Annotated in this window: 169 protein-coding genes and 1 tRNA gene; 100 read left to right on the top strand and 70 right to left on the bottom strand. The window is 61.4% G+C overall.

Translation table 11 applies throughout. The features are described 5' to 3' along the window. Window positions 1-74: 74 nt before the first annotated feature. The gene (locus JKL48_RS06945) at window positions 75-1,895 is read right to left on the bottom strand and encodes a hypothetical protein (RefSeq protein ID WP_201980442.1); all 1,821 of its coding nucleotides are present in this window, start codon (window positions 1,893-1,895) and stop codon (window positions 75-77) included. 635 nt (window positions 1,896-2,530) lie between these two features. Then, window positions 2,531-3,859, bottom strand: coding sequence for a hypothetical protein (locus tag JKL48_RS06940; protein WP_201980439.1), 1,329 nt, complete (start codon window positions 3,857-3,859; stop codon window positions 2,531-2,533). A 195-nt stretch (window positions 3,860-4,054) separates the two neighbouring features. On the opposite strand from JKL48_RS06940, the gene JKL48_RS06935 reads away from it, so the two are divergent. Continuing rightward, window positions 4,055-4,489 carry a DUF4231 domain-containing protein gene (locus JKL48_RS06935; RefSeq protein ID WP_201980435.1) on the top strand — a complete coding sequence of 145 codons (435 nt, stop codon included), beginning with the start codon at window positions 4,055-4,057 and terminating at the stop codon, window positions 4,487-4,489. Between the two features lie 12 nt (window positions 4,490-4,501). Here JKL48_RS06935 and JKL48_RS06930 read toward each other — a convergent pair whose 3' ends face one another. From JKL48_RS06930 to JKL48_RS06895, 8 genes are all read right to left on the bottom strand, one after another. After that, window positions 4,502-6,886, bottom strand: coding sequence for a GAP1-N1 domain-containing protein (locus tag JKL48_RS06930; RefSeq protein ID WP_201980432.1), 2,385 nt, complete (start codon window positions 6,884-6,886; stop codon window positions 4,502-4,504). Continuing rightward, window positions 6,862-7,743: a TRAFAC clade GTPase domain-containing protein gene (locus tag JKL48_RS06925; protein ID WP_201980429.1), complete on the bottom strand. Its 882-nt coding sequence runs from the start codon at window positions 7,741-7,743 to the stop codon at window positions 6,862-6,864. Before JKL48_RS06925 ends, JKL48_RS06930 begins: the two co-directional genes overlap by 25 nt. Before the next feature lie 3 nt (window positions 7,744-7,746). Next, window positions 7,747-8,850, bottom strand: coding sequence for a TRAFAC clade GTPase domain-containing protein (locus JKL48_RS06920; protein ID WP_201980428.1), 1,104 nt, complete (start codon window positions 8,848-8,850; stop codon window positions 7,747-7,749). Window positions 8,851-8,864: 14 nt separating this feature from the next. Further along, complete coding sequence (locus tag JKL48_RS06915) at window positions 8,865-9,968, bottom strand: GTPase-associated system all-helical protein GASH (RefSeq protein WP_201980427.1); 1,104 nt, start codon at window positions 9,966-9,968, stop codon at window positions 8,865-8,867. A 19-nt stretch (window positions 9,969-9,987) separates the two neighbouring features. After that, a complete protein-coding gene (locus JKL48_RS06910; protein ID WP_201980426.1) occupies window positions 9,988-11,145 on the bottom strand; it encodes a 5'-methylthioadenosine/S-adenosylhomocysteine nucleosidase family protein in 1,158 nt (385 codons plus the stop codon). A gap of 78 nt (window positions 11,146-11,223) precedes the next feature. Next, window positions 11,224-11,493, bottom strand: coding sequence for a hypothetical protein (locus JKL48_RS06905; protein WP_201980425.1), 270 nt, complete (start codon window positions 11,491-11,493; stop codon window positions 11,224-11,226). Between the two features lie 10 nt (window positions 11,494-11,503). Next, window positions 11,504-12,007, bottom strand: coding sequence for an SLATT domain-containing protein (locus JKL48_RS06900; protein ID WP_201980424.1), 504 nt, complete (start codon window positions 12,005-12,007; stop codon window positions 11,504-11,506). Next, entirely contained in the window at window positions 12,007-12,507 is a 501-nt protein-coding gene (locus JKL48_RS06895) for a hypothetical protein (protein WP_201980413.1), read from the bottom strand. Before JKL48_RS06895 ends, JKL48_RS06900 begins: the two co-directional genes overlap by 1 nt. 158 nt (window positions 12,508-12,665) lie before the next feature. On the opposite strand from JKL48_RS06895, the gene JKL48_RS06890 reads away from it, so the two are divergent. The 35 genes from JKL48_RS06890 (at window position 12,666) to JKL48_RS06720 (ending at window position 36,475) form a co-directional block, all read left to right on the top strand. Further along, window positions 12,666-12,935 carry a hypothetical protein gene (locus tag JKL48_RS06890; protein WP_201980410.1) on the top strand — a complete coding sequence of 90 codons (270 nt, stop codon included), beginning with the start codon at window positions 12,666-12,668 and terminating at the stop codon, window positions 12,933-12,935. 4 nt (window positions 12,936-12,939) lie between these two features. Beyond that, on the top strand, window positions 12,940-13,314 hold the full coding sequence (locus tag JKL48_RS06885) for a hypothetical protein (protein WP_201980407.1): 375 nt from the start codon (window positions 12,940-12,942) through the stop codon (window positions 13,312-13,314). A gap of 35 nt (window positions 13,315-13,349) precedes the next feature. Then, a complete protein-coding gene (locus tag JKL48_RS06880; RefSeq protein WP_201980404.1) occupies window positions 13,350-13,643 on the top strand; it encodes a hypothetical protein in 294 nt (97 codons plus the stop codon). Continuing rightward, window positions 13,640-13,858 (top strand): hypothetical protein, encoded by a 219-nt coding sequence (locus tag JKL48_RS06875; RefSeq protein WP_201980401.1) that lies wholly within the window; start codon window positions 13,640-13,642, stop codon window positions 13,856-13,858. The genes JKL48_RS06880 and JKL48_RS06875 overlap by 4 nt, the downstream gene beginning before the upstream one ends. Before the next feature lies 1 nt (window position 13,859). Next, entirely contained in the window at window positions 13,860-14,171 is a 312-nt protein-coding gene (locus JKL48_RS06870; protein WP_201980398.1) for a hypothetical protein, read from the top strand. A 12-nt stretch (window positions 14,172-14,183) separates the two neighbouring features. Beyond that, window positions 14,184-14,528 (top strand): helix-turn-helix domain-containing protein, encoded by a 345-nt coding sequence (locus tag JKL48_RS06865; protein WP_201980395.1) that lies wholly within the window; start codon window positions 14,184-14,186, stop codon window positions 14,526-14,528. A gap of 41 nt (window positions 14,529-14,569) precedes the next feature. Then, window positions 14,570-14,899 (top strand): hypothetical protein, encoded by a 330-nt coding sequence (locus JKL48_RS06860; protein WP_201980391.1) that lies wholly within the window; start codon window positions 14,570-14,572, stop codon window positions 14,897-14,899. A gap of 268 nt (window positions 14,900-15,167) precedes the next feature. Continuing rightward, window positions 15,168-16,547, top strand: coding sequence for a hypothetical protein (locus tag JKL48_RS06855; protein ID WP_201980389.1), 1,380 nt, complete (start codon window positions 15,168-15,170; stop codon window positions 16,545-16,547). A gap of 29 nt (window positions 16,548-16,576) precedes the next feature. Beyond that, window positions 16,577-16,855, top strand: a complete 279-nt coding sequence (locus JKL48_RS06850) for a hypothetical protein (RefSeq protein WP_201980388.1) — start codon at window positions 16,577-16,579, stop codon at window positions 16,853-16,855. Further along, window positions 16,852-17,229 (top strand): hypothetical protein, encoded by a 378-nt coding sequence (locus tag JKL48_RS06845; RefSeq protein WP_201980387.1) that lies wholly within the window; start codon window positions 16,852-16,854, stop codon window positions 17,227-17,229. Before JKL48_RS06850 ends, JKL48_RS06845 begins: the two co-directional genes overlap by 4 nt. A gap of 95 nt (window positions 17,230-17,324) precedes the next feature. After that, entirely contained in the window at window positions 17,325-17,873 is a 549-nt protein-coding gene (locus JKL48_RS06840) for a hypothetical protein (protein ID WP_201980386.1), read from the top strand. Window positions 17,874-17,939: 66 nt separating this feature from the next. Beyond that, complete coding sequence (locus JKL48_RS06835; protein WP_201980385.1) at window positions 17,940-18,611, top strand: hypothetical protein; 672 nt, start codon at window positions 17,940-17,942, stop codon at window positions 18,609-18,611. A 51-nt stretch (window positions 18,612-18,662) separates the two neighbouring features. Beyond that, window positions 18,663-20,171 carry a hypothetical protein gene (locus JKL48_RS06830; RefSeq protein ID WP_201980384.1) on the top strand — a complete coding sequence of 503 codons (1,509 nt, stop codon included), beginning with the start codon at window positions 18,663-18,665 and terminating at the stop codon, window positions 20,169-20,171. Beyond that, a complete protein-coding gene (locus JKL48_RS06825) occupies window positions 20,168-20,692 on the top strand; it encodes a hypothetical protein (RefSeq protein ID WP_201980381.1) in 525 nt (174 codons plus the stop codon). The genes JKL48_RS06830 and JKL48_RS06825 overlap by 4 nt, the downstream gene beginning before the upstream one ends. A gap of 18 nt (window positions 20,693-20,710) precedes the next feature. Next, window positions 20,711-21,241: a hypothetical protein gene (locus JKL48_RS06820; protein WP_201980378.1), complete on the top strand. Its 531-nt coding sequence runs from the start codon at window positions 20,711-20,713 to the stop codon at window positions 21,239-21,241. Window positions 21,242-21,417: 176 nt separating this feature from the next. Further along, window positions 21,418-22,866: a S49 family peptidase gene (locus JKL48_RS06815; protein ID WP_201980376.1), complete on the top strand. Its 1,449-nt coding sequence runs from the start codon at window positions 21,418-21,420 to the stop codon at window positions 22,864-22,866. A 59-nt stretch (window positions 22,867-22,925) separates the two neighbouring features. Next, the gene (locus tag JKL48_RS06810; protein ID WP_201980374.1) at window positions 22,926-23,915 is read left to right on the top strand and encodes a hypothetical protein; all 990 of its coding nucleotides are present in this window, start codon (window positions 22,926-22,928) and stop codon (window positions 23,913-23,915) included. A gap of 100 nt (window positions 23,916-24,015) precedes the next feature. Further along, a complete protein-coding gene (locus tag JKL48_RS06805; RefSeq protein ID WP_201980372.1) occupies window positions 24,016-24,456 on the top strand; it encodes a hypothetical protein in 441 nt (146 codons plus the stop codon). Between the two features lie 52 nt (window positions 24,457-24,508). Beyond that, window positions 24,509-25,069, top strand: a complete 561-nt coding sequence (locus JKL48_RS06800; RefSeq protein WP_201980371.1) for a hypothetical protein — start codon at window positions 24,509-24,511, stop codon at window positions 25,067-25,069. Window positions 25,070-25,072: 3 nt separating this feature from the next. After that, window positions 25,073-25,333, top strand: a complete 261-nt coding sequence (locus JKL48_RS06795; RefSeq protein WP_201980370.1) for a hypothetical protein — start codon at window positions 25,073-25,075, stop codon at window positions 25,331-25,333. 109 nt (window positions 25,334-25,442) lie between these two features. After that, window positions 25,443-26,108: a hypothetical protein gene (locus tag JKL48_RS06790; RefSeq protein ID WP_201980369.1), complete on the top strand. Its 666-nt coding sequence runs from the start codon at window positions 25,443-25,445 to the stop codon at window positions 26,106-26,108. After that, the gene (locus tag JKL48_RS06785) at window positions 26,105-27,385 is read left to right on the top strand and encodes a DNA modification methylase (protein WP_201980368.1); all 1,281 of its coding nucleotides are present in this window, start codon (window positions 26,105-26,107) and stop codon (window positions 27,383-27,385) included. Before JKL48_RS06790 ends, JKL48_RS06785 begins: the two co-directional genes overlap by 4 nt. Continuing rightward, window positions 27,363-28,043: a hypothetical protein gene (locus JKL48_RS06780; RefSeq protein ID WP_201980365.1), complete on the top strand. Its 681-nt coding sequence runs from the start codon at window positions 27,363-27,365 to the stop codon at window positions 28,041-28,043. Before JKL48_RS06785 ends, JKL48_RS06780 begins: the two co-directional genes overlap by 23 nt. Window positions 28,044-28,092: 49 nt before the next feature. After that, window positions 28,093-29,721 carry a hypothetical protein gene (locus tag JKL48_RS06775; RefSeq protein ID WP_201980363.1) on the top strand — a complete coding sequence of 543 codons (1,629 nt, stop codon included), beginning with the start codon at window positions 28,093-28,095 and terminating at the stop codon, window positions 29,719-29,721. A gap of 335 nt (window positions 29,722-30,056) precedes the next feature. Then, a complete protein-coding gene (locus JKL48_RS06770; RefSeq protein WP_201980360.1) occupies window positions 30,057-30,380 on the top strand; it encodes a hypothetical protein in 324 nt (107 codons plus the stop codon). 15 nt (window positions 30,381-30,395) lie between these two features. After that, entirely contained in the window at window positions 30,396-31,772 is a 1,377-nt protein-coding gene (locus JKL48_RS06765) for a hypothetical protein (RefSeq protein WP_201980358.1), read from the top strand. Next, the gene (locus JKL48_RS06760) at window positions 31,769-31,963 is read left to right on the top strand and encodes a hypothetical protein (protein WP_201980357.1); all 195 of its coding nucleotides are present in this window, start codon (window positions 31,769-31,771) and stop codon (window positions 31,961-31,963) included. The genes JKL48_RS06765 and JKL48_RS06760 overlap by 4 nt, the downstream gene beginning before the upstream one ends. 1 nt (window position 31,964) lies before the next feature. After that, window positions 31,965-32,990, top strand: coding sequence for a DUF6712 family protein (locus tag JKL48_RS06755; protein ID WP_201980356.1), 1,026 nt, complete (start codon window positions 31,965-31,967; stop codon window positions 32,988-32,990). Window position 32,991: 1 nt separating this feature from the next. Further along, window positions 32,992-33,294, top strand: a complete 303-nt coding sequence (locus tag JKL48_RS06750) for a hypothetical protein (protein ID WP_201980355.1) — start codon at window positions 32,992-32,994, stop codon at window positions 33,292-33,294. Between the two features lie 9 nt (window positions 33,295-33,303). Then, complete coding sequence (locus JKL48_RS06745; RefSeq protein ID WP_201980354.1) at window positions 33,304-33,711, top strand: hypothetical protein; 408 nt, start codon at window positions 33,304-33,306, stop codon at window positions 33,709-33,711. Between the two features lie 26 nt (window positions 33,712-33,737). Continuing rightward, a complete protein-coding gene (locus JKL48_RS06740) occupies window positions 33,738-34,190 on the top strand; it encodes a hypothetical protein (protein ID WP_201980353.1) in 453 nt (150 codons plus the stop codon). A gap of 20 nt (window positions 34,191-34,210) precedes the next feature. Further along, a complete protein-coding gene (locus JKL48_RS06735; protein ID WP_201980350.1) occupies window positions 34,211-34,606 on the top strand; it encodes a hypothetical protein in 396 nt (131 codons plus the stop codon). 156 nt (window positions 34,607-34,762) lie between these two features. Then, window positions 34,763-35,005, top strand: a complete 243-nt coding sequence (locus JKL48_RS06730) for a hypothetical protein (RefSeq protein WP_201980349.1) — start codon at window positions 34,763-34,765, stop codon at window positions 35,003-35,005. Window positions 35,006-35,246: 241 nt separating this feature from the next. Beyond that, window positions 35,247-36,230: an amidoligase family protein gene (locus tag JKL48_RS06725; RefSeq protein ID WP_201980347.1), complete on the top strand. Its 984-nt coding sequence runs from the start codon at window positions 35,247-35,249 to the stop codon at window positions 36,228-36,230. Window positions 36,231-36,241: 11 nt separating this feature from the next. Beyond that, window positions 36,242-36,475 (top strand): hypothetical protein, encoded by a 234-nt coding sequence (locus JKL48_RS06720; protein ID WP_201980345.1) that lies wholly within the window; start codon window positions 36,242-36,244, stop codon window positions 36,473-36,475. Window positions 36,476-36,482: 7 nt separating this feature from the next. Here the strand turns inward: JKL48_RS06720 and JKL48_RS06715 are convergent, their stop codons facing one another. Further along, window positions 36,483-36,983, bottom strand: coding sequence for a hypothetical protein (locus tag JKL48_RS06715; RefSeq protein WP_201980343.1), 501 nt, complete (start codon window positions 36,981-36,983; stop codon window positions 36,483-36,485). A gap of 143 nt (window positions 36,984-37,126) precedes the next feature. On the opposite strand from JKL48_RS06715, the gene JKL48_RS06710 reads away from it, so the two are divergent. The 9 genes from JKL48_RS06710 (at window position 37,127) to JKL48_RS06670 (ending at window position 47,918) form a co-directional block, all read left to right on the top strand. Next, window positions 37,127-37,957, top strand: coding sequence for a hypothetical protein (locus JKL48_RS06710; protein ID WP_201980341.1), 831 nt, complete (start codon window positions 37,127-37,129; stop codon window positions 37,955-37,957). Window positions 37,958-37,966: 9 nt separating this feature from the next. Beyond that, complete coding sequence (locus JKL48_RS06705) at window positions 37,967-38,503, top strand: hypothetical protein (protein WP_201980339.1); 537 nt, start codon at window positions 37,967-37,969, stop codon at window positions 38,501-38,503. Continuing rightward, complete coding sequence (locus JKL48_RS06700) at window positions 38,503-40,602, top strand: hypothetical protein (RefSeq protein WP_201980336.1); 2,100 nt, start codon at window positions 38,503-38,505, stop codon at window positions 40,600-40,602. The genes JKL48_RS06705 and JKL48_RS06700 overlap by 1 nt, the downstream gene beginning before the upstream one ends. Further along, the gene (locus JKL48_RS06695; protein WP_201980334.1) at window positions 40,599-42,059 is read left to right on the top strand and encodes a hypothetical protein; all 1,461 of its coding nucleotides are present in this window, start codon (window positions 40,599-40,601) and stop codon (window positions 42,057-42,059) included. Before JKL48_RS06700 ends, JKL48_RS06695 begins: the two co-directional genes overlap by 4 nt. Beyond that, a complete protein-coding gene (locus tag JKL48_RS06690; protein ID WP_201980332.1) occupies window positions 42,056-42,532 on the top strand; it encodes a hypothetical protein in 477 nt (158 codons plus the stop codon). The genes JKL48_RS06695 and JKL48_RS06690 overlap by 4 nt, the downstream gene beginning before the upstream one ends. A gap of 72 nt (window positions 42,533-42,604) precedes the next feature. Further along, window positions 42,605-45,490, top strand: a complete 2,886-nt coding sequence (locus tag JKL48_RS06685; RefSeq protein ID WP_201980330.1) for a coiled-coil domain-containing protein — start codon at window positions 42,605-42,607, stop codon at window positions 45,488-45,490. A 144-nt stretch (window positions 45,491-45,634) separates the two neighbouring features. Then, a complete protein-coding gene (locus JKL48_RS06680) occupies window positions 45,635-46,663 on the top strand; it encodes a hypothetical protein (protein ID WP_201980328.1) in 1,029 nt (342 codons plus the stop codon). A 21-nt stretch (window positions 46,664-46,684) separates the two neighbouring features. Then, a complete protein-coding gene (locus JKL48_RS06675; RefSeq protein WP_201980326.1) occupies window positions 46,685-47,263 on the top strand; it encodes a recombinase family protein in 579 nt (192 codons plus the stop codon). Window positions 47,264-47,342: 79 nt separating this feature from the next. Beyond that, the gene (locus JKL48_RS06670) at window positions 47,343-47,918 is read left to right on the top strand and encodes a hypothetical protein (RefSeq protein WP_201980323.1); all 576 of its coding nucleotides are present in this window, start codon (window positions 47,343-47,345) and stop codon (window positions 47,916-47,918) included. A 73-nt stretch (window positions 47,919-47,991) separates the two neighbouring features. Here the strand turns inward: JKL48_RS06670 and JKL48_RS06665 are convergent. After that, a tRNA-Glu gene (locus tag JKL48_RS06665) sits at window positions 47,992-48,063 on the bottom strand. Between the two features lie 317 nt (window positions 48,064-48,380). Between JKL48_RS06665 and gap the strand changes: the two genes are divergently transcribed. The 4 genes from gap (at window position 48,381) to JKL48_RS06645 (ending at window position 51,318) form a co-directional block, all read left to right on the top strand. After that, on the top strand, window positions 48,381-49,388 hold the full coding sequence (gap, locus tag JKL48_RS06660; protein WP_201980321.1) for a type I glyceraldehyde-3-phosphate dehydrogenase: 1,008 nt from the start codon (window positions 48,381-48,383) through the stop codon (window positions 49,386-49,388). Window positions 49,389-49,578: 190 nt separating this feature from the next. Next, window positions 49,579-50,448: a diacylglycerol/lipid kinase family protein gene (locus JKL48_RS06655; RefSeq protein ID WP_236668649.1), complete on the top strand. Its 870-nt coding sequence runs from the start codon at window positions 49,579-49,581 to the stop codon at window positions 50,446-50,448. A 23-nt stretch (window positions 50,449-50,471) separates the two neighbouring features. Then, a complete protein-coding gene (locus JKL48_RS06650) occupies window positions 50,472-50,807 on the top strand; it encodes a translation initiation factor (protein ID WP_201980318.1) in 336 nt (111 codons plus the stop codon). Between the two features lie 64 nt (window positions 50,808-50,871). After that, entirely contained in the window at window positions 50,872-51,318 is a 447-nt protein-coding gene (locus tag JKL48_RS06645; protein ID WP_201980315.1) for a DUF1622 domain-containing protein, read from the top strand. 46 nt (window positions 51,319-51,364) lie between these two features. Here JKL48_RS06645 and kdsB read toward each other — a convergent pair whose 3' ends face one another. Further along, window positions 51,365-52,120 carry a 3-deoxy-manno-octulosonate cytidylyltransferase gene (kdsB, locus tag JKL48_RS06640; protein WP_201980312.1) on the bottom strand — a complete coding sequence of 252 codons (756 nt, stop codon included), beginning with the start codon at window positions 52,118-52,120 and terminating at the stop codon, window positions 51,365-51,367. Window positions 52,121-52,312: 192 nt separating this feature from the next. Here kdsB and JKL48_RS06635 point away from each other — a divergent pair, with 192 nt between their 5' ends. The 8 genes from JKL48_RS06635 to JKL48_RS06600 all read left to right on the top strand — a co-directional run bounded on the left by JKL48_RS06635 (window position 52,313) and on the right by JKL48_RS06600 (window position 61,020). Next, window positions 52,313-53,287, top strand: a complete 975-nt coding sequence (locus JKL48_RS06635) for a DPBB and LysM peptidoglycan-binding domain-containing protein (protein WP_201980310.1) — start codon at window positions 52,313-52,315, stop codon at window positions 53,285-53,287. 163 nt (window positions 53,288-53,450) lie between these two features. After that, window positions 53,451-54,221, top strand: a complete 771-nt coding sequence (locus JKL48_RS06630) for a TIGR02757 family protein (protein ID WP_236668648.1) — start codon at window positions 53,451-53,453, stop codon at window positions 54,219-54,221. Window positions 54,222-54,258: 37 nt separating this feature from the next. After that, window positions 54,259-54,990 carry a hypothetical protein gene (locus tag JKL48_RS06625; protein ID WP_201980300.1) on the top strand — a complete coding sequence of 244 codons (732 nt, stop codon included), beginning with the start codon at window positions 54,259-54,261 and terminating at the stop codon, window positions 54,988-54,990. Window positions 54,991-55,069: 79 nt separating this feature from the next. Then, a complete protein-coding gene (locus JKL48_RS06620; RefSeq protein WP_201980299.1) occupies window positions 55,070-55,561 on the top strand; it encodes a hypothetical protein in 492 nt (163 codons plus the stop codon). 104 nt (window positions 55,562-55,665) lie between these two features. Beyond that, entirely contained in the window at window positions 55,666-58,110 is a 2,445-nt protein-coding gene (locus JKL48_RS06615) for an endonuclease MutS2 (protein WP_201980298.1), read from the top strand. A 252-nt stretch (window positions 58,111-58,362) separates the two neighbouring features. Further along, window positions 58,363-58,803 carry an inner membrane protein YiaA gene (gene yiaA, locus JKL48_RS06610; protein WP_201980297.1) on the top strand — a complete coding sequence of 147 codons (441 nt, stop codon included), beginning with the start codon at window positions 58,363-58,365 and terminating at the stop codon, window positions 58,801-58,803. Between the two features lie 46 nt (window positions 58,804-58,849). Then, complete coding sequence (locus JKL48_RS06605) at window positions 58,850-59,452, top strand: CDP-alcohol phosphatidyltransferase family protein (RefSeq protein ID WP_201980296.1); 603 nt, start codon at window positions 58,850-58,852, stop codon at window positions 59,450-59,452. Window positions 59,453-59,643: 191 nt separating this feature from the next. Beyond that, window positions 59,644-61,020, top strand: a complete 1,377-nt coding sequence (locus tag JKL48_RS06600; RefSeq protein WP_201980294.1) for a cation:proton antiporter — start codon at window positions 59,644-59,646, stop codon at window positions 61,018-61,020. 104 nt (window positions 61,021-61,124) lie between these two features. Here the strand turns inward: JKL48_RS06600 and JKL48_RS06595 are convergent, their stop codons facing one another. The 3 genes from JKL48_RS06595 to murB form a co-directional block, all read right to left on the bottom strand. After that, a complete protein-coding gene (locus JKL48_RS06595) occupies window positions 61,125-63,497 on the bottom strand; it encodes a phospholipase D-like domain-containing protein (RefSeq protein WP_201980287.1) in 2,373 nt (790 codons plus the stop codon). Between the two features lie 114 nt (window positions 63,498-63,611). Next, the gene (locus JKL48_RS06590) at window positions 63,612-64,622 is read right to left on the bottom strand and encodes a fibronectin type III domain-containing protein (protein WP_201980277.1); all 1,011 of its coding nucleotides are present in this window, start codon (window positions 64,620-64,622) and stop codon (window positions 63,612-63,614) included. A 118-nt stretch (window positions 64,623-64,740) separates the two neighbouring features. Then, window positions 64,741-65,775: a UDP-N-acetylmuramate dehydrogenase gene (murB, locus tag JKL48_RS06585; protein ID WP_201980275.1), complete on the bottom strand. Its 1,035-nt coding sequence runs from the start codon at window positions 65,773-65,775 to the stop codon at window positions 64,741-64,743. Window positions 65,776-66,100: 325 nt separating this feature from the next. On the opposite strand from murB, the gene JKL48_RS06580 reads away from it, so the two are divergent. Next, window positions 66,101-66,646, top strand: coding sequence for an RNA 2'-phosphotransferase (locus tag JKL48_RS06580; protein WP_201980265.1), 546 nt, complete (start codon window positions 66,101-66,103; stop codon window positions 66,644-66,646). Window positions 66,647-66,788: 142 nt separating this feature from the next. On the opposite strand, the gene JKL48_RS06575 is transcribed toward JKL48_RS06580, so the two are convergent. Together JKL48_RS06575 and JKL48_RS06570 are read right to left on the bottom strand one after the other, a co-directional pair. Then, entirely contained in the window at window positions 66,789-67,346 is a 558-nt protein-coding gene (locus JKL48_RS06575) for a hypothetical protein (RefSeq protein WP_201980262.1), read from the bottom strand. A gap of 44 nt (window positions 67,347-67,390) precedes the next feature. Continuing rightward, window positions 67,391-68,812, bottom strand: coding sequence for a sugar MFS transporter (locus JKL48_RS06570; protein WP_201980259.1), 1,422 nt, complete (start codon window positions 68,810-68,812; stop codon window positions 67,391-67,393). A gap of 121 nt (window positions 68,813-68,933) precedes the next feature. Here JKL48_RS06570 and JKL48_RS06565 point away from each other — a divergent pair, with 121 nt between their 5' ends. From JKL48_RS06565 to JKL48_RS06535, 7 genes are all read left to right on the top strand, one after another. Next, on the top strand, window positions 68,934-70,115 hold the full coding sequence (locus JKL48_RS06565; protein WP_201980256.1) for a THUMP domain-containing class I SAM-dependent RNA methyltransferase: 1,182 nt from the start codon (window positions 68,934-68,936) through the stop codon (window positions 70,113-70,115). A gap of 142 nt (window positions 70,116-70,257) precedes the next feature. Then, window positions 70,258-72,984, top strand: coding sequence for a DNA helicase RecQ (gene recQ, locus JKL48_RS06560; protein ID WP_201980254.1), 2,727 nt, complete (start codon window positions 70,258-70,260; stop codon window positions 72,982-72,984). An 88-nt stretch (window positions 72,985-73,072) separates the two neighbouring features. Beyond that, window positions 73,073-73,747, top strand: coding sequence for a DUF2306 domain-containing protein (locus JKL48_RS06555; RefSeq protein ID WP_201980251.1), 675 nt, complete (start codon window positions 73,073-73,075; stop codon window positions 73,745-73,747). After that, the gene (locus JKL48_RS06550; RefSeq protein WP_201980249.1) at window positions 73,744-74,652 is read left to right on the top strand and encodes a hypothetical protein; all 909 of its coding nucleotides are present in this window, start codon (window positions 73,744-73,746) and stop codon (window positions 74,650-74,652) included. The genes JKL48_RS06555 and JKL48_RS06550 overlap by 4 nt, the downstream gene beginning before the upstream one ends. Window positions 74,653-74,742: 90 nt before the next feature. After that, a complete protein-coding gene (locus tag JKL48_RS06545; protein WP_201980247.1) occupies window positions 74,743-75,537 on the top strand; it encodes a hypothetical protein in 795 nt (264 codons plus the stop codon). A gap of 117 nt (window positions 75,538-75,654) precedes the next feature. After that, entirely contained in the window at window positions 75,655-76,464 is an 810-nt protein-coding gene (locus JKL48_RS06540; protein WP_201980245.1) for a helix-turn-helix domain-containing protein, read from the top strand. Between the two features lie 128 nt (window positions 76,465-76,592). Then, entirely contained in the window at window positions 76,593-77,315 is a 723-nt protein-coding gene (locus tag JKL48_RS06535) for a pirin family protein (protein WP_201980242.1), read from the top strand. Window positions 77,316-77,692: 377 nt separating this feature from the next. Here the strand turns inward: JKL48_RS06535 and JKL48_RS06530 are convergent, their stop codons facing one another. Further along, a complete protein-coding gene (locus JKL48_RS06530; RefSeq protein WP_201980228.1) occupies window positions 77,693-78,598 on the bottom strand; it encodes a hypothetical protein in 906 nt (301 codons plus the stop codon). Between the two features lie 214 nt (window positions 78,599-78,812). Between JKL48_RS06530 and JKL48_RS06525 the strand changes: the two genes are divergently transcribed. Beyond that, on the top strand, window positions 78,813-79,811 hold the full coding sequence (locus JKL48_RS06525; protein WP_201980225.1) for a fasciclin domain-containing protein: 999 nt from the start codon (window positions 78,813-78,815) through the stop codon (window positions 79,809-79,811). A gap of 72 nt (window positions 79,812-79,883) precedes the next feature. Here the strand turns inward: JKL48_RS06525 and JKL48_RS06520 are convergent, their stop codons facing one another. From JKL48_RS06520 to JKL48_RS06495, 6 genes are all read right to left on the bottom strand, one after another. Continuing rightward, window positions 79,884-80,807 carry a M90 family metallopeptidase gene (locus tag JKL48_RS06520; protein WP_201980222.1) on the bottom strand — a complete coding sequence of 308 codons (924 nt, stop codon included), beginning with the start codon at window positions 80,805-80,807 and terminating at the stop codon, window positions 79,884-79,886. 36 nt (window positions 80,808-80,843) lie between these two features. Beyond that, window positions 80,844-82,121, bottom strand: coding sequence for a hypothetical protein (locus JKL48_RS06515; protein ID WP_201980209.1), 1,278 nt, complete (start codon window positions 82,119-82,121; stop codon window positions 80,844-80,846). 67 nt (window positions 82,122-82,188) lie between these two features. Further along, window positions 82,189-82,515 carry a low molecular weight protein tyrosine phosphatase family protein gene (locus JKL48_RS06510; RefSeq protein ID WP_201980206.1) on the bottom strand — a complete coding sequence of 109 codons (327 nt, stop codon included), beginning with the start codon at window positions 82,513-82,515 and terminating at the stop codon, window positions 82,189-82,191. A gap of 104 nt (window positions 82,516-82,619) precedes the next feature. Further along, window positions 82,620-84,071 (bottom strand): DEAD/DEAH box helicase, encoded by a 1,452-nt coding sequence (locus JKL48_RS06505; protein ID WP_201980204.1) that lies wholly within the window; start codon window positions 84,069-84,071, stop codon window positions 82,620-82,622. Between the two features lie 26 nt (window positions 84,072-84,097). Beyond that, a complete protein-coding gene (locus JKL48_RS06500; RefSeq protein WP_201980201.1) occupies window positions 84,098-84,733 on the bottom strand; it encodes a hypothetical protein in 636 nt (211 codons plus the stop codon). A gap of 60 nt (window positions 84,734-84,793) precedes the next feature. Continuing rightward, entirely contained in the window at window positions 84,794-85,735 is a 942-nt protein-coding gene (locus tag JKL48_RS06495) for a YihY/virulence factor BrkB family protein (RefSeq protein ID WP_201980198.1), read from the bottom strand. 107 nt (window positions 85,736-85,842) lie between these two features. Here JKL48_RS06495 and JKL48_RS06490 point away from each other — a divergent pair, with 107 nt between their 5' ends. After that, window positions 85,843-86,355: a DUF2062 domain-containing protein gene (locus tag JKL48_RS06490; RefSeq protein ID WP_201980191.1), complete on the top strand. Its 513-nt coding sequence runs from the start codon at window positions 85,843-85,845 to the stop codon at window positions 86,353-86,355. Between the two features lie 10 nt (window positions 86,356-86,365). Here JKL48_RS06490 and JKL48_RS06485 read toward each other — a convergent pair whose 3' ends face one another. Continuing rightward, window positions 86,366-86,893: an NADPH-dependent FMN reductase gene (locus JKL48_RS06485; protein WP_201980189.1), complete on the bottom strand. Its 528-nt coding sequence runs from the start codon at window positions 86,891-86,893 to the stop codon at window positions 86,366-86,368. Between the two features lie 585 nt (window positions 86,894-87,478). Between JKL48_RS06485 and JKL48_RS06480 the strand changes: the two genes are divergently transcribed. The 3 genes from JKL48_RS06480 (at window position 87,479) to JKL48_RS06470 (ending at window position 89,341) form a co-directional block, all read left to right on the top strand. Continuing rightward, window positions 87,479-88,195 (top strand): carboxypeptidase-like regulatory domain-containing protein, encoded by a 717-nt coding sequence (locus tag JKL48_RS06480; RefSeq protein ID WP_201980187.1) that lies wholly within the window; start codon window positions 87,479-87,481, stop codon window positions 88,193-88,195. A 299-nt stretch (window positions 88,196-88,494) separates the two neighbouring features. Beyond that, a complete protein-coding gene (locus JKL48_RS06475) occupies window positions 88,495-88,878 on the top strand; it encodes a hypothetical protein (RefSeq protein WP_201980177.1) in 384 nt (127 codons plus the stop codon). 88 nt (window positions 88,879-88,966) lie between these two features. After that, window positions 88,967-89,341: a hypothetical protein gene (locus JKL48_RS06470; RefSeq protein WP_236668647.1), complete on the top strand. Its 375-nt coding sequence runs from the start codon at window positions 88,967-88,969 to the stop codon at window positions 89,339-89,341. 169 nt (window positions 89,342-89,510) lie between these two features. Here JKL48_RS06470 and JKL48_RS06465 read toward each other — a convergent pair whose 3' ends face one another. Further along, window positions 89,511-90,005, bottom strand: a complete 495-nt coding sequence (locus tag JKL48_RS06465; RefSeq protein WP_201980176.1) for a carboxypeptidase-like regulatory domain-containing protein — start codon at window positions 90,003-90,005, stop codon at window positions 89,511-89,513. Window positions 90,006-90,115: 110 nt separating this feature from the next. Beyond that, the gene (locus JKL48_RS06460; RefSeq protein WP_201980174.1) at window positions 90,116-91,342 is read right to left on the bottom strand and encodes an MFS transporter; all 1,227 of its coding nucleotides are present in this window, start codon (window positions 91,340-91,342) and stop codon (window positions 90,116-90,118) included. A 169-nt stretch (window positions 91,343-91,511) separates the two neighbouring features. Between JKL48_RS06460 and JKL48_RS06455 the strand changes: the two genes are divergently transcribed. Both JKL48_RS06455 and JKL48_RS06450 read left to right on the top strand, forming a co-directional pair. Continuing rightward, window positions 91,512-92,672, top strand: a complete 1,161-nt coding sequence (locus JKL48_RS06455) for an MFS transporter (RefSeq protein WP_201980173.1) — start codon at window positions 91,512-91,514, stop codon at window positions 92,670-92,672. A gap of 165 nt (window positions 92,673-92,837) precedes the next feature. Beyond that, the gene (locus JKL48_RS06450) at window positions 92,838-93,698 is read left to right on the top strand and encodes an aldo/keto reductase (protein WP_201980172.1); all 861 of its coding nucleotides are present in this window, start codon (window positions 92,838-92,840) and stop codon (window positions 93,696-93,698) included. Window positions 93,699-93,782: 84 nt separating this feature from the next. Here the strand turns inward: JKL48_RS06450 and JKL48_RS06445 are convergent, their stop codons facing one another. The 3 genes from JKL48_RS06445 to JKL48_RS06435 form a co-directional block, all read right to left on the bottom strand. Continuing rightward, entirely contained in the window at window positions 93,783-94,538 is a 756-nt protein-coding gene (locus JKL48_RS06445) for a succinate dehydrogenase/fumarate reductase iron-sulfur subunit (protein WP_201980454.1), read from the bottom strand. 130 nt (window positions 94,539-94,668) lie between these two features. Next, window positions 94,669-96,603 (bottom strand): fumarate reductase/succinate dehydrogenase flavoprotein subunit, encoded by a 1,935-nt coding sequence (locus tag JKL48_RS06440; RefSeq protein ID WP_201980171.1) that lies wholly within the window; start codon window positions 96,601-96,603, stop codon window positions 94,669-94,671. Between the two features lie 102 nt (window positions 96,604-96,705). Next, window positions 96,706-97,413, bottom strand: a complete 708-nt coding sequence (locus JKL48_RS06435) for a succinate dehydrogenase cytochrome b subunit (protein ID WP_236668646.1) — start codon at window positions 97,411-97,413, stop codon at window positions 96,706-96,708. A gap of 326 nt (window positions 97,414-97,739) precedes the next feature. On the opposite strand from JKL48_RS06435, the gene JKL48_RS06430 reads away from it, so the two are divergent. The 4 genes from JKL48_RS06430 to JKL48_RS06415 all read left to right on the top strand — a co-directional run bounded on the left by JKL48_RS06430 (window position 97,740) and on the right by JKL48_RS06415 (window position 106,600). Next, on the top strand, window positions 97,740-100,664 hold the full coding sequence (locus JKL48_RS06430; protein WP_201980160.1) for a T9SS type B sorting domain-containing protein: 2,925 nt from the start codon (window positions 97,740-97,742) through the stop codon (window positions 100,662-100,664). Window positions 100,665-101,129: 465 nt separating this feature from the next. Continuing rightward, window positions 101,130-104,045 (top strand): T9SS type B sorting domain-containing protein, encoded by a 2,916-nt coding sequence (locus JKL48_RS06425; RefSeq protein WP_201980157.1) that lies wholly within the window; start codon window positions 101,130-101,132, stop codon window positions 104,043-104,045. Between the two features lie 311 nt (window positions 104,046-104,356). Next, a complete protein-coding gene (fabD, locus tag JKL48_RS06420) occupies window positions 104,357-105,247 on the top strand; it encodes an ACP S-malonyltransferase (protein WP_201980155.1) in 891 nt (296 codons plus the stop codon). Between the two features lie 27 nt (window positions 105,248-105,274). Further along, window positions 105,275-106,600: a hypothetical protein gene (locus JKL48_RS06415; RefSeq protein ID WP_201980152.1), complete on the top strand. Its 1,326-nt coding sequence runs from the start codon at window positions 105,275-105,277 to the stop codon at window positions 106,598-106,600. Here the strand turns inward: JKL48_RS06415 and folK are convergent. Next, on the bottom strand, window positions 106,547-107,044 hold the full coding sequence (gene folK / locus JKL48_RS06410; protein ID WP_201980147.1) for a 2-amino-4-hydroxy-6-hydroxymethyldihydropteridine diphosphokinase: 498 nt from the start codon (window positions 107,042-107,044) through the stop codon (window positions 106,547-106,549). The genes JKL48_RS06415 and folK overlap by 54 nt on opposite strands. After that, window positions 107,041-107,901: an alpha/beta hydrolase family protein gene (locus JKL48_RS06405; RefSeq protein ID WP_201980145.1), complete on the bottom strand. Its 861-nt coding sequence runs from the start codon at window positions 107,899-107,901 to the stop codon at window positions 107,041-107,043. The genes folK and JKL48_RS06405 overlap by 4 nt, the downstream gene beginning before the upstream one ends. 171 nt (window positions 107,902-108,072) lie before the next feature. On the opposite strand from JKL48_RS06405, the gene JKL48_RS06400 reads away from it, so the two are divergent. After that, window positions 108,073-109,080 carry a polyprenyl synthetase family protein gene (locus JKL48_RS06400; RefSeq protein ID WP_201980144.1) on the top strand — a complete coding sequence of 336 codons (1,008 nt, stop codon included), beginning with the start codon at window positions 108,073-108,075 and terminating at the stop codon, window positions 109,078-109,080. A 359-nt stretch (window positions 109,081-109,439) separates the two neighbouring features. Here the strand turns inward: JKL48_RS06400 and JKL48_RS06395 are convergent, their stop codons facing one another. Beyond that, window positions 109,440-109,736, bottom strand: coding sequence for a hypothetical protein (locus JKL48_RS06395; protein ID WP_201980143.1), 297 nt, complete (start codon window positions 109,734-109,736; stop codon window positions 109,440-109,442). 105 nt (window positions 109,737-109,841) lie between these two features. On the opposite strand from JKL48_RS06395, the gene JKL48_RS06390 reads away from it, so the two are divergent. After that, window positions 109,842-111,296 (top strand): cytochrome P450, encoded by a 1,455-nt coding sequence (locus JKL48_RS06390; protein ID WP_201980142.1) that lies wholly within the window; start codon window positions 109,842-109,844, stop codon window positions 111,294-111,296. A 442-nt stretch (window positions 111,297-111,738) separates the two neighbouring features. Here JKL48_RS06390 and JKL48_RS06385 read toward each other — a convergent pair whose 3' ends face one another. The 3 genes from JKL48_RS06385 to JKL48_RS06375 all read right to left on the bottom strand — a co-directional run bounded on the left by JKL48_RS06385 (window position 111,739) and on the right by JKL48_RS06375 (window position 115,645). Continuing rightward, a complete protein-coding gene (locus tag JKL48_RS06385) occupies window positions 111,739-113,661 on the bottom strand; it encodes a hypothetical protein (protein ID WP_201980141.1) in 1,923 nt (640 codons plus the stop codon). A gap of 213 nt (window positions 113,662-113,874) precedes the next feature. Then, window positions 113,875-115,170: a TlpA family protein disulfide reductase gene (locus tag JKL48_RS06380; RefSeq protein WP_201980140.1), complete on the bottom strand. Its 1,296-nt coding sequence runs from the start codon at window positions 115,168-115,170 to the stop codon at window positions 113,875-113,877. Between the two features lie 4 nt (window positions 115,171-115,174). Further along, window positions 115,175-115,645 carry a Uma2 family endonuclease gene (locus tag JKL48_RS06375; RefSeq protein ID WP_201980138.1) on the bottom strand — a complete coding sequence of 157 codons (471 nt, stop codon included), beginning with the start codon at window positions 115,643-115,645 and terminating at the stop codon, window positions 115,175-115,177. Window positions 115,646-115,913: 268 nt separating this feature from the next. On the opposite strand from JKL48_RS06375, the gene JKL48_RS06370 reads away from it, so the two are divergent. Continuing rightward, window positions 115,914-118,193: an aconitate hydratase gene (locus JKL48_RS06370; protein WP_201980135.1), complete on the top strand. Its 2,280-nt coding sequence runs from the start codon at window positions 115,914-115,916 to the stop codon at window positions 118,191-118,193. A gap of 95 nt (window positions 118,194-118,288) precedes the next feature. After that, window positions 118,289-119,110 carry an alpha/beta fold hydrolase gene (locus JKL48_RS06365; RefSeq protein WP_317191901.1) on the top strand — a complete coding sequence of 274 codons (822 nt, stop codon included), beginning with the start codon at window positions 118,289-118,291 and terminating at the stop codon, window positions 119,108-119,110. Window positions 119,111-119,233: 123 nt separating this feature from the next. Here JKL48_RS06365 and JKL48_RS06360 read toward each other — a convergent pair whose 3' ends face one another. Continuing rightward, on the bottom strand, window positions 119,234-119,662 hold the full coding sequence (locus JKL48_RS06360; RefSeq protein WP_201980125.1) for a hypothetical protein: 429 nt from the start codon (window positions 119,660-119,662) through the stop codon (window positions 119,234-119,236). A 320-nt stretch (window positions 119,663-119,982) separates the two neighbouring features. Here JKL48_RS06360 and JKL48_RS06355 point away from each other — a divergent pair, with 320 nt between their 5' ends. Further along, entirely contained in the window at window positions 119,983-120,924 is a 942-nt protein-coding gene (locus tag JKL48_RS06355; protein WP_201980121.1) for a toxin-antitoxin system YwqK family antitoxin, read from the top strand. Between the two features lie 13 nt (window positions 120,925-120,937). Here the strand turns inward: JKL48_RS06355 and JKL48_RS06350 are convergent, their stop codons facing one another. From JKL48_RS06350 to JKL48_RS06335, 4 genes are all read right to left on the bottom strand, one after another. Then, window positions 120,938-121,702, bottom strand: a complete 765-nt coding sequence (locus JKL48_RS06350) for a LuxR C-terminal-related transcriptional regulator (RefSeq protein WP_201980118.1) — start codon at window positions 121,700-121,702, stop codon at window positions 120,938-120,940. A 329-nt stretch (window positions 121,703-122,031) separates the two neighbouring features. Next, the gene (locus tag JKL48_RS06345; RefSeq protein WP_201980114.1) at window positions 122,032-122,769 is read right to left on the bottom strand and encodes an EcsC family protein; all 738 of its coding nucleotides are present in this window, start codon (window positions 122,767-122,769) and stop codon (window positions 122,032-122,034) included. A gap of 87 nt (window positions 122,770-122,856) precedes the next feature. Next, window positions 122,857-123,276 (bottom strand): hypothetical protein, encoded by a 420-nt coding sequence (locus JKL48_RS06340; RefSeq protein WP_201980112.1) that lies wholly within the window; start codon window positions 123,274-123,276, stop codon window positions 122,857-122,859. 112 nt (window positions 123,277-123,388) lie between these two features. Then, window positions 123,389-124,150 (bottom strand): glycosyltransferase family 2 protein, encoded by a 762-nt coding sequence (locus JKL48_RS06335; RefSeq protein WP_201980110.1) that lies wholly within the window; start codon window positions 124,148-124,150, stop codon window positions 123,389-123,391. Window positions 124,151-124,213: 63 nt separating this feature from the next. Here JKL48_RS06335 and JKL48_RS06330 point away from each other — a divergent pair, with 63 nt between their 5' ends. Continuing rightward, on the top strand, window positions 124,214-124,948 hold the full coding sequence (locus tag JKL48_RS06330) for an adenine nucleotide alpha hydrolase (protein ID WP_201980107.1): 735 nt from the start codon (window positions 124,214-124,216) through the stop codon (window positions 124,946-124,948). Between the two features lie 18 nt (window positions 124,949-124,966). Here the strand turns inward: JKL48_RS06330 and JKL48_RS06325 are convergent, their stop codons facing one another. Further along, the gene (locus JKL48_RS06325) at window positions 124,967-126,583 is read right to left on the bottom strand and encodes a MutS-related protein (protein ID WP_201980104.1); all 1,617 of its coding nucleotides are present in this window, start codon (window positions 126,581-126,583) and stop codon (window positions 124,967-124,969) included. A gap of 154 nt (window positions 126,584-126,737) precedes the next feature. Between JKL48_RS06325 and JKL48_RS06320 the strand changes: the two genes are divergently transcribed. Further along, window positions 126,738-127,427 (top strand): TIGR02117 family protein, encoded by a 690-nt coding sequence (locus JKL48_RS06320; RefSeq protein ID WP_201980102.1) that lies wholly within the window; start codon window positions 126,738-126,740, stop codon window positions 127,425-127,427. 180 nt (window positions 127,428-127,607) lie between these two features. Here the strand turns inward: JKL48_RS06320 and JKL48_RS06315 are convergent, their stop codons facing one another. Then, window positions 127,608-127,856: a hypothetical protein gene (locus tag JKL48_RS06315; RefSeq protein WP_201980098.1), complete on the bottom strand. Its 249-nt coding sequence runs from the start codon at window positions 127,854-127,856 to the stop codon at window positions 127,608-127,610. A gap of 232 nt (window positions 127,857-128,088) precedes the next feature. On the opposite strand from JKL48_RS06315, the gene JKL48_RS06310 reads away from it, so the two are divergent. Beyond that, complete coding sequence (locus JKL48_RS06310) at window positions 128,089-128,529, top strand: LexA family protein (RefSeq protein WP_201980096.1); 441 nt, start codon at window positions 128,089-128,091, stop codon at window positions 128,527-128,529. A gap of 121 nt (window positions 128,530-128,650) precedes the next feature. Beyond that, window positions 128,651-129,979: a Y-family DNA polymerase gene (locus JKL48_RS06305; protein ID WP_201980094.1), complete on the top strand. Its 1,329-nt coding sequence runs from the start codon at window positions 128,651-128,653 to the stop codon at window positions 129,977-129,979. Window positions 129,980-130,078: 99 nt separating this feature from the next. Here the strand turns inward: JKL48_RS06305 and JKL48_RS06300 are convergent, their stop codons facing one another. From JKL48_RS06300 to JKL48_RS06270, 7 genes are all read right to left on the bottom strand, one after another. Then, on the bottom strand, window positions 130,079-132,625 hold the full coding sequence (locus JKL48_RS06300) for a T9SS type A sorting domain-containing protein (protein ID WP_201980092.1): 2,547 nt from the start codon (window positions 132,623-132,625) through the stop codon (window positions 130,079-130,081). A 169-nt stretch (window positions 132,626-132,794) separates the two neighbouring features. Then, complete coding sequence (locus JKL48_RS06295; RefSeq protein ID WP_201980083.1) at window positions 132,795-135,635, bottom strand: S8 family peptidase; 2,841 nt, start codon at window positions 135,633-135,635, stop codon at window positions 132,795-132,797. Between the two features lie 130 nt (window positions 135,636-135,765). Then, the gene (locus JKL48_RS06290) at window positions 135,766-136,017 is read right to left on the bottom strand and encodes a hypothetical protein (protein WP_201980081.1); all 252 of its coding nucleotides are present in this window, start codon (window positions 136,015-136,017) and stop codon (window positions 135,766-135,768) included. A gap of 60 nt (window positions 136,018-136,077) precedes the next feature. Beyond that, entirely contained in the window at window positions 136,078-136,380 is a 303-nt protein-coding gene (locus JKL48_RS06285) for a hypothetical protein (protein WP_201980078.1), read from the bottom strand. Between the two features lie 76 nt (window positions 136,381-136,456). After that, window positions 136,457-137,011, bottom strand: a complete 555-nt coding sequence (locus tag JKL48_RS06280) for a hypothetical protein (RefSeq protein ID WP_201980075.1) — start codon at window positions 137,009-137,011, stop codon at window positions 136,457-136,459. A 5-nt stretch (window positions 137,012-137,016) separates the two neighbouring features. Beyond that, complete coding sequence (locus tag JKL48_RS06275; protein WP_201980073.1) at window positions 137,017-137,889, bottom strand: hypothetical protein; 873 nt, start codon at window positions 137,887-137,889, stop codon at window positions 137,017-137,019. 114 nt (window positions 137,890-138,003) lie between these two features. Beyond that, window positions 138,004-138,786: a DUF2490 domain-containing protein gene (locus JKL48_RS06270; protein WP_236668645.1), complete on the bottom strand. Its 783-nt coding sequence runs from the start codon at window positions 138,784-138,786 to the stop codon at window positions 138,004-138,006. A gap of 91 nt (window positions 138,787-138,877) precedes the next feature. Here JKL48_RS06270 and JKL48_RS06265 point away from each other — a divergent pair, with 91 nt between their 5' ends. Beyond that, window positions 138,878-140,992 (top strand): TonB-dependent receptor family protein, encoded by a 2,115-nt coding sequence (locus JKL48_RS06265; RefSeq protein ID WP_201980071.1) that lies wholly within the window; start codon window positions 138,878-138,880, stop codon window positions 140,990-140,992. Window positions 140,993-141,431: 439 nt separating this feature from the next. Here JKL48_RS06265 and JKL48_RS06260 read toward each other — a convergent pair whose 3' ends face one another. Both JKL48_RS06260 and JKL48_RS06255 read right to left on the bottom strand, forming a co-directional pair. Beyond that, window positions 141,432-141,704 carry a hypothetical protein gene (locus JKL48_RS06260; protein ID WP_201980069.1) on the bottom strand — a complete coding sequence of 91 codons (273 nt, stop codon included), beginning with the start codon at window positions 141,702-141,704 and terminating at the stop codon, window positions 141,432-141,434. A 40-nt stretch (window positions 141,705-141,744) separates the two neighbouring features. Further along, entirely contained in the window at window positions 141,745-142,215 is a 471-nt protein-coding gene (locus JKL48_RS06255) for a hypothetical protein (RefSeq protein WP_201980068.1), read from the bottom strand. Window positions 142,216-142,354: 139 nt separating this feature from the next. On the opposite strand from JKL48_RS06255, the gene JKL48_RS06250 reads away from it, so the two are divergent. From JKL48_RS06250 to JKL48_RS06235, 4 genes are all read left to right on the top strand, one after another. Further along, on the top strand, window positions 142,355-142,630 hold the full coding sequence (locus JKL48_RS06250; RefSeq protein ID WP_201980067.1) for a GNAT family N-acetyltransferase: 276 nt from the start codon (window positions 142,355-142,357) through the stop codon (window positions 142,628-142,630). 177 nt (window positions 142,631-142,807) lie between these two features. Continuing rightward, on the top strand, window positions 142,808-144,556 hold the full coding sequence (locus JKL48_RS06245) for a hypothetical protein (RefSeq protein ID WP_201980066.1): 1,749 nt from the start codon (window positions 142,808-142,810) through the stop codon (window positions 144,554-144,556). A 137-nt stretch (window positions 144,557-144,693) separates the two neighbouring features. Beyond that, window positions 144,694-147,561: a glycoside hydrolase family 2 protein gene (locus tag JKL48_RS06240; protein ID WP_201980065.1), complete on the top strand. Its 2,868-nt coding sequence runs from the start codon at window positions 144,694-144,696 to the stop codon at window positions 147,559-147,561. A 150-nt stretch (window positions 147,562-147,711) separates the two neighbouring features. After that, window positions 147,712-148,935 (top strand): hypothetical protein, encoded by a 1,224-nt coding sequence (locus JKL48_RS06235; protein ID WP_201980054.1) that lies wholly within the window; start codon window positions 147,712-147,714, stop codon window positions 148,933-148,935. Window positions 148,936-149,022: 87 nt separating this feature from the next. Here the strand turns inward: JKL48_RS06235 and JKL48_RS06230 are convergent, their stop codons facing one another. From JKL48_RS06230 to JKL48_RS06195, 8 genes are all read right to left on the bottom strand, one after another. Beyond that, a complete protein-coding gene (locus tag JKL48_RS06230; protein ID WP_201980052.1) occupies window positions 149,023-149,760 on the bottom strand; it encodes an SDR family oxidoreductase in 738 nt (245 codons plus the stop codon). Between the two features lie 233 nt (window positions 149,761-149,993). Then, the gene (gene fabF / locus JKL48_RS06225; RefSeq protein ID WP_201980051.1) at window positions 149,994-151,247 is read right to left on the bottom strand and encodes a beta-ketoacyl-ACP synthase II; all 1,254 of its coding nucleotides are present in this window, start codon (window positions 151,245-151,247) and stop codon (window positions 149,994-149,996) included. Between the two features lie 337 nt (window positions 151,248-151,584). Further along, the gene (locus JKL48_RS06220; protein ID WP_201980049.1) at window positions 151,585-153,147 is read right to left on the bottom strand and encodes a DHA2 family efflux MFS transporter permease subunit; all 1,563 of its coding nucleotides are present in this window, start codon (window positions 153,145-153,147) and stop codon (window positions 151,585-151,587) included. A 50-nt stretch (window positions 153,148-153,197) separates the two neighbouring features. Continuing rightward, window positions 153,198-153,794 (bottom strand): TetR/AcrR family transcriptional regulator, encoded by a 597-nt coding sequence (locus JKL48_RS06215; protein ID WP_201980047.1) that lies wholly within the window; start codon window positions 153,792-153,794, stop codon window positions 153,198-153,200. 176 nt (window positions 153,795-153,970) lie between these two features. Then, window positions 153,971-155,014, bottom strand: a complete 1,044-nt coding sequence (locus tag JKL48_RS06210) for a glycoside hydrolase family protein (RefSeq protein WP_201980045.1) — start codon at window positions 155,012-155,014, stop codon at window positions 153,971-153,973. A gap of 123 nt (window positions 155,015-155,137) precedes the next feature. Then, window positions 155,138-156,079, bottom strand: a complete 942-nt coding sequence (locus JKL48_RS06205) for a glycoside hydrolase family 43 protein (protein WP_201980043.1) — start codon at window positions 156,077-156,079, stop codon at window positions 155,138-155,140. 82 nt (window positions 156,080-156,161) lie between these two features. Then, on the bottom strand, window positions 156,162-158,576 hold the full coding sequence (locus JKL48_RS06200) for a glycoside hydrolase family 95 protein (protein WP_201980041.1): 2,415 nt from the start codon (window positions 158,574-158,576) through the stop codon (window positions 156,162-156,164). A 168-nt stretch (window positions 158,577-158,744) separates the two neighbouring features. Then, window positions 158,745-160,076, bottom strand: a complete 1,332-nt coding sequence (locus JKL48_RS06195; RefSeq protein WP_201980039.1) for a rhamnogalacturonan acetylesterase — start codon at window positions 160,074-160,076, stop codon at window positions 158,745-158,747. A 246-nt stretch (window positions 160,077-160,322) separates the two neighbouring features. On the opposite strand from JKL48_RS06195, the gene JKL48_RS06190 reads away from it, so the two are divergent. The 9 genes from JKL48_RS06190 to JKL48_RS06150 all read left to right on the top strand — a co-directional run bounded on the left by JKL48_RS06190 (window position 160,323) and on the right by JKL48_RS06150 (window position 182,056). Further along, window positions 160,323-161,399 carry a glycoside hydrolase family protein gene (locus JKL48_RS06190; RefSeq protein ID WP_201980038.1) on the top strand — a complete coding sequence of 359 codons (1,077 nt, stop codon included), beginning with the start codon at window positions 160,323-160,325 and terminating at the stop codon, window positions 161,397-161,399. A gap of 96 nt (window positions 161,400-161,495) precedes the next feature. Further along, complete coding sequence (locus JKL48_RS06185; protein ID WP_201980035.1) at window positions 161,496-163,010, top strand: sialate O-acetylesterase; 1,515 nt, start codon at window positions 161,496-161,498, stop codon at window positions 163,008-163,010. A gap of 822 nt (window positions 163,011-163,832) precedes the next feature. Beyond that, window positions 163,833-167,003: a SusC/RagA family TonB-linked outer membrane protein gene (locus JKL48_RS06180; RefSeq protein ID WP_201980033.1), complete on the top strand. Its 3,171-nt coding sequence runs from the start codon at window positions 163,833-163,835 to the stop codon at window positions 167,001-167,003. A gap of 104 nt (window positions 167,004-167,107) precedes the next feature. Next, the gene (locus JKL48_RS06175; protein WP_201980031.1) at window positions 167,108-168,646 is read left to right on the top strand and encodes a RagB/SusD family nutrient uptake outer membrane protein; all 1,539 of its coding nucleotides are present in this window, start codon (window positions 167,108-167,110) and stop codon (window positions 168,644-168,646) included. 172 nt (window positions 168,647-168,818) lie between these two features. Continuing rightward, window positions 168,819-171,824, top strand: a complete 3,006-nt coding sequence (locus JKL48_RS06170; protein WP_236668644.1) for a glycoside hydrolase family 2 protein — start codon at window positions 168,819-168,821, stop codon at window positions 171,822-171,824. A 153-nt stretch (window positions 171,825-171,977) separates the two neighbouring features. Beyond that, window positions 171,978-174,401 (top strand): glycosyl hydrolase 115 family protein, encoded by a 2,424-nt coding sequence (locus JKL48_RS06165; protein ID WP_201980029.1) that lies wholly within the window; start codon window positions 171,978-171,980, stop codon window positions 174,399-174,401. A gap of 143 nt (window positions 174,402-174,544) precedes the next feature. Continuing rightward, entirely contained in the window at window positions 174,545-177,988 is a 3,444-nt protein-coding gene (locus JKL48_RS06160) for a DUF4450 domain-containing protein (protein ID WP_201980027.1), read from the top strand. Between the two features lie 176 nt (window positions 177,989-178,164). Beyond that, window positions 178,165-180,264, top strand: coding sequence for a hypothetical protein (locus tag JKL48_RS06155; protein ID WP_201980025.1), 2,100 nt, complete (start codon window positions 178,165-178,167; stop codon window positions 180,262-180,264). A gap of 133 nt (window positions 180,265-180,397) precedes the next feature. Further along, window positions 180,398-182,056 (top strand): glycoside hydrolase family 28 protein, encoded by a 1,659-nt coding sequence (locus JKL48_RS06150; RefSeq protein ID WP_201980023.1) that lies wholly within the window; start codon window positions 180,398-180,400, stop codon window positions 182,054-182,056. A gap of 151 nt (window positions 182,057-182,207) precedes the next feature. Here JKL48_RS06150 and JKL48_RS06145 read toward each other — a convergent pair whose 3' ends face one another. The 9 genes from JKL48_RS06145 to JKL48_RS06105 form a co-directional block, all read right to left on the bottom strand. After that, window positions 182,208-182,579, bottom strand: coding sequence for a DMT family transporter (locus tag JKL48_RS06145; protein WP_201980019.1), 372 nt, complete (start codon window positions 182,577-182,579; stop codon window positions 182,208-182,210). After that, on the bottom strand, window positions 182,576-183,577 hold the full coding sequence (locus tag JKL48_RS06140) for a sterol desaturase family protein (RefSeq protein WP_201980017.1): 1,002 nt from the start codon (window positions 183,575-183,577) through the stop codon (window positions 182,576-182,578). The genes JKL48_RS06145 and JKL48_RS06140 overlap by 4 nt, the downstream gene beginning before the upstream one ends. Window positions 183,578-183,755: 178 nt before the next feature. Beyond that, window positions 183,756-184,646, bottom strand: a complete 891-nt coding sequence (locus tag JKL48_RS06135; protein WP_201980015.1) for an N-acetylneuraminate synthase family protein — start codon at window positions 184,644-184,646, stop codon at window positions 183,756-183,758. 101 nt (window positions 184,647-184,747) lie between these two features. Continuing rightward, on the bottom strand, window positions 184,748-185,554 hold the full coding sequence (locus tag JKL48_RS06130; protein WP_201980014.1) for an SDR family oxidoreductase: 807 nt from the start codon (window positions 185,552-185,554) through the stop codon (window positions 184,748-184,750). A 6-nt stretch (window positions 185,555-185,560) separates the two neighbouring features. After that, entirely contained in the window at window positions 185,561-186,895 is a 1,335-nt protein-coding gene (locus tag JKL48_RS06125; protein ID WP_201980013.1) for an aminotransferase class III-fold pyridoxal phosphate-dependent enzyme, read from the bottom strand. A gap of 122 nt (window positions 186,896-187,017) precedes the next feature. Next, window positions 187,018-187,971 carry a transketolase family protein gene (locus JKL48_RS06120; RefSeq protein ID WP_201980011.1) on the bottom strand — a complete coding sequence of 318 codons (954 nt, stop codon included), beginning with the start codon at window positions 187,969-187,971 and terminating at the stop codon, window positions 187,018-187,020. A gap of 144 nt (window positions 187,972-188,115) precedes the next feature. Beyond that, complete coding sequence (locus tag JKL48_RS06115) at window positions 188,116-188,973, bottom strand: transketolase (protein WP_201980009.1); 858 nt, start codon at window positions 188,971-188,973, stop codon at window positions 188,116-188,118. Window positions 188,974-189,067: 94 nt separating this feature from the next. Continuing rightward, window positions 189,068-189,874 carry a cytidylyltransferase domain-containing protein gene (locus tag JKL48_RS06110; protein ID WP_201980007.1) on the bottom strand — a complete coding sequence of 269 codons (807 nt, stop codon included), beginning with the start codon at window positions 189,872-189,874 and terminating at the stop codon, window positions 189,068-189,070. A gap of 119 nt (window positions 189,875-189,993) precedes the next feature. Continuing rightward, on the bottom strand, window positions 189,994-191,076 hold the full coding sequence (locus tag JKL48_RS06105; RefSeq protein WP_201980006.1) for a glycosyltransferase family protein: 1,083 nt from the start codon (window positions 191,074-191,076) through the stop codon (window positions 189,994-189,996). A gap of 684 nt (window positions 191,077-191,760) precedes the next feature. Here JKL48_RS06105 and JKL48_RS06100 point away from each other — a divergent pair. After that, window positions 191,761-192,401: sce7726 family protein (locus JKL48_RS06100; RefSeq protein WP_201980004.1), on the top strand; the 641-nt coding region annotated here is incomplete at its 3' end.

Below are 192,401 nucleotides of genomic sequence, written 5' to 3'. Positions count from 1 at the left end.
CCAGACGCCGTATCACACTCACCAACAACTCCTTCAACTTAACGCCCTAAACTGTCCAGCGTAAATGGACCACCTCACTGATACACCTTGCCGCCCCGGCCCCAATCTACGCCCGTTGGCTTGGAGTCGCCAAAACCCAACGGGTCGGCCTTTTCTTTCGGCGTAGGCAGCGCGGCCGGGGCTTGCGAGTACGGCGTAACGAGCCGCCCACCTTTCGCCCGCAAAGCATCAATCACGGCGCGCTGTTCTTTCGTGGGAATGCGCGGATTCCACTTGCCCCCGGTGGCCCGCTGCAACTGCCCGTCGGTGTACTGGTCGGCCGGCAAAATCACGTTGTACCGTTTCTCACTGGTGCCGCTATCGTAGGTCGGGCCGCCGTTGTTGTTGGTGCCAATGGCTTGCAGCTTGCCCCCTACCCCGTCGTAAGCGGTTTTCTCCTTATCCACCACCGCGCCCCGGTACTCGGTGCGTAGTTCTGCCTTGCGGGCCTGTTCGGGCGTGAGGCTTGCAATGGTGGAAAGAAGGTCCTGGTACGCTTCGGCGGGTGTGGTGTAGGGCGTTGACCGCCCCAGCCGCTTGCCGTTCACGTACAGGGCATAATCCCGGCTCGTGAGCTGCATCTGAATCTTGCCGTTGGGCGCGGCTTTCGGCAAGTGGGTGGGCTTGCCGTCCTGGCCTACAATTTCGGCGCGGGCGTTGTCCACCGTCACGGGCACAAACGGCGTTTTCTGGCTGCCAAAGGACTGCCCAACGACGGGGTAATGATTCGCTACCAACGTAGCCGGGCCGGGCTTCGCGCCGAACGTGCGGGCCACCGCGCCGGGTTGTTGGCCGGGTTGTTCGTAGTGGCTGAGCTGAAAGCCCACGGCAGGCGTTACCGTCACCTCGTTCGGGTTGGGCTTGGCAGCGGCGCGGGGTTGTGGGGGCCGTGGGTTGTTGGCTTCCTCGTGGCTCTGCGAGTAGGCAATGGCCGGCCCGAACATCATCGATAGGTGCCCATTGCGGCTAATCTTCGGGAGGCTGGGCAAGCCGGGGTCAGTCAATCGGGCGGCCTCTCGTTCTTCGCGCTGCTTGTTGTAAGCGGCTTCGCGGGCATCGGCCAATACCTTAACCGGCCCCTGGTCGAGCAAGGCCGCGCCGCCCCCGTCAAGGTTGAGCCGGGGCGTTCCGTCGGCGTTAAATACAGGCTTGCCGTGCTCCATGTACAGCAGTTGGCCCCGTACCTGGTCGGCGTAGTGCTGCCCGCCCACGGTGCCCGCTTCGGCCACCTTTTGGGTAATGGTGGGCACCACGTCATGTAACACTTTCGCCACTACGGCCGGCTCGTTGTAGGTTGTGGGGTCGTTGTCGAGGGCCGCCGCCGTGGCTTCGGGGTCGTGGGCCGTGGCCAGTACCCGCTTGCCATCGGGACTGATAAGCGAGTGACCTAGTGCCGTGGTGTAGTTAGTGAGGTTGCGGGTCGGGTCGTGGGCCACCTGCGCCGTGCGCTCGTCCCAATACCGCTGTTTTTCGGTGCCGTGAATCCGTAGGGCCTCAATTTCCCGCTTGTACTGCGCGGCTTGGCGGGAGGCTTCCATGCCGTCAATCTTGCCCGCCATCCGTTGCCGTTCGATGCCCGTCAGCACGTCGTAAGCCCCGGCCGTGTGCTCATCGAATGACGGTTGAAACAAGCGGCCGGTTTCCGTCTTGTATTTCAAATCTTCCTGGTGGGCTTTACCTATTTGCTCAGCTTGCTTCTGGCGGGCCGTGGCTTGCTGCTGCGCGGCGTGTTCGCGGGTGCGCTGGCCCGAAGCAAGTAGCGTGAGGGCGTCTGGCCCACGGGTGCCGAGCACGTAGGCCGCGCCGGTTAGGCCGCCGTTGGGGACTAGGTTTTCTCCGTTGATTTCTGGGGGCATTGAACAGGGGCTAAGTGGATAGTTGCCTTTTCACAAGATAACCAACACGGGGCGCTTTTGCCCTATTTGCCAACCATGCGCTGAACCTGTGCGATTCGACCTGCCGGGGTAGCTGCAAACGGCCAACGCTTGGGGGAATGTAAAAGCTGCGAACGCGGTAGGGTGCTTTCGTGGGCCGCTGCCCACCCGTCCGAAGTGTCCAACTGTCCAAGTGTCCAACTTTTCGGACAGGGCACTTTTCGGACACCTTAAAAATAAAAAAACGGGCCGGCGCCTCGAAAGGCATCCGACCCGTTCACCTGGGCAAGCTGGCAACTAAATCCCTGATAAGCGAAGATACAAAGGAACGAGGGAAGGGCGGGGCCTCACATGGGTTGTTGTGTTGCTTCTCGTTCCCATCATGCCGCAGTTCATACTGCCAGCAAGCAAAAGACCCGCTAACTAACTGATGAACAGTTGATTAGCGGGTCTTAGTGTAGTCCGTAGGGGAAGAAAAAGGTGACTTTGCTTTCCGCGTATTTCCGCTAAAATGCCGCCTGCGCGGCCCTATGCGGCTTAGCTGGGGCGGGCATCGGAAAGGGGAGGAGGCCGAATGCGCCAAAACTGACACGGAAACTGACACGGAATTAGCGGGGCTAGGCGGCGCGCCTGCGGGCCGATTTGCGCATGTATTCTTCCAGAAGCCGAATCTCGTCGATGCCCACGTAGTGGTTGAAGGCTTCCTCGGTCTGATGGCCGGTGGACTGCATGACGAGCCGGGCCGGCACGCCCTGGTAGAGCTTCAGGGTAACGAAGGTTTTGCGGCCAATCTTGGTGGTGAGCTTGAGCCGGGTGAGGCCGGCGAGCTGCTGCACCACGCGCAGGAACTCGTTGGCCCGGTAGCAGTCGGGCACGAGCAGGTCCAGGGGCGAGCGGTGCTCGTAGCGGCTGGCCAGCGCCACGGGCTTGAACAGGTCGTCGTCGTAGAAGGGGATGTAGACAGTGGCCTCGTTCTTGGCCGTGTTGTCGAGCACAATCATCTGGCCGTGCACGTGCTGCCAGGCCAGGCGGTTGGCGTCGGAGATGCGCAGGCCGGTGTAGCAGCACTCCAGAAACTTGTCGCGGGCCAGCTCGACGTGCTCCATCCAGCGGTCGGCGCTCCAGTCCTCGCGGCGGTTGCTCTGCTCGCGCACCTGGCCGCGCAGGGCCAGCAGCTGCTCGCGGGTGGCGGGGTCGCGGAAGTCCAGGCCGGCCACGCGGCGCAGCTCGTCTTCGGTGAGGGCGTCGACGCGGCCGCGCTTGCGCGGGGCCACAAACTTGCGGTAGTGCCGGTGTACGTGCAAATCCAGTTCCTCCTCGCACCAGGTGAGAAAGGACTTGAGCCGGTCGATGTGCTTGCCGAAGGTATTGACGCTCTGGCCCAGTTCCTCGGTGACGTAGGTGCGAAAGTCCTGGTAGAAGCTCATGTCCATCGCCTCGAGCCGGAGTACCGTGCCCCGCGCCTGGGCGTACTGGCGCAGGCGGGCGCCGGTGGCGACCAGGCCCGCCACCGCTACTTTGGAAAGCGGGCGGCCTGACCCCGCCCGAGCCCGGCGGCTGTGCACGGGTATCCACTGCTGAAACAGGCCGTCAAAGTCGGTGGGGCCGGCATCAGCCTTAGCCGGGGCTTCGGCCGGAGTCAGGGCCAGCGCGGCCGTGATGGCGGCGCGCAGCTCCGTTTCCGGCAGCAGGCGGCTTTGCTTGAGGGCCTGCTCCTGGGCCTCGCCGGCGGCGGTGCGGGCCGCGCTCAGGCGCGGGTTGATGCTGCTGTGCTGGGTGCCGGGACGCACCTGCACCAGCTGAAGCTGGTCGTCCCAGTGCTCAGGCAGGACTGAGCAGCCAGTAGATACCCGAATGCGCTTGCCCTCCCAACTCACCGTCATTTGAATCGGGGCGAAGCCGGCTTTGTTGAGGTCGCCCATCTTAAGTTGAAGGGAGATTTTCATAGGGTAGATGAGCGCAAATGCAGGCGGCCCCAGTAGGCAGTGAGCTGGATGTAAACCAAACCTTTTTTACTGGCCCGCACGGTAAGGAGCTGGCGGTATGCTTTCATTAGCGGGCAAAGAAAGCATACATTTGACCAGGCGTATAACTCACGTTTAGCAGCGAGGTTAGCTGTGTATAACTCGCAGTATATCAGTATGGATGCAAAAGTGTTTGTAGAAGAGCAGATTCAAGAGTTCAAGCGAAAGGCTTCTCACAACAAGAATGAATCACTTAGCCTCATCGCGTTTTCTATAGCCTGCGCTCTTGCGGCTCCGCTTTTTATTTCACTAGGTGAGGGCAAGCTGCTCGAAAAAGTCATCCCGTCCATTCTGTCAGTGTTGTCGGCCGGATGCACATCTTGGTTACAGCTTCGGAAACCGCAGAAACTGTGGAGCATGTACAGGAATACCCAGCGACTTCTAGAGAATGAACTTGTGAGGTACTCGTTCAAAATGGGCGACTATCAAACGCATACAAGTCCGCAAGGCTTATTGGCTGAAAGGGCTTCCACTATAACTTTTGCCGTGCATGAGGAATGGTCTAAGCTGGTTCCGAACGCAGATTCTATATCTTCAAAAGCGATAAGTTGACCTGTTGCAAAATTATTTACGCTTCTTCTTGCCTTTTTTAATTCTCTGGAACTCGAATTCTATTATTTTTTCATAACCAGGGTTCTTGTATTTCTTGTTTTCCTTAATAAAGCGCAAGACTCTGGTAAAGAGTACTCTTCCACTTTCAAGCTTTAAAGCATATTTTGTAATGTCCTCAAATGTGATTTTATCTGTAATTGCTCTACACAATACTTCGCTGGGCCATTGGAGCAGAATGCACGACTGTATAATTTTTTGCCGGAGTTGACCGCATTTGTCCCAATCGTCTGATTGAGGCTTTTCTTCGGAAAAGAATTTTATAATGATTTTAGGGATTTCATAGAAGCTAAAGCTTTCTATAGGCTTTTCAAATCCTGGATTGAGGAATAACCAACTATCATAATCCAATTGGTCTTGCTTAAGAATATTGTAAATAGGCTGAAATAATATAATTGTGATTTCTTTTGCAGCCGGATGTAAATTATTGAGGCCTTTTGCCAGCCAGATGGCCATGGCTTTATTGCGCATAGAACTTGCTCGTAGTTTTACTAGTCGGGTAAGCAACGGATTTACATCCTCTTTACTCAAACTATCAGCATTAAAGTTCTTTGCTACAAGTATTTGTAGCATTAGCTCAGTATTCCGTTCTGTATAGTGCTGATTTGACACGAGCCACTCTAGGTATTCGCTTGGATATGCCCACACTAGATTTTCCCACTTCTGGGGCAGCGTCGCATTAGGTTTATGTATCAACCAGTCTAGAGCAGCGAAGAGTATAAGATAGTTGAGCTCAGACGATAGGTTTTCTATCCACCTATCGTTGTGTGCATTAATCATGGCCGCCACTACCCTGCCGACATGAAAGAAATCTCCGCTGTTCTTTGTAAATACTTTTAGCCCAATGAGTTGACTAGGGATTGGGCCCTGCCAAAAGATTGGTTGTTCAAGTACGTGAGGTTGAGTAGTAACAATTTGCCTTATCAAGGCATCTGTTACCCATCGAACATCTGCCCATAATTCAATGGGTAAGTTGCTTAGAAGTTTAAGCTTTTGAGCATCAGTGGCTTCACTTAGCTCTTCAAGTAGTGTAATAAGCTGCTTCTTGTCGATTTTGCCTTCTGACCATAACCTGATTATTAGTTGAGGCTGAGCAATGACAACCTCAGTTAGCAAAGAATGTGATACCCATTCGATATCAATCCACGCCTCAACTGGTAAACCATTTAGCAATTGTAACTTTTGGGCTTCACTCAGTCTGCTTGAATCTAATTTCTCGAGGAGTCTAGTGATTTTATCTGAACTGATTTTATCCTCTGACCATAGTTGTATAATTAGCTCCGAAAGGTCCCATTCCTGTGTAGGAATTAAATCTGCATTGGGAGATGTAAGAAATGCTTCTACAAACGCATATTTGCCATCTGGTGTATAGTCAATTAATCTGTTGATTAAATCACGCTTAAGTCTTTTGGCTTCGCTAGCAGAGCTAAAATTCTGCTTAAGAAATAATAGAATGCTTTCGAATGTGATACTGGGTTCTGGCTTGTTATCGAGTATGCCATAGGCTAAACACAAAGGAGCAAACTTGCTGCGTTTGCCAATGATGTCGGAGCCATAATGATACATGAAGGATTGCAGGCGCTGCGGCTCTATGCCCTCATACACCTTGAACCAATTCGTTACCTTATTCTTGGCAGATAGGTCTGCCACAGCAATATTGTCTGTCTGTTGCCGGGAGAGGCGACTACCATAAGAATCAGGAACAACCTGAAAGTCTAATGGCTTGCTGTCCAGTTCTCTGATAGACAGTGAGCCAGTGCAGAATGAAAAGCTGCGGCGCAGCCTTGGCCACTGTTGGCTCCAAATGCTGAGAATGTCGTCCTCGTATTCTGCAGCACTCTCAGCTGGGACTACAATCGCCTCCTTTGTTTTGCTGTATAAGTGATACGCAATGGCATAGAAGCTTGGCCTAACGCCATATAATGAGGCAGAAATAAATTTGTAAATATCAGTGAACTCATCGACTGGAATGGCTGATAAGTATGGAGTTGTTTGGCCAATTAATGGCCTCACGAATAAGTTATTGAGTTCTGATAAGTTACTTATTCTGGTTAACAATGGAAGCGCAAGTAGCAAGGTTTGCGTCCACACACAGCCAGGGCGGGGCATCTCAGGAGCGTACCAGGTTCTGGCGAGGGCATAATAGCGCTTCCCAGGAAGTGGGTAGCCAGTTAGATAAGAATCAAAGTTTCGGTTGCCTGTCTGTCCGGAAAGGTCACTTAGAAGCAATAAGGCTTTCTTCTCGACTGGTGTCAGGTCGCACGAGGACGCCAACAGCGTATGTCCGTCAGCATACCCGTGCAACGTTTGGTGTATTACTGGGTTGACGGACTCTGCCATGTGTTAAGGAGCCATTGAATAGGGGCACTGATGTCATTGCTGTGCTCAGTGCCTACTTGAACCTTGATACGCTCAGCGGCATCGTCTAGGTGCTGCAGCTTGGTGCGCTCCTCTGTGTTTGCGAAATCACCGCCTTGAGCACTTACGCCATAAACGTTGGTCTGTAACTTTTCCTGGTTGGCAATCAAAAATTGTGACAGCAAAGGTAAGTTTCTTTCTAGCCAACGTTCCGGCGTAATCCCAGTTCCTCCTGACAACAGCTTTTCCCAAGCCGATATGACAATGGCAACGGGCATCGGTTTTCGGTGGAAGTGTTCCAAGTGGAATTGTAGCAATTCCACCAATACTACTTGAGTTGGTGCTTTTCTTGGTGACCAAGGCTCTAGTTTGCTAATATAATCTTCTTCTTCACCTTCAGTTAGCGCGTATATATCATGCAAAAAAACAGGGGTTCTGACATCTTGAGAATGAATAAAAAGAATCAAACCATCAGCTTGTTCTATCTCACTCATATAAAGTTTTGTCCAGCTTCGCGATTCCCATTGTTGATTGAACGTCTCTCCTGCTATATCTGGCACATCGAGAATTAATTTTTCTTCGGTTTCAATATGTTGTAGGAATAATTTTATATTTCTATAAGTTTTGGCGTTTGCAGGGGTGCGAGTTGGTAGGGCGCAACCCAACCAATCAAAGTAAATTTTAGTTAAATACTCATCATTCTCAGAGTAATCGTATTGAATTAATTTTTTATTTGGTGTATCTACCTCAATGTAATGTCGCAGCGCAGCTAAAAATGAAGTCTTACCTGTTGATGGTAAGCCAAGTAAAACTATTTTAGGAGTTTGTAAACTAGCCATTGGTTATTTAGAAAATAAGCGCGAAAACTCTCTTGAGTTAGTAGTTGTAGACGTATAATAAACAAGATTTTCCTTATCAATTTTTGTATTGCGCGTGCACAAATCAAGGAAAACATCCAGATTATGAGTCTGATGGCTTAGGCTGTCTCGTTTAGGCCTTGCAACTGTAGTAATAATGTCAGCAATTATATCTGGAAAAAGCTTCTTGAGCTGAGCCGTGAAAAAAAGTTCTACGGCCTGTTGCGCAGAATTTTTAATAACCCGGTCAAATTTGTTTATTAAGATAATCAGTTGGTTGTCTTTAGTAAGTAGATTAGCTTTTATCGCTCTTTTGAGGAATATGATAACGTCTTGTTTAGTAGTATCACGGGTTTTAACGTTGCTTAGGGCCTCTCCATCTACTATATAGAAGATATGGTCAGCCTTCTTTAAAATAGTTAGCTCATCCATCTCAGCTTGTGTATCACGAGCGAGGTTAAACCTCTCTCCTGATACATCAGTAAATAGAAGGTGTTGGGCTTTGTGGGCAAGTAATTTATCTCGAATTGACAGATGTAAGTAGAGGAATTCTGCTGACTTAGTTCTTTCGGTATCTGGGTCAATTTTACCAGATGCTTCCCGGGCAAGGTAGCTGATTAACTCAAATCCAACCTGCGTATAGGAGCCGGCGAATATGAAATTCCCTAGTGCCCTCTTTTGAAAAGACTCGAACACAGCTGAAACCAGTGTGGTTTTGCCGCAGTCGGGTCCTCCAATGATAAGAATTAGTTTGGCCGGGAAGGCATAGGTAATGGTTTCAATGCTTGACCCCAGCAGTGCTTCGCCAGATGCGAAGTAAATAGAATCAGCGACTGGGGTCGATTTGTCTTCATCATCACCAGGGCTGCCCCCTTTCAAATCATCGATGTCGTGGGCATTGAGCAAGGCGGATTCTTCATCTCCGTCTTCCACGTCATCTTCTAGGTCTTCGTCTTCCAAATCATGCTCATTGCTCAAGAATGGGCATTTGTTTGCTGGGGTAAAGTTTTTTACGCATACTCCCGTGGTGCTGAATGTACAGAGGGGTTGCTCACAGGTGTAGTCGCTATAATCTCCCAGGGTGGCCATTACACAAAGACGGTTTAAGAGGTTCTATGGACGATAGACATCAGCATGCATTCTTTGTAGAACTGCATTGCAAAGTTCAACAAAGTTGTTTCGTGCTCGAGCGGGAAACTTGCTTTCAGGGGGAATGCTTGCTCCCAACCCGGCTCCTGTGAGCAGTGGAGCGCGTACAGTAGAGGGGTGATGCTTTCGCCAGACGAAATAAGCGAAAGCTTGGTGGTTTCAGTGACCCACTCAGTATAGGGCGACTTTTCTTTGAAGGCACGCACTATTTCTGCCAACGTGATAGTATCGTCAGAAGTACCGACAGTTTGCAGCATCTTATGGAGTATGCCGCGTGCATCAGGGAGCCCAGGGGCGATGGCTGTTAGCACGGCCAAATCTTTCGCGCCAATGAAGGGCAGCCTTGTTGCACCTATCTCCGTGAAAGATGCAGGGACTTCTCGGCTGTGTTCCCTGAGAATCCAGGATAGAATGTTGGTTTCTTCTGAATTAGAAGCTACTCTCTTTTCAAGGTCAGTGAGGTAAGTGACAATTGAGCTGATAAACTTGTGCTGGCTTTTGACATCGGTGAACAGGCTGTTTAAGTGTTCTTGAACCTTTTCATTTATCGTGGCACCAGCCACAAGAGTAGCCTTGGACGAAGTGGTCTTCGGCTGGCTCATGCCATTTGCGGAAGGCAAGTCTCTGCTTGTTGAGCATTTTTGCAGCCACAGAGCCTCAATTTGGACCAGTAGTTCAAGAATTGGTAATTCAGCTCTATTCGTTGCAAAATTCGCAGTTAGCAGCGCCAGCATCAGCGTATCAGACAGGGTCGAACGAGACTCTATCTTCTGGGCTAGTAGGCTGCCAGCCAGCACGCGAACCAACTGCGAGTTGTTTTTTAATGGAAAGTTATCATCATCTTTAAAAAATTCCTTCATCAGGTCGTTAAACTCCGGTCCATCTTCATCGCTGAACCCAGAAAAAAGCTTGATTAAGCCAATCCAATAGGGTAAATGAGTCTTACCCAGTAGCTTGCTTATGGTGCCCTGACGTAGCTCAAGCTGGGCAGACGGAATCTCTTTTTTGGCTACTGCTTCAATCCAGCGGGGGAGTTGGTCTTTTGCTGTCGTGGTCATGAGACGAAGGGGGTGAGAATTACTTGAAAGGATTGGGGTCGTTCTTTTCGTCGAAGAGGGCGGACCAGAGCTGGCCGAAAAGCTTTTGTTCCTTCGCTCTGACTAGTATCTGAGTCGAAACTTCTTCACTGTTGCCGTTTTCAACTTCTTCTGGGTCGACTAGGCCTAATAGGGTGCCAATATGAAATCGGCTGCTTACTGTCAGACTAAGGAATGCACGAATCAACTTTCGGTTTGCTTCCATATCGTTGTCAGTTAAGCCCAGAATTTTAGGAATAACAACTTCATCCGGTGATATTTCCTGTACAATATCAGTTGCTTGGATTTCTTGTTTTTTAGGTGGCTCAAGCAGTGCGTTGATTTTTAATGATTTGAATACGTAGCTGTGATTGAGAATGAATTCGCATAGTGATGCAGCAGCACCTGCGGCAATTTGTTGGTTTTGGGTCTTGTGTTTGCCTTTGTCACCATCGGCAAAATCGCAGATGCCCTTAACAACAATCCACTCTTTGGCTTTCGTAAGGGCTGCATTGGCCACTCCTACTCCTTCCATTTCTCCACCTATGGCTTCGGAATATTGTTCAAATAGTTTGTTACGATACTTTTCGTTGTCGATGAGTACCTCGCCGGATAATACGTCGCCAATTCGCACTACCGATGAAACAGAGTCAGCTATAGAGTAGCTCCAACCATCATGGTAGGCGCTAAATCTATCAAGCAGTGTCGGACTGCAGTGGTGCTTATCCCCTCGGTCTTCTGTTTTGCCTGTTTTGGTTATTTTCTTGTGCTGATATTGTTGAATGTGTCTTGCGACCAACACATCTCCAATGTTTTGGCTCTCCTTGTCCTTCCCAAAAGCAATGCCCAACATGATGATGACTTTGGGGCTCCAGTCAGTAATGGCTTGCTGAATCGTCATCAACGAGCCGCCAACAGCTACGCTGCCCATCTTGGACTCCACATGGCACACCTTGTATTTCCCGAAAACTCCAACGTTATAGGTTAAATTTTCACTACTGCCTTTTAGAACAGCTCGTTCCTCAGGCAATGGTTTAAGCAAATTGTGCAATGCTTTAGACTCAATTGGTGTAACGGTGACCAACAAAATGTTAATCTCCTTCTTGAGTTTCTTAAGCGCTTGTACTGAAGTCTCTTTGTAGGTAGAAATTTGTGCCATGTGTGCAGAAAGGGTGTTTTGGTCACTTAGTTAGGTCGGTTATACCCCCACCCAAGAGGCTTCAGTTTCATTCGCTGCTCAGCGATTCGGGTCAGCCAAGTCGTCCAGCGTGACGTAGCATGCATAATCCTCCAGCCGCTCCGAATCGGTAGTGAACGCCTGCACCTGCAGAATCTCCAGGCTATCGGGATTCAGATACACCTCGCAGAAGAAGCCGCCATCCATGTGGTAGAGGCTCACCCCGTCCTCTTCCTCCCAGCGCCGGGCGATGAATGTTCCCTCCGCCCACACCAGCGGCACTTGCTGAATGTGGGGTAAGGCGCAGAAGGTAGAGTAGGAGGTAGGCATGGTAAAAACGCTACAATGATGGATGTTTACCTGGCTCTGCTGATTCCAAAGCGGCTACAGCATTGCGATAAATAGACTTAGGATTGTTAACCGACTCGATGGCAAGGTCCTCCAGGCGCTTTTGCAGGCTACCAATGATGGCTGGAGTGATGTTGGTGGGGACGGCAAGCAAATACTCTAGTTCACGTCCAATTACCCCATACTTAGCTCCCGCCAGTCGGTGCTTTTCAGCCAAAGTAGAGAAGCCTAAAAGTGTTTGAAGGCCGGTTAGCACAGCAGCAAGTACACTAGCTAAGCCTACAGCAATTTGTGCCCATGTTTCTAAACGCTCGGCTTTTATAGACGCAAAGACTGTGGTACCAACAATGGTTGAGAGAACGACAGCGGGAACGCCAAGCCATAGGTTTCGGCTAGAATAGTACCGCGAGGAGGAATAATGTGCATATTGGGTTGCACTTACTCTATCATACCATTTCTGTATGACAGATTCCACGGGGGCTTTTGTTGGTTCCATCAGTTCGGCCGGTTATACCCCCCGCGCAGGAGGCTGATGGTTTCATCCTTGGCCGCAATGAGCGCATCCTTGCTCTCCAGCAGGGCCGCTTGCGCTGCCACCTGCTGCCGTAGCTGCTCATTCTCGGCTCGCACGCCGGCTAGGTCGCGCTTGTGCTGCTCCAGCTCCAATTGGCATGCCTCGAGGGTATTTGGAATGTAAAAATTGTCACCCTGGACTGTACCGACCGCTTGGCCACCACCTTGCACCATCACGTTGGTGGTGGTGATGCTTCGCGCCTCTGGGTATTTGTTGAGAAGTGTGTCCCAGGCTTCCGGAGTCGCTGACTGAGCACCATTACTTACCCGATTTATGAAGTCGGCCTTTCTCCCGAGTGCAAGGCTTATTGCTCTATCTGAGGTAATTCCGTGCGCTTTCATGACCTGTCTAGCTGTAGACAGGAATTTTTCATCGAGTTCAGTCTTAGGACCACGGGCCCTTTCATTCTTGGTAGAAGGCATGTAAAATTATGTCGCTGAATATCTATTATTTGTAGATATTTTGTGGCATAGTGTAGCATAAAATGCGACACATGTACTCTGTATATGCGTATGTTTGTCATGGCACGACAACGCACCTGCAATAAAGGAGGTGGCGGGCGAATCGTGTCAAACACGCGATGCATCCTCCGCTTAGCACCGACCGGCAGAAGTATTATCAGCTCATGGCGCTGGTGTGCGAAGACCTGCCCCTGACCGCCATTGACACGCTGGTGCGCAACGACCACAAGGCCACGGCCGCGCAGCTCACGGCCGTGCGCCAGGCCCGCAAGGTTCACCTGCCCTGGCTGATTGACCTAGTGAAGGCCGGCCTGCCCGACTACGTCATTCCGCTCGACCTGCTGCCGGCCAAAGTGTTGGGCACCCTCTTCGCGCCCGCTACCACCTGAGCCGATGGAAGCGCCCGCCCCCTACCACACGGCCCCGAAAGGCCCGCGCGACCTCTCGGCGCCGCTGGCCGCCTGGCTGCGCGCCCAGGGCTTTACGGCCGTGGAGCAGGCGCGCCCCACCACCGCCACCGTGGCCGCCCACTGGCTCGGCCCCCAGGGCGAGCGGTTCCAGCTCGACTACACCTGGCTCAGCGGCCCCGTGCCCAGCGCCACCTGCTGGCTGCGCGTGCACTACCCCGGCCAGCCCCAGCCCGAAACCCTGTTCACCGGCCAGCAGGTGCGCCGCCTGCGCGAGGCCCGCCAGCTGCTGCTTGGCTGCGTGCGCTACGCCAATGCCCGCACCCTCGCGCGGCTGGTGCCGGCCCCCGCTCACTTATAAAATCTATCCTTTCACCAACCTCCATTCTCAGTTCCATGCACCTCAACACCGACCCCGCCGCGCCGCCGCGTAAGCCCTGCATCCGCGATTTGGCCATCCTCACTGCCACGCTGCTGCCTCCGGCGCTGGTGCAGCTCGCGCCCCTGAAGCAGCTGCGCCGACGGGTGCGCGAAATCAACGCCACCCACCCGCACTTTCAGGAAGAAACGCCCCTGGTGCTGGCCTGGGAGCAGCAGCGCCGCGAGCGCCTGCGCGGGGAGCTGCACGTGGCCGGCCGGCCGCATGCCAGTGCAGAGTCATCCCTTCACGCCCAGCCTGTGCGCGCATGACCCGCTCCGAACACCTGCAATGGGCCAAAGGCCGCGCCCTCGAGTACCTCGACGCCGGCAATCTCACCGACGCCTGGGCCAGCTTCGTGAGCGACCTCGGGAAGCATCCCGAAACGGCCGGCAACATCACGATTGAACTCGGCATGCTGGAAATGATGATGGGCCGTCTGCGCACGCCCGACGAGTTGCGCCACCACATCGAAGGCACGCACTAAGATGGACGCCGCACCCTTCGCACCCCCCGTTTCGCTCACTGATGCCCGCACCGGCAAGCGGGTGCGCGTCGCTGAATTGCCCCAGGGGGCCGCCCTGGTGGAGCCCATCCTGGGCTACTGCTACCAGGCCGGCCACCTGACGGTGTACGTCAACGGCTCGATGCCCCTGAACCTGCGCACGGCCCACGAAGAGGGCCATACCGGGGCTGAAATGTGGCTGGTGGACCAGCTGCCCGCCGGCATCCGCGAAATCGTCGTCACCGACGACCGCCGCACCTTCCAACTGCTCTTACCCGAGCGCCAAGCTGCCTAATCTTTCCCTGCCATGAGCCCGCACGACATCGCCACCAAAGCCGACCTGACCGCCCTCTCGGAGCACCTGGAAAAGCTGCTCCAGGCCGCGCTGCCCGTCATCGCCGCCCCCGATGCTTTCTACTCCCTGGAGCAGGCGGCCGAGGTGGCCGGCGTGAGCGTGCGCACCGTGCGCAAGTGGCTCACCGAGGGCAAGTACGACGAGAAGGGCAAGCGCTTCAAGCTCTTCGCCCTGGAGTTTTCGCCGGGCTACCCGCGCATTCCGCGCTCGGCCCTGCTGGCCTACGGCCGCGGCCTGGCCTTCGACGCCAGCCAGCTGCTGCCCGAGCAGCTGCCGCCCATGCGCGTGGCTTCCTAACCCCCGCCTTTTCATCGATTCACCTTCTACTTCTTCCGCTTATGTCCGTTCTGAAAGTGTATTGCTCGGCCCCCAACCAGGGCATCGACGGCTTCTTCCTGGCCCTGGGCCGCCAGGTGCAGCTCATGCCCTTGGAATTACTGCCCAACCCCGACCCGCAGCGCCGCCAGGCCCTGGAGCTGCTGCGCGCAGAGCTGCGCGAGGAAATTACCAATGCGCAGCACGACCTCGACCGCCTGCTCTACGGCGACGTGCCGGCCGACGCGGGCCGCGAAAACGGCCTGAAAGCGGACCTGGATGCGCTCACCAGCCGCCTGCGCGGCCTGGATACCGTGCTCGGCACGCAGAAGGGAGGAGCGGATAATGCCTGAGCCCACGCCCTGGCCGGGCGGCCGCGCCCCGCCGGCGACTCCACCTTTCAGCCGCCCCGTCGTCTAACGAAGACCCGTTGGTTTTTGCCCTTATCCGGTGGAAATTCTTTGTGCCCAACGGCAATGCCGGCATCGCAGCCGGCCGGGTGCGCACAGGGCTAGCCGACTCGGTTACCCGGCGGCCGCATGGGCAGGGATGACAGCCCCTCGCCCCATGCGCCGCCACCGCTTTCCCTATCGCCCACTCACCCCTAGCACGTTCCCGAGAATGTTGCCGATTCCGTATTGCCCTTCCAAAGCCCGCGTGGCCCTGTCCGAGTTCATCGACCAGCGCAGCGCGGCCCTGCCCAAAACCCTGCGCACGCGCCGGCTCCGGGCCCGCACCCTCAAGGACGGCACCGTGGTGCCGGCCCGCACCGACGCCTACCAGGTGCGCGGCAGCATCCTCTCGGACGGGGCCGAAAAAACGGCCTGGGCCCTGATTCGGCTGGCGCTGAAGGCCGTGGCCGAGGTGCGCAGCGTGCCGCTGCTGCTCGAGGCCGCGACGGACGCGCCGCTGGCCCCGCCGCCGGTCTCGACCAACAGCGAGGCCCTGTGCCGCACCAATGTGCGGGGCAAGCGCGTGGCCGGCCGCACGGTGCGCAACCACCTGGCCGAGATGAAGCGGGCCGGCATCGTGACCCGCGTGCAGTTCCGGGGCCGGCAGCGCGACTACCAGGTGTGGATAAACCCGCAATTTCTGTGGGAAGCCGGTGAGAAACCCGCCCAAACGGCCGAAAAACCGCATTTTCAAAAAACGGCTTTTTCGGCGCTTCAGCCGCCATTAGGTACAAACTTTCCGCCTAAGGGAGTTCATGAACCTATTCAGGCTACTGAAATAGAAACCGGCCAGGTGGATAAATACCTTGCGCAACGGGGCCAAACGCCCCCAGCCAGCCAGCAGGCTACACCGTCAGGCTACACGGGGCAGCCGGGCCAACCGGCAGGGGCCGCGCAAGCGCCGAAAGAAGGCACCGGCGGCGCGAACGACATGGTTCCGGCTTCCGAAGCCAAAACCGCCCCGCAGGGGCCGGACGGGCCCAAAACGACCGTTTCCAAGCGGCAGCGCAACATGGTAGTAGAGTTCTGGTGGGCAGCCCAACGCGAGTTATATGCCCCGCAGAACCAATTATTTACCGAGCAGCAGGGACGCCTGGCGTGCAACGCCATCTACTTCGGCGTGTACGGCGGCTTCCCGGCCGACTGGCCCCTGCACCAGCAGGAACGCTACCACGAGCAGGTGCTGGAGCGTATCGGCCTGGCCGCGGCCTACTTCGCCCGAAACCCCGCCAAATACCCGCCGCTGCCCTACGCCGAGCACGTGGAAGGGGCCGGCTACTTCGACGCGCAGAACGCCAAGGGCTTTGCGGGCACGATGGCCTGGTACGCCACCCACCTGGCCCACCGCGGCCAGCGGGCCTTGGCCGATGGGCTGCGCCGGGCCCGGCGTGAGCTGCGCCAGCACGCGCTGGGCACGGCCCCCAAGCGGGCCCAGCAGAAAACCACGCTCGAACTCTACCGCTACCACGAAGCCAAGATGCGCCAGCTGGGCCCGCAGGCCCTGGAGCGCTTCTACCAGCACTTTTCCCGGCCCGTCGCGGCCGCCTGATTGCTTCCCCCTTCATCATCTCACGTCTCATGTCTACTCCGCTTACCGCCAGCTGGCAGCGCCAGCAGCCGCACACCAAGGCCATTGTCTACTTCATCTCCGGCCCCGGCCAGGCCGGCCGCACGTTCTTCGCCCGCGAGCTCTACTTCAACCGGCCGGTGAGTAACCCGCGCCAGTACGGCATCGAGGGGCTCAAGCGCATGATTGACAAGTGGGGGCCGCAACTGGTGGCCAGCGCGCTTATCATCGACCTGGAGCGCAACGAGGAGATTCACCGGTTTCTCTCGCAGAAAGGGTGGGTGGCGTGAACCTGGCCCACCTCGACCAAATCATCGAGCTGCAGTACGGGGAGCCCCGCCAGCTCTACTGGCTGATTGGCGACTTGCTGACCCGCGTGGCCCTGCGCTCCCAGCACCCGACCCCCGTGCCCGTCGACGGCCACTTGTTTCTGGCGCTGCCCGCGCTGCAGCGCTGCGCCAAGCGGCTCTACCGCCTGGCGCAGCGCGACGCCGATGCCATCGGCCCGCCCCGCCAGCGGCCGCGGCGCTTCCGGCTGAAGGCCGACGAAGTGGTGGCCATCATGCTGCACGTGCAGCCGGTGGCCACCGGGGCCTGGGTGGAACTGGGCAAGGTGCAGCAGAAGGCGCTCAACCTGGAGCGCTACATCCGTTTCAACCCATGATGCTAGGGGGCTGAGCGCCCCGCCTTGGCCCGTACTTTGAACACAGCGCCTATCGTTCTAAGTTTGAAGGTATTTCCATCTTTACGCGCACTTCCTTGAACTACATTGACATTCCGGTGCGGCCGCACGTGCTCAAGTTTCTGCACTTCTACCTCGGCGAACAGTACGTGCTGAGCGAAAACGACCAGTTCGGCGCCTACCTCTACTCGCAGCTGCGCCGCCCGCTGCAGGACGCGCGGCGCGACCACGTGCTGGAAACCTACGGCGCGAAGTGGCGCGTGCAGTTGGGCGCGCTCGACGCCAAAAAGCACGGCCTGCGGCTGACGGGCAAGGGGGCCCAGAAATTCAACGACTGGGTGGACGCCGTGCTCGACACGGAAATGATGGGCTTCGTGAGCCTGCACGTGCAATTCGGCAACAAAATCAAGTACGCCATCGAGCAGTACATGCACGAGCGCCTCATCGGCGAGGAAGACATTCAGTACGAGACGCTCTACAAGCGCTACCAGCGCGACGCCGGCGTGCGCCAGGCCACCAAAAAGCTCAAGCGCATCACCCGGCCAGGTCGCGCCGACCAGAACGTGCGGCGCGACCTGGCCCGGCGGCCACTGCCCACCCCGCCGGCCGCGCGCCCGGCGGCCTAAAAAAAGTACTCTCGCATTTGTCCGTTTTACTCTGGTATTTGTCCGGTAATTTTTACCTTTTGTCCGGTGGCCCAAACGACCCCTAACCTGCCGAGCGTCGCCGCTCAACCGCTGCTCGAGTTGAGCCAGCCGGCCCTGCCCGGGCTGGTCGGCTACACGGCCGTGTACTACCACTGGGCCGATGGCCTGGGCCCGGTGGCCGTGGCCGCGGGTCGGGTGGTCGGGGACCTGGTGTCGAGCGCCGGCTTTCAGTGGCAGGAGCTGCCGCTGACCCAGCACACGATTAAACTCACCGAGACGTCCAAAGAGTCGCGCCACGGCAGCACCTACCAGGTGAAGCTGCAGGGCGAGCGCCCGCAGGCGGTGGCCAACGTGCTGGGCAGCATCGACACGCTGGCCCGCCGGCCGCTGGTGCTGCTCGTGCGCCAGCACGACGGGCAGCTGCGCCTGGTGGGCAGTGCCGAGGAGCCGCTGCGCCTGCTGCCCACCGGCACGGGCCAGCACCCGGGCACGCGCGCCGGCCTGGACGTGCTGTTTTCGGGCCTCACGACGCGCCTGGCGCCGTTTTATACCGGTGCCTTGCGCGTGGGAGGGGCCAATGCTGCCGCAACGGTGGGCAGCACCGGTAGCGTGCGCGTACTCGATGGCCGCGGCAACGTGCGTGCGGTGGTGCCGGCCGGCTACGACGTGGTTATCGAGGGGCCATTTCGCACGGACGTGCGCGTGCAGCCGGCGTAAACGGCCGTTTTCGTCCTTTTCAGGGCCTTCGTGGGCGGGCACCTTTGCGCCATGGCAGCAAATTCTCCCGTTCCCTCCCCGGTCGCGCTTACTCCCACCGTGGAGGCCTGGCTGGCCGACGTCAACACCCGCTTTGCTGATAACACCTTCGGCAATACGACCGAGCTGGATTTTCGCGAAACCTTCGCCGGCCTGGCCCAGGTGTTTGCCGATTGGCGCCACCTGAGCACCAAGCGCCTCAAGGGCGGCACGTATCCGGTGCCCTACACCGACAACCTGGGCCAGGTGCCGCCGGACTACCGCATCCTCGGCGCCCAGGCCCAGGCCGTCAACGGCGTGGACTCGACCACCGGCGCCACCGGCGTGGTCAAGCCGCCGGTGTTCTTCGCCCTGATTCGGGATTCGCACGGCACGGTGGACGCGCTGCTCGATGCCGAGCCCGCCACCACGCTCACCGTGAAGGCCAGGTGGGCGCAAATCAGCGGCACGGCCCTGGAGCGCATTGCCTCCTTCGACGAGCTGGTGCTGGAGGATGTGGACTACGACGCCGGCGACGTGCGGCGCTACACCTTTCCGGACGGGCACACCGACCTGGTGCAGTGGAAGGCCGACAGCGTGGGCTTCAGCCATCCGGTACCGACTGGCCTCGATAGCGACCCGATTTACCGCATTTTTTCGGCCCCCTCGGCCCACGACCACGAGCAGAACAGCGACCTGGGCACGTACCAGCCGCAGTTTATTATCCGGATGGGCAGCCAGGAGCGCGGCACCGGCGCCGTGCGGACGTGCCTGGTATTCGAAGGGATGAACCGTCAGGCCGCGGCCCTGTCGTTTCGGGCCCAGGACGCCGATGGCGTGCGCCGGCCGGCGTTTGAAATCTGCCTAGCGTGGACCGGCCGCAGCTCCGATGTGTGGGTGCCGCTGGGCGGGGACAGCAGTTCGGCCGTTTCGCAGCTGCAGGCGGCCATTGATGCCCAAACCGACCGGCTCAATAACCTGGTCGCCGGCGCGCCGGAGGCGCTGGATACGCTGGCCGAGATTGCCGCGCAGCAGGCCGCCGACGAAACCGGCACGGCCGCCATGCTGGCCACCCAGCAGCAGCACACCCAGCAGATTGCCGCCAATGCCGGCTTCCTTGGCACGGTGAATGGGCTGCTCACCACGGCCAAGAACAACGTGGTGGCCGCCATTAACGAGCTGTACGGCAAAATGGGCACGGTCAAAACCATCAACGGCACCGCGCCCGACGCCGATGGCAACGTGGTGGTGGCCGCGTCCAGTGGTGGTTCTTCCATCGGCACCGGCACCGTGATTCAGTTCGACCAGGACCGCGATTACCAGGAGCTGGCCACCGGCACGTTCACGTTCGACAAGTCGGTGCTTAAGATGCACACCATCGTCACCGCCCTGTTAGGGGCCGGTTGTTCGCCCATTGCCCTGGATGACAGTTTTGAAGGCTCTGGCACCTACATCCCCGGCCAGAAACACGAGTACGTCTTTTGGATTCACCCCACGGCCGCCGCCAGCAAGGTGCAATACCTTATCAAAACCCGCGCATGAGCCGCCGCCGCCTACTTCTTTTCGGCTCGATGGGAGGCCCGACCAAAGCCGTGACGCTGGCCTTGATTAACCAGGAATACCCCGGCGACCACAGCATTTTTGTGGACCAGCTGGAAATATTGGACGTGGCCGGCAATGTCATGCCCGGCATCCTTGCCAATAGCGGATTTGAATACCCGGTGCAAGGCCAGGGGGGCATGGCATTGGCCGACCCGGCCACAAGCAACTGGACCCCAACCGGCGTGGGAAACGCCATCATCCACGACCAGTTCGGACCGTTTGGCACCTACCCGATACCGCAGCCGAATCAATGCCTGGTGCTGCAATTGGCCGGCGCCGGCGTCAGCCAAACCATTTTGCTCAGTTCCGGCACTTATTACCGAATCCGCTTTTGGATTCGCCAACGCTACGGCGGCGCCGGTTTGCAGATTGCGTTTTTTATCGACGGGGTCGAAGTGCACCGCGAATCCGGTCCCAATGCGTGGACCCAATACACCTCACTGCCCTTTCTCATTAGCTAATCTTCCCAGCGTAACCCCATGGAATACCCCCACCAGCACACCGCCCTCGATGTTTGGGTGAATTCCCTCTTATGGGACGGCGTCGTGTTTCAGCGCCGCACCCGCCGCATCGGCGTCAACGTCTTGCAGCACCCCGACCGGCTGGAGCTGGCCGTGCTCATCACGGTGCTCATCACGCACCACCACACCTTGCCCGATGGCACACCAGGCGAGGAAGCCCCCATTTTGTGCCCGCGCCGGATGCGGACCTACAAGGCCACTAACCACGAGGTGATTGCCTTGCCGGGCGGGGAAATCGTGTTTGAGCGCCAGCAGGAAACCGATGCCGAGTGGCGAGCGAAAATCGTCGACGACCCCCGCCCGCTGCTGCGCCGGGGCGATGCCTACGAGGCGCAGATGAACGCCGGCCCGCAGGACATGGTCGGCCCGGTGGAAGCCGCCATGATGGCAGCCAACGAGGCCCCCTATTTCATTTACGGCGACCCGGCCAACGGCCCAGCCATCACCCACGGCGATAGCCAACCCTACCGTGATGGCTTCCCTGCTTAAAGTTTTTGGCTGGCTGCTGCTCGCCGCCCTGGTCGTTTGCCTCTGCTGGAAGCTGCCGGCCGCTTACATGCTCCCAGGCAAGTAAACAAAAGCCCCGCCCCATCCGGCGGGGCTTTTTCGTGTCCTTTTTAGGGGTTCCGGGCGCCGGCAGCTTTGCAGACACTTAGCTGCCGCCGATGCATCCGTTACTCGCCCGAATTCTTGACTCGCCCTGGCTGATTAGCCCGGCGGTGGCCCAATCGTACCTGCCGGTGCTGCTCGGCTTGCAGGAGGGCCACATGCCCGATATGCGGGCGGGCCGGAACCTGGCGGAGCTGCGGGCGGAAATGCAGCCCCAGGACTACGTCATGGTGGTAAACGCCCACGGCGCCAGCACTGCGGTGCCGGTATACGCCGCCGGCCAAGGCGGGGCCACCAAGGCCCAGGCCAGCGCCGACCGCTGCCAGGTGCGCGTGGTGAGCTTAAGCGGCCCGTTGATGAAGGACGACCAGGAATGCGGCCCGCTGGGCATGAGCACCTTCGCCCGCTACATCCAGTCGGCTGGCCAAAACCCGGACATCGACGCGCTGGTGCTCAAAATTGACTCGCCCGGCGGGCAGGTGTATGGCACGCAGAGCCTGGCCGATGCCATCAAAAACTGCGGCAAGCCGGTGGTGGCCCTCTGCGACGACGGGCTGATGTGCTCGGCGGCGTACTGGATTGCCTCTTCCGCCAACGCCATCCTAGCCACGCACGAAACGTGCGTGATTGGCTCAATTGGCGTGATGGCCAGCTGGGCCGACAAGCAGGGCAAGCTGGAGAAAGACGGCGTGGTGTTTCACGAGGTGTACGCCTCGCAGTCGACGCAGAAAAACGCCGATTTCGCGGCCGCCAAGGCCGGCAACTACGGCCCCATGCAGGAGCGCCTCTCGGCCATCTGCGACCAGTTTATCGGCGCCGTGAGCGCCAACCGCGGCGACCGGCTCGACCAGAAGGCCGCCAAAAAAGCCGGCGCGCTGGCCGGCGCCACCTTTCACGCCGCCGAGGCCCAGGAGCTGGGCCTCATCGACGGCATGGGTTCCCTGCAGGATGCTTTCGCGCTGTGCGCGCAGCTGGTGCAGGAGCAGCGCACTTCCTCCGCCACCTCCTCAACCAACGCAAGTAAGATGGGACTTTTTGATAAAAAGGTGAGCCTTGGGGCCGCCATGCTGGCGCTCATGGGCGCCGAAACCGTGTCGGCCGAGCAAGCCGATGCCGCCAACGCCGAGCTCAAAGAGCTGGGCATTACGGGTGCTGCCCTCATCACGGCGGCCGCGCACGAGCAGCTGGAGACGGCGGCTGCCTCAGTGGCCACCCTCACCACGGCCAAAGACACGGCCGAGTCCTCGCTATTGGCCGTGAAAGGCGCCCTCACCGCCGCCGGCGCCACCGACGTGGCCGCCCTGGTGGCCAGCCGCGACGAGTGGAAGGCCAAGGCCGAAGCCTTCGGCAGCCAGGCCGGCGCGCTGGGCACCACGCCCCCCAAAGAAGCCAACGACGTGCAGGAAGGCACGGCCGCCAGCGAGGCCCAGAAGGCCATCGACGAGCTGCCCCACAACCAGGCGCTCGACAACAACCCGCTCTTCGCCGGCCGCCTCAAGGGCTAAGCCTGGCCGTTGCGCACCCCGCTTTTTCATTCATTTTCTCACTTTAAGCCCATACGCAGATGACCATTACGGACATCAAAACCGAATTTGGCAACTACTACATCAACCAGGGGCAGAACGCCGCCCGGCTGATTCAGTTGCTGTACCGCCCGTCCGTCACCGAGCAGCTCTTCCGCAGCATCGTGACCGACGACACCATCTGGCGCATGGCCAAGACGGCGTTTTCGCGCCTGTTGCAGCCGTTCCAGGCCGCCTGGACGCCGACCGGCTCGCTGACGGCCACGCCCATCAGCATCCAGCAGTTCCCCATGAAGGTGGACGTGCAGGAGACGCCCGACACGCTGGAGGCCACCTGGCTCGGCTTTCTGGCCGATTCCAGCCTGGACCGCAAGACGTGGCCCTTCGTGCGCTGGCTCATCGAGGCGCACCTGATTCCCCAGATTCTGGAGGAGTACGAACTGAACGAAATCTACGCCGGCGTGCGCGTGGAGCCCACCGCCGGCGTGGCCGGCGCCAGCGGCACGGCCATGGACGGCATCCGCAAGAAAATCAACGATTTTGTGAGCGCCGGCCGCACCACGCCGATCGCGCTGGGGGCCATCCCGACCGACCCGGTGAGTTTCGTGAACTACATCGAGGCGTTCTGCGACGCGTTTTCGAAGCGCTACTACAACGTGCCGATGTACGTGAACGTGAACGAGACGCTGGCCCAGCGCTACGCCCGCGGCAAGCAGGCCAAGTACGGCAAGGACTTCAACATGGCCGCCCGCGTGCCCGGCACGCCCGACGTGGCCGATTTCCTGGGCACGGCCAACACGGTGGAGTTCACCAAGCACAAGCTCGTGGGCCTGCCCTCGATGGGCGCCTCGGCCAAGGTGTGGGCCACCCCGCTCGACAACACGGTGAAACTGGCCAAGAAGAGCCAGAACATGGGCATCTTCCAGCTGGAAAACGTGGACCGGCAGGTGAAGCTCTACACCGACTTCTACAAAGGCGTCGGCTTCTACTTGCCCGAGGCCATCTTCACCAACGACCAGGATTTGGTGTGAGGTAACGAACGGCCGCCGGCCTTCCCTGCAGCAGGGGAGGCTGGCTGGCTTTTTTGCTGGTATTCGTAGTCGTTTTCTCACTTAGTCATTCTTCCCTGTCATGGGCAAAAATCAAAACACGGCGCCGGCGGCCGACCAAACTGCCGACAACACGGTGGACCTGCAGGCGCAGCTCGACCAGGCCATCGCTGACCGTGCGCAGGCCATTGCCGAACTGGCGGCCGCCAAGTCGGAGCGTGACCAGGCCATTGCCGAGCGCGACCAGGCCCGCACCGAACTCGACGAGAAGGCGGAGGAGCTCAACCAGGCCGAGTTGCTCATCGAGGAGCAAACCGGCAAGCTGGCGGCGGCGGAAGTGGCCTCGGCCGAAGGCCCGGTGGTGGTGACCCACGCCAAGGAGCAGTACCGCGTGCTGGCCCCCAAGTTCCAGCACAACGGCCTCATCGTGGAGGCCCGCAGCCTGACCGCGAACCCCGAGCTGGTGCGCCAGCTGGTGGAGGCCGAGTCGGGCGTGCTGCAAAAGGTGGAAGCCACTGCCTAGCCGCTAGAACCGGCATTCAATCAATTTTTCAGCCTCTCTCATTCATCCCAACATGGATTTATTTGATTTGCCAGGCCTGGGCGGCAAGGACAACACGCCGGGCCTGAAGGGCAACATCTTCATTGCGGCCGAGGACACGTTTGCCGTCATCCAGGGCTTCAAGACGACCACGGCCGCCGGCGACTCGGTGACCATTGCCGGCTCGCACAGCTTCCTGGCCACGTATGGCTTTATTCAGGTGTACTCGACCCAGGACACGGCCCAGTTCAAACTCGACCCGGTGGGCGAGCGCGACGGCCGCGGCAAGAAGGCCACCGGCGAGTTCTTCAACCCCGGCAACACGAAGCAGGCGGCCGAGTTCGACCGCATCATCAAAAACCGCAGCTGCATCGTGCTGGTGCAAACGCCCGAGGGCGTGTGGCTGCAGTTTGGCGGCAAGGGCCTGGGCCTGGAAGTGCTCGGCAGCTACGACACCGGCAAGCTCTCGGGCGGCCGCCGGGGCTTTATGTACAAGGTGGAAGGCTACCAGAACGGCCTGCAGTTCTACGAGGGCGACATCGTGCGCCCCGATGGTTCCAAAATCAACGCCCTGACCGGCGTGGTGACGCCCTAAGCGATGGACCAGCCCACCCTGGCCCTGCGGCCCGAAGTGGCCGCCCGCTACGCCCTGAGCGCAGCGGGCCACACGCGCCTGTTTGTCACGCGCCTGGACCGCGAAGTCGACCTGACCCAGATTAGTCTGGAAGAGGCCGACGAGCTGATGGCGCTGCCCGGCGGCTTTGAGTGGCTGGTGCCGGTAGCGCCGCCCGTAGACGAAGCGGGGGCCGTGGTATCCGCCACGGCCCCCGCAAGGGCAAAAAGTAAAAAGGGTGCCTGAGCAAGCATCGTGAGGGACAAGGGTAGCACCCTTTTTCGCGCCTCGGCCATTGGCCGGGGCGCTTTTTTTTGTCCTTTTCGCTAGGAAAGATACGCGCAAAGTTTGCAACGTGAAGGAGATACGGGAGTGGTTGGCAAATGGCGGGCAGGACTATGCCCAGGGCGTGGCCCTGTACGCGGCCCACGGCAAGAGCCGGGTGCTGCTGCGTAGCCTGCAGTACGGGGCTACCGATTTTACGCGCGCCACGCTCAGGCGGGAGTTGGAGAAGCTGGCAATTGCCGGTGATGTCACCACAAATGTCCCTTCAGGTGTCACCACAAATGTCAGAGTAAATGACACAGTAAATGTCCTGGTAAAACAAAACGCAACGAAATCGTTGCAAAATGTGGATAGCTCGTCCCATAATGTAGATAGCTCGGTGGCCACTGATACGCGCAAGCAGCGCAGCGCCTGGTTTGCCGAGCGCGACTTCCTGCACGCCCGCCTCGAGCTGCTGGCCACCGATGCCGAGCGCCACGCCAGTGCCCTGCGCATCCTGGACCTGAGCCAGCTGCTGGCCGCCAGCTACGACCAGGAGCGCGGCCGCGCGGTGTCGGCGCCGGTGGCCACGCCCCGGCCCGACCTGGCGGCCATTGCCGATGCGGGCGAAATCCGCCGGCTGCTGGCCAACCTGCGCCCGCAGGCCTCCAAACTCAAACGCAACCCCGACCGCGCCGCCGATTTGGCCCAGGCGCTGGCCGATATCCATGTACTAGAAACCAAGCTGAAGCCATGAGTGAAGTAGGAATTGTGAAGTTGAAATGGCACACCGCCCAGCGCCGCGTGCGCGACCTGGTGCCCTATGAGTTTAACCCGCGCATCTTGGAGGATGAGGGCTACGCGCGCTTGCTGGCCAGCATCGAGGAGTTTGACCTGGCCGAAATCCCGGCCGTGAACGCCGACGAGGTGGTGCTGGCCGGCCACCAGCGCCTGCGCATTCTGCTCGATTTGGGCCGCGGCGACGAACTCATCGACGTGCGGATGCCCAACCGCCTGCTCACCGAGCAGGAGGCCAAACGCTACAACGTAACGAGCAACGTAGGCGCCGGCATCTGGGACTACGAGAGCCTGGTAAAGAACTTCGCGGATATTGATTTAGGAGCGTTGGCCGATGCCAGCCTGCTGGATGGCATCGCCGCCTTCAACCTGGCCGCCCTGCAGGCGCTGCCGGCCGAGGAGGCAGAAGTAGACCTCACGCCGCCGGCGGAGCCCATCAGCGTGCTCGGCGACGTGTACGAGTTCGAGAGCGAAGGCCTGGCGCTGGTGCACCGCCTGGTGTGCGGCTCGTCGATTGATTCGCTGGTGGTGGAAACGGCCTTGGGCGCCGGCGTGCTGGCCGACCTGGTGAACACCGACCCGCCTTACAACGTGGCCTACGAGGGCAAAACGAAGGACGCGCTGCGCATCGAAAACGATGACATGGCCGACAATGACTTCTACCAGTTTCTGCGCGACTTCTACACCAACTGCTACGCTTACATGCGCCCGGGCGCGCCCATTTACGTGTTTCACGCGGATTCGGAAGGCGCCAACTTCCGCCAGGCCTTCAAGGATGCCGGGCTGAAATTAAGTCAGTGCTTAATCTGGGTAAAGCAGGCCTTCGTGATGGGCCGGCAGGATTTTCACTGGCAGCACGAGCCGATTCTCTACGGCTGGAAGGAAGGGGCGGCGCACACGTGGTGCTCCGACCGCAAGCAGACGACGGTGCTCAACTTCGACCGCCCGCAGCGCAACGCGGAGCACCCGACGATGAAGCCGCTGGACATCCTGGAGTACCTGGTGAATTGCTCCAGCAAGCCGGGTGCCATCTGCTTCGATGGCTTTGGCGGCTCCGGCTCGCTGCTGGTGACCTGCGAAATCACCGGCCGCCAGGCCCGCGTAGCGGAGCTCGACCCGCGTTACGTCGACGTGCACGTGCGGCGCTGGGTGAAGTTCATGCGCGACAACAACCGGCGCTTTACGGTGTCGAGAAACGGGGAGGAACTGAGCGATGGAGAGCTTAGCGCCTACTAACCCGAACTACACCGGCAGCACCGAAACGGTGCTCGACCGCATCCGGGCCTCGTACCTGAACGAGGGCGCGGAGGCCCGCCTGAGCGCGGCCGACATCGCCCGGCGCACCGAGCTGGAGGCGGCCCACGGCCTGCTCACCAACTATCACTCGCTGGAGCAGGCCGTGCCGCTGCTCATGGGCCGCTACGAGCTAAGCCGGGCCACGGCTTACCGGCGCTGCAACGAGGCCATTCGGCTGTTTGGCGACGTGACGCGGGCCTACAAGGACGGCGTGCGCCACATCCTGTACGAGATGTCGATGAAGGTTTTTCAGCTGGCGGCCGGCCGCAAAGACGAGTACAAGAACGCGGCGCCCGACCTGAAGGCCATGAATGCGGCCATCAAAAACATGGCGGTATTGAAAGGCCTCGACAAGGAGGATACCAACGCGCTGAGCCCGGAAGTGCTGGCCAACAAGACCTACGTGGTGAACATCACCATCCAGGGCAAGGACGGCCAGCCGCAAACCGTGGCCCTGAACTCGCTCGACAAAATCGAGCCCGAAACCTATGCGCAACTGATTGACGCGGTGGAGAACAGCGATTTGAGCCTGGAGCAGATGCGCGGGCTGCTAGACAAAACCGAAAGCGAGGAGGAAGATGGAGACGAGCCCCGTTAATGTTGATTTAAAGCCGCTGCAGTTCAACCGGCCGCAGCTGCGCTTCGTCATGACGACACCCTCCAGTGCCAATTCGGTCTGGAGCCGCGCTACGGGCAAGTCGAGCAAGATTGCCTGGCTGATTCACCGCATCGTGACCGAAATGCCCCGCAGCTGCTGGGGCATTGTAGGTTCGACGTATCAGCAGATTCTGACCCGCACGCTGCCCTCGACGATTGCGAGCCTCGAGCGCATCGGCTACTACAAGGACGTGCACTACTTCATCGGCCGCAAGCCACCGCCCTCCTGGGGGTGGCCCGAGCCGTTTCAGCGCCCGGTGAAGTACGACAACTTCATCATTTTCTACACCGGAGCCGGTTTTCACTTAATTACGCAAGACGGGGGCGGGGGCAGCTCGCGCGGCATGAACCTCGACGGCTACATCGCCGACGAGGCGCTGCTGCTCAACCGCGAAAAGCTCGGTACCGACGTCATTGCCTCGAACCGGGGCAACGTCGATTACTGGCCCAAAGCCACGCTGCACCACGGCAAGTTTCTGTTTTCGTCGATGCCCTGGGGCGACACGGGCAAGTGGCTGCTCGACGATGCGGCCTACTACGCCGAGGACGGCTACGATTTTCAGAAAATCCGCGATGCGATGATTGCGCTGCAGCTCCAATTCGTGGACACGCGCAGCCAAAAAAAACGCCTCGACTTATACGCCGAAATCCGCCAGTTGAGCAGCCAGTTGCGGTTTTACCCGAATCCCAAGCGCATCGGCAAGGGCCATCTGAGTATTCCCAAGGGCCTGCTCTATTCGGAGGCCAACATTTTCGATAACCTGCAAAACGTGGGCATCGGCTACCTGGAAGACCAGCGCCGGGAGCTGTCGGATTTCGTGTTCATGATTGAAATCCTGAACAAGCGGCCGGCGACCGTAGAGGCGGGTTTCTATCCCAAGCTCGACGTGGCCCACCACGCCCAGGAGTGCCCCAACAACGACTACGTGGCCGGCCTGGAGTTCAACCTGCGCAAGCTGGGGGCCCACGACAGCCGGATGGACGGTGATTGCCGCAGCCACCAACCCATCCGGGGCGCCGTGGACTGGGGCAGCAAAATCAGCACGCTCACCCTGGCCCAAATCCACGCTGACGTGCGCGAGTACCGCTTCCTGAAGGGCCTATACGTCAAGCACCCCAAACTCATCGATGACCTGGCGGACCTCTTCATTCGCTACTACCAGCACCACCTGGTGAAAGTGTTCGAGTTCATTCAGGACAACGAGTGGGGCAATGCGCGCCGCCCGGATAGCAGCCTGACTTACAACCAGCAGTTCGCCGAGCGGCTGAAGGCGGCAGGCTGGCGGGTGCGGGTGTTCGACCAGGGCCGCGTGCCCGACTACGGGGAGCGGTACCGCCTGGCTTACGAGCTGCTGGGCGAGACCGATGAGCGGCAGCTGCGCATCCGCTTCAACAAAGTGAACTGCAAAGACCCGCTCACGGCCATGAGCCTAGCTCCAGTGAAGCAGGGCACGCGCGGCGAAATCCAGAAGGATAAAAGCAGCGAACGCAAGCTCACGCTGCCTGGCCAGGAGGCCACTCACTTCACCGACATCATCGACCTGCACTTCCTCAGCATTGACAAGCACGTGGCCCGCAGTACTGGCCAGGGCGGCGGGCTGCTGCTCGTGAGTGCATAGGTACCAACCTCCAGCCCATTCGGTACCAAGGCGGCAATTGCCGATAAAAACAGAATCCAAACACTCAAAGGCCCCTACCGCATCGGCAGGGGCCTTTTTCGTGCCCTACCTGGCATATATCCTTTTTTTTGGGCCTGGCAATTGCCATCCGGCCGACAGTGCGCGTTGGGGTGCCCAAAGACAAAATGAGAAAATATAATTCTCAAAACGGCAAAAAAGGGCCTTGAATGGCCCGTGCGGGCGGTTGGCAGTGAGATTGGCGTTTTTGCAGTCGCCCGCTGCTTGGTTTGCTGTCCTTTTTTTCGCTGGTGCGGTGCGGGAGTTTTGCCACCGTGATGGAAGGGACGATGCGGTTGGTGGAAGCACTGGAAATGATGGAGACGGCACAGGAGCCGTTCACGCTGCGCTTTGTGACGGTGGACCGGAAACGGAAAACCGGCGGCCAGGTGCGCGAGTGGACGGGGTGCCGCTTATCCGGCCGGCAGCGGAGGGAAGGAAGAGCGAGTGAGGGAGCTAAAGATGCTTCGACTGCCTCAGGCATGCCGGCGCACTACGCCAACGGGACACGGAATGTGGTGGTGGGAAACGGGACGCAGCGGCGCAAGGTGCACATCTGGCTGCTGCTGGCCCTGAATGGGAAGAAAATCGTGTTGGGCTAAGGGCCCGGTAAATCAATGACTCGAATTGTAGTGAACCCGGAGGCCACCATGGCCTTCGCGGAAGGGAGCGGCGCAGTGTTTCGGCTCAACGCCGGGCCCATGGGCGCCGGCAGCGGCGCGCCCCAGGCCAAGAAGGCGAAAGGCCAGGACATCGAGCCCACGGACCCGCAGAAGCGGTACCTGGGCTTTGCCTTCGGCGACATGGCGCCGTGGGGCGACGACAACCTGTTTCCGCAGCAGGTGCTGGCCGACATGGAGAAAAACACCATTCTGCCCAGCGTGCTGGAGCGCAAAACGGCCATCATGTACGGCGAAGGCATCGTCTACGGCATCGTGGAGGGCTTCGATGCGGACGGAAACGAGGTGTTCAAGCGCCAATCGGTGCCCGAAATCGACGAGTTTATCCGGCGCACGCGCCTGAATCGGTACGGATTCGAGGCCCTGCACGACATCAACGTGTTCGGCAACGCTTTCCCGGAACTGATTCTGAGCAAGGACCGGAAGAAAATCGTGGGCATTTCGGCCCAGGAAGCCATCTGGTGCCGCTACCAGAAGCCCCAGCAGGGCAAGTTTCAGCTCGTGTACATCAACGCGAACTGGGATTACGGCGGGCATCCGGACGATGAGTACACCACGAAGGTGCCCATCATCGACCCGTACTACGACGCGGTCGGGAATTTGCAGGCCCGCACTGATTCGTTCAAGTACATCTACCCGCTGAGCGTGCCGAGCCCCGACAAGGCCTTCTACCAGCTGGCCAGCTGGAACTCGGTGCGGCGCAGCGGGTGGCTGGACGTGATGGCGGCCATCCCGGAGTTCAAAAAGATGCTGTTTAAAAACCAGCTCTCCATCAAGTACATGGTGACGATTCACCACCTGTACTGGGACTGGAAGTACGGCGACTGGGAGGGCAAAACCCTCGACGAGCGGCGCGGCCTGATTGAGGCGGAGCTGAAGGCCTTCAACGACGTGCTGGCCGGCACCAACGGGGCCGGCAAAACGCTGATGACGACCACCATTCGCAACGCGAAAGGGGAGGACATCGAGGCGTTTAAGGTGGCGGCCATCGACGACAAGCTCAAGGACGGCCTCTACATCGAGGACTCGGCCGAGGCGGCTTCGCACGTGTACACGGCCGTGGGCGTGGCCCCGGCCCTGATGGGCGTTTCGCCCGGCAAGGGCATGGGCGGCGGGGCCGGCGGCGGCTCGGAGCCCCGGGTGATGTTCAACAACCTCATCAGCACGGTGACTTTTCACCAGAGCCTGGTGCTGGAGCCGCTGGAATTGATTGCGGCCTACAACGGCTGGGACCCGCGTCTGAAGTGGCGCTTTCAGATTCCCAAGGCCATGAGCATGAGCGCCACCCTGAACGCCCAGCAGGAAACGAAATGATAACGCTGCATTTCTCGCACTGGTGGCTGCTGCTGGTACTGGCTCTGGTGCTGCTGTTCGTCATAAGCCGCCAGGACGGCGGCAGCGGCCCCGCTGGCGCCCTCGCCTTCGTGCTCGTGGCCCTGCTCTGCTTGGCCATTTTTCTCATCGCGCTGGCCGCTATGGTCGGCTTTAGCCTCGGGCACAACTGATATGGAGAACCGGACCCTGATTCAAACCATGGACGAGCTGCGCGAGCACGTGGCCGTGAACGTGAACAACGACCTGGAGCTGCTGCTGCCCGACTTGGACTTGGTGCAGGACCAGGACCTGCGGCCGCTGCTCGGCGATGCCTTCCTGCAGGAGTTGCTGGCTAAGAAGGCGGCCGGCACGCTTGGGCCGGTGCTCATGGAGGTGGTGCGCTACCTGCAGAGCGGGCTGGTAAACCTGGCCCTGGCCGAAAACCTGCCCCTGGCCCAGGTGCAGGTCTCGGATTCGGGCGTGCACATCAGCTCGACCGGCGACAAGAAAACGGCCTTCCAGTGGCAGGTAAACGAGTTGCGGGCGGCGTGGGTGCGCAAGGGCTTCAACTTCCTGGAGCGGGCCCTCGACGTGCTCGACCAGCACCTGGACGACGCCTCGGTGGCGACCTGGGCCACGTCGGAGGCCGGCACGCGCTCGCACCAGTACTTCGTGAACACGGCGGCGCAATTTTCAGCCCACTACAACATCGGCCGCTCGCGCCTGGTGTACCTGGCCCTGCTGCCCACGCTGGCCAAGGTGGAGCGCTTCAGCCTGGAACCGGTGCTGGGCCTCGACTTCTACCTGGAGCTAAAAGAGCAGGTGAAGGACCGCGACGTGACGGTGGACAATCAGCAGCTGCTCGACTTGTTCGTGCGCCCGGCGCTGACCAACCTGACGGTGGCCAAGGCCGTGCCCGAAATTGGCCTGAGCCTCAACGGCTCGGCCCTGGAGCTGAACGTGTACCGCTTCGACGACACGGAGCGCCAGCAGTCGGACTCGCGGCCGGGGGCCCCGCTGGTGGACCTGCTCCAGCAGAAGGTGCGCGCGGCCGTCGAAGACGGGCACGTGTACCTGCAGCGGCTGCGGGCCTACCTCAACGCCAACGCCTCGGCCACGCGCTTTGCCACCTACTTCACTTCGGCTGTGTACCAGCCGGCCGGCCCGCGCCCGGTGGTGCGGAATGACCAGGCTTCGGCCGCTTACGGGGCTTTTTAAAATGGATTTAACGATTCGCATCATTGCCACCCTCATCAGCTTGCTGGGCGTGGCGGCTGGCATTTACAACATCGTCTCGTCGCGCAGCCACTACAAACAGGGCAAGCACGACGAGAAAGTAGACCAGGCCCTGGCCCTGAGCCAGCGCAACGAGCAGAACATTGCCAACCTGACCCAGCGCGTCGACGAGCGCGAAGCCCGGACCAAAGAGCGTCTCGACCAGATTGGGAAGGACGTGGCCGACGTGAAAAAGCTGTTCCAGGATTTCATCATTGACAACCTGCGGGCAATGACCCGCCATTAGCCCTTCCTTATGCGCGCTTTTCTGCACGACCGCAACCCACAGCACCTGGCCTGGTACCAGCTGGCCTGGGGCTGGATTCTTCGCCACAACGAGCTGCACCTGGCGCTGCTCATCGCCTTGTGCTGGTACCCCAGCCAGTTGGCCATGGAACACATCTGGCCCGACTCGGCCCCGCTCTCGGCTACCCAGCTCGACAAAATCAAGCTCTCGGCCCTGGTTTTCGTGTTCGGGCACGGCTTTTTGTGGCTGGGCATGCGCTTCAACCTGCCCATTCTTCCCCGCTGGCTCAAAAAACGCTTCACTCGAACCTTCTTATCCCTCACCTCGTGGCAAAAAATGCAATTCTTCGCCTTTCTCTGGTCTGCTTACTTGGTGGCCTGGGCCATCATCTGGCATGGGGCCAGCCAATCCGCGTAGTTTCGCCGGCGGTGCAGGCGGGCCGGGTGGCCTGCCTGCTGGAGTGGTACGAGGCGCAGCGCGACGTGCGGGAGGCCACCGGCCACAACGACGGCCGCCAAGTCGAGGCCTACCAGCGCGTCACGGGCAATTACCACACGGAATGGTGCGGCTCGTACCAGGCGGCGGGGCACCAGCACTGCGGCATGCCGTTCCCGGCGGGGGCCGGCCTGGCGGCCAACTGGTACCTGCCCGGCAGCCCGCGCACGTTCTATATCCAGGGCGTGCGCGGCAGCGTCGACGACCTGCAGCCGGGCCACAACGCCGGCATCTGGAGCCCGAGCAAGCACCGAGTGGGCCACACCACCGGCGTGGTGGCGCGCACCCGCAACGGCTTCATCACCAGCGAAGGCAACACCGGCAGCCGGGCCACGGCCGGCGTACACCGCCTGAGCCGCAGCAAGGGCGAAATCTATGCCGGCTCGGATTGGACCCATTAACATGAAAACGTGGATTGACTATGCCCTATCTCTTACAAACAGCCCTGCTGCGGGCCCTGGGGTTGTTGCTGGCCGGCCTGGCCCTGCTCAGCAGCTGCAACCGGGAGGCTTGGCAAAGCCAGCCTTTAAGCCACGAGGCCGACAGCCTGATTAAGGCCACCCTGCCCAGCGCCCGGAAGATAGTGATTCGGGCACCGGTGAACATCGTGGTGCAGCACGGCAACAACAACGTGGCCAATCCCGTCGCGACCGGCAAAACCAAGGCCGCGGCGGCAGCCATCGGCGCCGGCAGCCAGGCGACGGCTAAGCCGGGTGGCACGCCCTGGTGGGTATTCGGGCTGGTGGCGGTGGCCGGGGCCGCTGGCTGGGAATGGTTGCGCAGCAAAATCCCCTTCTTTTCCTTTCTCAAACCCTAAGCCCCTATCTTCGCCCCGCGAATATTCCGGGAAATACAACCAACCGCCCTCGGCCGTCAGAAAACGGTCGGGGAAGTAGAGGGGGAGCATGACCCCTATGCTTTGGGCCGTTGGTCCGGAATATTCGCAGCGATTTTCCCCGACTTGCTCCGGCTCATGAATCCATTCGACCCTTCCGGCGACCTAGACGATGACGGCACGCCGAACCTGCCCCTGGTGACGGTGCGCGGGGTGAAGGACGCCGATGTGTGGCGGTGCTTTGAGCGGTATAACCTGCAGTTCAACCCCCCCAGCGACACGGAGCGGAAATTGGTCGAGGTCATTGTGGCCTTGGAAGAGATGGTGACCGACCAGGAAACGACCATCACCCGGCTTCGAAAACGCCCAGCAGCTGAATAACTAAAAAGGCCCCTGCTCACGCGGGGGCCTTTTACATTCACCAGCGTACCATTCTCAGGGGGTACGTTGATGGCACAAAGATAGGGCGCCGCGCGGGGGAATTGCACGGTGCCAGTCGACGATTCCACTGGGCATGGAATCTGCGCTAAATGACTCAAAAACAAGTTAATTCACTTGACTTGGGGGCCAGAAGGATGCGTTGTTTGTCATACTAAACGACAGCAAAACAACGCCTTACGCCATGACCGCCGCCCAAATCCTCGCCACGACCGGAACGACTAAAACCTGGAAGATGCAGCAGCTCTTCGCCCTGGGCCTGACCCGCCGCGAAGTAGCCGCGATGATGCAGGTCGGCTACGGCTTCGCCCAGAACGTGTACGCCGCCTGGATGGCCGCCGGCGCCCAGCGGGCCCTGGTAACGCCCACCCGCACGGCCACCGCCCAAGCCCTGGCGCCCTTCACCCCGGGCCGCTTCACCCGCACCTTCGGCGTCGAAATCGAAGCCTTCGGTGTCACCCGCGCCGCCCTGCTGGCCGAGCTGCGCGCCCAGGGCCTCGAAGCCCGGGACGAGCACTACAACCACGACACCCGCGCCCACTGGAAAATCACCAGCGACTCCAGCATCAGCGGCGCCAACGCCTTCGAACTGGTCAGCCCGGTACTGCAGGGCCTCGAAGGCCTGGCCGACCTGGAGCGCGCCTGCCGGGCCCTGAAAATCTGCGGCGCCCAGGTCAACAGCAGCTGCGGCCTGCACGTGCACCTGGGCGCCGGCGACCTAACCATCGAAAATATGCGCCAGCTGGTGCGCAACTACCTGGTCCTGGAGCCCACCATTGACCAGCTCATGCCCGCCGCCCGCCGCGGCAACGCCGCCACCTACTGCCAGGGCCTGCTGCGCGGCCGCACCCAGGCCCAGGCCGAGCAGGATATCCTCGCCGCCACCACGGTGCAGCAACTCGGCGCCGCGGCCAACGGCAGCGGCCGCTACTACAAGGTGAATATGCAGAGCTACTTCCGCCAGCAGACCATCGAATTTCGCCAGCACAGCGGCAGCACGGACTTTGAAAAAATCAGCTTTTGGGTAAAATTCCTGGCCAACTTGGTCGACTACTCCAAGCAGCGCCTCGTACCCCCGGCGCTGCCCGTAGCCGAATTTGCTACTTTTAACCAGCGCGACATCGTAACCTACTACCAGCGCCGGCGTACGGCGCTGGCCACCCGCTAAGCGACCCCTACATGAAATACGAAATACTAGGTGGCGGCCACATTGAGGCCGCCACCCCCGTCGAACTCGTCGAAGCCCTGCGCATCCTGGACCTGCAATGGGTGCACTCGGTCGGCATCGAGGACTTTATGGAGAACATGGCCGAGGCCTGCAAAATGCAAACCGGCGCCATCGTCCGGACGGATTCGGTGGTCAATTTTCTACACGACCTGCAGCAAGGCGGGTTTATCACGCCCGTCCTATGAGCGACCCTCAACGCGGGCGAAATACCAACCGCTTCTTGGCCTTTGCTCGCTTGCCGTGATTGGTTACGCGCTTTACGCTCCGAGGAATGGCAAGAAGTCTCAGGTGTGCGTGAAAGGGAAGAATCCAACTCATGTCGGTTGTTTCAGGTCCCCAATTAGCATTCGAGTTGCCCTGTGCGCCGTTGTACACTGCCCAGCTCCCGAGACTAGTTCGGTATTCGGCATGGAAAAACAAATCTTCGTTATCGACGGAAAAGAGGTGAATGGACTGAGGTAATACAGCCAGGGTATCATCCAGAACCTGATAGGCACCGCCGCTCAGGGGCTTTGAGCGAACAAAACGCACCCCGTCTTCTGTAGTGCTTGAACAAATCATTTTGTAGCGGTCGCTCGGGTCCTCGTCGACTTCAACGGCCCAGCCCGTTATTACCTGAGGTTCACGGTCACTCCCAGGGTGGAAGTCGAATACCTGCTTGGATGCGCGGTTAATGGTTCTGATTCTGGCCATGGGAATAGTAAAAAGCGGGTGTTAACAGAAGAGATGCAAGGGCACGAAAGATAGCAGGCCCCGTCCAATAGGCGGGGCTTTTTCGTGTCCTTTTTTGGGTTGGGCCATGGCCGGAGCTTTGGCTCAACCAACTGCTCCGACCCTTGGAAGAAGTAACAATTAATGGCCGCCTTCGCCTGGTGGCCTCCACCTGGAATGAGTTGACCCGGCCGCTGTTGCTGCGGGTGCTGGGCGTGCTCTACAGCCCCAATCCAGACGAGCGGCAGCTGCGCATCCGCTTGCTGGCGGTGCTGCTGCAGGTGCCGCTGGCCACCGTGGTGCTGCGCTTCACGGCCGTGCAACTCTGCCAAATCAAGTGGCTCACGGATTTCGTGCTGGCGTCGGTGGGCCTGACCACGCAGCTGCTGCCCTGGGTGCGGCTGCCCTGGCGCCGCGACTGGCGCCGCCGGCGCTGGTGGGGGCCCCGCGAAAGCCTGCGCAACGTCAGCTTTGGCGAGTTCATCTTCGCCGATGCTTACTTCCTGGCCTACGTGACGGGCCAGCAGCCGGCGTTTCTCGACCTGCTGGTGGCCACGCTCTACCGGCCGCAGCGCCGGCCCTACCGGCCCCACGCCGCGACCTACGGCGGCGACCGCCGGCAGGACTTCAACGAGTACCTGGTGCGCCGCCGGGCCGAGCGGCTCACCCACTTGCCCCCCGAACAGAAGCTGGCCGTGCTCACCTGGTACCGGGGCTGCCGGGAGCAGTTGGAGACGGACTTCCCGCTGGTGTTTGAGCCCTCGCAGCAAGCAGATGTTTCCGCCCCGGGCACTACCAGTTGGGGCCAGGTGCTGCGCGAGCTCAGCGGCCAGGCCTTCGGTACGCTGAAGGAAACCGCCCAGCAGCCCATCCGCCTGGTGCTGGCCAAAATGCAGGACGATGCCCACCGCGCCAAAGAGCTGGCCCGTCAGGCCCGCGAAAACGCCCCTCACTAACCCCCTCGTATGCGCCACCTCGAATACACCACCCTGTTTCGCACCCTGGCCGAACGCCACCTGCAGGTGCAGCACCGACCCGACCAGGTGCGCTTCGTGCGCCTGATTCTCTCCTCCGACCCCCTTCAGAAAGTGATGGACTTCGAGGAGTTCTACGGCGGGCTGAAGCACAAAATCGACCTGCGCGACGGCAGCGCCTGCCTCGTGCTGGAAAACTACCAGGCCGACTACAGCGACAACGACGGCGACTTTACCGGCAAAGAGCACCACGGCGCGTTCCTGATCCTGCGGCCGGTGAAGGCCGGCGACTACGACCAGCGCGACGCCGTCATCGACGCCTGCGAAGCCATCGGCGAAGACATCATGGCGGCCGCCATCGCCCAGCTGCGGGCCCGGGAGCGGCCGGTGCGCATTTCGCCGGGCGACGTGCTGGCCGAGGCCGTGGGCCCGGTGGGCAGCCACTTCTACGGGGCCCGCTTCAATTTTTCCTTCCGCTCCCCGGCCACCCCGGAGCTGTGCTACGACCCCACTAAATTCTCTTCCTGATGGCCGGCGAACGTTTAGCGACCCAACGCGTTTTTATTCACGCCGCCAACATGCAGGTGGGCTCCTGGGTGGAGCTCTGGCTGGGCACGGCCTACCGGCGCTTCACGGCCATCTCGGAGAACAGCACCCCGACGCCCAGCGAGTTCGGGCTGCGCACGCTACTGAGTTCGACCGACGCCGACCAGGCCCAGACCAACACGGTGCAGGCCTTTGCCTACGCCGTGCAGCAGCGGCTGGGGCAAATCGGCATCGCCGGCGACTACACCGTGACGGTGGCCTACGGCACGGGCCTGGCCGCCGGCGTGGCCCAGGCCTGCGTGGTGCAGGCCGTTGTCTACGACCCCTTCTGGGACTTTCGCCTGCCGTCCAGCGACCAGGTGTACCTCAACGGCAACACCGGCTTCAGCTGGTACGCCACGCCGGAGGACACCATCCGCCCGGTGCGGGTGGCCGAAACGCACACGCCCACCGGCGCCTTCGGCACGGCCACCGGCGCCATCGCCCTGGTGGCCAGCAACGGCACGGTGGGCACCTACGCCTACCGCTGGGCCGACGCCGGCGCCCCGCTCACGGCCAGCCGCACGGGCCTGGCCGCGGGCTCCTATTCGTGCACCGTCACCGACGCGAGCGGGGCCAGCACCACGGTGGTCGTGGCCATCACCGAGGACCCGCGGCTGGACGTGCTCGTCAGCCGCACCGACAACAACGTCACGCTGGTGCCCAGCGGCGGCCTGGCGCCCTATGCTTACCAGTGGACCGATGGGCCCACGACGGCCACGCGCCTGGGCCTGCCGGTCGGCACCTACGCCTGCACCGTGACCGACGCCCGGGGCGCGAGCCAGGCCATCACCTTCACGGTCGACCCCTACCGCTTTTACTGGAGCAAAAACCCGGTCACCCTGGCCCTGGACGCCGGGGACGCCTATCGCCTCGACCCGAGCACCAAGCCCCAGCTGAGCTTCGTGTGCGAGGTGTGGGTGGAGGAAGTGTACCGCAGCAACGTCTTCACCCGCATCGGCCCGGTGCAGGAGCAGCCCGCCGACCGCGACGGCCGCACCGTCTTCGATGCCCAGGCCCTGCTCGACGATTACCTCACGGAGCACCTGCCCGCGCTGAACCAGGCCCGCCCCAGCCGAGCCGACAGCCTGTTTCGGCGTTTTTATTTCAAGTACGCCGAGAAGTACGGCACGCCGGCGGTGGCCGCGGCCCTGAGCAGCCAGGCCCAGCACTACGTGGTGCTCGGCGGGCTGGACTTCTTCGCGGCCCCGGCCGGCACCTGGTTCGACTACCAGGCCCGGGTGCAGCCGTTTCTGACCTGGGAGCCGGATAACAAAGCCGTGCGGGCCGACCAGCCGGAGTACCTCTACTTCATGGCCGACTCGTTTGCCCTGACCGATTTTCAGGTGCAGGTGCGCTTGTTGTACGCCGATGGCACGGCGGGCCAGCTCACGGCCTTCACTGTGCCGGGCGTGCACCGCTTCGAGGTGTACTGCCTGCCGGTGGGCTACCGGGCCCTGGGCCTGGGCGGCAGCGGCCTGAGCGCCGGGCCGGCCGTGGTGGGCTGGCAGGTGTGGGTGAGCGACGCCGCGGGCGTGGCCCAGACCGAGCGCCGTACCTACGCGCTGGCCACCGACTACGTGGCCCGGCCGCGCTACTTCCTCTACACCAACAGCCTGGGCGGGGTGAGCACGCTGGCCAGTACCGGCGACGCCAAAACGGCGCTCGACGTGCAAGTGGAGGAAACCGAGCGGGCGCTGCCGGCCGGCTACGACCCGCTGCTGGGCGACACGCTCCCCACCGACCGCTCGGGCGTGCTCACGCTCAGCGTGAGCAGCGGCGACTTGCGGCGCGACCAGCTCGTGGCGGCCCAGGACCTGCTGCTCTCGCTCCGGGTGACGCTGCAGGCCCAGGACGCCTACTTTCCCGGCCGGGTGAAGGCCAAGTCCCTGCCGCTGGTCGACGAGGCGCCGGGCGAGTTGAACCGGCTGGAGTTCGACTTCCTGCTGCCCCGCCAGCGGCGCTTCACCCCGCGCCTGCCGGCCAGCGCCGCGGGCCGGCCCATCGCGCCGGTGCGCGGGGGAGGAGGGGCGCAGCCGTGATTCGCTTCCAGACCCCGGCCGGCGAGGTGCTGAGTTTGCCCGGCGGCGACATCAGCTTCGAAATCGCCAACCCCTACTTCCAGACCGACGCCATTCCCGGCATCACCACCTACCCGTTCGACCTGGCGGCCGACGGCGCCAATTCGCGGCTGCTGGGCTGGCCCCGGCTGCAGCGCGGCGCCGGCGGCCCGGCGCCGGTGGTGGTGGATTGCTACCTCTACGGGCAGCGCTGGAAGCGCGGCAGCCTGGTGTACCGCGGCTTCGATGCCCAAAAGAACGTGTACCGCACCAATTTTGTGGCCGACGCCTCCGACCTGGCCAAGCAGCTGGCCGCCGTGAAGCTGCCCGACCTGGTAGTGCCCGACCTCGTGTTTGCCCCCACCGGGCCGGGGCAGGCCGGCTACGTGCTGGCGCCGGTGCGCAACACCGAATTCTTCGACGACAAGAACCCGGCCTTTAAAGGCATCCTCAACGCGCCTGGGCTGGGCGCCGCCGGGCCCAACCAGGTGTACGTGCCCATGCTCTACCTCGTGCCCGCCCTGCGGGCCATCCTGGCCACGTTTGGCTACACGATAACAGGCAGTTGGGTCGACGACCCCGAAATCCAGTCCTTGGTCATCTACTCTGACCGCGCACTGCCGGCCTCGCAGGCCGTGGGCAGCCCCTTTAATCCCGCCCGGCACTTGCCGGCCATCACCGTGGCCGAAGCGCTGCTGGGCCTGCAAAACCAGTTCTGCCTGGGCCTGTACTTTCAGACCAGCACGCAGCAGGTGCGCATCACGGCCCTGCGCGAGGTAGTGCAGCGCGGCCCCTACACGGCCCGCCCAGGGGCGGTGCTTACCAGCGCGGGCCCCAACGCTACCACCGGCTTTACGCTCAAGCAGGACCCGGATACAAACGACGAGCTGGACAAAACCCTCGACATCGGCTGGCAGCAGTTGGTGATTGGTGCCGGCGGCGAACCAATCACGGCCGCGGCCGGCACGCTGCACCTGGTGCGGGAAGAGAACCCCAACGCGGCCGGCCGCCAGTGGCTGGTGCCGGCCATCTCGGCCAAGGGCGCCTCGGCCGAGTACGAACTGGGCGACGACTCCCGCACCGGCCTGCGGCTGCTCTTCGACCGCGGGCTGCAGAACGATAGCCAGGGCCAGCCCTACCGGCTGCTCAGCCCGGGCACAACGAACTACGCCGGTGCGTCGGTGGGCGCGTATTCCCTGCGCTGGGACGGCCCCCAGGGCTTGTACGCCACCTGGCACAAGCCCTGGCTCGACTTCCGCAGCCGGGCCGTGCCGAGCGAGTACGAAGTGCCGTTTCGCATCGCCGACCTGCTCACCCTCGACCCGGCCGGCCACGAGCTGGTCGAGCAGCACCTGCTGCTCTGGGAGAAAGTCCAGGTAAAGGTCAGCGCCGGCAGCCGCCTGCAATCCGCCACCATTTCGTACCGGGAACTGCTATGAGCCAGGACATCGCCCTCACCAGCCAGGCCTTCGGGGCCAACGAGCGCCAGCTGGCCCTCGACTGGCTCAAGTACACCGTCGAGCATTGGCAGCGCAACCTGGTCAAGCAGCGCATCGGCAGCAGCCAGGAGCTGCTGCGCAGCCTGCGCGGCTGGCTGGCCGAGCAGGCCGGGGGCGACACGCTGCGCCTGCGCCTGGCCTACGCCGTGCAGGGCGTCTTCGTGGAACTGGGCGTGGGCCGGGGCCTGGGCGCCGGCGTGCGCCAGGACCAGGGCGCCGACTACTACCGCCTGCGCAACGAAAAGGGCCAGCTGCACCGCCACGTGCGCAAGGCCAAGAAGTGGCGCACCAAGCAGCTGGCCCGCGACCAGCACCGGCTGGGCGAGTTGATGAGCGAGTTAACGGGCCGCACGCTCGTGGCCCTGGTGGCGTCCAATACCCAGGGCCCGACCGAAGTGCAGGTTACGTTCTAAGCGTTTCGGCTGTCCTTTTCTCCCGTTGCCCGCGCGTGCAGCTTTGCGGCTGAACGTAGGAGAACCGAAGGGATGGGACAGCCGAAAGAAGAACGCGTCGTTGAAATCATTGTCAACGGCCAGAAAGCCAACGCCTCGATTAAAGAGATGGACGCGGCCGTGGCCGTGCTCAACGCGCAGTGGCGCAAGATGAGCCAGGACGACCCGGGCCGGGCCAAACTCATTGCCGACCTGAACGCCATGAAGGCGAAGGTGGCCGAGGTTAAATCGGAAGTAGGCGGCGTGAGCCAGTCGGCCGGCGTGATGAAGCAGGCGTTCGCCAATGCGTTTGCCCTGTTCACCGGCGGCGGGATTATTGGCGTGGTGCAGCAAATCTTCGGCTTCCTTTTCAGTTCCCGGGAGGAGTTCCTGCAAAGCGCTAAATCCGGGGCCGACCTGGAGGCGACCCTGAAAAGCACGGCCCACGCGGCGGGGCTTACGGCCCAGGAAATTCAGAAAATCGGCACGGAGCGGGCCAAGGTCACGCTCTTCGACGACGACGAAACCAACCGCGCCAGCGCGATGCTGCTCACCTTCACCAACATCAAGAAGGGGGTGTTTGAAGACGCTATTCCGGCCATTCAGGACCTGGCCACCAAGATGGGCGGTGACGGGCCGGCGGATTTGAAAGGGGCGTCGATTCAGGTCGGCAAGGCGCTGAATGACCCCACCAATGGGCTCAAAGCCTTGACCCGCGTAGGCGTGACGTTCACCGAGCAGCAGAAGGACCAGATAAAGGCCATGCAGAAAGCCGGCGACACGGCCGGCGCGCAGAAGCTGATTCTGGCCGAATTGAACAAGGAATTCGGCGGCTCGGCCGAGGCCGCCCGCCAGGCCGGCGGCGGCATGGCCACGCTCAGCATGCGCTGGAACGAGATGAAGGAAACGGTGGGCGGCTTCGTGAGCGAGGGCCTGACCCGGCTGAGCCAGTGGCTCGGCCGCGTGCTGGACAAGGCCCAGCCCCTGGTGGACATGGTCACGGAACTGGTCGACCAGTTTGCGGCCTACTACCGTGAAATCGGCGACGTGCTGGAGGGCTTGGGTCTGTTCAACGAAAAGACCGACACGGCGGCCATCGTCGTCGAGGTATTGAAAACGGCCCTCACCGTGCTGCTCATGCCCCTGCGCCTGCTGCTGGCGGTGAGCCGCAGCGTGATTGACAACTTTATTGAGTGGTACAATAAAAGCGAACTGCTGCGCGGCATTCTGGGCGGGCTGGGGGCCGTCATCGTGAGCCTGTTTACCACGATAAAAGACGACGCGCTGAAAATTCTGGGCGGGGTGGGCGACATCATCGTGGGGATTTTTACCCTCGACAAGGATAAAATCGTGGCCGGCTTTAAATCGGCCCTCAGCGCCACGGCCGACGTGGCCCTGAGCAGCGGGCAGCGGGCCGCTGAAGCCTTCCTGAAGGGCTATGAGGCCAACAAGAATAACAAAATCACGCGCTCGGTTAACGTCGAAACCACTGAAACCAGCGACGGCAGCACGGCGGCCAGCAACGGCGAGGCGCCGGCGGGCGAATCGGAAAAAGAACGGAAGGCACGCGAGGCGGCGCTGGCCAAGCAGCACAAGGCAGAGGAAGAGGCCGAGCGCCACCACCAGGAGATGCTCTACAACCTGGCCGAAGCGGCCCTGATTGCCCGCGGCAGCCAGCGCGAGCGCGAATTAGGCGCCATTGAGTTTGATGCCCTGCGCAAAACCTTGAGCGTGCAGGGTTCGGAGCAGGAGCGGGCCGCAGCCATTGCGTTGATAAATGCCGAAGCCCAGCAGAAAAAGCAGGAAAAGCAGGCGCAGTACGATGAGCAGGACCTGGCCGCAGCCAAGAAAGCGGCCGAGGACCAGCGCAAGCAGCAGGAAGAATTCATCGACCAGCAGCTGGAGGAAATTGACGCCGACGAAACCCGCAAACAGGCGGCGTTTCAGGTGATGTTTGATGCGGCCTTGCTTTCGCAAAAAGCCTTCGACGACGCCAAGTACGAGGCCCGGAAAGCGGCGTTGGAACGGGAGATGGCCCTGATTGAAGACAGCTTCGGCAAAGAAAGCAAGCAGTACAAAAAAGCGTATGGTGAACTGCTCAAAACTGAGGTGGACCACAACGCCGAGAACTTGGCCGATGCCAAAAAAGCCCACAAGGCCAAGGAGGCAATGGCCAAAGAGGGCTTGAAAACCGCCGGCGACGTGCTGCAAACCACCATCGACCTGCTCTTCCAGGACGAGGCGGCCCGCAAAAAGCACCACAACCTGTACACGGCGCTGGCCGGGGCCAAAATCATCGCCGATGGCGTGCAGGAAGTGGCCGCCATCTGGCAGTACTCGGCCGAGCAGCCCGAGAACGTGCCCAGCGCCGGCGTATTTGGGGCCGTGCTGGGTGGGGTGCAAACCGCGCTGGCCGTGGCCCGCACGGCGTATGGGCTCTACAAACTGCAGGAGTTCAGCTTCGCCCAGGGCGGCCGCACCAGCGGGGGCGAGGGCATGGCCGTCTCGCCCATGGGCCAGTTGCTCCAGTACGCGGGCATGAGCGTGGGCCCCAACGGCAAGCTGCAGGACGGCTCGGGCTTTGCCGTGGCCGGCCTCGTGCACGAGGACGAGTACGTGGTGCCCAAGTGGATGCGCCAGGACCCGCAGGTGGTGGCCGTCGAGCAGTGGCTGGAAGCCAAGCGCCTGCGCGGCTACGCCGAGGGCGGGGCCACTGGCGGCGTCACGCTGCCGGCGGCCAACGCCGCCCCGGTGACCGATGGCGAGTTGACTTACGCCGTGCAGACACAAATGCTGGCCGCGCTCCAGACCCTGACCCAGCAGTTGGCGGACGTGAAGCAGTGGCAGTCCCGGTTAGGAATTTACCTCGACCTGGCGGAGCTGGAGGCGGGCCAGTCGGAGCGGAAGCAGGTGCAGCTGGAGAATGGTATTCGGCGCTAGAATAGCCCTCCAAAAAACGGTGTAAAAAAGCGGCCCGGAAAACCTGCGTTTCCGGGCCGTTTGGGCACTGTGCGAAACCCTCCAGAATACGTCCGTTTATTGGAGGGCATAGCGTATATTTATAAGAATTAACCAGGAGAAAAGATGGCTATACCGAAGGAAGACAAAAGACGATTTTCTAAACTATTAGAAAAAGCACTAAATGACCCACGAGAATGTCTCACGCCTTCTTGTGGCATGCCTGCGATTAACTCCCATGTACTCCAGCAGAAAGGAGGCATATTGGATTCTATCTCTACTGATGGAATGATAATGGAGCGAGTACCCGCTATGCCCTTTCATCCACGTAAAATTGTTCGCAAAAGTGTTAAGACGAGCGACGTTTTAGGATTTATTGGTTTCTGCGGACATAAACACAACAACTGTGATGCTCGCTTATTCAGTGAGATTGAGAATCAGACACCTGACTTTTCCAATTACAGGCATAATCTTCTCTTTGCTTACCGAGCACATATGTGTTTAGAGCGCAAAGCAGAAGCTTGGGATGAGGCATATTTAAAAATAATGAATATCAATAGCACCTCTTCTGAAGTGAAGTTGCTAGCCCAACAATATTTCACTCGTCATGCAGAAATCAGTAGGTGGAGTAAACAAGTATCATACTTGTTGGAAAAAGAGGTCTTTAGTGATGATATTAATGAGCCTAAAGGGTTTTCATTTGTACATCGGGTACTTCCGAAGTATTTTGAAATAGCGGCCTGTTCTACTAGTTCGTCTTTCGTAACATTAAATAGTATTGAGGATAGTGCTTTTAAAACCATGCTAGAAACCCACCAGTTTCTTGATGATGGGTTAGTTCCTATTGCGTTTTCATTTGCACTAATACCTGTCAAAGGAGCCTTGCATCTTGTAATTGGCTATCCAATTGGAGTTACTGAAATTGAAGGCGTGCCAGTTAATCTATTTGAAACTTTAAATTCAGATGACATTTACAAATTCGTTAGCGATGTATTAATGAGGAGAATAGAAACTTGGTGCATGTCAATAGCCTTCTATAATCAACTAAAGTCCCACTGGAATTTTGATGGATTCATGATAAATACGCAGGGATATAGAGACCCACGTAGTTGGAACACACCGACTGTTTTCAATCTTTTTACTGGTCTTATCTGATTATGCTTGTTCTGTTTGACAATGAGAGTCGCCATCTATGCCCGCGTGTCGACGAACGACAAAGGCCAAGACCCCGAGAATCAGCTGCACCAGCTGCGCACCTTCGCTGAGAAGCACGGCACCATTTATAAAGTGTTCACCGAGGAGGTGTCCGGCGGCAAGGCCGACCGCCTGCAGTTCAAGCTGCTGCTCCTCGAAGCCTACCAGAAGAAATTCGACCTGGTCGTGTTCTGGCGCCTAGACCGCTTCAGCCGCGAAGGCACGCTGGCCACGCTCAAATATCTGAAGGAGCTGAGTGACCATGGCGTGAACTACAAGTCCTTCATGGAGCCGTACCTCGACACGCTCGGGCCGTTTGCCGACGTCGCCATTGCCATGCTGGCCACGCTGGCCAAGCAGGACCTCATCAAGGTGTCGGAGAATACCAAGGCCGCCCTGACCCGAAAGAAGGCTGCCGGCATCAAACTTGGTGCACCGACGAAATCCGCAGCAGTGGTAGAGCAGGCGCGTGCCCTGAAAGGGGAGGGCAAGTCCAACGGCTGCATCGCCCGGACGCTGAGCATCTCCCCGAGCACCGTGGCCAAGTACGTGGCAGCGTAGTTTTCGTGTCCTTTTTCTCGGGTATGCGGGCGGCAAACCTTTGGGTCCATCTTTTTTCAACCAACCCAAACGTTGCCCCATGAAATACCTGTTTGCCTTCCTCTTTATGCTGCTCGGCGTAACGCTGGCCAGCGTCGACACCCACGCCGGCCCTGGCAGGCCCAGCTTCAGTTCCAGGCCGTCGTATGGCGGCGGCTTCCGGAGCAGTGGCTCCAGTGGCTATCGCTCGTTTTCATCGAGCCCGTCGCGCACGTTCACCTTCCGGTCAACGCCTAGCTACCGCGCACCAGCTGCAGCGCGCTACTCGGCGCCCGCAACGTCGCGGAGTACTTACCGCTCGTCGCAGAAAACGGTCGTCAACAACCAATACCATAACGGCGGCAGTTCGGCCAGTGGCGGAGGCCTTGGGCTGATGGACTACGTTATCCTCGACAACATGATGAGCCGGGACCGCGGCCCGGCCTACGGAAGTGCGCCAGTGGTCATGAGCCCGCCGGCCGGGAGCAGTGGTGGCGTCATCGTGCCGGATGGTGGGAGTGCCGTCGTCTATCAGGAAGAGGGCCATTTCTGGCGAAACGTCCTGTTTATCCTTTTTGGCGTCGGCCTGCTCTACGGCATTTACCGTCTGTTTAAGGAAGTCGAGCTGGTAAATTAATTCCAGGACTGACACGGAAACTGACACGGAATAAATAAAAAAGGCCCTCACATTGCTGTGAGGGCCTTTTTAGTAGTCCGTAGGGGAATCGAACCCCTGTTGGTAGAATGAAAATCTACTGTCCTAACCCCTAGACGAACGGACCGTTTTTGTTTTGGTGGTGCAAAGATACAGCGCGCATCTTTCGGTGCAAGGCTTGTGCAGAAAAAAATGTGAGCCTGATGACCAAAGTGTGCTGTTTTTCAGGCTGAAAAATTTGCTTCCCTCATTACACGCTGGTGGGATAGGGCATTGAACAAAACCCAAATTGGGACTCTTGGGTTACTTCAGTTTGTTGGGCAATCGAACCCGTCTGGCATCTGGGCGGAATGCGCGCCAACCCGCGCTGTTCTGCTATCTTCGCCCCGCATTTAAACCGGCCGCCAGTCAGGCGGCTGTCATTTACTCTCTTCCTGTTTCACCATGGCAAAAATTAAAGTCGCCATCAACGGCTTCGGCCGTATTGGCCGCCTCACGTTCAAATCGTTGCTTGGCCGCGACAACGTAGAAATCGTTGCTATCAACGACCTGACCGATAACAAAACCCTGGCGCATCTGCTGAAGTACGACTCCGTGCACGGCCGCTTCGACGGCACCGTGAGCTACGATGATACCAGCCTGACCGTGAACGGCCAGCACATTGCCGCCTTGGCTGAGCGCGACCCCAAACTGCTGCCCTGGGGCCAAATGGGCGTAGACGTGGTGCTGGAAAGCACCGGCCGCTTCGTCGACGAAGCCGGCGCCGGCCAGCACCTCACCGCTGGGGCCAAGAAAGTCGTGATTTCGGCCCCTGCCACGGGCAACATCCCCACGGTGGTGCTTGGCGTGAACGAAGACATTCTCACCGGCGCCGAAACCATTCTTTCGAACGCCAGCTGCACCACCAACTGCCTGGCCCCCATGGCCAAAGTGCTGGACGACGCCTTCGGCATCGAGAAAGGCTACATCACGACGGTGCACGCCTACACCTCGGACCAGAACCTGCAGGACGCGCCCCACAAAGACCTGCGCCGCGCCCGCGCCGCCGCCTACAGCATCATCCCCACCAGCACGGGCGCTGCCAAGGCCGTGGGCCTGGTGCTGCCCAAGCTGAAAGGCAAGCTCGACGGCCTGGCCATGCGCGTGCCCGTGCCGGATGGTTCGATGACCGACCTGACCGTCATCCTGAAAAAGGAAGTGACCAAGGAGGAAATCAACGCCGCCCTGAAGGCCGCTGCCGATGGCCCGCTGAAAGGCATCATCGAGTACGTGACCGACCCGATTGTGAGCATCGACATTGTGGGCAACCCCCACAGCTGCATCTTCGATTCGGAGCTGACCTCGGCCAACGGCACGCTGGCCAAGGTGATTGGCTGGTACGACAACGAAACCGGCTATTCGACCCGGACCGCCGACCTCATTCAGAAGCTCGGCGAGCAGATGAACGGCTAGGGCTTGACGTGACAAAATGCTGAATGTGAACATGTGCGCAAGCGCCGGTTTACGGCACAGCAATAAAAAAGCCTGCCACGTGGCAGGCTTTTTTATTGCTGTGCCGTAAACCGTAGGCCCCACTTTACTTTTTACTCATTCCTCACATTCTTCGTATTTCCACTTCCTTCCTTCACCTCAAACCCACATTTTGCCTAAAACCTGCTTCATCCTCAACCCCAAGGCCGGCCCCAGCCACCGCCACGACCTGCCGGCCCTGATTGCCCGGTATTTTGGGGGGCGGGAGCCCGATTACGAAATCAGGCCTACTGCTTACGCGGGGCACGCCGTGGAGCTGGCCCGACAGGCGGCGACGGAAGGTTTTCGGGTGGTGGTGGCCGTGGGCGGCGACGGGACCATCAACGAAGTCGGACGCGGCCTGTTGGGCACCGACGCGGCTTTGGGCATTGTGCCGCAGGGCTCGGGCAACGGCCTGGCCCGCCACCTGAAAGTGCCGCTGGGCGTGCCCGCCGCCCTGCGCCGGCTGGCGGCGCCCGCGTTCAGCCGCATGGATGTGGGGGTGATGAACGGCCACCCGTTTTTTTGCACAGCCGGGCTGGGGTTTGATGCGCACGTGAGCCAGCACTTTGCCGAAGCCGGCTCGCGCGGGCTGAGTACCTACCTGCGCGTGACGCTGCGCGAGTACCGCCGCTACCGCCCCGTGCCGGTGCAAATGAACCTGGACGGCCAGCAAAGAGCCACCGACTGCTACGTGCTGGCCTTCGCCAATGCCTCGCAATATGGCAACAACGCCTACATCGCGCCCCTGGCCGACTTGCGCGACGGCCTGCTTGACGTGTGCCTAATTGATGCGTTGCCCGTGGGCCGGGCCTTCCGCGTCAGCCTGGCCATGGCCCTGGGCACCCTGCCAAAAACCAACGCTGCCGAGTATTTTCGGGTACCAAAGGGGCGGGTAGTGGCCCAGGCACCCATCGGCTTCCACGTAGACGGCGACTACATGGGGCACGCCGCGGAGTTTACCGTTGACCTACTGCCGTTGGCGCTGGCTGTGGCCGTTTAATACTGATTCAGAAATCAATAACCATGAAACAGAACCGAACCGGCGTGGTGTATTCCACCAATCCCGACTTCTCCTACCAATCCAACGAGCCCGGCCCAGCCACTACGCTGCCGCCCCAGCAACAGCAGCTGCGGGTGCAGCTCGACAAAAAGCAGCGGGGCGGCAAGCAGGTAACGCTGGTGACCGGCTTTGTGGGCACCGATGCCGACTTGCAGGCCTTGGGCAAGCTGCTCAAAACCAAGTGTGGGGTGGGCGGCAGCGCCAAAGACGGCGAAGTAGTCGTGCAAGGCGATTTCCGCGACAAAGTGCTGGAAGTGCTGCTCAAGGAGGGCTACAAAGCCAAGAAGGCCGGTGGCTAACGGATAGCCGACGCATCAGCGGCCTTTTTCTCAGGGCCTGTATTCCCCTAACTCATCCGCGGCCATGTTTCAACTCTCCGCATTTCCCGAGGCTGCGCGCGACGTCTCGTCCCTGCACGGCCAGGCCGAAAATGCCGTCATCAGCGCGGTGCTGTGGCTGAAGCTGGGCGTGGAAGCCGTGGGCGCCACCATCATTGTGCTGGGCATTCTGAGCGCCGGCTGGCTGCTGGTGAGAGCCCTTGCCAAGCAGCAAACGGCTGATTTTACAGCCATTCGGCTGGCGCTGGCCCGCTACCTGGCCCTGGCGCTGGAGTTTCAGCTGGGGGCGGATATTCTGTCCACCGCCATTGCGCCCAGTTGGGAGCAAATTGGTAAGCTCGGCGCCATCGCCGTGATTCGGACGGCGCTCAACTACTTCCTGTCCCGCGAAATGCGCGAAGAACGCCACGAAGCCACCCCCGAAGCGCAGGTGGTGGACCGAGTCGATAAGGGCTTGGGAACCAAAAGTTGAGCAAGGCCTTCCTTTTGCTCACTGCTCACTGCTCACTGCTCACTGCTCACTGCTCACTGCTCAACCTTTTCCGCGCCCGTTCCATGTCTTCGGGCGTATCGATGCCGAAGGCTTCGAGCTCGGTTTTGGCGCACTGAATGCGGAAGCCCGCTTCGAGCCAGCGCAACTGCTCGAGGCTTTCGGCTGCTTCGAGCGGCGACACGGGCAATTGGGTGAGCCGGGCCAGCACGGACGGCTTATAGGCGTAGAGCCCCAGGTGGCGCAGGTAGGGGTGGTGCGCCAGCCATTCGCTTGGCTCGCGGCCGCGCTGGTAGGGCAGGGGGTGGCGGCTGAAATACATGGCGTGGCCCTGCTGGCTGAGCACGACTTTGGGCAAATGCGGGCTGAATAATTCCTCGTCCGTGAGCACGGGTTTTACCAGCGTGGCGATGTCGGGCGCGGTGGCTGCATCGGCAAAAAAGGTGGCCAGGGCATTGATTTGGCCGGGGTGAATGAACGGCTCGTCGCCTTGAATGTTGACGATGCAGTGCACCTCGGCGGGGCTGCCCAGCAGCTGGAAGGCTTCCCAAAGGCGGTCGGTGCCGCTGGGGTGGTCGGCGCGGGTGAGCACGGCCTCGCCCCCGAATTCCTGCACGTGCTGTAGAATCCGCTCGTCATCGGTGGCCACCACCACGCGGGCCAGGTTGGCTTGCCGGGCCTGGGCCACCACCCGCTGAATCATGCTTTGCCCGCCCAGGTCGAGCAGGGGCTTGCCGGGCAGGCGCGTGGACGCAAAACGGGCGGGAATCAGGCCAAGAACCATCGGGGCAAACCAGGGAAAAATGAACGAGAAGCAGGACGCTATTTCAGCAATTGTTATTCAAAGAACGGGCCCGGGGACCAACCGGCCCCGGTGGTGGCCAATTTCCCAGCGGTTTTTGCGTTATTTTGCCTCCGCTGGCTGCTTGGCCGGCCCCCTGGGCGGGGGCGGTGTTGATTTTGCAAGATTGATTTTATGACTGTACTCCTTTCGCTATTCACGCTACTTGCCCTGGGCAGCCCCGGTCCTGGCAAAGGGCCTGCGGCCAAAAGTGCTCCCTCCGACTCTATTGGGGTAGAGGTGCGCGGCGGCCAGCGCTTTGTGAAGCACCGCGTCACGGCGGGCGAAACCCTGACGGCCCTCACGCGCCGCTACCACGTCAGCCTGGCGCAGCTCACGCAGGCCAACCCCCAAATTGCCAACGGCCTCGGCATTGGCCAAATCGTGTTTGTGCCGCGCCCTGCGGCGGGCAAAGCAGCGGCCCCAGCCACCGCCAAAGCCCCTGCCGCGCCGGCCGGCGCAGCCGTGCCCGCCCACTACACCGTGGCCAAAGGCGAAACCCTATTTGGCATCGCCCGCAAGTTCCAGCTGACCCCCGACGAGCTGATTCGGCTGAACAAGCTACCGGCGGGCGGCGCCGTGCGGGTAGGCCAGCTGCTGCTGCTGAAGGCCGCTGAAGAGGGCGCCACCGCCGCGCCCGTGGCCGCCACCCCCAAGCCGGCCGCCCCCGTGCGCCCCGTGGAGGTGGAAGCCGTGCCCGAAACCCCAGCCACGAAAGCCCCCGCCGCGCCGGCCCCCGACAAGCCCGCCCAAATTGCGACGGTAACTCCGGAAAAGCCCGCTGAAAAAGAGCGGGAGGAAAAGGAAGACCGCACCCCTAACCGGGCCGGCGAATTACTATCGCGAGTGGTGGAAAACGGCCTGGGCGCGCCCATCGAAAAAAGCGTGACCGATAAGTACCTCGCCCTGCACAAAACCGCTCCCGTGGGCACCATCATGCAGGTGAAAAACAGCATGAATGGCCTGTCGGTGTACGTGCGCGTCATCGGCAAGCTGCCCGATACCGGCGAGAACAACAATATTCTGGTGCGCCTCTCGCCCCGCGCTGTGCAAAAGCTGGGCACCGCCGACTCGCGCTTCCGCGTCGAGACGAACTACATTCCGCAGTAGGGGCGGGGCTTGCCTAACTTGGCAAAAGGAACGTCATGCTGAGCGAAGTCGAAGCATCTCGCGTGGGTGAGTAATCCAATCGACAGGTTTACTTGAGCACGCGAGATGCTTCGGCTGCGCTCAGCATGACGTTCTTTTATTGCTGTGCCATCCTCCCCAAATCTTGCCCTTCTTCCCTTTGAACATCGCCCAGCTCCGCCGCCAGCTCGACGCCCAGTATGAGCGCTACAACCGGCCCGACTTCATTGAAAACGACCCCATCCAAATCCCGCACCGCTTTACCCAGCGGGCGGACATTGAAATCGCGGCCCTCTTCGCGGCGCTGCTGGCCTGGGGGCAGCGCCCGACCATCATTAGCAAATGCAACGAGTTGATGAAGCGCATGGACGACGCCCCCCATCAGTTCATCACCCAGCACCAGGACGAGGATTTGAAGCGCCTGCTGGGCTTCTGCCACCGCACGTTCTGCGATACCGATTTGCTGTACTTCGTGCACTTCCTGCGCCACTGGTACGGGCAGCACGACACGCTGGAAACCGCGTTTCTGGTGGGCCACACCCAGCGCGAGCGGCTCATCAACTTCCACCAGCACTTCTTCAGCCTGCCCGATGCGCCCCCGCGCACCCGCAAGCACGTGGCCACGCCGGCCCGCAAATCGGCATGCAAGCGGGTGAACATGTACCTGCGCTGGCTGGTGCGCCGCGATGCCCACGGCGTCGATTTCGGCCTCTGGCAGCGCCTCTCGCCCGCCAACCTCATCATGCCCATCGACCTGCACGTCGAGCGCCAGGCCCGCCCCCTGGGCCTGCTCAGTCGCAAGCTGGTGGACTGGGAAGCCGCCGAGGAGTTGACATCTAATTTGCGCCTGCTGGACCCAACGGACCCGGTGAAGTACGATTTTGCGCTGTTTGGGGCGGGGGTGGATAAGGAGTAAATTCGGGACTTGCTTCTGCTTCTGCTTCTCAGTGCAAATGGCCCATTCTTCCGCTTCTTCCGCTCACCCCACCACCCTGCGCAGCCACGTGGTGCAGGTGCGCATGCCGCTGATGCTGGCCGGCATCCTCATTCCGTCCTTTAGCCTGCCCGTGCTGCTGTTTGCCGGCTTTTCGCTGAGCGACGGCGACCGCGGCACGGGGTGGGGCCTGTTGCTGGTGGGCCTGCTCATGCTGGCCACGGCCTGGCCGCTGCTGCGCCGCAGCATGTTGCCGCTGCTAGCCACCCTCACGCCTCGCAGCCTGCGCCTAGAGCCGCGCGACCGCAGCCTTGCCTACGGGGTGCAGCCCCTGGAAGTGCCGCTGCGTGAGATAACCGGCTATGGCGAACTGCTCTCGCAGGGCGGCAGTCACATCAAGCTATACCGCGAGCACGGCCCCATGCTGCAACTGGCCGACCGCCCCAAGCGCGGCATCCCGGCGGCCGAAGCCGAATTGCCCGGCTTGGTTGACGTGCTCACGCTGAGCGGCGCTATGCAAGGCCAGGCGGCCACCGGCGGGGCGACCGCCGAAACACTGCACCGCCCCAACTTTTACCAGGGCTGGGCGGGCCGCGCCTTGGCTTGGCTGTGCTACGCCCTGATGGCGTTGGCCGGGGTATTGCTGTTTGTGCCCGGCGTGGAATGGACCGTGTCGCTGCGCCTGTTCACCTTCACGGCGCTGTACCTGGGCCTGTACCGGCGCAACCAGCGGCCCACGCCGGCTGCTTAACGGCTGAGTCGGAATAGCTCCTATTGTGAACTTGCGTAGCTATCCCGCTCCCAGATGGCCAAATTCTATTAAGCGTGTTATGATGAATCAATGGTTTCATGTGCGACTGGTCGATTACAGACCGGTTGACATTTGGTTTATCATAGGACTAATAAGCGCAGTATTCTTGCTGCCTTTGCTGCTCATGCCTTTGCTGCGAGGTTTACCCTTTTCATTTTTTATCGGCTGGACGGTTACAGGTTTTTTCATCGTTTGGAGATACGCCCGGATTCGGGTTTTTGGAACGCAGATTTCGGTCTTGGCCGACCGGGTGCTGATAAGCGGCCTAGCTGCCGGTCGGACAGCTGAAGTGCTATTTGAGCAGGTCGTTTCCTATCGGTATATGGTCACGCGCGGAGGGGACGTCGTGCGGTTTACACTAGCCGATGGCAACCGGGTGAAATTGATTGCTAATAGCCTGTTTGGCGCAATCGGAGGTTTTGTCGGAATGGTGGAAGCCTTTATGCAGGTCGTCGCGCAGTATCACCTCGACCATCCGGCCATGATGAGCCCAGATACGAATATTCTTTAGCAACGGCATAAGCAGTAACGATTGCTGCTCCGCTCGCGAATCTTCCCGCCCGCTTAGCTGTTTACCTTCGTAACCTATTCCCGCAATACCGAAAGACCAACTACTTGCTTTTACCCCAACACTTCGAACAAAAAATCGGCTTCAGCACCCTGCGCGAGCAGCTCGAAGCCAATTGCCTCTCGGCCTTGGGCCGGCATTACGTGGCCCGCATGGAGTTCCAACCCAAGCACGAGCCCCTGCTGAAACTGTTGCAGCAAACCAACGAATTCACGTACCTGCTGCGCTCCGGGGCCGACTTTCCAGCCTCGCACTACCACGATGCCAAGGTGCACCTCCAGCGCGCCGCCCTGCCGGGCGCCTACTTGGACGTGGCCGCCTTTTTTGAGGTGAAAATGAGTTTGCGCACCATCCGGCAGGCCCTCACGTTCTTTACCCAGGCCGACGAAAGCCTGTACCCCACGCTGCGCCTTTTGGGCATTGGCGTGCAGGTCGACCGCAATTTGCTGGCCAACTTGGACAAGGTGGTGGACGACGAGGGCGCCGTGCGCGACGACGCGAGCCCGCTGCTGCGCCAGATTCGGCAGGAGCTCATTGCCCGGCAGGGGCAGCTGCGCCGGCAGATTGCCGGCATCCTGCGCCACGCCAAAACCGAGGGCTGGATTCCGTCCGATGCCGAGCCCACCATTAGGGGCGGGCGGCTGGTGCTGCCCGTCATCGCCGAGCACAAGCGCAAGGTGAAGGGCCTGATTCACGACGAATCAGCCTCGGGCCAAACGGTTTTCATCGAGCCGGAAGCCGTTTTTGAGCTGAACAACGACATCAAAGACCTCGACAACGCCTACCACCGCGAGCTGATTCGCATCCTCACGGCCCTCACCGACCAGCTCCGGCCGCACATTCCGGACCTGCGCAAGGCCTATTCCTACCTCGGGCTGATTGACTTTATCCGGGCCAAAGCCCGCTTGGCCGTGACCCTCGATTGCCAGCTGCCGGTGCTGCACAACAAGCCGCTGCTAAAGTGGCACGGCGTGCGCCATCCGCTGCTGCAATTGGCCTTCGCCCAGCACAAGCGCGACAACGGCGACCCGCGCGAAGTGGTGCCCCTGGACCTGGAGCTGAACCACGAGCAGCGCATTCTGGTGATATCGGGCCCAAACGCGGGCGGCAAATCGGTGAGTTTGAAAACGGTGGGCCTCGTGCAGTTCATGCTGCAAATGGGCCTGCTCATTCCCTGCGCCGACAATTCCGAAGCCGGCGTGTTCGAGGACATTTTCCTGGACATCGGCGACGAGCAGAGTCTCGAAAACGACCTCTCAACCTACTCCTCGCACCTGCTGGCCATGAAGCAGTTTCTGCTGCTGGCCGGCAAGAAAAGCCTGGTCCTGATTGACGAATTCGGCACTGGCACCGAGCCCAGCCTGGGCGGCGCCATCGCCGAGGCCGTGCTCGACCAGCTAAACCGGGCCCGCGTGTACGGCGTCATCACCACGCACTACACCAACCTCAAGAACTTCGCCGAGCGCACCCCGCACCTCGTGAACGGGGCCATGCGCTACGACCCCGAGAAGCTGCAGCCGCTCTACCGGCTGGAAGTGGGCAAGCCGGGCTCGTCGTTTGCCATCGAAATTGCCCGCAAAATCGGCTTGCCGAAGGAGGTGGTGGAGCGCGCCACGCAGCTGGTGGGCAAGGACAAAATTCGCTACGACCGCCTGCTCGAAGGACTCGAAAAAGACAAGCTGGAGCTGGAAACCCGCACCGCCGAAGCCGCCAAAGCCGAGCGCCGCCTCAAGAAAGCTGCCCAGGAATACCAGGACCTCAAGCAGCACATCGAAGACACCCGCATCGAAACCCTGCGCACGGCCAAGCAGCAGGCCAAGGCGCTGTTGGTGAATACCAACCAGCAGATTGAGGCCACCATTGGCGAAATCCGGCGGGGCAACGCCGAGAAGGAAACCAACAAAGCCGCCCGCGAGAAGCTCGACAACTTCGTGAAGAAGGAGCTGCAAATTGAGCCGCCCAAGCCCAAGGCGTCCCGCGAGCGGGCCGTGGCCGGCGCCCTCCAGCCCGGCGACAAAGTGGCCCTGTTCGGCCAGGAAGGCCACGGCGAACTGGTGAGCGTGAAGGGCCAGACCGCCGAAGTTCTGTTCGGTGGCTTGAAAACGCTGGTGAAAGTGAACCAACTCGAAAAGCTGGGCCGGGCCGAAATCCGGGAGCGGGAGCAGGCCGCCAAGGCCAAAGCCGGCAAGCTGAGCGGCGGCAGCTCGGGCGGCGGCAATGGCGTGAACATCACCGACCGCATGGCCGGTTTCAGCCCTACGCTGGACCTGCGCGGCGAACGCGCCGAGGACGCCCTCACCAAAACCATGAGCTTCGTGGACGACGCCGTGATGTTGGGCATGCCCGAAATCAAATTTTTGCATGGCCGGGGCAACGGCGTGCTCCGCCAAGTGGTGCGCGACTACCTGCGCAGCCAGCGCGCTGTGGCCAGCGTGGCCGACGAGCACGCCGATAGGGGCGGGGATGGGGTGACCATTGCGGTACTGAAGTAGCCCGCGCGGCCCCGCGCCGACTGCTTCCTAAAGTCTCATCAAGCAGTACACAACCCAGGTCTGAATAAGGCCTGGGTTTCTTTTTATGCAGCTTTTTACGCATTAGCAGGCGGTGAATACCGGTTTTAAAAGTCTGATAAAGGCAAATTTGCGCTGGCGGTTGGTGTCGGAGGACGGTAGGTTTGCTTCGCTGGTTCCGGGTTGCGCAGTCAATGCGCCGGACGCAGCCCTCACCTTCCCCCTTTTTGTCTCATGCATTCGTCAGTCACCAACCCGCCGCCTTCGCCGCAACCCTCGGCCGCCTTCGTCGGGGCTTCCTGGATTGCCTTGCTCGTGGGCTTTGCCGCTTTCAACATCGGGCTCTGGAACGCCCAAATGCCGCTGAACGAGAAAGGCTATTATTTCACCGTCTTGGTTTTTGGTTTGTTTGCGGCCATTTCGGTGCAAAAAAGCGTGCGCGACCGCCTCGAAGGCATCCCGGTAATCAACCTCTATTATGGCATCAGCTGGGTGTCGGTGCTCCTCACCGTGCTGCTGCTGACCGTGGGGCTGTGGCACGCCACGTTGTCGTTGAGCGAGAAGGGTTTTTATGCCATGGCGTTTGTGCTGAGCCTGTTTGCGGCCGTGGTGGTGCAGAAAAGCACCCGCGATAATCTTAGAAGGGACAGTGCGGAGCAGGTTTCCGCTGGGTAGTCACTGGTCGAGATATAGCATTGTGCCAACGCGTTATTTATCGGTCATGAAGCATCTGCCGATTGTGCTCATTTATTCCCGGTTGCTCATCGGTGGGCTACTGGTCGGGCTCCATTTCCTCCGGGTGAGCCACTTTGCTGCCCTGGGGGTGGGCTTGGTCACGCTGGGCTTGCTCACCGATGTTTTCGATGGCATCATTGCCCGGCATGTGGGCGTGTCGACGGAGAAGCTGCGCCGGCTCGACTCTGCCGTCGACCAGGTTTTCTGGGCTGCGGTGGTGGGCGCTACCTGGCTGGCCTGCCCCGGTTTTTTTCGCCAACACGCCACGAAGCTCCTCGCGCTGCTGGTCTTCGAAGGACTGACGTATGCGGTGAGCTACCTGAAATTTCGCAAGGAAATTGCCACGCATTCCTGGGGCGCCAAGGCTTGGGTGCTGGTGTCGTTTGCCGCGCTGGTCCAGCTCATGATTACCTGCGATTCGGACTGGCTGTTCGATGCCTCGTTCTACCTCGGCGTGTTGAGCCGGTTAGAAATGGTGGCCATTCTAGTGCTGCTGCCTAACTGGACCAACGACGTGCCCACCGCCTACCACGCCCTGCTACTGCGCCACAACAAGCCCATCAAGCGGCATAAGCTTTTGAATGGCTGAGTATTTTGGATTGAAGAGGAGAAGCTGATTTGTTTCATCGCGCAGCAGAGCAAGTCAGGTCGGACAGCCAGCGCCGCTATTTTTGTGGGGCACAAATTTGTGTTTCCGGCTGCTACCGCGCTTATGAAAACTGTTGTATGCACTCTATTTGTTCGGGCAAATAAGCTGCCGCACCTGTCAATTTGCCGCATATGATTCGGCCCAACAGACTGTGGTGGTACATCGTGCTGGCATTGGCGCTTGTGGGGGGGAGCAGTGGCCCGGCGTTTGCCGCGCCGTTAGGAGGTTCGCCGTGGGCTGCGGCTGCGGCCACATTGCGCCACGGGTGGCAGTCGCCACTGGCGCTGTTGCTGGTGCAGTTGGCGACTATTCTGTTGATGGCCAAATTGTTGGGGGCGCTGTGTCGGAAAATAGGGCAACCGGCCGTGGTGGGCGAAATGGCCGCCGGCATTGTGCTGGGGCCGTCGCTGGTGGGGCGGTACTTCCCAACGGTTTCGGCCCATCTTTTTCCGCCCCAATCGTTAGAAACCCTGCGCCAGCTCAGTCAGATTGGGCTCATCCTGTTCATGTTCGTGGTGGGGCTGGACCTGGACTGGCGGGCTATTCGGGGCAAGGTTGGCCAAGCGGTAGTCATCAGTCACGCCAGTATTCTGCTGCCTTTTGGGCTGGGCTTTGGGCTGGCGTATTTTCTCTACGGTGCCTTCGCGCCGGTCGGCGTGGCGTTTTCGTCCTTCGGGCTGTTTTTGGGCACGGCCATGAGCATCACGGCTTTTCCGGTGCTGGCGCGCATTGTGCGGGAGCGGGGCCTGCACACCACGGCGCTCGGGGCGCTGGTGCTCACCTGCGCGGCCGTCGACGACGTGACGGCGTGGTGCCTGCTGGCGGCCGTGGTGGCCCTGGTGCGCAGCGCCTCCGCCGGCAGCGCACTCGGCTTGCTGGCCCTAGCTGCCGTGTACGTGGGCCTGATGCTGCGGGTGGTCCGGCCGCTGCTGGTGCGCCTAGCCACCCGCAGCAGCGCCGCAACCGGCCCTAAAGAAACCATGCTGCCCGTTTATTTTCTGCTGCTGGTGCTCTCGGCATTCGCGGCCGAGCTTATTGGCATTCACGCCTTGTTTGGGGCTTTTCTGGCGGGTGCCATCGTGCCCGGCGAAAGCGGTCTGCGGGAGTGGCTGAGCAATAAAGTACGGGCCGTCGCCGAAGGATTATTGCTGCCTTTATTCTTCGTGTTCACGGGCTTACGCACCGAAATATCCCTGCTCAATACCGGGTACTTGTGGGGCATTTGCGCGCTTATCGTGGCCGTCGCCGTGGCCGGCAAGCTACTGGGCAGTGCGCTGGCAGCCCGCTTCGTAGGCCACAGCTGGTCCGACAGCCTGCGCATTGGCACCCTCATGAATACCCGTGGCCTCATGGAAATCGTGGTGCTCAACATTGGCTACGACCTTGGCATCCTCACCCCGCAGGTTTTCGCCATGATGGTGATAATGGCCTTGGCCACCACCTGCATGACCGGCCCGGCCCTGAATCTGATTGAGCGCCACTCCAGCCGTCGCCCGAGTGCAGCGTAATCCTGACGGAGAACTGCCTGCTGGCCTGAAGCGCTAATCTTCCTCAACAAAAAAGGCGGCTCCCGGTACCGGAAGCCGCCTTTTTTATGAAAGCCAAGTGAGGATTACTCCACTACCACGCGGCTAACCTGCGTCGATTCAGGCGTGGTTACCTGCACCAGGTACAGGCCCGATTTCAGCGAAGTGGCGTCGATGGTCAGGTCGTTGCCGGTCAGGGCCTGAGTCTGGGTGAGCACCACGCGGCCGGTTACGTCGCGCAGCACAATGGTGGCCGTGCGGGCGGCCGTGCTGGCCAGGTGCAGATTGAAGCTACCCGTGGTGGGGTTGGGGTAGGCCTGTAGCGTGCTGGCCTGTACGGTGCCGCTTTTGGTGGCCAGCACCAGGCGGCAGACGGTGACGCCCGTGATGTTTTGCTCCGAAACGCGGGTGGAAAATTCCTGGTAGTACTGGTTCACAATGCGGTTGTCGTGAATAACGAGCGTGTTTTCGTCGTTCTCGTTATCGGCCGAGTTGGTCCAGTTGTGCGAGCCCAGGAAGATGGTGGGGTCCGACTGCGAGTTGCCGGCGTCCACAATCAGGTACTTGTGGTGGAAGATGTAGGAACCGCGCTTCAGAATCATGCGGTTGCCGATGGCCGAGCGCACGATGCGGAAGTTGTTGCCCGAGCCGTCGGTTGCGGCCGTGTCGTTGGTCACGCCTTCGGTGCAGGCGCTGATGCCGCGCAGCGTCACCCGGTCGCGAATGGCGCGGGCCACGTCGGCGCGGGTCACCAGCATCGAGGCGAAGTGCAGGTCGTTGTCGGCCGTTTGCACCACCTCGATGAGGTGGCCGTTCACGTTATCGGAGGGCGAGAAGTACGACTGCACGTCGCGGCCGCCAATCTTGAGAAAGTGCGGCGTGTTGTCGGTCTTGCGGTTGCCGAACAGAAACGTGCCGGGCGTGAGCGTGGTGCTGCCCCACATTTCGTTGAACTCCATGGTATAGACGCGGGCCAGGGACTGGTCCTGAACGGCAATGGCCGAGTTGCGGTCCGTGCTGAGCTGGGCGGCGGTCCAGTTGGTCGAGCCCGTCCATACCCACGGCACGTTGGCGTTGCTGGTGTCCGCGTCAATCACCACAAACTTGTTGTGCATGATGGCGCTGCTGCTGCTGCCGGTCTGGTTGGGGCGGCCGATGCGCGGAATGGCCGCGTTCAGGCTGGTGATGCTGATGTTGGCGTTGTCGTCCTCGTAAATCACGCGCACCTTCACGCCGCGAGCGTACGCCGCGTTCACTGCGTTCAGAATCACGGCGTTGTTCCAGTTGTAGATGGCGATGTCGAGGGTTTTACGCGACCTGTTGATGTAGCTGGCCAGGGTGTCGGCGATGTGGCCGCTGGGCAGGTACACGGCGTTGTTGCCGGGCAGCGCCAGCGTGTTGTCCACGGGGTTATTGAAGTAGGCCCGCATCTTGCCGGTCGAGAGCGAAGCCGTAATCATGGGCACCACGCGCGACTGCGAGCGGCCCACGCTGTTCACCGAAATGGCTTGCACGTAGTACACCGTGGCGGGGCGCAGGCCAGTCAGGGCAATGCTGTGGGTTGTCACGCTGCCGGTGCTGAACACCGAGTCGGTGCTGGCGCGGGGCAGGTTGGGAGAGGTAGAGAAGTACACCTTGGTGGTGCCCGCATTCTGGGTCAGGTAGTCAACCGTGAAGCCGGCAGTGGTGATATTCGACGTCGTCGGCGTGCCTATCAGGTTGGGCGTCAGGCCCTGAATGAAGTCGGCATAGAGGCGGGGCAGCAGCTGGTAGCCGGTCGTTTGGTTCACGGTGCCGGTGTTGCTGGTCATGTGCTGGCTAATCAGGCCAATGGCATCGTAGAGGCCGGTAGGGGCAGGCTTGCCAATGAGGCCGTAAGGACCCGTGCTGGCCGCGTTGATGTAGAGGGGCGTGGCCGCGTTGTTGTTGATGCGGTAGCCGGCCGAAACCGAAGCAAACGCCGTCACGGGCGCGCCGGTCGAGGTGTTGATGGACGTGATGCCGTTGATGCGCACCAGCTGGCCTTCGTACTGCTCGGCAAATGCGGGGGTGATGCTGCCCGCCGGAAACGACACGGGCACTACCGGCCGGTTGCCGGCCAGTACCGTGACGCTGGTGAGGGGGTCAATTTCCAGAAACCCGTAGAACTGCTTCAGCTGGCCCGTCACCAGAATGCTGTCGCCGGGCTGCACCGTATTGAGCGCCGCGGCTACGGCGGGCGAGGTGCCTGCGCTGCCGCCGTAAGCGGCAATACCAGCGGTGCCGTCCTGGAAATAGCGGATGGGGCCCAGCTCGGCGCCGTTGGTGGCAATGCCGCGCACCGTGACCGTGGCCCCGGCCGTGGCGTTCGTCGTGGGCTGTTGGGCCCGCGCGGCGGCGATGGTAATGGCGGTTTGGGCCGAAGCCGCGTGCCAGGAAGTGACACACGCCAGCAGCGCCAGCAGGGTAAGTTTCTTCATAAAGAACCGTAATGGGAGTGGAATGAGGTTTCCGGTCTGCAAGCCGGACTACAAAGATGCTGAATTCCGGGCAAATGCGCCGGCGGGTTGGGTCGGCCGGGCCAACACAAGTGCCTAGTTTTTAGTGCCCGGCCGCAGGCGTTTGCCGTTGCCGGTGATAAACGGCACGGCCGGCGCCGTTTCCGTGCCCGCCGCGTTGCGCGAGCTTACCTCGACGTAATACGTGGTGCCCGGAATCAGGTCGTCCAGCGTCAGGCTGTGGTGGGTGGTCGGCGTGGGGTCGAGCCGCGTTTCTTTCAACTGTTTGGCGTCGAGGCCGTAGCGCACGCGGGTGTCGCCGGGGTTCAGGGTTGAAAACACCACGGTAAAACCGGTGGCGTTCACGTTCACCGGCACCGGCTCTTCGGTGAGGCGGGGCAGGCCCCCGCCGCGCACCAGGTCGGTGGCGAGGCGGGGCAGCAGCTGGTAGCCGCCCGTGCCGCTGGGGGCGTACTGGCTCAGCACGCCGCGCACGTCAAAGGGCTCGGCCGTCGGCGGCACGGCATCCACCAACCCTTCGGGGCCGGTGCTGGCGGCCATCACGCGCACCAGCGTGCCCGGCTGGCCATTGAGCAGGTAATTGGCGTTGCCGGCCAAGGTGGTGGCCGGGGCGCCCGCCGGCGTGGCCAAGCCGGTTACGCCCTTGATTTCCAGCAGGCGGCTCTCGTTGGCTTCGACAAACGCGGTGGTGGCCTGCGCCACCGGTACCTGAATGGCCCGCAGCCGCATGTTGGAGCCCAGCTTGTGAAAAGAGGCCACGGGGTCCATTTCCAACAAGCCGTTGTAGAGCTTGAGCTGGCCGGTTACCTGAATGCTGTCGCCGGCGTGCAACTCGCCAAAACCCGGCAGCTTGGCCGCCTGCGCATAAAGCGCCAGGCCCGCCTCGGCATCCTGAATGAAACGAATATTGCCCATCTCGCTGCCGTTGAGCACCACCGCCCGCACCGTGACGGTGCTGCCCGCCCCCAGCGCCCGCGCCGCCTTCACGGTGAGCACAGATGGCACGGTGGGCACGGGTGGCGCGGCGCTGACCGAAGCCTGAGCGCCCGAGAATAAGCAAGCGGTAAGGAGTAGTTTGTTCATCATCGTAAATTGCAAAATAAGCAGACCGATAAAAGAGGCAATATTGCAAAGTTCGGGACAAACGCTACAGTTTCTGGCATTAACAGCAATAAAATTACGGTTAACCCTCAGTCCTAACAAATCATAAAATATTAACTTCCGGGTGAAGCTCGACTGCGAACTGCTGCCTGACGGAAGCAATTATTTCCTCGGCTAGCTGGCGCACTTCGCTGCCGGTGGCACCGCCGTGGTTCACCAATACCAGGGCCTGGCGGGCGTGCACGCCGTGGGTGCCCGCGCCGGGGCCACGCCGCAGCCCCTTCCAGCCGGCCCGCTCGATGAGCCAGCCGGCGGGCACCTTCACGCCGCCGGGCACGGGGTAGCCGGGCAGGTCGGGGTACTGGCTTTTGAGCTGGTCAAAGCGGGCCTGCGAGATTTCGGGGTTCTTAAAAAAAGAGCCCGCGTTGCCGATTTCGGCCGGGTCAGGCAGCTTCGAGCGGCGAATGTGGATGACGGCCCGGCTCACCTCCTGCGGCGTGGGCTCGCCTTCGATGCCCAACTCGGCCAGGGTTTCGGAGATGGCGCCGTAGCGCACGTTGGGCCGGGCCTGGCGGTGCAGGCACAGCACCACGGCCGTGACCACAAACTGGCCCTTGAGCACATTTTTGAACACGCTTTCGCGGTAGCCAAACCCGCACTCGCCGGCCGTGAACACGCGCAGCGCGCCGGTGCTGATTTCGACGGCTTCGAGGTGCTCGAAGGTGTCGCGCAGCTCGGCCCCGTAGGCCCCAATGTTCTGCAGCGGGGCGGCGCCCACCGTGCCGGGAATGAGCGAGAGGTTTTCAATGCCGCTCAGGCCTTGGTCGAGGCTATACTCGACGAGGCCGTGCCAGCTTTCGCCGGCCCCGGCGCGCACCAGGGCGGTCTGGGTGTCCGCGTCTTCGGAGATAATTTCCAGCCCGCGAATCTCATTCTTGAGCACTACGCCGCTGAAATCCTGAGTAAAAAGCAAGTTGGAGCCGCCGCCGAGAATGAGCTTTTCAGCACGCTGCACCTCAGGCAGCTGCAGCAACTTGCGCAACTCATCGGCCGAGGCGAAGCGGGCAAAGTACCGAGCCTGCACGTCGAGGCCAAAGGTGTTGTAGGGGCGGAGGGAGACGTTTTCTTCGAGAAGCATGCCGCAAAGGTATCGGTGGCTGCGCGAGGCTTGCTGTCGGATGTGATGCGAGCCATTGATTTGGCCAGTTGAATTTGTGCCGAAGAAACGGCTGTTGTACGGCTGGCCAAACGGTTGTGCCTCTTGATTGAATTTTTGTGCTGCGCCAAGGGGTTTTGTGCTCCGATTTCGAACTTTATGCTGTTCCGGGTGTCTTTGCCAGCCGGTTTACTTCGATTTCAAGGTGAATGGCCCCGATTTGCAGTGTATGAGAAGCGGAGAGGGCCTTTGGGTTTTGCGCGATGAGATTAAAAGTTAAGGTAGAAATGTTTGCCATCTTTAGCCCATGGACTCCAAGCAAATGACCCGGCTCAGCAAGTTTCTCAGCCTGCACCTGCGGCACCGCCCCGACGCCCTCGGCCTGACGCTGCAGGCAGGCGGCTGGGTGAAGGTGGCCGACTTGCTGGCCGCTTGTGCGGAGCACAGCACGCCCATTAGCTTGCCCCAACTGACCGAAATCGTGAAAGGCAACGACAAGCAGCGCTTCGCCTTCGATGCCACGGGCACCCGCATTCGCGCCCAGCAAGGCCACAGCGTCGAAGTCGATTTGCAACTGACGCCCGCCGGACCGCCGGCCGTGCTCTACCACGGCACCGCCCCAGCGGCACTGCCCGCCATCCGGCGCGAGGGTTTGCACAAAATGAAGCGCCACCACGTGCACCTTTCGCCCGACGAAGAAACCGCCCGCCGCGTGGGGGCCCGCCGCGGCCAGCCCCACATCCTGACCGTGCATGCCGCCGCCATGCACGCCGCCGGCATCGTTTTCTATGAGTCCGGCAATGGCGTGTGGCTGGTGGATGCCGTGCCCCCGCAGTACCTGGGCGGGCTGTAGCGCAGCCTTGCAGTCAACCGCGGAGGGGCAAGGCTGCGTGAACTGTTCGAAATAAAAAGCGGGACCTGCAACGTAACTCGCTGCAGGTCCCGCTTTTTTAATGGCTATTGCCAGAGTCTGGTTGACAACTAAGCCGACTGCCTCACTTCGGATTGGCCGTCACGTTGAAACGCGAGTCGGCCCGCACGGTCGTGTTCTGGCTCAGGCCCAACTGCGTCAGTTCGACGGTGGTGAACAGGGTGTAGTTGCCGTTGCGCAGGTACTTGTCCAGTTTCTGGCCCGAGGGCGTCAACTCGATGGTGGTTTGGCCGGTGGGCACGGGGTTGAGCGAGGCCAGCGGCACCTTGTCGGAGCCCGTCGCATCAGAAGCAATCGAGATGCTGATGCTTTTCACGAAGTTGAAGTTCTGGCCGGCCGGGTCGGTCACGGTTAGCGCCAGGCGGTCGAGGGTGACGTCCTTGATGTACTCAGCCGCCGAATTGTTACTTTGAAAAGTGCTGTTCGACGAAGAACTGACCGTGACGCCCGGCAAGCTGAGGACCGGCGCGGGCAGCGGAGGCGGCACCGGCCCCGTGGCCGGCAACTGGAAGGAAGTGGAGTCGTTGACCTGGAAGGTGAGCAGGCCGGCAATTTTCTCGCAGGCAACGGTGCCTAATAGAAGCACCAGAAGAAAGGTGGATAAAAACAACGATTTTTTCATGGATAACGCCGCCGCTCGGATGATGCGCGAAGCCGCGGTCGCTTTTAACGCACCCGGTACCCGCTTAGTGCATAAAACAGCAAATACAGATAGCACAGCGCCGGTACCACAAACGCCACCCGCAGCCCGCCGCCGTGCGTAGCCAGCCAGCCCATGAGCGGCGGAATGAGCGCCCCGCCCACAATGGCCATAATCAAATAGGAAGAGCCTTGCTTGGTGAATGGCCCGAGTCCGGTAATTGCCAACGGGAAAATGACGGGCCACATAATGGAGTTCATCAGTCCGCAGAGCACGATGAGCCAGAGCGCGGTTTCGCCGGTGCTCAGGATGCTCGCGCCCACCAGCGCCGTGCCAGCGGCGCACACCGCCACCAGCAGCACGCGGTTGTGGAACTTTAGCAGCAGCGGAATGCCCACCACCCGGCCCACCAGCGAGCCAAACCAGTACGACGACACCAGCACCGCGCCCACCGCCTTGGTGAAGCCCGCCGCCGTATCAATCGGGGCCGGCTGCTGGCCGAAGAGCACGCCCACGTAGTTGGTGGCCACGTTCAGCCCGCGCACCAGGCTTTGCGTGAAGCTGGAAAGCTGCGTGATGCCCTGGGCCTCGCCGTAGCGAATCAGGAACGAGCCCAGGCCAACTTCCACGCCCACGTACACGAAAATGGCCGCGATGCCCAGCACCAGGTGCGGGAACTGTAGAGCGCTTGTGCGATGGGTGACTTTCAACTGGCCATCTTCATTCCATTCGGCACCTCGCACCGCTTCTGAAGGAATACCCTCAATGTCGGGCAGCTTCACTAGGAAGAAAAACACCGCCGCCAGCACCATCAGGAATACAGCCAGACCTATATAAGGTCCTTTCACCAGCTGCGATTCCTCGGCCAGTCGCTCGCTCAGCGGCAAGGCCGCCAGTCGGGCCTTGAGGGCCACCGAGCCGCCAAACAGCACCAGCGCGCCCACCAGCGGCGAGAGGCTGCCGCCGAAGTTGTTGGCCACGCCCACCACGCTCACCCGCGCCGCCGCGCCGCGTGCCGGGCCCAGGATGCTCACGTAGGGGTTGGCCGCCACTTGCAGCAGCGTGATGCCCGCGCCCAGCGTGGCCAGCGCCGTGAGAAACAGCGCAAACGCCCGCGAGTCGGCCGCCGGGATGAAGAGCAGCGCGCCACCCGCCATCACCAGCAAGCCCACCACAATGCCGCGCTGGTAGCCCAGCTTCTTCAGCACCCAGCCGGCCGGGAGCGACATCAGGAAATAAGCCCCAAAAAAGGCCGACTGCACCGCCGAGGACTGCAAATCGGTGAGCTGGCACACGTCCTTGAGGTAGGGCATGAGCACGTCGTTGAAGTTGGTGACGGCGCCGAACAGAAAGAACAGCGTGGTCATCAGCAGCATCGGCCCGGTATAGGAGCGGGCAGGGGCGGCAGTAGCAACGGAGGGAGCGGAGGAAGAAGGAGCGAGGGCCATACGGCGAAGATAGAAGCCGCAAGAACTTGTACCCCGAATTTTCAATTCGGCCGGGGAGGTCGTTCCGGCGGCCGAATTGAAAATTCGGGGTACAAGTTCTGCGCCCGACCTTTGCGGGACTATGCACCTCACCGCCACCACCCAGTTCGGCCTGGAAGAACTGCTCGCCGACGAGCTTTACGCCCTCGGGGCCGACATCACGCACGTGGGCTCCCGCGCCGTGGAGTTCATCGGCGACCACCGCCTGCTGTACGAAGCGGCGCTGTGGAGCCGCTTGTCCATGCGCCTGCTGCGCCCTTTCGCCGCCCTCTACGCGCCCGATGAAAAGGCCCTGTACCGCGAAGTAAGCCGCATCGACTGGCAGGATTTCATCGGTCCCGGCCAAACCTTCGCCATCACGCCCGTGGTGAACCGCTCCACCTTCGAGCACTCGCTCTTCGTGGCCCAGCTCACCAAAGACGCCATCGTGGACCAGTTCCGGGCCCGCACCGGCGAGCGGCCCAGCATCGACACCCGCCAGCCCGACATCCGCCTGCACCTGCGCATGACGGAAAACGAAGTCATCCTCAGCCTCGACGCGGCCGGCGACTCCCTGCACCGCCGCGGCTACCGCCAGCACACCAACGAAGCGCCCCTGAACGAGGTGCTGGCCGCCGGCCTGGTCCTGCTCTCGGGCTGGGACGGCAAAAAGCCGCTCATCGACCCCATGTGCGGCTCGGCCACCATCCTCACCGAGGCCGGCCTCATCAGCCAGCGCATCGCGCCCGGCCTGTTTCACCAGGGCAAGTTTGGCTTCGAAAACTGGTACGACTTCGACCCTCAGCTCTGGGAGCAGGTGCGCGAAGAAGCCAAAGCCCAGCGCCTCGAAGAGCCCCAAGCCTACCTCGCCGGCTCCGACCTCGACCCGAAAACCATCGACATGGCGGCCGCCAACATCACCGCCGCCGGCCTGGAAGACTGCATCCGCCTCTCGGTGCGCGACGTGAAAGACGCTGCCGCACCCGCCAAAGAAGAGCCCGGCATCGTGCTCACCAACCCGCCCTACGGCGAGCGGATAGGGGAAGAGGCCCAGATGGCCGCTTTGTACAAGACGATTGGGGATTCGCTGAAGTCGAATTTCCAAGGGTATAATGCGTTTGTGTTTACCGGTAATCTGGAAGCGGCCAAAAGCATCGGGCTGAAGCCGGCGCGGCGGACGCCGCTGTTTAACGGGCCAATTGACTGCCGGCTGCTGAAGTACGAGCTGTACCGCGGGAGCCGGCGGGAACCCCGGACGGCGCAGCCGGAAAACCTCACCCCCTGACCCCCTCTCCAAAAAAGAGGGGGCACCGGTTCGTGAGGACGATTCCATCACTGTGTTGATTGGGAGCAAGTCCGGTGCCCCCTCTTTTTTGGAGAGGGGGTCAGGGGGTGAGGTTGACGCCAGGCAGTGCTATCTTCCATTTATGGAAACCCCGCCCAAGCTCAGCGGCCCGCAAGAGTACATCTATACCACCGACAGACTTGCTTGGGAAAAGCGCCTTAAAGCCTACGCCCGCGAAAACCGCAAAGCCCCCACTCCAGCCGAAAACAAGCTTTGGCAGGAATTGCGAGGCTCGAAGCGAGGCCTGAAATTCCGTCGCCAGCACGCCATCGGCTTTTTTATTGTCGATTTCATCTGCGTTTCCGCCAAGCTGATTATCGAGCTCGACGGCGAAATTCACCTCACCCCGGAGCAGGCCGAATACGACGCCGGCCGTACCTTCACACTAACGGAATTAGGATACCGCGAACTGCGTTTCACCAACCAGCAAGTGCTAACCAGCTTAGACGAAGTCTTAGCCACCATAGCTCATTTCCTGAAAGCAAACTACCCAGAACCACCATCTGGCTCCCCCTCTTTTTTGGAGAGGGGGCCGGGGGGTGAGGTTACCCCGAACAACATGCCCGAACTAGCCACCGCTGCGCCCCTCATGCAAGCCGCCCAACAGGCCCTGAAACGGTACTACGGCTACGACAATTTCCGCCCCATGCAGGGCGACATCATCCAGAACATTCTCGGCGGGCGCGACACCGTGGTGCTCATGCCCACGGGCGGCGGCAAATCAGTCTGCTTCCAGATTCCGGCGGTGGTGAGCGAGGGCACCTGCGTGGTCGTCTCGCCCCTCATTGCCCTAATGAAGGACCAGGTGGAAGCCTTGAAAGCCAACGGCATCGCGGCGGCCTACATCAACAGCAGCGTGGGCCAGAGCGAGTCGAACGACATCGCCCGGGCGGCCGTGAGCGGGCACCTCAAGCTGCTCTATGTGTCGCCGGAGAAGCTGCTGAGCGACGGGTTTCTGCAGTTTCTGAACCGGGTCAATATCAGCCTCTTCGCCATCGACGAAGCGCACTGTATTTCGAGCTGGGGCCACGATTTTCGGCCCGAGTACACCCAACTGGGCCAGTTGCGGAACCACTTCCCCAACACGCCCATCATTGCCCTCACGGCCACGGCCGACCGCCTCACCAAGCGCGACATCATCACCCAGCTCAACATGCGCGAGCCCCGGGTGTTCCTCTCCAGCTTCGACCGGCCCAACATCAACCTGATTGTGCGCGGCGGTCAGGGCCGGGTGGAGAGCATGCTCGACTACATCGGCCGCCACCCGCAGGACCCCGGCATCATCTACTGCCTCTCGCGCAAAACCTGCGAAACCATCGCCGCCAAGCTCAAGGCCAAGGGCGTGAAGGCCGGGCATTACCACGCCGGCATGACGCCCAACCAGCGCGGCGCCGTGCAGGAAGCCTTTTTGCAGGACGATTTGCAGGTCATCGTGGCCACCATCGCCTTCGGCATGGGCATCGACAAGAGCAACGTGCGTTGGGTGATGCACTACAATCTGCCGAAAAATATCGAGGGCTACTACCAGGAAATCGGCCGGGCCGGGCGCGACGGGGCGCCCAGCACCGCCATCCTGTTCTACAGCTTCGCCGACGTGATGCAGATGCGCGAGATGGTGACCAAGGACGTGCCCGCGCGCCAGGCCCAGCTCAACACCGCCAAGCTGGAGCGCATGCAGCAATTTGCCGAAGCTGCCAGCTGCCGCCGCAAAATTCTGCTCAACTACTTCTCCGAAACCCTGCAGGAAGAGTGCGGCAACTGCGACATCTGCCGCAACCCGCCCACGACTTTTGACGGCACCCTCATTGCCCAGAAAGCCTTGTCGGCCGTATTCCGCAGCCGCGAGAAAGTGGCCATCAACCTGCTGATTGACATCCTGCGCGGCATGCGCAACCAAGCCGTGCTGCAAGGCGGCTACGACCAGATTAGAACCTACGGCGCGGGCAACGACCTGCCCTACCTCGACTGGTACAGCTACATCCACCAGATGCTAAATGACGGCCTGTTCTACATCGCCTACGAGGAAGGCTACGCCCTGAAAATCACCGAGCGCGGCCACCAGGTGCTCAAAGGTCAGCTCACGCTGCCGCTGCGCAAGTTCCAGCCCAGCGAGAAGACCGAAAAGCCCACCCGCGCCAGCAAGAAAGCCGCCAACGCCGCCTCCACGGCCACCGCGGGCACGCCCGAGGCGCAGCTCTTCGACAAGCTGCGCCGCTTGCGCAAAGCCATTGCCGACGAGCAGGGCGTACCGCCCTACGTGGTATTCTCCGACGCCACGCTGCAGGAAATGGCGGCCGAGCGGCCCGTGAGCCGCGTGGGCATGCTGGGCATTTCGGGCGTGGGCATGAAGAAGTTCGAGACCTACGGCGAAGCCTTCATCAAGCTCATCATCGAGCACGGCGGCGGAGGGTACGTGCCTTCCGACTCGGACAGCATGTTCAACGAGCCGGCCCGCCCGCGCCTGGCCGCGGCCGATAAAACGGCGTCCGCCGACAAGCCCGTGAGCGACTCCGAGGACGCTACCGTGCAGTTCCACCAGATGGGCCTCACCCCGGAGGATATTTCGGAGCGCCGCGGCCTGGCCCTGAGCACCGTGAAAACGCACCTCTACACTGCCTATGCCAAGGGCCGCGAGCTGCGCATCCAAGACTTCGTGAGCGACTCCGAGCTGGCCGAAATCCTCACCGCCCGCGCCCAGCTTGGCAACGACGCTTCGTTGCGCGACCTGTTCGACCACCTACGCGAGAAGTACGACTACTTCCAGCTGCGCATGGCCGGGCTGTACCACAAGCGTCTGCGCGGGCAGTAATGTCTGCTTTCAATAAAATGAGAAAGCTCGCCGTTACGCATGGCGAGCTTTTTTATTTGTAGGTTTCCGCCCGAAACTGCTGCGCTTCATGCCTCGAAAAATTCTTCTATTTCTGGTCGTTGCACTCATCGCCGCCTTCGCGGGCCTGATGCTCACCAAAACGCTGCCCTACTACACCTTCGAGAAGGGCATTAACTTCCTCACCACCAAGAGCGACGAAACCAACGACAACCCGGTGTTCCGCCTCGGGTTCTACGTGCACATCACCACCAGTCTCGTGGTGTTGGTGCTGGGGCTGCTTCAATTTTTACCGTTTCTGGCGCGGCGGGGGCCGGGTCTGCATCGGCAGTTGGGCAAGGGCTACGTCATTGGCATTCTGGCGCTGGCGGCGCCGTCGGGCCTCATCCTGGCGCGCTTTGCCAACGGCGGGCTGGCGGCGCAGGTCGGCTTCACGCTGCAATGCCTGGTGTGGTGGCTCTGCACCTGGAAGGCCTACCGCGCCGCCCGCCAGCGCCAGTGGCCCCTGCACGTCGACTGGATGCTGCGCTCCTACGCCGTGACGCTGGCCGCCCTGGCCCTGCGCGGCGAAAGCTACATCATGTATTACGTGTTCGAAACCAAGCCGATTGAGACGTACCTAACGGTGACGTGGCTGTCGTGGGTGGGCAATTTGATACTGGTCGAATTACTGCTGGAAGCGGGGCTGGGGCGGTATTTCCTGCGCGAGTTTATGCCGGAGCTTCGCGCTAAATTGGCGGCATGAAATCTTCTCTTATGGTCCTGGTGCTGGTTGTGGCGGGCACCGCTTGCCAGCCCCAAACGCCGCCCTTACAAACGATTACCGGCCAATCCATCGATGTGGCCCCAGCTAATACTGTTTCCACAAGCCCCGATGGGAAACTCACCCCTGCAATCTGGGCGCTGCTGCAGCGCTGCGATTTTTCGTCGCTGTTGCAAACGGTGCGCACCGGTACCGCTCGATACAATTCCCACGTCCAGAATGGTTTCTTCGGCTCCAATCACTACCGCATTGAAATGGTGCTGACCGAAGTCCGCCGCGACTCGGTGCAGCCCACTGTGTACTACCTGCGTGGAAAAGACCGATATCAGGGTGTTATTACCCCGTTCGCGGGCACCGTCACCATAACGCACCTGTTCAGCCAGCCACGCTATTCTGCCCAGCAAATAGCCGAAGTGAAAGCAGAGTTCGGCGAAGAGCTGCGCAACGAAGCTGATATGTACAGCGCCCTCGGCGACTTTGAGTTGCGGGAGGATAAAACCCGACGCGGGAATGGCATTTTCCGGGGCCGCTTAGCAATTGATTGGGCCTTGCAAAAGGACGGTTCGGTGGAATTGTCAATGCGCAACGGCCAAGCTGCTTCACAGGGGGGCGAAATAAAGTACGAAGGCAGGTGGACCAGCGCTGCTACCCACCGCACGCGCCCCGTCGTTTGGGTCGAAAATCTGGTGTCGTATGTTGAGTCGCAGCACGTTCTCGATGAGTTTAATATTGGTGAGCGGGAAGTAGTTATCAACCCAAAGTACGCCCATCTTGGCTGGAACACCTATTGGGAAAACGACGAGTGGTGGGCTGATTCCGCAAGTGCAGCACGGCCACAATCGGTGGCGACTTCATCTGCAGTGCCAGTACACACTATACTAAAATAGCCGACGCTGCCGTTGAGAAATAGTAAGCGCCGTCTTGCAATATAGCTGGCCTCCAATGCCCATTTTTCTTTCAGGTATATGCGGTATTTTTTGCTTCTTACAACTCCCACGCTGCTGTTGGGCAGCCCCCAGCCCCAGCGCTTGCCGTCCTTCGCCGGAGCCGTTACTGCGCCGGTAACCCCGCTGGCAGCGCCCGGCGCGGTGCTCTCCAATGCCTCGCGGAATACCCTGTTGGCCCAAGCCAACTTGGGCCGGCTCTGGCAGCACCAAGCCCAAAGCGGCACCGAGGACGTGCTCAACGGCTGCTTCGGCTACGATGGGCAGCGGCTCGAATTCGTGTTTACCAGCGTGCAGGCCGATGCCAAAAATCCGGGGCGGTACCTGGTGGGCGGAAAATTTCGCTGCTACGGCGACGTGACACCGTTTCGGGGCAGCATCGAGGTGCAGCAGGTGCAACGCCTGCCCGCCGAGGTGAAAGTGTACGACAACAACGGCATTTCGCCCGTGCCCACGTACTGCGCCACGGGCAGCTTTGCCCTGCAAGCCACCAACTCCCACGGGCTGGGCGGGCAGTTCAGCGGCCGGCTGGCCCTCGATTTCCAGGTAGGACCCAGCAAACGGGCCTACTTGGTAGAGAACACCACCAACCCCGCCACGCGCAACGGCGGCTTGCTTTTCGAAGGCGTCTGGCGTGAGCAGGCGGCCGCCACCACCACCGTGCCCGCTCTCTGGAAACAGGGCATCGCCGTGACGCAGCAGGTGCTTTCCCGCTTCGAGATAGGCGGCCGCAATGTGGAAATTAACCCCAAATACACCCGCGTGGGCTGGAATAACTTCTGGAAAAACGACGAATGGTGGGTTGAAAAACAAGTAGCTCGACGCTAAAGTGGTGGGCAGAAAATTATTAGCTAAGTGAATTAGTAACTTCGCGCTTGCGTTGCTAACTTCACCAGCCGAATTAGCGTTACAAACAGCGCAATTCCTGGCTGCTGCCCCCTCCCGATGATTAACACCAACCTCAAGTTTTGCCGGCGCGAGCTCGCCCTCACGCAAGCCCAGATGGCCGACAAGCTCGGCATCAAACGCTCTCTGGTGGGCGCCTACGAAGAAGGCCGCGCCGAGCCCCGCCTCGCCACCTTAGTCAACATGGCCCGGCTGTTCGGCATCACGCTCGACCAGCTGGTTACCACCGACTTTAGTAAGAAAAAGAATACCAAAATCATCGGCTCGCTGCCCGCGCCCGAGTCCGACGACCAGCCCGAGCCGCCCACACCCGCGGGTGGCAAGCTCCGCGTGCTGGCCTTCACAGTGGACCAAGACCAGAACGAGAACATCGAGCTGGTGCCCCAAAAGGCCGCCGCTGGCTACCTCAACGGCTACGCCGACCGCGAGTACCTGGAGGTGCTGCCCAAGTTTCGCCTGCCCATGCTCTCGCAAACGGGCACGTACCGCGCCTTCGAAATTGCCGGCGATTCCATGCTGCCCATTGCCAGCGGCACCGTCATTGTGGGCCGCTACGTCGAAGACTGGTCCACCATTAAGGACGGCACGCCCTGCATCGTGGTAAGCAGCCGCGACGGCATTGTGTTCAAGCGCGTGTTCAACAAGCTGCGCTCCGGCGCCATGTTCGTGCTGCACTCCGACAACCCCAATTTTTCGCCTTACGACGTGAAAGTGGACGACGTGCTGGAAATATGGGAAGCCAAAAGCTACATCAGCAGCACGTTCCCCATCGCCGAGTTGTCGCTGGAGCGCGTGGCCAGCCTCGTGCTCGACCTGCAGCAGCAGGTGGCGCTTCTTAGAAAGGCGTAGCTCAATCAGGCCGTTTTGTCTCAAAAGCCCTTCCACGGCAGTGGAAGGGCTTTGCTGCTGGCGGCAGTGCCAACTTCTGGGGCGAAGTCCGCGTATGGGGTGCACCCCATTTCTCTAGTTTCGCTCTCATGCTTAAGTACATTTCATCGGCCGACCGCCACCACGCCGCGCCCGCCTCCTGGCTCAGCAGCTACTTCCTGTTTTCCTTTGCCGATTATTTCGACCGGGAGAACATGCATTTCGGTCCGTTGCGCGTTTTCAACGACGACAGCGTAGCGCCCCAATCGGGTTTTCCGCAGCACCCGCACTCCGAAATGGAAATCGTCACGCTGGTGCTCGAAGGCGAAATCACGCACCAGGACACGATGGGCAATAAAACCACCATCAAGGCCGGCGAGGTGCAGCGCATGACCGCCGGCACCGGCCTGGCCCATTCCGAATTCAACCGCCAGGACAAACCCCTGCACCTCTACCAGCTCTGGTTTATTCCGGGCCAAAAGGGCCTGGCGCCCAGCTACGAGCAGAAGGATTTGGGCTTCACCAGCGGCAACAAAAACGAGCTGGTGCCCCTCGTAACCGGCCAGAAAGTGCTGGAAGACGTGGTGTACATGAATTCCAACAGCACCGTGTACTGGTCCAATCTGAGCGAAGGCAAAGAAATTGAATTCAAAACGTTTCCCATCCGGCTCACTTTTATCTACGTGAAGGAGGGCACGATTTTCGTCAACGGTACCGAGCTGGGCCCCAACGACCAGGCCCGCATGACGGGCGACGATGTGGTCCAGATTCGCGCTGCGAAAGATGCCCAGTTCATCCTGATTGACTTGCCTTCGGCGGAGTCCAATTATTAAAAAATCCTGACCCAATGGACACAAAAAAAGCAGGAGAGCCTCCTGCTTTTTTTGAAGCTGTTTCGGAAGGGTGTCGTTTGCCGGTCCGCCGCCGTAGGCGTCCGACCGGTCGTCGGTCACCGGCCGTTGGCGCCTCGTTCGGGCGGCCACCGGTCGGACGCCTACGCCGTCGGACCGGGCGGAACCGACTGCCTAAACAACCTCTTACAGCCGTTTCGAAGTCCGTGTACGTGCGGTCAGTAGCGCGAACTGTGTAGTTCGCGTGCCAGAACGAGCTAGCGGCGCGGGGACGCGAACGACAAAATTCGCGCTACTCTACACCAACCCCGACACCGCGCTAGTGTCCGGAATAAATAGATGCGGACGGAACGTGCAAGCTAAAAATTGTACGTAACGCCGGCCGAATACCCCGTCGACTGGCCTACGTTGCGACCGGCCACGTAGGTGCTGGCGCCCAGCGTCAGGCCGAAGCCCTTGGCAATGGGCCGGTAGGCACTGAAACCCAGCCGGATGTAATTGACGCGCGTGGCGGGAAAAAACCCATTGAAATCCTGTTCCGAAATGTCGGTGCCGCCGTTGGATTCCTGAAACGAGGCATAGCCTTCGAAGTAATTTTTGGGGCCGGCATAGCCCAGTTTGGCTTCGCCGATGAGGGCATGCGGCACCAGGCCGGTGCGCAGGCTGTAGCCAACCTGGCCCGTGGCAAATACCCCGGAGGCAGTTTTGAGGTGAGCCACACCAACCGCCGAATACTTGGTGGCACGGTTGCCAATGGCGATGATGTAGCCGTAGCCGGTATTGGTTTCGTAGTTGCTCACGGGCGTGCTAAAGCTGACCACACCCAGCAAATCGAGGATGCTGCTCCCGATTTCGCGGGAAAAGGACTTGAACTTGAGCAGCGCCGTCACGTCCTGGAAGCCCTGGCGGGAGTTGGTGAAGCCGGCCGTGGGTTGGAGCAGGTTGAGGTCGGCGATGGTGGTAGCGCCGGCCCGGCCCATGGACCGGATGTAGGGCAGGCTGACCACGGCGTCAATTTTATCGGTCAGGCCGTAGGTGGCGTACAGGTTCAGGGAGTTGACGCGCACTTCGTGAAAAATGGGCACGCCATTGATTTTTTCGGGAGCCAGGTACACGTCGTCGTACCGTTCGGTGGTGCCCGAAACGACCACCGACCCGTGGCCTTTGCCCGCCATAAAGCCTCCAACCAAGCTCTGGGCCCGCACCGAGGTAACTGCGCTGGCAAACGCGACTGTAGCCAAAATAAGCGAGGAAAGTTTACTCATACATAGGGAAAATTCGATTCGAGAAATAGCTTTAGCAAAAGCTGCTTGCCCCACTGCCCAAAAGTGGTTGTAGGGCAGCCGGGCGTGCAATTTACGGGTGAGCATCGGCAAACGGATTTACCTTCGTGCAATCCGAACGTCTCTAAAAACCGTTTATAATCAACCGTTTGGGAGGAACACAGTTAAATGCCGGACGAACAACCGATTTTACCCGATGAAAAAAAAATACCTGTTTAAAAGCGGCTTCCTGGCGTTGAGCCTGCTGGTGCTGGGCGCCTGCGCAAAGAACAAGGAAGTGGACCCTTCCATTACCAACATTGCCGTCAGCAACCCGGACTTTCAATTGCTGGAGGACGCGGCCATTCGCGGCGGGGTGGCCGTGACGCTGGGCAACAAAAACCCCAACGACCCGCAGGGGAACTACACTGTTTTTGCGCCCAACAACGCTGCTTTCAACCGCCTTGGCATCCGCGAAGCAGCAGACCTGACCGCGTTGCAACCCACGTTTTTGACCAATACGCTGCTGTACCATGTGTTCAGCGGCTCCCTGGCCGGGAGTGCCCTCACGCCGGGTAGCGCGTCGGCTTCGGCCTCTGTGGCGGCCGCGGGCTCCACGCGCCGCATCATTCGGCGGGCCGATGGCAGCTTGTACGTCAACGGCTCCAAAATTCTGGGCACCGACGTGAAGGCGGCCAACGGCCTTATTCACCCAATAGATAAGGTGCTGATTGCCACTGGTGGCAACATCGTGCAGTCGGCACAGGCCCTGCAAATGGCACAGGTATTTACCAATCCTGAACTCACGTTTCTGGTAGAGGCCGTGGTGTATTCCGGGTTGGCTACCACGTTGTCGGGGCCTGGTCCGTTCACGGTCTTCGCGCCTACCGACCAGGCGTTTAAGGATTTCCTGAAGAGCAAGAACCTGAAAGCGGATGTTCCGGCCGACCTGCATCAGCTCACCCCGCAGGCCGTGCAGGCGGTGCTGCTGGGCCACGCCCTGTCGGGCGGAAAATTCACGCCCGAGCTGCCGGAAAGCACCACGGTAGCCGCGGCCGGGGGCACCTCCCTGACCCTGGGCGCGTTCACCAACGGGCTGCTCACGGTGAAGTACGGGGCCAGCAACAGCTCGGCCACCCCCGCCAACATGGTCATTCCGGACGTGCAGTGCACCAACGGCGTAGTGCACGTGATTGACCGGGTGCTGGCCCCGTAATGCATGCCTCGAAACGGGTCTTTTGCCGCTGCAAAAGGCATTGGCTTAGCACTTAGCAACCTGCGCGCTGGCTTATAAGTGGCAGTCCTTGTATTTCTTGCCACTGCCGCAGGGGCACGGGTCGTTGCGGCCAAGCTTGCGGCGGCTGCGCAGGGTTTTGAGCCATTCGCGCGGGTCCACGGCGAAGCGCAGGAACCGCTTCTTGGGGTTTTGGCGGAACGCCCGGCTAAGCAGCTCGTACAGTTCGGGGTGGTGTTCCTGGAGCTTTTCGGGCTTTTCGAAAAAGTATTCCGTGGCCACGGCAAAAAACTCGGCCGCATTGGTGGCGGCATAGGGGTTGATTTCCGACTTGCCCGCCTGAATGGCGGCAATTTCGCGCTCCATCACCATGGCCCAGGGCTGGAGAAGCTCGGCCGGCAAGGCGGCTTTGGGCAGGCCATCCATCACGCCGTCGGCTTCGTCCAGCAGGTGCGCAAATTCGTGGATGCCCACGTTCTGGCGGTCCAGTCCGTCGCGGAAGCCCTGTTCCAGCGAGGCCTTGGACAGGCGCATATAGTGCTGGTTCTGGAAACCCTGCACCGAGCCGAGCAGGGTGCCCTGCAACGGCTTCACCTCCTTGGTGGGGTCGTCGGCCAGCTTCCAGGCATCGGGCACAATGAGGACTTCGCCCAGGTGGCTGTATTCCCAATCGGGAAAGCCAAAAATTGGAATAATGGCCGATGCCGCCACGAGCAGCCGCGTGGTGTCGTCTACCTCCGTTTGCACGCCGGTGATGCGGGTGCTGGCCAAAAATACCTGCACCTGCTTCTCAAACCGCGCTTTCTCCTTCTTGGTAAGCGACAAGTAGAAGGCCACCCGCTCGGCCAGCACCTGCCGCCAGGCAGCGGGGAATTCGGCGGCTAGCGCGGCGGTGCGGCGGCGCGAGTCGGCAGTGGCGTAGCGGTAGAAAGCATACAATACGGCCACCAGCACGGCCAGGAAAATGAGGGAAGGCATGGGCCGCTTTAACGGCGGCTGGGGCAGGAGGTTGGCTCAGCGCTGGCGGGTTGCGCTGTCCATTTGGTCGTGGCTACGGCCCAGCCGGTAGGCCAGGCTGCCCCGCACAACGAACCGGCCGCCGATAAAAAACAACGAATGGACATCAGCAGTTGCGCTCACGCGGTTCCAGCGCCAGCCGGCCGTCAGGGCCGGAACCAGGCCGACCACCGGGTAGCCCAAGTCGTCATCGTAGATAGGAAAAGCGGGCCCCGGCTGGAAATTGCCGGTTATGTGCCACAGTGAATTCATTTCGTAGCTCAGTCCGAACAACAGCTGCTGCTCGTGTGGCAGCCGGAAAAAGTAACGCACCCCGATGCGCGATGTGCTCATCAGGGCTTGGTAGCGGTAGGTCGAGGCGACGACGGATACTTCTTCGCGGGTACAGCCGGCACAGCGCGGGTCCGGCGTAGTGGTCACGACCGTCACAAACCGCGAAAGCTGGTTGCGGAAATTTCCCAGACTTAATTCGCCGTACACGGCGGTGCGCCGGCTGGGCAGTAGCACCTCGGCATACAGCCCGCCGAAGGGACGGGCTTCGCAATCGGTGCAGCCTGTAAAGTCGACGCTGGTATTTTCCAGGTGGTTGTAGCGCACCCCGGCCAGCAGGCCGCCCTGCACCGACACCCGGCGGCGTGGGGCGGCCACCGCCAGCCACGAGCGGCCCGCTCGCCGGTCCGGGCCGCAGGCCTGATTGTACCGCTGCACAACGGCCACCACCCCAGCCGCCGTAAACGGTGCCGATTTTGCCGCTTGGCTTGCCTCCGGGCAATCGGACAGATACAAAGAAAGTTGGTTGCGGTAGTTGTTACCGTCGGTGACTTCCCAGCCGCCGCCGGGCGCGTGCCGCAGGTATTTCCGTTCGCACAGGTCCACCATGGGCTGCCCGGCGCGGTGCAGCAGCAGGTGCAGGCTGCTGGGGCGCACCACGCGGAAAAGCGTCATTGGTCCCTCAACCAGCACTTCGGCCAATAGCGAATCAACCTTGACATGGGTGGCGTACCCGTGTGGCAAATGCGCCAGTTCTGTTTCGTCGGCGTGGTTGATGGGGAGGGCCTCGTAGCGGAAGTAACGGCCGTTGGTGAGCAGCACGGCCCGTAATTGCCGGGGCTTCACCGTTTCGACGGCTCCCGTTGGGCCAAGTCTAAAGCGGATGAAGGTGGGGGGCTCTACCCAAAAGCTGTTTTCAATTTCGCCCCGCAACGTGTCGCCAGTGCTGCGTACCAGAAGGCCGGGCTCATACACCTGGGCGCGGAGAACCAACGGAAGGAACATAGAAATGGCCAGAAGCAGCCGTATCCGTGCTGGCATATACACAATGGCAGGAGATGGAAAGGAGGTGCTAAAATAGCGGCAAAAGCTCCAGCAACTTCTGCCGCAGCAGCGCCACCAGTGCCGGGTCCTGAAACGGGTAGTTGTCGGAAATTCGTAGCACCACCAGCGCCTTGCCTTGTAGCTCACCCGCGAACCGTTCCCGCAGGCGGTCGGCGTGGCGGCGCTCCATCACGAAGATGGTGTCGGCCCAGCCCAGGTGCCCGGCCGTGACGCGCACCCGCGCGCCCGGCTCCGTTCCCGCCGAGCGGGCTTCGTAGTGCGCGTGGTCATCGAACAGCCGTTCGGCGGTGAGGCTGCGCCACTTGTTCCGGCTGCAAATGAAGAGGAGGCGCACGAAGTAAGGGTGAGAAATAATAGTATTACAAGGGTAAAAAGAACGGTCATGCTTCGACTTCGCTCAGCATGACCGTTTATATTGTTGCTCAGCGTACTGTTCTACTACCGAATCAGCGCCACTTTCACCTTCTTGCCTTTCACCTTGGCGCCCTGCATGCGGGCCAGCACCTCCTCGGCCTGCGCCTCGGGCACGGCCACGAAGCTGTGGTGGTCAAACACTTCGATGCGGCCCACGGCCTCGCGCTCCAGGCCACCCACGCTCACGAAGGCCCCGGCCAAATCACCCCGGCTGATTTTCTCGCTCTTGCCGGCCGAAACGTGTAGGGTGACGGTGCTCGGGCGCGGCGCTTTGGGCGCGGCGGCGGGCAGCGCGGGCGGACGCAGGCCCGCCCATTGCACATTTTTAGCGGTAGGCCACTGCTGGATTTTCTGCTGCTCGTGGGCCGTCACGATGAGGTGCGCCGTGCCCACGGCCCCGGCGCGGGCCGTGCGGCCGGCGCGGTGCTGAAAGGTGTCGGTTTCGTGGGGCGGGTCGAACTGCACCACCGTGTCGAGCTCGTTCACGTCGAGGCCGCGGGCGGCCACGTCGGTGGCCACCAGCACCGTGGCCGAACCGTTGCGCAGCTTCATCATGGACTTGTCGCGCTCGGGCTGAAGCATTTTGCCGTGCAGCGCCTCAGCGGCCAGGCCCCGGCCGCGCAGGAAGCGGGTGAGCTCCTCTACCCGGTCGCGGGTGTTGGCGAAAACCAATGACCGGCCCGCGTCGGGCTGGCTGACGAGGTGGTAGAGGGCGGCAGGCTTCTGGTCGGCGGCGCTCACCACGTGGCCGCGCAGCACCAGGCTCTCGGGCAGCGTGGTGGCGTTGGAGCCGCCCACGTTCATCACGCGGGGGCGGGTGAGGTATTCGCGCACGAGGCTCAACACCTTGTCGGGCATGGTGGCCGAGAACAGCAGCGTCTGCCGGCGCTGCGGCAGGCGGCTGATGATGGTGGCCATTTCTTCCTGAAAACCCAGTTCCAACAGCTTGTCGGCCTCGTCCAGCACCAGCACTTTCAGGCGGTTGGGCACAATGGTGCGGCGCTCCAGGTGGTCGAGCATGCGGCCGGGCGTGGCCACCACCACGTGGGGCATCTGCTGGAGGCCTTTTACTTCGTCGCGCATGGCGTGGCCGCCGTAGTAGCCGGCCACGCGCAGGTTCGGAATGTGCTTGCCGAGGCGCTGGAGGGCATCGCGCACCTGCAGCACCAGCTCGCGGGCGGGCACCAGCACCAGCGCCTGCATGGTGGCCGAGGTGGGGTCAACCTGCTGCAGCACGGCCAAGCCGTAAGCCGCGGTTTTGCCCGAGCCGGTGGGCGCCTGCCCGGCCACGTCCTGCCCTTCGAGGGCGGGGGCCAGCACCAATTGCTGCACAGCGGTGGGCTGGGTGAAATTCAGCTCGGCCACGCCCGCCAGCAGGGCAGAAGAAAGGGTGAAATCGGCGAATTGGAGGTTGGGCTTGGGCGTAAGGGCACCTTGGGGGGCTGCGTCGGGCACGGAGGAGTCAGGAGTTTGCACGGAGCAAAGGTACGGGGGATGCCGTGCTACATGGGTACTTCCGCAACGGTGAGGAAAAAGCCGACAGTCAGCATCAAATAAAGCAGGAGCAAAGCCAGCAGGAGTAAAGGGATACCGATGAAGAGGCTAGCACCAAATTCGAGCGCAAAGCCCCATCTGACTATCACGAAAACCAGCCAGCCGGCCAACCCTACCAGAGTTAGGTAGATGGCCCAGGCGAAAAGCCTGCCAGCGAACCATTTCACTTTACCCCAGCCCGTGCTGAGTTTTGGCGCTTTCAAATGCCCCGGCCTGACCACCTGCCGGGGCAGTGTATCGGCGGGAGCGCTGAGCCGTGACAGCGGCCCCAGACCCGTGTTGCGGCGGCCCGGCACCGCGCAGATTCGATGCCTTTTTCGGATGGAAGAAACTGGCGAAGGGGCCGATGTGCCGGTTTGTCGTTGGTTGGCGATGAGCGGCGTGGGCCGCGTTACCAATGGGGCAGAACTTGCCCACAAATCAGCCGTGACCAGCGGCACCGGATTGGCTACAAAGTCCAATCGGGCGCTACGGCAGCCGCTTAGTGACAGAAGCAGCACCAGTAGCAAGAACGGCAGCGAGTAGGAATTATGCCTTCCCGCGCCCAAAAATTGCCCAAAATCAGTAAACGACGGTGCTAACATCAGCTGTTGAATAACGAGAAGTAGAACAGGATTTGCGCAGGTACAAGCCCCGTTTCTGTCTTATTCGGTTTCCTCCACGTTCACCAGCCGGTAGCGCACGGCCCGTTTCTTGGGCCGGATGTCCATCCCAATCCGGTGTGCATACGCCTTTGTGAACGCCGCCCCAAAATAAAAAATCATGGCGCAGTAGAACACAAACAGCAGCACCAGCACCAGGCTCGACGCCGGACCGTACACCGGGCCCAAATCGCGGGCTACCAGCAGTTGGCCCAGCACCACCTCGCCCAAGCTAATGAGCAAGGCCGTGAGCGCCGCCCCGCGCGTGACGGCCCGCCAGGGCACTTTGGCCAAGCTCAGGGTGCGAAAGGTGATGCCAAACCAGGCCGCCAGAATCAGCCAGGCCATCACCCCATTCAGGGCCCGCACGATGTAGTAAGTGAAAGTGGCGTCAAAGTCGTGAATGGCGGCGGCAAACAGGCCCAGCGCGGCGTCGGTGCCGAAGGCGAGCAGGGAGAGGCCCGCCGTGGCCAGCAGGATGCCGCCCGAGCGCAGGCGCTCGCGCAGGGCCTGCGACAATTTGCCCTGGTCGCGCCTGGGACGGATTTGCCATAGCTGATTGAGCGAGTGCTGGATGATGGTGAACAGCGTGGTGGCCACAAACACCAGAAACGCAAATCCGGCCCACGTCACCAGCCGGCTGCGCATGGGGTCGGCCACGTTCATCACAATTTGCGAAACCAGCCCGGCCCCCGAAGCCCCCACCAGATTGCTGATTTTGGCCAGCAGCAGCTGCCGCACCATGGAGGTGGAATAGAGCGAGCTGAGCAACTGAATGAGGATAATGAGGATGGGTGGCAGCGCAAACGACGTGAAAAACGCCGTGGCCGCGCCCAGCCGCAGCGGGTCGTTCTGGCCCAGCTCGCGGGCGGCGCGGTGCAGCAAAATGGGTAGTTCGCGCCACCAGGGGCCGGGCAGCTCGGCGGGCGGGGTTACTTTTGTCATCGCAATCAATACGGAAGCAACTGCTGAACAAGTGGGGCGTACCTGATGCAGCACCCGGCGAAGATACGGGCTGCGGCCGGGGTCCGGGTTTTGTTGTTTTCTTGCTTATGCCCCACCTTCCTGCCTCCGCTTCTGCCCCGCCCACCAGCTGGTTTCGCCGCCGCGTGCTCGACCCGCTGGTGGGCCTGCTCCGCCAAGGGCTGGCCCCCGAGCAATTGGCCCTCACCGTGGCGTTGGGGGTGGTGGTGGGGGTGCTGCCGCTGTTGGGCGGCACCACGCTGCTGGCTGTGTTTGTGGCCCTGCGCCTGCGCCTGAACGTGGCTGCCCTGCAGCTGATATGCCACTTGCTCACGCCCTTGCAACTGCTGCTGCTGCTGCCGCTGCTGCGGCTGGGCGCCCGCCTGTTGGGCGGCGCCACTGCCCAGGACATGACCGTGGACTCGCTGCGCCACTTGCTGGCCACCAACTGGCGCGGCGCGCTGCGGCTGTTGTGGCGGGCCGAGTTGGGCGCCTTGCTGCTGTGGCTGGTGGGCGGCGCCGTGGCCGTGGGGGTGCTCTACGTGGTGCTGAAACCGGTATTCCGGCGGCTGGCGGCCCGCACCGCCACCGAGCCTGCCTAAACAGCGTGCATCAAAACGCGAGCAGGGCCAGGGCCTGCTCGCGCAGCAGCTGGCGCGACAGTTCGTTGTTCAGCCCGTCTTCGGCGTTCAAATCCTGGTTGATGAAGGGCAGGCGCACGCGCTGCGGCAGCACGGCCGTGCCCAGGTACATGAGCACGTCGGTGAGGTGGGCCATGGCTTGCAGGCCCCCTTGCCCGCCGCTGCTCAGGCCCACCAGGGCCGCTTTTTTGCCCCGAAACGCGTTGGGGTAGGGCAGGCCATCAATAAAGCCTTTAAGCGCGCCGGGGAAAGAGCCGTTGTACTCAGGCGTCACAATAACCCATTTGTCGGCCGCGTCCAGCACAGCAGCCAGGCGGTTGAACCCATCGTTGCGGCCCACATTCGCATACAGGGCTGAGATAAGAAAGTCTGCCGGCAGCTCGGCCAGGTCCAGCACCTGGCTTGCGGCCCCCAGTTCGGTCAGCAGGCGTTGGTAATAATGGGCAATGCGGCGGGCGCGGGAGTGGGGGCGGTTGGTACCGGCGAGGATGGTTATCAAAACGAGGCGGCTATCGGGAACAACGTATCAAAGCTGTGCTGCTAACCCGGCTACCCCGCCGCATGTTGCGGCAGCTTTGGAAGTAGTGCGGAAAACAGGCACCGAACCACGTCGGCTAAAGCGCAGGAGCTGCCTGCTTGGGCAATGCTACCGGCGTTAAGTCACCAAATCCAACTGCACTAATTTGAAATTAAGTAAGATTATCGCATGATTAGCCTTTGATTGAATAATTCCCATAATTGGAATTAGGGCAATTCGCCGTACTTGAGATTAATAGAGAAGTAATTGTTTTATAATTTTTACATTATAAATTTATACCAAATCGGACGGTTTTTAGACACAAATACCTGTTTATGGACGGTTTAAGGGTATTTTTCCTTGGTTTTTTTAACCTCGTCCGTATTCCATATTTTGTAATTATTAATTTTTTTGACAGGTGAAAAATTCAATTGGCGGCCCAAACATCCTGGTTTATCGAAAACAGATGAATAGCATTTTTTTTTGCCCGTAAGATTGTCAGACAGTACGAGTTCAAAGCCTGTGCTGGCCGCCATAAACGTTTTATCTTCTCATTTTTTCATTTCTATGGCATTAACTGCACACCCTTTTCATCCCGTCACTCAGGAGTTGCTTCCTGGGTATCGGGATGCCTACCTCCGAGGCGACTTATCGGGCAAAAACACCGAACTGGTGGATGCTTATTTAAAGGCCAATCCCGACAAGGGCGGTGAGGCGTTCCAGCGCTTCCACGCCCTCAAGGCCAAGGGCCACGATGTGCGCCCCGTGGGCTGGCTCCAGCACCAGTTTTACCTGATTCGTACCGAGCCGGCGCGCTTTCGCCGGCGGGCGGGCTCCATTGTGCTGGTGGCTGCTTTGCTGAGCGGCGCGGCCTTTGCCAGCAACAACCTGCACAGCACGGCCAGTGCTATCCTGCCCAAAGGCGTGGTGCTACCGGCCGCCGGCGAAGGCGCCGCCACAGTGGCGGAAGCCGCCGAAACCTCGGCCACCGCGGCCCGGATGACGACCGTGAGCGGCCGCATTCTGGACGAAAACGGCCGTCCTCTCATCGGGGCCACTGTGCTCGATAAACTGCACGGCCGGGGCGTGAGCACCGACGCGCAGGGCAACTACACCCTGACCGTGCCCGCCAACCAAACCTCCCAACTGCAAGTGGGCTACGGGGGCTACGGCGAAGAAGAACTCCAAGTGAACGTGAAAGGCTACAGCATCCAGAACGTGACGCTGGTGCCGCGCGCCAACGAAACCACCAAAGCCAAGAAACGGCACTGGTGGCAATTTTAACCCACTGATTACCATTCGGGACACTCTGTTGTGGCGGCAGCATGCTCTGAATACGAATGCGGGGACGTGGGCTTCCCGTCCGCTTACCCGCATCGACTTGGCAGGTGGTAGGCTCCGGGGCCTAGCCACGGGGCACCCGCCAAGGGCTTGTACCGCTGAGTGTTTTCCGGATAACCTGCTTCCTCCGACCGCTTGGCTGGGGCGGGGGAAGCAGCAACTCCGCCCCGCGGCGGCAGGAAATTCTCTACGCTTTAATGCTCATGAATTTACCGTTTTTCAATCGTCTGCCTTTAAGGAAAGTGACTGTAGCAACCGACGACGAAATGGCGAAGCGCTCCAAAGAAGTAATCGAAGGCTTGCTGCACGACCTGCCCGACCTGCTGATGGCCTGCGTGGTGAACACGCAATCGGGCCGGGTGGTGGCGTCCTACACGGTGAGCAATTCTTATAATCCTAATCAAATCAGCCTGCGCAACGCCAAGCTGCTGCGCATTATGGAAGATGCGCTGGCCGCCAAAGCTTGGCTGGGCGGCCCGCTGACCGATGTATCCGTGATGTTAGAAGACCAGCTGCACCACTTGCGCCCTATGAAGGAGGGCAAGTGGTATTGTTTCCTGGCCGTGCACACGGCCGATGCCAACCTGGGCATTGCCAAAGAAATCATGCGCCGGCACACCACGTAGCAGCTGCCCGCTGCGGGGGCTGGCGCCTTCAACCCGCTTTTCAGTTTTCATTTTTTCATTCCACTCCATTTTCTCCAACTCCATTTTTATGTCAACCGTCATCGTCAGCCCCAAGCAAACTGTTAAAGACATCATGAACGAGCTGCCCACGCTGCTGGCCGTAGCCGTGGTAGAAACCGAAACCGGCATGCCGCTGGCTTCGCACGCCAACATTGCCGACTTCGACATCGAAACGGCCGCTGCTTACAACACCGAAGTGGTGAAAGCCAAATTGAAAGCCATCTCGGCGCTGAAGCTGAACCAGACCGTGCAGGACATCCTCCTCACCCTCACCGACCAGCTGCACCTGCTGAAGTTGTCGGCCACCGGCGACAAGTTCATCTACCTGGCCGTGAATGCCCGCGATACCAACCTCGCCCAGGCTCGCCAGATTCTGAAAATGCACTCGTCGACGCTCAACTAATACGACCGGGCCGTTGGCCTCCAACCAAAACAGCCCGCTGGCATTATTGCCAGCGGGCTGTTTTGGTTGGAGGCCGTGGAAGCGGTGGTGTTTGATGCGGGTCGCTGCGCCAGTTGGGTAACTTCGGAAGTTGTTCAGGCCGTTTGACAAGGGCGGCCGAGGACAGCGGCTAGTGAATCTTGCCGCTGGCGCTGGTTTTTTTGATGCGGCCATTGTTCTTGAAGCGCGTGCCGGGCAGCGGCTCCAGCGAGGCTTCGAGGGGCTGGCAATTGGCCAGCGGCTGCGAGAACGTATTATACCCGCCGGCCGATAATTCCAGCACCGTATTGAGCGGAATGGGCTGCTTGGAAATGAGCAGGTACTGGCCTTCGGCGTTGGTAATGGCGGGCTCGATTTTAAAAGATTTGCTGCCCGTGCGCAGCATAACGGTGGCGCCCATCAGCGGCTGGTTGAAGTTATTTGTCACGCGGCCGGTGAGTGTGTTGCACGCCAAGGCATCCGCATGGGGTGAAGCATCGGCTGGTGCCACAGGCCGCGGGGCTGGCACTACTGAGCCAGGGGCCGTGGGCGAAACCGTGGGCTGAGAAGCCGGACTGCGTTGCTGGGCCTGTGCAGGGGCGGCGCCCAGAAAACACGCAAACGCAAAGAGAATAAGGTATTTCATTTGATGAAAGGCACCGGTACAAGAACTATAAAATGCCCGGGAATAGGAGGGGCGAAAGTATTCAGCAGCCAGCGGATTGCAAACGATGGGCCATTTTGAACGAAGGCGAATCATGTGCGGGTTCCCGGCCCCCGTCGGGCCGCCAGCCACGCTACCGCGGCCAGGCAAAATGCAAACCACAGCCACGGCAGCCGCAAATCCACCACCGAAAGCCCGCCAAAAACCAGCGCGGTGCCAAAGCTGGCCAGGGACTGAAACGCTTGGTTCAGCCCAAAAATTTCGCCCCGGTCCACCTCGGTCGTGTGCCGGGCCAGGAGGCCTTCCAGCAAGCCCTGAATCAGGGACAGCGTGAGGCAGTCGGCCGTAACCAACGCGTAGAGTGCCACCTTCGAAGTGCCCATCAGGCTGTAGCCGACCAGCACGGGCACGCCCAGCGCGGCCAGCCACCCCACTGCCCGGCGCTGGTTGAGACGGTCGGCAAAGTAGGAGTAGAACCCGTAGTTCAGGCCGATGCTCAGCGCGCCGAAATACATAAAGAAATAAGAGATACCCCGCGCATCGAGGTGCAGTGGTCCCAGGCTGACAAACGGCACGAAGTAGAAGTAATAGCCCGTGCTGAGCGTGAGGGCCACCTGCGTGAGCACAATGCGCCGAATGCCGGGGTTGGCCGCGTCCTTGGCCCGCAGCCGCGCCCAGAGCGTGAGCGGGTTGACACTAACCGCCAGTTCGGCGCGCAGCTCGGCCCCCCGCACGCCGTTGCGCTGCAAGTGGGTCTCGGGCAGCAGGATGCTCAGCAAGACGTTGAGCGCCGCCAGCGCCACGGCCAGCCGCACCACGTAGGCGGCTTGCAGGGGCGGCGGCACGTGCAGCACCGTGAGCAGCAGCCCGGCCACCATGGGCCCCAGCACGAACCCCAGCGAAATAATAGCCCCTTCAATGCCCTGGTTCTGGAACAGGCGCTCCGGCGGCGATACGTCGGTAATGGCCGAGCGGGCCGTGGCGTACATGCCGTTCGTGAGCCCATCGGACACCCGGTTGGTAAAGTACAGCCCCGCCCGCACCGGCAGCAGCAGCGCATTGGCCAGCAGCGTGCCCAGCGCCGATAGAATGAAAATGGGGCGCCGGCCATAGCCGTCGCTCAGCCGTCCCAGCAGCGGGGCCGAAAACAGCTGCACCCCCAGAAATACGCCCGTGCCCACGCTCAGCCAAAGCTGCGGCCGGGGCAGCCCCCGCACAAATTCCGGCAGCACCGGCCCAATAGCGGCTCCCACCACCACGTCGACCAAAATAATGGCGAAGATGAGCGGCAGGCGGCGGTCGGGTGGGAGGGCAGGCACGGGGGAGACTGGGCGGTTTCGCTACCCAAAACTACGCGGTGGGTAGGGGGCGGCCCGGGGTACAGGGGCGGTGGCGTGCGACGAAAGTTGAAAGCGGTGCCTGCCAGCCACCACGCCATGCCTAATTTTGCCGGGAAGCAGCGGCCGCCACGGTCGCCATTGGGTGGATATGAGTGAAGTCGACGTATTGGCCGTTTCCGACGTTTCGCCCCGGCGGGCCCGCATTGCCATTGCGCTGTTTTTCTTTGTTTCGGGCTTTGGTTTTGCGACCTGGGCTTCGCGCATTCCCATCATCCAGCACCGTTTGGGGCTAGATGAGGCCCAGCTCGGGGCGGTGCTGCTGGCCTTGCCCGCCGGCCTGATGCTCACCCTGCCTGTGACCGGCCAACTGCTTCAGCGCTTCAGCAGCCGCCAGGTGATGCTGGTAGGCGCCGTGCTCTACAACCTTGCGCTGAGCCTGTTGGGCCTGGCCGCTCAGCCGTGGCAGCTGGCGGCCTTGCTGTTCTGCTTCGGCTGCTCGCGCAACTTGCTCAACCTGTCGGTCAATGCCCAGTCGGTGGGCTTGCAGGCGCTGTATCCGCGGTCCATTATTGCCACGTTTCACGGCATTTGGAGCGTGGCGGGCTTTGCCGCGGCCGGCCTGGGCGCGCTGCTTATCCGGGCCGACGCGACGACCACTGCCCATTTGGTGGCCGTGTCGGTGGGACTCACGGCGCTGGCCCTGGCGTTCTTTCCCGGCACGTTGGCGGTGCCGCCGGCCCCCGGCTCCCGGTCGTTTTTCTCCTGGCCCGAAAAGACCGTGCTGAAGTACGGCCTCATCGCCTTTGCGTCCATGGCCTGCGAAGGCACGTTCTACGACTGGAGCGGCGTGTATTTCGTGCAGGCCGTGCACGCCCCCAAAGCACAGGCTGGCCTTGGCTTCACGCTCTACATGGTGGCCATGACCAGCGGCCGTTTCCTTGGCGACTGGCTGGTGGAACGCTTCGGTACCAAAGCCATTCTTCAGGCCAGCGGCGTGCTCATGAGCGTGGGCCTGCTGCTGGCGGCCGCCATGCCCACGCCGGGAGCAGCCGGCGTGGGGTTCGTGCTGGGTGGCCTGGGGGTGTCGTGCGTGGTGCCGCTGGTGTTCGGCCTCGTCGGCCGCTCCAACCCACTCGGAGCGGGGGCCGCCATTGCGTCGGTGTCTACGGTGAGCTACTTCGGCTTCCTGCTGGTGCCGCCGCTGGTGGGCTTCGTGGCGCAGGCTGCCAGCCTGCGCTGGTCGTTTGCGCTGGTTGCCTTGCTTGGCGGCCTGGTGGTGTGGCTGGTGCCCAGGCTGCGGGAGGAGTAGGGGAAGGCCGGTATTCCCGGCCGCTAATGTGTAGCAACAAGCTCCTTGCTGCCGTGTGCATTGCACCTGCACGCCGCCGCTCAGCAAACAATTGCCTTGGGCAATTGTCTTATGACACGCCCTGCGCAAAAGCATGCGCCGGCTACCTCATTCACACTACTTGCTATGTCAACCACCACACCCACTTACCCTACCACGTTCACCCTCGGCAACGACCTCACCGTCAACCGGCTCGGCTACGGCGCCATGCGCATTACCGGCGACGGCATCTGGGGCCCACCGGCCGACCACAACGAGTCCATTCGCGTGCTACAGCGCGCCGTGGAGTTGGGCGTCAACTTCATTGACACGGCCGATAGCTACGGCCCCCACGTTTCGGAAGAACTGATTGCGGAAGCGCTGCACCCGTTTCGGGCCGGCCTCGTCATCGCCACCAAAGGCGGCCTGCTCCGCACCGGCCCCAACCAGTGGCCCATCGACGCCAGCCCCAAGCACCTCGAAGAAGCCCTCCACGGCAGCCTCAAGCGCCTGAAAGTCGACCAAATCGACCTCTACCAGCTCCACCGCATCGACCCCAGTGTGCCCTTTGAGGACACGCTCAATTTCCTGCAAAAAGCGCAACAAGACGGCCGCATCAAGCACATTGGCCTCTCCGAAGTCAGCGTGGCCGACATCAAAAAGGCACAAGAATTCGTGAAAATTGTCTCGGTGCAGAACATGTACAGCGTCGAAAACCGCAAGTGGGAAGCCGAATTGAACTACACCCGCGACCAAGGCATCGCCTTTATTCCGTGGTTCCCATTGGGCGGCAGCGCCGATGCCCTCAAAGCCCTCGGCCAATTGGCCCAAAAGCACAGCGCCACGCCCCAGCAAATTGCCCTGAGCTGGCTCTTGCACCATTCGCCCAACATTCTGCTCATTCCGGGCACTTCCAAAGTGAAGCATCTGGAGGAGAACATGAAAACGGCCGATATTCGCTTGTCGGCCGAAGACATGCAGGCATTGGATGCCATTCAGCCAGCGTAAAGCTGCGCAGCGAGAGTTCGTGCTAAACAGAAAGCCCCGGCAGTACCTACTGTCGGGGCTTTCGGTTTAGCAGTTTCAATTGCCTTACGCCAGGTTATTCGAGGCGGCTTTGGCCGCCAGGAATTCGCGGTTCAGAATGGCAATGTTTTCCAGCGAGATGCCTACCGGGCACTCCGCGGCGCAGGAGCCGATGTTGGTGCAGGCGCCGAAGCCTTCTTTGTCCATCTGCGCCACCATGTTTTCGACGCGGGTTTTGCGCTCCACCTGGCCCTGGGGCAGCAAAGCCAGCTGCGAAACTTTGGCCGACACAAACAGCATGGCCGAAGCATTTTTGCAAGCCGCCACGCAGGCGCCGCAGCCAATGCAGGTTGCCGCCTCGAATGCCCGGTCCGAAATGTCTTTCGGAATCGGAATTTCGTTGCCGTCGGGGGCACCGCCGGTGTTCACGCTCACGTAGCCGCCGGCCTGAATGATGCGGTCGAAAGCCGACCGGTCCACGCTCAGGTCCTTGTTAACGGGAAAAGCCGTGGCCCGCCAAGGCTCGATGGTGATGGTGTCGCCGTCCGAAAACTTGCGCATGTGGAGCTGGCAGGTGGTGGTGCCTTTCTCCGGGCCGTGGCTGCGGCCGTTGATGAACAAATCGCACGACCCGCAGATGCCTTCGCGGCAGTCGTGGTCGAACGCCACCGGGTCCTGCCCAGCGTGCAGCAAATCCTCGTTCAGCACATCGAGCATCTCCAGGAAAGACATATCGGGCGAAATGTCCTTCACATGATACTCCACAATTTTTCCCTGCGCCTGGCGGTTGGGTTGCCGCCACACATTCAGGGTCAGGTTCATCGGTTTAGCGTTGGGGTTGGAACCGGCCATTTTTCTTATGAGAGGTGAGACTAAGAGAAATGAGAACCGAGATAACCGGGCTAACCCTGAGAATCTCGCCTCTCATATCTCATTTTCTCATGTCTAAAATTTACTTGTAGCTGCGCTGCGTGAGCTTCACGTTTTCAAATGTAAGCTCTTCCTTGTTGAGCTTTTCGGGCTGATTGTCGCCTTGGTATTCCCACGCCGCTACGTAGGCGTAGTTTTCGTCGTCGCGCAAGGCCTCGCCCTCGGGGGTCTGGTATTCCTCGCGGAAGTGACCGCCGCAGCTTTCGTTGCGGTTCAGGGCATCGTCCACCATCAACTCGCCCAGCTCCAGGAAATCGGCCACGCGGCCGGCTTTTTCCAGGGCCTGGTTCATTTCTTCGCCGTTGCCCACCACCTTCACGTCGCTCCAGAACTCTTGGCGGAGTTTCTGAATCTCGGTTTTGGCGTATTTCAGTCCTTCGGCGGTGCGGGCCATGCCGCAGTATTCCCACATGATGTGGCCCAGGGCCTTGTGGAACTGGTCGGGGGTGCGGTTGCCCTTGATGGCGAGCAACTGCTCGGTGCGGGCCTGCACGTAAGCCTTCGACTCGGCAAAGGCCGGGTGGTCGGTGCTCACCGGCTTAGGCGGCGTCTGGGCCAGGTAATCGCCAATGGTGTAGGGGATGACGAAGTAGCCGTCGGCCAGGCCCTGCATCAGGGCCGAAGCCCCCAGGCGGTTGGCCCCGTGGTCGGAGAAGTTGCACTCGCCGGTGGCGTAGAGGCCCGGCACGGTGGTTTGCAGGTTGTAATCAACCCACAGGCCGCCCATGGTGTAGTGCACCGCCGGGTAGATGCGCATGGGCATCTGGTAGGGGTCTTCGTCGGTTATTTTCTCGTACATGGCAAACAGGTTGCCGTACTTTTGGCTCACCGCATCGGCGCCGGTGCGCTTGATGATTTCCGAGAAATCGAGGTACACAGCCAGACCGGTGCTGCCCACGCCGCGGCCTTCGTCGCACATCATCTTGGCGTTGCGCGAGGCCACGTCACGCGGCACGAGGTTGCCGAAAGCAGGGTACTTGCGCTCCAGGAAGTAGTCGCGGTCGTCTTCGGCAATTTCCTGGGGCTTGATTTGGCCTTTGCGCACGCGCTCAGCCATTTCCACGGTTTTCGGTACCCACACGCGACCGTCGTTGCGCAGCGATTCCGACATCAGGGTCAGTTTCGACTGGTAGTCGCCGCTCACCGGAATGCAGGTGGGGTGAATCTGGGTGAAGCAGGGGTTGGCGAAGAAGGCGCCTTTTTTGTGGGCGCGCCAAGCGGCCGTCACGTTGCAGTATTTGGCGTTGGTGCTCAGGTAGAACACGTTGCCGTAGCCGCCGGTGGCCAGCACCACCGCGTGGGCGGCGTGGGTTTCAATCTCCCCGGTTACCAAGTTGCGGGTCACGATGCCGCGCGCCTGGCCGTCGATAATCACCACGTCCAGCATTTCCGAGCGGGTGTACATCTTCACTTTGCCGTAGGCAATCTGGCGGCTCAGGGCCGAGTAGGCACCCAGCAGCAGCTGCTGTCCGGTTTGGCCGCGGGCGTAGAACGTGCGGCTCACCTGGGCCCCGCCGAAGGAGCGGTTGGCCAGCAGCCCGCCGTACTCGCGGGCGAAGGGCACGCCCTGGGCCACGCACTGGTCGATGATGTTCACCGACACTTGCGCCAAGCGGTACACGTTGGCTTCGCGGGCACGGTAGTCGCCGCCCTTGATGGTGTCATAGAACAGGCGGAACACGGAGTCGCCGTCGTTCTGGTAGTTTTTAGCAGCGTTGATGCCGCCCTGCGCGGCGATGGAGTGCGCGCGACGGGGCGAATCGTGGTAAGTGAAGGCCTTTACGTTGTAGCCCAGTTCGGCGAGCGAGGCGGCGGCAGCGCCACCGGCCAAGCCCGTGCCGACTACAATCACGTCGTATTTCCGCTTGTTGGCGGGGTTCACGAGCTTGACGTTGAACTTGTGCTTCTCCCACTTTTCGGCGAGGGGGCCTTCGGGTATTTTGGAATCCAACAGCATAGAGTGACTGAGTGATGGAATGACTGAGTGATGGCGTGATAAGATAACAGCGAAAGGCTACAGGTGTTAAGCCAAGCCGCTGGTTTTATCGCCCCTAATCAATTAAAAAGCCGAAGCCACCGTGTGAATGAAAGTGGGGACGTTGGCGGCCAGCTCGCCCTGGTCGTTGGTGAACAGGTAGAAGTACAGCGGCATGGCCGCAAAGCCCGCCGATACCACCACGGCGAAGATGTAGCCGACCGATTTGATGAGCGGCGTGTACTTGCGGTGGTTGAGGCCCAGGGTCTGGAAGCCGGAGCGGAAGCCGTGCCACAAATGGTAGCCGAGGCTGATTTGGGCGGCTACGTAGAGCAGCACGTACCACAGGTGGTGGAACGAGGAAACCACGGCCATGTAGAGGTTGTCGTAGTCGCGGGTTTCCAGGTTGTCGCCGCCCATGCGGGGCAGGTCGCCGGCAAAGCGGGCACGCCAGAAGAAATTGTAGAGGTGCACCAGCAGAAAAATCAGGATGATGGTGCCCAGAATGCCCATGTTGCGGGAGGTCCATTCGCTGTTTTGCTCGGAGTGGTTGCTCACGTAGCCTTGGGCGCCGCGAGCGGCCTTGTTGCGGCGGGTGAGGGCAAAGGCTTCGTAAATGTGGAAGCCGAACCCCAGTACCAATCCCCACTCAATGGTACGAATAATGGGATTGGTGCCCATGAAATGCGAGTAGGTGTTGAAGGCAGCGCCGCCGTCGTGCTTGAACAGCTGCAAATTACCAATGAGGTGAACCACCAGGAACGTGCACAGAAACAGGCCCGTAGCGGCCATAATAATCTTCCGGCCGATGCTGCTGGTTAAAGTTTTTGTTATCCAACTCATAAAGTAGCCAAACTGGGGAAGTGAAGAGGTATGTTTAAGGGCTCAAAGGTAGGCCCCACCCGCTAACCGAACAACGCGCCGGCCCGATTCTTGCGCGCAGGGCCAGCCAGCAAAACATTGCGGGGCGTGGTGAATCTATCCGCCGCCGGCATCGTTTACAGGCACGGGCGCGGCGCGCAACATTTGGTCAGGCTCAGGGCTTTTCAGGCTGCTGGCGGGCGTTGCCGAAGCTAGCGGGCCGCATGGTTTTCTTATTTCTTGTCACACAGGTTGGTATGATACATTTTTTTCCATTTGGGGGTAAGGCCGTGGGGCGGTTGGCAGTGTTGCTGCTGGTGTTCCTGACGGGGCTGGGTTTGGGGCCGCAGGGGGCGTGGGCGTCGCACATCCGGGCCGGTGATATTCAGGCCAAGCCGGATACAGTCACGAATAATCCACGCCGGATATTCTTCAAAATGGTGCTCTACACCGACAACTCGTCGAACGTGGACCAGCCCAAGGCTACGTTTTTCTTCGGCGATGGCACCTCGACCTGCCTGGACGGGGTGGACCGGAAAGTGAAACGCGTGGTGCCCGGCAGTCCGGATACCAGCGTCAATACCTATGAATTCGAGCACATCTTTCAAACGACGGGCAGTTTTGTGGTCAGCTTTATTGGCGAAAACCGGAATGCCGGGGTGTTGAACATGAGCACCTCGGCTAACCAGTCGTTTTATATCAGCACGCGCGTGACCATCGACCCGTCGCTGGGGCTCAACCATTCGCCCGTGCTCACGGCGCCGGCCGTGGACAAAGCCGCGACAAACCAAGTGTTTTTGCACAACCCCGCGGCGTATGATGCCGACGGGGATTCGCTGGCATTCCGGCTGCGGAGCAGCCAGTCGGTAGCCATGTCCATCGCCAGTGTGGTGGGGCCTCCCTGCGCCAATGCTACGGGCACCAACCAGCCGGTAGCGGCCCCGGTTCCTAATTTCCGCTACCCGAACGACCCGGCCATTGCGCCCAACCCGGTGCAGGTAGCCTATGGAGGCGTGCCGGTGGGCGTGCCCGGCAACCCGGCTATTTTTGTACAGGACGCCCGCACCGGCCAGATTACGTGGAACGCCCCGCTGCAGGTGGGTTTTTACAACGTGGCCATGGTGGTGGAAGAATGGCGGCGTACGCCGCTGGGCCGCCGCCTCATCGGGGAAGTAATTCGGGACATGCAGATTATCGTGTCGGCGACCACCAACCTGCGCCCGACGCTTACCATTCCGGCCGACATCTGCGTAATAGCCGGGCAGACCGTGACGGGCGCCGTGACGGCCACCGACGGCAGCAGCGCCGGCTCGACGCCAACGCCGGTGACCTTGTTTGCTTACAGCGGCATTCTGCCGCCGGCCACGTTTGGGCAGAGCCAGAGCGGTCCGCCCACGGCCCGAGGCACCTTTACCTGGAATACGGATTGCCGCAACGTGGCCGAACTGCCGTACCTGGTGGTCTTCAAGGCCCAGGACAACCCCACGCCGCAGACGGCTGCCAACCCGCCGCTGATTGACGAGAAAACCTGGCGCATTACCGTGGTCGGCCCGCCCCCGCAAAACTTACAGGCCACACCGATTCCGGCTACTTGCGGTACGCTCAACACCGTGGCCCTCACCTGGAACCCGTATGTGTGCGCCAATGCTGCGCACATCTATGTTTACCGGAAACTGGGCTCGTCGAGCTTCGTGCCGGGGCCGTGCGACACGGGCATCCCGGCTTCGGCTGGCTATACCCTAGTAAAACAGCTGCCACCCACTGCCACTGGCTTCACCGACGACAATGCGGGCCTGGGCCTGAATGCCGGGCAAACGTATTGCTACCGCATTTATGCCGACTTCCCGCTGCCGAGCGGGGGCGCCAGCATTGCCTCGCAAGAGGCTTGCGCGTCGTTGCCGGGCCGGGGCGCCATGCTGAAAAAAGTGGACGTAGAAACCACCAGCACCACCGCCGGCCAGATAAATGTGTGCTGGACCCAGCCCCGTACTCTGGTGTGCAGCACCAACGGCACGCTCTCCTACGCGCTGTCGCGGGGCGAGGGCATTGCTCCGGCCACGTTTACCCTGGTCGCCAACATTGCCTCGCTGACGGATACTTGCTATGTCGACAACGGGCTGAACACCCAGGACAAGCAGTATACCTATAAGCTAGAGGTGGTGCGTACCTTCCCGGCCGGCGACAACCGCGCCCCGGTGCGCGAAGCCGCCCCCACGGCCAGCAGCGTGCGCGTGAGTGCGCTGCCCACCGACGCCTCGGCCCGGACCATTACCGTGAGCTGGACCTACAACGTGCCGTGGGACAATTCGGCCGTTCCAGCCGTTATCTACCGTCGGGTGGGCAACGGGGCATTTACGCGCCTGGCTACCGCCCCGACTTCGGCCGCGGGCGGCACCTACCTCGACTACGACGCGACCCTGCGCAAGGGCGAAACCTATTGCTACTACGTGGTGACGGAGGGCAAGTACGCGGCTATTGCCTACCTCAATTCGCTGCTCAACCGCAGCCAGCAGCGCTGCCTGGTGCTCAACAGCCCGCCGTGCACGCCCGTGCTGGCGCTCCAAACCACCAACTGCGACAGCCTAGCCGCGTTGCCCGAGTTTCCGGGGCTGAACCAGCGCTACACCAACCGCCTGCGCTGGACCTTGGGCAATACGCCCGCTGGCTGCGATGCGACGGTGGCCAATTACGAAGTGTATTACCGGCCCACGCCCACAGGCCGCCTCACGCTGCTTGGCACCACTACCCAAACCAGCTACCTGCATGCCAACCTCGATTTTTCGGGCGGGTGCTACGCCGTGCGGGCCATTGCGCCGAGCGGCATTGCCAGCGACACCAGCAACGTGGCCTGCCAGGATAACTGCGTGTTCTTCCGTTTGCCCAACATCTTTACCCCGAACGGTGACGGCACAAACGACACCTTCCGGCCCAAGAAAAATAGCCCCGTGCGCAGCATCCACTTTCAGGCGTTCAACCGCTGGGGCGTGAAGGTTTTTGAAAACACCACCACGGCTTCGGACCGGGTGCTCATCAACTGGGACGGCGGCGGGCCGGTAGGGGAGTCGGGCGCAGGAGCAGCCAAGGTTTCTGATGGCATCTACTACTACCTGGCACAAGTGGAGTTTGCCGACTTTGCCAACACCAAGCGCACCTACAAAGGCTGGGTTGAGGTTGTGCGCTAGCCAGGTTTAATTGCCATTTGGCAATTATTGGCCTCAACGCCCCCTTCAACGGAGTAGACAACGAACAATTGGCAAGAAAAAGAGGCTGCCCATTACCGGGCAGCCTCTTTTGTTGATGGAAACGCATAAGTAAGAATATTGGTCATGCGGTGCGCCTCACCCCCCGGCCCCCTCTCCTTTTCAAAGAGGGGGCCGGGGGGTGAGGCGCCCGCGCCATAATAAGCTTAACTTATGCACGAGTACTTGCCAATTGCATAGCCCCACACCAACCCGAGGAAGGCTCTAACGGCCTTCGAAGGAGCAGATACCCATCGTGCCAGAATTCCCGTCGGTATCGGTACCTTGGGACGGACTTGGCCGAGGGCGCATTGGCGCCGAAGCCGGGCCCTGTTGTAAATATAACCGTACAAGTTGATGGCGCGTAATATACTTGCAGATAAGTGGTTAGGTCTTTTAGTGGGGCTGATGCTCGTCATGGGGCTGAGCTTGTGGCCGGGCACTGCCCAGGCTTCCCACATCCGGGCCGGCGACATTCAGGCCAAGGTGGATACTACCGTGGGGCATAACCCGCGCCGCATCTTCTTCAAGATGACGCTGTACCTGGACATCAGCAAAGGGTTGCTTAGCTCGGTCGACCAGCCGGGTGCCATCATCTTTTTCGGAGATGGCACCTCCACCTGTACCCCTGTGGCCCGGATAGGCCCCCGGCAGCTCATCCCCGGCAATACCGATACGGCTCTGAGCGTGTATTATTTCGAGCATACGTTTACCACCACGGGCAGCTTCACCGTGAGCTTTGTGGGCGAAAACCGGAACGATGGCGTGCTGAACATGAGCACGCCCGACCACCAATCCTTTTACATCAGTACCTCCATTTCGATTGACCCGCTGCTGGGGCTCAACCACTCGCCCGTGCTCACGGCCCCGGCCGTGGACCGGGGTGCGGTGGGCCAGGTGTTTCTGCATAATCCTGCTGCCTACGATGCCGACCACGACTCGCTGGCGTTTCACCTGCGCTATTGCCAGCAGGTGACCACGCTGGCCGCTGATATTGTGGGACCCCCCTGCGCCACGGGCACGGGCACCAACCGGCCCATCGCCACGCCTTGTACCAACTACCACTACCCAAACGACCCCGTGGTGACACCCGGCCTGACGCCGGTGCAGGCAGACTACATTGACCAGAACGGCGTGCAAACGGGCTTTGCGGGTGCTATACCGGCAATTTTTAACCAAGACGCCCAAACGGGCCAGCTAATCTGGAACGCTCCGATAGCGGCCGGCTTCTACAATGTGGCCATGGAAGTGGAGGAGTGGCGCCGCACCGCCTCGGGCGTAAAAATCCGGATTGGTGTCGTGATTCGGGACATGCAGATTATTGTGTCGGCCACGGCCAACCTGCGGCCGGCCTTGACGATTCCGGCCGACCTCTGCGTGGTGGCCGGGCAGACCGTGACGGGCGCCGTGACGGCCACCGACGGCAGCAGCGCCGGCTCGGTCCCAACGCCCGTGACCTTGTTTGCTTACAGCGGCATTCTGCCGCCGGCCACGTTTGTGCAGAGCCAGAGCGGCCCGCCCACGGCCCGCGGCACTTTCAGCTGGCGCACTGATTGCAGCAACGTGGCCCGCTCTCCCTATCTGGTCGTGTTCAAGGCCCAGGACAACCCCACGCCGCAAACGACCACCAACCCGCCGCTGATTGACGAAAAAACCTGGCGCATTACCGTGGTCGGCCCGCCCCCGCAAAGCGTGCGCGTGGCCCCCCTGGTGGCCACGGGCAGCACCCTTAATGCCGCCAAGCTGGACTGGGACCCGTACGTGTGCGCCAACGCCGCGCACCTCTACATCTACCGCAGGCTGGGCCCGGGGCCCGCGCCGGGAGCGTGCGAAACCGGTATTCCCGCCTCGTCGGGCTACGTGCGCATTGGCACTGTTCTGCCCAATGCCACGTCGTTCACGGATTACAACACCGATGCCAGCGGCACTCAGCAGGGGCTCTCCCGGGGCCAGACCTACTGCTACCGCATCTACGCCGACTTTCCGCTGCCGGGGCTGGGCGAAAGCATTGCCTCGCAGGAAGTTTGCCTCACCATTGCGGGCCGCTCGGCCATGCTAACCAACGTGGATGTGGAAAGCACCAGCACCACCAATGGCCAGATTACGGTGCGCTGGACCCAGCCCCGGGCCGCCTCCGGGGCCGTCCTGGGCGGTACGCCCTCGTATGTGCTCTCGCGGGGCGTGGGGCAAAACCCAACGACGTTTACGGCGGTGCGCGCGCCCTTCACCAACCTGACGGACACGGTGTATGTAGACAATGGCCTAAATACCCAGGACCTGCAGTATAGCTACAGGCTCGATTTTGTGCGCACCTTTCCAGCGGGCCAGGGGGCAACTATTACCGAAACCGGGCCCACGGCCAGCAGCGTGCGCACCACCGTGGTGCCCAACCGCTCCGCCACCCAGATGCTCGTGAGCTGGTCGTTTGCCGTGCCCTGGGACAACGCCGCCAGCACCCAGCCCACCGTTGTGTACCGCCGCACGGGGGGCACGGGGCCTTACACGCGCCTTGGCACCGCGGTGAGCACGGCCACCGGCGGCAGCTACCCCGACGCCGACCCCGCTTTGGTGAAAGGCCAAACCTATTGCTACTACGTGCAAACCAACGGCCGCTACACCAATCTGAACTTTCTGAGTTCACTGCTCAACAAGAGCCAGGAACGGTGCACCCAGCTCGTGAGTCCGCCGTGCACGCCCGTGCTGACGCTCGAAGTCACCAATTGCGACAGCCTGGCTGGGTTGCAGGAGTTTCCGCGCACCGATGAGTACTACACCAACCACCTGCGCTGGAGCGCAGGTAGCCAGCCGCCCGGCTGTGATGCTACTGTAGCCAGCTACCGCGTTTACTACCGGCCCACGCCCACGGGCCGGTTCACGCTCATCGGCACCACCACGCAGCCCCGCTTTGCCCACACCAACCTGACGTTTTCGGGCGGGTGCTACGCCGTGCAGGCCGTGGCCCCCAGCACGGTGGCGAGCGACACCAGCAACGTGGCATGCCAGGACAACTGCGTGTTTTTCAAACTTCCCAACATCTTCACCCCCAACGGCGATGCACAGAACAATGTGTTCCGGCCCAAAAACAGCAGCCCCGTGCGCAGCGTCCACTTTCAGGCGTTCAACCGCTGGGGCGTGAAGGTTTTCGAAAACACGACTACGGCCTCGGACCCTATCCTTATCAACTGGAGCGGCGGGCCGGCGGGGGAAGCCGGGGCCGGGGTGAGGGTTTCCGACGGCATTTATTTCTACCTGGCCCAGGTAGAATTTGCCGACCAGGCCAACACCAAGCGCACCTACAAAGGCTGGGTGGAAATCATCCGCTAGCCCCGGCGGAAGCTGGTCTTGATGGTTGGCACGGGTTAAACAAGGGGGCGGAGTGGGCTGCATGGCTCGCTCCGCTTTTTTTGGTCAATGCCGGTTTTTGTGCAGCTTGCGCCCGCTTTGCTTTTTTCAGCGGTATAAAAAGTGCCTGGAACGTCATGCAGAGCGCCGCGAAGCATCTTTACCGCAACGGTAAATCAGAATACTTACGCCGTAAAGATGCTTCGCGACGCTCTGCATGACGTTCTGAGCAAATCCCAAACATCTTTTGTAGTTTGTCCCAACCCACCCTCACCAACCTTTCGCACTGTTCAATGACTTCGTCTAAATCCGTACTATTTCCTGGCCAGGGCAGCCAGTTTCCGGGCATGGCCCGCGAGCTGTTTGAGCAAAACCTCGACGCCCGCGCGCTGCTCACCCAAGCCAACGACATCCTGGGCTTCTGCCTCACCGACATCATGTTTTCGGGTTCTGAGGAGGACCTGCGCCGCACCGATGTGACCCAACCCGCCATTTTCGTGCATTCGGTGGCGCAGTTTGTGGCCCAGCCGGGTTTCGAAGCGGCCAGCACCGCCGGCCATTCGCTCGGGGAATTCTCGGCGCTGGTGGCGGCCGGGGTGCTGAAGTTTGAAGATGCGCTGCCGCTGGTGGCCCGCCGCGCCCAAGCCATGCAGGCGGCCTGCGAGGAGCAGCCCGGCACCATGGCCGCCATTCTGGGCCTCGACGATGCCACGGTGGAGCGCATCTGCCAGGAAATTTCGGCCAGCGGCCACGTGGTGGTGGCCGCCAACTACAACTGCCCCGGCCAGCTTGTGATTTCGGGCTCGGCCGAAGGCGTGGCTCAGGCCTGCGAAGCCCTGAAAGCAGCCGGTGCCAAGCGGGCCCTGCCGCTGCCCGTGGGCGGTGCCTTCCACTCGCCGCTGATGCAGAGCGCCGCCGCCGCGCTGGCTGCCGCCATCGAGAAAACCACCTTCGGCCCGGCCCGCTGCCCCGTGTACCAGAACGTGGACGCCCTTCCCCACACCGACCCGGCCGAAATCAAAGCCAACCTGCTGGCCCAACTCACGGCCCCCGTGCGCTGGACCCAGCTCGTGCAGCGCATGGCCGCCGACGGCGCTGCCGACTTTGTGGAGTGCGGCCCCGGCAAAGTGCTGCAAGGCCTGGTGAAGAAAATTGTGCCCACGGCCACGGTGGGCAGCTTCTAGCGCGCCGCTACTGGTTTGTCGCTCCTCATGGGCCCACCTGCTGATGCCGAACCTGCCGCAGCCCGGCACCACCGCCTGCCATTTGGGGCTTGGCTGGTGGCGGCCGGGCTGTTGCAGCTGGCCCTGTTTGCCTACGCTGCCGCGCCCGGCCTGGCCGTCACCAGCGACTCGCGCCTGTACCTGTACGCCGCCCAAACCCTGCGCGATTCCGGCCACTTGCTCCACCCCGATGGGACGCCCTACCGCTACTGGCCGCCGCTGTACCCCGTGCTGCTGCGGGTGAGTGGGTCGCTGGCAGCCATTCGGGTGCTGCACGCCGGAGTGCAGCTGGGCAGCCTCTTGCTCTGGAGCTGGCTGGGGCGGCAGCTATTGCCCGGCCGGCGAGGAATGCTGCTGCCAGTGCTGCTGGCCCTTAGCACGCCTTGGCTGTTGGTGGGCAAGTTTGTCTGGTCAGAATGCGTGTTCATCCTCCTGTTTGGAGCCTACGCAGCGGCTCTGTTTCAGTGGCTGCGCTCGGGCCAAGGGCGCTGGTGGTGGATGCTGACGGCCGTGGGCTTGTTAATGCCTTTGGAGCGCACGTTAGGCCTTTTTCTATTGGCTGGAGTAGGGGCGGGGCTATTGTTGGGCCAGTGGCGGCAGCTAAGTAGGCTGCGCTGGCTGCTCCTGGCGCTCCATCTGGCCCTGAGCACCGTGGGCGGCGTGCTCTGGCAATGGTACGCGCTGCACGCCGGGCCCAGCCGCTACCATCCCAGTCGGGGCTGGGGCCAACTTCTCAGTTCCGGGGCCGACTATGGGTTTGTACTGAGCCGCTGGTTACTGCCGTTGCCCACGGCCAGCCGCGTGTTTCTGCCCGAAATGTTATGGGCGCTGGGGCTGCTGGCATTGTTCGGGCTGCTTTGGCCACGCTGGTCCGAGCCTGAAGCGACCATTCTTAACAAGGCAGCGGCACCAGATAATGCGGCAGGTACTACGCAAAGCTTCGGCCGGCCCGCGGCAATTCCAGCTGCTTTTCAGCCCGCGCAGCTACTGCTGGGCGCTTTGTGGAGTGCCTCGCTTACCCTGGTAGCCCTGGTTGCAGCCCTCACGCTATTTGCCCAAAGTGCTGCCGGCATTCACGATGCGGAGCGCTACGCCAGCGTCCTTTTTGGCCCGGTGATGCTGCTCAGCCTGGCGGCGTGGCCGGCCCGTGCCCCCAGGTGGTTGGGCATGGTAGTGTCGGCAGGCTGGCTGCTCACTGCCGCGCTTCGGGTGGGCCATGTGGCTATCGAGCTGCGCAAGCTTACGCCTCTCGCGCCCGCCTCATTCCCCGGCCCAGGGCCGGACGGGCAGCGGGTCGGAGCAGCGGGCAAGTAGCGCTTCCATCGTGTCGCCTAGCTGCGGATGCCGCAGCGTGCCGGCAATTTCGGCCAGTGGTACCAATACGAAGCGGCGTTCGGCCAAGCGCGGGTGCGGCACGGTCAGGTCAGGCAGGGCAATGATTTCTTCGCCAAAAAGCAGGATGTCGACGTCCAGGGTGCGGCTGCCCCACCGTTCGCGGCGCAGGCGGCCGGCGCGTTGCTCGGCCGCCAGGCAGGCCGCCAGCAACTCGGCGGGTGCCAGTGTGGTGCGCAGGGCCAGCGCCTGGTTGAGAAAAGCGGGTTGGTCCTCTCGGCCCCAGGCCGCCGTTTCGTAGATGCCGGATTCAGCCACGATGTCTCCAGCCGCAGCAGCTAAATAAGAACGTGCCTCGTGCAGCAGGGCGGCCCGGTTGCCGAGGTTGCTCCCCAGCAGTACGTACGCCGTTACCGCCTCGCTCATGCCTGCCGTTGGAAGAACGCGGCGGTGGCTTCGGCAATGTGCCGGGCCGGCGCGGGCAGCTCCGCGTTGGGCCACGGATGCGACCCGCCAAACATGTGCGTGGCCCCCGGCACCAGCACGAGCTCGGCATCGGGCTTAAGCTGCTGGAGCTTGTGCGCGGCTGCCACGTTCACGGTTTCATCTTCCTCGCCATGGATGATGAGCAGGGGCTGGCGCAGCTTCCGGCGCACGTTGTGCGGAATGTCCAGGCGCGGGCGGTGGGCGTGGTAGTCCTCCACAATCTGGTAGTGCATGGGGAGGTCCTGCCCGGTGCGGGTGTTGGGCACGTGCAGCACGCCCGTGCGCTGCCACTCGTCAAACACGGCCTGGGGCCATTGCGGGTGCACTTCGGCAATGGCCGCCCAGGTGGCCACGGCCCGCACGCGTGGGTCCTCGGCGGCTTTGAGCAGCACCAGGCCGCCGCCGCGGCTGTGGCCCACCAGGTACAAGCGGCTCAAATCCATTTCGGCGGCGGGCACAGGCGCGGCGCCGGGGGCAAAAAGCGCATCAATGAGCTGGCCGATGTCATCCAGCTCGATGCTGAAATTGTTGCGGCCGAAGGCCTCCAAATCCTCCAAATCGCCGGTGCCGCCTACCACCAGCCCGTTGTGCGAGAGGTTGAGCTTCACGAACACAAAACCCTGCTCGGCAAAAAAGTCGGCCAGCAGCGGGAAATGTCCCCAATCCTTAAACCCCTTGAACCCGTGCACGAAAAGTACCACGGGCTTGGCCCGGCCATCGGCTTGATAGGTGGCGTCGGCTTCAAAAGCGCGGCCGTGCTGCCGGCCGGTAAGCAAAAAAGACAAGCGAGTGAGCATACCGCGAAGGTAGGGGCGATGGGTGGTGAAAAGGTGAACGAGTGAGCGGATGAACGGACGGGTTTGCGGTTCGGATGGGGTATTGGGCGCAAACAGCGCAGCCCAAACCGCAAACTCACCAGCTCGCCGGTTCGCCACCTCACCATTTCCCGCCGTATCATTGCCGGCGCAATGCCCTTACCATCCACTTTCTCCCTCGACCAGATTCAGGCGCCCATTGCGGCCGAAATGGAAGCGTTTGAGCACAAGTTTCGCCAGTCGATGCGCACCAATGTGCTGCTGCTCGACAAGATAATGGGCTATATCGTGAAGCGCAAGGGCAAGCAAATCCGGCCCATGTTTGTGTTTCTCACGGCCCGCGCCGCCCGCCCCGAGCCCGCCACCGGCGACCCGCTGCCCGACGCCTCCTTCCGCGGGGCCACCCTGATTGAGCTGCTGCACACCGCCACCCTGGTGCACGACGACGTGGTGGACGAAAGCAATTACCGCCGCGGCTTCTTCTCCATCAATGCGCTCTGGAAAAATAAAATAGCCGTGCTGGTGGGCGACTACCTGCTGTCGCGCGGCATGCAGCTGGCGCTGGAACACGACGATTTCAACCTGCTGAAAATTGTGAATAACGCCGTGCGCGAACTAAGCGAAGGCGAATTGTTGCAAATTGAAAAAGCGCGAAAATTAGACATCACCGAAGACGTTTATTTCGAAATAATTCGAAAGAAAACGGCTTCGTTAATTGCCTCCTGCACGGCTGTGGGTGCCGCCTCGGTGGGAGCCGACAAAGAGGCCATTGAGCGCGCCCGCTTATTCGGGGAAAAAGTAGGAATTGCTTTTCAAATTAAAGACGATTTATTCGATTACGGCACCGCTGAAATTGGCAAGCCGGTCGGCATTGATATCAAAGAAAAGAAAATGACCCTGCCGCTGATTTATGCCCTCCAGCACGCCTCCTGGCTGGAAAAACGCCAGGTTATCTTCAATGTGAAAAACAACGAAGGCCACCGCGACCGGGTGCAGCAGGTGATAGAATTTGTTAAAAAATCGGGTGGGCTGGAATACGCTATTCAGACCATGAAAAGATACCGCGACGAGGCCCTGACCATCCTGCACAGCTTCCCGGAATCGCCGAGCCGCACGTCGTTGGAGCAATTAATTAATTACACCATCGAGCGGGAAAAATAGACCTCGGAGTACACGAATTTTAACGGAGGGAACAGATTTTCTGTGGTTCCGCTCTGCTGGAGTTTAGCTAATGAAGCTGTTTAGAAAGTCAAAATCGTTGTCATCCTGAGCGCAGCGAAGGACCTTATCATGTCAAAATAGGCGTTGTTCTGACGTGATAAGGTCCTTCGCTGCGCTCAGGATGACAGACATGCAGGCAAATCAGACTTTCTAAACAGCTTCAATAAAAAAGCCATTCAATTTGAATGGCTTTTTTATTTATTAACGGACCATAAAACGAACAGATTCGCAATAGACAAACATTGCGCAGAACCACAAAAAATCTGCTCCCTCCGTTGAAATCCGTGTAATCTGAGGTCCTATTCGGCCACTTGGTAGCTTACACCCTTTGCGTCGCTCACTTTGAACGTGACGCCGTCGAACGAGCTGTCGACTTCGAGCGAGTGCGTGACGTCGCAGCCAGGACACTTTATCTCTTCTATTTCGTGGTTGTCAGCGTGAGCGGGGGAGTCGGCCTGGTCGTTGGGGGCGGGCACGCCGATGAGGTCGGTGAAGACTTCGGTGTGACAGTGCTCGCACTCGAATTTGAGGCCGACGCTACGGCCTTGCAGGTCGGCGAGAGGTGCGGGCGTGCTGGGTTGTTGCTGAATCCACATAAGTGAAATGGGGTGTTTAGGGAAAGAAAAAAGAAAGGGGTACACTGGGCCGGGGCCCGGCTAAGGTTTACGCGGGTGGTCTGAAAAAAGATGAGTTGGCGGCCGGTGGTTATTTTTGGTGGCCGCATCCAGTTGCGGCCCCAGGAAATGAGCAACGAGCAACAGCGGGCTGCGGCCGCTGCGGGTCCTTTTGTGTTGCCGCGGGTGCCGCGCTGGCGCTCGCTGCTGCGCTCGTTTGCCCTGGCCAAAGACCCGCTGCCGGTGCTGAACGACACGCTGGCCCACTACGGCGATACCGTGGAGCTGTTTATTGGCGGGGTCGAGAAAAGCATCCTCACCCGCGACCCCGGCCTGACGCAGCACATCCTCCAGAAAAACCACCGCAACTACGCCAAATCGAAGTTTACGCAGGGGTTTTCGCGCTACATCGGCCACGGCTTATTGACGAACGAGGGGCCCGACTGGCTGCGGCAGCGCCGGCTCATTCAACCCGGTTTTCATCGGCAGCGGGTGGCGGGCCTCACGGGACTGATGCAGGAAATAACCACCGAAACGCTGGCGCCGCTGGTGGCCCAGGCCGCCGGCGCGGGCGGCGCGGCCACCGTGGAAGTGCACGAGCTGATGACGCGCCTTACCTTTCGCATCATTGCCCGCTCGGTGTTCAGTACCAATTTCCCCGAGGCCGAATTGGACCGGCTGGCAGGGCTGATTACCGAGATTCAGGCGTTTTTTGTGCGCTCCATCCGGCAGCCCTACCTCAAGCCGTGGTTTCGGCTGCGCGGCCGGTTTACGTACCACGACGCGCTGGCGGCAGAGTTGCGCACGCTACTGGCCGGGCTCATCGCCCAGCGGCAACGGGCCAACGCCCAACCCGGCGCCGCGCCCCCCGACGACCTGCTGCAAATGCTGCTCGATGTGCGCTACGAGGACACCGGCGAGCCCATGAGCCCCGACCGGCTCATCGACGAATCCCTCATCCTGCTGGTGGCGGGCCACGAAACCAGCGCCAACGCCCTTACCTGGCTCGCCTACCTGCTGGCCCATCACCCGGCCGAGGCCGTGGTGATTCAAACCGAGATGGCCGCCGTACTGGCCGGCCGCACGCCCACCTTCGACGACCTGCCGCGCCTGGGCGCCGCCCTGTATGCCGTGCAGGAAACCATGCGCTGCTATCCACCGGCCTGGATGGTGGACCGCGTGGCGCTGGCCGACGACGAGTACCAGGGCCTCCGCATCCCAAAAGGCACGCTGTTTTCGCTTTACTTCCACGGCCTGCACCACGACGCTAAGTACTGGCCCGCGCCCGAGGAATTCCGGCCCGGCCGGTTTGCGCCCGGCCCGGCGCGGGCGGTGCAGGCCAATGCCTACGTTCCTTTTGGCGGCGGGCCGCGCCTGTGCATCGGCATGCAGTTCGCCCTCACCGAAATGCAGCTCGTGACGCTGGAATTGCTGCGGCTGTTTGCGATTGAGTGGGTGGCCGGCCAACCGCCCGTCACCATGCAGCCGCTCATCACCCTGCGCCCAAAAAACGATTTTCGGCTGCGGCTGCGGCTGCGCTAAAACAGGTGCCTGGAAGGGTGGAGCAGACAAGCCCGCCCACTTTTGCCGCTGTTTAAGCAGTCGAGTGAAAATAACCGTATTAAAAAAGGCGGTCCTGCTGAGCGCAGTCGAAGCAGGACGGGCTAAATTCAATGCGCTTACTTCTGCACCACCACTTAGCAATATGTTCAAGTTGCTATTATAGAAGCGGTTTCGGAAGGGTCTCGCTCGCCGGTCCGACGCCGTAGGCGTCTGACCGGTCGTAGGTCACCGGCCGTTGGCGCCTCGTTCGGGCGGCCACCGGTCGGACGCCTACGCCGTCGGACCGAGCGGAACCGACTGCTTAGCGCGGTGTCGGGGTTGGTGTAGAGTAGCGCGAACGACAAAGTTCGCGCTACTGACCGAACGTACATTGACTTCGAAACGGCTGTAAACAACTTCATAACCAACCGCTATGCCGGAGCTACTTCACCGCTAGCTCCAGTGTTACTTCTGGGCCGGGAAAGCAAAGCGGTACGGCCTCGAAGCCCGGCACAAAGTTGAACACCCGGCTGGTGGGCGCCGGCGAAGGCGCAAAGGCCTGCGTAGCGCTAACGAAAAGGGTAGCCCCACGCTTAGCAAGCTGCAAACGGCGGTCAGATTGCGCGGTAAAGCGTTCGGTGGCAGCGGCAATGACGGGGACGACAATGCGCACCTGACCATCGTAAGGCCCGGGTTCTGCCACGAAGTGAAGCGACACCTTATCGGCCGTGAAGAGGTATGTCAGCCGACAGGTCACGGGGCCGGCGGGCGGGCTTCGCTGGTCCCTGTCGACCAGTTTTGCTACTACCGTGACGGTGCTTTGCCCCGCCGCATCGTGCACGACCGGCACCGCGCTCAGGTCGCTGATGCTCATAAAAAGCTCCTCGCCCAGCCGCAGCTCCACGCGGGGCGTGAGGCAGGGCGCGGGCGGCGCGGAGTCGGGCGGCATGTTGCCGGCCTCAAAGCGCTGGTAGGCATTCATGCTGGCCGCCAGCAGCGGGCCTGCTTTCTCATGCCACAGCAAGCTGAGCGCCCCACCCGAGGCGTGGCCGTTGCGGTAGGTGTTGTATTCGCAGTCGTAGCCCGTAACGGTGGCTCGGTAGGGGCCCTGCGCCAGCAGCCAGGTGGCAATGTCGCGGACGTAGCGGCTGCCGTAGGCTTGCTCGCGCGGCAGCCGCACGCGGCGCAGGTCGGGAGCAACCGCGGCCGGCTGGTCGAGAATAGTCGTCAGGGCTTTGAGGTGGCAGAACGTGTGGTGGACGCTGGTGGGCACGTGCGCGGCGGCATGGGGGCCACCGGTGAGCAGGCCACCCACGGTGCAGTGCTGCAGGAGCTGGGTGTTGCGAAGCGCGGCCTTGTAGAAGCGCGGGTCGCGGCCGGCCAGCAGGGCAAATGCGGGCTGGCAACCGTCGGAGGTGCGGCTGCCCCAGTAGGTCCACTTGTAGTTGCGGCTGCCCCAGCTGTTGTCCCAGCCGCCATCGGGCAGCATAAATTCCAGGTGCGCCTGTAGCCCGCGGGTGGCGGCGGCCAGCACTTCTTCGTCGTGCACCAAGTGGCCGTAGAGGGCCAGCGCCGGCAGCGATTCCTCCACGTTATACCCCAAATCAACGGGGTAGCAGCCTTTTGCGCTGGTTTGGAGCGCGGGCCGGCCTTCGCCCACCAGCAGGTTGCTGGCGGGTGAGAAGTAGCCCAGGGCTCCGTGCGCCAGTGCCTGGGCTTTCTGCCGGAAGCGGGGCACGTCCAGCACTTCCCCGAGCAAGGCGAGGCCGTAGGTGGCCGCCACGGGGTAGTTAATGTTGCCGTATTCCAGGGTAAAGGTGTCGTAGATAAAGTTGCCGGCCTTCAGCAAGCGGTCGAGCAAAGCGGCCTTGAATTGGTTGTCCAGCACGGTGCCGTGGTTTTTCACGGCCTCGGCCAGCGCAACGGCCATAAACACGGTGGTGCCTTTCCAGGAGCCTTTCTGGGGCTCGTTCAGCCAGGAGCCGTCGGGTTGGCTCACCCGGTTTTCGGCCCAGCGGAAAAGGAGGTGGGCGGCGTCCAGGTACCGGCTTTGCTGGGAGCGGCGGGCGGCCCGGAGCAAGGGATAAATGGTTTCGGCAATACGCCCCGGCACGCCCGCATCGCCGGGCCCGCGGATGCCGCCGTAGTCGAGGCCCTGCGCCGCATCCGTTACCTGCAGCTTCAGCAGCGCCGCCAGCCACTGCTCGGCCAGCTGAGCGCTCAGCGTGTACAGGTCGGCCGACGGGGTGGGTGGCAAGGCCAGCGCTTCCAGGGTTCCGATGCTGCTCAGGATGCCCGCGCCGGCTACCGCGCCCGTTTTGAGGAAGCTGCGCCGGCCAATACCTTCGGGCTTGAGTTCGGGCATAAGAAAAGACAGTGGTGGCGCGGATGCTCTTGGCGGCCAGCGTCAGCGGCGGTTGGCTTTCGCAAGCAGGGCCTAAAAGTAGGCCTTGCGCCGTTTGCCACGGCGCTTTTTCTACGAAACCGTTTGCGGAAATAAAATGGCCCCTTCCCAACTGCCGGCCACGTAGCGGGCAGCAGCGAGAAGGGGCCAGCGAAAGCCAGGCGGCGTTGCTGCTTATTCCTTCAGCAGCTTGTCGATTTCTCTATTGAAGGCCGCCGTTTCTTCTGCGTAGTACTTGCCCGTGCCCGGTCCTGAGTAGCCCGTGTGAATCTTTCGCACGTTGCCCTTCTTGTCGAGAAATATGGTGGTGGGGAAGGCCAGGAACTTGGCCAGCTGCGGCAGCGACTTGGCCACCGAGTCCTTATTGGCCACGCCGGCAAAGGCCACGTCGTAGCCCATGTGGAACCGTTCGCGCATGCTGCGCAGCTTGGGCGCGGCCTTGGCATATTCGGGGCTGCGCTCGTAACCCAAGCCGATAATTTCCACGCCGCGCTGTTTGTTCTTCTCGTACCACGGCGCCAGGAAGTTGGTTTCGTCCATGCAGTTGGGGCACCACGAACCCAGGATTTGCAGTACCACCACCTTGCCCCGGTACTTCGGGTCGGTAGGGGAGATGCTGCCGCCTTCAACGACGTTTGGAAACTTGAAATTCAGCCGGCTTTCGCCCTTTTTGAGATAGGTGAGGGTGTCGGCATCGGGCAGCTTGGCGTTGGGGTCGGGCACGGCCGTCCAGGTTTCATGGCCCGCTTTGCCGGAGTAGAAGTCGCCTTTCAGTATGCCATCAGGCTGTTTATCTGCTGTGAACAGAAAAGCATGACTACCATCGAAAGTCGTCAATTCTATTCGGTTACCGAATCGGTGTCCATTCAAATAGCGGTAGTCTCCTGTAGTCGTGAGAAACGTGCCGGTTACGGGTGCTCTATGTAGGTCTTCCTGTTTGAAAACACCTACTGCTTCGTAAGTCTCATTGTCATCACCCTTGAATTTAGTCCGCCACGTGCCATTAAAATCACCCCAATCATCAGCTTCGCGGGCAGGGAACAGCATTGTCCCTTGAGTTGCGGTCAGCGGCACCCGGTACGGCGTCTTCGAGTCATACTTCACCCATATTCCTTTCAGCTTGTCCTTGCCATCGGCGCGTACCACCAGCGCGGCATCAAAGGCGTGCATGCGGATAGTCGTGGAGTCGCCGGCCGAGGAGATTTCCTCGCAGCGCAGCCGCTCCTCGCCATTCAGGCCTTTATTAATGAGGTAGACCACCAGCTTGCCGGCTTCGGTTTTTACCTCGAACAGGAACGGGATTTCCTGGCCCTGCGCCGCCAGCACGCCGCGCCACGGGCCGGGCGTGAGCACCGGGGCCGTGGCGCCGCTGGTAGCAGCCGTTTCGGAAGTAGCTGTGTTGGAGGTGCAGGCGGCGAGGCCCAAGCCTAGCGTGATGGTAGCTGAAAGTGTTTGGAATCCAACACGCATTGGCTTAGCGGAAAAGGGTGTCAAGATTGATTTCTATTTGGGTGGCGGGGTCACGCAGGAGGCCGCTAGTGAAAACCTGCGGCGGCTGACCCGGTAGAAATAGGTATATATTGCCGACACGCGGCAGCACCAGCCACGCCGACTGCACGCCACTTGTCAAGTATTCATCCTGAATTTTTCCGACCAAATAATCAAAAGATTGGGTCGGTGATAGGATTTCAATAGCCGTCACTGGAGGTTGCACGACGCGTAGTACATCGCGCCGATAATCGTATTGTTGGCGCGGCAAAAGAGCTACATCCGGCTTTAACCGTCCGGCGCTTAGCTCAAATTCCAGCTCAGGCAAAATATCGTACTGTTCTTCATAAGGCAGCAGCGCCATACTGATGCGATGAATGAGCCGAGAATGGTTTAGCGACCTGGCTTCTTCGAGAACTACCTCGTTTTCAATAATTTCGACGGCCTGGGTTTCCATAAGGCAAGAGTGTTTGAGCAAATGTAATGTCCATGTCCAATGCAGGCACAACCCGGCCCGCGCGCATTAGGTTGCCGCCCGCCCTCCGCGACTCTTCTGCGAAACCCTCTGCCCCCTCTGCGGTGAAAACTGCCAGAACGCCATTCGCAAAACCTGCGTTAATCCCTCCGGCAAGCTAAAGCTTACCACACAAACCCGCTTTCGGCTAGGTCCAACTTCCCGTGGGTGCTACATTTGCGCCACCACTCTTTATAATAACACGCATCCTATGGCTTTCGACCTGGAAATGATTCGCGCCGTGTACGCCGGCATGGGTTCCCGCATCGAGGCGGCCCGCGCCGCCGTGGCGCGCCCGCTCACCCTCACCGAGAAAATTCTCTACGCCCACCTCTACGGCGGCGAAGTAAAGCAGGCCTATGAGCGCGGCGTTTCCTACGTCGATTTCGCCCCCGACCGCGTGGCCATGCAGGACGCCACCGCCCAAATGGCGCTGCTCCAATTCATGCAGGCCGGCAAGCCCACGGCCGCCGTGCCCAGCACCGTGCACTGCGACCACCTCATTCAGGCCAAAGACGGCGCCACCGAGGACCTGGCCGAAGCCAACACCGAAAACAAGGAGGTGTACGACTTCCTGGCCTCGGTTTCCAACAAGTACGGCATCGGCTTCTGGAAGCCCGGCGCCGGCATCATCCACCAGGTGGTGCTTGAAAACTACGCCTTCCCCGGCGGCATGATGATTGGCACCGACTCGCATACCCCCAACGCGGGCGGCCTGGGCATGGTGGCCATCGGCGTGGGCGGCGCCGACGCCGTGGACGTAATGGCCGGCATGGCCTGGGAATTGAAATTCCCGAAGGTGATTGGCGTGAAGCTGACCGGCAAGATGAACGGCTGGACTTCGGCCAAGGACGTGATTCTGCGCGTGGCCGGCATCCTGACCGTGAAGGGCGGCACCGGCGCCATCGTGGAGTACTTCGGCGAGGGCGCCGAGAGCCTCTCGGCCACCGGCAAAGGCACCATCTGCAACATGGGCGCTGAAATTGGTGCCACCACCTCGGTGTTTGCCTACGATGAGAAAATGGGCGACTACCTGCGCGGCACCGGCCGCGCCGAAATTGCCGAAGCCGCCGCCGCCGTGCGCCAGCACCTGCGCGCCGACGACGAGGTGTACACCCAGCCCGAGCGCTACTTCGACCAGCTCATCGAAATCGACCTCAACACGCTGGAGCCCTACGTGAACGGCCCGTTCACGCCGGACGCCGCCTGGCCCATCTCGCAGTTCGCCGCCGCCGTGAAAGAGCACGGCTGGCCCGAGAAGCTGGAAGTGGGCCTCATCGGCTCGTGCACCAACTCGAGTTACGAGGACATCACCCGCGCCGCCAGCATTGCCAAGCAGGCCGTTGATAAAGGCCTGACCGTGAACGCCGAGTTCACCATCACGCCCGGCTCGGAACTGGTGCGCTACACGGTGGCCCGCGACGGCCTTCTCGACACCTTTGCCGATATGGGCGGCGTGGTGCTGGCCAACGCCTGCGGCCCGTGCATCGGCCAGTGGGCCCGCCACACCGACGACCCCAAGCGCCGCAACTCCATCATCACGAGCTTCAACCGCAACTTTGCCAAGCGCAACGACGGCAACCCAAACACCCACGCTTTCGTGGCCTCGCCCGAAATCGTGACGGCCTTCGCCATCGCCGGCGACCTCACCTTCAATCCCCTCACTGACACCCTGCAAGGCACCAATGGCCCCGTGAAGCTCGACGAGCCTCAGGGCGTGGAAATGCCGCCCCGCGGTTTCGCCGTGGAAGATGCCGGCTTCCAGGCCCCTGCTGCTGATGGCAGCACGGTGCAGGTGCTGGTGAGCCCCACCTCGGACCGTCTGGAGCTGCTCGAAGCGTTCAAGCCGTGGGAAGGCACCGATTTGAAGGGCTTGCGCCTGCTCATCAAAGCCCAGGGCAAGTGCACCACCGACCACATTTCGATGGCCGGCCCGTGGCTGAAATACCGCGGCCACCTCGACAACATCTCGAACAACATGCTCATCGGGGCCACCAACGCCTTCAACGGCGAGGCCAACTCGGTGCGCAACTTCGCGGTGCAGGGCGACGGCTACACCACCGTGCCCCAGTCGGCCCGCTCCTACAAGAGCCTGGGCATCGGCACCGTGGTTATTGGCGACGAGAACTACGGCGAAGGCAGCTCGCGCGAGCACGCCGCCATGGAGCCCCGCCACCTGGGCGTGCGCGCCGTGATTGTGAAGAGCTTCGCCCGCATCCACGAAACCAACCTGAAGAAGCAGGGCATGCTCGGCCTCACCTTCGCCAACAAGGCCGACTACGACCTGATTGAGGAAGGCGACACCATCGACATCCTCGGCCTGACGGACTTCCAGCCCGGCAAGCCCCTGCAGGCCCGCCTGCACCACGCCGACGGCGACACCGACCTCATCACCCTCAACCACACCTACAACGAGGGCCAGATTGAGTGGTTCAAGGCCGGTTCGGCCCTGAACCTGATTCGCCTGAAAGAAGCGGGCCAGACGGTGTAATTACCGTCAGCCAGTAGCTTAAGCTGCCACGGCCGCCTCGCGAAACCGGGGCGGCCGTTTTGTTTCTGGACAAGTATTGCAGAGCTTTACGCACCGTGAAAGCCTGCCTGCTTTGCATCTGCCTGCTTGTTTGTCAATTCCTGGCGGCCGCCCAGCCCGCCATCCCCTACGGCCATAACCCCGCCGCCGGGCACTACCAGCTGGTGCGCGGCGTGAAGCTGTACTACGAAACCTACGGCCAGGGCCCGCCGCTGCTCCTGCTGCACGGCAACGGCGACAACATCTCGGCCTTTGCGAAGAACATTGCCTATTTCGCCCAGCGCTACCGCATCATTGCCGTGGACAGCCGCGCCCACGGCAAGTCCGTGGACCCGGGCGATTCGCTAAGCTTCGAGATGATGGCCGATGACTTCGCGGGCCTGCTCAGCAGCTTGCGCATCGATTCGGCTTATGTGCTGGGGTGGAGCGACGGCGGCATCAATGCGCTGGTGCTGGCCCTGCGCCACCCCGAGAAGGTGAAGCGGCTGGTGGCTACCGGCGCCAACCTCTGGCCCGATTCTACTGCCTTGGTGCCCAGCCTGTGGCGCCAGCAGCAACGCGGCTACCAGGAAAACAAGAACGTGAAATTCACCGACCCCAAGCGCAAGAATGACTGGAAGGTGTTTTGCCTGGATGTGTTTCAGCCCAATATTTCGCTTTCAGCCTTGCGGCGAATCTGGGTGCCGGCATTCATTATTGCTGGCGACCGCGACGTGATTCGGCCGGAGCATACGGTGGCCATCTACCGCAGCCTGCCCCGCGCCTGGCTGTGGATAGTGCCGGACAGTGGCCACGCCACCTTGCAGGAGCATGCCGATGAATTTAACCGCAAAACCGACGCATTTTTTCGGGCGAAAACTACGCGTGCCAATAAATAGAAGTAGGCTCCGCCGGGTGCGGCCTTGCCTTGGCCGTGACTGTTATGGAAGAAGACTTCGACGCAAATGGCCACGCGCCGTTGGTTTAGAACAAACCATACAGGAATTGTGGGCGCCCGTCTATTAGCGGTGGTCAACTGCCAGCCAGCTGGTGTTGGGTTCGGCGAGTGGCTGATACTCTTTTAGTAGCAAGAAACTACGGTTCTGGCTTGGCGTGAGCACCGTATGCAACGCAGCGTAGTACTGCCGGGTAAGCGCGTCCCGCGTTTCGAGGCAAACGGGAAGGGTGCCCGCAGGCTGCCAGTGAAGCGAGTCGAGCTGGGCCAGGTGATGGCCCACGCAGCGCTGCACCGCCACCTGCTGGCGACGGCTGAGGCGGAGCATATCGGTGATATAGGCCGTCAGGGCAGTGGTTTGCAGCCGAACCGAGTCGACGCGGGGCTCGGCATGCTCGTCTGCGTAAGCAGCAGGCCTTAGCAGGCGGTTTTGGGCGATGCAGGGCGGCGCGGCCAGCAACAATAGCCCGGCAAACAGGGGCAGGAGCTTGTTCATAGGAGCGGGGTAATCATAAGTGATGTAACAAACTTACCCTGAGTACATGAGGCGAAAATGATAAGCAGTCTGGGCTGGCGTGGCGCTGGAAATGAGGCCCTGGCAGCCAGGAAACGGCGGTGGGAGCGCAGGCGAGGCTGCGCATATTGCCGGGCCTGCCGCACCGCATTGCCAATCACGGGACGGTTGGCCTGCATTTTCTGGTTTTTTTGGGGCTCAAAGCCCACGGCAACCGGGCGAACCGTGCAGGCACGTCCCGTGCCGCTTGTGCTTCTGAATAGGGGTTCGTAATTTGGAGCTTCCGGGACGAAGAAGCCAGAATGAAACCGACTGTGATGTTGCTCGTGCTGTCATTTGTGGTCAGCAGTCCTGAAGTGCTGGCCCAGCGGGAAACCCTGTCTGTGCAGACGAAAAACAGGGATGGCGTGGTAGAAGAATACGGTGTTTTAAACAACAACAAAACCATCCGGCAGGGCCCCTACATCCGGTACCGTCCGCTGGGCCGTTTTGCGGGGGTGGCGGTGCTGGAAGCCGGCAGCTACGAAAACGGGTTGAAAGAAGGCGAATGGCGAAGCTTCTCGGATGAATACCCGTGGAACAAGCTGCTAAGCAAAGGCAGCTACTACGCCGGGCTACCCGACGGCTTGTGGCAGTACTATCACTGCTACTGGATAAAACGTCACGGCGAAGTAGAAACGGTCCCCAATGGCCGCAAAACCAAGGCCGGCTTGCTGGTTTCGGTGGTCGATACTTCGGCCATCTTACAGGCCAAGGGCATGAACTACGCGGGGGTAAAAGCGGGCGTTTGGGTGTATTACGATGCCCAACACAACGTCATTCAGAAAATCAACGAGTCGACCCACCAACTGGTGTACTGGCGCCGGAACGCGCAGGCGCCCGTGAGCGGCCCGGCCGTTGCCGAAAATCACCCGTTGCTGTACGTGGGTGGCAAGTACCTGCTCGGGGATGCCATTCACCACCACCTTATTGCCTTTTCACAGCTAAAAAGGTATCAGACGGGCAATGCAGAATTCGTGTTTTCGGTGGATGCCGCCGGCCGGCAAACCCGCCTGGCGCTGGCGGTGAACGTACGGCCCAATGCGTTCGAAGACTTCGTCTTATCGGGCCTGCGCAACCTGCCCACCACCTGGCTGCCGCAGGTGGTGAACGGCCAACCCGTGGCCGCCGACTACCGGGTGCGCGTAAGCATCCAAGAAAAGAATGATAACGCGCAACTGCTGGTGGATATGCTCGGCGATTGAGGAAGCGGAGTCGCTAGGGCCGCTCGTCCAGGTGCTGAAGCAGGTGGTGGATGCTCTGCGAGCCCACCTTGTGCCGAATGTTTTTTCGGTGCTTTTGCACGGTAGCCGTGCTCAGAAACAGGCGCTCGGCAATTTGCCGGCTGGTCATTCCTTCCACCACCATCACGGCAATTTCCTGCTCGCGGGCGCTCAGAGCCGTGGGCAGGGCTTTGCGCTGCGCATGGCGCACGAAGGCGGCGAAATCCGGCCGGTTCACATGAAACCGAACGTCGTTGGTGACTTTGTGCGCGGTGATGTCGGTCAGGATGGCCGCAGCGGCTATCATGGCGCCGTTGGGCTCGCGTTCCAGAATAAAGCTCTGGCGCAGCACCCGCAGCCAATGCCCCTGGGCGTGGCGCAGCCGGTAATCGACGGAGAAAACCATGCCCGTCAGGGGGTTATCAAGCCGCTCGATGATGTACTGGTTGAGCAGGCGCGTCGCTTCCGTCACGATGGGCGCGTCGTCGGGATGGATTTGCGAATAATGGAAATCGGTGGTGAACTCCTCCGCCGAATAGCCCAGCAGCCGTTCCACGCCGGTCGAAACAAACGACGTTTGCTTGGCGCGGTGGTCGAATACGCATAGGCCCTGCAGGTGGAACAGGGCCAACGCGAGCTGCTGTCCCAGTGCTACCGCCGTTTGCGACACGGGCGCTTCCGGATTGGCGTAATGGGCTGGCGTCCACACGCCGGTAACCGAAGCGAAAGTTGCGGAAGGAAGAGAAGAAGGCTGGCTCATTGACTATTTTACCACAGCAAGCAAGAGGATTGAGTGCCGTATTCAGTCGTGTGTTTGGTGCGTTTCAAAGCCACTAGCGAACTCGCTGCCGCCAATGACTCAGCGGAGTCGAGAACTTAAAATTACTCGAAAATAGGAACAGAGTCGGCTATAAGGTAAGGAAGCTGGTTGAGAACCTGTTTAGGAAGTCGCTGGCGCGCGACAGCGACTTCCTAAACAGGTTCTGAGTTAGTCGGCCTCGGGTGCCTATCGGTCATCCTGAGCGCAGCGAAGGACCTTTTCACGCCAGCGTAATGGCCGTTCAGCGGTGATAAGGTCCTTCGCTGCGCTCAGGATGACAGTTCATCGGCCGCCGCAAAGTGGCGCAGGCGGTAGCAGTTCATGGCCGTGTGTCCGAGCTGTTCGATGAGCTTGTAGTTGGCCACGGCGCCCACGGCCGCGCCGATGACGGGCACCAGCTGGGCCATTTTGGCCAGGTCGATGTAGTCGCGGTATTCCTGCTGAAAGGTGCGCCAGTCGAATTCCTCCGGGTTCAGCGGCAGGGTGAGGCGGTAGGCGTCCCAGTTGGCCAGGCGGCGGTAGGTGGCGTTGCGGGTGTGCTGGCTGCTGAACGTGAGCTGGAACACGTAGAGCAGGTACAGCCGCTCGGTGTAGTCGTGCACATCGTAGCCATAGAGGGCCGCAATGTCGAACAGCAACTTGATTTTCAGGCCCAACAGCAGCGGAAAATCAGCCAGTCCGAGCAGGAAGCCACCCGCCCCGGTCACGGCACCTTCGGCCGTGGCCATGGTGCGGTAGTCGCGGATGCGGGCCTGCACTTCACGCTCGCGAAAGGCCAGTGAGGCATCGGCCAGCGGCCGGCTGGTGGTGTAGCGCGAGCCGAAGAGCACGCCCCGCACCATCTGCTTGATGGCGGCGGTAATGGCCTGGTGCAGTTTTTCGGGCAGAAACGCATTGAGCCGAACCTGCACGCGGTGGGCAAAATTGTTCAGCCGTGAGGGTGGCTGCTGCATGCGCTGCTGCCAGTCCTGAAGCTCGGTTTGAGCTTGGTGTTCGTCGGAAGTCATGGGCGAAATGTAGCGCGAACATTGTGGTTCGCGCGCTAGGCGGAAACCCAGCCGGCGCGAGGACGCGAACCATAATGTTCGCGCTACTTACAGCGTGGCTACTTCGGCGGCCCGGTCTTCGCGGGGCTTCGTCACGAGGTAGTAATATAGCAGAATGCCCAGCCCGGTCAGGAAGGGCACCAGCGCCAGGTGCTTGCCCGTGATGTGCGGGGTTATCTGCACGGTGTCGAAGCCGAAAAACTCGCTGCTCATCCAGAGCGAGTTGGCGGTAATCCAGAACACGATGGCCAGGTTGTGCGCCAGCTCCGAAGCATAGGCGCGGGTGCGCCAGGCAATGACAATGGCAATGCCCAGAGTAGGCAGCACCATCAGCAGGCCCAACGGACGCCACACCAGGCACCAGGCAATGTCTTTCAGCAGCCAGAACAGAATGTGCGTGTTTTCCATCTTCCGGTAGGCGGCCGGGATGCTGTATACTTCGGCGGTTTCGGGAGTAGGGGAGGCCATGAGCGGGTAAAACTCAAAAATAGGGAGCGCACCGTTTCCGGCCTAGTCCCGGCAAAGCAAGGCCACGCTCTGGGTTGGAGCGTGGCCTTGCTTTGCTTAGCCGACAGGCGGGCTACTTCCCCGGTTCCGCTATTTCCAGCGCCCGCAATTGCGCCGCGTATTTCTGGTAAATGACCCGCAGGTCGGCCGTATGCTTGGCCGCATCCACCCCAATGCTCACGTTGCTGGCGTGGAAGCGGTGCAGGTGGCTGATGTGCGGGCACACCACCGGCAACTGCCCGGCCAGCAGAAAGCGCACGTACAAGTCCAGGTCCTCGGCCATTTTCAGCTCTCCGTCGTAGCCGCCCACCTGGTCGAAAAAAGCGTGGCTGTAGCACACGTTGCCCTGGATGAAATGCTCGCCCCTGAAAATGGCCTGGAGCATGGCCGTAGGCGAGTCGAACACCCAGGCGTAATAATCCTCGTTGGGCAGATAGCGGCCCTGCTCGTCCACGCGCAGAAAATCGGCCACGAACCACGGACGGCCGGGGTTGGCATCGATTTGGCTGGCGTAATGGAAGAGGGTGCGCTGCAGCATGATGTCGTCGTCGTCGAGCGGCACCAGCCAGGCCTCCGCCGGCGCTTCGCGAATGAGCTCATTGCGGGCCCGGCCCGCCAGCTCCCGGCCGGGCGTGTGCCAGTGGCGCAGCAGCGGGCCCGGCTGGGCGGCGGCCTCGCGCAGGTAGGCGGCCGTGCCATCGCGCGAGCCGTTGTCGTAAATCAGGTGCTCCAGCGAAAAGTCGAGCGGAGCGCTCACGTTGGCGCGCACGCTGGCCACGGCTTCGGGTAGCAGGGGCCGGCGCTGGTGCGTGGGGGTAATGATTGAAAAATGCATATCCTGCTTGTTCGGCTGGCGCGCCGAAAAGTTGCCGGCATCGGGGAGTTACTTTGTGCACCCATGAAACAACCGGCAATTTTCAACTGGAGCGGCGGCAAGGATTCGGCCCTGGCGCTCTACAAAGTGCAGCAAAGCGGCCGCTTCGATGTGCAAACCCTGCTCACCACCGTGAGCGAACCCTACCAGCGCGTGTCCATGCACGGCGTGCGGGTAGCATTGCTTCAGCAGCAGGCGGCCAGCCTCAGGCTACCCTGCCGCCAACTGCTGCTGCCCGAAATGCCCAGCATGACTGCCTATGAGGAGCTGATGGCGGCCACCCTGCACGACCTGCAAGGCCAGGGCGCCACGGCGGCCATTTTCGGCGATATCTTTCTGGAAGACTTGCGGCGCTACCGCGAGGAAAAGCTGGCCGCCGCCGGCTGGGAGGCCGTATTTCCGCTGTGGGGCGTGCCCACGGCGGAGCTCATTCGTGAGTTTATCGGCCTGGGATTCAAAACCATCACCACCTGCGTCAACGAGAAATACCTGGACCAAAGCTTTGTGGGCCGGGTAATTGATGAGGACTTTTTGCGGGACTTGCCAGCCCATGTGGACCCGTGCGGCGAGAACGGCGAGTTCCACACCTTTGTGTTCGACGGACCCTTGTTTCGGGAGCCGGTGGCTTTTGAGAAGGGCGAAATCGTGTACCGAAAATACACGCCGCCCCCTAAGGCTGCTGACTCCGATTACGAGTGCGGTGACGGCGACGACCCCAGCCCCTTTGACACCGGATTTTGGTATTGCGACCTGGTGTAGCGCGGCGGCTGGGCGGCGCTACTCGGGGAGGCTGCCGGGCTGCGGCGCTGCTTCGGCTGGGGCCAGGGCGTGGCTCAGGGCTTGTGCGGCCTGCACAATGCTGGCTGGGTAGCCGGCGCGGGCCAGCAGCCGAATGGCGTTGCGGGTGGTGAGCGGGCCGGGCTTGAGGCGGTAGTCGAAGAACCAGTCCGTTTCGGTCACGGTTTCGGAAAAGTGGTATTCGGTGAACATGGGAGCCAGCAGGCCGCCCAGCTCGCCGTCGTGCGTGGAGGCTAGCACCAGGCTGCGCGGCTGCAAATGCGCCAGCACGGCTTGGGTAGCGGCAATGCGCTCCACGGTATTGGTGCCTTTGAACAGTTCGTCGAGGATGAACAGGTAGCCGCCCGGCACCGCGTCGGCGGCCCGGATGAAGCCGAGCACAGCTTCGGCTTCGGCAAAATAATAGCTCTTGCCTTCGGGAAGATTATCGGCGAGGTTGATGCTGGACACCACCCGCCGAAACGGCGCGACGTATGCCGCTGCCGGGCAGGTGGCAATGGTTTGGGCCAGCAGCACATTGAGGCCCACGGTGCGCATAAACGTGGTTTTGCCCGACATATTGGAGCCGGTGAGCAGCACGCTGTGGTCGTGCACCGTCAGGGTATTGGGCACGCAGCCGGGCACCAGCGGGTTGTAGGCGTCGGCGAGGTGCAGGCCGGTGCCCGCTGCCTCAAACTGCGGCGTGCAGTGCGGGTGCCGCGCCCGAAAACCAGCCACGGCCACGGCACAGTCCGCATAGCCCACGCCCTCAAACACGGCCCGGATGGCGCCCGCGTGCTGCTCTACTTGCTGCCGACAGCTGTGGTACACCATAAAATCGAGCAGCAGCACAATCTTGGCGTATTGCAGCAGCAACCACGGCAGCATAGAAAGGTCGGACTGCAACTGGCCCTCGAACTGCAAAAACGCCACCTTGTTCACAATGGCGCCGAGGCGGCCCAGGGGCGTAGCCAGCCCACGCAGCCCGGCCAGCGGCAGGCCCAGCGCCACCAATTCCTTGCCCGCCCGGTACAGGCCGCCGAGCTGAAGCATGGGCCGCACCCCCGCCGCAATGCGCGTGCGGTACGACAAATGCAACAAGGTATGTACCAGAAACAACCCCATCGAACCCAGCCATAGCGCCGGCTGCCAGAAGCCGCCCACCACCGTAGCCAGTAGCAACAGCACCAAGGCCGGCGCGGCGGCCGTCCATTTCAGCTCGGGCAAGGGGTTACCGGTCAGCAGGTCGGGCAGGTAGTAGGCTTCCGTGGAGGTCAGGTGGCTGAGGGCCAGCAAGGCTTTACCGCGCGGGGCGGCCTCGGCGAAGAGTTGGGCTGCTTGGTCGAATTCCTGCAAAGCTGCCTCATCGTTCAGAGGGCTCAGGAGGCGGTGGTACAGGCACTGCTGCCCCACGCGGCTGACGGTTCCGTCGAGCAAAGCAAACAACTCCTCGCCGTTGAGGTCGGTCCAGGTCTGGTCGTCGAGGCGGTGGTAGGCGGGGCGGGCCTGCTCGGCCGCATGGTAGCGCGCAATGAGCGGGAAGTTGTGAAAGCGCGGCGTTGGTTGGCGCCAGTCGGCTTCGAGGGCAGCCAGCCGGGTCGCGGGAGAAGTCCACATGGGCAGATGGGCCGCACCCAGTAGATGGGGCAGCCTGGCAAAAGTACTGGCCGCCGCGCTTGCCAACGGTGGCCGGACTCCGCCGTATAGGGGCGGGAGCTGTTGCTACTGCCGGGGTTTGTGCCGGGCGCGGCGGGTACTTTTCTCCATCTTTATGCCCTTATTCATCCAACACACTGCGCGCGTGCTCGGCTACGTCCTCATCGGCTTCTTCGCACTCATTGCCCTGTACTTTGTGGCGGCGCTGGTGCTCTCGCGCATTCCGGTAGCCAAAGCCACGCCCGATGCCCCCACCGATGTCACGGTTTACCTGCACACCAACGGCGTGCACACCGACATTGTGCTGCCCATCCGCAACAGCCAGATTGACTGGAGCCAGTCGCTGCCCATTGCCAATATTCCCTCGCAGGACAGCACCATGCGCTACATTGCCTTCGGCTGGGGCGATAAAGGCTTCTACCTCGACACGCCCACCTGGGCCGACCTCAAATTCAGCACCGCCTTCGTGGCCGCGTTCTGGCTGGGTTCCGCGGCCATGCACACTACCTACTTCCACAGCATGACGCCGGGACCCAACACCATCCCGCTCCAGCTCAGCCGGGCCGAGTACGCCCAACTCATTGCCTACATCCAGCGCAGCTTTGCCCTGAATGCCGCCGGCCAGGTGCAGCACATCCAAGGCCACAGCTACGGCCGCGACGATGCCTTTTACGAAGCCCACCGCGTGTACAGCTTCCTCTACACCTGCAACACCTGGACCAATAACGCCCTGAAAGCCAGTGGCCAGAAAGCTTGCCTCTGGACGCCTTCCGACAAAGGCATCTTTCACTTGTACGGTCGGTAAGAGCCAAATTGCCCGGGGCCTGCCCCCGCCCACCATTGCGCCGGTATCGTTCGACGACGGGCGGGGGCAGGCCCCGCCCCTACACCCAAGAGATACCGCCCAGACGCAAACCGGCCCCGCCGGCTGCAAAGCCAACGGGGCCATTAGGGATGAAACCATCGGGCTGACGGCCGGCAGGGCCTAGTTCAGCCACACATCGGCCACCTGCTCAAAGCGGTGAGCGGCGAAGGCACCGTAGGGGCGCTCGGCGTAGAAGCCGAGTACGTGCACCTGCGGCAGGCCAGTGCGCACATGGGGGAGCACTCGCACGGCGTACACGCGGCCGGCTTCGGGCCAGTCGCCAACGTAGTCGGCCGGGCGTTGCGCGTCGTTCACGCAACGGGCAAATTGCTGCAAAGGCAGCGGCGTAGGGAGCTTGACGTTTGACATGGCCAAAGATACGAATTTTAAGAAAAACTAAAAAATTTGGTAAAATTATTTTTCTGTTTCTTTTTAAGGATAAACAGCCTGAGAATAAAAGCCACGCATGATTTTTTCGTGAAGTGAACGGATGTACGTTGGGCGTAGATGACTGGATTGCAAAAGCCGGGAAGCAACAATAAACTAAATTAATTAGTAAATAGCAGTCCCGTTGCATCAGGATAGACGCACGGAAAGTATTATGCTTGCATCCCTTCACGATTTTATTTCGGCAGCTCAGCTGGAGACTCGGACGCTGCCACTTTTTGGTTGCCCAATACCCGCTGGGTTCCCCTCGCCCGCCGACGACCATCTGGAAGGTCCGTTTGACCTTACGCGGCATTTATTTCGCAACCCGGCGTCCACGTTCCTGGCCCGCGTGAGCGGCGATTCCATGACCGGGGCCGGCATCCACCCCGGCGACCTGGTGGCCGTGGACCGGGCCCTGCGCCCCGGCCACGGCAGCATTGTGGTGGCCGTGGTAGAAGGCGAGCACACGCTCAAGCGTCTGCAGCTGCGCGCCGGCCAGCCCTGGCTGGTGGCCGAAAACGTCCGCTACCCGCCCCTAGCCGTGGTGCACGACATGGAGCTGGTGGTATGGGGCGTAGTCACGCACGTTATTCATTCGCTGGGCCATGGCTAAGGCGGTAGTGGCGGCCAGGGCGGTAGCCTGGGTACTCAACAAAAGTGTAATAGCTATTTTAACTGATTTCAGTAAATCGGCGAGTGGCAGCTATCCACCGTCCAACCTCAGGTAAACATCTATGTACGCGCTGGTCGATGGCAACAATTTTTACGTGTCCTGCGAGCGGGTTTTTGCCCCGCGGCTGGAGGGCCGGCCGGTGGTGGTGCTGTCAAATAACGATGGCTGCCTGATTTCCCGCTCCGCCGAGGCCAAGGCGCTGGGCCTGAAAATGGGCGAGCCCTACCACTTGGTGCGCCCGCTGCTGGAGCAGCATCGGGTACAGGTTTTCTCCTCCAACTACGCCTTGTATGGCGACATGAGCCGGCGCGTGGTGCAGGTGCTCAGCCATTTTGCGGCAGGCGTCGAAGTGTACTCCATCGACGAAGCCTTTCTGGATTTTCGGGGTATGAACCTGCTGGCACCCAACCTAATGGCCTACGGCCAACGGGTGCAGCGCACCGTACGGCAACACACCGGCATCCCCACTTGCGTGGGCATTGCGCCCACCAAAACACTGGCCAAGCTGGCCAACCGACTGGCTGATAAGCACGGCGAGCACAAGGTTTTGGTGCTCGAAACCCCGGCCCAATGGGAAGCGGCGCTGGCCCAGGCGCCCGTCGAAAGCATTTGGGGCGTGGGGCGGCGCTATGCCCGCAAGCTGCGGGAAATGAACATCAGCACCGGGGCCGAACTGGCGGCCCTGCCCGAGGCCTGGCTGCGCCGCCACCTGGGCGGCGTGGTGGGCCAGCGCCTGTGGCGGGAGCTGCACGGCCAGCCGTGCCTGGAATGGAACCCCGCCGAATGGGACGAGGACGACCACCTGCAACCCAGCACCGCCCACCGGCACAGCCTGACGTGCACCCGCTCGTTTGGCCGGCCGCAGCACGAGGCCGCCGCCCTGGCCGAAGCCGTGGCCACCTTCGCCGCTAAGGCGGCGGAAAAGCTGCGCCGGCATGGCCTCGCGGCACACGTGGTAACGGTGTTGCTCGGCACCGATAAACACGCCGCCGATGCTGGGCCCAAAACGTTTACGACCGTTGTCAGCCTGCCCACGGGCACCAACGACCTCGGCGAACTCACGCGCGCTGCCTTGCGCGGCCTGCGCCAGCTGCGCCGCACCGGCGTGGCCTACTACCGGGCCGGAGTGCTTTTCAGCGGGCTGGAGCCGGCGGGGCAGGGGCAGCTGGGCCTGTTTTCCGGCACGGCCGCCGAGCAGCAGCGCAGCCACCGGCTAATGATGACGGTGGATTCCCTTAACGCCCGGTTTGGTCGGCAACTGGTGCGGCTGGCCGCTGCCGGAGTGGCCAAAAACCGGGTGGGCCAGCCCCAGCAACCGGCCTGGGCCGGCCGCGCTGCGCACCGCTCGCCCCTCTACACTACCGCCTGGAAGGACCTGTGGACGGTATGAGTTGCGCGGTGCTTCAGAAAGCGGTAGGGCTACCTCAACCAAAAGGGCCGCCGTACTGGGTAGTACGGCGGCCCTTTCCACAGAAAAATAAGCGGGGCCCTAGTGGGTTACTACTACTTTCTGCTGATAGGTGTCGGTAGTACCGGGAATGCGCAGCACGTACACGCCGGCAGCTACCGTGTTCAGGTCAAGCGTTGCTTCGGGCTGACTGGTGGGCAGGGGCCAGCTGCGCACGGCGCGGCCGGTGAGGTCGAGCAGCACGGCCTCACCGGCTTTTGCCGAAGCGGGCAGCAGCACGGTGAGGCGCTGGCTGGTGGGATTGGGGTAGGCCACCAGGGGCAGCAGGGACGCCGCCGAACGGGTCGCCAGCACCGTATTGGTGAGGCGGGCCAGGCCGATGCGTGGCTGCCCGGCTACCGAACGGAAGTTACCGTACACAATGATTTTGCTATCGGTGGGCTGCAGAGCAAGCCCGAAAAAAGTGTCGTCGCCGCTGAAAATGGCCAGCGGAATGCTCACCGCCGGGAACGAGGTGTCGAGGCTGCCATTGGCATTGAGGCGCACAAGGGCGTCGGTGCCGTTGAGGGTACCGGTTTTGGCCAGGATGCGTCCGTCGGGCTGAATGAGATAGAGGCTGGCGGCAGTAGTCGGGGCGAAGGTGTTGTCGATGGCGCCATTGACGTCGAGGCGAACCAAGCCAACCGGAGTGGACTGGCCGTTGAAGCTCGTGAAGCTGCCACCAAGGAGCAACCTGCCATCGGGCTGCATCAGTATCGAATAGGCAGACCCGGCCGTGGGGCCCGTGCCGATGTTGAATGTATTGTCGAGCGTGCCATCCGGGTTCAGGCGGGCCAGCAGCGTACCCACTGCGGCGCCCGTGCCGGCTTCGACGTAGGTGAAGACAATCTTGCCGCTGGGCTGAACACTGGCCCCTCCGATATAGCGGGTAACCGTGCTGGCCGGGGGCAAAAAAGCATTGTCCAGCGTGCCATTTGCATTGAGCCGGGCAATGGCGTTGCGGGCTGCTCCCCCGAAGGTAGTAAAATTGCCATATACCAGAATGCGGCCGTCGGGCTGCACCGTGAGGCCCTGCACGGGTGCCGGGTTTACCACGGCAGTAGAGCCGAACAGGAGTCCGGTAAAGGTGTTATCCAGAGCACCCGAGGGTAATACGCGCTGAAACAAATACTGGGTGCCCGAAACGGTGTACGTATAGAAACTGCCATCCGGCTGCATTCCGTTAAAGACCGGGCTATAAGTGGTGGAGTAGCTGGCGTCCAGGGTGCCGTTGGCATTGAGGCGCCGCACCGGCGAGGACCCTGCGGCGGTGCCGTTAAAGTCGGTGAAATTGCCGCTTACCAACAATTGGCCCGACGTGAGGGGGATGGCCGAAGAAACCGTGCCCCGAACTTCGGCCGTAGCCGTAAAGCTGGGCTCGTTGGCCCCGGTGGCTGTCACGCGGGCCAGGCCGGTCTTGGCCAAGCCATCAAACTGCGTAAAATAGCCGGCGGCTACAAACTGGCCCGTACCTATTTGTTCCACTTCCGAAACAATGTTATTAGCACCGGCCCCGGCGCCAAAACTCGCGTCCGGAGTGCCGTTGTCGAACACGCGCGCCAGCCGGTTGCGAGTTTGGCCATTCACCTGCGTAAAGGAGCCGCAATACACGATGCTGCCGTTGAACTGGGCACCCCCGTTGCTCTGAATCAGTACTTTGTACACCGTGCCCGCCCCTGTGGTGGCGGCAAACGTGTTGTCCAGGGTGCCGTTGAGCAGCACCCGCACCAGCCGGGGTGCCGCCTGGCCGTTGAGGGTGGCAAAACTGCCGCCGAGCAGGAGCTTGCCGTCGGCCTGCTGGGCAATGGTGCGCACAGTGCTATCGAAGCCTGTGCCGATGGCAAAACCAGTATCCAGACTGCCGTTGGAGTTCAGGCGCACCAGGTTGCCAACGGTTTGGCCGCTAAAGGCGGTGAACAAGCCTCCGACGAGGATTTTGCCATCAGCCTGCACGAAAAGGCTCCGGACAAAAGCCCCCGTACTGGAAGCGCCGGTACCGATGTTGAACGTTGCATCAGGGGTGCCATCGGTGTTGAGGCGGTAGAGGCCACCATCGGGCAGGCCGGTGCTGAGGCTGCCGCTGCCGCCCACCAGAATTTTGCCATCGGGCTGCACGGCCAGGGCCCCCACCTGCCGGCGTACGGTGGCCATTGGCCCCGAGGGCGAGAACGACGTGTCCAGCGTACCGTTGGCATTGAGCCGGGCCACCGTGAAAGCAGGCACGCCGTTGTAGGCCGTAAAGCCGCCGCCAATCATGATTTTGCCGTTAGGTTGCAGCACCATAGCGGCCACGAAGCCGTTGGCACCCACTCCGCCGGCGTTAAAGCCAGAGTCAACGGTTCCGTCCGGGTTCAGGCGTTGGATTTTGCCCGATATCGTACCGTTCATGAAATCGAAGCCGCCGCTCACGAGCAGCTTGCCATCAGGTTGCGCCACTACAAACTGCGGAGCGCTTTGCAGGCCCGCCGTGTAGGTTGCCTTCAGCAAGGTGGGCTGAAAGGCGGGGTCCAAGGTTTGGGCCAGCAAGACAGCCGGCCAGTTAAGCGCCGAGAGGGCCAGAATAATCAGAAGCGTAAATCGGTTTGTCATACATATGAAGGGAAGTGAAGTGAGAAAATGGTCGCGGAACTGTTTCTTGTAAAATATGCAAATCAATAGGAATTTCAGGGATTCATACAGGCGGCATGCTGATTCACGGCGTTGTTTTTCGGCTCAGGCTGCAGCTGTCAGGGCATGGGTCCGTGTTTCGCCGGCCCCGCTAATACTCGACGGTCACCGGCCGCACAGCTACTCCAGCCTCGCCAATGGCTTGCAGCGTGTAGTAGCCGGGGGCCAAGTCAGGCAAGCGCAGGTCCACCTGCCGGCCGGTGGCCTCGCGACGTAGTACAAGCCGACCCAAGGCGTCGCGCACCTGCACTTCCCGCAGCCCAAAGTCCACCGGCACTTCCACTTGCAACAGGCCAGTGGTTGGGTTGGGGTAGACGGAGAAGCCGGCTTGACTGGCCGTGCGCGTGGGCAATAGGGTGGTGTAGGCCAGGGCTGCCGCATCGGCTGAAGCCTGGAGCTGCGCCAGGGAGGGCGCGGCCAGCAGCGCGAACGTAACGGTAGTGGAATCGCCGGGCGCGAGGCGGGCCAGGCGGGTGCCTACTACCTGCACCACGTCGGCGCCGTTGGGCAGGCCGGCGGTGCGTTGGGCACGGGCCGTGCCGCTGCTCAGGCTTAGAAATTTTTCGGCAATTGAAAAACCATCGGCCAGGCGAATGGGAGAGCCCGCAGGGGCAGCGCTGTTGATGGAATACACGGCCGGGGCGCCCCCGCGCAATAGCCGCACCCCGGCGTATTGGGCGGGCACGCTGGGCGCAATACGGCCCACGGCGTAGCAGTAGCCCAGGTTGCGGGTGCTGTCCCAGGCGGCGGCGTTTTGCGCAGCTCCGTCGGGGTTGGGCAAGTCCCAGTCGGTGAAAATGCCGGCGTAGAGGGGCTTGAGGGTATCGGCGGTGAGGTTGCGGATGGAGTATTCGAGCAGCACAAAATCGCGGCGGGCGGGGGTGGCCCAGGCGTAGGCGCGCTGGCGCACGGCCACGCCCAGGCTGCGCACGCGGCTGCCCACCACCGGAACGGTGTCCTGAAACGCCACGCGGGCTTCCTGGTCGGCGCGGGGGCCGGGCTGCTGGCGGGTGGCTTGTCGGAGGCTGAAAAACGACTGCCGCGACTGCCCGCCGCTGCTGCGGATGCGGTCCGACACGCGGGTGGGGCTGGTGGCCAGCATCAGCCCGCCTTCGCTGAGAATGTTGCCGCTGGTGCGGTAGGTGAGGCCCGCCCCGATGGTGCCGGCCAGGTTGTCGTAGGCCAGATTGCCGCGGCTGGTGAGCGTCACGGCCAGGTCGTTGGCATCGAGCACCACGTAGTCGGGGTTCAGCACGAGGTCCACGTACTGGTCGTATTGGAAGCCGCCGGTGGCCGTGAGGCGGTAGCGCAGCGACACGGTGGTATTGAGTGGAATGCCGCTGCCAGCCACGGCCAGCCGGAAGGGCGCCGCCGCATTATTAGCGCGGGCCAGCGTAGCCAGGCTGCCTACTGCAAAGCTGCCCTGCCGCACCGTGACGAAGGGCGAGAGCGAGGTGAGCGTAACCGTGAGCCCCGCCACGGGCTGCAACAGGTTCTGCACGTCGGCCGTGAGGCGCAGGGTATCGCCAGGGGCGTAGGCGGCGCGGGCGGGCGCAAACGTGCTGCTCACCACGCGGGCCTCCTGCACGTTGGGGCGGGTGAGGGCCTGCACCATGTTGAGGCGACCGGTGCCGAGGCGGCCCACCCAGGCGGCATTGGCGGGTATGCCGTCGATGTTGTCGGTGGTTTGGCGCAGGCGGGCGGCCACCTGCGCGGCGTTGTAGGCGGGGAAGCGCCGCCGCACCAGCGCCGCCGCACCGGCCACCATGGGCGCCGAAAACGAGGTGCCGCCCACGGCCGTGTAGTCGTCATCAGCCGGCCCGCCGCTGTTGGCCAGGTGGTAGCCGTAGCAGGTGAGGATGCTGGTGCCGGGCGCCACCAAGTCGACGCGGTGGCTGAATGTGGCGGCACCGGTTTTTCGGTCCAAGTTGTCGACCCCCGACACCGAAAGCACATGGTCGTAGGAAGCGGGGTAGAACAGCAGGTCGGCGTTGGTATTGCCGGCGGCGGCTACCAGCACGGCGTCGCGGTTCACGGCGGCGTAGGTGCACACGTCCTGCTCCAGGCGCGAGTAGCCGCCCGGCGCGCCCCAGGCCATCACCACCACCTGGCAGCCGTGGTCCACGGCGTACACAATGGCCTCGAAGCCGGCAAAGGTGCCGGTGGCAGTGTTGGGGTAAATGTTGAGGGGCATGAACCGGCTGCGGTTGCCCACGCCGGCAATGCCGTGGCCGTTGTTCACGGCCGCGGCGGCCACGCCGGCCACCAGCGTGCCGTGAATGATGGTGATGTCGTAGCCGGCGTCGTTGTCGTTGTTGGCCAGGTCCCAGCCGGTGAAATTGTCGATGTAGCCGTCGCCGTCGTCGTCGCGGCCGTTGACGGGGTCGGCGTAGTTGTGCTTAATCTGCGGGGCCAGCTCGACGTGCGTCAGCCGCACCCCGCCGTCGGTGATGCCGATGACGATGGAGCTGTCGCCGGGCGTCACGTCCCAGGCCCGGTAGGCCTTGATTTGCTTGAGGTAGTACTGGCCCGCCGACAGGCTGGTGATGGTGGAGTCCGAAAGCGGGTCGTTGGGCTGGTACTGCGGCTGACGGATGTACAAGGGCTCCACGTATTCCACCGCGCCGGTGGCCAGCAGCACAGCACGGGCCTGGGCTAATGACACCGTGAGGGGAAGTTGAAACTGGTAGATGCCACGCAAATCCACGCTGCCGGGCGTTTCGGGGTTGGGCGCCAGCGTGTGCGGAAATTTCTGGCGCAGGCCGCTGGCGCCCAGCTTCAGCAGAACCGCTTCCAGAACGGCGGGATGCTGACCGGGGCGCAGCTTGAGGGCCAACTGGCCGGGCACGGTGGGCGGCGCAGCAACGGCCGACTGGGCCAGAAGCAGAACCGTAATAGTCAGGCAGATGAGCAGGCGTAACGTGTTTTTCATCAGGCAGAATAGCTGGAATTATTGCTTGAGTAAATATACCCGTTTGCGTAGTGGCAGCACTACAACGCCCGTTCCAACCATAGCCAGTTCAACAAAAAGGCCGCCGTTTTTGCGAAACGGCGGCCTGTGCTTACTTGTGCGGGTTGGGGAAAGTATAGTTCTTGTTAGCTTTGGCACTCTTGAATTTTTCCAGCTTGCCAGGGGTCAGGTCCAGCGTAGACCGGTGCTTTCGGCCTTGCCGGAAGTGCATCCGTTCGGTTTTGCCTTTGCCGGACTCCGAGGTGTGTTTAAAGGCCCGTGCCTTGACTTTGGGTTTGGCCTGGGCCGAAGCGGTATCGGCAAGCCCGAACAGGACTAGCAGGAGAAGAAAAAGCTTTTTCATGGCTGGCGGGGTTAAAAACGAACAAATGGAAATAGCAGAAAGAAAGCTGTGGGTAAAAATCTACAGCGCGTCGCGCACTTCGTCGCCGAGTTCGGCAATGCTGCGGCGAATGCTGGTCCACACGCTGGGCTCGGGGTTGGCGTCGGCGCTACCCGCCTGGCGAAGCTGCTCCGCCAAGCGGGCGCGCTTGGCTTCGAGGGCGGTGGCGTGGGCTTCGTAGGTATTGGTCGAGCCCGCTACCGTGGCATGGGCCCGGCTGTGCAGGGTCTTGATTTTGGCGTCCAGCTCGTCCAGGGCCTGGTGCAGGTCGGCGGCCGACAGGCGCGGGTCGCGGGGGTAATCGGGGATGTTGATGGCGGACATAGGCAGCAGAAAAAGCAGCGTCAAACTACCGTAGTGTACTGTAGATGGCCGGGAAAAGATTCCATAAAAACGCGGCTTAGCCGCCAAAGGAGCGGGGCAGCCCCGCCTCCCGCGCCAGCGGGGCCGCGCCCGACTGCCACAGGGCCGCCAGCACGGCATTGGCCGTTTCGGCCAGCTCCAGGTGGTAATCGGCGTGAAGGCGAGCGGTTTGTTTCAGCGCTTCCTGGGTGCGCTTGGTGAGGTGCTGAAGCAGCGGCTGGGTGGGCCCGTGCAGGCGCGCGGTGGCCGCTGCCTGGTGCCGAAATACGTTGGCCAGCAGGCGCCAGCTCAGCTCCACTTCGCCAAAAGCGTCGTCGGTAATGCGGGCGTGGTACGCCAGGCGCGCCTGTAGCTGCCGCAGAATCACCAGCAGGTCGTTGGGGGTTGGGTGGTAGCCGCGTACGGGGTCATCGACCAGGGTGCGGAGCGCGGCGCGGCGGGTTTCCAGCGCGTCGGGGCCTTCGAGCAAGCGGTAGGCTAGCTGCTCCGTTAGTACGGCATCCTGGGCCACGAGGCGGGCCAGAAGCTGGTCCTTTTCCCGTTCGGGCAGGCTGAAAAGCGCACGGCGCAGGTCGGGTGAAAGGGCAGGCATAATGGTCAGCTAGGCTGCAATTGGCGCTTCAATTTCCGCCAACTTATGGCAGACATGCCAATAATCAGTAGAAATTGGACACCCCACTCCGAGCAACTGAGGGTAAATATCTGACGCGGAATACTACGCAGAAAGTGCGGTAGGTACTGCTTTTCTAAGGTTAGCGTTATATCGTACTCGGTGCCCGTGCCGATTGCTGAAGTGTACCAGGAGGTGTTTTTTACTTCCGGTTTCCACAGCGCGGCCAGCCAATGGCCAATTCTGGTGAAGTAGGAAACGGACCAATAACCAACAGGAGTGAACTTATAATTGGCTGGGGGCATGGTGGCCATGGTTCCGCAGAACATTTGAGGTTCATCTGTCCTCGCTGCTTGCGGGCTGTACTCATCCACCAGAACATACAAAGTAAGCGGACCGTGATACATGTCGAAAAGGTATTTCTTCTGGTCATTCAGAGTCATCAAATCAATCAGTTTCACCCAGCCTTTGTAGCTTACTTTCGATGTGAACACGACACGTATCCCGCAATTTGGAATTGTATCGGCGCGCATTGCTTGGATATTTTGCGAAATCAGCAATGCGGATAAAGAGTCATGTGCAGCATTGCCGTTGAATTCTACTTCCCGCCATTTGTATAGCTTATATAGTTGTGAATAGAGAAATGGGATTCTTAGCGGATTTGAAAATGAAGAGGTATGGAAAATGGTATCTGAATCTGGTCTCGGGGGCATAGTCAACTGCACTACGGCCTTCCTCCTCAGCTTTTCCCGCCACGACCGAATAGCCACGCTTCCCAGCCACAGCAGCCCCGTCAGCGCCAGCAGGCCCGGCGGTAACAACAGTTTGCGGCGGTGGCGACGAGGAAGATAGAGATGCATAGCAGGGGAGTAGCGCGAACTTTGTAGTTCGCGAGGCAGAACGACATTTCGTTTAAACGGCGCGGGGACGCGAACTACACAGTTCTCGCTACTCCCAACGGCTCGACTGGCCGCTTATTTCATCAGCGTCAAATCATACGACACCGCCAGCCGGAAGCCGTTGTTGAACTCATATACCGGGAATTTGGTGGCCGGGTCGGGGTCGTAGTGCTGAAGTATCTGGTTGAGTACCTGTAGCTCGACGCGGAAATTGTCCTGGAACTGGTAGCCGATGCCGGCGCCCACCCGGTTCTGGTTGAACACGTTGGTGGTGATGTCGCGGCCGAAGTTGAGGAAGACCTCGTCGAAAGCCGTGAAATACCATTCGCCGTTGTCCACCACGGAGCCTTGCAGCGGAACTTCCACGGCCAGCTGGTAGCGAATGCGGTTCTGGCGCTGCCACACGGCCGAATTGCCCAGGCTGCCGCTGGCGCCGGGCACGCCAATGTAGCGCTGCTCCAGCCGCACGCGGTGCACCAGCCCGAACCGGCCCAGCGTGTCGCTGAGCGATACGTCTTCGTAGAAGCGCTGCTCGGGGTAGGTGCCGGCGTCGGCCACGGGGTGGGTGCCGTAGGGGTGGGTGGTGAGGTAGGTGTAGCCGCCGCCCAGCTTGAGCCGGGGCAGCACCTGATAGCCCACGCCGCCCCGCAGCAGCGACTGCTGCCAATCGGTGACGAAGCCTGTGCGGCGGACCTGGTACTCGGTGTGAATGGTCAGGCGCGGGCCCAACTGATGGTCACCCTCGTATACAAACCAGCCAATGCGGTTGAAGTCGTCGATGCGGTTAACCTGTTGCGCGGCCGCTGGCCGGGCTGCCAGGCAGGCCGCCATCATTCCAATAAAGAAGCAAAATTTCATGCGGCAAGATGCCACCAAATACCGCATGGGTCGGCACCGCCAACATTGCGCCTGCCTGTCGGTTCGGGACCAACTAACCCCGTTTTTCAGCATGACCATACGCTCCCTATTGCCCGCGGCATTGCTGCTCGCTTCGCTCGGCAGCCGTGCCCAAACCCAAACCCTGCCCGATACTACCCACACCGTAGCCCTGCCCGAAGCCACCGTGACCGGCTACGGCCAGCGCCTGCCGCTGCGCCACACTGCCGCGGCCGTGGGCGTGCTCGATGCCCGCACCATTCAGCAGTTCAGCCCCGCCGCCCTCACCCAGGCCGTGAACACGCTGCCCGGCGTGCGGCTCGAAGAGCGCGCCACAGCCAGCTACCGGCTCAGCATCCGGGGCAGCACGCTGCGCTCGCCGTTTGGAGTGCGCAACGTGAAGGTGTATTACAACGGCATTCCGTTCACCGAAGCCGGCGGCAGCACCCCGCTCAACCTGCTCGACCCCGCCATCATTGGGCGGCTGGAGGTGCTGAAAGGGCCGGCCGGCAGCGTGTACGGCGCGGGCACGGGCGGCGTGGCGCTGTTTGGCACGCCGACGGTGGCGGCCGGTAGTAGCCGCGTGGCCGTGGGCGCCACGGTGGGCAGCTTCGGCCTGCGTCGCAACACCATCACGGCCGAAACGGGCAGCCTGAATACCAGCGTGCGGGCGCAGTATGCCCACCAGGAGTTGGATGGATACCGCCAGCAGAGCAGCCTGCGGCGCGACGTTTTGGCGCTGGATGTCCGGACCGTGGCTTCGCCCAAAACCACGCTGGCGGCCCATTTGCTCTACACCGACATAAATTACCAGCTGCCCGGCGGCCTCACCCGCGCTCAATTTCTGGCCGACCCCCGGCAGGCGCGGCCGGGCACGGCCACGGCCCCCGGCACCGTGGCCCAGCAGGCATTTTATGCCTCGCAAACCGGCTTGCTTGGGCTCACCCATGAGTATCGGTTCACGGAGAAGATGGAACTGCAAACTACGCTTTATGGCAGCGGCACGGCTATTCGGACGCCGTACTTGGTCGATTATGAGCGGAACACGGCGGTGGGCACGGGCGGGCGCACGGCCCTGCGCTACCGTACCACGCTGGCCGGCCGGGTGCTGCGGCTGCAAACCGGCGGCGAGTTTCAGGCCAGCTTTACCGACGGGCGCAGCTACCAGAACAACGGCGGCACGCCAGGGGTGCTGCGCTACAACGACGAAATTTCGACCACTACCGGATTTGCCTTCGCGCAGGCCGACTACGAATTGCCCGCCAATTTCCTGCTGACCGTGGCCGCGAGCTACAACCGCCTGCGCTACCGCATTGCGCGGGTGAGTGGTGCCGCAACCAACCCCACCGGCTACGAGTTTGCCCGCAGTTTCCGGCCCGAAATATCCCCGCGCGTGGCCTTGCTGAAGGAAATAAGCCCCAGCTTATCGGCTTACGCCAGCGTGAGCACGGGCTTTTCGCCCCCCACGACCGACGAAATTCGCACCTCCGACGGCCGCCTCAACGGCGCCCTGCAGGCCGAGCGGGGCACCAGCTACGAAGTGGGCACGCGCGGCAATTTCTTCGACAACCGGCTGCGCTACGAGCTGAACGTGTTTGATTTTGAGCTGCGCCAAACCATCGTCAGCAGCAGCACCGACCAAGGCATTGTGATATTCCGCAACACCGGCAGCACGCACCAGCGCGGGCTCGAAGCGGCCCTGAGTGGTTGGCTGTGGCAGGCGGCGCCCGTATCCACACCTGGTCTTGCCACCGACGCCCAGCCCACCGGCCTGCGCGCCTGGGCCAGCTATGCCTACAACGATTTCCGCTTCGGCAGCTACCCCAGCGGCGGGGCCGACCTCAGCGGCAACCGCCTCACCGGCACCACGCCCCACACGCTCAGCGCCGGGCTGGATTTTAGCGATACGCACGGCTTCTACCTCGCCCCCAACCTCGGCCACCAGGCCCGGGTAGTGCTCAACGATGCCAATACGGAGGAAGCCGCCGGCTACTGGGTGTTTGGGGCGCGAGGCGGCTGGCAGCGCCGCTGGCGTCAGTTGGAAGCCAATATCTACGCGGGCCTCGACAACGCAATCGACCGCAGCTACAGTCTCGGCAACGACCTGAACGCTTTTGGCGGCCGCTATTTTCAGCCCGCGCCGGGCCGCAACTGGTACGGAGGCACGCAGCTGGGCTGGCGCTGGTAGCGCCTTCGGCTTAATGAAGAATGAGGAGTGAGGAATGAAGAATTATCGTAACGACAATTCTTCATTCCTCACTCCTCATTCTTCGAAGCTGTTCAGGACCGGTCCGACGGCGTAGGCGTCCGACCGGTCGTCGGTCAACGGTCATTGGTGCCTCGTTCGGGCGGCCACCGGTCGGACGCCTACGCCGTCGGACCGAGCGGAACCAACTCCTTGAACAACTTATTCATTTAGGACTTACGCAGTTGAAGCCCCAGCGGGGCGCCATATCGATAATAACTGGCTGATGTTGGGTAGAAAGCCCCGGCGGGGCGACACTCGGTTGAGTGCTTGGCGAGTGTCGCCCCGCCGGGGCTTTGCCATTGCATAATGAATAACTTACTACCAATATGCCGCCCCGCTGGGGCTTCAACTGCGTAAGTCCTATCATTAAGTGAAGCGTCTAGCTCTGCTCCTCGGGCAGGGTGAAGGCGCGGTCGCTGGGGTCGGTGAGCTCGCGGGGCAGGTTTTCGTCCGAAGCAGGGGCGGGGCCCGGCTTGGTCATGGCCTGGATATCCGAACGGAGCGAATCGTCCATTTCGTCGGCTTTTTCCTGGCCGGAAGCGTTGTTGTCGTCGAGCTGCTGGCCGTGCGTAGCCGCGTCGAGCATGGGTGTGGAAGCACCGTCTTCGCTGTTCGACTGCTCGTCGTAAGGGTTGGGGTTGTCAGGTGACATGAAGTGGGGGATGGGTAATGAAATGAAAAGTAGATTCCGCCTATTCGTCAGAGGCCGGGTATTGGGCGTCGGCGGGCTCTTCGCGGGTGTTGTGCGTGCCGCCCCCGGCGTAGCGCGGGTCATCCTTCGACCAGGCGGCCCGCTGCTCGTCGGTGTCGGCGTGCTGCGCGGCCCGGACGGCGTCGGGCGCCTGGTTCTGCTCTACGTGGCCGGGCTGGTCTTCGGGGTTGTCGGGGGCGTTGCGCGCTTCTTTTTCACGGTCACGGAATTCACTGAATTCGTCGGGATTGTCGTTGGCCCCGCTGCGGCCGGGGGCGGCGTTGGTGGGCGCCGCCGCGTGATGAGCAGCTAAAGGAGCCGAGGCGGGCACCCCGCCAAACTCGCCGTAAGTAGGGCTGCTGGCGTTCACGGCCGGGTCGTTGGAATTGGGGCGGGCAGCGGCGGCCCGCTCTTGCTGGTCAAGGGGACGAGCATCGTCGGTCGACGGAGCGGGGGTGTTTTGCGTATCCATTGGGAAAGTAGTGAAGAGTGGAAAACCAAACGGGTCGGGCCCGTCTTTCTACCTTCACTGTACGCAAACCGGGCGCCGCCGTTCACCTGCGCGACTGCCTCGGCCTATTCGCATTCCTTAGTCATTGACCTTCATTGCTATGCCCGTTCATCACGATACCGAAAACCAGGAATTCACCACCACCCGCGACGGCCACGACGCCGAGCTGGCTTATGCACGCCCCGCGCCCGGCCTCATCGATTTCACCCACACCTACGTCGACAAAGCCCTGCGCGGCCAGGGCGTGGCCGATGAGCTGGCCCGCACTGCCCTGGCCTTTGCCCGCCAGGAACAGCTGAAAGTGAAAACCAGCTGCACCTTCATGGCGGGCTTTGTGAAGCGGCACCACGACGAATACGCCGACGTGCTGGCATAGGCCAGTGCTCCGCGGCGTGCAGGAAAGCGGCCCGGGCGCTGGCAGGAAGGTACAGGAGGCTTGCGGCGGGAGGGCATGGTTCCTTCGGGGCCCGGCGCGTCCCTCGCTTGGGTCTGGTAGAGGGGCGGCGCCAATTCCCACCCTCGCCCGCTGGCACGCCCGGTGCCCCCTCCATTCATGAAGAAGCTTGTTGCTCTGGCCGTGCTGCTGCGCGGCTTGCTCGGCCCATGCGCCGGCGCCCAAACCCCGCCCGCCGCCCGGCCCGCCCCGCTGCCGGGCACCGTCATCATCCCGGCTTCGGATTTTATTCAGGAAATTCCCAAAGGCGTCGTCATTGCCGATGCGAACGCCTTGCACGCGCCCTGGATTTTCAACAACACGGCGCTGGTATTAAAATCCAAAACCAACATGCAGGTGCGCGTGCAGGTGCCGGAAGCGGGCACCTACACGCTATTCGTGCGCAGCCAGGGCGAGAAAAATACCAGCTTCAAAGTCGCCATCAACGACCAGGTGACGGCCGCCACGTTTGGGCACGGCCCGCTGGGCTGGCAGGCCGGGGGCACGTTTGAGCTGCCCGCCGGCCCGGCGTATGTGAAGCTCACGCGCATTGAAATGGGCGCGGCCGTGGACGTGCTGGTGCTGAGCAAAAACGCCAGCTTGAAGGAAGAAGATGTGCGGCCCTACCAACTGCCGGACGACGTGCAGCTGCTGAAGCAATACGCCATTCCCAATTCAAATGCCGTAAAATTTGGCGACGTGGACGGCGACGGCAAAACCGATTTCATGGTGCTGGAACCGGACTTTTCGGCCCACGTTTTTGACAATTCCGGCAAGGAGCTGTGGGCCTACAAAGCGCCGACGGAATACGTGAAAGAGCGTTCCGAATTCGAAGCGCCCGGCGTGCTCTGGGATTTCGACCACAACGGCCGCGCCGAAGTGGTGCACTGGCGCTTCATTGAGGGGCAGGAGTGGCTGGTAGTGGCCGATGGCCGCACCGGCAAAATCCTGCGCAAAACGGCCTGGCCCACCCAGCCGCTGCCGCACGTCTACAACAACTTCCGGCTGGCCATCGCCCACCTGCACGCCGGCCCGGCCAACGACCTGGTGGCCTACACCGACATGGGCGGCACCCAGAACGTGACGGCCTACGCGGCCGACCTCAAGCAACTCTGGCAGCACACCGAACACCGCAAAAAAGACAACCTCGGCCACTACATCTACCCCGTTGATTTGAACGCCGACGGCCTTGATGAGGTGCTGGTTGGCTCGCTGCTGCTCGACAAAAACGGCCAGGAAATCTGGAACCGCTTCGACCTGCTGCCCGACAACCACGACCACGCCGACAGCTACAAATTCATCGACATGAACGGCGACGGCAAGCTCGACATCGCCACCGCCAACAGCGAAACCGGCGTGTTCATCTACGACGGCATGAGCGGCAAAATCATCTGGCAAAACACCGCCGAGCACAGCCAGCAGCTGGCGGTGGGCAATTTCCTGAAAGGTGTGTCCGGCCCGCAGGTCGTCATCGGGGGCCGCACCTACGGCACCAAGGGTACCGACGAGCCCGGCCTGTCCAGCCAGCTCTATTGGTTCGACAAAAGCGGCAACCTGGTGAAGAAGTGGCCCGGCAACCCCATCAACGGCAACCCCGATTTCGTGCGCGGCAACTGGCGCGGCGACGGCGCCACCTGGCTGTTCTGGCACAAGTTTCGACTGAACGACGCCGGCACCGGCGAGCTGTATTTTCCGGATACCGTCTTCCACATGTTCGATTTCACGGGGCGCGGCGCAGAGGAAGTCATTACGCTGAACCAGGGGCGGCTGAGTGTTTTCGGCAGCCGCAGTGCCGCGCACAGCGGCAAGGATTTGAAGAAAGACCGGGAATATCTGAGAAACAGCGTGGTCAACCACACGCATTACTAACGACTGTTCATAAAAAAATGAACGTCATGCGGAGCGCAGCCGAAGCATCTCTACCGCACAAGTAATTATTATACTGATGCAGTAGAGATGCTTCGGCTGCGCTCCGCATGACGTTTTGATAGAATTCAAAACCGCCTATGAAATACCTCTGCTTCTTACTCCTGGCCCTGCTGCCGACTCAGCCCATCCGCGCCCAAACCCCCGCCACCCAGAAGCAAATCCAGTATCTCTCGGGCCGCGATAACCACCCCACGGTGAAGTGGGATTTCTACTGCACCGGCGGGCGCAAAAGCGGCTATTGGACCACCATTGCCGTGCCCTCGTGCTGGGAGCAGCAGGGCTTCGGCCTCTACAACTACGGCCGCGACTACAAAACCTACGGCAAAAATTTCCGCTTCGCCGATGAGCAGGGGCTGTATAAACACTCGTTCACGGTGCCCGCCGCCTGGCGCGGGCGGCGCGTCGAAATCGTGTTTGAAGGCTCGATGACGGATACGGAGGTGAAGGTGAACGGGCAGGTGGCCGGGGCCGTGCACCAGGGCGCATTCTACCGGTTTAAATACGACATCACCGACAAGCTGAAGTTTGGGGAGGCCAATTTGCTCGAAGTGAAAGTGAGCAAGATGTCGGCTGATGCCAGCGTGAACAACGCCGAGCGGCTGGCCGACTACTGGGTGTTCGGCGGGATTTTCCGGCCGGTTTACCTGCAATCCTACCCGCAGCAGTACGCCGAAAACGTGGCCATCGACGCCCGCGCCAACGGCAGCTTCACTCTCCGCGCCAACGTGCGTAACGTGCAGCAAACCGCCCAACTGCAAGCCGATATTCTCGACCAAACCGGCCAAACTGTACTCACTGCCAGCACCACTGTTGTCGCTGGTGATACTGTGGCCCGCCTAACTGCCACTATCAAAAACCCGCGCCAGTGGACGGCCGAAACGCCCAGCCTCTACCGCGCCCGCCTCACGCTGCGCAACGGCTCCGAAACCCAGTACCAAACCACCGAAACCTTCGGCTTCCGCACCATTGAGGTGCGGCGTGGCAAGGGCATTTATGTGAACGGCACGCAGGTGAAAATGAAGGGTACCAACCGCCACAGCTGGTGGCCCGAAACCGGCCGGACGCTCAACGACAGCATCCACCTCCAGGACGTGAAGCTGCTGAAGGAGATGAACATGAACGCCGTCCGCATGTCGCACTACCCGCCCGATGCCGAATTCCTGCACCTCTGCGATTCGCTGGGCCTCTATGTGCTCGACGAGCTGGCCGGCTGGCAGAAATTCTACAGCACCAAAGCCGGCACGCCACTGGTGCGCTCGATGGTGCAGAAAGACCAGAACCACCCCAGCATCATCTTCTGGGACAACGGCAACGAGGGCGGCACCAACAAGGAGCTGGACGCCATTTTCTATCAGTACGACCTTACCCGGCGGCCCGTCATTCATCCGCATCACCGTCCCGGCAACGCCGTGAGCGGCATCGACTGCAACCATTACGAGGACTACTACAGCACCCAGAAAATTCTCGCCGACTCGCTCATCTACATGCCCACTGAATTCCTGCACAGCCAGGACGATGGGGGAGGAGGTGCCGGCCTGGCCGATATGTGGGAACTGCACTGGAAGGCCCAACGCTCGGGCGGCGGCTTCCTGTGGGCGATGGTGGACGAGGGCATCGTGCGCACCGACCAGCACAACATCATCGACGTGAACGGCGTGAACGCGCCCGACGGCCTGCTGGGCCCGCACCGCGAAAAGGAGGGCAGCTTCTTCGCCATCCGCGAGATTTTCTCGCCCGTGCACATCACGCTGAAAGAGTTGCCGGCCAAGTTTGACGGGAAGATAGAAGTCGAAAACCGCTACCATTTTACCAACCTCAACCAGTGCTTTTTTCAGTGGGAGCTGGTGAATTTCCGCAAGCCGAGCGACCCGTTTGCGGGCAGCCTGCCGGGCAAGAAAAGCCGTTTCAAAAGCCCGAATCTGGCCCCGCTGGCCACCGGCAAGCTGAACCTGGAGCTGCCCAAAGACTGGAGGAACTACGACGCGCTGGTCCTCTCCGCCTTCGACCCGCAGAAGAACCTCGTGTATAAATGGACCTGGAAAACCGGCGGCAACCCCCGCCTCCTCGACGGTGTGCTGGCGCTCCAGGCCAAGGACAAGCCCGCCGTGCAGGTGGCCGAAACCGACACTACGCTCAGCCTCACGGCCAGCGGCATTTCGGTCACCTTCAACAAAACCAACGGCCGCATCAGCGGCGTGAAGGGCAACAACGGCGACAAGCTCAGCTTCACCAACGGCCCCGTGCTGGTGGCCGGCACCGCCGCCTTCACCGGCCTCACGCACCGCGCCGAGCCCGACGGCGAAGTTATCGAAGCCAGCTACACCGGCAACCTGAAAACGGTGCGCTGGAAAATGCACGCCACCGGCTGGCTGCAAATGGATTACGAGTACGCCCTAACCGGCGACCACGCCTTCACCGGCCTCAGCTTCAGCTACCCCGAAAACTTCGTCATCGGGGCCAAGTGGCTGGGCCAGGGCCCGTACCGCGCCTGGAAAAACCGCCTGGCCGGCACCACGCTCAACGTGTGGGAAAACGCCAACAACAACACCCAAACGGCAGCAGCGCCCTGGATTTACCCCGAGTTCAAGGGCTACTTCGCCGACATCGCCTGGATGGAATTTAACACCGTGGAAGGCGCCTTCCTCGTCGCCAGCCCCGACCCCGGCTTGTTCGTGCGGCGCTTCAACTTCTACGGCCTTTCGGGCGTGAAGCCTCAGCCCGGCCTGCCCACCGGCGATATTTCCTTCCTCGATGGCATCCCGCCCATCGGCACCAAGCTGGGGCTCAACATCGACAACCACCCCGAGCACCTCGGCCCGAATAGCGAGCCCAATCACCTCAGCGGCACGCCCATCAAGCGCACGCTTTATTTTTACTTCGGCCTGCCGCCCACCGACAGCAAGCCCCAGCCTTACATCGCCCCCGCGAAGGACGATTTGTTTTAGCCAAGTACCGGAAAATAGTGCAGGCAGCTACCTTCGCCGTGCCTTCACTTTTCCACTTGCCTTCTCCAAACTATGCGGAAAACGCTCCTTGCGTCCCTCCTGGCGCTTTGTGTTCAGGACGCACATTGTCAGTCTTTTGAGCCTGGTTATTTGGTGCTGCAACGCGGCGATACGTTGCGCGGCGAGGTTGAGAATGATTTTTGGGAAGAACCTCCCGTCACCGTTAGGTTCCGGACCACGGCTGCCGCGCCGTTGGCCACCTACTCCGGCGAGTTTATTGAAAGCCTGTACCTGACTTCGGGCCGGCTACTTCGGCGCGAAACCCTGCCCCTCGACCGGGCCGCTGAAACGAAGGTCGACCTCCTGTCCTACAGCGTGGTGCGCCGGCAGCAGCCCGAATCGGTTCTCGCCGATGTGCTGCTCCTTGGCCCGGCATCGCTGCGGAGCCTCACCCTCAACGGCACCAGGCATTTCTTCGTGCAGCGTGCCGGCCAGCCTTACCTTGAGCTGGCCGCCCGCAACTACCTGGTGAACAAAGACGGCGCCACCCGCATCGCCGACGGCAACGATTTCAAGAGCCAGCTGCTGCGCTATTTCGGTGATTGCGAAGCCGTGACCCATCGGCTTGCTAAAACCGATTTCACTGCCCAATCCCTCACCGGCCTCGTGCAGGCTTATAACCTGCATTGTTCGGAGGCCCGGCAAGCCGGACGGGAAATTGCCGTCCGGGGCAAGGCGCCGCAGCCTCCCGTCGCCGTGCAACTGGGCGTGCTGGCTGGCTTACGGTTCAATTCCCTGCGTTTTGATGGCCAGGGCCAAACCAACGCCGTGCTCGACAACGCCAACCCCGATGCGCAGTTTCATCCCCAGCTTGGCCTCTACGCCGACGTCGTGAATGGCCGGCGGCGGCTGGCGCTGCACTCGGCGGTAATGGTTTCCCGGTTTGGGCAGCGCCAGCCGGTGGCCATTGCCGCCAACAACCTGACCGGCACCTACGAATGGCACGGCACCTTGGTCGCGATGCAAGTGGGCCTGCGGGGCTTTTTGCCGGTTGGTTCTCAGGTGCGCTTGCTGGCAGGCGTGGGCTACGAGTTCAACTCTTTCTGGGACGGTTTCAGCGCCCTAAGCCTCGGCGCCGACCAGGCCGGCTTTATTTATGAGTTTCACAGCACCGGCCTGCCCTACCTGGAAGCCGGCCTGAGCCGTCAGCGTTTCGCCTTCACCTTGCTGGGCCGCATCTACCAGGATGATACCTTTGCGCTGGCATACCGTGCGCCAAGTGGTTTCCTTCAAACGACTTACGCCTATACCCCCTGGAGCCTGAGCGCAATGCTCAGCTACCGTTTCAATGCCGACCCGGGCGCCCAGCGTTAGGCCAATCAACGGGGGGCCTGGCCGAATAGAAAAAATGCAGCCCGAACCGGAATTCGAGCTGCAGAAGCTGTAATCAACAACGGAAAATCAGCCGTTCATCGTGGCAAATGCCTCGGCTGGCGAAGTGCGGCTGAACTCATAAAAGCCAGCCGTGTCGCCCACGCGGATTTCGTATTCGTCCTGCGCCAGTCCGGCCAGCAACTCATCGGCCACTTGCTGCGGTGGGATGCCAGCCGCCCCACCGATTTCGGACGAAAACTCGGTGTCCACCAGGGGTGGCATCAGCTCAAAGACGCGGATAGAGGTGGTCTTGGCCAGCGTGTGGCGCAACGACTGCGTGTAGGAATGCACGGCCGCCTTGCTGGCCGAATACGTGGAAATGTTGGCGCTCGGCGCATAAGCTACGATGGACGACACGTTGACGATGGCCGCTTCCGGCTGCGCACTCAGCGTGGGCAGCAACAGTTCGGTTAGCCGAATCATGGCCAGGTAGTTGGTGGCGATTTCGGCGCTGGCTTTCTCGAAGGCGTTGGCCCCAGCGGTAAGTTCGTAGGCCGAGGCCTGGCCGGCGTTGTTGACGAGCACGCTCAAGTCGCTGAAATCGGCTTGCACTTGCTGCACCAAGCGGGCCACATCGGCTTCGCTGTTGATATCGGCCGCCAGGGCCGTGACGCCGGGCAGTTGACTGGCCGCCGCTTGCAGCTTGGCTTCGTTGCGGCCCACGATGATGACGCGGCTGCCTTTTTCGGCGAGCGTTTTGGCAATGGCCAGGCCGATGCCGGAACCGCCACCCGTGACGAGGACGGTTTGGTTGGTGATGTTCATAATGTTGAAAAACTGGAATTGGTGAAAAATGCCGGGCTTGCAGACGGCTGCCGGCGCAGCCGTTTTGGTTGGGTTGTTAGTTTCGATTGAACAGTTTGTCCGTCATGCAGAGCGCAGCGAAGCATCGAGCTTGGGGTAGTAATTAGTGGCGCTAAAACGACCGGATTGCTTCAGCACGCGAGATGCTTCGCTGCGCTCTGCATGACTGTTCTTCTGCATGACTGTTCGTCAAATCACTCGGAAAACTTCTTCACAATCAGCGTGGCCGTGTGGCCGCCGAAGCCGAAGGAATTGCTCATGGCGTACTCAATGGGCCGATAAGCGGGCTGGCCCAGCGTGAGCTGAAGCCGGCCCGCGATTTCCGGGTCGGGCTGGGTGGTGTTGATGGTGGGCGGCACCACACCGTGCTGCACGGCCTGCACGCAGGCAATAGCTTCTACAGCGCCGGCGGCGCCCAGCAGGTGCCCGGTCATGCTTTTGGTGGCGCTGATGTGCAGCTGCGGTGCCGGCCCAAACACCCGCCCGATGGCCTTCAATTCGCTGGCATCGCCCAGGCCGGTGGAGGTGGCGTGGGCGTTGAGGTAGTCAATCTGGGCGGCGTGCAGGCCGGCATCGTCCAGCGCGGCCAGCATGCTCAGGTAGGCGCCCTCGCCCTCGGGGTGGGTGCCGGTGAGGTGGTAGGCGTCGGCCGCCATGCCGCCGCCCACCACTTCGGCCAGGATAGGGGCCCCGCGCCGGAGGGCGTGCTCGTATTCTTCCAGAATCAGCGCCCCGGCGCCTTCGCCCACCACGAAGCCGTCGCGGGCTACATCGAAGGGCCGGGAGGCGGTGGCCGGGTCGTCGTTGCGGGTCGAAAGGGCCCGCAGCGCGTTGTAGCTGCCAATGCCCGTTTCGTTGATGGCCGCTTCGGAGCCGCCCGAAATCAGCACGTCGGCCTTGCCCCAACGGATGTAGTTGAAGGCGTCAATCAGCGCCGTGGTGGACGTGGCGCAGGCCGAAACCGTGGCGAAATTCAGCCCCCGCAACCCGTACTTGATGGAAATAAGCCCGGCCGCGATGTCGATAATCATCTTCGCGCCCATAAATGGGTTGAAGCGCGGCGTCCCGTCGCCGTGGGCAAACTCGGTTATCTGCTCCTGCAAGGTGCCCAGCCCGCCCACGCCCGAACCCCAGATAACGCCGATACGGTTGCGGTCCAGCGTCGCAAAATCGAGTTGCGCGTGGCCGATGGCCTCGTCGGCTGCCACCAGCGCATATTGCGTGAAGGCATCGTATTTGCGCACCTCCTGGCGGTCAAGGAAGTTGAGCGGGTCAAAGCCCTTCAGCTCGCAGGCGAAGCGGGTTTTGAATTTCGACGCATCGAAGTGGGTGATGGGCGCGGCGCCGCTCACGCCCGCCCGCAGCGCCCGCCCGAAGCTGGCCGCGTCGTTGCCGATGGGCGTGAGGGCACCCACGCCCGTGATAACTACCCGTTTGTACGCAGGCATATTGGAAGGGGAATTTAGTGGAGAAATTGGGCCGTTTAGTTTTCTGATGGTCCGTGTGGCCGTCCTGCTGAGCGCAGTCGAAGCATCTCTACCGCTTCGTTGAATCGACTGAATTACTATCGAGGTAGAGATGCTTCGACTGCGCTCAGCAGGACTGTTCCTTTTCGTTGCATTCGTGCCTTTCTAGAGCGGTTTCGGTATCAGTGTACAGTCCGAAGCAGCGGCAGTAGTAGCGCGAACTTTGTCGTTCGCGTACCTGCTCCGTTAAAGAAGGTCAAACGGCGTGGCGGCGCGAACTACACAGTTCGCGCTACTATACAGCGACCCCGAAAATGCTCTAATGGTCCGACAAACTCACCTGTACCGGCGCGCTACCAGCTTTCCGCTTCACCACCAAAAGCAGCAGCGGCATGGCGGCCAGGAAAAAGCAGCCCACCAGCAGAAAAGCGTCGTTGTAGCTCATAATGCCGGCCTGCTGATTCACGGTCGCATCGAGCAGCTGGTAGGCGCGGTGCTGCGCTTCCAGCATGGGTTGGCCGAGGCGCACTGCCACCAGCTGCGCCCCGGCGGCCAGGCGCTGGGCCACGCCCAGGTCGCCGGTGGTGAGGTGCGTCACGAGCGCCTGCCGGTGCACGGCAAACTGGGTGGCCAGGTAGGTGTTGACGATGGCAATGCCGAAAGAGCCGCCCAGCTGGCGCATCATGTTGTTGAGGGCTGCGCCCTGCGCAATGTCCTTGAGGGCCAGGCCCGATACGGCCAGCGCCGTGAGCGGCACCGTGAGCAAGGCCAGGCCCGCGCCGCGCAAAATCAGGGGCAGGTAAAAATCGCCCTTGCCCGCCGTGCCATTCAGCAAAGCCATGCGCCAGCTGAAGGCGAAAAACAGCAAAAATCCCAGCGTGACGACCACCGGAATAGGCACGCCTTTTTGCAGAGCCCGCGCCGTCAGCATCAGGCAGAAAATGGCCAGCACCGCGCCCGGCAATAGCAGTAAGCCGGTATCGAGCACCGGGAAATGCAGCAGGCGCTGGGCAAAAACGGGCGTGAGATACACCGACGTAAACAGCCCCGCGCCCGTCACAAACGTGAGGATGGCGGCCACGGCCAGCGTGCGGCTTTTGAGCACGCGCAGGTTCACAATGGGAAATTCGGTGGTCAGTTCCCACCAGATGAACGCCACGAGGCCTACCGCCGCGGCCACGCTCAGCTGCACAATGTAAGTTGTTTGAAACCAGTCTTCCTCCTGGCCGCGCTCCAGCACCACCTGCAGCGCGCCCACGCCTACAATCAGGAAAAACAGGCCCAGCCAATCCATGCGCAAGGTGTTGCGGGCCACCTGCAGGGCCGGCTCTTTCACCAGAAAAAAGGACGCAACGGTGACCAGCATACCGATGGGCACATTCACCAGAAATATCCAGTGCCAGGTGCTTACGTCCAGAATGTAGCCGCCCAGCGTGGGCCCAATGGTGGGCCCGGTAAATACGCCGATGCCGAACAGGGCACTCGCCACCCCGCGCTTAGCCGGCGGAAACGCTTCGAACACAATGGTCTGCGAGGTGGACAGCAAGGCTCCGCCGCCCAGGCCCTGCACGAAGCGAAAGGCCACCAGCGTCCAGATATTGCCGGCTGTGCCGCACAGCGCCGAGGCCACGGTGAATAGAACTATCGACCCGATGAAGTAGCGCCGCCGCCCAAAACGTGCCGCTAAAAAGCTGGTAATCGGAATGATAATGATGTTGGCAATGGCGTAGGACGTGATGACCCACGAGGTGTCGGCCAGCGTGGCGCCCAGGTTGCCGCTCATGTGCGACAGCGCCACGTTCACTATGCTGGTGTCAATCAGCTCCATCACGGCAGCGGCAATGACCGTGCTGCACAGCAGCAAAAGGCGGAGAGGGCTCATTTGAGAACAAAAATTTTATACCAATCGGTATAATTTTGGGTAAAAAAATATCAGCTCACCAGTTCGGTTTCAATCAGGTGCTCGATGTGGTCGAGGCCGGTGAAGAGGGCCGTGGAATCACCGGTGGCTTTCGAGACCAGAATGCCGCCCTCGGTGAGGGCGATGAACAGGTTGGCATAGCGGCTGGCATCGGCCGCGGGCTTGATTTCGCCGGTTTGCTGGCCTTTTTCGATGAGGCGCACGAGGTTGCGGTGCCACTTGGCGAGGCTGGCCTGCACGCGTTGGAGCAGGGCGGCGGGCGGGGCGTCGTCGCATTCCACGGCGGCGTTCAGGATAGGGCAGCCGCCCTTTTGCTTGAGGGAGGGGTAGTGCTGGCGGTAAAAGCGCGGCATGGCCAGCAGCTGCTCGCGCACCGGCGCCGTGCTGCTGGTGCCGGCCCGAAGCCCTTCGTGCACCAGGCCCAGGTTGTAGTCGAAAGCAGCCAGGGCTACTTCTTCCTTGTTCTCAAAATTGCCGTAGATGGCACCCTTGGTGAGGCCGGTGGCGGCCGTGAGGTCATTCAGGGACGTGCCGGCGTAGCCCTGCTTGTTGAAAACAGGGGCCGTTTGCTCGATGATGAACTGGCGGGTGCGCTCGGCTTTGGACATGATGACGGTGCAAATATACCGTTTGGTATTTAAACTGTGCGAGTGTGAAAAAAGTTTTCGAACGATGTAGAGGCGCAATGTTTTGCGTCTCGTCGTTGAACGACCGGAACCGCGCCGTTCTCACGTCATCATTCAACGATGAGACGCAAAATATTGCGCCTCTACATCGCCAGACGTTATTTTTTCGGCTTCAGCAATTGCACGTACGTCGGCTTGTCCCGGTCACAGGTCAGTTGGCCGTCTTTGAATTCGAACTCTGCCACTTGAATCACGCTACGCTTGGCAGCAATGCTATTGGCTGGCGCGGGGCTGGCTTTGCTGCGGCCGGGGTGGGTGAAGTAGAACACGTAGGCGCGGCCGTTGCTCACCACCACGTCGCAGTGGCCGCCGATGGCCTGGTCGTCTTGGCCCTGGCCGGGGAGTTCGAGGAGGCGCTCGGGCTGGGCGGTCCAGTGCAGCAGGTCGGTGGAGTAGTACACGGCCATGCCTTTCCATTGGTCGATTATCATCCAGTACTGCTCGTGCCAGCGGAAGACTTTGGGGCCTTCGCCGCGCTCGTTCAGGGCCTGGCCGTGGTCGGTCCAGTGCAGCAGGTCGGGGCTGTCGGCGTAATAGATGGATTTGTGGTCCCGCTCGTTGTTGTACCAGAGGCGCCAGGTGCCGTCGGGCAGCTTCAAAACGCTGGCATCAATGACCTTATCGGTGATGAGCGGCAGGGTTTGCACGTATTTCCAGTTCCGCAAATCGGTGCTGGTGAGCTGGATGATGACGCGCGGGTGGTTCCAGTCGGTAAACGTGCCGGGCACATAGGTCAGGAACATGTGGTAGCGGCCTTTATCTTCCACAATATCGGGGGCCCAGTGCGTGTAGCCGCGGTCGGGGCGGAAGTTGATGTTGGCCGTGTCGCGGTAGGTCCAGGTGGTGCCGCCGTCACCGGATTCGGCGATGCCGATGCGGGTGCCGTGCACCCACGTCACGCCGTGGGCGGTGGTGTCGGTGGCGCGGCGGTTGGTGTAGAACATCCACCATTTCTTGGCCTGCTTGTTCCAGATAAGGGCCGGGTCGGCCGCGCCGTCGTAGATGGGGTCGCTGAAAAGGGGTTTGGGCGCGGGCTTGGCGGCTTTTGTGGCTTTCGCTTTTTGAGCCGCCGATTGATGGGGTAAAGCCAGCAGTAGCGCGAGGCCTAACGCAACGCATGCGGCGCGGCTGGCCAACCTCACGGGACCCCTTCGGGGCGGCCCCTTTGCCCAGGAATGGGGGGCCTGACGACTAGAGCCGCTGCCGGCAGTTGGCAGGTTTAATCGTCGCTGAAAGAGAAAATGAAACACGTTTTTCATCAGCTTCTATTGTTGCTCCAGCAGCTTCAGCTCCTTGGCCGAGACGCGAAAAATGGTGCCGTGGCGCAGGCCGGCGGGCAGCGTTATCCGGTCGGAAATATCGGTCCAGTGCGTCAAATCAGTGGATTTTACGGCGCCGTACTTGTGCTCGCGGTACTTGTCGAAATACACCAGCCACTCCGCGCCCAGCTTCACGGCGGTGGGCCCTTCTGCCCAGTAATTGCCGGTGATGGGCGCCGAGGGTTTGCCGTAGGGACCGGCCAGCTGGTCGGCGAAGGCGACGCGCAGGTTTTTCTGCACGGGCTCGCGGGTTTCGTCCTTCAGGAACATGACGTAGCGCTGGCCGTCGGCCTGAATGCTCGCGTCGATGACGTTGAAGCCGGGCTCGTAGAGGAGTTTGGTGGGCGTGAAGGTCTTGAAATCCTGCGTGCTGGTGGCGTAGATGCGGTGGTTGTAGCCGTTTTCCTCCTGGCTTTGGGTTTCGGGGAATTTGCCCGTAATCGTGCTGGCCCAGTAGATGAGGTAGGTTTTGGTGGCGGGGTCGTAGGTGATTTCCGGGGCCCAGGTGTTGCGGGTGCCGGGCTCCTGCGCCATCACGGGCAGAAAGCGCTGCTCGCTCCAGTGAATCAGGTCTTTGGAGCTGGCGTAGCCGATGCCCTTGTCCTGCCAGCTCACCGTCCAGACCATGTGAAACAGGCCGTCGGCGCCGTGCAGGATGCAGGGGTCGCGCATCAGGCGGTCCTTGCTCACGGTGGGCCGCAGGAAGGTGCTGTCGCGTTTCAGGGCGGTCCAGGTGTAGCCGTCGCGGCTGCTGGCGAGGTGCAGGCCGTCCTGGCCGTTGTTTTTGAAGTAGCAGAAGACGAAGGCTTCGCTGGGTTTTAGAGCGGTTTGGGCATGGGTGGCGCCTGTAGCCAGGGCAAAGAGCGTGAGGAGGGCGGGGAGTTTCATCGGAAGGGTAATTTACTGATAAAGAACGTCACGCAGCGCGCAGCGAAGCATGACGACTATGCGCGGACTCGCAGAGTCCACGCTACTGCGCCACAATTGCGTAGGTTTTGCCGGCCGTCGTTTCGAACGAAGTCACGTACTGCGATTGACCATTCACCAGGCTCGTCACCGTTTTAGTTGATGCGCCCGTCACCGTCACGGGCACATAGGTGCGAAGATTGAGCAGGGCCCCGGTGCGGGAGAGAATGCGGGCTTTGGTCAGCCTGCCCTCGCGCCAATCCATGTCTACCACAAAGCCACCGCGGGCCACCAGGCCCGCCACATGCCCCGTGCGCCAGGCGGCAGGCAAGGCCGCCAGCAAGTGCACGTCGTCGAGCTGGCTTTGCAGAAGCATTTCGGTGATGCCCGCGGTGGCCCCGAAGTTGCCGTCAATCTGGAAGGGCGGGTGGGTGTCGAAGAGGTTGTTGAGGGTAGATACTTTGAGCAGCTCTTGGTACATCTTGTAGGCGTGGTTGCCATCGAGCAGGCGAGCCCAGAAGTTGATTTTCCAGGCCTTGCTCCAGCCGGTGCCTTCGTCGCCGCGCACTTCTAGGGTTTTGCGGGCCGCCGCGGCGTATTGGGGCGTGAGCAGGGGCGAGATTTCGCGGCCGGGGTGCAGGCCGAACAGCTGCGACACGTGCCGGTGCTGCGGGTCCACGTCGGCCCAGTCGCCGTACCATTCCTGCAGGTTGCCGGCTTGCCCAATGTGCAGCGGGTAGAGCCGCGCCCGCTTCTGCTCCAGCAGCTTGGCAAAATCCGCGTCGATGCCCAGAATGGAATCGGTCTCGATGACGTTGGCAAATAAGTCGCGCATGATGGACATGTCCATCGTGGAGGCGATGGTCACGACTTCCTTGCTGCCGTTGGGCAGCAGGTAGCTGTTTTCGGGCGAGGTGGAAGGGGCCGTGACGAGGTAGCCGTCCTTTTCTACCAGCCAGTCGAGGCAGAATTCGGCGGCACTCTTCATCAGTGGATAGGCCTCCTGGCGCAGGTAATTTCGGTCATTCGTGAAACGGTAGTGCTCATACAAATGCTGCGCGAGCCAGGGGCTGCCCAGGCTCCAGTTGGCCCATTTGGGGTCGCCGCTGCCTTCACCCACGGGGTTGGTCTGGGCCCAGATATCGGAGTTGTGGTGCACCGCCCAGCCGCGGGCGTGGTAGTAATTAGTCGCTGTGGCGGTGCCGTTTTTGGCGAAGCGGCTGATTTGAGCCCGTAGCGGCTCCTGCATCTCGGGCAGGTTGCAGGCCTCGGCGGGCCAATAGTTCATCTGCAGGTTGATGTTGGTGGTGTAGTTGCTGCGCCAGGAGGGCCGAATCAGCGGGTTCCAGATGCCTTGCAGGTTGGCCGCCGGGCCGCCCGGGCGCGAGCTGGAAATGAGCAGGTAGCGGCCAAAATCAAAGTACAGCAACTCCAGTGCGGGGTCGGGCTGGCCGGCTTTGTAGGCCTTTAGGCGCTGGTCGATGGGCAGGTTGGGTGGTACGGCGCCATCCAGCGTAAACTGCACCCGGTTGAAATACCGCTGGTAGTCCTTGACGTGTTCCGTTTTTAGCGTGCTAAAGCTTTGGCGACTGGCGGCATCGAGGTAGCGCAGGGCTTCTTTGGTTTCGTCCTTGCCGTCCTTATCGGGGCACTTATCGTAACCGTTGAAGCTGGTGGCGCCCGACACAAGTATCAGGGCCTCGCTGGCCCCGCTGATATGCAGAATGCTGTCGGCCTGCACCCTTCCATCCGTTTTTACCACCCGAATGCGCATTTGGTAGCGCATGCCGTTGCAACTCTGGTCGTCCTTATACACTACCGGTTTCATTGCGCGGCGCTCGTCGGCGAAGATGCGGGCTTTGCCGCGCAGCACCAAGTCTTGTTTAGCTTCTATGCCCTTGGTAAAGTCTAGTTGGGTTTTGGTAGAAAGGCTGAAATCCAACGCCTTTTTCCGGCTGGCCGTGAGGCGAATGACCACCACCTGGCCCGGCGCCGTCACGAACACTTCGCGGGTGTAGTCCACGCCGTTCACCGTGAAGCGGGTGGTAGCCGTGGCATCGGCCAGGTTCAGGTCGCGGTAGTAGTTGGTGGGCTGGCCGGTCATTGGCTGGCGCAGCAGCAGGTCGCCCAGGGGCTGGTAGGCGTTGGTGTTGGGGCCCTGCATCTGGCGCATGAGCTTCACGGCCGCGCCGTTGTCGCCGGCGAAGAGTAAGCGGCGCACTTCCGCTAGGTGGCTGAACGCCTCGGGGTTGGGGTTGGGATTGGCGGGGCCACCGGTCCACAGCGTGGCCTCGTTCAGCTGAATTAATTCCTCGGCCGGGCGGCCAAACACCATGGCGCCCAGCCGGCCGTTGCCCAGCGGCAGGGCCTCTTCCCACACCTTGGCGGGCTGGTCGTACCAAAGCGTGCGTGCGGGCTTGGTTTGCGCAAGGGCGGGCAGGGCTAGGAGAAGGAAGAAGAAAGCAAGCAGTTTCTTCATGGGTGAAGTTTTGAGGAGTAAGGGTTGGTGCCCATAAACAGGCCCGTCATGTCGAGCGCAGCTGAGACATCTCGCGTGCTTTAGTAATCCAGTCAAAAGGGATTAGTGGTGGCACGCGAGATGTCTCGGCTGCGCTCGACATGACCGTTCTTAATTTGGGGAATTTGCCTAATTCCCGTCCGGCTTGGTCACTTCACTCCGCGGGCTGTCAATCCATATCCAAGTGGCCAGCGCATCGGGCTTGGCGGGGTCAAACGTCGGCGTGTCGTTGCGCAGGAATTTCACCAGGCCCAGCTTGTTGGCCTTGATGCCTTCGACCACACATTTGGCGATTTCATAGGCGCCGTAGGGGTTGAAGTGGGTGTTGTCGGCCAGGGGTGCAGTTTGGCCGGGGTAGGTGTTGGCAGGGTAGTGGACCAACGCTTTTTTCGACTCTTCCACGCCCATCGCCTCGTAGAGTTTCGCCGTCATGGCGTTGAGGTCGATGAGGGCAACGTTTTCCTCCTGGGCCACCTTGCGGGCGGCGGCGGGGAAATCGCCGAGGCTGTTTTCAATCTTGCCATCGGCCCCAAAGCTGCGGCGGCTGGTAGACGTGACGATGACCGGGATGCCGCCCTTTTTCTTGGCCTCCTGCACAAACAGGTGCAGTCGCTCGGTGTAGGATTTCCAGGCGCCGTCGTTCTCGCCCTTGTCCTTCTGGTCGTTGTGGCCGAATTCGATGAACAGGTAGTCGCCGGGCTTCATCACGCTCAGCACCTTGGCCAGGCGCTTCGAGCCCAGGAAGGAGCCCAGCGTGAGGCCCGATTCGGCGTGGTTGGCCACGGCCACGCCGGGCTTGAGGAAGCGCGGCAGCATCTGGCCCCAGGCCGCCCAAGGCTCGTCGTCCTGGTTCACCACGGTGGAGTTGCCGGCCAGGAAAACGGTGGTAGCGGTGGGCGCGGGCGTGATTTCCAGCGCGGCCAGGCAGGGGTTCGCCCCGTCAAATTCCAGCGTCAGGCGGTCGTCCCAGTCCAGCTTGCGCAGCTCGCGGGGCTTGAGGGCCACGGTTTCGGTGTCGCTGATGCGGCGGCTCTTCAGGTTCAGGGTGAAGGTATGGGTAGTGAACTGGCCCGGTTTGGTGGCGGTGGTTTCGAGCAGCAAGCGCCGCGATTCGGCCTTGAGGAAGGTGCTGGCCGGGCCTTTGGCATCGCCCAGGGTCACGGTCACGTTGTAGTTGCCCTCGGGCAGCTTCACCGAGAAGTAAAAGGGCTGTTTGCTGGTCACGAAGTCACCTTTAAGCGCGTCTTTGCCGCCGCGGTCGGTGCCCGTCACCGTGGTGCCGAAATCGAAGCCGTAGCCCGTGGTAGGGGAGTAGGCGGCCGAAGGAAGCACCTGCTGATAGCCCGCGGCTGCTTTGCCCGGTCCAAAATCGAATTTGAAGGTGGTTTTGGGTGTTTGGGCAGCGGCCGTGGCCGCCAGCAGCACGCAAGTAGCAGTTACCGCGGAGAAGCTTTTTTTCATAAAGCAAGGGGGTGGGAAGTGACGATGGCTTAAAAGTACCCGAGGCACTTGCCGACGCATACCTGCACTGTCATGCCTACTGCTCCAGCCCCGGCCTTTCTCAAGGGCCGCGGCACCCAAGCTTTCAGCGGCTGCTCCGTAGGAGCCCGGTGTGATGCAAACGGCAGAGTGCAGGAGAGTACGGGGGCCAAGGCTCGCTTTCTTGCAATGCTTTCTGCCGCTTCGATTACTCATTCCCACCCCCGCATGCTGGCTCGCCGCACGTTTCTGACTGGTTTGCTTCTGGCCCCGCTCACGCGGGCGCTGGCCGGATTTTCGGGCCGACTGATTGATTATCCGAAGGCCGACTTTGCCAAGTTCAGCAAGCACCTGAAGCCGGTGGGCCGGGCGCTGGAACTACCCGATTACTATGTGTGGTGCAACTCGCCCATTTACGGGCCCGATGGGCGGGTGCACGTTTTCTTCTCGCGCTGGGACGCCAAAAAGGGCATGGGCGGCTGGATTCGCGGTTCCGAAATAGCCCACGCCGTGGCCGACAAGCCCGAAGGCCCTTACCAGGTGCTCGAGACCGTGCTGGCCCCGCGCGGCCCCGGCCACTGGGACGCCACCACCTGCCACAACCCCAGCATTCAGTTCGTGGACGGCCAGTACTGCCTGTTTTTCATGGGCAACTCCAACGGCAAAACCGACACCAAGCGCATCGGCCTGGCCACTGCGCCCACCCTCAATGGCCCCTGGACGCGGCCGGAGGCGCCCCTGCTGCTGCCCGGCCCCGCCGGTGCCTGGGACGACCACTGCACCACCAACCCCGCCTTCATCAAGCACGAAGGCAAGTACTGGCTCTACTACAAGTCCTGGAACACAAAGGAATACGAGGAGTCAAAGGACCCCGTCATTCGTGGCAACCGCAAATACGGCTTGGCCATTTCGGATAAGCTGCAAGGGCCCTACCAGAAATTTGAAGGCAACCCGGTTATCGATTTCTCCAAGCAAGGCAACAACAAGCAGTTCGAGGACGCCTTTGTGTGGCGGCAGCACGGCAAATTCAACATGCTGGCCCGCGATATGGGCGTGTACAGCCAGGAAGTGGGCTTGTATCTGGAATCGAAAGATGGCAAAACCTGGACGTTTCCCAAAATCGCCTTCCTGCCCATTCGCGACTACGGCGTGACGGAGCCGCCCGCGCCGCCCAAGCTCAAGCGCTACGGCCGCCTCGAACGGCCGCAACTGCTGCTGCGCGACGGCAAGCCCGAGTATCTGTTCTGCGCCTCGCAGGGCGGCCGGGAGATGACGGCTTCGTCGTTTATTCTGAAGGTTGGGTAGGGCAGGCTCGGCAAGTCCGCATCCGCACAAAAGGCAACCAAGTATATTCAAACCCTAACTATCTGCAGGCTCACAAAATCCGCGCTTCAACCTGATATGGCCCGCTATTTCCTGCTACTCCTGCTATTTCTGCCAACCCTCGGCCGCGCCGATGTCACGGTGCCCGCGCTGCTGACCGATAACATGGTATTGCAGCAGAAAACCACCGTGGCCCTTTGGGGCTGGGCCATCCCCGGCGAGGCTGTGACGGTAACGGCCGGCTGGCAAAAAGCGGTGGCCAAAACCACCGCCGACGCGCAGGGCAATTGGCTGGTACGCGTGCCTACCGTGAAAGCCGGTGGCCCCTACAGCATTGCCATCGCAGGCAAAAACAAGCTTCAAATCAACAACGTGATGCTGGGCGAGGTGTGGCTGTGCTCCGGGCAGTCGAACATGAACTTCCCCATTGCCAAGGGCGAAGGCTGGCGCACTGGCCTCAAAAATGCTGCGGAAGTTATTGCCAAGGCCAACCACCCAACCATCCGCCTCTTCACGGTGGCACAGAAAGTGGCCGACTCGCCGCAGCGCGACGTGAGCGGCAGCTGGGCCGTGTGCAGCCCGGAAACCGTGGGCACTTTCTCGGCAGTGGCCTACTTTTTCGGGCTCGAAATTCAGCAGAATCTGAACGTGCCCGTTGGCCTGATTCACTCCTCCTGGGGCGGCACGCCGGCCGAGTCGTGGACGCGGAAGGATGTGCTGGAAAACAACCCCTTGCTGCGCCCCATCCTCACCCGCTACAACACGGGCCTGGCCCAGCGCCCCGCCTACGAAACAGCCCTGGCCGCCTGGAAACAGGAAAAAGCCGACAACCCCCAGAGCACCCGGCCCAAGCCCACTGACCCTCTCAGTGCCGGCAGCAACAAGTCGCCTTACAAGCTCTATAACGGCATGATTCGGGGCCTGGAGCCGTACACGCTGCGCGGCGTCATCTGGTACCAGGGCGAGAGCAATGCCGAACGGGCCTACCAGTACCGCACCCTGTTTCCGGCCCTGATTGCCAGCTGGCGGCAGGACTGGCAGCAACCCAGCCTGCCGTTTTACTTCGTGCAGATTGCCCCGCACAAGAGCCAGAATGCCGAAATCCGCGAAGCGCAGCTGCTCACGCTGCGCACCGTGCCCCACACCGGCATGGTGGTGACGACGGACGTGGGCGACTCGCTCGACATCCACCCGCGCGACAAGCTCACCGTAGGGCACCGCCTGGCTCTGTGGGCTTTGGCCAAGGATTACGGCCAGAAAAGCCTGCCGTATTCCGGGCCCCTGTATAAAGCCATGACCGTAAAAACTGGTGAGGCGCGCCTCACTTTTGATTACGCCGATGGCCTGACTGCCCCGGGTGGAGGCGCGTTGCGCGAATTCACCATTGCCGGGCCCGATAGCGTGTTTGTGCCCGCCCAAGCCCGCATCGAAGGGCGCACGGTGGTGGTGAGCAGCCCGCGGGTGGCGCAGCCGGTGGCCGTGCGCTTTGGCTGGAGCAAGTCGCCAATGCCCAATCTGTTCAACGGCGCCGGGCTGCCGGCTTCGCCGTTTCGCACCGATGCGTGGCGGACGCCTACGCAAGGCAAGAATTGAGTACTTGGCCGCAAGTTCGCGCGGTAGAAGCGGAGCCAATTGCCATCCCCATGCAAGCGGGCGAACCCATGCGGTGCAGTTCCGGAAACTGGTATCGTTTTGTTAACGGGATTGATGGGTTGCTTTACTTTATAGGTGGTTTAATTGAGTACACACTCAACGCACTACTCGCCTAGCGCGGTGTCGGGGTTGGTGTAGAGTAGCGCGAACTGTGTCGTTCGCGTCCCCGCGCTGCCAGCTCGTTCTGGCACGCGAACGACAACGTGCGCGCTACTGACCCGCACGGACACTGACTTTGAAACGGCTGCAGGTTCCCAGCTTGAAAAGCAAGCAGCCGCATGTTAGACAACGCTGCTGATATCATTACCGCAATCGATTGTGTAAATAAGGCAGGAGAGTGCGGGAAGGATTTATATTGGATGAACTGGATTTTTGTATGGAAATGGTAAGTAACCACTCAGGAGATAAGGCATTTACGGCTAAATCAGCCTTGGTGTAATCGTTTTCAGGATAATCAGACGGTGTTGTAGCATTTCGGTGGCTTGACGCCACGTTCCTTGCTCCTACACCGAGATTGCCTACTACCGCTCCGGCTAAGCAAGCCACCGGCGACATGATAAGTGACTATAAAAACTGGACAGGATAGTGACGAAATAAGCCTATACAGTAGTCTACAGGAGAGTATGGGCATTATGGCCCGCTAATATTGGCCTCAGGTCCCGCCTCCCACGCACTGCTTGCTACTTCAAAATCTCACCCATTATTACCCTCATGAAGAATACTTACTCCTGGCAACGTTTGCGCTTGGTTGCGTGCTTGCCAATGCTCCTGTTGGCCGGGCCGGGCGCGGCGGCAGCGGCGGCACCCCCTGTTCGCCACGTGGTGGCTGATTGGCCACTCACCGGCAAAGTAACTTCGCCCACGGGCGAAGGCCTGCCCGGCGTAACGGTGGTGGTGAAGGGCACCACCCTGGGCACCACCAGCAACGCCGACGGCTCGTTCTCCTTGTCGGTGCCCGACAAAACGGGCACGCTGGTATTCAGCTTCATAGGCTTCCAGACCCAGGAGCGCAGCTTTTCCGGGCCTGGTGCCTTCACCATTAAGATGGTTGACGACACCAAGAGCCTCGAAGAAGTGGTGGTAGTGGGCTATGGCACCCAGAAACGGGCCGACGTGACCGGCGCCATTGCCACCCTGGATGCCCGCAAACTGGAAGAGCGGCCCATTGCCCGCGTCGACCAGGCCCTGGTGGGCCAGCTGGCCGGTGTGCAAGTGAAGCAGACCTCGGGCGTGCCCGGCCGGGCCTTCAGCATTCAGGTGCGGGGTGCGGGTTCTATCTCGGCTGGCAACGAGCCGCTGTATGTGATTGACGGCTTTCCCTTGGAAACGGCCGCGGCCAACGGCGGCGGCCGTTTCAGCAACGGCAGCCCCCTGGATAACATCAACCCCAACGACATCGAGAAAATTGAGGTGTTGAAGGATGCGGCCGCGGCCGCCATCTACGGCTCGCGGGCGGCCAATGGTGTGGTGCTCATCACCACCAAGCGCGGTCGCTCGGGCAAGGCCCAAATCAGCGTAAACTCCTACGTGGGGGGCTCGCGGGCCGCCAAAAAACTCGACCTGCTGAGCGGCGAAGAGTGGGCGGCGCGCGCTACGGAAATCATCAACGACAAGTGGGTGAAGTCGACGCCGGCCGGCGGGCCGGCCCGCACCGCCGACCAGACCACGGCCCAGCGCCGCGCCATTCTGGGCCTGACGGGCAACAACGTGAACCCCACCTACATGCTGGACGACCGGTGGGCCATGCCCGGCCACCCCGGCCTGCAGTACGTGGACTGGCAGGACGAGCTGTACCGCACCGGTGTGAGCCAGAACTACCAGGTAAGCGCCTCGGGCGCCACCGACAACGTGAACTACTTCGTGTCGGGCAACTACAGCGACCAGCAGGGCTTTGCGCTGGGGCTGGACTACAAGCGCTACTCGGCCCGCGCCAATGTGGAAGTGAAGGCCACCGACAAGCTGAAGTTTGGCTTGCAGGTGAGCCCGACCTATTCCATTTCGACGGACCCTGGCATTGAAGGCAAGGACAACCGCTTCCACCAGATACTGTCGGAAACCCCAATTGTGGAAGACACGGCAGGCATTTACACCGGCTACGGCAAAAACGAAACCTACCGCTGGGGCGTGAGCACGGCCAGCCCCATTGCCGTCATCAAAAACTACCAGGGCGACACCCGCACCTACCGCACGCTGGGCACGGTATTCGGCGAATTGACCCCCATCAACGGCCTGCGCCTGCGTTCCACCCTCAACTTCGACAACACCGACGCGACGTCAAAATCGTACTCGCCGCCCACGCGCAACCTGGCCACGTCGCTGGCTTCGGGGTCGTACAGCGCCTACCGCCGCCAGACGTTCGTGAACGAAAACACGGCCACCTACAACCGTGCCCTCGGCAAAAACGATTTTACCTTGCTGGTGGGCCAGTCCTACAGCAACACCAAGCTCGACAACGTGGCGCTGGCCGCTTCGGGCGGCTTCATCAACAACACGGTGACCACGCTGAACGCGGCCACCAACATCACGGGCACGGGCAGCAACTACACCACCGAGACGCGCAACGTGCTGATTTCCTACTTCACGCGCTTGCAGTACGCCTACGACGGCAAGTACCTGCTGTCGGCCAGCGTGCGCCGCGACGGCTCGTCGCGCTTCGGCGCCAACAGCCGGTGGGGCACCTTCCCGGCCGTGAGCGTGGGCTGGCGCATCTCGCAGGAGCCGTTCCTGCAGCCAGTCACCTTCCTGAGCGATTTGAAGCTGCGCGCCAGCCTGGGCTACTCCGGCAACAACACCATCGGCGACTACAGCTCGATTCCGACGCTGGGCTTCAGCAACTACACCCTCGGCGGCGTGCAGGTAACGGGCCAGGCGCCCAACAAAGTGGGCAACACCTTGCTGGCTTGGGAGCGCAACCGCACCTTCGACTACGGCCTGGACGTTTCGTTTCTGAAAAACCGCATTGTGCTGGCGGCTGATTACTACACCAAAACCAGCCAGGACCTGTTGCTGAACGTGCCCGTGCTCACGGCCTCCGGCTTTGGTACCAACCTCGAAAACATTGGCGAGATGCAGAACAAAGGCTGGGAAGTGGAATTGAGCACCCGCAACCTAGAAGGGGCCTTCTCCTGGACCACTTCGCTCAACGTGAGCCATAACGAGAACAAAGTGGTGCACCTGGGCCCTGGCGATGCCCGCATCGAAGTGCCCAACGGCCTCGACACGCCCAGCAACATCCTGCAGGTGGGCCTGCCCATCTACAGCCTGTTTGTGATACGGCAAACCGGCATCCTGAGCCAGGCCGACATCGACAACAACGCCGCCCGCCTGACCGGCGAAACGGCCGGCGACCCCAAGTACGAAGACATCAACGGCGACGGCAAAATTGACGTGAACGACCGCCAGGTGGTGGGCAACCCCAACCCGACCTATACCTACGGCATCACCAACACCTTCCGCTACAAGGGCTTCGACCTGAGCTTCCTGATTCAGGGCCAGGCCGGCGGTTCCATCTACTCCACCCTGGGCCGCGCCATCGACCGCCCCGCCGTGAGCTACCTCGAAAACGCCCTGGGCCGTGTGCGCGACCGGTGGTACTCGGCCGAAAACCCCGGCGCGGGCATCAAGGGCAAGGCCACGGGCGCTGGCGCCTTCACCTTTGTGCGTAGCACCGACTGGCTGTACTCGTCCGACTACTACCGCGTGCGCTTCATCACCCTGGGCTACGACCTGGGCCAGGTCATCAGCAAGAAAGTGGCGCAAGGCGCCCGCGTGTACGTGACGGCTGAAAACTGGTTTGGCTGGGACAAGTACTACGGCGGCCTCAACCCCGACGCCCTGAACACGAGCAACACCGGCACCTTCGTGTCGGGCTCCGACTACGGCGGGCTGCCCCTGGCCAAAACCCTGGTGCTGGGCCTCAACCTCACTTTTTAAAAGCGACTAGCTCGTAGCTGTTAGCCGTTAGCTTTCCAGTTAGAAATGCTACAACGAGGCTAACAGCTAGCAGCCAAAAGCTAACAGCTAATAAAAAACTTCCCATGAAACGCATATTTCTCTTCATTTCGCTGGCCTGCGCCGTGGCCCTCACCGGCTGCGAAAAGGACCTCGACCAAACGCCGATTTCGAACGGTTCGGTGCCGGACTTCTACAAAACGGCGGCCGACTTCGACCAGGCCATGACGGCCGTGTACAGCCAACTGCGCGGCTTCCCCGACCGCGAGGTTATTCTCTCGGAGCTGCGCTCCGATAACATGTTTGCCGTGAGCTCCATCGGCTCGCGCGACTGGGACCCGGTCAACAACTTCACGGCCTCGGCGCTGCCCATCAACGCCAACGTGGCCGATGCCTGGGCGTCGGATTTCTCCACCATCTTCCGGGCCAACACCCTGCTCGACCAATTGGCGTTGAACGGGGGTGTGACCGGCTCGCTGCGCACCCGCTACGAAGGCGAGGCCAAGTTCATCCGGGCCTTCATGTACTTCGACTTGGTGCGCAAGTTTGGCCGTGTGCCCGTGATTGAGCACGCCCTGATTCCGCAGGAGGTGGAAAAGATTCCGCGCTCGGAAGTGGCCGATGTGTACAAGCTGATTATCCGGGACCTGCGGACGGCCATTGCCAACCTGCCCGTTTCCTACACCGGCACCAACGTCGGGCGCGTCACAGCCGGTGCCGCCAAGGGCGTACTGGCGCAGGTCTTTCTCACCCGTTCCGGCCCCGACTACGGCATCAAGGGCCCCGGCATGGGGCTCAACGAGTACGCCCGGGCCGATAGTTTGCTCTCCGACATCATTGCCGCCCGCGGCACGGCCCGCTACAACCTGCTGACCGGCACCGGCGCTTACGCCAGCATTTTCTCGCCCACCAACGAGAACAACGCCGAGGTGCTGTTCGACATCCAATACATCGCCAACGGCACGGTGGGCGGCAGCTTCCCCAACATTGTGGCGCCCGACGGTTACTACACCGGCACCGTCGCGCAGGGCAACCTGGGCCTGTCGTTCTCGGCCGGCTCGGTCGAAATCAAGCCCTGCTCCAATGACCTGAACAACGTGTCGTATAGCCCGACCGACGTGCGCCGCGCCGTGAATATCCAGCAGGGCTACACCAACGCCGGCACCACCGACACCCGGCCCTTCTTCAAGAAGTACATCAACGTGGCGGCCAAGGGCGCCAGCCGCACCGACTGGGGCATCAACTACATCGTGCTGCGCTACGCCGACATCCTGATGATGAAGGCCGAGTGCCAGGTGCGCAACGTGGGCGGCACGCCCGCCGACGCAGCCGCGCTGATTACGCCCATCCGCGTGCGCGCCGGCCTGCCCGCCCTCACCACCATCGACCTGCCCACCCTGATGGAGGAGCGCCGCCGCGAGTTTGCCGGTGAAAATCTGCGGTGGAACGACCTGATGCGTTCGGGCCTGGCCCTGACTGTGATGAACGCCTGGGCGCAGCGGGAGGATACGGGCACCACGCCCAAAATCACCCGCCCCATCACGGCCCCGCTGCTGCTGCTGCCGGTGCCGCAGGTGGAGCTGAGCTCGGCCCCGGGCCTCTACACCCAGAACGACGGTTACTAAACCGTTAATCTGGCCTGACACCGGCTTTTGCGCCCGGTTTTGGTTGTGCCCGCCGCTGCGGGTGCGTCCGAAGCCGGGCGCACTTGCGTTTGGGGCCGGGGATACCCCACAGTACAGGACAGTGCGCCCCGCAGCTACCGCTTCATTTGTAGCTCTCCCTCAATTCCCACCCATGCCGATTCCCGATTTGCGCCGGTTTGCGATGGCCTGGTTGCCACTGATGGTTCTGTGGTGCCTGGCCACGGCCGCGGTGGCCGCGCTGCCCACTGCTGGCCGCACGAAATTCAACTTCAACCCCGAATGGCGCGTGCAGGTAGGGGAGGCGCCCGGCGCCGAAGCCGTAGCGTTTGACGACGCCAAGTGGAAAAGCGTGACGTTGCCTTACGCCTGGAACGAGAATGAGGCGTTTAGCAAGGACATTAAAGACCTGAGCACCGGCGTGGCGTGGTACCGCAAGCATTTTCGGCTGCCGGCGGGTGCGGCGGGCCAGAAGGTGTTCGTGGAGTTTGAAGGCGTGCGGCTGGCCGGCGAGTTCTGGCTGAACGGCCACCGCCTGGCCTTGCACGAAAACGGCGTGATGGCCGTGGGCTTCGACCTCACGCCCTACCTGAAGCCCGCGCCGGCCGACAACGTGCTGGCCGTGCGCACCGACAACGACTGGGACTACAAGGAGAAAGCCAGTGGCTCGTCCTTCCAGTGGAGCAACCGCAACTTCAACGCCAACTACGGCGGCATTCCGAAGAACGTGTTTCTGCACGTAATGAGCCCGCTGCACCAAACGCTGCCGCTGTTTTCGGTGCTGGGCACCACCGGCGTGTATGTGTATGCACAGGACTTCGACGTGCCTGCGGGCAAGGCCACGGTGGTGGCCGAGGCGCAGGTGAAAAACGAGTTTCCAGCGGCCCGCTCCTTCACGTTTGAAACGAGGGTAACGGATGGCGAAGGCAAAGCCGTGGGCACTTTTAGCGGTGGCGAAACGACGCTGGCGCCGGGCGAAATGAAAACGGTGAGCGCGCGGGCAACCCTGCATGGGCTGCATTTCTGGAGCTGGGGCTACGGTTACCTCTACACGGTTTCAACCCGCTTGCTCGTCAATAAGCAAGTCGTCGACGAGGTGAAAACCCGCACCGGCTTCCGCAAAACCGAGTTTGCCAAAGGCCTCATCAAACTGAACGACCGGGCGCTGATGGTGCACGGCTATGCCCAACGCACCAGCAACGAATGGCCCGCCGTGGGCCTGGGCGTGCCCGCCTGGCTTTCCGACTACAGCAACGGCCTGATGGTGGCCGGCAACGCCAACCTGGTGCGCTGGATGCACGTGACCCCCTGGAAGCAGGACGTGGAAAGCTGCGACCGGGTGGGCCTGCTGCAAGCCATGCCCGCCGGCGACGCCGAAAAAGACGTGGCCGACCGTCGCTGGGGCCAGCGCCTGGAACTGATGCGCGACGCCATCATCTACAACCGCAACAACCCCAGCGTCGTGTTCTACGAGGGTGGCAACGAAAGCATCAGCGCCGCCCACATGCAGGAATTGAAGGACATCCGGAACCAGTACGACCCGCACGGCGGCCGGGCCATCGGCTCGCGCGAGATGCTGGATATCCCCGAGGCCGAATATGGCGGCGAGATGCTCTACATCAACAAAAGCGCCACCAAGCCGCTCTGGGCCATGGAATACTCGCGCGACGAGGCCCTGCGCAAGTATTGGGACGAGCTGAGCCCGCCCTTCCATAAGGATGGCGCGGGCCCGCTCTACAAAGGCGCCAACGCCGCCGAGTACAACCGCAACCAGGATTCGCAGGCCCGCGAAGACGTGATTCGTTGGTACGACTACTGGCACGAGCGGCCCGGCACCGGCACGCGCAGCAGCGCCGGCGGTGTCAACATCGTCTTCTCCGACACCAACACCCACTACCGGGGCGAGGAAAATTACCGTCGCAGCGGCGAAGTCGACGCCCTGCGCATTGCCAAAGACGGCTACTTTGCCCACCAGGTAATGTGGGACGGCTGGGTGGAGCCCGAGCACGCCCGCACGCACCTCATCGGCCACTGGAACTACCCGGCGGGCACCGTAAAAAACGTGGAGGTAGTATCGAACGGCGAGCGAGTGGAGCTGTTTCTCAACGGCAAGTCGCTGGGTTTTGGGCAGCAGAGCTACCGCTTTCTGTTCACCTTCCAAAACGTGGCCTGGCAGCCCGGCACCCTGCGCGCCGTGAGCTACGACGCGGCTGGTAAAAAGGTAAGCGAAGCCGAGCACCAAACGGCCGGCCCGGCTGTGGCCCTACGCCTGACCAACATCGCCAGTCCCACCGGTCTGCGCGCCGATGGCGCCGACCTGGCCCTGTTGCAGGTCGAGGCCGTGGACGCCCAGGGCCGCCGCTGTCCCACGGCGCTGAATATGGTCAATTTCACTCTCAGCGGCCCGGCCGAGTGGCGCGGCGGCCTGGCCCAAGGCCCCGGCAACTACATTCTGGCCAAGAGCCTGCCCGTGGAAGGCGGCGTGAACCGGGTACTCATTCGCAGCACCACGCAGGCCGGTACTATCAAAATTACTGCTGCTTCCGAGGGCTTGCAGTCGGCTACGGTAAGTCTGAAATCGTCGCCTATAAAAGTAGAAAACGGCATGAGCCCGCAACTGCCGGGCACCGATTTGCCGGTGCGCCTGCAGCGCGGGCCTACGCCGCCCGGGCCCTCATTTACGGTGTCGCGGGTGTCGGTGCCCATTCAATCCGCCACCACCAACTCCAATGCGGCCAATGCCGCGTTCAGCTTCGATGACAACGAGCTGACGGAGTGGATTTCGGACCGCAAACAGGCCGAACCTTGGATAGAATACACGCTGGTGCGGCCGTCCCCCATCAGCCAGGTGGCCATGAAGCTGACCGGCTGGCGCACCAGCACTTACCCGATTCGCATTCTGGTGGATGGACAGGAGGTCTTCAGCGGCAAAACCGAACGTAGTTTGGGCTACTTTACGGCCGTGTTCCCGCCGCGCACCGGCCAGAAAGTCCGCATCGAATTGACCGGGCAGACCCAAGCCAAGGATGCCTTCAACATCACGGAGCTGGAAACACCCAAAGTAGCCACCGCCGCCACCGACCAGGCTGGCCCGCCCGGCACGCTGGGCTTGGTGGAAGTGGAAGTGTACGAAAGGCCGGCTTCTGTACCTGCTCCTTAATTGCTCGAAACCATACTTATGCGCCGGTATAGTAGTTCGTTTTTGAAGCTGTTGGTCGTGGGCTTTTGCTTGCTGACCGGCAGGGCGACCTACGCCCAAGGCCCACTCACATTCCCGCTATCAGCTACATATTCAGCTCAGGCCTTTCCCCTGGTGCGCGCGAAGCAGGCCGCTACGCTTTACACCGACGCCAGGGATGCCGCCGTGGTGCGCGTAGCGGCCGAAGCTTTTGCTACTGACGTGGCGCGGGTGACGGGCTTGAAACCCAAGCTGCAAGCCAATGGCAAAGCGCCGGTCGGGCCGGCCGTCATCATCGGCACGTTGGGCCAGTCGGCTTTGGTCAACAAACTCGTAGCCAGCGGCAAGCTTCAACCCGGAAAGTTGCGCGGGCAATGGGAAAGCTTCAGCATCAGCGTGGTGGAGAAACCGTTTCCGGGTGCGCCGCGGGCCCTGGTCATTGTGGGGAGCGACCGGCGGGGTACGGCTTTCGGCGTGTTTGAAGTGGCGCGGCGCATGGGCGTGTCGCCGTGGGTGTGGTGGGCCGATGTAGCGCCTGCGCACCACGATGCCCTGTATGTGCAGCCCGGCCAAGTAGTGCAGGGCCCGCCCTCGGTGCAGTACCGCGGCATTTTCCTGAATGATGAGGACTGGGGCCTGCGCCCCTGGGCCGCCCGCCACCTCGACAAGGACGTGCACGACATCGGCCCGAATACCTACGCCCACATCTTCGAGCTGCTGTTGCGCCTGAAAGCCAATTACATCTGGCCGGCTATGCACCCCGGAACCAAGGCCTTCTACCACTACCCGGCCGACCCCGTGCTGGCCGACCGCTACGCCATTGTGGTGGGCAGCAGCCACTGCGAGCCCATGCTGCGCAATAACGTGTTTGAGTGGGCCGAAAACTACCAGCACGAATACGGCCAGAAGCCCGGCGAATGGCGCTACGACCTCAACGGCCCGCAGATGTACCACTACTGGGAAGACCGGCTGAAGCAGTCGGCCCGCTACGAGTCGGTGTACACAGTGGGCATGCGCGGCATCCACGACGGCAGCATGCCCGGCCCGCCCGACCGCGCCGCCAAAGTGCGCCTGCTCGATACCGTCATCACCGACCAGCGCCGCCTGCTGAGCCAGTACGTGAAGCCCATCAATGGCCGCCCGGTGCCGCAGATTTTTTGCCCCTACAAAGAGGTACTGACGCTGTACCAGGCCGGTCTGAAACTGCCCGATGACGTGACCATTGTGTGGGCCGACGACAACCACGGCTACATCCGCCAGCTGTCGGACAAATCCGAGCAGAAGCGCAGCGGCGGCAGCGGCGTGTATTACCACGTTTCATACTGGGGTGCGCCGCAGGACTACCTATGGCTGTCGAGCATTTCGCCCGCGCTGATGAGCTACGAACTGAGCAAGGCCTACGCGCTGGACGCCCGGCGCCTGTGGGTGGTGAACGTGGGCGACATCAAGCCCGCCGAGCTGGAAACGCAGTTTGCCATGGACCTGGCCTGGAACGTGGGCCGCTGGACGCCAACCACCGCCGATGCTTACGCTGCGCACTGGGCCACCGAAACCTTCGGAGCTAAGCTGGCTCCGGTCATTGCCCGCATCAAGCACGAATACTACCGCCTGGGCCACGCCGTCAAGCCCGAGCACCTCGGCGGCGTAAGCTTCACGGCTGCGGAGCAGGACCAGCGCCTGGCCGATTACCAGAAAATTGCGGCGGAAGCCGATGCCGTGCAGAAGCTAATTCCGGCCAGCTTGCAGGATGCCTATTTTGAATTGATTCTCTACCCCACGCAGGGCGCCCGGCTGATGAATGAAAAGGTGTTTTACGCCGCCCGCAGCCTGGAGCTGGCCAAAAAAGGCGACGACCAGGCCCTGGTTTTTGCCCGGAAAGCCCAAGCTGCCCACGACCAGATTCAGACCCTGACGCGCCGCTATAATGATGAAATCGCGGGCGGCAAATGGGCCGGTATGATGAGCTCGCACCCGCGCGACCAGAAGATTTTCGAGATGCCGCCTGTAGCCACTGCCGCGCTGTTGGCCGAAGGAAAAGCGGCTCATAAAACGCCTGGAATTGCTAGTACGCCCATTGCTGCAGTGGCAGAAGCTGCTCCAGCCACCGCGACGCTGGTGATACCTGCCACGGCTTTCTTTAGCAAGAAAGTAGCGCCCAATGAAACGCTGACGTTGCTGCCCGGCCTCGGGGTGGAAGGGCAGGGACTGACCCGCATGCCCTACGATGTGCCCTCGTTTGCGGCCGAGGTGACGAACGCGCCTTACCTGGAGTACCGCGCCAATTTGCCGGCCGGGGCGCACACGGTGGCCGTACGCTGCCTGCCTACGTTTGGGCTGTATGCCGGGCGGGGGCTGCACTACGCGGTTTCCGTCAATGGCAGCGCCCCGGAAGTTGTGGATGTGAACGTACCTGCCGACTCCAAGCAGTGGAAGGAAAATGTGCTGCGTGGCTTCTCGCAGGGCCAGACTTCGCACGAGGTGGCAGGCAGTGGCCCGGCCACTATCCGGCTCTATTTGCTCGATGCCGGGCTGGTAGTTAATCAGATTCAGATTCAATGAGTACAGCTACCAATCGTATGCCTCATCTCCCGGCCCCCTCTCCGATGGAGAAGGGGGGACAAACCCGAGAACCGTTGAACGCACCCCCTCTCCATCGGAGATGGCGGCGGGGGGGAAGGCGTAACGTCTGGGCAGTCCTGTTGATGGCTTTTCTAAGTGCCATTTGCAACGCCCAAACCCCGGCCCCGGCGCTCTGGCACAACCAGCCGCGCACCCTGCGCTATCACCCCGAAGGCACTGACTTTGTCATCACCAATGGCACGCACCGCTTCACCCGCGCCCTCTACGGCACCAATACTGCCTTCCGCGTGGAGGCCGGCGACCTGCCTGAATTTGCCCTCTACCTGCCCGGCATGGGCGGCAATTTGAAGTTTGGCCTGCTGGCCAAGGGCCAAAGCAAGTGGTTGATTCAGGCGACCAGTATCACCGCCCGCTACCGTCCCGGCATGATGCTCTACGACATAACTGACCCGCTGCTGGGCGACGGCCGGCTGCACCTCGAAGTGCTGGCGCGGGCCGATGCCGAAGGGGTGGTGGTAAAGTCCCGATTTGAAAACGTGCCGGCCAGCCAGGTGCGCCTGCTGTGGGCTTTTGGCGGGGCCACGGGCAAGAAATTCAACCGCGACGGCGACATCGGTGCCGACCCGGAATCCAGCTTTTACCTCAAGCCCGAGTATTGCCAGGGCAATGCGTTCGAAGTCCGGAAAAACGCCTTCACCCTCACCTACGGCAAACAGCCTGCTCCGCCCGCGGCCGACCCCTACCGCAACTTGGGCGCCAAACAGCCGGCCGGTACTCCCGCCCCGGCTCCCATTGCCCCGCCGAATATGCTGCTGGGCCTAGTGCCACCATCGGCTGAAATCCACGTGGCCGACGCCCGGCAGCAGGAGACGCCGCAGCTGCTGCTGGCTTCACAGGCTTCGGAAACGCCGGCCGTGACGGGCACGGTTGCCGTCCAAAGCAGCCAGGATTTTTATTTCGCGGTGCAAAAGCCAGATGCTGCCCCGGCGCTGCGTTATGCGGCGCTGCCGGCCGCCTTTGCCCGCGCCGAAGCTGCCCGGCAGGCGCTGGCCGGCCGCGTGCAAGTCAGTACGCCCGACCCCTACATCAACACCATGGGCGGGGCACTGGCCGTGGCCGCCGACGCCATTTGGGAGACGCCCTCGTACATGCATGGGGCCGTGGCCTGGCGCATGCGCCTCAACGGCTGGCGCGGGCCCTACGCGGCCGACCCGCTGGGCTGGCACGACCGCGCCCAGCTGCACTTTGGCAGTTACGCAAAGTCGCAGCTCACCAGCCCACCCAGCGGTCCGGTAGTGCCCGATACGGCCCTGCACCTGGCCCGGCAATTGGAGAAGCTGGGCACCACCATTTTCAGCGAAGGCTACATTAGCCGCAACCCCGGGGGCGACTTCCGCCCGCATCACTACGACATGAATCTCGTGTTCATCGACGAGCTGCTGCGCCATTTCAACTGGACCGGCGACCTGGCCTTTGCCCGCCAGATGTGGCCCGTGCTGCAGCGCCACCTGGCCTGGGAAAAGCGCAATTTCGACCCCGACGGCGATGGCCTGTATGACGCCTACGCCGCCATCTGGGCTTCCGATGCGTTGCAGTACAGCGGCGGTGCAGTTACGCATTCGTCGGCCTATAACTACTTCGCCAACCAGAAAGCCGCCGAGCTGGCCCGGCTGCTAGGCGAGAACGCCGAGCCCTACCGCCAGGAAGCAGCCAAAATCCATCAGGCTCTGAACGCCCGGCTGTGGATGCCCGCCCGCGGCTGGTCCGCCGAATACCAGGATGCCCTGGGCCTGAAAGCCCTGCACCCCGCCGCCGGCCTCTGGACGGTGTACCACGCCTTGGATTCGGAAGTGCCCGATGCCTTCCAGGCCTATCAGGCGCTACGCTACGTCGATGCCGAGCTGCCGCACATTCCGGTGCTGGCCGCTGGCCTGCCCGATGCCGGCTACTACCTGCTTTCCACCACCAACTGGCAGCCTTACGACTGGTCGCTCAACAACGTGGTGCTGGCCGAAAACCTGCACACCACGCTGGCCAACTGGCAGGCCGGCCGCACCGAAGAAGCTTTCCGGCTCTGGAAAAGCGCTTTGCTCGAAAGCATGTACCTGGGCAGCAGCCCCGGCAACTTCCAGCAGATTTCCTTCTACGACGCCAACCGCGGCGAGCTGTACCGCGACTTTGCCGACCCCATCGGCATGGCCGCCCGCACGCTGGTAGAAGGCCTGTTCGGCATTGTGCCCGATGCCCTGCACGGCATTCTGCGCATTCGCCCCGGCCTGCCCGCCGCCTGGAACGAGGCCGCCCTGACCGTGCCGGACGTGGCCTTCGATTTCAAGCGCAAAGATGCCCGCGACACCTACACCATTACGCCAGCCTTTGCCCAAGCCCTGAAGCTGCAGCTGCAGGTTGTGGCCCGTGCTGCCGCGGTGCAGTCGGTGCTTGTAAATGGCCAGCCGGGTCAATGGCGCAATGTAGAAACCGCCGTGGGCCAGCCCGTGATTGAAATCAGCAGCGCACCCGCGGCGAAATACGTGGTCGAAATCCAGTGGCAGGGTGCTGCGCCTGATGTGGCTTCGACGAAGGCCGATTATGCGGCAAAGGAAACGCTGACGGTGAAATTTCCGCAAGCCACCATTATCAGGGTTTTCGACCCGCAACAGTTGCTGCGCCAAGTGAAAAACACCGGGCACGAACTAGCTGCGCAGGTTGGAGGGGAGGCCGGCGCCCGCACGGCCTTCGTGCAGCTCCGGCAGGGCGCCCTGACGTGGTGGGCCCCATTGAACCTGAACGTAGCCAGGCCAACGAATACCCCCGAAGCCGCTCTCGCTACCGCTGCCACAAAATGGGAAACGGTGGACCTGGGCCGCCACTTCAACGACCAGGTGACGCGCATTTTTCAGCAGAAATACCTCGCGCCCCGCCCCGCCGTGGCTACGCTGGAGCTGCCCACCCAGGGCATCGGCAACTGGTGCTACCCGCTCACCCAGGCCAACATCGACGACAGCGGCCTGCGCCGGCTGGCGGGAGCGAAAAACGAAGTTCAGCTGCCCGGTGGCGCATCCCTGCGCACGCCCGGCGCGGAGGGTGAAAAGAACGTACTGTTTGTGTCGCAGTGGGACAATTACCCCAAGCAGGCTACCGTGCCGCTCGCGGGCCGGGCCCACCGCGCGGTGCTGCTCATGGCGGGCTCGACCAATGCCATGCAAAGCCAGCTGACGAATGGCGAAGTGCTGGTAACCTACAATGACAACACCACGGCCACACTGCCGCTGCGCAACCCCGACAACTGGTGGCCCATTGAGCAGGACTACGCCGACGACGGCTTTGCCTTCCGGACCGGCGCGCTCAAGCCCCTGCGCGTCCACCTCAAAACCGGGCTGATGACCCGCGAATTCAGTCAATACACCAGCATCAAAGGCTTCAGCACCCGCGCCATCGACGGCGGCGCGGCCACCGTGCTGGAACTGCCGCTGGACCCGAAGAAAAAGCTCAAAAGCCTCACCGTGCGCGCCCTAGCCAACGACGTGGTAATCGGCCTGATGAGCGTGACCCTGGAGCGGCTTTAACACAAGGTTCGACGCGACGCCTCACCCCCCAGCCCCCTCTCCCTTCGGAGAGGGGGTGCCAAAAGAAATTGAAAAGAGTCAAGCTTGCTATGAAAAAACTAAATAGATACTCCATGCCTGGCACCCCCTCTCCATCGGAGAGGGGGCCGGGGGGTGAGGCGCCACGCCTGCTTCTTTTGCTACTGCTTCCATGCTCGCTAACAGCTCAACCCATCAACCGCCAGGCCGTAGTGGAGCGCCACAAAGTGGTGGCCACCAATACTGATTCGCTCAATTCGCTGTCGGTGGGCAATGGCAAATTCGCCTTCACCGCTGACTTTACGGGTCTTCAAACCTTTCCGCTGCACTACGAGAAGGGCATTCCCCTGGGCACCGAATCGGAGTGGGGCTGGCACCGCTTTCCCAATAAGGAGGGGTATAAATTCGAGCAGAGTCTGCGTACCTACACCCTCAACGGCCGGCCCATCAGCTACGCAGTGCAGGTGAAAACGCCCGGCAACAAGGAGTCGGGCGACTACTTCCGCGCCAACCCGCACCGGCTGCAGCTGGGCAACCTGGGCTTCATCATTCTGAAAAAAAATGGCCAAGCCGCCACGGTCAGGGATATCAAAAACATCCACCAGGTGCTGAACCCCTGGACCGGCGAAATCCAAAGCCACTTCACGGTGGAAGGCACGGCAGTAGATGTCCTGACCGTAGGCCACCAGTCCCAGGATGCCGTGGCCGCCAAAGTCACTTCCGAGCTGCTGAAAGCCGGGCGGCTGAAAGTGGCGCTGCGGTTCCCGTTTCCCACAGCCGGCTGGGCCGATATGGCCGTGGACTACAGCCACGACGATGCGCATAAGTCGGCCATTGCGGAGCAGAAAACCGGCCGCGCCCTGCTCACCCACCAGCTCGATACCACCACCTATTTTGTTGCGCTGAATTGGGCCCAGCCGGCCACGCTGGCCGCCGGCCGGCCCCATGAATTCATCCTCACGCCGGGCCGCCAAAGTGCCACACTGGAGCTGGGCTGCCAGTTCACACCGAAAAAAGCCCGGGCCGCCGCGCCCACTTTTGCCGCCACGCTGGCCAATAGCCGCCAGCAGTGGCCAGCCTTCTGGCGCAGCGGCGGCGCCGTCGATTTTGGCGGCACCCCCGACCCGCGCGCCACGGAGCTGGAGCGCCGCGTGGTGCTGTCGCAATACCTCACGCGGATTCACAACGCCGGCGCGCAGCCGCCCCAGGAAACCGGCCTGCTGCTCAACAGCTGGTACGGCCGCCCGCACCTCGAAATGCACTGGTGGCACGCGGCCCATTTTGCCCTGTGGGGCCGCCCCGAAATCCTAGAAAAAAGCCTCACCTGGTATGCCCGGCCCGATGTGCAAGCTGTGGCCAAAGGCATTGCCCAGCGCGAGGGCTTCGCCGGCTGGCGCTGGCAGAAAATGACCGACCCCTGGGGCGAGGAAGGCCCTTCGTCGGTGGGCGCGTTTCTCATCTGGCAGCAGCCGCACACCATTTATTTCGCCGAGGAAGCCTACCGGGCCCACCCCAACGCCGCCACCCTGAAGCTCTACCAGGAGCGGGTGGCGCAAACGGCCGAATTCATGGCGTCCTATCCGTTTTTTGAGAAGGACAAGAACCGGTTTATTCTGGGCAAAGGCGTGATTCCGGCCCAAGAGCGATTCAAGGCCGAAGAAACCTTCAACCCCACGTTTGAGCTGGTGTACTGGCATTGGGCGCTCGACATTGCCCAGAAATGGCGCGAGCGCCAGGGCCAGCCGCGCAACGCCCAGTGGGACGAGGTGCTGGCCAAACTCTCGAAACTGCCCGAGGCCAACGGCGTGTACCTGGCCACCGAAAGCGCCCCCGATTCCTACACCAACCCCGAATTCAAAACCGACCATCCCTCGGTGCTGGCGGCGCTGGGTATGATGCCCGCTACCGGCCAGCAGGACGCTGCCACCATGCGCCGCACCTTCGACCTCATCTGGAAGGATTGGAGCTGGAACGACACCTGGGGCTGGGACTTTCCTATGACCTCCATGACGGCCACACGCCTCGGCCTGCCCGAAAAAGCCGTAGACGCCCTCCTAATGAAGGTGCAGAAGAACACCTACCTGCCTAACGGCCACAACTACCAGGAAGGCCGCTTGCCCCTCTACCTGCCCGGCAACGGCGGTCTGCTCGCGGCCGTGGCCCTCATGTGCGCCGGCTACGACGGCTGCAAAGAACCCAACCCCGGCATTCCCAAAAACTGGAAAGTGAAGTGGGAAGGCCTGCAGAAAATGCCGTAATAACGAACACCCCTAATCTGTCGTCATGCCGAGCGCAGCCGAGGCATCTCGCGTGCCGAAGTAATCAATGGCATGGCAACGAAGCGAGCGAGATGCCTCGGCTGCGCTCGGCATGACGTTCTTTGATTTCGATATGAAAAATAAGCTTCTCCTCGGCCTCGCCGCCCTGCTGACCCACTCCGCCCTGGCTCAGACGCCCGCCGCCCTGCCGCCCGTCAAACCCACGGCCTTCCAGGCCGATACGTTTTCCATTGCCAAATACGGCGCCGTAGGCGATGGCCAAACGAGCAACACCGCCGCTTTCCGGCAAGCCATCGCCGCGTGCGCGGCCAAGGGCGGGGGCGTGGTGCTGGTGCCGCCCGGCCAGTGGCGCACGGGCCCCATCGAGCTGCAAAGCAATGTGAACCTGCACGTAGCCACCGGCGCACTGGTGCAGTTCAGCGAGCAGCGCGCCGACTACAAGCTCATCAAAACCAACTGGGAAGGCCTGGCCGCTGTGCGCAACCAGCCGCTCATCTACGGCAAAAACCTGGAGAACGTCGCCATTACCGGCCGCGGCATCCTGGATGGCGCGGGCGAAGCCTGGTGGATGGTGCAAAAGCCCCGCACGCTGGAAAGCGACTGGAAAAGGCTGGTGGCTTCGGGCGGCGCCCTCAACGAAAAGCAGGACCGGTGGTATCCTTCGGCCCAGGCCCTGAAAGGCACCACCGTGAAGGAGCCCGGCGTGCTAACCGAGGAAAAAAAGAACATTGCCGATTTTGAAGACATCAAAGACTACCTGCGGCCCGATTTTCTGGTGCTGGATGGCTGCAAGCGCCTGCTGATTGAGGGCGTCACGTTCCAGAACTCGCCGGCCTGGACGGTGCATCCGCTGCTGAGCGACGACGTGATTGTGCGCAACGTGACGGTCATCAACCCGCCCTACAGCCCCAACACCGACGCCCTGGACCTGGAATCGTGCCGCAACGGCATTGTAGAAGGCTGCTCCTTCTCGGCCGGCGATGACGGTATCTGCATCAAATCGGGCCGCAACGAGCAGGGCCGGGCCCGCGGCGTGCCCACCGAGAATTTCCTCATCCGCAACACCACCGTGTACCGCGCCCATGGCGGCTTCGTGATTGGCTCCGAAATGTCGGGCGGCGCCCGCAACATCTACGCCTCCAACCTCACCTTCATTGGCACCGACATCGGCCTGCGCTTCAAAACCACGCGCGGCCGGGGCGGGGTGGTCGAGAACATTTTCATCGACCACATCACCATGAAGGATATTCTGAACGAGGCCCTGCTCTTCGACATGTACTACATGATAAAAGACCCCAGCCCGCAGGTGGCCGGCTCGAAGGAGCGCCCCGCCTCGCCGCCCAAGCCTGTGGACGCGGGCACGCCCCAGTTTCGTAAAATCTACATCTCGGACGTAACCTGCAACGGGGCCAAAACCGGCATCCTGGTGCGCGGGCTGCCCGAAATGGCCATTCAGGACATCAGCATTAAAAACGCGGTGTTGAAGAGCGAGCAGGGCCTAGTGTGCATCGAAGCCGACCGCATCAACCTCACCAACGTGACCTTGCTGCCCACCCAAACCGACCCGGTGATGGAAGTGCACAACAGCCGCAACATCACCCTCGACGGCATCCGATACGCGCCCGGCGCGGCGGTGCTGCTGCGCGTGTCGGGCCCCGAGAAGGCCCAGAATATTAAGCTGGCCAACACCGATACTTCGAAGGCCAAACAGGCCCTGGAGCTGGGAGCCGGCATGAATAAGAAGGTCGTTGCGATGCCTAAAAAGTGGTAGTGCAAAGCTGCTCGTAATAAAAGGCGGTCCTGCTGAGCTTGTCGAAGCAGCTCTACCGTGGAAGTTTTCATTTTCTTCCACGGTAGAGCTGCTTCGACAAGCTCAGCAGGACGTCCTTTTTGCATGCGTTTATTGCGTGCAATAGGTGATATTAATCTATACGCCGCAGCCCCAACACGCCAATAATAATGAGGCTGGTGTAAAACACACTCAGCCAGGAAAACGGCTGTTTGAGGTAGAACAAATCGACTAGCTTGATGCCAACCACCGCCAGCGCCATCCAGGACGAATAGGCGGTGGCGGTGGGAATGGCCCGCATAGCCCACGACAGGAATACGACGTTGGCTAACCCGAAAGCTACGTAGCCAATCAGCGGCACAACGGGCAGCAGCACGGTGGGCTGGCTGAAACTATGCAGCCACGCTACCTCCTTGATGCGCTGCATGTTGAGCGCTTTGAGGCTGTACGTCCAGCACACCTCCATGAAAGAGGCCAGGAATAGGGAAAACCAGGGATTTATCAACGGGAAGAAGCAGCTGCGGTGGTCGAAAGAGAAGGTTCTTGAATTTTTGCGGGTGCAGAGGCAGCGAAATTACCGCCCGGCCGCTGAGCCGGGATGGTAGTCGTATGGGTTTCGGGCACGGGCCAGCCGTGCAGCGGGCGCAGGGCCGGCACCCGGTCGGTGAGCTTGCGGAGCAGCCGCCCGCGGATGCCATGGTAGGCGCGGAACAGCCGGGAGCGTTTGGCCAGCTCCTCTTCATCGAAGCGGGCCACGGAAAATACGTGCTGGCTGAAATAGTCCTTCGGGAAAGTATAGGGCAAGCCCCACTTCAGCGGCTTTTGGTCGGGGCGGTAGGCAGTGCCAAAAATCCAGTCCCAGAAGGCGAATTTGGTGGAGAAGTTGGCGTAAAACACTTCCTCGTGGTCGGCGTGGTGCCAAAGGTGCATCTCGGGTCCGTTGATAAAGTATTGCAGCCAGCCCGAGCGCACGTCCACGTTGCAGTGAATCCAGATGCCCCACACGGCATCGATGCAGGCCTTGATGGGTACCACCATGGGGTCGGCCCCGAGCAGGACGATGGGCGCAAACTCAATGGTCTGGTTGATGATGATTTCCAGCGCGTGCGAGCGGGAGCCGGCCAGCCAGTCCACCTGCTTGCCCGAGTGGTGCGCCTCGTGGGTGCGCCAGAACAGCGGGCTGCTGTGCTGAAACCGGTGAAACCAGTAGATGTAGAAATCGTGCGTAATCACGAAAAACAGCACTTGCACCCACACCGGCCAGTCTGTCACAAAATGCAGTTTCGAGAACCCAAAGTGCTGGTCCAGCGGCTGAATGATGTAGTCGAAAATGATGATTTTCAGTGCGTAGCTCTGCACGAAGGTGTAAAGTACCAAGTCAGTCCAGAAACCCTCCCGAAAAAAAGGCAGCCCCTTGCGGTAAGGAATGATGCGCTCCAGCGTAATCACAATGGCCACCCAAATCAGCAGGATAGCCGTGGTGATAAGTTCGACGTGATGCATGGCTTGTCAGGGCAGATTGTGAGCTAAAAGAACGTCATGCTGAGCGCAGCCGAAGCATCTCTACCGCAGTAGTAATCCTCTCAATTGGATTAGTTAAACGGTAGAGATGCTTCGGCTGCGCTCAGCATGACGTTCGTTTTTATTCGTTCAGGAAGTTCGAGCGTTCAACCCAAACAGGCTACTCCTGGTTCGGTGTCAGCTCGCGGCGCAGGCGGGCGCGGGGTTCGAGCTCGGAGTCGTACACGCGCTTCACGCCGTCACCGAGGCCTTCTTCCACGTCGCGGATGTCGCGTACGAGCTTGGCCATGCCGCCCGGCTCAACGCTGGCGGCGTGGTCGGAACCCCACATGGCGCGGTCTAGGGTGAAGTGGCGCTCAACGAAGCTGGCGCCCAAGGTCACGGCGGCTACGGTGGTGGCCAGGCCGGTTTCGTGGCCCGAGTAGCCGATGGGTGTGCCGGGGAACATGCCTTGCAGCACGGGCACCATGCGCAGGTTTAGCTCGGCCGGCGGGCAGGGGTAGGAGGACGTGGAGTGCGCAATCATCAGCTTATCCAGGCCCACCCATTTCACAGCCTGGTTGATTTCGTCCAGCGTGCTCATACCGGTGCTCAGCATCAGCGGGCGGCCGGTGGCGCGCACGCGGTCGAGCAGGGGTTTGTCGGTGAGGGAAGCGGAGGCCATTTTGTACAGCACAGGCGCGAATTGTTCCATGAAATCCACCGACGGCTCGTCCCAGCACGAGGCAAACCAGTCGATGCCCAAGGCGCGGCAGTAGTCGTCGATGGCTGTGTACTCGGCTTGGCCGAACTCGGTTTTGCGCTTGTAGTCGATGTAGCTCATGCGGCCCCAGGGGGTGTCGCGCTGCTTTTCCCACTGGTCTTTGGGCACGCACAACTCGGGCGTACGCTTCTGGAACTTCACGGCGTCGCAGCCAGCCTTGGCGGCTTCGGAAATCAGCTGCTTGGCCAGGTCGAGCGAGCCGTTGTGGTTGATGCCGATTTCGGCAATGATGTAGGCCGGGTGGCCCGTGCCAATGAATCGGTTTTTGCGAATTTCAACAGCTTGCATAAGATGTTTGGTTTTAGTTGTTAGTTGCTCGTTGTCAGTTGTTAGGTTGTTGAGTTGAACGTCTGAGACTAACAACTGACAACGAGCAACTGACAACTAAATCAGATTGCCGTCCAGCCGCCATCCACCACCAGGTTGGCACCGGTCATATAGGCCGACGCATCCGAGGCCAGGAATATCACCGCGCCCTGGTAATCGGTGGGCGTAGCCATGCGGCCCAGGGGCGTTTTGGCGCTGTATTGCTTGATGAAAAATTCGTCTTGGCTGTTTTCCACGCCGCCGGGCGAGAGCGTGTTCACGCGCACGCCGGCCTGGCCCCAGTAGGCGGCCAAGTAGCGGGTGAAGTTCACCACCGCGCCCTTGGTCATGGGGTAGGAGGGCGATTTGTAGAAGGTCTGCTCGCCGGCCTCGTTGCGGTAGATGCTCTGGTCGGGCCCGACGATGCCGTAGGTACTCGCCACGTTGATGATGGAGCCGTGGCCTTGTTTGGCCATGGGCGTGCCGAAAACCTGCGCGGCCAGAAAAATGCCCGTCACGTTCACCTCCAGCACTTTCTGGAAGGTGGCCAGTGGGAAATTCTCAAACTTGCTCAGGTCGGCCGCCAGGGCCGGATTCTCAAACATGTCGTTGATGGCGGCATTGTTCACCAGCACATCGATGTGGCCGAACTGCTCCAGAATCTTATTGCGGGCAGCGGCCAGCGACTCCGGGCTTGTCACATCCACCGCCAGCGGCAGGTGGATGCCGCCGGGCAATCCGGCTGCCGTGGCGGCGCAGGCTTCGGCGTTGATGTCGGCCACCACCACGTTGGCGCCGGCATTGGCCAGGGCTACGCAATGCTGCCGACCGATGAGCCCGCAGGCGCCCGTGACAATGGCGGTTTTGTTGGTTAAAGAAAAGAGGTCCATGAACACTTACTTCGCTTTTACCGGCGCGGCATTGGTCACCTTCCGGAATACGGCCTCCACCGGCTCGCCCAGCAGGCGCGAGGCTACGTCTCCGGCTTCGATGGCTTCTTTCAGCAGCGGCAGCACCTCGCGGTAGGCCGACAGCGTGTAGGCCACGTCCTCGTCCGAGTGCGAGAAGCACATGTTGTGGAAGCCGCCCCACATAATACCGCGCTTGAACAGCTCCTGCTGCATGAACGCCTTAATTTCCATTGGGCTGCCGGCCGAAGGGTCGAAGGTGACGATGGTGCGGCAGTCGTAGCCGTAGCACTTCGTGTACTGAGTGAGGCCCAGCTCGGCGGCGATTTCGTTGTAGCCGTCCTTGAGCTTTTTGCCCTGCTCGGCAAGGCGGGCGGGCACGTTCTTTTCGCGCATTTCGGCGATGGTGGCCATGGCGGCGGCCATGCTCAGCGCCTCGCCCCCGAAGGTGGTGAAGAAGAACACATCCTGCTCAAACAGCTCCATCACGTCGCGGCGGCCGGTGAGCAGCGCAATGGGCATGCCGTTGGCAAACGCCTTGGAGTACACTGCCAAATCGGGCGTGATGCCGAAATACTCCTGCGCTCCACCCACGGCCACGCGGAAGCCCGTCCACATCTCGTCGAAGATGAGCAGCGTGCCGTTTTCCTTGCACAGGCGGGCCACTTCGTGCAGGAAGTTGTCCTTGGGCGCATCAAAAATGAAGGGCTCCAGAATCACGCAAGCCACGTCCTCATCGAGCAGGGCTTTCAGCGAATCGAGGTTATTATATTCAAAAGCAGCGGTCAGGTCTTTGGTTTCCTGCGGAATGCCCTTGTCGCGGCTGGTGGTGCCAATGTACCAATCGTGCCAGCCGTGGTAGCCGCAGCACAGCACCTTGTCGCGCCCCGTGAAGGCCCGCGACACGCGCACCGCCGCCGAGCAAACGTCGGCGCCCGTCTTGCTGATGCGGATGCTTTCGGCGTTGGGAATGATTTCGTGAATCAGCTCCGACAGCTCTACTTCCAGCTCGTGCATCATCGAAAAGGTGATGCCGTCTTCCAGCTGCGCCCGAATGGCGTCATCTACTTTCGGATAGGCATAACCGAGCGAAATCGGGCCAATGCCCATTTGAAAATCAATGTACTCGTTGCCGTCTACGTCCCAGATGTGCGAGCCTTTGGCGCGCTTCACATACTTCGGGCTCACGCCCTTGGTGTACTGGCCGGGCCCCTTGGCCAGGGTCTGGGTTACGGGCGTCATGATTTTCTGCGCGCGGGCGTAGAGCTCATCCGACTTCGTGATGTCGGGGTAGTTCTCGTTGGAGGAAACGGTGTTGGGCATGGCTATTTTGTCATCCTGAGCGCAGCGAAGGACCTTATCACGTCCTGGCTGCATGAGTTAGTAATTCTGACGAAAACAGCCGTGATAAGATGCTTCCTTCGTCAGCATGACAGGTATTTGAGTTACTCCGCAAACTCATTTTCCAGCACAGCCGGGCCTTCGGCAATGGCCGCGCCCGACTCGCCCAGGTATTCCGTGATGCGGCGGGCAATGTGGTGGCCGGTGAAGCCTTCGTACTCCAGCACGGCACTGAGGCGGCCGGGGCGGTACCACCGCTCCTCCAACGCCAAGGGCAGCACACGGGCCGTCAATTGATTGCGCAGCAGCACCTCGGCCAGAATGGAATAGAGGCCGCCCGTGATGAAATGGTCCTCCACCGTCACAATGAGGGAGCCGCGGCGCACCACATCGAGCAGCGCGGCTTCGTCCACGGGTTTGAGGCTGCGCAGGTTGAGGAGGCCCACCGATTTGCCCTGCGCCTGCAGCAGCTCGCGAGCCACCAGCGTTTGCTCGAAGAGCATGCCGTAGGTGAGGATGGTGATGTCGGTGCCCTCGGCCACGATTTCGGCCTTGCCCATCTCGAAGGGGGCGTGCTCATACGTGGCCGGGCGGGTGTTCACCCGCACGTAGGCCGGCTGGGGCGAGGCCCAGATAGCGGGGAGCATGGCCAGCATGTCCTGCTCATCGGCCGGCGCGAAAACCGTCATGCCCGGAATGCCGCGCATCAGGCTCACATCTTCAATGGCCTGGTGGGTTGGTCCGTTGCCATCCGAAAGGAAGCCGGGCACAAAGCCGCTCAGCTTAACCGGCAGCTGGCCGATGCCCACGTCGGTGCGGATAAACTCGAAGGCCCGCAGCGTGAGAAACGTGGCCAGTGCGTGCAGAATGGGCACCCGCCCGCGCAGGGCCAGGCCGGCCGCCGCGCCAATGAGGGTTTGCTCGGTGATGCCGGTATCGATGAAGCGCGGGCCTAGCACAGCCGGCAGGTTGCGGATGAGGGCACGGTTTTCGGCCGTCATCACCACAATGCGCTCATCGGCGAGGGCAGTTTGCTTGATTAGTTCTTCGTAGTTCATGCTTTTTGAATCTTGAGAATCGTACAACGGTCATGCTGAGCGCAGTCGAAGCATCTCTACCGCTTCGTTGGCTCGATTGAATTACTTGCGCGGTAGAGATGCTTCGACTGCGCTCAGCATGACGTTCTGTGTTCGTTCTGAATATTACCGGACCGTCAGGGTTTCGCTGGTCAGCGTCGAGGCTACCTGGCTGTGCAGCTCGCGCAGCAACTCGTCCATTTCCTCGGCCGAGAAGTTGCAGAACCAGCGGTCGGCCCGCGCTTCGATGCTGGGCAGGCCGCGTCCGCGCACTGTGTCGCAAATGATGACGGAAGGCTTGGTGTCGGAGAAGGGGAGGGCCGAGAAAGCTTCTTCCAACTGCGCGAAATCGTGCCCATCAATCCGGCGTACCTCGCAGCCAAAGGCCTCAAACTTGGGCGACATCGGCTCCAGCGGAATCAGGTCTTCGGTGGCCACGTTGGCCTGGAAGTGGTTGCGGTCGACCACCAGCGTGAGGTTGTTCACCTTGTGGGCGCTGGCCACCAGCAGGCTTTCCCACACCGTGCCCTCGTTCAGCTCACCGTCGCCGGTGATGACAATGACTTTGTTGTCTTGGCCGCGCATTTTGCAGTCCATGGCCACGCCCAGAGCCACGCTGGGCAGGTGCCCGAGCGAACCCGAATGGAATTCCACGCCCGGCACGTTGCGGTTGGGGTGCCAATAGATGTGGTCGTCGGTGCTCAGGTGCTGGTCGAGGCGGGCTTTGTCCATAAAGCCCAGCTCCACAAAGGTGCCGTAGAGGGCGGGCACGTCGTGGCCTTTGCTCAGGAAGAGGTAGTCGCGGGTAGGGTCCTGGAGGTTGTCGGGCCGCACGTTTAGCAGGTCGCTGTAGAGGTACACCAGCAAATCGGCGCAGCTCAGGGAGGCGCCCGTGAAGCAGCCGCCGTCGGTGCTGAGGCGCACGATGTGCTCGCGCACTTTCAGGGCCATTTGCTCTAGTTTCTGTTGTTTCTCGGGAAGCATGAGGGGTTGGTTGTCAGTTGTTGGTTGTCTGTTGTCAGGTCGTTTAAGTGTCGACTTGCCAAAAAGCTGACAACCGACAACGAACAACTGACAACTAGATTTTCCGGGTTTGCGACGAATCCACGGTTTTCAACTCGTCGAGGTGGTTGCGGTACCAGTTCACGCCTGCATACCGGGCATTGAGTTGGGCAATGTCGGGGCGCTCGGTGGTCAGCCTCATGATGTCATCGAGGCCGAAAGCGGGGTTTGGGTTGTACAGGGCATCGTATACGGCGCTGATGAAGGAATAGTCTTCGGGGTAGTCAATGGTCCAGCGGTGGCTCATCGAAAAGTCCTTCCCAGCATCCCAGGTCACGTTGCCAATGCGAAAACGGTCGGGATTTTCCCAAAAGAAAGGGGTGGTGTGCTCGCGCTCTAGGGGGCGTTTCGCTTCGCGCCAGGCGGTTTCCAACGCCTCGAAAGGCATTACCTCCACGTCGTTGCCATCGGGGAAAGTGGCGGGGTGCAGGTTGCTTACAAAATCGTAGCGCTCGGCGAAATCGAGGTAAAAGCCCACCACTTCGTCAATCACGGCCGGGTCGATGAGCGGGCAGTCCGACGGGATTTTCAGCACCACGTCGGCGCCGTAGTGGCAGGCGGCCTGGTAATGCCGGTCCAACAAATCCAGCGCATCGCCCCGGAAGCACGCCATGCCGTGAGCGGCGCACAACTCGGCAATGGCGTCATCGGCGGCGTCGGTGGTGGTGGCCACTACCACCGTGCCGGCCAGGCGGGCGCGCTGCACCCGCTCCACCATGCGCACCAGCAGCGGCTGGCCGGCCAGTGGCAGCAGCACCTTGCCGGGCAGGCGCGACGAGCCCATGCGGGCTTGCACTACAGTCAGTATCTTAGGGTAGGGCATAGGCGCCTCAGTAGTCGGAATGGGGGCAGAAATACTCTAAAACGGAGGCTTCCTTAGGCCAAATAATTGGTAAGCTCCTGTCGAATAAATCCTTAAAAAGGATACAAAAAGGGCGCGACTTAGTGAACAGCTAATGAACTTCCCGGCGCGGCTGCTGTCGTGGTATCAAAATTCTCGGGTTGGTATTGACGCAGAAAAGCCGGCCCACTGCCTTCAAACCGGCTAAACTCCCGACAAATGGCCGCAATGCGCCGGGACGAAGTGCCGCCGTTTTGCCAGGGAAGCTTGCGTTTGAGGTCTTCGACGTCGAAATAGGAATGGACGGGCTTGCCCAGTGCCAGCCCCACGTACACCACCGTCGAGTATTGGGTGATAAGCTCCACGCAGTTGGCAATCATGTGGTCGGTATTGCCGTCGGTGAAGATGAGCGTGCCGGGCGGGGCGTGCTGCTTGATTTCGTCTACCGCGCGGGGCAGGGTTTCGTTGGGGTGCAGCTTGAAAACGAGGGGCCGCCCGGCCGCAATGCGCACGCACTCCCGAATAAATTTGGGCCGGTTCTCGGGGGTGTAGGTTTCGCGCAGGTCGGAGGTAGCCACCAGCACGTAGCCGTGGTGCGGAAAGTCGTTGTGCCGCACCTGCTCGATGTTATCGAAGTTGGGAATGCCCGTCACCACCAGCTTGTCCGCATCCACGCCCACGCGGGCAAAATGCTGGCGGTAGCCCTCCGAAGCCACGCAGTAAATGTCGCAGCAGTTGTTCATCCCGTTGAGTGCCGTGCCAATGGCCAGGATAGGGTAGCGGGTGAAGCGCTTCACCAGCCGGGCCCAGAGGTTGAGCGGGTCGGTCATGCCTTCCTGCACAAACACGGTTTTAGTGGTGCGCACCAGCGGCCAGGGCACCACCACATCGGAGCAGCACACCACGAGGTCGTAGGTGTTGTGAAAGACGCGGGCCTCAAAATCGTTGTTCAAGCCGTGCTCGGCCAGGTATTTGTCGGCTTTGGCCTTGATTTTTCCGGTGACAATGGTGTTGTCGAGGCCGCCCGTCCAGAGCAGAAATTTGTAGAAGCCACGTTGCCAGCCGTCGTAGTAGAGCTGGCTGAAATACGGCTCAAAATCGTCGTCCAGCAGCTGCGCAATCTGGTGCATCTGCGTGGTTTGGTTGGGCGAGCCGATGAGAAACAGAACCTTTTTGCGGGACATGCAGGACGAAAAAGTTGAAGCAACCGAACCACAAATCTAATGGCCTTCGCGGCCCGACAACCAGGAGGAATAGCTGCTGGTTTTGGGCGCTATTCCGTCGGGGACGGACAACGGAGGCAGCTGGGCAAGGTAGCGCACAACCGGCAAAAGAATGTTCCCACTATCGTCCGTTTGCCAGCTTCGCTCGACCAACGGCTAAGATTCTCACTTGCTTAAGCAGCAGTAGAAAAAAGATTTTCAGCCCACTACCCACGTCCTGCAACAGTTGGGCAAATAACTTGAATTGGGTAGCGGTAAGCTGCACATGGCATCGGCTAGTGAAATAGAAGCTGTTTAGAAAGTCAAAATCGTTGTCATCCTGAGCGCAGTGAAGGACCTTATCACGTCAGAATAGGCGTTGTTCTGACGTGATAAGGTCCTTCGCTGCGCTCAGGATGACAGACATGCAGGCAAATCAGACTTTCTAGAGCAGCTTCATAGGGACGGAGAGCTACGTGGCGCAGGTGGTGCAGGCCGATGCGCTGTCCGACATCCTGACTGTCAGCCTGCACGGCTCGCCGGTGAACGGGCAGGAGCTACAAATTTTCCGGCAAGTGCTCGAAGCTAAAGCGTAGCTGTGCTATTGCCAGCGCCTCAGGGCCTGAGTTGTGGCGTGCGAACAGGCTGCCTACTTTTGGGGTTGCCATGAACGACCCGGAAATCCGCGCCCTGCTCTACCCACAGCTCACCGGCGGCGTTTGCATCGATGAGCTGCCCACCGGCACCACGCGGGCCGATGTGGTGCACATCACCGAGCACTTCATGCACGGCTACGAGGTGAAAGGCGACGGCGACACCTTGCAGCGCGTGGCCAACCAGCTGCGCTGCTACGGCGAAGTCTACGACTTTGTCACGTTCGTGGTCACCGAAAAGCATCTGGAAAAACTGCTGCCACTGCTGCCCGTTTGGGTGGGCATTCAGGTGGCTTCGGGCGCGGGCCTGCGCGCTCACCGCCCCGCCGCCTACAACGCCACCGTGGAGCGCGCGCCCATTGCCCGGCTCCTGCTGCTCGAAGAGGTAAAGCAATTTCTGCTGGCCCGGGGCCTCACGGGCGTGAGCACGCTGCGGAGCCGCGAAATCAGCCATTTTCTGCGTACCACGCAGCTCGTGCCCTTGTCCAGCCTGGCCCAATACGTGCGCGAACGCCTCATGGCCCGCCTGCCCGAGCGCCTGCTCATGCGGGCCGAACGCAAAGCTGAGCGTGAGCGCCGACCGCCTCGGCGCAAGGCCAAACCCAAGGCCCGCAAGTCCGTGGCCGGCGGTCGGGCCGGGGCTAGCCCGGCCGC

The sequence above is a fragment of the Hymenobacter rubidus genome (assembly GCF_016734815.1).
GTDB lineage: Bacteria > Bacteroidota > Bacteroidia > Cytophagales > Hymenobacteraceae > Hymenobacter > Hymenobacter rubidus.
Note: the sequence above shows the minus strand (reverse complement) of the source record. Positions and strands in the feature narration are given on the sequence as shown.

Coding starts and splice junctions, on each gene's coding strand:
- JKL48_RS06680 (WP_201980328.1), top strand. CDS start 45,635: ATGGCTATACCGAAGGAAGACAAAAGACGATTTTCTAAACTATTAGAA.
- JKL48_RS06320 (WP_201980102.1), top strand. CDS start 126,738: ATGCCCTTATTCATCCAACACACTGCGCGCGTGCTCGGCTACGTCCTC.
- JKL48_RS06295 (WP_201980083.1), bottom strand. CDS start 135,635: ATGAAAAACACGTTACGCCTGCTCATCTGCCTGACTATTACGGTTCTG.
- JKL48_RS06290 (WP_201980081.1), bottom strand. CDS start 136,017: ATGAAAAAGCTTTTTCTTCTCCTGCTAGTCCTGTTCGGGCTTGCCGAT.
- JKL48_RS06765 (WP_201980358.1), top strand. CDS start 30,396: ATGACTCGAATTGTAGTGAACCCGGAGGCCACCATGGCCTTCGCGGAA.
- JKL48_RS06915 (WP_201980427.1), bottom strand. CDS start 9,968: ATGACCACGACAGCAAAAGACCAACTCCCCCGCTGGATTGAAGCAGTA.
- JKL48_RS06645 (WP_201980315.1), top strand. CDS start 50,872: ATGTTTCAACTCTCCGCATTTCCCGAGGCTGCGCGCGACGTCTCGTCC.
- JKL48_RS06855 (WP_201980389.1), top strand. CDS start 15,168: ATGTTGCCGATTCCGTATTGCCCTTCCAAAGCCCGCGTGGCCCTGTCC.
- JKL48_RS06850 (WP_201980388.1), top strand. CDS start 16,577: ATGTCTACTCCGCTTACCGCCAGCTGGCAGCGCCAGCAGCCGCACACC.
- JKL48_RS06490 (WP_201980191.1), top strand. CDS start 85,843: ATGCCCCACCTTCCTGCCTCCGCTTCTGCCCCGCCCACCAGCTGGTTT.
- JKL48_RS06350 (WP_201980118.1), bottom strand. CDS start 121,702: ATGAGCCAGCCTTCTTCTCTTCCTTCCGCAACTTTCGCTTCGGTTACC.
- JKL48_RS06535 (WP_201980242.1), top strand. CDS start 76,593: ATGCTTAAGTACATTTCATCGGCCGACCGCCACCACGCCGCGCCCGCC.
- kdsB (WP_201980312.1), bottom strand. CDS start 52,120: ATGGTTCTTGGCCTGATTCCCGCCCGTTTTGCGTCCACGCGCCTGCCC.
- JKL48_RS06685 (WP_201980330.1), top strand. CDS start 42,605: ATGGGACAGCCGAAAGAAGAACGCGTCGTTGAAATCATTGTCAACGGC.
- JKL48_RS06940 (WP_201980439.1), bottom strand. CDS start 3,859: ATGAAAATCTCCCTTCAACTTAAGATGGGCGACCTCAACAAAGCCGGC.
- JKL48_RS06580 (WP_201980265.1), top strand. CDS start 66,101: ATGGACTCCAAGCAAATGACCCGGCTCAGCAAGTTTCTCAGCCTGCAC.
- JKL48_RS06570 (WP_201980259.1), bottom strand. CDS start 68,812: ATGGCCCTCGCTCCTTCTTCCTCCGCTCCCTCCGTTGCTACTGCCGCC.
- JKL48_RS06355 (WP_201980121.1), top strand. CDS start 119,983: ATGAAACCGACTGTGATGTTGCTCGTGCTGTCATTTGTGGTCAGCAGT.
- JKL48_RS06575 (WP_201980262.1), bottom strand. CDS start 67,346: ATGAAAAAATCGTTGTTTTTATCCACCTTTCTTCTGGTGCTTCTATTA.
- yiaA (WP_201980297.1), top strand. CDS start 58,363: ATGCATTCGTCAGTCACCAACCCGCCGCCTTCGCCGCAACCCTCGGCC.
- JKL48_RS06905 (WP_201980425.1), bottom strand. CDS start 11,493: ATGCCTACCTCCTACTCTACCTTCTGCGCCTTACCCCACATTCAGCAA.
- JKL48_RS06825 (WP_201980381.1), top strand. CDS start 20,168: ATGAGCCGCCGCCGCCTACTTCTTTTCGGCTCGATGGGAGGCCCGACC.
- JKL48_RS06265 (WP_201980071.1), top strand. CDS start 138,878: ATGACCATACGCTCCCTATTGCCCGCGGCATTGCTGCTCGCTTCGCTC.
- JKL48_RS06245 (WP_201980066.1), top strand. CDS start 142,808: ATGAAGAAGCTTGTTGCTCTGGCCGTGCTGCTGCGCGGCTTGCTCGGC.
- JKL48_RS06385 (WP_201980141.1), bottom strand. CDS start 113,661: ATGCCCGAACTCAAGCCCGAAGGTATTGGCCGGCGCAGCTTCCTCAAA.
- JKL48_RS06920 (WP_201980428.1), bottom strand. CDS start 8,850: ATGGCCACCCTGGGAGATTATAGCGACTACACCTGTGAGCAACCCCTC.
- JKL48_RS06255 (WP_201980068.1), bottom strand. CDS start 142,215: ATGGATACGCAAAACACCCCCGCTCCGTCGACCGACGATGCTCGTCCC.
- JKL48_RS06455 (WP_201980173.1), top strand. CDS start 91,512: ATGAGTGAAGTCGACGTATTGGCCGTTTCCGACGTTTCGCCCCGGCGG.
- JKL48_RS06425 (WP_201980157.1), top strand. CDS start 101,130: ATGCTCGTCATGGGGCTGAGCTTGTGGCCGGGCACTGCCCAGGCTTCC.
- JKL48_RS06215 (WP_201980047.1), bottom strand. CDS start 153,794: ATGTCCAAAGCCGAGCGCACCCGCCAGTTCATCATCGAGCAAACGGCC.
- JKL48_RS06230 (WP_201980052.1), bottom strand. CDS start 149,760: ATGAACATCACCAACCAAACCGTCCTCGTCACGGGTGGCGGTTCCGGC.
- JKL48_RS06120 (WP_201980011.1), bottom strand. CDS start 187,971: ATGAACTACGAAGAACTAATCAAGCAAACTGCCCTCGCCGATGAGCGC.
- JKL48_RS06190 (WP_201980038.1), top strand. CDS start 160,323: ATGCTGGCTCGCCGCACGTTTCTGACTGGTTTGCTTCTGGCCCCGCTC.
- JKL48_RS06690 (WP_201980332.1), top strand. CDS start 42,056: ATGAGCCAGGACATCGCCCTCACCAGCCAGGCCTTCGGGGCCAACGAG.
- JKL48_RS06500 (WP_201980201.1), bottom strand. CDS start 84,733: ATGTTAGCACCGTCGTTTACTGATTTTGGGCAATTTTTGGGCGCGGGA.
- JKL48_RS06745 (WP_201980354.1), top strand. CDS start 33,304: ATGCGCGCTTTTCTGCACGACCGCAACCCACAGCACCTGGCCTGGTAC.
- JKL48_RS06330 (WP_201980107.1), top strand. CDS start 124,214: ATGAAACAACCGGCAATTTTCAACTGGAGCGGCGGCAAGGATTCGGCC.
- JKL48_RS06360 (WP_201980125.1), bottom strand. CDS start 119,662: ATGAACAAGCTCCTGCCCCTGTTTGCCGGGCTATTGTTGCTGGCCGCG.
- JKL48_RS06175 (WP_201980031.1), top strand. CDS start 167,108: ATGAAACGCATATTTCTCTTCATTTCGCTGGCCTGCGCCGTGGCCCTC.
- murB (WP_201980275.1), bottom strand. CDS start 65,775: ATGCTTCTCGAAGAAAACGTCTCCCTCCGCCCCTACAACACCTTTGGC.
- fabF (WP_201980051.1), bottom strand. CDS start 151,247: ATGCCTGCGTACAAACGGGTAGTTATCACGGGCGTGGGTGCCCTCACG.
- JKL48_RS06205 (WP_201980043.1), bottom strand. CDS start 156,079: ATGAAACTCCCCGCCCTCCTCACGCTCTTTGCCCTGGCTACAGGCGCC.
- JKL48_RS06450 (WP_201980172.1), top strand. CDS start 92,838: ATGTCAACCACCACACCCACTTACCCTACCACGTTCACCCTCGGCAAC.
- JKL48_RS06435 (WP_236668646.1), bottom strand. CDS start 97,413: ATGGCCGCTACGGGCCTGTTTCTGTGCACGTTCCTGGTGGTTCACCTC.
- JKL48_RS06930 (WP_201980432.1), bottom strand. CDS start 6,886: ATGGCAGAGTCCGTCAACCCAGTAATACACCAAACGTTGCACGGGTAT.
- JKL48_RS06860 (WP_201980391.1), top strand. CDS start 14,570: ATGTCCGTTCTGAAAGTGTATTGCTCGGCCCCCAACCAGGGCATCGAC.
- JKL48_RS06755 (WP_201980356.1), top strand. CDS start 31,965: ATGGAGAACCGGACCCTGATTCAAACCATGGACGAGCTGCGCGAGCAC.
- JKL48_RS06375 (WP_201980138.1), bottom strand. CDS start 115,645: ATGGAAACCCAGGCCGTCGAAATTATTGAAAACGAGGTAGTTCTCGAA.
- JKL48_RS06875 (WP_201980401.1), top strand. CDS start 13,640: ATGACCCGCTCCGAACACCTGCAATGGGCCAAAGGCCGCGCCCTCGAG.
- JKL48_RS06345 (WP_201980114.1), bottom strand. CDS start 122,769: ATGACTTCCGACGAACACCAAGCTCAAACCGAGCTTCAGGACTGGCAG.
- JKL48_RS06635 (WP_201980310.1), top strand. CDS start 52,313: ATGACTGTACTCCTTTCGCTATTCACGCTACTTGCCCTGGGCAGCCCC.
- JKL48_RS06750 (WP_201980355.1), top strand. CDS start 32,992: ATGGATTTAACGATTCGCATCATTGCCACCCTCATCAGCTTGCTGGGC.
- JKL48_RS06620 (WP_201980299.1), top strand. CDS start 55,070: ATGATGAATCAATGGTTTCATGTGCGACTGGTCGATTACAGACCGGTT.
- JKL48_RS06805 (WP_201980372.1), top strand. CDS start 24,016: ATGGGCAAAAATCAAAACACGGCGCCGGCGGCCGACCAAACTGCCGAC.
- JKL48_RS06250 (WP_201980067.1), top strand. CDS start 142,355: ATGCCCGTTCATCACGATACCGAAAACCAGGAATTCACCACCACCCGC.
- JKL48_RS06525 (WP_201980225.1), top strand. CDS start 78,813: ATGAAAAAAAAATACCTGTTTAAAAGCGGCTTCCTGGCGTTGAGCCTG.
- JKL48_RS06595 (WP_201980287.1), bottom strand. CDS start 63,497: ATGAAGAAACTTACCCTGCTGGCGCTGCTGGCGTGTGTCACTTCCTGG.
- JKL48_RS06555 (WP_201980251.1), top strand. CDS start 73,073: ATGCCTCGAAAAATTCTTCTATTTCTGGTCGTTGCACTCATCGCCGCC.
- JKL48_RS06650 (WP_201980318.1), top strand. CDS start 50,472: ATGAAACAGAACCGAACCGGCGTGGTGTATTCCACCAATCCCGACTTC.
- JKL48_RS06795 (WP_201980370.1), top strand. CDS start 25,073: ATGGACCAGCCCACCCTGGCCCTGCGGCCCGAAGTGGCCGCCCGCTAC.
- JKL48_RS06220 (WP_201980049.1), bottom strand. CDS start 153,147: ATGAGCCCTCTCCGCCTTTTGCTGCTGTGCAGCACGGTCATTGCCGCT.
- JKL48_RS06865 (WP_201980395.1), top strand. CDS start 14,184: ATGAGCCCGCACGACATCGCCACCAAAGCCGACCTGACCGCCCTCTCG.
- JKL48_RS06775 (WP_201980363.1), top strand. CDS start 28,093: ATGACGACACCCTCCAGTGCCAATTCGGTCTGGAGCCGCGCTACGGGC.
- JKL48_RS06815 (WP_201980376.1), top strand. CDS start 21,418: ATGCATCCGTTACTCGCCCGAATTCTTGACTCGCCCTGGCTGATTAGC.
- JKL48_RS06725 (WP_201980347.1), top strand. CDS start 35,247: ATGACCGCCGCCCAAATCCTCGCCACGACCGGAACGACTAAAACCTGG.
- JKL48_RS06280 (WP_201980075.1), bottom strand. CDS start 137,011: ATGCCTGCCCTTTCACCCGACCTGCGCCGTGCGCTTTTCAGCCTGCCC.
- JKL48_RS06715 (WP_201980343.1), bottom strand. CDS start 36,983: ATGGCCAGAATCAGAACCATTAACCGCGCATCCAAGCAGGTATTCGAC.
- JKL48_RS06590 (WP_201980277.1), bottom strand. CDS start 64,622: ATGATGAACAAACTACTCCTTACCGCTTGCTTATTCTCGGGCGCTCAG.
- JKL48_RS06325 (WP_201980104.1), bottom strand. CDS start 126,583: ATGTGGACTTCTCCCGCGACCCGGCTGGCTGCCCTCGAAGCCGACTGG.
- JKL48_RS06890 (WP_201980410.1), top strand. CDS start 12,666: ATGCATCCTCCGCTTAGCACCGACCGGCAGAAGTATTATCAGCTCATG.
- JKL48_RS06140 (WP_201980017.1), bottom strand. CDS start 183,577: ATGCATCACGTCGAACTTATCACCACGGCTATCCTGCTGATTTGGGTG.
- JKL48_RS06520 (WP_201980222.1), bottom strand. CDS start 80,807: ATGCCTTCCCTCATTTTCCTGGCCGTGCTGGTGGCCGTATTGTATGCT.
- JKL48_RS06515 (WP_201980209.1), bottom strand. CDS start 82,121: ATGTTCCTTCCGTTGGTTCTCCGCGCCCAGGTGTATGAGCCCGGCCTT.
- JKL48_RS06705 (WP_201980339.1), top strand. CDS start 37,967: ATGCGCCACCTCGAATACACCACCCTGTTTCGCACCCTGGCCGAACGC.
- JKL48_RS06895 (WP_201980413.1), bottom strand. CDS start 12,507: ATGCCTTCTACCAAGAATGAAAGGGCCCGTGGTCCTAAGACTGAACTC.
- JKL48_RS06340 (WP_201980112.1), bottom strand. CDS start 123,276: ATGGCCTCCCCTACTCCCGAAACCGCCGAAGTATACAGCATCCCGGCC.
- JKL48_RS06870 (WP_201980398.1), top strand. CDS start 13,860: ATGGACGCCGCACCCTTCGCACCCCCCGTTTCGCTCACTGATGCCCGC.
- JKL48_RS06445 (WP_201980454.1), bottom strand. CDS start 94,538: ATGAACCTGACCCTGAATGTGTGGCGGCAACCCAACCGCCAGGCGCAG.
- JKL48_RS06260 (WP_201980069.1), bottom strand. CDS start 141,704: ATGTCACCTGACAACCCCAACCCTTACGACGAGCAGTCGAACAGCGAA.
- JKL48_RS06430 (WP_201980160.1), top strand. CDS start 97,740: ATGATACATTTTTTTCCATTTGGGGGTAAGGCCGTGGGGCGGTTGGCA.
- JKL48_RS06275 (WP_201980073.1), bottom strand. CDS start 137,889: ATGCATCTCTATCTTCCTCGTCGCCACCGCCGCAAACTGTTGTTACCG.
- JKL48_RS06670 (WP_201980323.1), top strand. CDS start 47,343: ATGAAATACCTGTTTGCCTTCCTCTTTATGCTGCTCGGCGTAACGCTG.
- JKL48_RS06470 (WP_236668647.1), top strand. CDS start 88,967: ATGTCAACCGTCATCGTCAGCCCCAAGCAAACTGTTAAAGACATCATG.
- JKL48_RS06700 (WP_201980336.1), top strand. CDS start 38,503: ATGGCCGGCGAACGTTTAGCGACCCAACGCGTTTTTATTCACGCCGCC.
- JKL48_RS06880 (WP_201980404.1), top strand. CDS start 13,350: ATGCACCTCAACACCGACCCCGCCGCGCCGCCGCGTAAGCCCTGCATC.
- JKL48_RS06465 (WP_201980176.1), bottom strand. CDS start 90,005: ATGAAATACCTTATTCTCTTTGCGTTTGCGTGTTTTCTGGGCGCCGCC.
- JKL48_RS06105 (WP_201980006.1), bottom strand. CDS start 191,076: ATGTCCCGCAAAAAGGTTCTGTTTCTCATCGGCTCGCCCAACCAAACC.
- JKL48_RS06160 (WP_201980027.1), top strand. CDS start 174,545: ATGGCTTTTCTAAGTGCCATTTGCAACGCCCAAACCCCGGCCCCGGCG.
- JKL48_RS06110 (WP_201980007.1), bottom strand. CDS start 189,874: ATGCCCTACCCTAAGATACTGACTGTAGTGCAAGCCCGCATGGGCTCG.
- JKL48_RS06625 (WP_201980300.1), top strand. CDS start 54,259: ATGGCCCATTCTTCCGCTTCTTCCGCTCACCCCACCACCCTGCGCAGC.
- JKL48_RS06370 (WP_201980135.1), top strand. CDS start 115,914: ATGGCTTTCGACCTGGAAATGATTCGCGCCGTGTACGCCGGCATGGGT.
- JKL48_RS06730 (WP_201980349.1), top strand. CDS start 34,763: ATGAATCCATTCGACCCTTCCGGCGACCTAGACGATGACGGCACGCCG.
- JKL48_RS06540 (WP_201980245.1), top strand. CDS start 75,655: ATGATTAACACCAACCTCAAGTTTTGCCGGCGCGAGCTCGCCCTCACG.
- JKL48_RS06170 (WP_236668644.1), top strand. CDS start 168,819: ATGCCGATTCCCGATTTGCGCCGGTTTGCGATGGCCTGGTTGCCACTG.
- JKL48_RS06900 (WP_201980424.1), bottom strand. CDS start 12,007: ATGGAACCAACAAAAGCCCCCGTGGAATCTGTCATACAGAAATGGTAT.
- JKL48_RS06415 (WP_201980152.1), top strand. CDS start 105,275: ATGGGCCCACCTGCTGATGCCGAACCTGCCGCAGCCCGGCACCACCGC.
- JKL48_RS06760 (WP_201980357.1), top strand. CDS start 31,769: ATGATAACGCTGCATTTCTCGCACTGGTGGCTGCTGCTGGTACTGGCT.
- folK (WP_201980147.1), bottom strand. CDS start 107,044: ATGAGCGAGGCGGTAACGGCGTACGTACTGCTGGGGAGCAACCTCGGC.
- JKL48_RS06185 (WP_201980035.1), top strand. CDS start 161,496: ATGGCCCGCTATTTCCTGCTACTCCTGCTATTTCTGCCAACCCTCGGC.
- JKL48_RS06240 (WP_201980065.1), top strand. CDS start 144,694: ATGAAATACCTCTGCTTCTTACTCCTGGCCCTGCTGCCGACTCAGCCC.
- JKL48_RS06830 (WP_201980384.1), top strand. CDS start 18,663: ATGGCAGCAAATTCTCCCGTTCCCTCCCCGGTCGCGCTTACTCCCACC.
- JKL48_RS06945 (WP_201980442.1), bottom strand. CDS start 1,895: ATGCCCCCAGAAATCAACGGAGAAAACCTAGTCCCCAACGGCGGCCTA.
- JKL48_RS06785 (WP_201980368.1), top strand. CDS start 26,105: ATGAGTGAAGTAGGAATTGTGAAGTTGAAATGGCACACCGCCCAGCGC.
- JKL48_RS06115 (WP_201980009.1), bottom strand. CDS start 188,973: ATGCTTCCCGAGAAACAACAGAAACTAGAGCAAATGGCCCTGAAAGTG.
- JKL48_RS06495 (WP_201980198.1), bottom strand. CDS start 85,735: ATGACAAAAGTAACCCCGCCCGCCGAGCTGCCCGGCCCCTGGTGGCGC.
- JKL48_RS06335 (WP_201980110.1), bottom strand. CDS start 124,150: ATGCATTTTTCAATCATTACCCCCACGCACCAGCGCCGGCCCCTGCTA.
- JKL48_RS06600 (WP_201980294.1), top strand. CDS start 59,644: ATGATTCGGCCCAACAGACTGTGGTGGTACATCGTGCTGGCATTGGCG.
- JKL48_RS06270 (WP_236668645.1), bottom strand. CDS start 138,786: ATGAAATTTTGCTTCTTTATTGGAATGATGGCGGCCTGCCTGGCAGCC.
- JKL48_RS06380 (WP_201980140.1), bottom strand. CDS start 115,170: ATGCGTGTTGGATTCCAAACACTTTCAGCTACCATCACGCTAGGCTTG.
- JKL48_RS06150 (WP_201980023.1), top strand. CDS start 180,398: ATGAAAAATAAGCTTCTCCTCGGCCTCGCCGCCCTGCTGACCCACTCC.
- JKL48_RS06675 (WP_201980326.1), top strand. CDS start 46,685: ATGAGAGTCGCCATCTATGCCCGCGTGTCGACGAACGACAAAGGCCAA.
- JKL48_RS06405 (WP_201980145.1), bottom strand. CDS start 107,901: ATGCTCACTCGCTTGTCTTTTTTGCTTACCGGCCGGCAGCACGGCCGC.
- fabD (WP_201980155.1), top strand. CDS start 104,357: ATGACTTCGTCTAAATCCGTACTATTTCCTGGCCAGGGCAGCCAGTTT.
- JKL48_RS06195 (WP_201980039.1), bottom strand. CDS start 160,076: ATGAAAAAAAGCTTCTCCGCGGTAACTGCTACTTGCGTGCTGCTGGCG.
- JKL48_RS06885 (WP_201980407.1), top strand. CDS start 12,940: ATGGAAGCGCCCGCCCCCTACCACACGGCCCCGAAAGGCCCGCGCGAC.
- gap (WP_201980321.1), top strand. CDS start 48,381: ATGGCAAAAATTAAAGTCGCCATCAACGGCTTCGGCCGTATTGGCCGC.
- JKL48_RS06770 (WP_201980360.1), top strand. CDS start 30,057: ATGGAAGGGACGATGCGGTTGGTGGAAGCACTGGAAATGATGGAGACG.
- JKL48_RS06125 (WP_201980013.1), bottom strand. CDS start 186,895: ATGCCCAACACCGTTTCCTCCAACGAGAACTACCCCGACATCACGAAG.
- JKL48_RS06925 (WP_201980429.1), bottom strand. CDS start 7,743: ATGGCTAGTTTACAAACTCCTAAAATAGTTTTACTTGGCTTACCATCA.
- JKL48_RS06285 (WP_201980078.1), bottom strand. CDS start 136,380: ATGTCCGCCATCAACATCCCCGATTACCCCCGCGACCCGCGCCTGTCG.
- JKL48_RS06800 (WP_201980371.1), top strand. CDS start 24,509: ATGGATTTATTTGATTTGCCAGGCCTGGGCGGCAAGGACAACACGCCG.
- JKL48_RS06440 (WP_201980171.1), bottom strand. CDS start 96,603: ATGCTGTTGGATTCCAAAATACCCGAAGGCCCCCTCGCCGAAAAGTGG.
- JKL48_RS06810 (WP_201980374.1), top strand. CDS start 22,926: ATGACCATTACGGACATCAAAACCGAATTTGGCAACTACTACATCAAC.
- JKL48_RS06605 (WP_201980296.1), top strand. CDS start 58,850: ATGAAGCATCTGCCGATTGTGCTCATTTATTCCCGGTTGCTCATCGGT.
- JKL48_RS06130 (WP_201980014.1), bottom strand. CDS start 185,554: ATGGACCTCTTTTCTTTAACCAACAAAACCGCCATTGTCACGGGCGCC.
- recQ (WP_201980254.1), top strand. CDS start 70,258: ATGGAAACCCCGCCCAAGCTCAGCGGCCCGCAAGAGTACATCTATACC.
- JKL48_RS06300 (WP_201980092.1), bottom strand. CDS start 132,625: ATGACAAACCGATTTACGCTTCTGATTATTCTGGCCCTCTCGGCGCTT.
- JKL48_RS06310 (WP_201980096.1), top strand. CDS start 128,089: ATGCTTGCATCCCTTCACGATTTTATTTCGGCAGCTCAGCTGGAGACT.
- JKL48_RS06735 (WP_201980350.1), top strand. CDS start 34,211: ATGCCCTATCTCTTACAAACAGCCCTGCTGCGGGCCCTGGGGTTGTTG.
- JKL48_RS06200 (WP_201980041.1), bottom strand. CDS start 158,576: ATGAAGAAACTGCTTGCTTTCTTCTTCCTTCTCCTAGCCCTGCCCGCC.
- JKL48_RS06135 (WP_201980015.1), bottom strand. CDS start 184,646: ATGCAAGCTGTTGAAATTCGCAAAAACCGATTCATTGGCACGGGCCAC.
- JKL48_RS06935 (WP_201980435.1), top strand. CDS start 4,055: ATGGATGCAAAAGTGTTTGTAGAAGAGCAGATTCAAGAGTTCAAGCGA.
- JKL48_RS06820 (WP_201980378.1), top strand. CDS start 20,711: ATGGAATACCCCCACCAGCACACCGCCCTCGATGTTTGGGTGAATTCC.
- JKL48_RS06530 (WP_201980228.1), bottom strand. CDS start 78,598: ATGAGTAAACTTTCCTCGCTTATTTTGGCTACAGTCGCGTTTGCCAGC.
- JKL48_RS06315 (WP_201980098.1), bottom strand. CDS start 127,856: ATGTCAAACGTCAAGCTCCCTACGCCGCTGCCTTTGCAGCAATTTGCC.
- JKL48_RS06395 (WP_201980143.1), bottom strand. CDS start 109,736: ATGTGGATTCAGCAACAACCCAGCACGCCCGCACCTCTCGCCGACCTG.
- JKL48_RS06550 (WP_201980249.1), top strand. CDS start 73,744: ATGAAATCTTCTCTTATGGTCCTGGTGCTGGTTGTGGCGGGCACCGCT.
- JKL48_RS06910 (WP_201980426.1), bottom strand. CDS start 11,145: ATGGCACAAATTTCTACCTACAAAGAGACTTCAGTACAAGCGCTTAAG.
- JKL48_RS06400 (WP_201980144.1), top strand. CDS start 108,073: ATGCCCTTACCATCCACTTTCTCCCTCGACCAGATTCAGGCGCCCATT.
- JKL48_RS06180 (WP_201980033.1), top strand. CDS start 163,833: ATGCTCCTGTTGGCCGGGCCGGGCGCGGCGGCAGCGGCGGCACCCCCT.
- JKL48_RS06305 (WP_201980094.1), top strand. CDS start 128,651: ATGTACGCGCTGGTCGATGGCAACAATTTTTACGTGTCCTGCGAGCGG.
- JKL48_RS06480 (WP_201980187.1), top strand. CDS start 87,479: ATGGCATTAACTGCACACCCTTTTCATCCCGTCACTCAGGAGTTGCTT.
- JKL48_RS06720 (WP_201980345.1), top strand. CDS start 36,242: ATGAAATACGAAATACTAGGTGGCGGCCACATTGAGGCCGCCACCCCC.
- JKL48_RS06565 (WP_201980256.1), top strand. CDS start 68,934: ATGCACCTCACCGCCACCACCCAGTTCGGCCTGGAAGAACTGCTCGCC.
- JKL48_RS06780 (WP_201980365.1), top strand. CDS start 27,363: ATGGAGAGCTTAGCGCCTACTAACCCGAACTACACCGGCAGCACCGAA.